Source organism: Agrobacterium sp. LY4, from assembly GCF_001526585.1.
Taxonomy (GTDB): Bacteria; Pseudomonadota; Alphaproteobacteria; order Rhizobiales; family Rhizobiaceae; genus Agrobacterium; species Agrobacterium leguminum.
In genome coordinates this window covers 1-222,385 of sequence record NZ_ASYA01000003.1, presented here as the reverse complement: position 1 = coordinate 222,385, position 222,385 = coordinate 1, and the positions used below count along the sequence as shown (strand labels likewise).

At 60.7% G+C, this 222,385-nt stretch carries 196 protein-coding genes and 5 pseudogenes; 114 read left to right on the top strand and 87 right to left on the bottom strand.

What is annotated here, in order from left to right; all coding sequences use genetic code 11:
• Both L904_RS06220 and L904_RS06215 read left to right on the top strand, forming a co-directional pair.
• Positions 1 to 300 (top strand): electron transfer flavoprotein subunit alpha/FixB family protein (locus L904_RS06220; RefSeq protein ID WP_197416737.1); only part of this gene is annotated, 300 nt, incomplete at its 5' end.
• 31 nt (positions 301 to 331) lie between these two features.
• Positions 332 to 520 carry a hypothetical protein gene (locus L904_RS06215; protein WP_020809081.1) on the top strand — a complete coding sequence of 63 codons (189 nt, stop codon included), beginning with the start codon at positions 332 to 334 and terminating at the stop codon, positions 518 to 520.
• 249 nt (positions 521 to 769) lie between these two features.
• On the opposite strand, the gene L904_RS06210 is transcribed toward L904_RS06215, so the two are convergent.
• Entirely contained in the window at positions 770 to 1,132 is a 363-nt protein-coding gene (locus L904_RS06210; RefSeq protein ID WP_020809082.1) for a hypothetical protein, read from the bottom strand.
• A 235-nt stretch (positions 1,133 to 1,367) separates the two neighbouring features.
• Here L904_RS06210 and L904_RS06200 point away from each other — a divergent pair, with 235 nt between their 5' ends.
• A complete protein-coding gene (locus L904_RS06200; protein WP_020809084.1) occupies positions 1,368 to 3,056 on the top strand; it encodes a dihydroxyacetone kinase family protein in 1,689 nt (562 codons plus the stop codon).
• 117 nt (positions 3,057 to 3,173) lie between these two features.
• Here the strand turns inward: L904_RS06200 and L904_RS06195 are convergent, their stop codons facing one another.
• On the bottom strand, positions 3,174 to 3,632 hold the full coding sequence (locus tag L904_RS06195; protein ID WP_003521846.1) for an Lrp/AsnC family transcriptional regulator: 459 nt from the start codon (positions 3,630 to 3,632) through the stop codon (positions 3,174 to 3,176).
• A 123-nt stretch (positions 3,633 to 3,755) separates the two neighbouring features.
• On the opposite strand from L904_RS06195, the gene L904_RS06190 reads away from it, so the two are divergent.
• The 3 genes from L904_RS06190 to L904_RS06180 all read left to right on the top strand — a co-directional run bounded on the left by L904_RS06190 (position 3,756) and on the right by L904_RS06180 (position 7,240).
• Positions 3,756 to 5,039: a cystathionine gamma-synthase family protein gene (locus L904_RS06190; RefSeq protein ID WP_020809085.1), complete on the top strand. Its 1,284-nt coding sequence runs from the start codon at positions 3,756 to 3,758 to the stop codon at positions 5,037 to 5,039.
• Between the two features lie 174 nt (positions 5,040 to 5,213).
• On the top strand, positions 5,214 to 6,611 hold the full coding sequence (locus L904_RS06185) for a cache domain-containing protein (protein WP_020809086.1): 1,398 nt from the start codon (positions 5,214 to 5,216) through the stop codon (positions 6,609 to 6,611).
• Positions 6,608 to 7,240 carry a response regulator transcription factor gene (locus L904_RS06180; protein WP_020809087.1) on the top strand — a complete coding sequence of 211 codons (633 nt, stop codon included), beginning with the start codon at positions 6,608 to 6,610 and terminating at the stop codon, positions 7,238 to 7,240. Before L904_RS06185 ends, L904_RS06180 begins: the two co-directional genes overlap by 4 nt.
• 63 nt (positions 7,241 to 7,303) lie before the next feature.
• Here the strand turns inward: L904_RS06180 and L904_RS06175 are convergent, their stop codons facing one another.
• From L904_RS06175 to L904_RS06095, 17 genes and pseudogenes are all read right to left on the bottom strand, one after another.
• Complete coding sequence (locus L904_RS06175; RefSeq protein ID WP_020809088.1) at positions 7,304 to 8,416, bottom strand: TRAP transporter substrate-binding protein; 1,113 nt, start codon at positions 8,414 to 8,416, stop codon at positions 7,304 to 7,306.
• A 67-nt stretch (positions 8,417 to 8,483) separates the two neighbouring features.
• Entirely contained in the window at positions 8,484 to 9,992 is a 1,509-nt protein-coding gene (locus L904_RS06170) for a TRAP transporter large permease subunit (RefSeq protein WP_049832270.1), read from the bottom strand.
• Between the two features lie 15 nt (positions 9,993 to 10,007).
• Positions 10,008 to 10,556 (bottom strand): TRAP transporter small permease subunit, encoded by a 549-nt coding sequence (locus L904_RS06165; RefSeq protein WP_020809090.1) that lies wholly within the window; start codon positions 10,554 to 10,556, stop codon positions 10,008 to 10,010.
• A 222-nt stretch (positions 10,557 to 10,778) separates the two neighbouring features.
• A complete protein-coding gene (locus tag L904_RS06160; protein WP_020809091.1) occupies positions 10,779 to 11,705 on the bottom strand; it encodes an MYG1 family protein in 927 nt (308 codons plus the stop codon).
• Positions 11,706 to 11,862: 157 nt separating this feature from the next.
• A complete protein-coding gene (locus tag L904_RS06155) occupies positions 11,863 to 13,038 on the bottom strand; it encodes an acyl-CoA dehydrogenase family protein (RefSeq protein WP_020809092.1) in 1,176 nt (391 codons plus the stop codon).
• A gap of 113 nt (positions 13,039 to 13,151) precedes the next feature.
• Positions 13,152 to 14,255, bottom strand: coding sequence for an LLM class flavin-dependent oxidoreductase (locus L904_RS06150; protein WP_020809093.1), 1,104 nt, complete (start codon positions 14,253 to 14,255; stop codon positions 13,152 to 13,154).
• Positions 14,256 to 14,363: 108 nt separating this feature from the next.
• The gene (locus tag L904_RS06145; RefSeq protein WP_020809094.1) at positions 14,364 to 15,497 is read right to left on the bottom strand and encodes an LLM class flavin-dependent oxidoreductase; all 1,134 of its coding nucleotides are present in this window, start codon (positions 15,495 to 15,497) and stop codon (positions 14,364 to 14,366) included.
• On the bottom strand, positions 15,494 to 17,212 hold the full coding sequence (locus L904_RS06140) for an ABC transporter ATP-binding protein (protein WP_035262720.1): 1,719 nt from the start codon (positions 17,210 to 17,212) through the stop codon (positions 15,494 to 15,496). The genes L904_RS06145 and L904_RS06140 overlap by 4 nt, the downstream gene beginning before the upstream one ends.
• Positions 17,191 to 18,036, bottom strand: coding sequence for an ABC transporter permease (locus L904_RS06135; RefSeq protein WP_035262723.1), 846 nt, complete (start codon positions 18,034 to 18,036; stop codon positions 17,191 to 17,193). The genes L904_RS06140 and L904_RS06135 overlap by 22 nt, the downstream gene beginning before the upstream one ends.
• Positions 18,033 to 19,043: an ABC transporter permease gene (locus L904_RS06130; RefSeq protein ID WP_020812389.1), complete on the bottom strand. Its 1,011-nt coding sequence runs from the start codon at positions 19,041 to 19,043 to the stop codon at positions 18,033 to 18,035. The genes L904_RS06135 and L904_RS06130 overlap by 4 nt, the downstream gene beginning before the upstream one ends.
• Positions 19,044 to 19,081: 38 nt before the next feature.
• Positions 19,082 to 20,737 (bottom strand): ABC transporter substrate-binding protein, encoded by a 1,656-nt coding sequence (locus L904_RS06125; protein WP_020812388.1) that lies wholly within the window; start codon positions 20,735 to 20,737, stop codon positions 19,082 to 19,084.
• A gap of 336 nt (positions 20,738 to 21,073) precedes the next feature.
• On the bottom strand, positions 21,074 to 23,479 hold the full coding sequence (locus tag L904_RS06120; protein WP_020812387.1) for a molybdopterin guanine dinucleotide-containing S/N-oxide reductase: 2,406 nt from the start codon (positions 23,477 to 23,479) through the stop codon (positions 21,074 to 21,076).
• A 38-nt stretch (positions 23,480 to 23,517) separates the two neighbouring features.
• Positions 23,518 to 24,894, bottom strand: a complete 1,377-nt coding sequence (locus L904_RS06115; protein ID WP_035262724.1) for an FAD-binding oxidoreductase — start codon at positions 24,892 to 24,894, stop codon at positions 23,518 to 23,520.
• 114 nt (positions 24,895 to 25,008) lie between these two features.
• On the bottom strand, positions 25,009 to 25,611 hold the full coding sequence (locus L904_RS06110; protein WP_020812386.1) for a 2-hydroxychromene-2-carboxylate isomerase: 603 nt from the start codon (positions 25,609 to 25,611) through the stop codon (positions 25,009 to 25,011).
• Between the two features lie 12 nt (positions 25,612 to 25,623).
• Positions 25,624 to 26,192: pseudogene (locus L904_RS06105) on the bottom strand (TetR/AcrR family transcriptional regulator).
• A gap of 49 nt (positions 26,193 to 26,241) precedes the next feature.
• A complete protein-coding gene (locus L904_RS06100) occupies positions 26,242 to 27,270 on the bottom strand; it encodes a ketopantoate reductase family protein (RefSeq protein ID WP_020812384.1) in 1,029 nt (342 codons plus the stop codon).
• 308 nt (positions 27,271 to 27,578) lie between these two features.
• Positions 27,579 to 28,421 (bottom strand): NADPH-dependent oxidoreductase, encoded by an 843-nt coding sequence (locus L904_RS06095; protein WP_020812383.1) that lies wholly within the window; start codon positions 28,419 to 28,421, stop codon positions 27,579 to 27,581.
• A gap of 397 nt (positions 28,422 to 28,818) precedes the next feature.
• Here L904_RS06095 and L904_RS06090 point away from each other — a divergent pair, with 397 nt between their 5' ends.
• Entirely contained in the window at positions 28,819 to 30,426 is a 1,608-nt protein-coding gene (locus L904_RS06090; protein ID WP_031234335.1) for an ABC transporter substrate-binding protein, read from the top strand.
• A gap of 41 nt (positions 30,427 to 30,467) precedes the next feature.
• On the top strand, positions 30,468 to 31,559 hold the full coding sequence (locus L904_RS06085; RefSeq protein ID WP_020812381.1) for a rhodanese-like domain-containing protein: 1,092 nt from the start codon (positions 30,468 to 30,470) through the stop codon (positions 31,557 to 31,559).
• A 59-nt stretch (positions 31,560 to 31,618) separates the two neighbouring features.
• Here the strand turns inward: L904_RS06085 and L904_RS06080 are convergent, their stop codons facing one another.
• Positions 31,619 to 32,869, bottom strand: coding sequence for an MFS transporter (locus L904_RS06080; protein WP_020812380.1), 1,251 nt, complete (start codon positions 32,867 to 32,869; stop codon positions 31,619 to 31,621).
• Positions 32,870 to 32,960: 91 nt separating this feature from the next.
• Between L904_RS06080 and L904_RS06075 the strand changes: the two genes are divergently transcribed.
• The 8 genes from L904_RS06075 (at position 32,961) to L904_RS06040 (ending at position 41,230) form a co-directional block, all read left to right on the top strand.
• Positions 32,961 to 33,818: a LysR family transcriptional regulator gene (locus L904_RS06075; RefSeq protein WP_031234334.1), complete on the top strand. Its 858-nt coding sequence runs from the start codon at positions 32,961 to 32,963 to the stop codon at positions 33,816 to 33,818.
• Between the two features lie 92 nt (positions 33,819 to 33,910).
• Positions 33,911 to 34,618 (top strand): GntR family transcriptional regulator, encoded by a 708-nt coding sequence (locus L904_RS06070; RefSeq protein WP_020812378.1) that lies wholly within the window; start codon positions 33,911 to 33,913, stop codon positions 34,616 to 34,618.
• Between the two features lie 310 nt (positions 34,619 to 34,928).
• Positions 34,929 to 36,251 carry an extracellular solute-binding protein gene (locus L904_RS06065; protein ID WP_020812376.1) on the top strand — a complete coding sequence of 441 codons (1,323 nt, stop codon included), beginning with the start codon at positions 34,929 to 34,931 and terminating at the stop codon, positions 36,249 to 36,251.
• 195 nt (positions 36,252 to 36,446) lie between these two features.
• Positions 36,447 to 37,340: a carbohydrate ABC transporter permease gene (locus tag L904_RS06060; protein WP_020812375.1), complete on the top strand. Its 894-nt coding sequence runs from the start codon at positions 36,447 to 36,449 to the stop codon at positions 37,338 to 37,340.
• Between the two features lie 17 nt (positions 37,341 to 37,357).
• The gene (locus tag L904_RS06055; RefSeq protein WP_020812374.1) at positions 37,358 to 38,191 is read left to right on the top strand and encodes a carbohydrate ABC transporter permease; all 834 of its coding nucleotides are present in this window, start codon (positions 37,358 to 37,360) and stop codon (positions 38,189 to 38,191) included.
• Positions 38,192 to 38,195: 4 nt separating this feature from the next.
• Positions 38,196 to 39,263 carry an ABC transporter ATP-binding protein gene (locus L904_RS06050; RefSeq protein ID WP_020812373.1) on the top strand — a complete coding sequence of 356 codons (1,068 nt, stop codon included), beginning with the start codon at positions 38,196 to 38,198 and terminating at the stop codon, positions 39,261 to 39,263.
• Positions 39,264 to 39,288: 25 nt separating this feature from the next.
• Complete coding sequence (locus tag L904_RS06045; RefSeq protein WP_020812372.1) at positions 39,289 to 40,242, top strand: phosphoglycerate dehydrogenase; 954 nt, start codon at positions 39,289 to 39,291, stop codon at positions 40,240 to 40,242.
• 64 nt (positions 40,243 to 40,306) lie between these two features.
• Positions 40,307 to 41,230, top strand: a complete 924-nt coding sequence (locus L904_RS06040; RefSeq protein ID WP_020812371.1) for a dihydrodipicolinate synthase family protein — start codon at positions 40,307 to 40,309, stop codon at positions 41,228 to 41,230.
• Positions 41,231 to 41,292: 62 nt separating this feature from the next.
• On the opposite strand, the gene L904_RS06035 is transcribed toward L904_RS06040, so the two are convergent.
• Entirely contained in the window at positions 41,293 to 42,426 is a 1,134-nt protein-coding gene (locus tag L904_RS06035) for an ROK family transcriptional regulator (RefSeq protein ID WP_020812370.1), read from the bottom strand.
• Positions 42,427 to 42,719: 293 nt separating this feature from the next.
• On the opposite strand from L904_RS06035, the gene L904_RS06030 reads away from it, so the two are divergent.
• From L904_RS06030 to L904_RS06015, 4 genes are all read left to right on the top strand, one after another.
• Positions 42,720 to 43,712, top strand: a complete 993-nt coding sequence (locus L904_RS06030; protein WP_020812369.1) for an ABC transporter substrate-binding protein — start codon at positions 42,720 to 42,722, stop codon at positions 43,710 to 43,712.
• A gap of 103 nt (positions 43,713 to 43,815) precedes the next feature.
• Positions 43,816 to 44,913 (top strand): ABC transporter ATP-binding protein, encoded by a 1,098-nt coding sequence (locus tag L904_RS06025; RefSeq protein WP_020812368.1) that lies wholly within the window; start codon positions 43,816 to 43,818, stop codon positions 44,911 to 44,913.
• Complete coding sequence (locus L904_RS06020) at positions 44,910 to 46,595, top strand: iron ABC transporter permease (protein ID WP_020812367.1); 1,686 nt, start codon at positions 44,910 to 44,912, stop codon at positions 46,593 to 46,595. Before L904_RS06025 ends, L904_RS06020 begins: the two co-directional genes overlap by 4 nt.
• Positions 46,596 to 46,677: 82 nt before the next feature.
• The gene (locus L904_RS06015; protein ID WP_031234330.1) at positions 46,678 to 47,640 is read left to right on the top strand and encodes a hypothetical protein; all 963 of its coding nucleotides are present in this window, start codon (positions 46,678 to 46,680) and stop codon (positions 47,638 to 47,640) included.
• Between the two features lie 53 nt (positions 47,641 to 47,693).
• Here L904_RS06015 and L904_RS06010 read toward each other — a convergent pair whose 3' ends face one another.
• The 11 genes from L904_RS06010 to L904_RS05960 form a co-directional block, all read right to left on the bottom strand.
• Entirely contained in the window at positions 47,694 to 50,438 is a 2,745-nt protein-coding gene (locus L904_RS06010; RefSeq protein WP_155246300.1) for a LuxR C-terminal-related transcriptional regulator, read from the bottom strand.
• A 90-nt stretch (positions 50,439 to 50,528) separates the two neighbouring features.
• Positions 50,529 to 51,617, bottom strand: a complete 1,089-nt coding sequence (locus tag L904_RS06005; protein WP_020812363.1) for a DUF917 domain-containing protein — start codon at positions 51,615 to 51,617, stop codon at positions 50,529 to 50,531.
• A gap of 1 nt (position 51,618) precedes the next feature.
• Positions 51,619 to 52,707: a DUF917 domain-containing protein gene (locus L904_RS06000; protein WP_080657622.1), complete on the bottom strand. Its 1,089-nt coding sequence runs from the start codon at positions 52,705 to 52,707 to the stop codon at positions 51,619 to 51,621.
• Between the two features lie 10 nt (positions 52,708 to 52,717).
• Positions 52,718 to 54,259 (bottom strand): hydantoinase/oxoprolinase family protein, encoded by a 1,542-nt coding sequence (locus L904_RS05995; RefSeq protein ID WP_020812361.1) that lies wholly within the window; start codon positions 54,257 to 54,259, stop codon positions 52,718 to 52,720.
• A gap of 96 nt (positions 54,260 to 54,355) precedes the next feature.
• Positions 54,356 to 55,414: an ABC transporter ATP-binding protein gene (locus tag L904_RS05990; protein WP_020812360.1), complete on the bottom strand. Its 1,059-nt coding sequence runs from the start codon at positions 55,412 to 55,414 to the stop codon at positions 54,356 to 54,358.
• 71 nt (positions 55,415 to 55,485) lie between these two features.
• Positions 55,486 to 56,589, bottom strand: coding sequence for an ABC transporter substrate-binding protein (locus L904_RS05985; RefSeq protein WP_031234329.1), 1,104 nt, complete (start codon positions 56,587 to 56,589; stop codon positions 55,486 to 55,488).
• A 64-nt stretch (positions 56,590 to 56,653) separates the two neighbouring features.
• Positions 56,654 to 57,457 (bottom strand): ABC transporter permease, encoded by an 804-nt coding sequence (locus L904_RS05980; protein WP_035261799.1) that lies wholly within the window; start codon positions 57,455 to 57,457, stop codon positions 56,654 to 56,656.
• Positions 57,457 to 58,395, bottom strand: a complete 939-nt coding sequence (locus L904_RS05975) for an ABC transporter permease (protein WP_020812359.1) — start codon at positions 58,393 to 58,395, stop codon at positions 57,457 to 57,459. Before L904_RS05975 ends, L904_RS05980 begins: the two co-directional genes overlap by 1 nt.
• A 66-nt stretch (positions 58,396 to 58,461) precedes the next feature.
• Positions 58,462 to 59,178: an aspartate/glutamate racemase family protein gene (locus L904_RS05970; protein WP_245303273.1), complete on the bottom strand. Its 717-nt coding sequence runs from the start codon at positions 59,176 to 59,178 to the stop codon at positions 58,462 to 58,464.
• 341 nt (positions 59,179 to 59,519) lie between these two features.
• Entirely contained in the window at positions 59,520 to 60,140 is a 621-nt protein-coding gene (locus tag L904_RS05965) for a nucleotidyltransferase domain-containing protein (RefSeq protein ID WP_020812357.1), read from the bottom strand.
• A gap of 51 nt (positions 60,141 to 60,191) precedes the next feature.
• Positions 60,192 to 61,538 carry a PLP-dependent aminotransferase family protein gene (locus tag L904_RS05960; protein ID WP_031234328.1) on the bottom strand — a complete coding sequence of 449 codons (1,347 nt, stop codon included), beginning with the start codon at positions 61,536 to 61,538 and terminating at the stop codon, positions 60,192 to 60,194.
• Positions 61,539 to 61,674: 136 nt separating this feature from the next.
• Between L904_RS05960 and L904_RS05955 the strand changes: the two genes are divergently transcribed.
• The 5 genes from L904_RS05955 to L904_RS05935 all read left to right on the top strand — a co-directional run bounded on the left by L904_RS05955 (position 61,675) and on the right by L904_RS05935 (position 64,906).
• Entirely contained in the window at positions 61,675 to 62,079 is a 405-nt protein-coding gene (locus L904_RS05955) for a VOC family protein (RefSeq protein ID WP_020812355.1), read from the top strand.
• Positions 62,080 to 62,115: 36 nt separating this feature from the next.
• The gene (locus L904_RS05950; RefSeq protein WP_020812354.1) at positions 62,116 to 62,745 is read left to right on the top strand and encodes a LysE family translocator; all 630 of its coding nucleotides are present in this window, start codon (positions 62,116 to 62,118) and stop codon (positions 62,743 to 62,745) included.
• A gap of 50 nt (positions 62,746 to 62,795) precedes the next feature.
• Positions 62,796 to 63,641, top strand: a complete 846-nt coding sequence (locus L904_RS05945) for a PhzF family phenazine biosynthesis protein (protein ID WP_020812353.1) — start codon at positions 62,796 to 62,798, stop codon at positions 63,639 to 63,641.
• Between the two features lie 28 nt (positions 63,642 to 63,669).
• Positions 63,670 to 64,266, top strand: coding sequence for an NUDIX domain-containing protein (locus L904_RS05940; protein ID WP_031234327.1), 597 nt, complete (start codon positions 63,670 to 63,672; stop codon positions 64,264 to 64,266).
• A gap of 88 nt (positions 64,267 to 64,354) precedes the next feature.
• Positions 64,355 to 64,906 carry a DinB family protein gene (locus tag L904_RS05935; RefSeq protein WP_020812351.1) on the top strand — a complete coding sequence of 184 codons (552 nt, stop codon included), beginning with the start codon at positions 64,355 to 64,357 and terminating at the stop codon, positions 64,904 to 64,906.
• Between the two features lie 19 nt (positions 64,907 to 64,925).
• Here L904_RS05935 and L904_RS05930 read toward each other — a convergent pair whose 3' ends face one another.
• Positions 64,926 to 65,813 carry a LysR family transcriptional regulator gene (locus tag L904_RS05930; RefSeq protein WP_031234326.1) on the bottom strand — a complete coding sequence of 296 codons (888 nt, stop codon included), beginning with the start codon at positions 65,811 to 65,813 and terminating at the stop codon, positions 64,926 to 64,928.
• A gap of 127 nt (positions 65,814 to 65,940) precedes the next feature.
• Here L904_RS05930 and L904_RS05925 point away from each other — a divergent pair, with 127 nt between their 5' ends.
• On the top strand, positions 65,941 to 66,294 hold the full coding sequence (locus tag L904_RS05925) for an antibiotic biosynthesis monooxygenase (protein ID WP_020812350.1): 354 nt from the start codon (positions 65,941 to 65,943) through the stop codon (positions 66,292 to 66,294).
• Between the two features lie 35 nt (positions 66,295 to 66,329).
• On the opposite strand, the gene L904_RS05920 is transcribed toward L904_RS05925, so the two are convergent.
• Positions 66,330 to 67,250 carry a LysR family transcriptional regulator gene (locus L904_RS05920; RefSeq protein ID WP_020812349.1) on the bottom strand — a complete coding sequence of 307 codons (921 nt, stop codon included), beginning with the start codon at positions 67,248 to 67,250 and terminating at the stop codon, positions 66,330 to 66,332.
• Between the two features lie 150 nt (positions 67,251 to 67,400).
• Between L904_RS05920 and L904_RS05915 the strand changes: the two genes are divergently transcribed.
• From L904_RS05915 to L904_RS05835, 17 genes are all read left to right on the top strand, one after another.
• Complete coding sequence (locus tag L904_RS05915; RefSeq protein ID WP_003521973.1) at positions 67,401 to 68,060, top strand: hydrolase; 660 nt, start codon at positions 67,401 to 67,403, stop codon at positions 68,058 to 68,060.
• A 239-nt stretch (positions 68,061 to 68,299) separates the two neighbouring features.
• Positions 68,300 to 69,208, top strand: coding sequence for a LysR family transcriptional regulator (locus L904_RS05910; protein ID WP_020812348.1), 909 nt, complete (start codon positions 68,300 to 68,302; stop codon positions 69,206 to 69,208).
• A 126-nt stretch (positions 69,209 to 69,334) separates the two neighbouring features.
• A complete protein-coding gene (locus L904_RS05905) occupies positions 69,335 to 70,138 on the top strand; it encodes a carbon-nitrogen hydrolase family protein (protein ID WP_020812347.1) in 804 nt (267 codons plus the stop codon).
• Positions 70,139 to 70,153: 15 nt separating this feature from the next.
• On the top strand, positions 70,154 to 70,819 hold the full coding sequence (locus L904_RS05900) for an RraA family protein (protein WP_003521976.1): 666 nt from the start codon (positions 70,154 to 70,156) through the stop codon (positions 70,817 to 70,819).
• A gap of 62 nt (positions 70,820 to 70,881) precedes the next feature.
• The gene (locus tag L904_RS05895) at positions 70,882 to 71,922 is read left to right on the top strand and encodes an ABC transporter substrate-binding protein (RefSeq protein ID WP_035261025.1); all 1,041 of its coding nucleotides are present in this window, start codon (positions 70,882 to 70,884) and stop codon (positions 71,920 to 71,922) included.
• Positions 71,923 to 72,197: 275 nt separating this feature from the next.
• Complete coding sequence (locus tag L904_RS05890; protein WP_020812345.1) at positions 72,198 to 73,271, top strand: ABC transporter ATP-binding protein; 1,074 nt, start codon at positions 72,198 to 72,200, stop codon at positions 73,269 to 73,271.
• Positions 73,268 to 74,146 carry an ABC transporter permease gene (locus L904_RS05885; RefSeq protein WP_003521979.1) on the top strand — a complete coding sequence of 293 codons (879 nt, stop codon included), beginning with the start codon at positions 73,268 to 73,270 and terminating at the stop codon, positions 74,144 to 74,146. Before L904_RS05890 ends, L904_RS05885 begins: the two co-directional genes overlap by 4 nt.
• A gap of 12 nt (positions 74,147 to 74,158) precedes the next feature.
• A complete protein-coding gene (locus L904_RS05880) occupies positions 74,159 to 74,953 on the top strand; it encodes an ABC transporter permease (RefSeq protein WP_020812344.1) in 795 nt (264 codons plus the stop codon).
• Between the two features lie 144 nt (positions 74,954 to 75,097).
• Positions 75,098 to 76,495, top strand: a complete 1,398-nt coding sequence (locus tag L904_RS05875) for an NAD(P)/FAD-dependent oxidoreductase (RefSeq protein WP_031234324.1) — start codon at positions 75,098 to 75,100, stop codon at positions 76,493 to 76,495.
• Positions 76,492 to 77,739, top strand: coding sequence for an NAD(P)/FAD-dependent oxidoreductase (locus tag L904_RS05870; RefSeq protein WP_020812343.1), 1,248 nt, complete (start codon positions 76,492 to 76,494; stop codon positions 77,737 to 77,739). Before L904_RS05875 ends, L904_RS05870 begins: the two co-directional genes overlap by 4 nt.
• Positions 77,739 to 79,184, top strand: coding sequence for an FGGY family carbohydrate kinase (locus L904_RS05865; RefSeq protein WP_020812342.1), 1,446 nt, complete (start codon positions 77,739 to 77,741; stop codon positions 79,182 to 79,184). The genes L904_RS05870 and L904_RS05865 overlap by 1 nt, the downstream gene beginning before the upstream one ends.
• Before the next feature lie 143 nt (positions 79,185 to 79,327).
• Positions 79,328 to 80,143 carry a DUF2189 domain-containing protein gene (locus L904_RS05860; protein ID WP_020812341.1) on the top strand — a complete coding sequence of 272 codons (816 nt, stop codon included), beginning with the start codon at positions 79,328 to 79,330 and terminating at the stop codon, positions 80,141 to 80,143.
• A 291-nt stretch (positions 80,144 to 80,434) separates the two neighbouring features.
• Complete coding sequence (locus tag L904_RS05855) at positions 80,435 to 81,250, top strand: cytochrome c oxidase subunit II (protein WP_020812339.1); 816 nt, start codon at positions 80,435 to 80,437, stop codon at positions 81,248 to 81,250.
• 53 nt (positions 81,251 to 81,303) lie between these two features.
• A complete protein-coding gene (locus L904_RS05850; RefSeq protein WP_020812338.1) occupies positions 81,304 to 83,082 on the top strand; it encodes a cytochrome c oxidase subunit I in 1,779 nt (592 codons plus the stop codon).
• A complete protein-coding gene (locus tag L904_RS05845) occupies positions 83,079 to 83,783 on the top strand; it encodes a cytochrome c oxidase subunit 3 (protein ID WP_003521988.1) in 705 nt (234 codons plus the stop codon). Before L904_RS05850 ends, L904_RS05845 begins: the two co-directional genes overlap by 4 nt.
• Before the next feature lie 12 nt (positions 83,784 to 83,795).
• Positions 83,796 to 84,521, top strand: coding sequence for a heme-copper oxidase subunit III family protein (locus tag L904_RS05840; protein WP_020812337.1), 726 nt, complete (start codon positions 83,796 to 83,798; stop codon positions 84,519 to 84,521).
• A 14-nt stretch (positions 84,522 to 84,535) separates the two neighbouring features.
• Complete coding sequence (locus L904_RS05835; protein ID WP_031234323.1) at positions 84,536 to 84,868, top strand: cytochrome C oxidase subunit IV family protein; 333 nt, start codon at positions 84,536 to 84,538, stop codon at positions 84,866 to 84,868.
• A gap of 16 nt (positions 84,869 to 84,884) precedes the next feature.
• Here the strand turns inward: L904_RS05835 and L904_RS05830 are convergent, their stop codons facing one another.
• A complete protein-coding gene (locus tag L904_RS05830; protein ID WP_020812335.1) occupies positions 84,885 to 85,931 on the bottom strand; it encodes a GlxA family transcriptional regulator in 1,047 nt (348 codons plus the stop codon).
• A gap of 146 nt (positions 85,932 to 86,077) precedes the next feature.
• On the opposite strand from L904_RS05830, the gene L904_RS05825 reads away from it, so the two are divergent.
• From L904_RS05825 to purU, 7 genes and pseudogenes are all read left to right on the top strand, one after another.
• The gene (locus L904_RS05825) at positions 86,078 to 87,331 is read left to right on the top strand and encodes a sarcosine oxidase subunit beta family protein (RefSeq protein ID WP_031234322.1); all 1,254 of its coding nucleotides are present in this window, start codon (positions 86,078 to 86,080) and stop codon (positions 87,329 to 87,331) included.
• Between the two features lie 10 nt (positions 87,332 to 87,341).
• Positions 87,342 to 87,662 carry a sarcosine oxidase subunit delta gene (locus tag L904_RS05820; protein WP_003504489.1) on the top strand — a complete coding sequence of 107 codons (321 nt, stop codon included), beginning with the start codon at positions 87,342 to 87,344 and terminating at the stop codon, positions 87,660 to 87,662.
• Positions 87,659 to 90,649, top strand: a complete 2,991-nt coding sequence (locus L904_RS05815) for a sarcosine oxidase subunit alpha (RefSeq protein ID WP_059762482.1) — start codon at positions 87,659 to 87,661, stop codon at positions 90,647 to 90,649. Before L904_RS05820 ends, L904_RS05815 begins: the two co-directional genes overlap by 4 nt.
• A gap of 13 nt (positions 90,650 to 90,662) precedes the next feature.
• Positions 90,663 to 91,217, top strand: a complete 555-nt coding sequence (gene soxG / locus L904_RS05810; RefSeq protein ID WP_020812333.1) for a sarcosine oxidase subunit gamma family protein — start codon at positions 90,663 to 90,665, stop codon at positions 91,215 to 91,217.
• 17 nt (positions 91,218 to 91,234) lie between these two features.
• Positions 91,235 to 92,502: pseudogene (glyA, locus tag L904_RS05805) on the top strand (serine hydroxymethyltransferase).
• The gene (locus L904_RS05800; protein WP_020812331.1) at positions 92,503 to 93,897 is read left to right on the top strand and encodes an L-serine ammonia-lyase; all 1,395 of its coding nucleotides are present in this window, start codon (positions 92,503 to 92,505) and stop codon (positions 93,895 to 93,897) included. It begins immediately after the preceding pseudogene.
• Between the two features lie 21 nt (positions 93,898 to 93,918).
• Positions 93,919 to 94,803 (top strand): formyltetrahydrofolate deformylase, encoded by an 885-nt coding sequence (purU, locus tag L904_RS05795; protein WP_020812330.1) that lies wholly within the window; start codon positions 93,919 to 93,921, stop codon positions 94,801 to 94,803.
• Positions 94,804 to 94,840: 37 nt separating this feature from the next.
• Here the strand turns inward: purU and L904_RS05790 are convergent, their stop codons facing one another.
• From L904_RS05790 to L904_RS05760, 7 genes are all read right to left on the bottom strand, one after another.
• The gene (locus tag L904_RS05790) at positions 94,841 to 95,590 is read right to left on the bottom strand and encodes a siderophore-interacting protein (RefSeq protein WP_020812329.1); all 750 of its coding nucleotides are present in this window, start codon (positions 95,588 to 95,590) and stop codon (positions 94,841 to 94,843) included.
• Entirely contained in the window at positions 95,587 to 97,557 is a 1,971-nt protein-coding gene (fhuB, locus tag L904_RS05785) for a Fe(3+)-hydroxamate ABC transporter permease FhuB (RefSeq protein ID WP_020812328.1), read from the bottom strand. Before fhuB ends, L904_RS05790 begins: the two co-directional genes overlap by 4 nt.
• Positions 97,554 to 98,444 carry an ABC transporter substrate-binding protein gene (locus L904_RS05780; protein WP_020812327.1) on the bottom strand — a complete coding sequence of 297 codons (891 nt, stop codon included), beginning with the start codon at positions 98,442 to 98,444 and terminating at the stop codon, positions 97,554 to 97,556. The genes fhuB and L904_RS05780 overlap by 4 nt, the downstream gene beginning before the upstream one ends.
• Positions 98,444 to 100,864, bottom strand: a complete 2,421-nt coding sequence (locus L904_RS05775) for a TonB-dependent receptor (RefSeq protein WP_020812326.1) — start codon at positions 100,862 to 100,864, stop codon at positions 98,444 to 98,446. The genes L904_RS05780 and L904_RS05775 overlap by 1 nt, the downstream gene beginning before the upstream one ends.
• A gap of 116 nt (positions 100,865 to 100,980) precedes the next feature.
• Complete coding sequence (locus L904_RS05770) at positions 100,981 to 101,937, bottom strand: FecR family protein (RefSeq protein WP_020812325.1); 957 nt, start codon at positions 101,935 to 101,937, stop codon at positions 100,981 to 100,983.
• Between the two features lie 151 nt (positions 101,938 to 102,088).
• Positions 102,089 to 102,592, bottom strand: coding sequence for an RNA polymerase sigma factor (locus L904_RS05765; protein ID WP_020812324.1), 504 nt, complete (start codon positions 102,590 to 102,592; stop codon positions 102,089 to 102,091).
• A 303-nt stretch (positions 102,593 to 102,895) separates the two neighbouring features.
• Positions 102,896 to 104,122, bottom strand: a complete 1,227-nt coding sequence (locus L904_RS05760) for an MFS transporter (protein ID WP_020812323.1) — start codon at positions 104,120 to 104,122, stop codon at positions 102,896 to 102,898.
• A 121-nt stretch (positions 104,123 to 104,243) separates the two neighbouring features.
• Here L904_RS05760 and L904_RS05755 point away from each other — a divergent pair, with 121 nt between their 5' ends.
• From L904_RS05755 to L904_RS05710, 10 genes are all read left to right on the top strand, one after another.
• Positions 104,244 to 104,837, top strand: a complete 594-nt coding sequence (locus L904_RS05755) for a TetR/AcrR family transcriptional regulator (protein ID WP_020812322.1) — start codon at positions 104,244 to 104,246, stop codon at positions 104,835 to 104,837.
• Positions 104,838 to 104,966: 129 nt separating this feature from the next.
• Positions 104,967 to 105,416 (top strand): DUF1801 domain-containing protein, encoded by a 450-nt coding sequence (locus tag L904_RS05750; protein ID WP_020812321.1) that lies wholly within the window; start codon positions 104,967 to 104,969, stop codon positions 105,414 to 105,416.
• Between the two features lie 260 nt (positions 105,417 to 105,676).
• A complete protein-coding gene (locus L904_RS05745; protein ID WP_020812320.1) occupies positions 105,677 to 106,729 on the top strand; it encodes an NAD(P)-dependent alcohol dehydrogenase in 1,053 nt (350 codons plus the stop codon).
• 386 nt (positions 106,730 to 107,115) lie between these two features.
• Complete coding sequence (locus L904_RS05740; protein WP_031234321.1) at positions 107,116 to 108,000, top strand: AraC family transcriptional regulator; 885 nt, start codon at positions 107,116 to 107,118, stop codon at positions 107,998 to 108,000.
• A gap of 97 nt (positions 108,001 to 108,097) precedes the next feature.
• Positions 108,098 to 109,009, top strand: coding sequence for an ABC transporter substrate-binding protein (locus L904_RS05735; protein ID WP_020812318.1), 912 nt, complete (start codon positions 108,098 to 108,100; stop codon positions 109,007 to 109,009).
• A 71-nt stretch (positions 109,010 to 109,080) separates the two neighbouring features.
• Positions 109,081 to 110,583, top strand: coding sequence for a sugar ABC transporter ATP-binding protein (locus L904_RS05730; RefSeq protein ID WP_020812317.1), 1,503 nt, complete (start codon positions 109,081 to 109,083; stop codon positions 110,581 to 110,583).
• Entirely contained in the window at positions 110,573 to 111,550 is a 978-nt protein-coding gene (locus L904_RS05725) for an ABC transporter permease (RefSeq protein WP_020812316.1), read from the top strand. Before L904_RS05730 ends, L904_RS05725 begins: the two co-directional genes overlap by 11 nt.
• A gap of 39 nt (positions 111,551 to 111,589) precedes the next feature.
• On the top strand, positions 111,590 to 112,321 hold the full coding sequence (locus L904_RS05720) for an SDR family oxidoreductase (RefSeq protein ID WP_020812315.1): 732 nt from the start codon (positions 111,590 to 111,592) through the stop codon (positions 112,319 to 112,321).
• An 89-nt stretch (positions 112,322 to 112,410) separates the two neighbouring features.
• Positions 112,411 to 114,018 (top strand): FGGY-family carbohydrate kinase, encoded by a 1,608-nt coding sequence (locus L904_RS05715; RefSeq protein WP_020812314.1) that lies wholly within the window; start codon positions 112,411 to 112,413, stop codon positions 114,016 to 114,018.
• A 57-nt stretch (positions 114,019 to 114,075) separates the two neighbouring features.
• A complete protein-coding gene (locus L904_RS05710) occupies positions 114,076 to 114,801 on the top strand; it encodes an SDR family oxidoreductase (protein WP_020812313.1) in 726 nt (241 codons plus the stop codon).
• 93 nt (positions 114,802 to 114,894) lie between these two features.
• Here L904_RS05710 and L904_RS05705 read toward each other — a convergent pair whose 3' ends face one another.
• Positions 114,895 to 115,191, bottom strand: a complete 297-nt coding sequence (locus tag L904_RS05705; protein ID WP_003522015.1) for a PRC-barrel domain-containing protein — start codon at positions 115,189 to 115,191, stop codon at positions 114,895 to 114,897.
• A 274-nt stretch (positions 115,192 to 115,465) separates the two neighbouring features.
• On the opposite strand from L904_RS05705, the gene L904_RS05700 reads away from it, so the two are divergent.
• Positions 115,466 to 116,602: a polysaccharide biosynthesis/export family protein gene (locus L904_RS05700; RefSeq protein WP_020812312.1), complete on the top strand. Its 1,137-nt coding sequence runs from the start codon at positions 115,466 to 115,468 to the stop codon at positions 116,600 to 116,602.
• 11 nt (positions 116,603 to 116,613) lie between these two features.
• On the opposite strand, the gene L904_RS05695 is transcribed toward L904_RS05700, so the two are convergent.
• From L904_RS05695 to tssA, 14 genes and pseudogenes are all read right to left on the bottom strand, one after another.
• On the bottom strand, positions 116,614 to 117,519 hold the full coding sequence (locus tag L904_RS05695) for a protein kinase (RefSeq protein ID WP_020812311.1): 906 nt from the start codon (positions 117,517 to 117,519) through the stop codon (positions 116,614 to 116,616).
• Positions 117,506 to 118,912, bottom strand: coding sequence for a type VI secretion system-associated protein TagF (gene tagF / locus L904_RS05690; RefSeq protein ID WP_020812310.1), 1,407 nt, complete (start codon positions 118,910 to 118,912; stop codon positions 117,506 to 117,508). Before tagF ends, L904_RS05695 begins: the two co-directional genes overlap by 14 nt.
• An 82-nt stretch (positions 118,913 to 118,994) precedes the next feature.
• The gene (gene tssM, locus L904_RS05685) at positions 118,995 to 122,474 is read right to left on the bottom strand and encodes a type VI secretion system membrane subunit TssM (protein WP_035263809.1); all 3,480 of its coding nucleotides are present in this window, start codon (positions 122,472 to 122,474) and stop codon (positions 118,995 to 118,997) included.
• Entirely contained in the window at positions 122,471 to 123,973 is a 1,503-nt protein-coding gene (gene tssL, locus L904_RS05680; protein ID WP_035263810.1) for a type VI secretion system protein TssL, long form, read from the bottom strand. Before tssL ends, tssM begins: the two co-directional genes overlap by 4 nt.
• Before the next feature lie 65 nt (positions 123,974 to 124,038).
• Positions 124,039 to 125,273, bottom strand: a pseudogene (gene tssK, locus L904_RS05675) (type VI secretion system baseplate subunit TssK); the annotation flags it as partial.
• A 25-nt stretch (positions 125,274 to 125,298) separates the two neighbouring features.
• Complete coding sequence (locus L904_RS05670; protein WP_020810665.1) at positions 125,299 to 126,504, bottom strand: type VI secretion system-associated FHA domain protein; 1,206 nt, start codon at positions 126,502 to 126,504, stop codon at positions 125,299 to 125,301.
• 4 nt (positions 126,505 to 126,508) lie between these two features.
• Positions 126,509 to 127,513 (bottom strand): type VI secretion system baseplate subunit TssG, encoded by a 1,005-nt coding sequence (tssG, locus tag L904_RS05665; RefSeq protein WP_020810664.1) that lies wholly within the window; start codon positions 127,511 to 127,513, stop codon positions 126,509 to 126,511.
• 9 nt (positions 127,514 to 127,522) lie between these two features.
• Positions 127,523 to 129,304 (bottom strand): type VI secretion system baseplate subunit TssF, encoded by a 1,782-nt coding sequence (gene tssF, locus L904_RS05660; protein ID WP_020810663.1) that lies wholly within the window; start codon positions 129,302 to 129,304, stop codon positions 127,523 to 127,525.
• A complete protein-coding gene (gene tssE / locus L904_RS05655) occupies positions 129,297 to 129,806 on the bottom strand; it encodes a type VI secretion system baseplate subunit TssE (protein WP_020810662.1) in 510 nt (169 codons plus the stop codon). The genes tssF and tssE overlap by 8 nt, the downstream gene beginning before the upstream one ends.
• Positions 129,799 to 130,623: a type VI secretion system accessory protein TagJ gene (locus L904_RS05650; RefSeq protein ID WP_020810661.1), complete on the bottom strand. Its 825-nt coding sequence runs from the start codon at positions 130,621 to 130,623 to the stop codon at positions 129,799 to 129,801. Before L904_RS05650 ends, tssE begins: the two co-directional genes overlap by 8 nt.
• A complete protein-coding gene (gene tssC, locus L904_RS05645; RefSeq protein ID WP_035263812.1) occupies positions 130,620 to 132,014 on the bottom strand; it encodes a type VI secretion system contractile sheath large subunit in 1,395 nt (464 codons plus the stop codon). The genes L904_RS05650 and tssC (L904_RS05645) overlap by 4 nt, the downstream gene beginning before the upstream one ends.
• Before the next feature lie 55 nt (positions 132,015 to 132,069).
• Positions 132,070 to 133,551 (bottom strand): type VI secretion system contractile sheath large subunit, encoded by a 1,482-nt coding sequence (gene tssC, locus L904_RS05640; protein WP_035263814.1) that lies wholly within the window; start codon positions 133,549 to 133,551, stop codon positions 132,070 to 132,072.
• A 99-nt stretch (positions 133,552 to 133,650) separates the two neighbouring features.
• Positions 133,651 to 134,160: a type VI secretion system contractile sheath small subunit gene (gene tssB / locus L904_RS05635; protein ID WP_035263819.1), complete on the bottom strand. Its 510-nt coding sequence runs from the start codon at positions 134,158 to 134,160 to the stop codon at positions 133,651 to 133,653.
• Positions 134,161 to 134,227: 67 nt separating this feature from the next.
• On the bottom strand, positions 134,228 to 135,283 hold the full coding sequence (gene tssA, locus L904_RS05630) for a type VI secretion system protein TssA (RefSeq protein ID WP_080707348.1): 1,056 nt from the start codon (positions 135,281 to 135,283) through the stop codon (positions 134,228 to 134,230).
• A 220-nt stretch (positions 135,284 to 135,503) separates the two neighbouring features.
• On the opposite strand from tssA, the gene tssH reads away from it, so the two are divergent.
• The 8 genes from tssH to L904_RS05590 all read left to right on the top strand — a co-directional run bounded on the left by tssH (position 135,504) and on the right by L904_RS05590 (position 145,772).
• Positions 135,504 to 138,158: a type VI secretion system ATPase TssH gene (tssH, locus tag L904_RS05625; protein ID WP_059762484.1), complete on the top strand. Its 2,655-nt coding sequence runs from the start codon at positions 135,504 to 135,506 to the stop codon at positions 138,156 to 138,158.
• Between the two features lie 57 nt (positions 138,159 to 138,215).
• A complete protein-coding gene (locus L904_RS05620; protein WP_003504561.1) occupies positions 138,216 to 138,692 on the top strand; it encodes an Hcp family type VI secretion system effector in 477 nt (158 codons plus the stop codon).
• A gap of 109 nt (positions 138,693 to 138,801) precedes the next feature.
• A complete protein-coding gene (locus tag L904_RS05615) occupies positions 138,802 to 139,191 on the top strand; it encodes a Rap1a/Tai family immunity protein (protein ID WP_035260955.1) in 390 nt (129 codons plus the stop codon).
• Positions 139,192 to 139,202: 11 nt separating this feature from the next.
• Positions 139,203 to 139,703 carry a type VI secretion system amidase effector protein Tae4 gene (locus tag L904_RS05610; RefSeq protein ID WP_035260951.1) on the top strand — a complete coding sequence of 167 codons (501 nt, stop codon included), beginning with the start codon at positions 139,203 to 139,205 and terminating at the stop codon, positions 139,701 to 139,703.
• 13 nt (positions 139,704 to 139,716) lie between these two features.
• A complete protein-coding gene (gene tssI, locus L904_RS05605; RefSeq protein WP_035260949.1) occupies positions 139,717 to 141,981 on the top strand; it encodes a type VI secretion system tip protein TssI/VgrG in 2,265 nt (754 codons plus the stop codon).
• 13 nt (positions 141,982 to 141,994) lie between these two features.
• On the top strand, positions 141,995 to 143,110 hold the full coding sequence (locus tag L904_RS05600; RefSeq protein ID WP_035260947.1) for a DUF2169 domain-containing protein: 1,116 nt from the start codon (positions 141,995 to 141,997) through the stop codon (positions 143,108 to 143,110).
• Complete coding sequence (locus L904_RS28055; protein WP_080707243.1) at positions 143,107 to 144,675, top strand: DUF4150 domain-containing protein; 1,569 nt, start codon at positions 143,107 to 143,109, stop codon at positions 144,673 to 144,675. The genes L904_RS05600 and L904_RS28055 overlap by 4 nt, the downstream gene beginning before the upstream one ends.
• Positions 144,672 to 145,772 carry a hypothetical protein gene (locus L904_RS05590; RefSeq protein ID WP_035260945.1) on the top strand — a complete coding sequence of 367 codons (1,101 nt, stop codon included), beginning with the start codon at positions 144,672 to 144,674 and terminating at the stop codon, positions 145,770 to 145,772. Before L904_RS28055 ends, L904_RS05590 begins: the two co-directional genes overlap by 4 nt.
• Before the next feature lie 297 nt (positions 145,773 to 146,069).
• Here L904_RS05590 and L904_RS05585 read toward each other — a convergent pair whose 3' ends face one another.
• On the bottom strand, positions 146,070 to 148,055 hold the full coding sequence (locus tag L904_RS05585; protein WP_020811118.1) for a bifunctional diguanylate cyclase/phosphodiesterase: 1,986 nt from the start codon (positions 148,053 to 148,055) through the stop codon (positions 146,070 to 146,072).
• A gap of 342 nt (positions 148,056 to 148,397) precedes the next feature.
• On the opposite strand from L904_RS05585, the gene L904_RS05580 reads away from it, so the two are divergent.
• From L904_RS05580 to L904_RS05565, 4 genes are all read left to right on the top strand, one after another.
• Positions 148,398 to 149,237: an inositol monophosphatase family protein gene (locus tag L904_RS05580; protein ID WP_020811117.1), complete on the top strand. Its 840-nt coding sequence runs from the start codon at positions 148,398 to 148,400 to the stop codon at positions 149,235 to 149,237.
• Positions 149,238 to 149,297: 60 nt separating this feature from the next.
• Positions 149,298 to 149,906 carry a dual specificity protein phosphatase gene (locus L904_RS05575; protein WP_031234050.1) on the top strand — a complete coding sequence of 203 codons (609 nt, stop codon included), beginning with the start codon at positions 149,298 to 149,300 and terminating at the stop codon, positions 149,904 to 149,906.
• Positions 149,900 to 151,585, top strand: a complete 1,686-nt coding sequence (locus tag L904_RS05570; RefSeq protein WP_020811115.1) for a metallophosphoesterase — start codon at positions 149,900 to 149,902, stop codon at positions 151,583 to 151,585. The genes L904_RS05575 and L904_RS05570 overlap by 7 nt, the downstream gene beginning before the upstream one ends.
• Before the next feature lie 82 nt (positions 151,586 to 151,667).
• A complete protein-coding gene (locus L904_RS05565) occupies positions 151,668 to 153,311 on the top strand; it encodes a Na/Pi cotransporter family protein (RefSeq protein ID WP_020811114.1) in 1,644 nt (547 codons plus the stop codon).
• Between the two features lie 47 nt (positions 153,312 to 153,358).
• Here L904_RS05565 and L904_RS05560 read toward each other — a convergent pair whose 3' ends face one another.
• A complete protein-coding gene (locus tag L904_RS05560) occupies positions 153,359 to 154,345 on the bottom strand; it encodes a LacI family DNA-binding transcriptional regulator (RefSeq protein WP_020811113.1) in 987 nt (328 codons plus the stop codon).
• Positions 154,346 to 154,858: 513 nt separating this feature from the next.
• On the opposite strand from L904_RS05560, the gene L904_RS05555 reads away from it, so the two are divergent.
• The 7 genes and pseudogenes from L904_RS05555 (at position 154,859) to L904_RS05525 (ending at position 162,988) form a co-directional block, all read left to right on the top strand.
• On the top strand, positions 154,859 to 156,712 hold the full coding sequence (locus L904_RS05555) for an iron ABC transporter permease (RefSeq protein WP_020811110.1): 1,854 nt from the start codon (positions 154,859 to 154,861) through the stop codon (positions 156,710 to 156,712).
• Positions 156,712 to 157,844, top strand: a pseudogene (locus tag L904_RS28515) (ABC transporter ATP-binding protein). Before L904_RS05555 ends, L904_RS28515 begins: the two are co-directional and overlap by 1 nt.
• 33 nt (positions 157,845 to 157,877) lie before the next feature.
• A pseudogene (locus tag L904_RS05545) lies at positions 157,878 to 159,002 on the top strand (ABC transporter substrate-binding protein).
• A gap of 15 nt (positions 159,003 to 159,017) precedes the next feature.
• A complete protein-coding gene (locus tag L904_RS05540; RefSeq protein ID WP_020811107.1) occupies positions 159,018 to 160,166 on the top strand; it encodes an ABC transporter substrate-binding protein in 1,149 nt (382 codons plus the stop codon).
• Positions 160,167 to 160,215: 49 nt separating this feature from the next.
• The gene (locus L904_RS05535; RefSeq protein WP_020811106.1) at positions 160,216 to 161,337 is read left to right on the top strand and encodes an ABC transporter substrate-binding protein; all 1,122 of its coding nucleotides are present in this window, start codon (positions 160,216 to 160,218) and stop codon (positions 161,335 to 161,337) included.
• Positions 161,338 to 161,398: 61 nt separating this feature from the next.
• The gene (locus tag L904_RS05530) at positions 161,399 to 162,313 is read left to right on the top strand and encodes an inositol monophosphatase family protein (protein WP_031234049.1); all 915 of its coding nucleotides are present in this window, start codon (positions 161,399 to 161,401) and stop codon (positions 162,311 to 162,313) included.
• 48 nt (positions 162,314 to 162,361) lie between these two features.
• Positions 162,362 to 162,988, top strand: coding sequence for a dual specificity protein phosphatase (locus L904_RS05525; RefSeq protein ID WP_020811105.1), 627 nt, complete (start codon positions 162,362 to 162,364; stop codon positions 162,986 to 162,988).
• A 19-nt stretch (positions 162,989 to 163,007) separates the two neighbouring features.
• Here L904_RS05525 and L904_RS05520 read toward each other — a convergent pair whose 3' ends face one another.
• The 7 genes from L904_RS05520 to L904_RS05490 all read right to left on the bottom strand — a co-directional run bounded on the left by L904_RS05520 (position 163,008) and on the right by L904_RS05490 (position 169,448).
• Positions 163,008 to 163,223 (bottom strand): hypothetical protein, encoded by a 216-nt coding sequence (locus tag L904_RS05520; RefSeq protein WP_245285023.1) that lies wholly within the window; start codon positions 163,221 to 163,223, stop codon positions 163,008 to 163,010.
• Positions 163,224 to 163,283: 60 nt separating this feature from the next.
• Complete coding sequence (locus L904_RS05515; protein WP_020811103.1) at positions 163,284 to 164,369, bottom strand: ABC transporter ATP-binding protein; 1,086 nt, start codon at positions 164,367 to 164,369, stop codon at positions 163,284 to 163,286.
• Entirely contained in the window at positions 164,366 to 165,193 is an 828-nt protein-coding gene (locus L904_RS05510; protein ID WP_020811102.1) for a carbohydrate ABC transporter permease, read from the bottom strand. Before L904_RS05510 ends, L904_RS05515 begins: the two co-directional genes overlap by 4 nt.
• Positions 165,190 to 166,092 (bottom strand): carbohydrate ABC transporter permease, encoded by a 903-nt coding sequence (locus L904_RS05505; protein WP_020811101.1) that lies wholly within the window; start codon positions 166,090 to 166,092, stop codon positions 165,190 to 165,192. Before L904_RS05505 ends, L904_RS05510 begins: the two co-directional genes overlap by 4 nt.
• Positions 166,093 to 166,203: 111 nt before the next feature.
• Positions 166,204 to 167,436: a sugar ABC transporter substrate-binding protein gene (locus L904_RS05500; RefSeq protein WP_020811100.1), complete on the bottom strand. Its 1,233-nt coding sequence runs from the start codon at positions 167,434 to 167,436 to the stop codon at positions 166,204 to 166,206.
• Between the two features lie 62 nt (positions 167,437 to 167,498).
• Positions 167,499 to 168,401 carry a sugar phosphate isomerase/epimerase gene (locus L904_RS05495; RefSeq protein ID WP_020811099.1) on the bottom strand — a complete coding sequence of 301 codons (903 nt, stop codon included), beginning with the start codon at positions 168,399 to 168,401 and terminating at the stop codon, positions 167,499 to 167,501.
• A 12-nt stretch (positions 168,402 to 168,413) separates the two neighbouring features.
• Positions 168,414 to 169,448, bottom strand: coding sequence for a Gfo/Idh/MocA family protein (locus L904_RS05490; RefSeq protein ID WP_020811098.1), 1,035 nt, complete (start codon positions 169,446 to 169,448; stop codon positions 168,414 to 168,416).
• A gap of 139 nt (positions 169,449 to 169,587) precedes the next feature.
• On the opposite strand from L904_RS05490, the gene L904_RS05485 reads away from it, so the two are divergent.
• Entirely contained in the window at positions 169,588 to 170,616 is a 1,029-nt protein-coding gene (locus L904_RS05485; protein WP_031234048.1) for a LacI family DNA-binding transcriptional regulator, read from the top strand.
• A gap of 15 nt (positions 170,617 to 170,631) precedes the next feature.
• On the opposite strand, the gene L904_RS05480 is transcribed toward L904_RS05485, so the two are convergent.
• Together L904_RS05480 and L904_RS05475 are read right to left on the bottom strand one after the other, a co-directional pair.
• On the bottom strand, positions 170,632 to 171,510 hold the full coding sequence (locus tag L904_RS05480) for a hypothetical protein (RefSeq protein WP_020811097.1): 879 nt from the start codon (positions 171,508 to 171,510) through the stop codon (positions 170,632 to 170,634).
• A gap of 164 nt (positions 171,511 to 171,674) precedes the next feature.
• Positions 171,675 to 172,448: an SDR family oxidoreductase gene (locus L904_RS05475; RefSeq protein ID WP_020811096.1), complete on the bottom strand. Its 774-nt coding sequence runs from the start codon at positions 172,446 to 172,448 to the stop codon at positions 171,675 to 171,677.
• Positions 172,449 to 172,584: 136 nt separating this feature from the next.
• On the opposite strand from L904_RS05475, the gene L904_RS05470 reads away from it, so the two are divergent.
• The 3 genes from L904_RS05470 (at position 172,585) to L904_RS05460 (ending at position 174,967) form a co-directional block, all read left to right on the top strand.
• Positions 172,585 to 173,484 carry a LysR family transcriptional regulator gene (locus tag L904_RS05470; protein WP_020811095.1) on the top strand — a complete coding sequence of 300 codons (900 nt, stop codon included), beginning with the start codon at positions 172,585 to 172,587 and terminating at the stop codon, positions 173,482 to 173,484.
• A gap of 119 nt (positions 173,485 to 173,603) precedes the next feature.
• A complete protein-coding gene (locus tag L904_RS05465; RefSeq protein ID WP_020811094.1) occupies positions 173,604 to 174,566 on the top strand; it encodes an ornithine cyclodeaminase family protein in 963 nt (320 codons plus the stop codon).
• Positions 174,563 to 174,967, top strand: coding sequence for a RidA family protein (locus L904_RS05460; RefSeq protein WP_020811093.1), 405 nt, complete (start codon positions 174,563 to 174,565; stop codon positions 174,965 to 174,967). The genes L904_RS05465 and L904_RS05460 overlap by 4 nt, the downstream gene beginning before the upstream one ends.
• Positions 174,968 to 175,055: 88 nt before the next feature.
• Here L904_RS05460 and L904_RS05455 read toward each other — a convergent pair whose 3' ends face one another.
• A complete protein-coding gene (locus tag L904_RS05455) occupies positions 175,056 to 175,694 on the bottom strand; it encodes an RraA family protein (RefSeq protein ID WP_020811092.1) in 639 nt (212 codons plus the stop codon).
• Between the two features lie 61 nt (positions 175,695 to 175,755).
• The gene (locus L904_RS05450; protein ID WP_233283611.1) at positions 175,756 to 177,072 is read right to left on the bottom strand and encodes an MFS transporter; all 1,317 of its coding nucleotides are present in this window, start codon (positions 177,070 to 177,072) and stop codon (positions 175,756 to 175,758) included.
• A 547-nt stretch (positions 177,073 to 177,619) separates the two neighbouring features.
• On the opposite strand from L904_RS05450, the gene L904_RS05445 reads away from it, so the two are divergent.
• Positions 177,620 to 178,870, top strand: coding sequence for a Zn-dependent hydrolase (locus L904_RS05445; protein ID WP_031234047.1), 1,251 nt, complete (start codon positions 177,620 to 177,622; stop codon positions 178,868 to 178,870).
• A gap of 142 nt (positions 178,871 to 179,012) precedes the next feature.
• On the opposite strand, the gene L904_RS05440 is transcribed toward L904_RS05445, so the two are convergent.
• Positions 179,013 to 179,972 (bottom strand): LysR family transcriptional regulator, encoded by a 960-nt coding sequence (locus L904_RS05440; RefSeq protein ID WP_020811089.1) that lies wholly within the window; start codon positions 179,970 to 179,972, stop codon positions 179,013 to 179,015.
• Positions 179,973 to 180,129: 157 nt separating this feature from the next.
• Positions 180,130 to 180,525: a cupin domain-containing protein gene (locus tag L904_RS05435; RefSeq protein WP_020811088.1), complete on the bottom strand. Its 396-nt coding sequence runs from the start codon at positions 180,523 to 180,525 to the stop codon at positions 180,130 to 180,132.
• 303 nt (positions 180,526 to 180,828) lie between these two features.
• Between L904_RS05435 and L904_RS05430 the strand changes: the two genes are divergently transcribed.
• From L904_RS05430 to L904_RS05380, 11 genes are all read left to right on the top strand, one after another.
• Positions 180,829 to 181,851, top strand: coding sequence for a substrate-binding domain-containing protein (locus tag L904_RS05430; protein ID WP_003522041.1), 1,023 nt, complete (start codon positions 180,829 to 180,831; stop codon positions 181,849 to 181,851).
• Positions 181,852 to 181,954: 103 nt separating this feature from the next.
• Positions 181,955 to 183,448, top strand: a complete 1,494-nt coding sequence (locus L904_RS05425; RefSeq protein WP_020811087.1) for a sugar ABC transporter ATP-binding protein — start codon at positions 181,955 to 181,957, stop codon at positions 183,446 to 183,448.
• A complete protein-coding gene (locus L904_RS05420) occupies positions 183,445 to 184,389 on the top strand; it encodes an ABC transporter permease (protein WP_020811086.1) in 945 nt (314 codons plus the stop codon). The genes L904_RS05425 and L904_RS05420 overlap by 4 nt, the downstream gene beginning before the upstream one ends.
• 1 nt (position 184,390) lies before the next feature.
• Complete coding sequence (locus L904_RS05415) at positions 184,391 to 185,359, top strand: ABC transporter permease (RefSeq protein WP_020811085.1); 969 nt, start codon at positions 184,391 to 184,393, stop codon at positions 185,357 to 185,359.
• A 3-nt stretch (positions 185,360 to 185,362) separates the two neighbouring features.
• Positions 185,363 to 186,385 (top strand): LacI family DNA-binding transcriptional regulator, encoded by a 1,023-nt coding sequence (locus tag L904_RS05410; RefSeq protein WP_020811084.1) that lies wholly within the window; start codon positions 185,363 to 185,365, stop codon positions 186,383 to 186,385.
• Between the two features lie 33 nt (positions 186,386 to 186,418).
• Complete coding sequence (locus L904_RS05405) at positions 186,419 to 187,468, top strand: sugar phosphate isomerase/epimerase (RefSeq protein WP_020811083.1); 1,050 nt, start codon at positions 186,419 to 186,421, stop codon at positions 187,466 to 187,468.
• A gap of 11 nt (positions 187,469 to 187,479) precedes the next feature.
• Positions 187,480 to 188,649 (top strand): Gfo/Idh/MocA family protein, encoded by a 1,170-nt coding sequence (locus L904_RS05400; RefSeq protein WP_020811082.1) that lies wholly within the window; start codon positions 187,480 to 187,482, stop codon positions 188,647 to 188,649.
• Between the two features lie 130 nt (positions 188,650 to 188,779).
• Entirely contained in the window at positions 188,780 to 189,646 is an 867-nt protein-coding gene (locus L904_RS05395) for a sugar phosphate isomerase/epimerase (RefSeq protein WP_059775494.1), read from the top strand.
• A gap of 136 nt (positions 189,647 to 189,782) precedes the next feature.
• Entirely contained in the window at positions 189,783 to 191,468 is a 1,686-nt protein-coding gene (locus tag L904_RS05390; protein WP_020811080.1) for a GMC oxidoreductase, read from the top strand.
• Positions 191,468 to 192,028 carry a gluconate 2-dehydrogenase subunit 3 family protein gene (locus tag L904_RS05385; protein ID WP_020811079.1) on the top strand — a complete coding sequence of 187 codons (561 nt, stop codon included), beginning with the start codon at positions 191,468 to 191,470 and terminating at the stop codon, positions 192,026 to 192,028. Before L904_RS05390 ends, L904_RS05385 begins: the two co-directional genes overlap by 1 nt.
• Positions 192,029 to 192,097: 69 nt before the next feature.
• Positions 192,098 to 192,493: a cytochrome c family protein gene (locus L904_RS05380; protein ID WP_020811078.1), complete on the top strand. Its 396-nt coding sequence runs from the start codon at positions 192,098 to 192,100 to the stop codon at positions 192,491 to 192,493.
• Between the two features lie 58 nt (positions 192,494 to 192,551).
• On the opposite strand, the gene L904_RS05375 is transcribed toward L904_RS05380, so the two are convergent.
• The 3 genes from L904_RS05375 to nirK form a co-directional block, all read right to left on the bottom strand.
• Positions 192,552 to 193,253 (bottom strand): Crp/Fnr family transcriptional regulator, encoded by a 702-nt coding sequence (locus tag L904_RS05375; protein WP_020811077.1) that lies wholly within the window; start codon positions 193,251 to 193,253, stop codon positions 192,552 to 192,554.
• A 150-nt stretch (positions 193,254 to 193,403) separates the two neighbouring features.
• On the bottom strand, positions 193,404 to 194,321 hold the full coding sequence (locus tag L904_RS05370) for an SUMF1/EgtB/PvdO family nonheme iron enzyme (protein ID WP_020811076.1): 918 nt from the start codon (positions 194,319 to 194,321) through the stop codon (positions 193,404 to 193,406).
• 109 nt (positions 194,322 to 194,430) lie between these two features.
• Positions 194,431 to 195,573: a copper-containing nitrite reductase gene (gene nirK, locus L904_RS05365; RefSeq protein ID WP_020811075.1), complete on the bottom strand. Its 1,143-nt coding sequence runs from the start codon at positions 195,571 to 195,573 to the stop codon at positions 194,431 to 194,433.
• Between the two features lie 236 nt (positions 195,574 to 195,809).
• Here nirK and L904_RS05360 point away from each other — a divergent pair, with 236 nt between their 5' ends.
• A complete protein-coding gene (locus L904_RS05360) occupies positions 195,810 to 197,042 on the top strand; it encodes an NnrS family protein (RefSeq protein WP_035263672.1) in 1,233 nt (410 codons plus the stop codon).
• An 84-nt stretch (positions 197,043 to 197,126) separates the two neighbouring features.
• Here L904_RS05360 and L904_RS05355 read toward each other — a convergent pair whose 3' ends face one another.
• The 8 genes from L904_RS05355 to L904_RS05320 form a co-directional block, all read right to left on the bottom strand.
• Positions 197,127 to 197,660, bottom strand: coding sequence for a DUF2249 domain-containing protein (locus tag L904_RS05355; RefSeq protein WP_020811073.1), 534 nt, complete (start codon positions 197,658 to 197,660; stop codon positions 197,127 to 197,129).
• Between the two features lie 78 nt (positions 197,661 to 197,738).
• On the bottom strand, positions 197,739 to 198,044 hold the full coding sequence (locus L904_RS05350) for a DUF2249 domain-containing protein (RefSeq protein WP_020811072.1): 306 nt from the start codon (positions 198,042 to 198,044) through the stop codon (positions 197,739 to 197,741).
• A 143-nt stretch (positions 198,045 to 198,187) separates the two neighbouring features.
• Positions 198,188 to 200,086 (bottom strand): nitric oxide reductase activation protein NorD, encoded by a 1,899-nt coding sequence (locus L904_RS05345; protein ID WP_020811071.1) that lies wholly within the window; start codon positions 200,084 to 200,086, stop codon positions 198,188 to 198,190.
• A 16-nt stretch (positions 200,087 to 200,102) separates the two neighbouring features.
• The gene (locus L904_RS05340; protein ID WP_031234045.1) at positions 200,103 to 200,915 is read right to left on the bottom strand and encodes a MoxR family ATPase; all 813 of its coding nucleotides are present in this window, start codon (positions 200,913 to 200,915) and stop codon (positions 200,103 to 200,105) included.
• Between the two features lie 64 nt (positions 200,916 to 200,979).
• Complete coding sequence (locus tag L904_RS05335) at positions 200,980 to 202,326, bottom strand: nitric-oxide reductase large subunit (RefSeq protein ID WP_020811069.1); 1,347 nt, start codon at positions 202,324 to 202,326, stop codon at positions 200,980 to 200,982.
• Between the two features lie 24 nt (positions 202,327 to 202,350).
• On the bottom strand, positions 202,351 to 202,803 hold the full coding sequence (locus L904_RS05330; protein ID WP_035263673.1) for a cytochrome c: 453 nt from the start codon (positions 202,801 to 202,803) through the stop codon (positions 202,351 to 202,353).
• Positions 202,804 to 202,969: 166 nt separating this feature from the next.
• Entirely contained in the window at positions 202,970 to 203,260 is a 291-nt protein-coding gene (locus L904_RS05325; RefSeq protein WP_020811067.1) for a hypothetical protein, read from the bottom strand.
• 4 nt (positions 203,261 to 203,264) lie between these two features.
• Positions 203,265 to 203,798, bottom strand: coding sequence for a cytochrome c oxidase subunit 3 (locus tag L904_RS05320; protein ID WP_020811066.1), 534 nt, complete (start codon positions 203,796 to 203,798; stop codon positions 203,265 to 203,267).
• Positions 203,799 to 203,935: 137 nt separating this feature from the next.
• On the opposite strand from L904_RS05320, the gene L904_RS26755 reads away from it, so the two are divergent.
• Together L904_RS26755 and L904_RS05315 are read left to right on the top strand one after the other, a co-directional pair.
• The gene (locus L904_RS26755) at positions 203,936 to 204,091 is read left to right on the top strand and encodes a hypothetical protein (RefSeq protein WP_003504656.1); all 156 of its coding nucleotides are present in this window, start codon (positions 203,936 to 203,938) and stop codon (positions 204,089 to 204,091) included.
• Positions 204,092 to 204,103: 12 nt separating this feature from the next.
• A complete protein-coding gene (locus tag L904_RS05315; RefSeq protein ID WP_020811065.1) occupies positions 204,104 to 204,781 on the top strand; it encodes an NnrU family protein in 678 nt (225 codons plus the stop codon).
• Positions 204,782 to 204,785: 4 nt separating this feature from the next.
• On the opposite strand, the gene L904_RS05310 is transcribed toward L904_RS05315, so the two are convergent.
• From L904_RS05310 to L904_RS05300, 3 genes are read right to left on the bottom strand one after another with little or no spacing between them, the layout of a single operon-like run.
• Complete coding sequence (locus L904_RS05310) at positions 204,786 to 205,376, bottom strand: UbiX family flavin prenyltransferase (RefSeq protein ID WP_020811064.1); 591 nt, start codon at positions 205,374 to 205,376, stop codon at positions 204,786 to 204,788.
• Positions 205,373 to 206,887: a UbiD family decarboxylase gene (locus tag L904_RS05305; RefSeq protein ID WP_020811063.1), complete on the bottom strand. Its 1,515-nt coding sequence runs from the start codon at positions 206,885 to 206,887 to the stop codon at positions 205,373 to 205,375. Before L904_RS05305 ends, L904_RS05310 begins: the two co-directional genes overlap by 4 nt.
• Positions 206,888 to 206,942: 55 nt before the next feature.
• The gene (locus L904_RS05300) at positions 206,943 to 207,293 is read right to left on the bottom strand and encodes a DUF488 domain-containing protein (RefSeq protein ID WP_020811062.1); all 351 of its coding nucleotides are present in this window, start codon (positions 207,291 to 207,293) and stop codon (positions 206,943 to 206,945) included.
• 149 nt (positions 207,294 to 207,442) lie between these two features.
• Between L904_RS05300 and L904_RS05295 the strand changes: the two genes are divergently transcribed.
• From L904_RS05295 to L904_RS05230, 14 genes are all read left to right on the top strand, one after another.
• Positions 207,443 to 207,958, top strand: a complete 516-nt coding sequence (locus L904_RS05295) for an SCP2 domain-containing protein (protein ID WP_031234044.1) — start codon at positions 207,443 to 207,445, stop codon at positions 207,956 to 207,958.
• Positions 207,949 to 208,926 carry a peptidase U32 family protein gene (locus tag L904_RS05290; protein WP_020811060.1) on the top strand — a complete coding sequence of 326 codons (978 nt, stop codon included), beginning with the start codon at positions 207,949 to 207,951 and terminating at the stop codon, positions 208,924 to 208,926. Before L904_RS05295 ends, L904_RS05290 begins: the two co-directional genes overlap by 10 nt.
• Before the next feature lie 5 nt (positions 208,927 to 208,931).
• On the top strand, positions 208,932 to 209,870 hold the full coding sequence (locus L904_RS05285) for a U32 family peptidase (RefSeq protein ID WP_035263221.1): 939 nt from the start codon (positions 208,932 to 208,934) through the stop codon (positions 209,868 to 209,870).
• The gene (locus L904_RS05280; protein WP_020811058.1) at positions 209,867 to 210,250 is read left to right on the top strand and encodes a hypothetical protein; all 384 of its coding nucleotides are present in this window, start codon (positions 209,867 to 209,869) and stop codon (positions 210,248 to 210,250) included. Before L904_RS05285 ends, L904_RS05280 begins: the two co-directional genes overlap by 4 nt.
• A gap of 146 nt (positions 210,251 to 210,396) precedes the next feature.
• Entirely contained in the window at positions 210,397 to 211,380 is a 984-nt protein-coding gene (locus tag L904_RS05275; protein WP_020811057.1) for an ABC transporter substrate-binding protein, read from the top strand.
• Between the two features lie 5 nt (positions 211,381 to 211,385).
• Positions 211,386 to 212,195, top strand: a complete 810-nt coding sequence (locus L904_RS05270) for an ABC transporter permease (RefSeq protein ID WP_020811056.1) — start codon at positions 211,386 to 211,388, stop codon at positions 212,193 to 212,195.
• Positions 212,192 to 212,944, top strand: coding sequence for an ATP-binding cassette domain-containing protein (locus L904_RS05265; RefSeq protein WP_020811055.1), 753 nt, complete (start codon positions 212,192 to 212,194; stop codon positions 212,942 to 212,944). The genes L904_RS05270 and L904_RS05265 overlap by 4 nt, the downstream gene beginning before the upstream one ends.
• The gene (locus tag L904_RS05260) at positions 212,941 to 214,128 is read left to right on the top strand and encodes an NnrS family protein (protein ID WP_020811054.1); all 1,188 of its coding nucleotides are present in this window, start codon (positions 212,941 to 212,943) and stop codon (positions 214,126 to 214,128) included. The genes L904_RS05265 and L904_RS05260 overlap by 4 nt, the downstream gene beginning before the upstream one ends.
• Before the next feature lie 201 nt (positions 214,129 to 214,329).
• Positions 214,330 to 214,515, top strand: coding sequence for a periplasmic nitrate reductase, NapE protein (gene napE, locus L904_RS05255; protein ID WP_031234042.1), 186 nt, complete (start codon positions 214,330 to 214,332; stop codon positions 214,513 to 214,515).
• Positions 214,516 to 214,522: 7 nt separating this feature from the next.
• Complete coding sequence (locus L904_RS05250; RefSeq protein WP_020811053.1) at positions 214,523 to 215,023, top strand: ferredoxin-type protein NapF; 501 nt, start codon at positions 214,523 to 214,525, stop codon at positions 215,021 to 215,023.
• A complete protein-coding gene (locus tag L904_RS05245) occupies positions 215,016 to 215,303 on the top strand; it encodes a chaperone NapD (RefSeq protein WP_003520944.1) in 288 nt (95 codons plus the stop codon). Before L904_RS05250 ends, L904_RS05245 begins: the two co-directional genes overlap by 8 nt.
• Positions 215,278 to 217,782, top strand: coding sequence for a periplasmic nitrate reductase subunit alpha (napA, locus tag L904_RS05240; protein ID WP_020811052.1), 2,505 nt, complete (start codon positions 215,278 to 215,280; stop codon positions 217,780 to 217,782). The genes L904_RS05245 and napA overlap by 26 nt, the downstream gene beginning before the upstream one ends.
• On the top strand, positions 217,752 to 218,243 hold the full coding sequence (locus L904_RS05235) for a nitrate reductase cytochrome c-type subunit (RefSeq protein ID WP_065655264.1): 492 nt from the start codon (positions 217,752 to 217,754) through the stop codon (positions 218,241 to 218,243). Before napA ends, L904_RS05235 begins: the two co-directional genes overlap by 31 nt.
• Before the next feature lie 2 nt (positions 218,244 to 218,245).
• Entirely contained in the window at positions 218,246 to 218,941 is a 696-nt protein-coding gene (locus L904_RS05230; protein ID WP_031234041.1) for a cytochrome c3 family protein, read from the top strand.
• Between the two features lie 35 nt (positions 218,942 to 218,976).
• Here the strand turns inward: L904_RS05230 and L904_RS05225 are convergent, their stop codons facing one another.
• Positions 218,977 to 219,837, bottom strand: a complete 861-nt coding sequence (locus L904_RS05225; RefSeq protein WP_020811049.1) for a LysR substrate-binding domain-containing protein — start codon at positions 219,835 to 219,837, stop codon at positions 218,977 to 218,979.
• Between the two features lie 255 nt (positions 219,838 to 220,092).
• Here L904_RS05225 and L904_RS05220 point away from each other — a divergent pair.
• The coding region (locus L904_RS05220) for a metallophosphoesterase (protein WP_198157981.1) at positions 220,093 to 222,385 on the top strand (2,293 nt) is incomplete at its 3' end.

Genomic DNA, 222,385 nt, shown 5'->3' with positions numbered 1-222,385 from the left:
CAAGTCATCCTTCCCGTCGCCGACAAGCTGGGTGCCGCCGTTGGCGCCAGCCGTGCGGCTGTCGATGCCGGTTATGCGCCGAACGACTGGCAGGTGGGCCAGACCGGCAAGGTGGTTGCGCCGCAGCTTTACATCGCCGCCGGCATCTCGGGCGCCATCCAGCATCTGGCCGGCATGAAGGATTCGAAGGTCATCGTCGCCATCAACAAGGATGAAGAAGCGCCGATCTTCCAGGTGGCCGACTACGGCCTCGTCGCAGACCTCTTCGAGGCGCTGCCGGAACTCGAGAAGGCGCTGTAATTTCATCATGCCAGCCTGGAGGATTGCCGGAATGAAAATGCCATTTCAGATCAGCATCGATCATGCCGAGCAAATTCGAAGAAATGAAATCGCACCCGCCGTTGATCAAGCGAAGAAGCCGTCCCAAAACCGTAACTTGCCTGACAGGAAATGTGAGGGAATGCCGCAGGGTTTGCTCGCCCGCATCCGTCGATTTCTCAAGCATGTATTTTTGGACTGACCGCGCGAAATGACAACTCAGTGCATTGCGTCCGAACGCGAAGCGATTGAATTCGACGTTGTGATCGTTGGTGCGGGTCCTGCGGAGGCACCTGCCACTCTGACAACGGGAGCGGGTAATGCAGGGTTTCCGATCCGCCGGCGGCTTGCAACGACTTAATGTCGCTGTTTTCAGCTATCCGAAATCTCTTCGTCCCGTTGCAACACAAACGCTCCGTACTGTCACCGGCAGGAACCGCCTCTCCTGATTTCAGGCTTCGACAGCTTCGCTGACATCATCCAGAAGAAAGTGCACGATCACATAGCGTGTCGTGTATTTCTGACCGCTATCGGAGACGCTTTCGATGCTGCCGCCGTCGGAGGGATGCCATTTTTGGTAGTGGGGGTTGTTGGCGATCAGCGTAATCGCCTTGTCAGAGAACCTGCCGTTCAGCCGGTAGCGGGCCTCTGCGAGATGCCAGATATTTTCAAAATCCTGCTGGCTGATCCGGGCTTTCAAGGCCTTTCTGGATATTGTTTTTCCGGGCGAGCCATCGTCATGTGCCGCCGATGGAATATGTAGGTCAACCTCTTCTGCACCGTCCAGCAGAAACGCAAATTCGTCTGGCCACATCCGTCTCACGTATCGCTCCTCCCAAAGCTTACCGCCCTACAGCGCCATCATGATAGCGCCTCCGTCGCGAGAGGCAATGGCGGATATGCACCTGTGTTTCCCTCGCACGCCTTCAATCGATGTCGCGAGTGCGAATGCCCGGAACTTGAAATTGGTCGGAAGATCGTGCTTGTTCACGGTCAGCAGGGCACGTGCGCGTCCCCGCCGGCCAACGAACTGCATCGAGGAGTAAGGCATGAAGAAGCTCATCAACGATCCAGCCACCGTTGTGCGGGACATGCTCGAAGGCGTGGTGGCCCTCAGCCCCGCGACGGTCCTGCTTGCGGATGAGAATGTCGTTATCCGGTCTGGCCTTCTGGCTCCGGAAAAGCGCAGGGTGGCGGTGCTGTCGGGCGGTGGCAGTGGCCATGAACCAGCCCATGCGGGTTATGTGGGCGCGGGCATGCTCACCGTTGCGGTGGCAGGCGATGTCTTCACCTCGCCGAGCACCGATGCGGTTCTTGCCGGCATCAGGGTTGCGGCCGGACCCGCCGGCGCTCTGGTTATCGTCAAGAACTACACCGGCGATCGGCTGAATTTCGGATTGGCGGCCGAACTGGCACGGGCTGAAGGAATTCCGGTCGAGATCGTGGTCGTCGCCGATGACGTTGCGTTGAAGGACACAGTTCCCGACGATCGCCGCCGGGGTATTGCAGGCACAGTGCTTGTGCATAAGCTCGCCGGCGCGGCCGCGGAGCAGGGGCTTCCGCTTCAAGAGGTGGCCCGCATCGCGCGGGAAGCCACTGGGAAATTGTCCTCCATGGGAATATCGCTGGGGTCCTGCACGCTCCCTGCCGTCGGCAGGCCGGGCTTCGTCCTTGGCGACGCTGAAATCGAAGTCGGACTCGGCATCCATGGCGAGCAGGGCGTCCGGCGGATGTCCATCGCATCGGCGGACGAGCTTGTGAAGCTGGTCCTCGAGACGATTGAAGCCGATGGCAAGCTGAAGAGCGGAGACCGGGTTGCGCTTCTGGTCAACGGACTGGGATCGACGCCGCCAATGGAACTTGCGGTCGTGGCGCGATCCGCCGTCGCACGCCTGGAAGCAAAGGGCGTCGTGGTCGAACGGGCATGGGCGGGTACCTTCCTCTCTGCCCTCGACATGCCCGGCTTTTCCCTGTCGGTCATGCATGTGGACGACGCAATGCTCAACCTCATGGATGCGCCAACCGATGCCGGCGCATGGCCGCGCGGCGGTGCGGTGAACCGCAACCGCGTCTTGCCTTCGGCAGACGTTAAGAAGAGCGAGACTGTGGAAACCAGAATAACAGCCGCCGGTGAGCGACTGCGTTCCGCCGCGGAGCGGGTCGCCCGAGCCCTGATCGTCGCAGAGCCTAAACTGACGCAGCTCGACAGTGTTACGGGCGACGGTGACCTTGGAACAAGCATGGTGCGAGGTGCCGAAGCAATATTGGCGCTGCCCGGGGAGAGCTTCGCAGATGTGTCCGGTGGATTGATGGCGATGGCGAATGCAATGCGGAAGGCAATCGGCGGAAGCTCAGGCCCCTTTTACGCCACGGGCCTGATGCGCGCTTCGCGCCATCTTGCCGGGATCGAAAAGCCGACGGCCCAACAGATGGCGGAGGCGTTCGTGGCTGCCGTTCTTGCCGTCTCGGAACTCGGTGGTGCGAAACCGGGGGACCGTACGATGATAGATGCGCTTCATCCGGCGGCAGAGACGTTTCGGGACAAGCTCGCAGCCGGAGCTTCGGCCGACGTGGCCTGGCGATCCGCCTCGGCGGCAGGCGTTGCAGGCGCCGAGGTGACGGCGTCGATGAGGCCGCGGCTCGGGCGCGCGAGCTATCTTGGCGAGCGGGCTATAGGACATCCCGATGCGGGAGCGGTCGCCGTCAGCATCTGGCTTGAAGCAATCGGGAACGATTAGCGCCGATGGGCGGCGGGCCGGAACAGGCATGCGCCGCCCGGGCACCTCTAGAACCCTGCAATGCCGAGCGTTGCGGGAGCCGGATGAGAAAGCGGATTGCCGCCGTGGCCGCGACGCTCAGATGCGCCGCGCCTTGATCGTGTTCATGACGAAGCTGGTCTCGATGGTTTCCACGCATTTCAGCTTTGCAATCTTGTCCTTGATGAAACGCTCGTAATCCTCCAGCCCACCGCACATGACCTTGAGCATGTAGTCTCTCGGACCCGTGACCAGATGACATTCGAGAACCTCGTCCCAGTCAAGCACGGCCGCCTCGAACATCCGGATTTCGTCATCGTGCTGGCGGCTGAGGCGGACGGACGCAAGGGCGGTCATGGTCCATCCCTCGATTGCCGGATTGATGATCGCGGAGTACCCTTTGATGGCGCCCATCTCCTCCAGGCGTCGAAGCCGCCGCAGGCACGCCGATGCCGACAGTCCGACCCGCTCGGCAAGTTCGTTGTTCGTGATCCGCGCATCGGCAGACAATTCCTTGAGTATCCGCCTGTCGATCGGGTCTGCAATTTTTTGCGACATAAATGACCGTTCTCCGCAATATATTGCTTCATGAGACAACTCGACGCTTCAGAATGCAAGGTATTTTGGTTTCACTGCGTGTAACCTGCAGGTAGTTCAACGCCAGCTGAGGGATCATCGGAAATGACCGCGCCGCATCCGTCCAAAACCCATATCGGCAACCACGCTCTCCATCCTGAAACCCAGATGCTCAATTATGGTTATGATCCGGAATTGTCGGAGGGCGCCGTAAAGCCTCCCGTGTTCCTGACATCGACCTTCGTTTTCAAATCGGCGGAAGACGGGCGCGACTTCTTCGACTACGTCTCCGGCCGTAAAGAACCGCCCGAGGGCAGGGGCGCGGGCCTCGTCTATTCGCGCTTTAACCATCCGAACAGCGAGATCGTCGAGGATCGTCTTGCGGTTTATGAGCGCACGGAGAGTTGTGCGCTGTTCTCCTCGGGCATGTCCGCCATTTCGACGACGCTTTTCGCCTTCGTGCGGCCCGGTGACACCGTGCTCCATTCCCAGCCCCTGTATGGCGGCACGGAGACGCTGCTGGCCAAGACCTTCCATAATTTCGGCGTCTCGGCAGTGGGGTTCGCCGATGGTGTCAGCGAGACCTCGGTGATGGCTGCGGCAGAAGAGGCGATGGCGAAAGGCAGGGTCTCCGTCATCCTCATCGAGACCCCCGCCAATCCGACAAACAGCATTGTCGATATTTCGATGATGAGCCGGGTCTCCGACGTGATCGGTAAAAGACAGGGGCACAGGCCGATCATCGCCTGCGATAATACGCTTCTCGGCCCGGTGTTCCAGCGGCCCATCGAATACGGTGCGGACATCTCGCTCTATTCGCTGACGAAATATGTTGGCGGGCATTCCGACCTCATTGCCGGGGCAGCGCTCGGCCGGAAGGATGTCATGAAACAGGTGAAGGCATTGCGTGGAGCAATCGGCACGCAGCTCGATCCGCACTCGTGCTGGATGCTCGGACGTTCCCTTGAGACGCTGCAAATCCGGATGGAGCGGGCGGACAGCAACGCCAGGGTCGTGGCGGAATTCCTGAATGCGCATCCCAAGGTCGAGAAAATCCATTACCTGCCGTTCAGCGATCCGGCATCCGCGGTTGGCAGGGTGTTTGCCGCCCAATGCTCCGGCGCGGGATCGACCTTCTCTTTCGACATCGTCGGCGGGCAGGCCGCCTCTTTCAAATTCCTCAATGCGCTCAACATATTCAAACTCGCGGTAAGCCTCGGCGGCACGGAGTCTCTTGCCTCTCACCCCGCAACGATGACGCATTCGGGAGTTCCTGCCGATGTCCGCCAGCGCATCGGTGTGCTGGATTCCACGATCCGGCTGTCAATCGGCATCGAACATCCCGATGATCTTGTCGCCGACCTGACCCTTGCCCTGGATCAGGCCTGACGAAAACGGGAACGCCGCTTACCCCACGCGCCACAGAAATGGATTGAAAGCCGCCCTCAGCTTACAAACCTGGATAGGTCACGCAAGGTCGCGTCGCGCGGCTCGCTTTCCAACGTCGCCGATTTGCGGCATTAAGTGTTGTGAAGTGTGCAAGATGAATGTGTTGGGGGGCGCATGAAACTCAGGAGCCAGATTCTCGCATTGGCCATCGGGCCTCTCGTTCTTGCGATTATCGTCATCACAGCGCTGATTACGTGGCAGTCCATGACGCTGGCGCGCACGAGCATCGATGCGTTCGAACGCAACATGCTCGCTGCAAAGGAGGCTGAACTCCTCAACCTCACCAATCTTGCCCTTTCGGCGATCCGCTCGGTTTATGACAGGGCAGGACCTGATGACGAGGCCGCGAAGGAAGAGGTCAAGCGCATCCTGACCGGCCTTGACTATGGTACTGACGGCTATTTCTTCGTCTATGACTATGACGGGCTGAACGTGGTCCATCCGCGGCAGAATTTCCGACCGGGGAACAACTGGCTTGATCTCCACGATCCCGATGGCAACCGGGTGATCTACGATCTGATCGTCGAGGCGAAAAAGGGGGGAGGGCTGGTCCAGTACAAGTGGGAAAAGCCTTCCACCAAAAAAATGGCCGACAAGCTTTCCTTTGCGGCCGGCCTCGACAAATGGCGCTGGATGATCGGTACCGGCGTTTACCTCGACGACGTTTTTGCGACGACGGCGGCGGCGAAGGAGGAGTTGCGGCATTCGATCACCTGGAACTTCCTGATCGTCGCCCTGTTTGCGGTTCCCGCCGTATTGCTGGTGTTTGCCACCTGCATGCTGCTCAATCTGCGCCAGCAGCGGCTGGCGGATGGCCGGCTCAAGGAATTGATGCAAAGGATCATCGATACCCAGGAGGAGGAGCGTCTGCGCATTGCCCGGGAGCTGCATGACGGCATTTCCCAGAATCTCGTCGGCGTGCGTTTTGCGATCGATCTCGCGCGGCGCAAGGTCACGCCGGATAATGTCGGCGCTGTCGAGGCAATCGGCAAAGGCGCCATTGCGCTGAACGAAGCGATCAAGGAAGTCCGCCGCATCTCCCACGATCTTCGCCCGCGTGTTCTCGACGATCTGGGGCTGACGGCGGCTCTGGAATCCCTGATCTCGAGTTTTTCCGAACGCACGGGAATTGCGGCGACGCTTGAATCCGTGGCCTTCAAGCATATGCTTGTCCCGGAGGCACGGGTTGCGCTTTACCGTGTCGCACAGGAGGCGCTGACCAATATCGAGCGCCATGCCGGCGCGACGCAGGTCGCCATCCGGTTCTCCAGTCGCGATGAACGGGTCCAGATGGATGTCAGCGACAATGGCCGCGGCTTTCCGGCCGTTCGGACAGAAAACGGGATGCCTGCAAGCAAGGGGCTCGGTTTGAGAAACATGCAGGAACGCATGACGCATTTCGGGGGCAGGCTGGATGTCGAAAGCTCCGCCAGGGGAACCGTTCTGCGGGCGGTGTTGCCCATCACCGCCATGAAGGATCGCAATAGCGGCTTACAGGAGGCCGCCGAGTGACCGTTCATCCGATCCGTGTGTTGTTGATCGACAACCATCCTCTGGTTCTGGATGGGTTGAGGGCCGTTCTCGAGACTTACGAGCATCTCGAAGTCGTTGGAACCGCGGTGTCCGCCATGGCCGGTATCGACGCGGCTGTCGCCACGCGGCCCGATGTGGTGCTGATGGATATCAACATGCCGCAGATCAATGGCATCGATGCCCTGGAGCTGTTCAAGGAAAAGCAGCTTTCCGCCCGGGTGCTGATGCTGTCGATGCATGACAGCCGGGAATATATATCGACCTCGGTCATGTATGGCGCGGCCGGTTACATTCTGAAGGATGTGGCGACCGAAGAAATAGTCGCCGCAATCGAAACCGTGGCTGCCGGCGGCACCTATTTTTCCTCTGGCGTTCGCGATGTGCTGATGGAGGGGTCTTCCGGCAGGCTGAAGGCGCTGACGACACGCGAGCAGGAGGTTCTGCTGCTGATCGCGCGCGGAAAGAGCAATCGCGATGCTGCCCTGGCGCTCGACATCGCCGAGCGCACGATGGAAACCCACCGCAAGAATATCAAGAGGAAACTGGATATAGCGACGACCGCCGGTCTCATCCGCTATGCGATCGATAACGGGCTTATCAAAGAATAGCCGCTAAGGGCTTGAGGCCCCGGAATGTCGCCATCCAGGGGCCTCGGTAAAGTCTATGTCGGCTTATTTGCCGGCCGTCTGCATGGCATAGCCGTAGCTGTCATAGGTATATTCGGCGACGCGGAACCATTCGAAGCTCTCGTCGCGGAATTTCTTCCAGCCCGGATAGATCTTGGCCCATGCGGGATGCTTCTGGGTGTACTCGTCATAAAGCTCGAAGGTCGCCTTGTAGGCGGCGTCGAGCACATCGCGGGGCAGCGGGCGAAGCTGCGTGCCCTTGGAAACCAGCGAGCGGATCGCATCCTTGTTCTTGACGTCGTACAGCGCCTGCATGTTGATGTTGGCGGCCTTGCAGGCGGTGTCGAGCGCTGCCTTGTATTCATCAGGCAGTGCTGCATATTGGTCCTTGTTGACGAAGAAGTGGATCGTCAGCCCACCTTCCCAGAACGCGGGATAATAGTAATAAGGCGCGATCTGGTAGAAGCCGAGCTTTTCGTCGTCATAGGGACCGACCCACTCCGCGGCATCAATGGTGCCCCGCTCCAGCGCCGGATAGATGTCGCCACCCGGAAGCTGCTGCGGCACCGCGCCAAGCTTGGCGAGCACCTGTCCGGCGACGCCGGCAATACGCATCTTGAGGCCCTTGATATCCTCGATGCTCTTGATCTCCTTGCGATACCATCCGCCCATCTGGGCGCCCGTCGCTCCACCGGGAATGCCGATGACGCCGTAGTCGGAAAGGAATTCGTTGTAAGCCTCGTTGCCGCCGCCGTGGTAGAGCCATGCGTTCTGCTGGCGGGCGTTCAGGCCGAAGGGGATGGTCGAACCGATGGCGAATGTCGGATCTTTCCCGGTGAAATAGTAGCCGCAGGTATGGGAAATCTCGACGGTATTGGCTTTTACGGCGTCGATGGCCTGCGCGCCGGGAACGATTTCACCCGCCTGGAAGACCTGAATTTCGAACTTGCCGCCCGTAATGGCCTTCAATGCATTGGCCATGACGACGGCGCCGCCATAGATCGTGTCCAGATTGTTCGGGAAGCCGGACGTGAGACGCCAGCGAACGGTTGGCAAAGACTGGGCTATGGCGGGTGTCGCAAGTGCCGAAGCAGCCGCAGCCGCCCCTGCAAGTACGCCGCCCGACAAGAGTTGTCTGCGACCTGGGTTGACCTTCATAGATTACCTCCTCCTATTGAACGTCAGCGATTTTGTTGCGGCGGGCGCTTTTGCGCCCGGCCGAGTGTCAGGGGGTGGCCGGCTTTCCGAAGCTCGGTGCGCTGTTGCCAGGCGCCAGGAAAGGATTGGCGAAGGGATCGGCGTCCGTGCCTGCGCCGGGCATCGGTACATTGATATGGACGGCGGAAGGATCGACCTGCTTGGCGCCTGACTTGTAGTGCATCACGATGCCGGGGAAGGCGATGATGATGACGACCATCGTCAGCTGAATGAACAGATAGGGGATGGCGCCCAGATATATCTGGGACGAGGTGACCGGCTGGATGGTCTGTCCCGTGATCCGGTCCTTATAGGCGCGCGTCGGTGCGACGGACCGCAGGAAGAACAGCGAGAAACCGAAGGGCGGGTGCATGAACGACGTCTGCATGTTGACCGCCAGCATCACGCCAAACCAGATCAGGTCGATGCCAAGCGCATCGGCGACCGGCGCCAGCAGCGGGATGATGATGAAGGCCAGCTCGAAATAATCGAGGAAGAAGGCCAGGAAAAAGACCAGCAGGTTGGCGACGATCAGGAAGCCGATCTCGCCGCCCGGGATCGATGTCATCAGATGCTCGACCCAGACGTGGCCGTTCACGCCATAGAAGGTCAGGGAAAATACGCGCGCGCCGAGCAGGATGAGCAGCACGAAGGACGACAGCTTTGCCGTGGCGTGGAGCGATTGCTGGATCAGGCCGAAATTGAGCTTGCGGTTGGCAAGCGCAAGGGCAAGCGCCCCGACGGCACCCATGGCCCCGCCTTCCGTGGGAGTGGCGATCCCGAGGAAGATCGTGCCGAGCACGAGGAATATCAATACGAGCGGCGGCACCAGCGAGGTGATGACCTTGAGCAGCAGCTTGGTGCCGCGCAGGGTCCGCGCCTCCAGCGGCAGGGCCGGAACTTTCGTGGGGCTGATGATCGAGGTCACGATGATATAAAGCGCATAGGCCGCCACGAGCATGAGACCCGGAACGAGCGCGCCCTTGTACATGTCGCCCACCGAACGGCCGAGCTGGTCGGCCAGCACGATCAGCACGAGGCTGGGCGGGATGATCTGCGCCAGCGTGCCGGAAGCCGCGATCGTGCCGGCGGCGACCTTTCGGTCATAACCATAGCGCAACATGATGGGAAGCGAGATGAGGCCCATCGAGATAACCGAGGCGGCGACGACGCCGGTGGTTGCGGCCAGAATTGCCCCGACGAAGATCACGGCAAACGCAATGCCGCCGCGGACCGGTCCAAACAGCTGGCCGATCGTGTCCAGCAAATCCTCCGCCATGCCGCTCTTTTCAAGAATGAGCCCCATGAAGGTGAAGAACGGTATAGCCAGCAGCGTTTCGTTCGACATCTGGCCGAATATGCGATCGGGAATGGCCTGGAACAGCGTCGCCGGCAGCAGGCCGAGTTCTATCCCGATGAAGCCGAAGAAGAAGCCGACGAAGGCTAGCGCGAAGGCCACGGGATAGCCGAGCAAAAGCACGATGATGAGCGCCGCAAACATGATGGGCGCGAGATTTTCCGCAATGAATGCCATTATTGTTTTTTCCTTCGATCAGAGCATTGCCGCCGCGGCGTCAGCCTCTGCAACGGGATCGGGGATATCGCCGCGCAGGATCGCGACGCGCTTGATGAGTTCCGAAACGCCCTGAATGGCGAGGAGGCTGAAGCCAATCGGTATCAGCGCCCAGACGGGCCATTGAATGAGACCGCCCGTGTTGTTTGAGACTTCACCGGAAGCGAGCTTCTGCAGAAACACCGGCCAGGAGAGATAGACCGTGATGAGGCAGAAGGGCATGAGAAAGAAGATGGTCCCGAGTATGTCGACCCACAGCTGCCCTTTGCGCGGAAGATTTCCGTAGACCAGATCGACCTTCACGTGCTCGTTGTTAAGAAGCGTGTAGGCGGCGGCGACCAGAAACACGGCAGAAAACAAATACCACTGCGATTCGAGCCAGGCGTTGGAACTCATCGAAAACGCCTTGCGCATGACGGCATTGATGGCGCTGATGAAAATAGCCGCGAGAAGCAGCCAGGAAATGCCTTTGCCAATGGCTGCATTGGCGGCATCGATGGCGCGCGAAACGGCCAACAGAAACTTCATGATATCCTCCCCGAAAGCGGCCGCGTACTCCTCAATACGTGTGTGACCGCCATAATTCGGGCAGGATAACCACGGTGGCCTGACGCTCAAGGGCGCGCGCCGGCGAATTTCCTCAGACGTACCGAGAACTGGGTATGGGCGAGATCAAAACCCGCATCCGGGCTTAATTTCGCCTCCCGCTGCCGGCCCAAATGCGTGGTTGCATGGTCGGCTACCATGTCACTATTTGGCTGCGGTCGCCTCTTTTACCGCCAGCTCCGCCATGGCGAGTGCCGCCTCGCGGGTTCTGGCCGCCGCGACAAATCGGCCGTTGTGGCAAAAGCTCGCGCCTTCGACGCCGCAAACCGCTTCTAGATCTTTGTCCGTCAGGCCGGCCCAGGCCGCCGGCAGATCCGCCCGCAGCTCAAAGCCTTCATCCGCGCGGCGGATGCCCGTCAGGCACCAGTCGTTGTTGCGTGGATGAACGACGAAGAGCAGATGGTCGGCGCCCGCCTTCTTGATGGCGGGCCGAAACGGCATTCCCATCGGCAGTTCCAGAATATGTCCGTCGCCGGCATCCACGATAGCCCGGCTCACGAGCGCTTCAGCCCGCAATTTCGCGGCGCTGTTGGCAATCTTTGCCTCCACGAAGCTGCGGGCGATGGCCAGCGCCGCGTGGAAACTGCGATTGTCCGCTTCGGGATCTGTCTCGTCGAAAACAGGTTTCAGAGTTTCCAGCAGGACGGGCAGGGTCAGCCCGGCGAGTGCCCCCGCGGTCGAGGGGCTGAGCGCGCCATTGTCGACCAGATCGACCGGCAGCACGAAGCTCGCATCGAAAGAGGCGTGAACGGTTTCGATATGGTCTTCAGGAACGCCGAAGGCGGCAAGATAATCGCGGCCGAAATGCTTCCAGATCAGTCCGAACGAACTATAGGGCTGACCGTCCTCCCGCAACGGTGCGCCGCGCTGGTGGTGATCGAAGGCTCCCTTCGCCGCGTCATAAACACCGCCGACGTCATAGACGATGCGGTCTGCGTCGGGTGCGATCCATTCGGGCGCCCTGCTGCGGATCAGGCGTGCCTGCGGGAAAAGCCGGGTCAGCACGACGCTCGACAGCAGTTCGTCGGCATGGAAGCCACCGGAATGGGTGACGAGGAAGTCCGGGATCATGTCAGGATGCGCCTTGTTGCTTGCGGAAGCTCCGCCTGGGAGTGGCACCTGATACCCTTTGCCGGACGGCATCTCAACCCGCCATTCGCTATGGAGGCTAAAAGCAACGATATGCTGTACGTCGTGATCCGAAGGAAAGGCGGTTTGTCACCGCGTTTCAAGCCGTCTTCAGGATCGACAGGTTGGGTGCCGACCGGTCATTCTCGCTCGTTTTCCAGCGGTCAAAGGCGGCGCGTCCGAGAATGGCGACGGAGGTGTCCTCCTGGGGAGCATGGACGAGAACCGACTGGATATCGCGGAAATGCCGCTCGAGGCCGAGATCGGCGTTGAGGCCGGGATTGCCGATGCCGCGAACGGCTATCTGGACGGCGTCGCGGATTTGCCGGCCGGCGAGAAGCCGGGCCCTTATCAGGTGTTCCGCATCGCCGATATGGTTTGCGAGCGCGCCAAAGATGATCTGCCGGGCGCCGGAGACCAAAAGGTCGATCTCGCCCGAAAGCGTGACAAAACGTTCTGTCCGCGCAATGGCATGGCCCAGATTGGCGGGCACGCGTTCATGCGCGAAGCGAATGAACGCTTCCTGAGCGGCCTCAGCCGCGCCCAGATAGATTGCGGTCAGCGCAAGCGTCATCGCCGCGTGGCCGCGATTATCCTGCTGGGCAACGGAAGGATCAACGAGTTCCAGCACATTTTCTGCCGGGATTTCAACCTCGGTATATTCGACGTCGTGCGAACCGGTCGCCCGCATTCCGAGGCTCTTCCAGTTCTCTATGATCCTGATGCCGGGCAGGCCATTGGGCACGACGAAGGTGCCGACGCGAGCCTGAGCCTCGTCGGTGTGCGCCCAGACGAGGAAGTGCGTGAGGCCGTGCGCGCCCGTCACGAAGCGCTTGCGGCCCGTGATCGACCAGCCATTCGCCGTCCGGTGCGCACGCGTGGCCGGCAATCCGCCACGGGCCGGCGAGCCCAGCTCGGGCTCCACACGGGCGGCGTTCAGCAGCAGTGGCTGGTGTTTGGCCCTGGAAAGAAGGTCCCTGTAAAGCCCGTCGGGCCAATGGTCCTTTGCTGCCTGTCCCAGATGCGTGAAGATCGTCATCGCGCTGATGAGCGCCACAGAGGGATCGCCGCGTCCCAACGCCGCCAGAATATGGGCTGCGGTACTCAAGGTTCCTCCCGGGCCGCCGTAACGCGTGGCCACGGTGCTCTCGAGAAGTCCAGCCTGATGAACGGCGCGAATACCGGTCCAGGGAAACTGACCGGTCTGATCCGCATCCGGTGCGGCTTCGGAAACGGCGCGCACGGCGGCGTCAAGTGCGGTGGGATCGTAGGACATGCGGTAACGGCTTTCTGAAGGTCGGCGGGCGGGATCATCCGTTGCGGGCGTGGATGATCCCTGTCCTGTAAGAAGAGGTGGATGGGTCCGACGGCGTGGCCGGACCGCCGTGATCAGGCGGCTGCCTTCTTCTTTGCCTCTTCGCGCTCACGAATGCCCTCGCGGACGAGGGGCAGGATGTATCGCCCGTAGTCGACGGCATCGTTATAATTGTCGTATCCACGGATCGAAATCAGATCGGCGCCGAGATCGATATAGTCGAGAATGGAGTCGGCGATGGTGCGCGGCGATCCGACCAGAGCGGTTGTTGCGCCGCTTGCATTGGTCGCGGTGACCGTCGGATACCACAGTGCGCGGTCATGGACATCGCCACGTTTGGCGATGTCGAGCAGGCGCTGGGAGCCGATATTGGCGGGTGGTGTTGCGTTGACCGGCGCGCGAGAAAGACCCTTCTGGCGGTTCTCGTTCAGACGGTCGAGAACCCTGTGCGCCTTATCCCAGGCCAGCTCATCCGTTTCAGCCACGATTGGCCGGAAGGTAACCCAGATGCGCGGGCGATCGGTTCGTCCGGCTTTTGCGGCCTCGGCATAGATGCGGTCGATCTGCTGCTTGGTTTCAGCCAGCGGTTCGCCCCAGAGGCCGAAAATGTCGCACAGCGAGCCGCCGATACGATAGGCGGCATCCGACGAGCCGCCGAGCGAAATCGGGATCAGGCCGTTGGTGGGGCGCACGGCGCTGCGAAACTGCTTGAACTGGTAATATTTGCCGTCGAAATCGAAGGGTTCGGTCGAGCTCCAGGCAAGGCGGAGAACGCGGATGTATTCTTCCTGGCGTTCGTAACGCTCTTCCTTGTTGAGGAAATCTCCCTCACGCGCCTGCTCCTCGTCGCTGCCGCCCGCGATGAAGTGGACGACGACGCGCCCGCCGCTCAACTGGTCGAGCGTGGCGAGGGATTTGGCGGCAACCGTCGGATAAACGGTGTTGGGCCGGAGCGCGACGATGATCTTGATGTTCTTCGTATGCGCAAGCACCGTCGCGCCCAGTGTGAAGGGATCGAATGAGGAAGAGGAATAGGGGATGAGCGTGTAGTTGAACCCGTAATCGTCCAGCGCACGCGCATAACGTTCCAGGAAGAGCGGATCGACCGGAGCATCCGGGATGGGGTTCAGATCATTGGACGCGTTGGGAAAGCTGACGCTGATGAATTCCGCAGCCATGGGAGCTCCTTGGTGTTTCTGGGTGTCGGGTAAAAGCTAAAGCCGGCATGGCATATGAGGAAGACAGGTCTTTCTATTTCTATGGAAAATGTAGAAAATATTGCCTGACTATGCTGGCGGTCTAGAACCCTGGATTGCCGCCTGTTCCGGTCCTTGGTGATCGGAAGCGGGTTTCCACCCAAGAGAGGGGGCAACCGTTGTCGCAAGATCGGTGAGCAATCTTATGTTTTCGGACAGTCCGAAAGCGGGAGGCAGAAACAGGACGAGTTCATCTGCGGCTGCCAGCCCCGGGTCGCTCAACACCGCCTCTATGACCGCATCCGGTGTGCCTTGAAAGACAGGAGAAATCAGCGCGCCAACCGGCTGGCCGGCAGGAGCCAGCGCACCCTTTGGCCGTGAGGCGGCAATTCCCGCCGTGCGGCGCTCAAGATCGTAGGCCGCGTACTTCTCTCGCAGTTCCGGAGTGGTGCCGACCAGAACGGAAGCTGCAACGGCGACCGGCGGCGGCGTCGTTTTCCAGATGCGCAGCCAATGGGTGCGATAGGCGTCGATGATCCGCGCCTGATACTGACCGAAAGTCTCGCCTTCGGCCTGATCGTGAAGGACGGTTCCTGAAATCAGGCCGATCCCGAGTTCGGCGGCCTGTATCGCTGAATCGAGGCTGGCGGAGCCCTGGCGGATACGGCTGCGAAGGGTGGGGCTATGTGGCGTTACCCGCAACTCGGCTCCCGCAGGCGCGCCCGTGTCCCGCTCCGTAACGATGTGCAGAACATCGCCGGCAATGGCGGCGAGGAAGCGCGACTGGCGCCGCTTTGCCTCTGTCCGGGCATCGGTGTCGACGGTTCCGAAAACGGCGTCGAAGGCGCCGTTGGCTCCAGTCGAAATGGCAAGTTCGAGCCGTCCGTCGATCAAAAGGTCGGTCGTTCCCGCTGCTTCGGCCAAAAGGATCGGGTCCTGATAACGCATCGGGATGACGGCGGAGCCAAGTGTGATGTGCCGCGTATGCTGGCCGACTGCCGCAAAGAAAGGTAACGGGGAAGAAAGATAATGGTCGAAGTGACGCTGATAGGCCCAGCCTGACTGATAACCCAGCCTTTCCGCCTGCCTGAACAATTCTATGCCCTGCCGCAACCCCTGTGCCGGACCGTCATCGTCGTTGAACGACACCCGCGTATTGAAGCCAAGCCGCTGTTTCGGTCGAAACAACCCGGGAAGGTCACGGGAAGCTGCTGCAATATTCATGCGAGTTGCTCCTTGCGCAGAGCGTGCCGGACCGCGGGAACGCGAACCGTCCCGGCAATGCCCGACGGGATGGAGTTCAGCAGGGACGCGGTATATTCGTGTCTCGGATTGCCGAAAATCTCGGTGACGGCTCCATGCTCGACGATGCGTCCCCGCTGCATCACCGAAACGCTGTGCGCAAGTTGCCGGACCAGGGCGAGGTCGTGCGAAACGAAAACATAGGTCAGGCCGAGCTTGGCCTGCAGCGACAGCAGAACCTCGACAATATCCGCCTGCACGCTGACATCGAGAGCGGATGTGGGTTCGTCCAGCACGATCACATCCGGTTTGAGGACCAGCGAACGGGCGATTGCCACACGTTGCCGCTGCCCGCCGGAGAGGGCCGACGGTTTGCGCTCCAGGAGGTGCTCGCTCAAACCGACATTAGCGAGAGCTTCCCGTACCCGCTCGGAGCGCTCTTTCGGCGTCCCGATCTCGAACCGGTCGAGTGGTTCACGCACAAGCTGCCCCACCTTCCATGTCGGGTCGAGTGACGTAAACGGGTTCTGGTAAACCAGCTGAAGATGCCGCCAGACGGACCGGAGCGAAGCCCGGCTTTTGCTCGTGACGGTCTCGTCGGCAACCGTGATCGTGCCGCTTTCAGGCTCTTCGAGCCCCAGCAGCAGGCGGATCGTCGTGGTCTTGCCGGAGCCGGATTCGCCGACGAGGGCATGGGTTGTGCCCGCCGGAACCGTAAACGAAATATCGTCCACCGCCGTCAGGGTTTTGCCATCGACGGTGAAGCGCTTGGTGACGCCGCTGACGGCGATCTTTGGCGATTTGTCGCTCTCGAGAAGGCTGAACCCCGGATCGCGGAACCTGGCGTAACGCTCCGGGTTGAGCGCGGGCACGTCGCCATGGAGCTTTTTGGCGTAGGGTGAGGAGGGGGAGGAAAAAACGGCCGACGTCCTGCCTGCTTCCTGCACGACGCCGTTCTTCAGCACGACGAGATTGTCTGCCCTCTCCGCCGCTATTGCGAGGTCGTGGGTAATGAGAAGCAGGCTGATATTCAGCTCATCCCGAAGGCGGGAGAGAAGATCAAGGATGCGCTTCTGGATCGTTACGTCCAGCGCCGAAGTTGGCTCGTCCGCCACCAGCAGTGCAGGACGGGGCAATATTGCGAGCGCGATCAGCACGCGTTGCAACATCCCGCCGGACAGTTGATGTGGATAGGAATCGTAGACCCGTTGCGGATTGTCGAGACCCACCTTGGCGAATGTTTCGAGAATAAGTGTCTTGCGGATCGAAGGGTTGACCTCTTCCGTCAGCGCTGCGGCCTCCAGCGCCTGCGAGCCGATTGTTCTCACGGGATTGAGAGAGTTGCCCGGATCCTGCGGCACGAAACCGATTTCACGGCCGCGAAACGGCCTGAAACGGCGTTCCGGCAATGCGAGAATGTTCTGCCTGTCGAAAACGACCTGACCCGTGGCGTTCGCACCGTTGGGAAGAAGCCGCAGCACGGCTTTCGCGATTGTCGATTTTCCAGAACCGGATTCCCCGATGAGGGCAAGGCTTTCGCCACGCCCGATTTCGAAACCGACATTATGGACGACCTCCTGCCGCCCGTAGGAAACGGCGAGATTTTCGACCGCGAGGAGGGGCGTCGCGTGTTGTGGAGACGCTGCCACGAACTCGGGAAGGATTGGCGCTGTTTTCAGTGCGATTTGCGAAGCCATCGGCTGATCCTGTTGACAGAGAGGACGGTCACGATCGTAACGAACGCGGGCGCATAAACGAGCCAGGGCCATTTGAGGTAGTCCTTGCCGATTGAAATCAGCAGGCCCCAGTCGGAAGAAGGCGGAGGGTCGCCGTAGCCGAGGAAGGCGAGGCTGGCGATCACCAGAATGGACTCGCCGAATTGCAGCACGGCAAGCGGCAGCATCGAGCGGGATGCATTTGGAAGGACGTGTCTCAGAACGATGTAGCGGCGCGAGCCCCCCAGCAGAAAGGACGCCTCCACGAAGGTCGCCTGACGGGTTTTGATGACCTCGGAGCGAGCCACGCGGGCGAAGAAGGCGATGGCTGATATGCCTGTCGCAATCGCCGCATTGATCGTTTCGAAGCCGATGGCCGTGACGATGATGACCGCGAGCAGGAACTTCGGGATAGACAGCAGCACGTCGACAAAACGCGCAAAGACGATATCCACCCAGCCGCCGAAAAATCCGGCGAGCAAACCGATCACCCCGCCGATGAAGACGCCGATGACGACAGCGACCAGGGCGCTCGATACGGATGATGCTGTGCCATAAACGACCCGTGTATAGAGATCGCGCCCCAGATGATCGGTGCCGAACCAGTGCGCAAAACTTGGCGCAAGAAGCTTGTCGGCCGGAACGCCGTTGATCGGGCTCTGGCTGGTGAACAGTTGCGGCGCAATCGACCAGGCGACGACGATTGCGATGACGAGGAGGGAAAGGGCGACGGTTGCAGTGATGTTGAGAGCTCTCAGCTTCTCGAACGGATTGCTGCCGGAGACCGGGCTGGAGATAAGGCTCATGGCTTGGCCCCCGTTTCAAGGCCAAGCGGCGTGTCGTCGATGGTTGCCAGGCGACGTTTTCGGCCAACGATAATTTTCACCCGCGGATCGAGCAGCGGATAGAGAAGATCGGCGATAAGGTTGACGACGACGAACACCACGGCTCCCATCGAGACGATGGCCTGCAGGACCGGCAGGTCCTGCGTGCTGACGGAGCGCTGTACGAGACTGCCGATGCCGGTACGGCCGAACACGGTTTCCGTGATCAGCGAGTTGCCCAGAAGCTCGCCCACGGTCAGGGCGATAACGGTTACCACCGGTAGCGAGGCGGGCTTGAGCAGATGTGTCGTGAAAAGCCTTCTCGGCCCGATGCCGCGGCTGCGGGCAACCGCCGCGTAATCCTGCTCCGCTTCATGATCGAGATTGGCGATCAGGACTTCCGCGATCTGCGCGGAAAACGGTATGCCAATGGTGATCGCTGCAAACAGCGTCGCCCAGAAGCTGTCGGGCTCGATGACCCGGAACAGCCTGAGCTGAAAACCGAAGAGATGGATCAGAAACAGTCCGATGACGAAATTGGGTGTCGACAGGAACAGCGAGGGGAAGGCTCGCAGCAATCCTTGCCCATATCGTTTCGGTACGACCTGCGTGCCATAGGCAACGGCGAAGGCGAGGATCAAGGCGACCGTCAGCCCGGCGGAGGCCAAAACCAGCGTCGATGGCAGCACCTCGGCAATCAGGGTCGTGACGGGTCGATTGGAGCGCATGGAAATGCCGAGGTTGCCCGTCAGGAATGCCGACAGGGAGTGCCAGAGCTGCACGATGATCGGCCTGTCCAGCCCCTGTGCAGCAATGATTTCGGCGATCTCCTGCTCGGTGAAACCGTTCTGCGGGTTGCGCAGAACGCTGGTGATCGGGTCGCCGGGCAAAACGCTGACGACCACGAAGGTGAAGACATAGGCCAGAAGGATGACGACGATCGCCTGGCCGAGCCGCTTTGCGGCGTAGGTTAGGTAGGCATTGCTCATGCCGTCACCTCCTTGACGTTACTCGGTGGGTGCTGGCCTCATTCGGCAATGAACGCTGTGTAATAGCTGGCGTAGGCGACACCGTTATAGACTTCGCCCTTCAGCTTCGGTGACTGCACGTAAATGCGCTGAACGATTTGCGTGCGCGGTATGAAGTAGCCCTGTTCGAGCAGATATTTCTGCAGGCTGTCCAGAAGCGGCTTTCGGTCTTCGACGGAACCTGCACCGGCGATTTTGTCGCGCAGATCGTTGAGCGTCGCATCGCGCTCATCGAGCGCAAACCAGTTCTCGCCATTGTTGGCGTTGGTCAGGATGCTGGCGACGGTGCCGGCGTCGATGAAGCTGCGCGTGACTTCATATGCGGGAACTGCGGCGCCGCCGAATTTGACCTTCTCGCCATAGGTTACGACATCATAGGCCCTGATGTTGACCTTCCATCCGAGCCTGCCAAGCTGCTGGGCAATCAGCTCATCGACGGATTTCGAGGTTGCCAGATAAGGATTGGAATGGATCGTCAATTCCAGCGGCTTGCCGTCTTTCACCCGAACGCCGTCCGCGCCCTTGACCCATCCGGCTTCGTCCAGAAGCTTCTCCGACTTGTCCGGGTTATAGGCGAGGAGATCGCTGTGATCTGTCGCGCCGGGGACGTTGCTCTGGATGAACGACGTCGCAAGCTTCCAGTCCTGCGTATAGACAGTGTCGATGATTTCCTGACGGTTGATGCCTGCCTGGAGCGCTTGGCGCACCTTCACGTCATCATAGGGTTGAAGCTTGGTGTTGACCGCCCAGCCGTTGACGAAGCCGAGGTAACGCGGGGTCGCGACGGTGAAACCTTCCTCCTTGAGCGATTTCAGCTCCTGGGGCGAGGCATTGTAGGCGACGTCTGCCTGACCGGACTGAACGGAAGCGACGCGAAGGGACGGCTCCGAAACCAGCTTGTAGGTGATGGTATCGAGATAGGCGGGTCCGGTATGGCCGACTGCGGCCGGACCCCAATTATAGTCCTTGCGCTTGACCAGAGTGACATGATCGCCCTCTTTCCACGACTCCACCACGTAAGGTCCGCTGCCGGCGGTCTTGCTGAGGTCGGCCTGCTGGCCGGCAGGCTGCGCGATGCTCTTGGGAGAGATCAGGATGGAGCCGTGATAACCAAGGGTTGGAATGAAACCGAGCGTTGGCTTCTTGAAGAATACCTTGACTGTCGTGGCATCGACCGCCTCGGCGTGATCGTAGGTCTTGGGGAAGAGGCCGATCGGGTTGATCCCCTCGTTCTTGCGGCCGGCATACCAGATGTCGAGATTGGCGACGACAGCCTTCGCGTCCAGCGGTTCGCCATCCGAGAAAGTCACCCCGCTCTTCAAGTGAAGGGTGAATTCCGTTGCGGTGTCGTTCTGCTCCCAGCGTTCGGCGATCCATGGGCTGACTTTACCTTCCGCATCGACGTAAAGCAGCTTGTCCGTCACATGCCCCCAGATGTGGCCCTGGAAACTGGAGATGGCGCTGTTGTTTGGGATCCAGGTGTCGCCCAGTGAATCGATCAGAAATGTGATGTCACCGCCATCGCGCGGCGTATCCGCCGCCAATGCGCTCAGAGGTGCCGCTGTCGATAAAAACAGCGAGGCGGAGACTGCCAGAGAGGCCGTGAAAAGCAGCCGGCGACGCGACAGGGAGAATGAGAAAGAACGTCTTGTCATGATATGATCCTGAAAAATTCAAAGTTTTTTCGTTGCAATTTCGGCATCTCCTGCGGACGCACATGCGGCTACCTTCATTGGCAGCAGGCATGTCAAACCCTTGCCGCGTCGGCCTTTCAGCCAAGCGGGAGAATGCTTGAATTCATTGGGCGGTCGGGTTGGGCGTCGCGAGGGTTAGCGAGCGGCTCGTGGGAGTTCGCTTGGCTGAGGAGCGCGCCCGCTTCTACATATTCCAGTCATGACGCGGTCCCTCGTTGCGTGTTTATCTTGCCCATAAACTAGCAGCCGGGCGTGAGGGAGAAAGACTGGTTATTCTTTTTCTATCGATTTAGTGAATTATTTTATCGCCATTTTGCCGACTGTTTGGATTGGCGTTTCAGACGCCCTTGAATTGCCGTCTCGCTCCGGCGGTCGATGGTGGCCTGGCGATGAAGACGCTTTGTTACGCGGCGCAAATGTCATGGCTTCGAAAACCCTGACGGGTGGCAAGTCGCCGGTGAAAAGCTCAATCTCCACCTTGGCGATCTGGCCGGTCGAACCCTGCGACAGTTTCGAAGTGCCGATGTCTCGGGTCAGGATATTGGGATTGCCATGGATGCAGATGGAATTGTCCACCACGGCATCCTGTGGCTCGAACCATGCGCCGGTGGCAAGCTGCATCACGCCGGGCATGACATCTTCACTGATGACGGCGCCAGCGAGACAGCTGCCGCGCGCATTAAAAAGCCTGACGACGTCGCCGTCAGATATTCCACGGGCCGAAGCGTCGGCCGGATGGATACGGACGGGCTCCCGATCCCTGATCTTGGTGGCACGGCTGAAATCGCCATAGTCCAGCTGGCTGTGCAGACGTTGATACGGCTGATTGCAGACGAGATGCAGGGGATGGAGGCGGGCATCATCGGGCGTCTCCATTCTTGGTGGATACCAGCGCGGATGACCTTTGCAGTCATCATATTCGAAGCTCTCGACAGTCTCTGAAAAGATTTCGATCTTTCCTGACGGCGTCGCCAGCGGCTTCGTTCCGGGGTCCTGAAGGAAAGCGCGCGCCGGGCCACCGTCGTCTGGCTTGACTGGAAGCAGCAGCTCCCCTCGCTTCCAGAAGGTTTCAAAGTCCGGTGCGTCGTGGCCGCCGGCCGCAAGCGCCTGGCGGGTCGTTTCGTACAGGAAGGCGAGCCATTCTCCGCTGCTGCGATTTTCGGTAAAGGCATCGAACCTGCCAAGTTCCCGCGCAATCCCGGCGAATATCTCATAATCGTCGCGTGCCTCGCCGACGGGGTCGATCAGCCGCTTCATGGCGATCATCAGGGGATCGCGATCGGCAGCGCCGATGTCGTCACGCTCAAGCGTGGTCGTGGCGGGCAGCACGATATCGGCATGTCGAGCGGTGGAGGTCCAGGCGGATTCGTGGACGATGATCGTTTCGGGACGTCTGAAAGCCGCCCGCAGCCGGTTGATATCCTGATGATGGTGAAATGGATTGCCGCCCGCCCAATAGACAAGCCGGATATCGGGATAACGAAGCACGTGCCCGTTGTAATGGAACTCGGCACCGGGATTGAGCAGCATATCGGCGATGCGTGCACAGGGAATATAGTCCGGCACGGGGTTTTTGAATTGCTGGAGCGTTGGCAAGGGAACGGCGAGCAGGTTCTTGCCGATATTGCCCAACGCGCCGAGGGAATAGGAAAATCCGCCGCCGTCCAATCCGATCTGGCCGAGCATGGCGGCAAGGACGATGCCCATCCACACCGGCTGTTCGCCATAATCGGCCCGCTGAAGCGAGTGACTGACCGTGATCAGGGTTCTCGAACCGGCCATCCTGCGCGCCAGCTTGCGGATCGTTTCCGGGGCGATGTTGCAGATCGCGGCCGCCCATTCGGGGCTTTTGTGCTGGCCGTCCTCCCTGCCAAGAAGATAGTTTTCGAACCGGTCATATCCAACCGTATAACGCTCCAGAAACCTCCGGTCGTGCAGTCCTTCCGTGACGAGGACGTGCGCAAGCCCGAGCATCATCGCCACGTCCGTACCGGGAGTAATAGGAAGCCACTCGGCACCCGCATCAGCGGGAAAATCGTCCGCCAGGGGGCTGACGAATGTGAAATGCGCACCGCGAGCGCTCGCGCCGGCCAGTTTCTGCCGAACGGTGTGCGTGCTGATCCCTCCGCCGTGGACATCGGCATTCTTGATCGCCATCCCACCGAAGGCAAGCACCAGCTCGCTGCTGCGTTCGATCGCATCCCAGGTCACGCTCTTGCGGTCGAAGCTGTCATACGGTCCAAGCACATGGGGAATTATGACCATGGCGGCGCCGGAACTATAGGTGTTGACGGACCGGACATATCCGCCAAGGACATTCAAGAAGCGGTGAATCTGGCTCTGTGCATGATGAAACCGGCCGGCGCTCGACCAGCCATAAGAGCCGCCGAATACCGCGCTCGGACCATGACGGTCATAGACCCGTCTCAGCTCATCGGCGACCAGCTTCGTCGCTTCGGTCCAGCTGACCTCGACGTAATCGTCAGCGCCGCGTCGCTGCGCGTGGCCGGTCTCGCGTTCAAGCCAGCCACGCCGGACGGCAGGCCGTCTGATGCGAACGGGGCTGTCGGCAATCGCCGGAAGATTGCCCAGCAGCGGTGATGGATGCGGGTCGCCGGGATGGGGCTCGATCTCCAGTCGCCCATTTGCAAGCCGTCCGGAGAATGCCCCCCAGTGGGAACTGTGAGTTTTGAAGGAATTCATCGCATGGCCTCACGATCATCGACTGCAAAGTGGCAATTCTAGTTCGGCAGGATTTTCCCGGGATTCATAATGCCGGCAGGATCGACCGCATGTTTGATGAGCGCCATCAGATCGACCGCCTCGCCATGTTCCTCGCGCAGATAAGCGATCTTCCCAGTGCCGACGCCGTGTTCTCCGGTCGAGGTGCCGCCGACAGACAGCGCATATCGCACCATCTTCTTGTTGATCGCCGCCACTTCGCCGAGCTCTTCCGCATTGCCGGGATCGACCGCGAAGACGACATGATAATTGCCGTCGCCGACATGGCCGAGGATAGCCGCCGGTACGCTGCAATCCTTTAGAAGTTCGCGGGTCTTCAATATGCAGTTGCTGAGCTGCGAGACCGGAACACAGACATCCGATGACCAGCCTTTGGCGTTTGGCCTCTGCGATACGACGGCATAAAACGCATTATGCCTCGCTTTCCAGAGACGATTGCGCTCTTCAGGCGCATTGGCCCACTCGAAATCCTTGCCGCCATGTTCTTCCACGATGGCGGATACCATGTCGACCTGCTCCTGAACGCCGGCGGGCGAGCCATGAAACTCGAAAGCCAACGTATCCTCGATCTTCAGGTCCAACCCGGAATAGGCGTTGACCGCCCTGATCAGGCCACGGTCCATAAGCTCCATGCGGGCGACCGGGATGCCAAGCTGCACGACCTGAATGGCAGCCGCCACAGCCTGTTCGACGCTCTCGAAAGAGCAGAGCGCGGCCGAGATGGTTTCCGGAATTCCGTAGAGACGCAGCGTTACTTCGGTGATGATCCCCAGCGTTCCTTCCGAGCCCACGAACAGCCGCGTCAGGTCATATCCGGCGGAAGATTTTCTGGCGCGGCCGCCGGTTCTGATAATCTGACCGGTCGGCAGCACCACGGTCAGCCCGAGCACGTTTTCCCGCATCGTTCCGTAGCGGACGGCATTGGTGCCCGAAGCGCGGGTTGCGGCCATGCCGCCAATCGAGGCGTTCGCGCCGGGATCGATGGGAAAGAACAATCCCATGTCGCGCAGATATGTGTTCAACTGCTCCCGCGTGACACCGGCCTCAACCGTGCAATCCAGATCGTCAATGCTGATACGGGCTATCTTCGACATGCGCGAAAGGTCGATCGAGACCCCGCCATTGAGAGCCGTCAAATGCCCCTCAAGCGAAGTGCCGGCGCCGAAAGCGATGACGGGCACCCCCTCCGCCGCACATAGCCGCACGATCTCGGATACCTCAGACGTGGTTTCGGCGAAAGCGACCGCATCGGGAAACACGGCTGCATGATGCGCTTCGCCGCGCCCATGCTGCTCGCGCAGTGTCAGTGACGTTGAAAGACGCTCCCCGAGGAGGTTCCGCAGCGATTGGATAAGAGGAGGTGAGAGGTCAGGCATGAGAAGATTCCATGGGAACCTGGCAGCAGAATGCTGCGACAGACTTCAAACATTGAAAGCGAAGCGCCCCGCCCGGTAAAACGCCGGGATTGTCTCCGCCTTCTTGCGGCGATATCAGGCGGCGAGCTTTTCGCCCCTGAGATGACGCTCGAGAAACGGAAGGCTGTCCTGTCCCCAGTAGAGTTCATCCTGATAGCGATAGGTCGGCACCCCGAACACACCGGCTGTCCTCGCCGCTTCGAAGCTGGCCTTTTGCAATGCTGCAACCGCATCGCTTTGGCCGTGCTCATCGAGGGCTGCAGCATCAAAGCCTGCGGCTGTCGCAATTGCCCGGCGGACGTCCGCCTTGCCGATGTCTTCACCGCGAACCCAGAAGGCTTCCTGAAGCGCAACTGCCAGCTTCAGCCAGTCCTCGCCGGTTTCGACGGCCGCGGCAACCATCAGGCCTGCCGGTGCGGGATCCGAGAGCGCGGCGCGATTGTCGAAATTCAGCACTTTTCCGCGCAATGCCGCCCAGCGCTTCAGATCCCTGATCCAGTAGGCGCGTCTGGCCTCCGGCCGGTTTCGCGAATAAATGCCGCCATTTTCCTCGATCAGCGGAATGACATGAGGGCGGATCGTGGCGCCCTGTTCTTTCGCCAGCGCAGCAAACGGTTCAAGACCGATGAAGGCCCAAGGAGAGCCGATGCTGAAAAAATAATCGATCGTCTTTGTCATTGTCTGCTGCTTTCAGTTGGGTTGATCGTTGGAGGCGGCCGTGTCGAAGACGGAGAGCGCACAGTCACGCGCAATCAGCACTGCTTTGGGATCGCGCCCGACGGCGACGGTCGCTAAGGCCCCTTCGTAGAGAAGCGAAAGATGGGCGGCGGCAATCTCCACGGTGCTGCCGGCTCTTGCCAGAACAGCGGCAAACACGTCCCTGACCTTCGCCTTATGGCGCGCGCGACGACCACGACGCGCTCGGATTCGCCATGTTCCGCAACCGCAAGAGCGAAGGCGCAGCCGCGAAAATCCGGGCTGTCGGCCTTTTCGTGGAGCTGCTCGAAGATCAACCGGATCTGCTCTTTCGGAGCCATGTCCGCATCCAGCACTTTCTGAAGCGAATAAATCACGCGCTCATGACGCGCTTCCAGATAGGCCGCAACGAGGTGATCCTTCGACGGGAAATGCCGGTAGAGCGTCGCCTTCGCAACATTCGCTTCTTCGATGATCCGATCTATGCCGACAGCCCGGATGCCCTCGCGATAGAAGAGCGTGCCGGCGGCGGCGAGGATATGGTCTGATATGGCTTCTCGCATTATCGTTTCACACTGTCGTTTCAAAAGTCGCACTGCTACAGGCCGCCGGTCATGAAGAAGCGACGGGATTGGCATGCGCCGTCCGGTCCGGGGCGGCGATGAGAGACGTGATTGCATCGAGTGGCAGCGGCTTTGAAAACCCGCCCTGATGCGCCAGTTTTCCGGCAAGCGTTTGAACGGCTTCGTTATAGGGCGTCGGAACATTGTGAAGCCGGCCCAGCAGAACGATTTCGCCGTTGAGGAAATCCACTTCGCTCGAGGCTCCGCGCCTGAAACTCTGCCAGGTCGATTGCTGGCCCGGATGAATTCCGCTGTTCGGCGCAACCCGCCAGTTCGAAATGTCGACGGTTCGCTCGGAGGGCGAGGCAAGGGTGTAGCCTGCCGCTTCCAGCACATGGCGGGCCTCATCCACCAGAGCGGCGCTGATCCTGTCGTTCAGATCGGCCGAACCGTCGAAAAGTTCGAGGACGTTGCGAACGTTGTGAAGGAGCTTCGCTGCTTTCCAGCGGCGGATATCGTCGCTTGCCTCGGCAAGATATCCTGCCCTGTTCAGGTCCGCCGTGACCTGCGCGGTCACGGCATCCTGTCCAAGCGGAAAGCGCCCGACTGTCACGATGCCCAATTGCGGCTCGCCGCCCACCACCACCTTGCCGGTTTCGGTGAACCGCGCCGGTGTCAGAATGCTTGCACCATAGACCCGGGCAAATGTTCTCAGGGCATTCGCTTCTGTCGCCAGTCCGTTTTGAAAAGTGACGATAGGCAGATTTGCCGCTGCCGGTGTCGTCGCGTTCGAGACGCTTTGCCAGGACCAGAAGGCGAGCGCGCTTACGGCATCCTGAGCTTTCACCGTGAGCAGGAGGATATCGTCCGGCGTCAATTCCGGAAGATCCGTCAGGTCGAAAACCTTCAGATCGATCTGCCGCGTCTCCGCCGGGCGCTGGAAGGTGAGGCCGTGCTGCCTGATATGGCTTATTTGGGCGCCCCGCCCGAAAAGCGCATAATCAATGCCGGAAAGTGCGAACTGCGCTGCAAGGCTCGCGCCCACCGCGCCGGCGCCAATGATAACGTAACGTGGCATCTGTCGTTTCTCGTCCTGTCTTTTACACTCCGGATTTTCCGGAGGATTTCGGTTATTGATTGGTTCGGCGGTCTGTGCGGGCGGCGATTGAGGACGGTGGCGGGATGCGGTTCAGAAGCAGTCTGGAACGGATCGTAAGGCCTTCGAGAGGCATAAAGGAAGACCGGTCATTCTATATCTACTAATTTTATAGAAAATCAGTTCCCGAAATCGGCGATTTCGGGAGAGATTGCGCTGCCCCTGGCCGGCGCGTCGCATTGCCGAGCCGGAGGCGCCTCTGCGTTCAATACCGTCAGCCGCAACGGAGTTTATTTGATGCCGAAACCGAGGCGACGCAATGTCTGGCTCAGTTCCGCGCGACCCTTCAGCGCGGCGGCGTTCTCCACACGCTGGGCGATGGGCGCCGTCCAGCCGTTTTGCGGCAGGCCCTGTTTTTCCTGAAACACCTTCAGGACCTCATCGTAAGAATTGAGATCGTCGCGCGCCGGTTCCGAATAGGTTTCATGAAACAGAATGGATGATTGCGACAGGCGCGGTTTGACATCGGTTTTCACCGCCGGGTCGGGATAGCCGACCGTCAGGCCAAAGACGGCAACCGTCTCGGGGGGAAGGTTCAGTTCGCGGGACACGTCCTCCGGTCTGTTGCGGATACCGCCCACATAGCAGGAGCCAAGGCCGAGTGAATCAATCGCGGCAACAGCATTCTGCGCTGCCAGCGCCGCATCGATGGCGCCGATCAGGAAGCTTTCCAGATAATCCAGCCCTTCGCCCTTGTTTCCCTGGTTTGAAGCGACCGTGCGCAGCCGCTTCAGGTCGATAAGCCAGATGAGGAAAACAGGTGCATCCTTTATATGGGCATTGCCGCCCGTGAAGCCCGCTAGACGTGCCTTTCGCTCCTTGTCCTGAACCGCCACCACGCTCCACGCCTGAAGATTGGACGATGTCGGTGCAGATTGCGCGGCAGCGACCAGAAGTTCCAGGCTGCCCTGCGGTAGAGCTTTCGGCAGATAGGCGCGGGCGGTGCGGTGGTTCAGCAAGGCGTCAATGGTGTCATTCCAGAAAGGCGGAGAAAAATCGGCCTGCGCTCCATAGCGGGCTTCAACACGCTGCTGCGGTATTTCCAGTTTGGTAATCGGACTGGTCAAGGTCATCGCTAAGAAACTCCGTAATGCTGGTGATGGACCGCAGGGCCCATGGCGGGGATTGGAAAGCCTGTGAGGTGTATCATTTGATATGCTTCACCGACCCATCTGCCGAGCAATGTCCTACTCAATCCCGATTTTTCAGTGAAACAACATTTCCACGGGAATTCAAAACGAAACGCCAGTGCGATTTCCTCTCATTCGCCATCGGCCGCAGGGAAGCAACGAGGATTTGGGCAAAATGGATAATTCGGCACAAATTTTGGCGCGTGTTTGAATGCGTGCTGAAATAAAATTCTGCAAGAAATGTTTTCTTTGGCGGCAAAGAAGAATTTTCTTCTTATGGAAACCCTGATTTGCCCTGATGCTTTCGTCATCGAAACGACGTTTTCAAACGGGGATTTTCATGACGATAGGACGCCGCCAGTTCAACAGGATGCTTCTTCTGGCAACGGCAGGAACGGCCCTGCCGGGTTCGTTATTCGCAGCGAATGGCGACGCGGGCCGGCCCGTCTCCGGCGGCACGCTCAGGCTGCTCTATCGTGTCGATCCCGGCAACGCGCTTTTCGCCATCAACACCTCATCGGGGACCGGACAGGCAATCGGCCCGAAGATCGTTGAAGGTCTTCTGACATTCGATTTCGACCTCAAGCCGCAGCCGCTGCTGGCGACGGAATGGTCCGTTTCGGATGACCATCTTCGTTACACGTTCAAACTTCGCCCAAATGTGAAATGGCACGATGGTCGGGATTTCTCCTCGGAAGACGTCGCGTTTTCGATTTTCCGTCTGAAGGAAGCCCATCCGCGCGGCCGCATCACCTATCAGAACGTCGAGGCGGTGGAGACGCCGGATCCCCTGACCGCCATTATCGTGCTGTCCAAACCGGCGCCATTTCTGATTGCCGCGCAATCGAGTTCGGAATCGCCGATCGTGCCCAAGCATATTTTCGAAAAGCTGAAGCCAGCCGATGGCCAGACATTGCAGACCGCGGTTGGCACCGGTCCTTTCAGGCTGACGGAGTGGACGCCGGGCAGCCATCTGATTTTCGAACGAAATCCCGACTATTGGGATGCCGGCAAACCTTATCTCGATCGCATCATTCTGCGCATCATCACCGACCCGGCCGCGCGGGCGGTGGCGCTGGAAACGGGAGAAGTGGATATTGGCGACAACCCGGTGCCGCTGGCGGATCTCGAGCGATTGAAGCAGAATCCCGATCTCGTTCTGGATACGAACACCTATGCTTATGCGGGCCCGCAGCAGCAGCTGTTTTTCAATTACGATAACGAAGTCTTCCGCAAGAAAGATGTTCGTCTGGCTATTGCGAAGGCGATCAATCTCGATGAAATCGTCAATGTGGCGCTCTTCGGTTATGCGCAGATTTCGCCGAGCCCCGTCAGCACCGCCCTACCGAACTGGTATGATGCCTCCGTCAAGGCCCATGCCTATGATCCCCGGGAAGCGGAAAAATTGCTCGATGCGGCGGGATATCCCCGCAAGGGCGACGGCAAGCGTTTTCCGGTGCGGTTGACCTATAATTCCTATCTGACGCCTGGCTTTGCCGATGTCCTTCGCAGCCAGCTTGAAAAGATCGGCATCGCTGTCGAAATCCGCAAATACGACCTGCCGACCTATCTGAAGACGGTCTACACGGACCGCGCCTTTGATCTGGTGGTGGAATCCCTTTCCAACACCTTCGATCCGTCGCTCGGCATCCAGCGGGCCTACTGGAGCAAGAATTTCAAGATCGGGCTGCCCTTTTCCAACGCGGCCAACTACGCCAATCCGGAGGCGGATGCGCTTCTGGAGGCGGCGGCCATCGAGCCGGATCCGAAAAAGCGCTGGGTCACCTGGAGCAGGTTCCAGCATCTCATCCATGACGACGTCGCCTCGGTCGATCTTGTGGCGGCGGGAAGCCAGATCGTGGCGCACAGGCGCGTCCGGAACTACGTCACCGGCGCGCAGGGGCTGAACTGGAGTTTCGGCGATCTATGGCTCGATCCGACCGCTTGAAACCCGATGTGAAAAACCAGAATTTGTCAGGAGGATATGCAATGTCCGTACACGCCGTAACCAAAGACCGTCTCATCGAGTGGCTGACAGATGGCAGGGAACTTGCCGTTCTCGACATTCGCCCCGCAGAAGAGGTGGGGTATGCTTCTCCATTGTTTGCGACCAACCTTCCGGCTGAAAGGCTGGATGCGGAGATCGACCGCTTCATTCCGCGTCCCGTCGTGCGGACCGTTCTGGTGGACGATGGCAAGGGAAGCGCGGAGCAGGCGGCGGAACGGCTGGCCGCCAGAGGCTGGAGCGATATTCATTTTCTGCGGGGTGGAATTCCGGCATGGATCGACGGCGGCGTCGACGCCCTGCCGACATTCGATATTCCCGGCGTTCCTTTTGTCCAGAAGGTCCGGGGTGAAAAGAACACGCCCGTGGTTTTCGCCCGTGAACTGAAGGCGTGGCAGGAAGCCGGCGAAGATGTTGTCGTCATCGACACCCGCACCATAGCGGAATATGAAAAGGCGCATGTGCCGGGCGCCATCGGCGTACCCGGGGCCGAGCTTCTGCTGCGGTTTTCCGACCTCGTGCCATCACCCAAAACACGGGTTGTCGTCTCCTGCGCGGGCCTTCCCCGTGCTATCCTCGGCGCGCAGACCTTGATCGACGCCGGTGTTGAAAACGATGTCAGCTATTTGCACGATGGCACGCGCGGCTGGACGGATGACGGGTTCGAGCTGGAAACGGGGCGCTCGCAGACATATCCGTCCACCAGCGACGACGCGAAAAATATTGCGAAGGCGCGTCTGGAGGCATTTTCCCGCGATGACGGGCTGCAGTTCATCGATCGCGCCACGGCCGAGACATGGCTGCGGGACACGGCGCGAACGACCTATTTTCTCGACGTGAGAACACCGGAAGAATTCGCGGCCTCCCACCTTAAAGGTTCAATTTCTTCGGAAGGCGGCCAGCTTCTCGGTGTCGCCTATCGCACCATTGCCGTGCGCGGCGCACGGGTCATTCTGGTGGATGACCTGCTGGGCGCCCGCGCGAGGGTCGTTGCCCATTGGCTGAAACGCCGGGGCTTTGAAATCGCTCTTCACCTGCACGACTTCGAGCAGGGTGCCGAGGCGGCAGCCGCATAGGTTTTCCTGAAGGCTACCGTCACTTTCATGTCTTCGATTACCGCCGCGCCTATCCCGTTTCATGAAGAGCCGATCTGAGCTTTCGGCAGGCGCGGCGATGAGATTGCGAGGGGCAGTGCTGTTGCGGCCACCGGCACGATCAGTGCGGACCATGCTGCCCCGTAGCCAAGATGATCGACCAGAAGGCCGAATATATAGGGGCCGATTGCCATGACACCCAGGCAGATCGTGGAAGCGAAGGCAATCGTAGACGCTATCGAACCTTTCGGTGCGCTTTCGGCGATCTGAAGAAGATAAAGCGGAAACCACCCGATCCCGAATATTCCCAGCACGACAAGCACGACGAGGATAATCGGCGTCGGGGCGCCGATGGGCAGAGCCGCGAGGATTGCGGCCGCGCCTGCGGCTATGACAGATACCAGGCCGAAGGATTGCGTGCGAAGGCCGGGCCGGAAGCGGTCGCTGAGCCATGGCAGTAAAATCCGGCCAGGAATGCCCGCAAGCTGCGTTGCGGCAAACATCGACGATGCGGCAAAGAGGCCAAGTCGCAATCCATCCGCCATGAAGCCGATGACGTGTGCGGTGAGGGTGAATTGAAACGCGGACATGGCGATACCAAGCCGTAATACGGGCCAGAAGCTCGGATTCTGCCCAACCTCGCGGGCGAGTTTTGCCAGGGGAAGCGGGCGCTCGGTTTTTGCGGCCACATCGCCTCCCTCGCGATAGAGACCCCAGAAGAGTGCGGCGCCCATGACGGAAACACCGGCGCAGAGCCATGCTGCCGCATGCCATCCGTAACGAACCGCCATGAACGGGAGGAGGGCGGCCGCGATCATCGTTCCGAAAGGAACCGCAGCCTGCCGAAACCCTGTCGCTATGCCGCGTTTGGCAGGCGGGAACCAGCGCATGATCGCCCGCGTGCCGCCCGGTTGGACAGCGGCATAGGTGCCGCCCAGAAACGCGATGCACAAAAGCAGCGCGGGCAGGCTGTTTGCGAATGCTGCCGCGCAGGCCATCGCAAGCGCCATGCCGAGCATGGCAATGCCGACAATGCGGCGCTCGCCGTGAATATCGATGGCGCGGCCGAGCGTGAACATCGTCACGATCTGCACACCGTTCATGACCGTCACGGCCAGTGATGCGGATGCGAGGGAGATACCGAATGCTTCCCGCCAGAAGGGCACGAGGATGTAAATCCCCTGCGATACGAACGAGCCGGCGGTTTGCGTTGCGACGGCGACGGCAAGGACTGCCCAGATCCGGCGGTCGGCGGCGGGCGTGGGCGAGGTCGAGGAAATCTGTGAAGACACGAAAAGCTCCTATCGAGAGTTTTCGTGCAATAACGCTCGCGAGAAACCGATAGAATTAGGGGCTTGCGCATTTCAGCGATAACAGCTTGTTATGCAAAACATGCGCTCATTGGATCCCGAGGCCGTCGAGGCTTTTCTTCTCGTTGCCGAATTGCAGTCGTTCACACGGGTTGCAGGCGTGATGAACACGTCACAGGCCGCGATATCGCTGCGCCTGCGCCGGCTTGAGGACATGCTGGGGCATCGTCTCGTTGAACGGACGCCGCGCCGCGTGCGTTTGACGGCCGCCGGTGAACGCTTTCTGGAGCCCGCGCGGGCTTATGTCGCGGCTGGCCGTCGGGCGTTCGATGTCTTTGGGCAGGAGCCGACCCGTCTCGCGATCGGTTTCACGCATCATTTGATCGGGGCCGACCTGCCTCGGATACTCCGGGTGATCAGCGAGCGCGAGACGAGCGTTACGCTTCATCTGCGCACCGCCGGCACCAGGACCCTGCTTGAACTCTACGATGCCGGCGCGCTCGATGCGATCGTCGTGTTGCGGCATGACGATATCCGCCGCGATGGCGAGTTGCTGTTTCAGGAAAGCTTCGGCTGGTATTGCAGCGCGGATTTCGATCTGCCTTCGAACCTGCCGGTGCCGCTGGTGCTTCAACCGGAGCCCTGCAATTTGCGAGCCATGGCCCTTCGGGCGCTGGAGGCGGCAGACATCGCCTGGCGCGAGGTGTTCGTCGGAACCGGGGCAACGGCGGTGGGAGCGGCTGCGGAAGCCGGGATCGGCGTCGCACTGCTGGCGCGAAGTGTAGCGCCTGCCGGTCTGCGGGAGGTGAGGGACGGCCTGCTCCCAGAGCTTTCGAAACTGGACGTGGTGATGATTTCCGCGGTTACCGGCGATCACGCGAACGCCGTGCTGCGACGGATCACCCGGGCATTTCAGTCCCCTCGAGCCTGAATGGCCTATTTTCGAATTTCATCTTCGGCCGTGATTGAATCTCATTGGCAACCTTACTAACATGTTAGATACATGCATTGGAGGTTCGCTCATTGGTAGAGAAAAAGAAAAAGGATGGCCGTAGCCTGAGAAATGCGGAGGGGCACGTCAATCAGAGAGACCGCGCCTATTCCAGTTTCACGGAGCACCTTCTTTCCCGCCAGCTTCGCCCCGGACAATTCGTTTCGCAACGGCAATTGGTCGAGCTTACCCAGTTGCCGCTTGCGGCGATCCGTGAGCTGATCCCGCGCCTTGAGGCCGAAGGGCTGCTGGTGACGGTTCCGCAGCGTGGCATGCAGATCGCCCAGGTCGATCTCAATCTGGTGCAGGATGCATTTCAGGTCAGGCTGTTTCTGGAAAAGGAGGCGGTCCAGATATTTGCGAGGCTGGTTAGCGATGAGACGCTGGAGGCCATCCGGCAGGAACATCTGGATATCATCGATGCCTGCAATGCCGAACCGGACGCCAATCACGTCTCCAGAGCCCTTGTGGACAGGGCGCAGGAACTGGATTCCCGATTTCATCACGGCATGATCGATTCCCTGCAGAATTCGATCCTCACCAATATCTACCGTGTGAACGCTATAAAAATCCGGCTGATCCGCCAGGCGCATACGCAGCTCAATCCTCCGCTCGTCCTGCCCACGATGTACGATCACCTGAACCTTCTCGATGCGATTGCCTCACGCGATCCGGCCGCTGCCGCCGCCGCGATGGAGCAGCATATTCACAATGCCAAAAACCGTGCGATCGCGCGGTAGCCGCCCTTCTGGCGGGCCTTTCGGGCTGTTTCCCTATGCTTGGGGCAGCCACGCCAGAGCGTGACGTCCAATGAAACCGCTGGCGAATGCATAAAGGCGCCGCAGGTGGAATGTCACTATCAATCAAGGTAACATGTTAGCTATTGCGGCAGTGAAATTTTCCTGCTAGCTTCCGTCTGTCTTGAGGGAGGAGATGCGGTCGCGCAGCAAATCCGCGCCGACCGGGAGGGAGAGGTATGCGCCCGCATTCTCATCCGGGGGCGATACGTCATTGAGGAAAATAACCGAGATTTGGGAGGATATGATTGACATGAAATTTTTCAGAAACAGTCTGGCGGCGGCGTCAAAAGTGGCAGCCCTTGCATCATGTGTCGTTTTTACCGGTTCGATTGCGGGAGCCGCCGATTTCAACTGGCGCTCACAGGAAGGCCAGACAATAAATGTTCTGTTCACGAACCATCCCTGGCCGAATGCCATCAAGGATATGACCAGTGAATTCACGGAAAAGACCGGCATCAAGGTCCGCGTCGAGATTCTCAACGAAGACCCGATCCGCGCACGTCTGTCGACACTCATGCAGGCCAGGTCATCGGATGTCGATGCCTTCATTTCACTGAAAATCCGTGAGGGCGCGGTCTATAACAAGGCTGGCTGGTATGCCGATCTCAACCCGTTGCTGAAGGATGCGAGCCTGACGTCGCCGGATTTCAATTTCGAGGATTTCGGCGAGGGGCTGCGCAAGAACGAGATTTTTGATGGCAAGCTGACCGGCGTGCCGATCAATGTCGAAGGTCCGCTGTTCTACTGGCGCAAGGATATTTTCGCCAAGTGCAACGTTCCTGAACCGCAATATCTCGAAGACATTCCCGCCGCCGCAAAAACAATTTCGGAATGCGACAAGTCGGTCAACGCATGGACGGCGCGCGGCGTGCGCAATGCGATACCCTATCCGATGGCGTCTTTCGTCTTCAATCTTGGCGGCGACTTCAAGTCCGCGGACAAGACCAAGCCGGGCCTGTGCCAGGAAAAGACTATAGCCGGCCTGCAGATGTATGGCGATCTTCTGAAAACCTATGGCGCTGTCGGTGCTTCCAACCATTCCTTCCCGCAGGTCGTCGAGCTTCTCGGTCAGGGCAAGGTCGCCATGACGCATGAGTCCTCCAACGAATTCTCCAATATCGTCAAATTCCCCGGCCGCGCTGAAGATCTTGCCATCAAGGTGCTGCCGCCCGGCAAGGAAACCGGCATTTCCAAGCCCGTCGCCTTCGGCTGGGGTCTGTCGATGTCGAATTTCTCCAAACGCAAGGAGGCCACCTGGCTGTTCATGCAATGGGCAACGTCGCCGGAGATCGAGGCCCGTCTCATTCAGGCCGGTGTCGCACCGCCGCGCAGCTCGGTCTTTGACGGTGCGGATATGAAAAAATTCACCGACGAATTGCCGATCCGCAAGAGCTGGGCCGACGCCATCAGGCAGATCAGCAAAACCGGCACCGGCGACTACGCATCGCCGACCGACAAGGTGCCGCAGACCCGCGAGATCATCGGCAAGGTGGTTCAGGATTATCTGCTCGGCAACAATACGATCAAGGATGGTGCCTGCGAGGCGGACAAGGCCCTGCTCGCCCTGCAATAATTCGCCGGCTCCAGGAATTCCTCCCGGGAAATCCGGTTCCGTGCTGCAAAGTCCGGAGCCGGATCCCCGGCGGGAAATATTGCTCTCCCCAATCGTTGCACAGGCCGCCGGTCAGTTTCACGGCGTGCGGTCTGGCGCGGCTTGGGGCAAGCAATTGCAGACACAAATATCATTTTCATGAGGGATCCCCGTGTGATGACCGCTCCGATGCCTTCCCGCATCTCCGGCCCTGGCCAGACCGTTCTTTCCTTTCGCTGGATGATGGCGCCCGCCGTGGCATTCGTCGGCTTGATGATCGTTTTCCCCATTCTTTATGCGATCTGGCTTTCGCTGCGCGAAAACTCGCTCGGCATGGACGACCGTTTCGTCGGTCTTGCGAATTATCTCGAGCTGCTTTCCGACGGGGAATTTCACAACGCTTTCATACTGACATGGGTGCTTTATGGACTCGCGCTCGCCATGCAGATGGTGATCGGCACCTGGCTTGGTTTCACTCTCAACCGGGTGCGTAGCGCGCGCAATCTCGTTCGCACGGTGGCTGTCATGCCCTTCATGATGCCGCCGGTGGTCGTGGGCATGATGGCGATCGTCATTCTCGATCCGGCCGTCGGCGTTGCGAACTGGCTGCTCGGGGAGGTGGGGATCGGTCCGAGCCTCTGGCTCGCCGATCCCAAGTGGGTCCTTCTGACGGTTGCCGCCGTCGACACATGGCAATGGTCGCCGCTGATCGGACTTCTGGTTCTGGGCGGCCTTCAATCCCTGCCGACGAAGGTGTTCGAGGCGGCGGAGATCGATGGCGTCATCGGCTGGAAGAGGCTCGTTCACATCACCCTGCCGTTGCTTGCACCGACGCTCCTGTCCGCCGCGATCCTGCGCTCGGTCGATCTACTGCGTTTCTTCGACGTGATCTACATCACCACGCGCGGCGGGCCGGGCAATGCGTCGACCACGCTCAATATCTACGCCTACCAGCAGGGCTTCGAGTTTTCCCGTTTCGGCTACGCCTCGGCCGGCATGATCACGCTCGCGGCCGTCGTCATGGTCACCGTCGTCGCCTTTTCCCGGCTGCGACAGGCCGTCACCTGGTAAATCGAGGAGGAATTTTCATGCACGAACACGAGGCATATCAGCCTTCCCTTGCCGAAAGACTGCGCGGCGGCCTCAGCACCGCCATTCTGGTCATCGCCGCGATCACCCCGATCCTCTGGATGATCCTGTCGTCCTTCAAGGATCGTTACGAGGTGACGAAGCTGCCGCCGAGCCTCTTTTTCACACCCACCTTGGACAATTACCGGCAGCTTTTCGAGCGCACGGAATTTCTGTCCAATACGCTGAATTCGCTCATCGTTTCGACGGGCGCGACATTGCTCGGCATACTGCTCGCATTTCCGGCGGCCTTTGCTGTCTCCTGGCACCGCACCACATGGCCCGCGACACTGGCGCTGTTTTCACGCATGGCGCCGGGCACGCTGTTCCTGCTGCCCTGGTTCATCATCTTTTCCGAACTCGGGCTTGTCGGTTCCTACACGGTGTTGATCCTGACCCATGCCGTCATCGCCATGCCGGTCGCCCTCTGGACGATGCTGCCCTATTTCGACGCCATGCCGCGTGAACTGGTGGAAGCCGCCCAGATGGACGGTTGCCGCCCGCTGTCTGTGCTCTGGCGCATCGTTCTTCCGGTGGTCATGCCCGGCGTGGTGGTGTCATCCATTCTCTGCTTCATCTTCACCTGGAACTATTTCCTGTTCGCTCTGGCGCTCTCCGGCTTCGACACCAAGACCGCCATCGTCGCGTCGTTCAATTTCATCGGCGAGGGCGTCACCAACTGGGGGGCGCTGATGGCCGCCGCAACCATGATCGCTCTTCCGCCGCTCATTCTTACCCTGCTCGTCCAGCGCCGCCTTGTCGCGGGCCTGTCCGCAGGGGCAGTCAAAGGATAATTCCATGGCCACTCTTTCCATTCAGAACGTCGTCAAGGCTTACGGCGCACACCGTGTCATCCATGGCCTCTCCTTTGATATTGTCGATGGCGAATTCATTGTCTTCGTCGGCCCTTCCGGCTGCGGAAAATCGACGCTGCTGCGCATGATTGCCGGCCTGGAGAATTTTCAGGAGGGTTCGATCTCCATTGACGGAACGGTCGTCAACAGGCTTCGTCCCTGGGAGCGGGATGTGGCGATGGTGTTTCAGGAATATGCGCTTTATCCGCATATGACCGTGGAAAAGAACATCGGCTTTGCCCTGCGGATGAACGGTGTGCCGGAGGCGCAGGTGAAGCAGCGCGTCGACGACGTGTCGCGCACCCTGCAGCTTACCCATCTGCTGAAGCGACGCCCGCGCGAGCTTTCCGGTGGCCAGCGCCAGCGTGTGGCGATGGGGCGCGCCATGGTGCGCGGACCGAAGGTTTTTCTCTTCGATGAGCCGCTCTCCAATCTCGACGCGCAGTTGCGTGTCGATCTGCGTGCGGAAATCAAGCAGCTTCACCAGCGGCTCGGCAGCACCATGATCTATGTCACCCACGATCAGGTGGAAGCCATGACCATGGCCGATCGTATCGTCGTGCTGAAAGACGGTCATATCCAGCAGATCGGTGCGCCGCAGGAGCTTTACCGCAACCCGAGAACCCGTTTCGTCGCCGGTTTTATCGGGGCGCCGGCCATGAATTTCCTGCCCGTGCAGCTTTCGAAGGGTGTTGCAACCCTGCCGGATGGTACGCGCATCCCCGTTTCGGTCGAACGCCGGGACTATGAAGGTGCAGCGGAACTCGGCGTGCGGCCAGAACATCTTTCGCTGGATTCGGCCCATCGGGCTTCGTTGTCCGCCACGATTTCCGGTCCCGTTCAACTGATCGAACCATTGGGGGCCGACACGCTCGCCTTGCTGGATATTGCCGGCAACCGGCTGAATTGCCGCCTGCCGGGCGATATGGCGCCTGCGCCGGGCGAAATCCTGACCGTCAGTTTCGATCCTGATCGCTGCGTTCTGTTCGATCAGGCCGGTGCACGTATTTAATTCCGATTTTCCGAGAGACACTGCAATGAGCAAGACCGTACTGGTAACGGCAACGAATTATTCCCGCTATTGCGCGGACGCCAAGGCGATGCTGGAGGCGGAAGGTATCGACGTCGTTGAAAACGGCTTCGGGCGGCCGATGACATTTGACGAATTATCGGCAAGACTTGGCGATGTCGATGCCGTTATCGCCGGTGTCGATACCTGGAACGACCGTGTTTTCGACCTTGCCCCGCGACTGAAGGCGATCGCGCGTTTTGGTGTCGGTGTCGATAATATCGATATCGATGCGGCCCACCGGCATGGCATCGCGGTGACGAATGCGCCGGGCGGCAATGCCAATGCGGTGGCCGAACTGACGCTTGGGCTGATCCTTTCGGCAATGCGCCGGATACCCTATCTGCACGATGCCTTGCGCGGTGGCGCATGGGACCGTTTCGTCGGGCAGGAACTGATCGGCCGCCGCGTCGGTCTCCTCGGTTTCGGTAACATCGCCCGCAAGATCGCGCGCAAACTCTCCGGTTTCGATGTGGAGGTGATCGCTTACGACAAGTTTCCCGACCAGGCTGCCGCAACGAAGCTTGGTGTGCGGATGTGCGAGATGGATGAGGTGCTTTCGTCTTCAGACATTCTCGTGATGATGATGCCAAGCCTGCCGGAGACACGCCGTCTCATGGATGCAGGCCGTTTTGCCCGGATGAAACCCGGCTCGATTTTCATAAACACGGCACGCGGCGCCCTTGTGGATGAGAAGGCGCTTTACGACGCCATCGTCAGCGGCCATCTTCAGGCAGCGGCGATCGATGTTTATGAGATGGAGCCTGCCTTGCCCGATAATCCGCTCTTCACCCTGCCGCAGATCGTCACCACGCCGCATACGGCCGCGGAAACCTATGAAACCTACACGTCTATCGGCCGGATTACCGCCGAGGCCGTGATCGATGTGCTCGCGAACCGCCAGCCACGCAACCAGCTCTGATCCACGCCGGCAAGGCTTCCGCATCGGAATGCCGGAACCACATATGTTTGACAGGACGAAAACAATGACCAAGCGTATCGAAGGTATCATTCCCGTGATGATCACCCCCTTCAGGGGCGGCAAGATAGATTTCGAGGGCGTCGCGAATCTCGTGGAATGGTACATCGCCAATGGATCGGACGCGCTGTTTGCCGTTTGCCAGTCTTCTGAGATGATGTTCCTCACCCTTGAGGAGCGCGTGGAACTGGCTGCTTTTGTTAAGAAGGCCGCAGCCGGCCGCATTCCCGTTATTGCCTCGGGCCATATCAGCGAGGCGCTTGAAGATCAGCAGAAAGAGCTCAATGCCATCGCGCAGACGGGTGTTGACGGCATGGTGCTTGTCACCAACCGGCTGGATGCCCGGCAGCAGGGCGGCTCGAAGTTTCTCGACGATCTCGGCTGGCTCCTCGAGCGTCTGCCTTCCGACCTGCCGCTTGGTCTCTACGAATGCCCGGCTCCCTATCGCCGTCTCATGACCGATGCCGAAATTTCCTTCTGCGCCAATAGCGGTCGCTTCGTTATCCTCAAGGATGTCTCCTGTGATCTTGAAACGGTCAAGCGGCGTGTAGCGCTCACCGCGAATACGCCGCTCGCCATCGTCAACGCCAATGCGGCGATTGCATTCGACGCCATGAAAGCGGGATCGCGCGGTTTCACCGGGGTCTTCACCAATTTCCATCCCGATCTCTACAAATGGCTGCTGACGGAAGCCGGCCGGCAACCGGAACTGGCTGACGAGCTGTCGGTCTATCTGGCGCTCGCCGCCATGGCGGAGCCAATGGGCTATCCCAAACTGGCTAAGCTCTATCACCAGCGCCTCGGCACCATAAGCGACATCGAAAGCCGCGCGGTGACGTTCGATATTCAGGAGCGTTTCTGGGCGATAGAGGCTCTTCTGGACAAGATCATGCAGGGCACGGAGGAATTCCGGCGGCGCATATCCAGGTAGCGGCGTCCCCCGTCATCAACAGGCAGACAAATGGGGAAAACAGTTCTGCCGGCCATGTCATGTCATGCCCAGCCTTTCAGCGCCCGCCCGGAATAATAGCTGGGCGTGGTGGCGCGGTAGATCGGTATGCTGGCGGCGCCCAGATGAGGCAGGTCGCTCATGATCGATTTGCGAATTTCCGGCGGCTCGACGAAAAAATCCTCGCCGAGTATTTCCAGAGAACCGATACGCCGCACGATATGTTCGAGAATCCAGTCCGGCAGCGATCCACCGAAAATGATGGCTGCCGGATCCATCGTGCGGGCGACCGTCAATGAAAGCAGACGAAGCTGGTCCGTTGCCCGCTCCAGCCAGGACACCACGGCGGGATGGTCGGCATAACTTTCGTCAATGTCCTTCAGGCGTCGAATGCCAATGCCTTGAGCAGCCAGAGTGTCGCATAGGTCCTGTCCCGAGGGGCGGGGATGGGATTTCGGAAACAGCCCGCCGAACTCGCCGGCATTGCCATTTGTGCCGCGATAGAGATGGCGCTGCACCACCAGGGCTCCACCGATGCCATATGTCAGCCAGATCATCGCGAAATTGCGAATGTTGCGGCCTGCACCGTAATAGAGCTCGGAAAGAATGACGGTATTGCCGTCATTTTCGTGAAAGACCGGGAAATCGAAATAGGGCTGGAAGTCCTGGTCGACGTCGATGTCGCGCCAGCTTTCGAACTGCTTGATGCGGAAGACATGGCCGCGATCCCGCTTGAAATGGCCGGGAAAGCTGATGCCGCAGCCCAGCACATCTTTCTTTCTTATCTTCGCTTTTTCAAGCACTTGCCGGGCCGCCGCCTCGGCCATCTCCATAATATGCTCGAAACTGTGCCCTTCCAGTTCCGATCTGATTTCCTGTCTTATCGTGCCGTTGAGATCGGCCACGCAGACACGCAGATCGTCTGGATTGAAGTAGACCCCCAGCGTGAAAAGCCCGTTCGGGTTGATTTCGATGGCGGTGGAAGGTTTCCCCCGTTTGCCGTCATTGCGGGCCTCCTCCGCTTCGACGATGAGGCCGGATTCCAGGAGATTGGCCGTCAGGCGGGTAAGGGTCGGTGCGGAAACATCCATCTCCCGCGCCAGCTCGATACGCGACATGCCTCCCTTGCCGCGCAAAATCTCGAGCAGACGCCGCTCATTGTAGCCGAGATCGATCAAACAAGTCTCCCCGCGAGAAGTTACGCCGGATGATTAGCGCAAATCGTGCGATTGTACACCTCGTTTTGCCGGAAAACCTGCCGCCGAAAGCGGATGACTGAGAGTGAGAATCATAAAAAATTGTGGTTTTTCAATTGGATATTTTATTTTCGCACTCAAAATAAATTCCGGCTTGACTAATTAATTTACGTAAAGAAAATAAATAATAGGCAGCGGGTGGCGACAGGCAAAATCAAAAAGAAATCATGTCGCAGGGCCGGTCTGTCAGGGAACAAAAAAAACGGAGCCCCCTTATGCGTAAATCATGCACTATTTTCGCGCGCCTTTTTGCCGGCGCCACTTTCCTCGCCAGCGCGGCTTTCGCTCATGCCGAAGGTGCCGTCGTGGTCTATTCCGCCGCCCCGCAGCAGCTCATGGACGAGTTGCTGCCTATGTTCGAAAAGAAAACCGGCACCAAGGTCGAGCTTGTCAAAGCCGGGTCCGGCGAGCTGATGAACCGCATCAAGGCGGAGAGCGGCAAGGCGGCGGGCGATGTGATCTGGAGCGTCGACGGGACGGTCATCGATTTCTCCGCCGACCTTTTCGAGCCATACAAGCCGGTTGAGGCTGCGTCGATCAACCCTGCCTTTTCACCGAGCGCGAACTGGGTGCCTTTCACGGCTGTCGTTACGGCCTTTATCGTCAATAAGGAGGCCCTGAAAGGCGCTCCCGTTCCGACGTCCTGGGCCGATCTCGCAAAGCCGGAATATAAGGGCCTGATTTCGTCGGCCCGCGCCGATCAGTCCGGCTCGGCCTATATTCAGATGGCGACGGTATTGCAGGATTTCGACAGCGAGGAAAAAGGCTGGGAAATTTATACCGGCATCCTCGGCAACTCGGTTCTTTCCACTTCTTCAGGCGCGGTGCCGCGTTTCGTCAACGATGGCGAACAGGCCGTTGGCATTACGCTGGAAGATGCCGCGCTGCGCTACAAGCTCGGCAGCGCGCCGGTCGAAATCGTTTATCCGAAAGAGGGTACGGCAATCGCGCCTGACGGCATGGCGCTCGTGAAGGGAGCGCCGAATGCCGGCAATGGCAAGGCCTTCATCGATTTCATCGTCTCCAAGGAAGCGCAGGAAATCGTGGTGAAGGCGGGTCGTCGCTCGGTTCGAACCGATGTTCCCGCTAATTCGGCACTCGTTCCGCTGTCCGATGTTCCAGACGCGAAATACGATTTCAAATGGGCTGCGGACAACCGCGCGCGCCTGATGGAAAAGTGGAACGAGACATTGCTCGACGTTCAGTAAGATAATTGCCGGGGACGGCGCAGAAGCGGCCGTCCCCCCTTTATCCCGTTCACAATTCGCTTTCGTTTTGTCCAGCGTGGTCACGGGCCGTGCAGGATCTGTCATGGAGCAGCACATGGCCGCCGTGGAAATCACCAGCATCAAGAAGAGTTACCGGGATGTCGTTGCCCTTTCCGACATCAATATCTCCATCCCCTCGGGATCGTTTTTTACGCTTCTCGGTCCGAGCGGATGCGGCAAGACGACCCTCCTGCGCACGATAGCCGGGTTTCATCAGCAGGATAGCGGCAGTATCAGCATCGAAAGACAGGCGATCGAACATGTGCCTGCGCACAAGCGCGATGTCGGCATGGTTTTTCAGGATTATGCGGTCTTTCCGCATATTTCCGTATTCGACAACATCGCCTTCGGTTTGAAGCAGCGCAAGGCGTCTTCCGCGGAGATTCGCGAACGCGTCGGCAAGATTCTCGACATCGTGCAGCTCGCTCCCTACGCCAAGCGCATGCCGCATGAATTATCCGGCGGTCAGCAGCAGCGTGTCGGCCTGGCGCGTGCGCTCGTCATCAATCCGAAAGTGCTGTTGATGGACGAGCCACTATCCAACCTCGATGCGAAACTGCGCGTGGATCTGCGGCGCGAGCTGCGCGAAATCCAGCAGGCCATGAACATTACCACGGTTTATGTGACCCATGATCAGGAGGAGGCGCTTGCCATGTCCGATCTGGTCTGCGTGATGTATGGCGGCGTCATCCAGCAGGCCGCAGCGCCCTGGGAAGTCTATAACAACCCCGCCAACCGTTTCGTCGCCTCCTTCGTGGGGGCAAACAACTTCCTGACGCTGGATCGTTCGGGTGGGCAGATATCCATTTCCGGGCACAGTGTGGGGCTGCCGCAGGTCGACGCCATTGCGCCGCAACGAACGGTCGTTGCCGCCATCCGTCCCGAAGCGATTACCGTCGGCTCGCCCGCGACCGAAGATAAACGCCGCATCGAACTGCCTGTCACCATAAGGCAGGTCAGCTTCACCGGCCGCGAGATGAATGTTGCCGCGGTGCTGTCGTCGGGAGAGGAAATCGAGGCGATCACCAAGCCGTCGCCCGATATCATCGCCCTTCAGCCCGGCCAGAAAACGGTTTTCTCCTGGGCTGCGGGCGATACCAAGCTCTTCGGTGAGGGCGTTACCGGGGAGCGCCTGTCATGACGGATATGACCGCGACCGCAACCACGGGCGGCTTCCGCCTGAGACTGCCGGGCTTCTGGACCAGCGTGACGGCATTTGCCGTTGTCATACTGGCGATCTTTTTGATCCTGCCCATTTTCAGCGTGTTCTTCATCAGCTTCTTCGACGCCAAGACGGGTGACTTCGGTTTCGGCAACTATGTTCAGGTGCTGACGCGGCGTTTTTATACCGTGGCATTGTGGAACACGCTTGTCATCGGCGTGCTCGGCATGTTGGGGGCCTGCCTGCTCGGTATTCCGCTTGCCTTCTGCACCTCGCGTTACCGCATCAAGGGCCGCACCTTCATTGCCACCTTCGCGGTGCTGGTTCTGTGCGCGCCGCCCTTCATCGGCGCCTATGCCTGGATCATGCTGTTCGGCGCCAACGGTGCGGTCACCAATCTCCTGTCTTTCGCCGGCATTTCACTGCCGACCATCTACGGGATACCGGGCATCGTGATGGTCTTCAGCCTGAAGTTCTTTCCCTATATCTTCCTGATGACGGAAAATGCGCTGAACACCATCAACAAATCCTATGAGGATGCGGCGGAAAATCTCGGCTGCACGGCGTTCGAACGCTTCCGCAAGATCACCTTGCCGCTGGTGTTTCCGGCAGTCAGCACCGGCGCGATCATCTGCTTCGTATTGTCCATTGCAGACTTCGGAACTCCGGCAATCCTCGGCAAGGGCATCAGGACGCTCTCGACCATTGCCTATGCGCAATATACCTCCGAAATGGCCGGCACGCCGACCATGGCAGTCACGATTTCCATGGTGATGATCGCCATTTCCATGGCCGCACTTCTGTTGCAGCGGCACATTCTCGCCAAGCGCCGTTATGCCAGCTCATTGACCAACCGGCCGGTAAAGCGCTCCATGCGCCCGCTGAAATCGTTTATCGTGCACGGTTTCTGCTATCTGGTTGTCTTTGTCGCCATGCTGCCGTCCCTTACGGTCATCTACACATCGTTCCTCGCAACGAACGGTCCCGTCTTCACAGGCGGTTTCGGGTTGGACAGCTATGCCCGCATTCTTCGCGATTCACCGCAGGCGATTGCCAACAGCTTCACCTTTGCGATTGCCGCCGTGGTGTTGATCGCCATCGTTTCCGGCCTGCTCTCTTTCATCGTGGTCAGGCGGGATAATGCAGTATCGGGCTCGCTCGATCTTCTGCTGATGGTGCCCTATCTGATACCCGGCGTCGTCATGGCGATCGGCTACGTCACGACGTTCCGTTATCCGCCTTTTGACATTACCGGCACGGCACTCATCATCATCCTGCTGGTGTTTATCCGCCGCCTGCCTTACGGCGTCCGCTCCACGACCTCGATCCTGCGGCAGATCAAGCCTTCCATCGAGGAGGCTGCGGTCAATCTAGGCGCTTCGCCGGCAAAGACGTTCATATCGGTGACGGTGCCGCTGATGTTGCCGGGTCTCATCATCGGTTCCTTGATGAGCTTCATCACCGCCATCAACGAATTGTCCTCGACGCTGATCCTTTACACGGCGCGGACGATTACGATGCCTGTGCTGATCTATATTCAGGTGATTGACGGCGAGTTCGGCACGGCCGCGGCTCTTTCCACCTTACTTCTCGTCAGCACCGGACTTTGCGTCTTCGTCGTCTTCCGGCTTTCGGAAGACAAGGAAGCCTCTTTCGTCTGAAACCATCCAAATATCATTCAAAACTGCAGCAGCGGCGACCCATGTGTCGCCGCCAGCCTCCCTCTGCAAGGACACCAGAAAGATGAATATCGCGAGCTTTTCGCAATCGAAATACAAGAACGCCGCAAAGCCGGGGGACGATGTGGCGCTTCTCATTCCCGGACGGGTTCTGGCCGTTTTCGACGGCGCGACCGACCCGACCGGAGCAAGTTACGGCGGGCTGAGTTCCGGCCGCATTGCGGCCCTTGCCGCCGCCAATGCCGTGGCTGAGATGAGCCTTGACGGCAGGCTGGAAACGCTCGCTGCGCCCGCGCTTTTTCAGAATATCAGCGATATCCTGAAAAAGGAGGCGCAGCGCATCAATGCCGGCCATCCGCCATCGACCACTCTGGCGATCGTCGCGGATATGGGCGACAGTTTCCGCCTGCTGCTTGCCGGCGATTCCGGCGTCAGGATCAACGGCGCCCGTCTGTTTCAGCACACAAAGCTGATCGATACGGTAAGCACTTCGGCGCGCATATTCGTGTTCAAACAGCTTCTCGCCGCCATCGGCGATGGCGATGCGGCCGAGGCGCGCACGCGCGCGACGATCTTCTCAGGCCTGCGTTCGGCTGTCGCAAACGGTATCATGACGGCGGGGGATGCGGAAAATGTCGTTATTGCCGCGGCCGGGATGAGCGGCCTTGAGAACGACATCGAAACGGTCGAGGAATTCCTGCTGGGTGGAATCCGCGTCCAGCCGCAATTCGCAAACCGGCACGGGCATGTACTGGGTTACGCCTCGGTGAATGGCGGAACCGTCATGCAGGAGGGGACGGTTGACGTCCGCATCGCCAAAGACGGGCTCTCGAGCGTTGAAATATTCTCTGACGGCTATTTGTCCTTGCCGGCGGGGACGGATGTTGCGGCCTGGGAAGCGGAATTCGCGCGTGTCGAGGCCGCGGATTTTCACAAGCTGCGTGAGTATCCATCCGTCAAAGGTTCGACAACGGCGGAGTTCAGCGATGACAGGACCGTCATTTGCCTCAACCTGGTTCAAGGGTAGTCCAGTTTAAGAACCTCATTTGAGCCGGCCGACATCGCATATCGATGTCGGCGTCATTCGCGGTCGGTCAGCTTGAGATGTTTGCTGACGGAGACGGCCATGCCGCGCCGGCTGACGCCAAGCTTCGCGTAGATGTTCTTCAGGTGGAATTTCACGGTCGCTTCCGAAAGGCCGAGATCGCGGGCCATTTCCTTGTTGCTGCGGCCTTCGGAGAGAAGTTTCAAAACGGTGGTTTCCCGCCCGCTCAGCAGTCCGGCGGCATGTGTTGCGCCGTCGTCATTGCCGCCCAGCGGCATCACCATACGTGGCTGGCGGCCAAGGCCGTGTCCGACGATGCGGCTCATGAATTCCACCGCGTTCGGGCTGAATACCTTCAGGCCGAAACGGCGCACGATGGCGCGCAATGTGGTGGCAAGATCGTGCCCTTCATCGGTAAAGAGTTGCGTCGCCTCGTGAGCGCGGGCAAGGGCGATGGCCGATTGCAGATAGGCGAAGGCCTGTTGTTGTCGGCCCGCTTTCCACGATGCCTGTACCGCCATGATTTCGGCTAGCATGCGGTGATAGGCGCGGCCGGACGCCTTGGCGGAAAGGATCAGGGCTTCGAGCCTTAGCAATGCCTGCGGCCCCTGCCCCTGCGCAAGCGCGAACCGGGCGCTGGCGATGTCGAAATCATAGGCCTCGCGCCAGGTCCAGTTGCCGGGACCGCCCGCCTGTTTCAGGGTTTCCACCCGTTCCATCGCCTGCGTTGCCGACTCGATCATGCCGGCCCTGACGAGCAGATCGACACGCATGATCGCAGCCGCGGTCTTCAGGCGGGGCAGGTTGCGCTCCACCGCCACTTCCTCCGCCTTGTCGATTGCGGCAGCGGCGGCGTCGAAGCCGCTGACCTGAAGACGGCTGCGGGCCAGCAGCCAGAACAGGCGCATGAAAAGGTCGACCCAGCTTTCGCCGCGTATCAGCGGCTCTACGCATTCCGTCAGGGTCTGCTCGACATGAAGCACCTCACCCTGTTGATAAAGCACATCGGCTGTTGCGAGGCGGACGATGGCAAGCAGGTTCCTGTCCGTCCAGTGCACCCGTTCCACCAGTTCCTCGGCCTCCCGGCAAAATTGCAGGGCGGCGGAAAATTCACCGGTCAGCGTGCTGACGAGGCCGAGGTGGATGAGCATGAAGACCTGGGCATAGGGCGTTTTTTCCTCGCGGTAATATCCGAGCGCCTTCAGCGCCGCCCGCCGCGCTTCCTCAAGCTCGCCGGTCCGGGTGTAAATGATGCAGAGGTGGTTGAAGAGCCAGGCGAGTTCCCACGTGGCATGCGGCGGCAGGGCGGCGGCGGACCGTTCCAGCCGTTGCGCCTCGGCAGGGCTCATGCGGCGGTCTTCATAAACATCGATCAGGCTGTCGATATGGTCGAGGACGCTACGGTCGACGGCGGCAAGTGCGGCAGCGGACCATTCGCCGTTTTCTTTCAGAATATCGAGCCGTTCGCGCCCGGCCGCCGCATTGCCGCGCTTGGAGAGCACCACGGCATAACAGACCATCAGGCCGGGCGATGCATGCAGGATTTCCGGCGGAAAATTATCGATGAGGTGCTCCAGCACCTGATGCCCGGCCCGCAGGAAAATATCGACGCCACCGGCCTTGCCGATGATTTCTTCCGCCATATGGAAATCGCCGCTCTGGGCGGCGTGGGAAACGGCGCGTTCCAGATGGGCGCGGGTTGCAAACCAGAGGGCGGCCTGGCGATGCAGCGCCTTCTTTTCCGTTTCCGAAACGAAGGCGGTGTCCCGTTCGAGGCAGGTGCGAAGCACGGGGTGCAGGGAGAGCCAGCCATTCGGCCCGTTTTCGATAATGGGATGCATGGCCTCCAGCATGGCCAGATCCTCTTCCGTCAAGCCGGGCAAACCGAGGTCGGATGCGAGATCAAGACGAAATTCCGAGAAAGGCGACAATCGGCGCAGGGTGGACAGAAGCGCCGGAGAAAGCCGGTTGATGACGGTTTCGCGCGTGTAGTCCATCAAATCGGCATGGGTCCCGGCGAGCAACAGGCGCCGCTCTTCTTCCGTCGGGCCTCCGGTCACGATACCGGCGGCGAGTTGCGCCAGCGCGGGCCAGCCGCGGGTGATTTCCATCAGGGGATCGACAAGCGCCGCCATCGCACCGCGGGCCAGAAGCCGCCGCAGGTCGGATCGCTCGAATTCGAGCTCTCGCGCGGTCACCTCCGTCAATACCCCACGTGCCTTCAGCCGGGCAAGCGGCAATTGCGCGGGAGAGCAGGACGAGCAGGCGATACGGAGCGTATCGGGCGCGGAAAGAATGAGCTGCTCCAGAAGCCGGTATCGGCTGCCGGTGTCTATTTCGTCGACATTGTCGATGAAAAGAATGGTCAGACCCTCACGCCGCGCCACCGCTTCCATGGCGTCCGTCATCGCATCCTGCGTGTCCGCCATTGCGGCAAGGCCAAGCGATTGACGCAATTCACCGACGAAACGCTCAGGGGATGCAATGCCGGACGCGTTGAGCCAGGAGCAATGGGAAACCGCCGTATCGCGCATGCCCGGCAAAGTGAGGGTGCCGTCCACCAGACGCTCATAGGCCGCTTTCATCAGGGCGGTCTTGCCGAAACCGGGCGGGGCGCGAAGAACGACGATCTGTCTGGAAAGCCCTGCGGCCAGCTTGGAGAGCAGATAGGGTCTTTCGATGCCTGAAAAAAGCATGCGCGGCGGGCTGAAGCGCAACCCGGCGCCGGTAAAGGTTCTTACGGCATGCAACGGCTTTTCACGCAAGACACGGCTCGGCATCGGTCCTCTTTCGTCACTGAACGACCGGCCCCAGCCGGAATGATGTCCGGAAAGGGCAGGGCATTATCAGCGCCTGATGCCGGGCGTTCGTCAAGAGCCGAGTGGCCGGTAGGCTTGCGGCAGGCCGAAGGCGGCTGGGCCGAAGACCGCAAGCGCTTCCGGCGTGCGCATGATGGGCGGCACACGCACGGCAAGCACGTTCACGCGCTGTCCATAACGCAGCCTCTCGGTGGTGATGGCTTCGGCCGTATCGATGTCGAGCACGGTGATGAGATCGGGGACGATTGCCAGCACGCGTCCGCCTTCCTCCTCGGCGACGAGATTTTCGTTCTGGATGCGGATTTTGACCTTCGGTTTCGAGGTGTCGAAGGGTTCCACGGTGGCAATCCCCACCGACCAGCCGTTTTCCTCCTTGCGGGCGACATCGCAGACCTTGCCGGCGGTGATGATTTCGGCATGGCCGTAATGCGTGCCCGCAAAAAAATCGACAAGCGCCCGGACCGGGTCCAGATGCCCTGCGGCCGCCTCGCGCAGGGTCCGGCCAATGCCGATGGCAAGCGACATGGTGGCGGGCACCGAAACACGTTTAGCCGTTTCGCCATCCATGCCGTAGTTGACGATATAGGCCTGCCCGCCCATGCGGATGGTTACGCCACGGGCCAGCCACTCGGCCTTGGCGGCGTCTTCGGTCTCGATCAGCACGCGGTTGCCGCGTTCGTCGGCCACCGCCACCGGGCTTGCCGGTACGCCGTAGACGTTGAAGGTTTCCATTTCGAGCTGCGGGAAGGCGCGGCCCATGCCGTCCGCATCGATGACGGGCACGCGCTTTTTGGCCGCCAGCACGATCGGTATCATGGAATTGATGCCGCCCGCCTCGAAGGGAATGATGGCGCCGACATCGATGCCGGTGTGGTCCTCATAGGTATCAAGGGCAAGGTCGCCTTCTTCGCCGGAGGGAATCTTTTCGATGAGGATGGTGGGCGCTCCCATCGCGCCGCAGGCGACGACGGCTGCGCCATCGGGCACCGCGTCGAGCGCGATCAGATCGACCGGTCCGTATTTTTCGATGGCGGCCTTGGCCAGAAGCTTGCCGATATAGGGATCGCCGCCGCCGCCGGTGCCGAGAACAGCCGCGCCGACGGCCAGATCGTCTATGTCCTGCTCCGTGATGATTGCCATGTCAGTCGATCTCCTCGATGGAGGTAAAGGGTTCCTTCAGGCCGAAGCAGGCCGGGCCGAACACGTTGAGCGCTTCCGGGGTGCGCATGATCTCGGGCACGGAGACGGCGACCACTGTGACGCGCTGGCCGTAACGCAGGTTTTCGCTGGTGATTGGCTCGGCTGTTTCCGTGTTCATGATCGAGATCAGGTCCGGCACGATGGCTCTTACCCTGCCATCCTGCCTGGCGATCAGGTTCTCGTTCTGGATCTCGATTTCCATCTGCGAGGTGAATGGCGCGATGGCTTCGATGCGGGCGCGGCCAATGGTGAAACCGGCTTTGGTTTCGCGCATCACATCGACGATCTTTCCCTTGAAGATGACGCGGCCGTAACGGTAAAGCGTGGATGGCAGGAAACCGAGAAGCGCCTCGATGGGATTGATGTGGTCCTCCTGCGCCTTGCGCAACACCTTGCCGATGTGGATCGCCAGCGTCAGCGTATTGGGAATTGCCGTGCGCTTCACCTCCGCCCCGCTCATGGCATATTCCGCAATATAGGCGCAGCCGCCCATGCGAATGGCGACAGCGCGGGAGAGCCATTCCATCTGCCTGTTGTCGACGGCTTCGATCAGCGCGCAATCGCCCCATTCGTTGCTGACCGCCATGGGGGAGCCGGATATGCCGTAAACGCCGAATGTCTCCATTTCCAGAAACGGAAAGGCGCGCCCCATGCCGTCGGCATCGACGATGGGCAGACCGAGCCGGGCGCCGACGACCAGCGGAATGGTGGAGTTGATGCCGCCTATCTCGATGGGCATGGTGTAGCCGGCTTTTTTGCCGAGCCTTTTCTCAAGGCGACGGAGCGAGAAGATGGCCTCTTCGCCAGACGGGATTTTCTCCACCAGCACGGTCGGCGCACCCATCATGGCTGTCGGGATGACGAGGCTGTCATCAGGCAACTCGCTGGGGTCGATCAGCTCGACCTCGCAGCCTTCGTCGAGGCATTGCTGTACCATCATGCGGCCGACATAGGGATCGCCGCCGCCGCCGGTTCCGAGAAAAGCCGCGCCGACGGCAAGATCGGCAAGATGTTCGCGTGTGAGTTTCATCGCCATGTCCTCAACCGATCACCAGGTCGCCAACCGCCTTGACGCGGATGCGGGTGGCGCTGCCGGGCAGATAGGCGAGCGGCACTTCCTCGATATCCATGATCTTGACGGAGGCGGCTGCCGCTCCTGCCTTCACCGCGCGTTCCGAAGCCTCGGCCTTTGCGCTTGCCAGAACGGCGTCACGCGAGGTGCCTTCCAGCGAGAAGATGCGGTCCACCTCACCGCCCACCTGTGCGATGGCCGCGCCGATGGCATTGGCGACGGAGGCGTTTTCCGGTCTCAGAACCTTCGATGCCGAAGGCAGGTCGCGCGAGACCAGAATGGAGCCGCCGCCCACCAGAATGACGGGAAGCGGATCGGCGCTGGTTTTCATGCGATCCACGGCCTCATCGACCATGCGATGCATGGTGTCGAGTGCGGTTTCGATGGTTTTTGCGGGAATATGCGCAACGCGGGAGCGGTCGCCAATATCCTCCAGCCCGGCCGCCACCACGATATCCGTGGTTGTCAGCGTATCGCCGCCGAAAACCAGCGCCTTGCTGGTGATCTCGTAACCGACGGAATCGGGGCCGATGCGCTTACCCTCGTCACGCACCAGCGAGCCGCCGCCAAGCCCGATGGCCAGCACGTCCGGCATGCGGAAATTGGTGCGCACACCGCCAATATCGACGGCAACCGCCGATTCTCGCGGAAAACCGTGCACGAGCATGCCGACATCCGATGTCGTGCCGCCAATATCCACCACCATGGCTTCCTTGACACCGGCCAGCATCGCAGCGCCGCGCATGGAATTGGTGGGGCCGGAGGCGAAGGTGAGGACGGGATAACGCTCCACATAGTCGGGAGACATCAATGTTCCGTCGTTCTGGCTGATGAAAAAGGGCGCCCTGATGTCGAGCTCCTTCAGCGCACTGCGGAAGGAGGAGACGACCTTGCGGGAAAGCTCGGCCAGCGAGGCATTCATGATCGAGGCGTTTTCACGCTCAAGGAAACCCACCCTGCCGATTTCGTGGCTGAGCGAGATGGCGATATCCGGAACCGCATCGCGCAGGATTTCGGCGGCGCGAAGCTCCATTTCCGGCGTGACCGGCGAAAAAACCGAGGTGATGGCCGCCGTCTTCAGGCCGCGTTCGCGCACGGTGGCGGCAACCTCCATCAATCCCTTTTCGTCGAGAGGCGCGATGGTGCGTCCGTCGAATTCATGTCCGCCGCGCAGCATGAAGGTGTGGCGGCCAAGCGTGTCGGCAAGGTCCTTCGGCCAGTCGGTCAGCGGCGGCAGGCCCTTGGTGGCAGGCAGGCCGAGGCGGATGGCGGCGACTTCCAGCAGGCGCTTGCGCTCCACCACGGCATTGGTGAAATGGGTCGTGCCGATCATCACCGCCTGAATTTGCGAGACGGATACGCCCGTCATGCCCAGAAGCTTGTTCAGCACCGCCACGATGCCCGAGCCGACATCGGCCGTTGTCGGGCTTTTGCAGGCGCCGATGACCGCTGCCCCATCCATAAGGGCGGCGTCGGTATTCGTGCCACCCACATCAATGCCAATACGCATGTCTTTCTCCTGTCGATTGACAAGGGAAGGGCGCCTGCGCGGCTGCTCACCGCACATTGCATCCTTTCCCGATTTTCTGGTTCCGGTGGCCGGGTCTCAGGCCACCAAGACTTCGGATCGTTCCGGGTCCCATGTCACGCCGATCGCCTGTCCGGGCGACAGCCTGGCGAGATGGGACTGGTTCTGCCGTTCGGCGACGATATCCTGCCCGCCGACCGAAAGATGGTAGCGGACAAGGGCGCCCTGATAGGTTTCAGAGACGACGGTTGCCGGAACGCCGGTGCCGGCCTCGCCGATGATGATGTTTTCCGGCCTGACGACGAGCTTGACGGCTTTGCCATCGGCAAAGTCTTCGGCGGGAACACGTGTCAACGCCACGGTGTCGCCGAAGCTGACCACCAGACTTTCGCCTTGGCGGCCCCTCACTGTGGCGTCGATGACATTCGACTGGCCGATGAAGGTCGTGACGAAAAGCGTCTTCGGCCTCTCGTAGATTTCCTGCGGCGTGCCCACCTGCTCGACCTTGGCTTTCTGCATCACGCCGATGCGGTCGGACATGGTGAGCGCCTCATCCTGATCGTGGGTCACGTAAACGGTGGTGATGCCGAGCTTCTTTTGCAGATCCTTGATCCAGTATTTCATTTCCTCCCGCAGCGATTTGTCGAGCGCCGAAAGCGGTTCGTCGAGAAGCAGGATGCGCGGTTCGGTAACCAGCACGCGGGCAAGGGCCACACGCTGCTGCTCGCCGCCGGAGAGCTGGCGCTGATAACGGTTTTCATATCCCATCAGCCCGACCTGGCGTAACGCGAAGGCGACGGAGCTGTCGATTTCCTCTCTGGATTTCTTTCGCAGCTTCAGGCCGAAGGCGATGTTTTCCGCCACGCTCATATGCGGAAAAATCGCATAATTCTGGAAGACGATGCCGATGTCGCGCTTTTCGGGCGGCAGATGGGTGACATCGTCCGATCCAATCAGAATCTGCCCCGATGATGGGCGGATGAAGCCGGCGATCATGCGCAATGTCGTCGACTTGCCGCAGCCGGAAGGTCCCAGCAGCGAGAAGAATTCGCCCTGCTCTATGTGCAGATCGATGCCCGCGACCGCGACATTGTCGCCATAGGATTTGACGAGGCTTTTTAGTTGAATATCCGACATCGGCTTCCGTTGTCCTTTCCCTCTGGGGCGTGGCCGGCGGGACCGGCCACGACGTTCTGCGGGTGCGAGGGTCAGCCCGCGAAGATTTCGTTCACGGTCTCGACGATATCGTCTTCGTTTTCGAGATAGGCCTTCCAGTCCGGCAGCCAGAAATCCTTGGTGGCGTCGGCGCTGTTGACGATGCCGGCCTTGACGAGATTATCCGGCAGGACGGCGTTGGAAACGGTGGGGCGCAGGTAGAATTCCTTGCCCATATTGGTCATGAAGGACGGCTCCAGCGCACGGTTGAGAAGGGCATAGGCAAGCTTCTTCTGGGTCGGCTCGGAATAGCGGCTGACCGTGTAGGTCTGGGTGAGGATCGGCTGAAGTTCCTTCCAGTACATCACGGCGAAGGGAGCGCCCTTGTCGCGGGCCTGCATCGGTTCGGCATCGCTCTGCACCGCGATGACCACCTCGCCGCGATCCATCAGCGTCTGCATGTTGCCGGTGAAATCCGAAATCTTGGCGGGCATCAATTCCTTCATCGCCTTGTAACCGGCATCGAGATCGTACTGATCCTTGCCGAACAGCGAGCAGGCGACGAGGAAGAAGTCCATCTGCAGCGTGTTGGAGGTGATGTAGGTGCCGCGCTTGCCGGCGAATTCCGGCTTCCACATATCCTTGAAGCTGGTCGGCGGCGGCGTGACGAGGTCGGTGCGGTAGGCATGCACATACTGGTTGAAGGCCCAGGTGACGCCGACGCCGTTCGAGGTGGCGAAGGGCCAGAGATTTTTGCCGTTCGGCAGGTTGGGAAGGATCTCGTCGATCGTGTGGAAGAAATCGCCCGCCGCCGCCGTCTTGAACATTTCCGGCAGGTTCCAGTTGGTGATGTCGAGCGGCGGTTTCTTCGGCCCGTTGGCGACGAATTTGGGAAACCACGGCCAGGTGGAATCATATTCGATCTTGCAGTTGAAATCTTTCGCGAAGTCGGTCAGCAGATATTTGTGCACCAGCTCGCCCCAGGGGCCGCCCCATTCGCCTACCCTCAACACCGCCCCGCCGGCATCGAAGACGGAACCGTCATAGGTCACATCCTGCGAGAAGGCGTGGTTGATGTTGAAGAGCGGCAAGGTTGCCGCTGCAGCACCCATCTTGAGGAGCCTGCGGCGGCCGGGATCGAATGTCATTCCTGTCATGTCCATGTTCCCCTTGTTTTTGAATCTATGGATACGGGTATTTCATTGAATGTCCGGCGGTGCTCTAGCCGCCGAAAACGCGCTTCAGATTGATGAGCCTGGACGTTGCCACCATCGAGACGACGACGAGAAGGATGGCGAATATGCCTGCCGCAGCCGCGGTGGGTTCGAAGGCGTAACGCAGCGCCACATACATCGCCATCGGCAGCGTCTGCAGGTTTGGCGTCGAGAGAAACAGCGTCACCTCGAACTGGCCGAAGGAAATGATGAAGGCGAAGATGGTGCCCGCCGAAATGGCCGGCGAAATGATCTTCAGCGTCACGAGGCGGAAAGCGGTGAAGGGAGACGCTCCAAGCGAGCGCGCCGCCTCTTCCAGGCTGCGGTCGAAGCCGACGAGTGCTGCGGTGACCGTGGCGATGACGAAGGGGCAGGTGACGATGACATGGCCGACGATCAGGCCCGCCATGCTCCGTGCGAGCCCGATGCCGGTGGTGACGTAAAACACATAGAGCGCAAGGCCCAGCACCACCCCCGGCAGGACGATGGGCATCATGAAGAAGGCGCGCAAAGGTGCGACAAGCCGGCTGGAAGAGCGAGTCAGGAAAAGGGCCGCCATGGTGCCGAGCACCGTCGCAATCGCTGTCGAGATGCCGGCGACGAGGAAGGAAACGCCATAGGCCGAGAGAAAGGTCGGTGAGGTCAGGAAGGCATAGACCCAGCGCAGGGAAAAACCCTGCGGCGGAAAGGTCAGGTAATCGCCGGCATTCAGCCCGGACAGGATGACGATGATGACCGGCACCAGCAGGACGGTCAGTGTCAGGACCGACAGAAGCCTGAAAACAAGCGGAATGGATGATTCCTCGCGCATCAGCTGCGCCCTCCCGTGGTGCGCATGGCAGCGCGGTGATAGACGGCGATCGCCATCAGGCTGGTGACGAAGAGGACCACGGCGATTGCCGCGCCGAATTGCCAGCGCCCGGTTTCCGCCACCTGCTGGTAGATGTGGATCGGCATGACCATGACCTTCCAGCCGCCCATCAGCGCCGGCACGACATAGGATGAAATGGCGAGTGCGAAGACCAGCAGCGTGCCTGCCAGAATTCCCGGCATGGAAAGCGGCAGCACGATGGAGAAGAAGGCCTTTGTGCGGGAGGCGCCAAGCGATCTGGCTGCTTCTTCCAGCGCCGGATGGATGGATTTGATGATGCCGATCAGGGAGAGGATCATGAAAGGCAGCGTGATCTGCACCAGCCCGACCACGACGCCGAAAATATTGTACATCAGCGGCAGCGGCTGCGAAACGATGCCCATGCGGATGAGCGCGCCGTTGATGAGACCGTTATCGCCCAGAAGTACCATCAGCCCATAGAGCCGGATGACCATGTCGAGCTGCATGGACGATAATACGAGGATCATCAGCAGGGTGTTACGGCCGGGATTGACCGTTTTGGCGATGACATAGGCAAGCGGATATCCGAGCACCAGGCAGACGAGCGCCACCACGGCGGCAATGCCGACGGAACGCAAGATGGCCTCGTAATAGATGGCGCGGGTGAAGATGCGCACGAAATTGTCGAAGGTGATCGCGCTCGACAATGTGATGACGCCGGCCACCGATTTGTTGAAGGCGAGGGCGAAAAGCGAGGCGGTGGGCACGACGAAAAAGGCGATGAAAAAAATCAGGGCGGGCAGCAGGAGCAGCCAGAAGCCGAAACCGTCATCGAAGCGTTTTCGCGCCGGCGAAACCTGAGCGAGGGGCAGGCCGTCCATCTGCTTGTCCGTTGTCGTCATTGCGGATACCGCCATGTTGCGTGATCTCCCGTCATTCGGCCGCTTGCGGCAACATGGCCCTGTGCAGTGCGTCGTAGCCGATCAGTTCCTTTTCCGGTGGCGCCGGATAGGTCGTCTTGCTCTGGGAAAGGCCGGCGCGAACAAGGCCGGCGGCAACGGAAACGGCTGTCGGGATGGGATCGACGACGGGAACGTCGATGCCCTCGGCAACAGCCCTTCACGCAGGCCGGCGGCGCATCCCATCAGGCCGGTGCAGCCGAAGATCAGGGCTTCCGCGCCGTCCTCCTCGACAGCCTTCCTGCCTTCCTCGACCAGGCGGCGGGCGGTGGCGGCAAGGTCCACCTCGATATCCAGTACGGGAATATCGACACTGCGCACCGAGGCCAGCTTGCTGGAAAGGCCACTAAGGGCGGCGGTGTTTTCAAAAGACGGGATCAGGCGGCGCATGACGGTGATGACGGAGAATTTGTGTCCCAGCATGGAAGCAACATGCATGCCGGTTTGGCATGGCCCGAGAACGACCATGCCGGAAATCTCCCGGGCCGGGCGCAGGCCGGGATCGCCCATGCAGTCGATGATGACGGCATCGACGCCTTCACGTTCGGCGCGGGCTATTTCAAGCAGGGTGCCGGGAACGGACATCGCCGCCTCGAACTCGCTTTCAATCGAGCCCGGCCCGGTGGCTATTTCGGCGTGGGAAAGGCTGATGCCGGGATATTCCAGCGCCTTGAGATCCGCCAGCTTGCGAAAGCCGCGCGTTACGATTGGGGATACGACACGAACATGGACGTCACGCATTCTCGATATCTCCTTCAGCACCGCAACGACTTGCATATGCGGGCAAAACCAGGCCTGAAGTTGCGTATCCGACGCTTGCCGAGCCTCCGGTGACTGCGCCGCTTGTTCCGATGCCTTACGGTGCATCGGCTTGCCGCCGGACGAAAGAGCATAGGCGAATAGGGGCTTCACTCTTTTGGGTGGGTAGTATGGCTGGTTTGAAAGCGCAGTACCTATCCGTTTAGATAGGTACTGCTGCATAAAACAGATGCGCCTCCGATATTTGACTAAACATTGGGCGATCAAAGTCGTAAAATGAGGCGTTTCTGGCGCTTTGCGAACGGTTTAACCGTAAGCGGGCTTTACGGGAGGCGCAGCGCCCGTACCCAGTCGTGACCCGGGTGCAGGCGCTCAAGGCAGTCTCGCAGCCAAAGGCTTTCCGAAAGAGCTAATTTGGGCTGGGCTCTTGCGAAATCGTCCTCGTCCTTGGGGCGCCTGTGCTTTGCCTTGAACAGAAGCGCGGCGGAGGCATTGAGATAAGGGATGCCGTCTGCGGTCAGCGACACCATTTCGATCCGCGGCCGCGTTATTTCCGGATTTCTCTTGTAAACCCAGGTGTCATTCGTCCCCGGCTCGATCATCATATCGGCGCGCCAGCACCCGGCAGGGCGATCGAAGCACCATATTTGAAAAATCTCGGGAGCCGGGTGCTGGTCCGCTGGCAGCGGTTCGATAACGCCATCGTTGACGGTATAGAACTCCATGTCACCCAGTTTCCGGCGAAAGATACCCAGATATTCGCGCAGGACCGTGAATTCGAGATCGTCATGTTCGCGTGTCTTGCTCCCGTGCCACAGATCGAGAGCCCAGCCGCCGACAACGCACCATGGCTGCGATACGCCGTCCAGTCGCTGGGACAGTTCGGCAGGGCTCCAAGGGTTCCACGCATTCTGGTCCGGCACAAGCGGGTGATCACTCATCATATACGGTCGCTTCCATGCAATTTTCGTATTGCCGTTTATTTGCCGATGGCCTCAAGGCCAACGCTTCAGCAGCCCCGCCAGAAGCGTCAGCGCCTCCGTGAGATCGTCGAATGACGGGCCGCCGAGACAGAGTCGGATACCGCTCGCCGGATCGTCGGGATTCACCAGCATGGATTCCGGAGGGGTCAACTTGATACGCATCGCCGCAGCGGCGAATGCGAAACGATTGGCGGCGTCGCGTTCCATCGGCAGCCAGACGTTGTATGCATCGGGATGCGAGCCAAGCTGGTTCGTGCCGAGCAGTGAAACCGCCAGGCTGGAGCGCCGTCGGGCCTCATGGCGTAAATCCCGCTGGATTGACGAGATGATGCCGGAGGTCAGCCAATCTTCAACCACCGCGCAGGAGAGTGCGGATGGGGCCATCGGCATGTCCTGCAGAAGGTCTTCGGCGGTGTCGTGCAGCCCTGCCGGTAATGCAAGCACGCCGATCTGCAGGCCGGGACCAAGGGACTTGGAGAGCCCGTTCACATGAAACGAGATTTCAGGAGCCAATGAGGCGAGCGGCGGCAAGGCCTCGGCCGATGCCGCATAAACGCCGTCCTCGATGATCCATACGCCTGCCCGGCGGCAAATATCCGCAATGATCTGCCGCCGCGCCGCGCCCATGGTGACGGTTGTCGGATTATGCAGCGTCGGTGTCAGATAGACTGCTGTGCCGTCACGCGACGCCGTGCCGGCGATCGCTGCGGCAAGCGCTTCCGGCACCATGCCTTCGGCATCGACTTCAACACCCTGCATCCGGTATCCTTTACGCCGGGCCAGTGCGATCGCGCCGGGATAGGTGATCCGTTCGGTCAGGAGCAGGCCCTTCGGGCCGCAGGCGAGATCGAAGGCCAGGGCCAGCGCCTGGCGGGCGCCGCTCGTCAGCACCAGATGTGACGGATCGACAGTCAGACCCAGCGTTTCTAGCCAGTGGGCCAGAATGCGGCGGTGTTCCAGATGTCCGGCGGGCGGGGCGTAAAGATTGATGTGATCCGCATCGATCCTGCGGGCGATCCCCGTTAGCGTCTTGGCCAGAATGCGGGCGTTGAGCGTGGCCGGCGGCGCATTGGAGGAGAGGTCGAACTGCCGATCCTTATGCGCCTCCTGGAGCGCGACGAATGTTCCCCGCCCCTTGACGCTGCGTGTCAGTCCGCGCCGTTCGAGCACTGAATAGGCTTTTGTCACCGTGCCAAGCCCCACTCCCAGTTTCCATGCAAGATCGCGATGGGCGGGCAGGCGGTCGCCGCCCGTCAGCCGACCCTCGATGATGTCATCGGCAAGAGCAAGCACCAGCCGTTCTGCGGCATTCGCCTCAATATCTGCAAGACGGGGAGTCCAGGGGGATTGCAGGAGCACAGTCTTACCTTCAATAAAAGTGTCACGTTACACTATTTCAATAAACAGCAAGTGTAACATAGGCTATGACGACGCTGATTGAAATCCACACTTTACGGCGAGCAATCGGCCATCGTGCCGGCGCTTGGAGGGTCGAATGTTCAGCCATGTAACCGTCGGAACGCGTGATCTTGAGCGGGCGGAACGCTTCTACGATGCGGTGCTTGTCCCGCTCGGCCTGACGCGGCGGGTTGTTACCCCGGATGGCGGGCCTGCGGCGCTTTGCTGGGTGGCAGCACACTCCCCGTTGCCCCGCTTTTATGTCTATCGTCCTTTCAACGGCGAGCCGGCCACGGTTGGCAACGGCGGCATGGTCGCCTTTCTGGCGCCGTCGAAAGAGGCGGTGGAGATGGCCTATGCCGGCGGCCTTTCGCATGGCGGCACGGATGAAGGAGCTCCGGGGCCACGCCTGCATTACGGAGACGGCTATTTCGGCGCCTATCTGCGTGACCCTGACGGAAACAAGGTCCACATCGTTCATCGCGGAGACCTCCAGCAATAGTGCTGGGAAAGTGTCCTTGCTTCTGGAGAAATCGGAATGATCGCCAGCCAGATCGCCCTCGTCTACGGCACCTATCTCGTCGCCACCGCCAGCCCTGGGCCGAGCAACATGGCGATCATGGGCACGGCGATGCGTGATGGCCGTCTACCCGCCCTCGCTTTGGCGGCCGGTGTCATCACCGGCTCGCTCTTCTGGGCGATCCTTGCGGCGACGGGCATGTCCGCCGTGCTGGCCGCCTATGCCCAGGCGCTTTTCATCATCAAGATATTTGGCGGCGTCTACCTGCTGTATCTGGCCTTTCGAGCGGGCAGATCGGCCCTGAAGCCGGTCTCCGATCTTGTGGGGACGAACACCGGGCGTGCGACGCCGCCCTATCGGGCGCTCTACCGGCAGGGTCTCCTCATGCATATTGGAAATCCGAAGGCGATCATGGCGTGGATAGCGATCATGTCGCTGGGTTTTCGCGAGGACGCGCCGGCGGGCATGTTGCCGGCGATCATTGGCGGCTTCGCCCTTCTCGGTGTCATCGTATTCGGCAGCTATGCGCTTCTCTTTTCCACCGCTTCGATGATTGCGCTTTACACCAGATTGCGGCGCTGGATCGAATCCGTGCTTTCTGCGGTATTTGCCGTTGCGGGGTTGAAATTGCTTCTCTCGCAGAGCTGACAGCCCCGCCATCCGCGTTGCCGATCAATCCCAACTGAAAGAGCCATGTCATGAGTTTTGTTATCCATATGATCGACGTGTTCGGCTCCGGGCCGCTTTCCGGCAATCCGCTGGCGGTCGTCATTGGCGCCGATGCTTTGTCGACGGATGAAATGCAGGGATTGACGCGGTGGTTCAACCTCTCCGAAACCACCTTCCTGCTGCAACCCACCCATCCGCAGGCTGATTACCGGGTCAGGATATTCTCGCTGGACAGGGAGTTGCCCTTTGCCGGGCATCCCACACTCGGCAGCTGCCATGCCTGGCTCTCCGCCAACGGCATGCCGGAAAATCAAACCGCCATTGTTCAGGAATGCGGTGCGGGACTGGTCACGATCCTGCGCTCGCATGGGCGACTTTGTTTTGCCGCGCCGCCGCTTATCCGTTCCGGCGCACCGACGCCGGCGGAACTGGAAGAGGCGCGGCAGCTGTTGAGGATCGAGGCTTGCGATATCATCGATGCCGCCTGGATCGATAATGGTCCCGGCTGGCTGGGAATCAGGTTGGCATCGGCCGAAAAGGTGCTGGGCCTCGACCCGGCCCGCAATTGGCCCGGCCGTATCGATATCGGTGTGGTTGGCCCCCATGCGCAAGGCGGCGAGACCGCCTTTGAGGTTCGCGCCTTTTTCAGCGATCATCTGGGCGTCATCGTCGAAGACCCCGTTACCGGAAGCCTCAACGCCTCGCTGGCGCAATGGCTGTTCGCGACGGGCGTGGTTGGTAAAGAGTATGTCGCGGCGCAGGGAACGCGCCTTGGCCGCCACGGCCGCATCTACCTGACACGCGACGATGCCGGCCAGATATGGGTTGGCGGCGAAACGCGCACGCATGTCGAAGGCCGGTTGCAAGGCCTTTGAAAAGACAGATGAAAACGAGGCGAATTTGATGAGTAGCAGTGTTTACCGCCCCATTTCCGAACGCGTATTGGCGGATGATTGGGGACGGCTGACCAAGTATGAGTATGAACTTCAGCTGAGGGATGGAAGCTGGCAACGGCAGACCCGGGAGGCATATGATCGCGGCAACGGCGCGACATGCCTGTTATATAATCCGGCAAGCGACAATGTCCTGCTGACCCGCCAGTTCCGGTTGCCGGTGCTTTTGAATGGCGGTCTGGAATCGCTGATCGAGACACCAGCGGGGCTGTTGGAAGGCGCTGACCCGGCGACGCGAATGCGTGCGGAACTGATCGAGGAAACCGGTTATGAGGTTTCCGAACTTACGCATCTGTTCGATATCTATATGAGCCCCGGATCGGTCACGGAATATCTCGCCTTTTTCTACGGTGAATATGCCGAGAAACATAAGGTCGGGGCAGGTGGCGGTTCAGCGGACGAGGGCGAAGACATCGACGTGCTGGAAATCGCCTTGCCCGAGGCGATGCGGATGATCGGCCGTGGCGATATTCGCGATGCCAAGACGATCATTCTGATCCAGCATCTCGCCATCCGGCTCTTGCAGGAAAAGATCACGGCACGCTGATCCTCATCCAATGCCTCCGGTCCGGGGCGTCAGCGCCGGATCAACCCGATCATTGTTTTGAAGTTCAAAAATACGAAGGAGTTTCAGCATGGGTATTGCGCCGCTCAGCCCCGTTCACGCATCCACCGCCTCGGCAACGGACACCCTGAAAATGCTGGTACGCTACAAGGCCTGGGCGAACGGGTTGACCTTCAGAAGCGTGATGGAGCTGCCGGAAGGTGAAGCCCTTCGGCAGAGGCCGACGCGGTTCGGAAACATGGTGCACACGCTGAACCATGTTTATGTGGTGGACGATATTTTCAGGCATCATCTACAAGGAAAGAAACACGGTTACACCGCCCGCAACACCGACCATACGCCCGCAATTGGCGAATTGTGGGAAGCCGTTCAGGAAATGGACCGCTGGTATGTCGATATGGTCGACACCTGGGCGGACGTAGATCTCGCGACAGCCGTTCATTTCGAATTTGTCGGAGGAGGCGAAGGCGTCATGACCCGCGAGCAGATCGTGCTACATATCGTCAATCATGGCACCTATCACCGCGGCTTTGTCGGCGACCTGATGTATCAGGTGCCTTATACGCCGCCGTCAAACGATCTTCCCGTCTTTATCAAGGATCATTATCGCGGCGCTTGCTGAGCGTTGGCCGTCGGTGCGATCACCGGGCGAAAAGATTGGCGGCCATATAGTCTACAAATGCTCGGACTTTTGGAGAGAGATATCGATTGGTCGGCCAGAGGACGCGGAAAGTCCCTGTGTCGGCCATATAATCATCCAGCAGCGATACCAGTTTTCCCTGAGCGATTTCGGATGTCACCGCGAATGAGGGCAGGCATGTTATCCCGAACGATCGTTCCGCAAGGTAGATCAGGGGCTCCAGCGTGCTCGCAACGGTGGCGACAGGCAGATCGATCCTGATTTCGCGTCCTTCGCGAACCAGCGGCCACGGCTCAAGCTTTCCGGAATTGGCGAAGCGATGGTGGAGACAGCGGTGCCGGACAAGATCTTCCGGAGCCTCCGGGCGTCCATGCGCCTTGAGGTAGTCAGGCGCCGCCACGACGCTGTGCCTGAAGGTGCCGAGCTTGCGGCTCATCAGCCGTGTGTCCCTGATCTCGCCCGTTCGGATGACGGCGTCGAATCCCTCTTCGATGACATCAACCAGACGATCGGTAAAATCGAGGTCGAGGCTGATTTCTGGATATGCCTCCATAAAGGCGGATATCGTCGGCATCAGAAGCATGCCCGCAAGCGGAAGGCTCACACGAAGTTGCCCGCGCGGAACGGCCTGCGATCTCGACAGTTGCGCCTGCACGGTCTCATATTCGGACTGGATGCGCCGGCATGTATCGAGGAAGAAACTTCCTTCCTCCGTCAGGGCCATGCTGCGCGTCGAGCGATTGAACAGTCTTACGCCCAGTTCCTCCTCCAGACGCGCAATGGCTTTTCCGACGGCTGATCCTGAGATGCCGAGACGATGCCCGGCGGCTACGAAGCTTCCCGCTTCCGCCACCTGAATGAATATGCCGAGTGTTCCGAGCTTGTCCATGACGCCGCAATTAAGGAATTTTTGTCCGGTATGTTAAGAATAGCAGCTCGTTTATCCGCTATTTTGCTTCCGATATCCAGATGTCGCCGCGGCCGAAATGGCCCCGAGCTTCAAATGGAGATAACTCATGGAAACGAAACCCATCGCAGCTTTTGCGGGCTCACCCGCTCCCACGACCTTCGTTGTCAACGTCATTCATGCCCATCCGGGAAAGCAGGACGAAGCCTTCGCCATTATTCAGGATGTCGTTCACTATGTTGCCGAACGAAAAGAAGGGTTCCTCTGGAGCAGCCTTGCAAAAAGCACCGACGGAGAGACGGTCGTCAATGTCGAGGCCATTCAGGGAACCGGCAATGTCGACGAGTTTTTTTCCGATCCGCAATTCGTCGAAAAATTCCGGAAACTGGACGCCGTCTCCAGAAGCGAGTTTCACACATACACCGTCGGCGATCTAGTTCTCCCGAAGCTCATTGCTGAGTGACGGATAGAGCGCGTTTGGTTCTGAAAACGTGCCGGTCAGGTGGCGGCCGGGGGGCTTCCCCCGGCATTGGAACGGAAGGCCGTCGCCGGGCCATGGTCAAAGCACTCGATCAGCATTTCGGTCAGCACCCGGATTTTTCTTGCCGGATGCTGGCCGGGCGGTCTGACGACAAATATTCCCGCCGGCGGCGGCGGATAGCGTTTCATGACGCGGACCAGCTCGCCCGAGTCCAGATAATCCTTGATCAGATCGTCAGGCAACACGGCGATCCCCAGACCGGCAACCGCGGCGACGGCGAGGGCGGCGCCGTTGTCGGCCTTAAAACGTCCCTGTGGGCGAATGCTTGTCACCCTGTCTCCATCCATCACCTGCCAGGTCTCCGTTCCCTGCATGAGCGCCTGATGAGTTAGGAGTTCTTCCGGTGTCTCCGGAGAGCCATTGGCCCTGATATAGTCCGGGCTGGCGACGAAACTTCCGTAGAGGGGGCCGACGCGTCTGGCGACAAGGTTGGAATCCTGAAGGTGGCCGACCCGGATCGCGCAATCATATCCTTCTGCGATCAGATCCACGAAACGATCCGTGTAACAGGTCTGGATCTGGAGTTGGGGATAGCGGCACGCCATTTGCGCAATCACCCGTGCGAAATGCGTCGGGCCGAAAGAAAGCGGCGCAGCAATCCGCAGACGCCCGCGGAGCTCGCCAGCCGGAAGAATCGTTTCCCTCGCCACATCGATTTCGGCTGAAATCCTCGCCGCATAGTCCCGGAAGGTTTCTCCCGCCTCCGTCAGGGAAGCGCCGCGTGTGGATCGGGCCAGAAGCTGGACGCCAAGCTCGGCTTCAAGCCGCATGAGCCGCCGGCTGACCATCGACTTGGAGATGCCGAGCCGCAGCGCGGCCGAACTGACGCCTCCCGCATCTGCAACTTCGACGAATGTCCGAAGATCTTCGATTTCCACTCAGCGTTCCTCATTTTGCGACACAGCTCAGCGCTGACAAGGACTACCGCATCATAAACAGGAATGACAAGTTTCGTCCCGCGGCAACGCCCGAAGGGGCGCATGTCTTTGCGCAAGCGCTTCAATAAACCGCCAACATAGGATGAACCCATGACCTTTCGTAACGGCCTCGATTCACTTCTCCGCCCTGAAGATTCCGTCCTCGTTCTGATCGATCATCAGCCCTATCAGCTCGCGAACCTGAACAGCCACGATCCGCAGGCTGTGGTCAACCTCACGACCGCATTGGCGAAGCTGGCAAAAGCCTTCAATGTTCCGACGGTTCTCACCAGCGTGATCGCGGCGCGGGGCGGACTTCTCTTCAAGCAGATTACCGACGTTTTTCCCGGCCAGGAAGTCATCGATCGCACCTGGGTGAACACCTGGCAGGATGAGAATGTGGTGAACGTCGTCAAGGCGACCGGCCGTAAGCAACTGATCATCGCCGGCCTGTGGACCGAGGTTTGCGTCGCAATGCCCGTCATCCAGGCCGCCGGCGAAGGCTGGGACGTGACCGTGATTACCGATGCGTCGGGCGGGATTTCGAAGGAATCTCATGAAGTTGCCATCCAGCGCATGATCGCGGCCGGTGCGAACCCGATGACCGTGATGGCGCTCGCCGGTGAATGGCAGCGCGATTGGGCGCGCACCGAGCATGTCGAGGAACTGACCGAAATCCTCATCCAGCACTTCGGCGGCAGCGGCATCGCCTATCTCTGGGAGCAGCAGCTTCTCAACACGCCGGTGCCTGCCACAAAGGGCGGTCACTAAGAACCGGGCAGGGATGGCGGGCGTCTGTTGGCTCCCGCCATCCCGTCGCCTCAAGGCTATTCTCTCGCCCTGCAAACGAGGCCGGCGCGATCCCCATGAGAAAGGGAGGCGCCGGCTTTGATCGCTTGCCTATGGGCGCGCGCATCGGACATACTGCCCCTTGAACCACAAAGGCCAAGGGCAAGACGAAGCCAGAGACTTGGAGCTGGATCGCGGAGCCATGCGAGAAGATTGAGCCCATGAATACGCGATTCCTCGAAACTTTTCTCTGGGCTGCCCGATTGAGCAGCTTTTCGGCAGCCGCGGAACGTTTGCACACAACGCAAGCATCGGTATCCAACCGGATCGCCGCTTTGGAGCGGGAGCTCGGTGTCGTGCTGTTCACGCGCGATGTGCGCTGCGTCAACCTGACGCCCGCCGGTCGTCTGGCGCTGCAACATGCCGAAAAGATCGTCAACCTCACCGGCGAGTTCCGGCAGATCGTCAGTAACCGCGAGGCGCTGAGGGGGACGGTGCGGATCGGTGCGGCCGATACGATCGTCTATGCTTGGCTGCCGCTGCTTATCCGCCGCGTGAACGAACAATATCCCGGTGTCAGTCTCGATCTGACCATCGATACCAGCCTGAAACTCTCGCAGCGCATTCAGAACGGCGAGGTGGATGTCGGTTTCATCATGGGGCCGATCATGGCTGCGGATATTTATAATTCACCGCTTTGCACCTTCGAATCCTGTTGGGTCGGCGCGGTTGAATTGCCGCTGCCGGAAACCGGTGTCACGCTTGAGGATATCGCGCATTTTCCGCTGCTTACCTTCTCGACCGGCTCACAACCGCATCAGGCGTTGCGGGCGCTTCTCGATTCCCATGGCCTGTCCGACAGCCGCATCTACAATTCCAATTCGCTGTCGATCATGACGCGCCTTGTGGCCACGGCCGTCGGGGTGGGCGCCTTGCCGCGCGTTTTGGTGGACGGCATAATCAAATCGGGCGAAGCGCGTATTCTCGACATCACGCCGCCGGTGCCGCCTCTTACCTTCCACACGGTTTATCAGGAGCGTGGCGACAACGCGCTTGCCCGTGCCATTGCCGACATGGCGACGGAAATCGTCAGTGAAACCACCACACAATGGATGACGGCCGCAGCTTAAATTTTATGCTGCAACGCAAAATGATTAATCTATAAGCTTACCTTATGGGTTTCGATAGAGTTTTTCCGTTTGTCAGGAAAACAGTTCCCGTTCTTAATTCTCCTCGCAACATGAGAGGAGAGCAACGTGAAAGTCTCACTTGTTCAAATGAATACCCAGAACGACAAGGCAGAAAACCTCAAGGTTGCTGCCGATTTAATTGAGAAGGCAGTCAAGTCGGATAGTCCTGATCTTGTTGTTCTTCCGGAATACTTCGCATTTCTTGGGGATAATCCTCAGGAAATGCATGAGAGCGGGGAAGAATTCCCCGGCGGCGAGATTTACTCGCTGCTTTCGGATCTGGCCAGAAAGCACGCGATCACGCTGCATGCCGGTTCCATCGTCGAGAAGGAAGGCAACCGCTTCTACAATTCGACGCTCGTTTTCGGCCCGGACGGCAAACAGATCGCCCGTTACCGTAAAATTCACCTGTTCGATGTCGATACGCCGAACGGCATCAGCTACCGTGAATCCGATTCCGTTGCCCGTGGCGAAGAGGTCGTGACCTACAAGGTTGGCGACAGGACGGTCGGTTGCGGCATCTGCTACGATATCCGCTTCCCGGAACTATTCCGCGCCCTGCGGGACAAGGGTGCAGATGTCATCGTTCTGCCGGCCGCTTTCACGCTGATGACAGGCAAGGACCATTGGGAAGTGCTGGCCCGCGCCCGCGCCGTCGAAACCCAGACCTATTTCCTCGCTGTCGGCCAGATCGGCACCCATGCGGGCGGCAAGAAGGCCTGCTGGGGTCATTCCATGGTCATCGATCCGTGGGGTCACATCGTCGCGCAATGCTCCGACACCGTCGGAACTGCCGGCGCCGCTCTCGACTTCGACTATTCGGCCAAGGTGCGCGCCAACGTGCCGGTGGCGAACCACCACGTTCTCTGATCGGAGAAAGACCCAATGTTTATCGTCAACCCCATGCCGGAACAGATCGGCGCCGACATCATCGAGCTTCTTGAAAAGGTCGAAGTCGCAACGATCGGCCATGTGCTTCATTCCGGTTTCGTCGATCCTGAAATCCGGGCCGTTCTTCCGGGAAAGCGCGTGGCGGGCACCGCCGTCACGCTGCGCATCCCGAATGCGGATTCGACCATGCTTCACTATCTGACGCAACTCGTGCGTCCGGGCGATATCGTTCTCATCGACCGTTGCGGCGATACACGCCACGCCTGCTGGGGCGGTGTCATCACCAACACCATGAAGATGGCCGGCGTCAAAGCCGGTGTCGTCGATGGCCCGGCGACCGACTTCTCGGAGTTCACCAAGGTCGACATGCCTATGTGGTGCCGCGGCCCGTCGCCGATCACCACCAAGATCCTTGGTCTGGAAGGCGCGATCAACGTTCCGATCAGCGTCGGCGGCCAGATGATCAATCCGGGCGATGCGATCCTGTGCGATGAAAGCGGCGTTGTCGCCCTTCATCCGAGCCAGGCCCGCGCCATGGCGGAACGCGCCATCGGCATGCAGGAAGCCGAGATCGTGCTTCTGGAACGCCTGCGCAACGGCGAGAAGCTGCCGGATATTTCCGGCGCCAATAAATTCGTCCAGGCCAAGCTGAGCGCCTGACACAATCTTTCGGGTGGCGGATCCGTTCGCCACTCCCAATAACAATAGAGGAGAACAGGACAATGAAGAAATCGATACTTCTGAGTGGGATTCTCATGCTTGGCGCGGCCGCCCTGCCGGCGCACGCCCAGCAGACCGTGACGTTCCTCGGCTATAGCGGCCTTTTCCAGGAGCGTTACACCAAGGCCGTCATCGAGCCTTTCATGGCTGCCAACCCGGATATCAAGGTAGACTATTTCCCGCAGCAGGGTTCTGCCGCCATGCTCGGCTCGCTGCGTGCGCAGAAAGCTGCTCCGCAATCCGATATCGCGCTGATGGACGTCTCCGTCGCCAAGACCGGCACGGACGAAGGCCTGTTCGACAAGGTCGATGAAAGCGTTACCAAGAACGTTGCCGACCTCTATCCGAACGCCCGCTTCGAAGGCGTCGCCGGTGTCGGCGTGACTTTCGACAACCTCGTTCTCATCTACAATACCGATGCAATCAAGACCGCACCGGATAGCTGGAATGCCCTCAAAGACAGCGCCTTAAAGGGCAAGATCGCCATGCTGAGCGCTCCTGACATCGTCGGTATCGGTACGACCATCATCATGGACCACATGAATGGCGGCACCGACTTCATCAAGAATATCGACGCCGGCATCAATGCCATGGCGGAAGTCGCGCCGAACGTCCAGACCTGGGAACCGAAGCCGGAAGTCTATCCGACTGTCGTCAACGGTCAGGTGTCGCTGGGCGTGGGCTGGAATGCCCGCAGCCAGGTGAATGCCGATGGTTCCAAGGGCAAGATGAAGGTCGTTCTTCCGAAGGAAGGCACGATCCTGCAGATCAATACGCTCAATCTCGTCAAGGGCGGCCCGTCGTCCGAGGCGGCCCGCAAGTTCATCGATTACGCGCTGAGCCCGGAAGCCCAGGCCGCCTTCACCGCCGCCATGTATTATGCGCCGACGAACGCCAAGGCCACGGTGGCTCCCGATGTCAGCGATCGCACGGTCGTCAAGGCGATGGACAAGGTTATCCCGGTCGACTGGATCGGCCTCTCGAAGGTTCGTGACCAGATCACGCAGGACTGGCGCCGCAAGGTCATCCCGCTCAGCCGCTAAGGCTTTCGCGTCTCTGTCGTGAAAAATGGCAAGACTTCCGCATCCCCTTCGGGCGGATGCGGAAACGGCATGGGCCCCGGCTCATTTCCTCCGTCGGTGTTGGGATCGATGGAGGGGTGGGGGCCCGAAGGCCTGCATAGGGAAAGCGCCGCGCAGAGTGCAGGTGAATTTCCGCCCCGATTGCATAGATCAAGGGACAGGGCATGTCCGCGACCCGCCGGGATGGGACATGTTCTGGAGAAAGGCAAAAAGCCAGAATGGGAACTTCAGACATCATGCAGCCAGGATTCCTCTCGATTCGTTCATTGACCAAGCGCTACGAAACCATGGTCGCCGTGGATAATCTCAATCTCGAGATTCCCAAGGGCGAACTGGTTGCCTTCCTCGGTCCATCCGGCTGCGGCAAGTCGACATCGCTGCGCATGATTGCCGGCCTTGCGCCCGTGACGTCAGGTTCGATCCTGATCGACGGCAAGGATGTGACGCAGCTTGCGCCCTATAAGCGCGATATCGGCCTCGTTTTTCAGAGCTACGCGCTTTTCCCGCATATGACGGTTCTCAAGAACGTCATGTTCGGTCTTGAAATGCGCAAGGTACCGGCTGCCGAAGCGGAACGGCGTGCACGCGAAGCGATTGCCATGGTGCGGCTGGAAGGGCGCGAGGACCGCCGCCCCGCCCAGCTTTCCGGCGGTCAGCAGCAGCGCGTCGCACTGGCGCGTGCACTCGTCATCCAGCCCTCCATCCTTTTGTTCGATGAACCTCTTTCCAATCTCGACGCCAAGCTGCGCGATGAGATGCGCTCTGAAATCCGCCGCATTCAGAAACAGCTCGGCATCACGTCCATCTTCGTTACGCATGATCAGGTCGAGGCGCTCAGCATGTGCGACAAGGTCGCCGTGCTCAATGGCGGGCGTCTGGAACAGCTTGGCACGCCGCATGATCTTTACGAGCGCCCGGCAACGGCTTTCGTCGCCTCCTTCGTCGGCCGCACAAACAGGCTGGTCGGCAATGCCGTCGGCGATCACATCACGGTCGGGGATGCGGTATTGCGTGCGCCCGGCTCGCACAGTGGCACCATCGACCTTATGGTACGGCCGCACCGCATGGCCATGACGGTTGCCGGTGACGCCGCACCCGATTTCGACGGAGCGCCGGTCAATCGCATCGCCGGTGAGGTTCGCGATGTCTATTATGCAGGCGATATCCTTCACTACGAGATCGCCGCGGGCGGACAGACATTGTCGGTGGAGCGCGCGACTTCCGGCGGGGAAACACCTGTGGCGGCGGGCAGCGCGGTCAGCCTCGTCTGGCGGGTGGAGGACACGCTGGTCTTCGGAGCAGGCCAATGACAGCGGCGGTCATGATCACGGCTCCCGGCAGCCGCACATCCTCCATGGTGTTTCTCGCAACGCTTCTTCTCGGGCCGATCATTGCGGTCAATGGGCTGGCCTTCGTGATGCCCGTCTTCAACCTGCTCCTGCTTTCTTTCCGTGAAAGCCTTGGCGGCGGCGGTCTCGGGGAGGCCCACACGCTCGACAACTGGTCGTCCACCCTGACCGACGGTTTTTATATCGAACTGATCGGCCAGAGCATCCTGACAAGCCTTCTGATCACGGTTCTCACACTCATCGCCTCCTATCCCATCGCGCTTTATCTTCACCGGGCGCAGGGTCGCTGGAAGACGCTGCTGCTGGTGCTCGTCATTTCGCCATTGCTCACCTCGGCCGTGGTGCGCACCTATGGCTGGATCGCGATCCTTGCCGATGACGGCCTCATCAACAACATCCTCTTAGCGCTCGGTGCCGAAAGCGGCGTGCGGCTGCTGTTCAACAAGGTCGGCGTCGTCATCGGGCTAACCGAAATCCTGATGCCCTATATGATTCTGGCGCTGCTGGCGGGTTTCGGCAGGCTCGATCCGCGTGTCGAAGAGGCGGCGGAAACGCTCGGCGCATCGCCGTGGAAGGTATTCTGGCGGATCATCGTGCCGCTCACCATGCCCGGCGTCGCCCTCGGTTGCCTGCTTTCCTTCGTTCTCGCCGTCAGTTCGTTCATCACCCCCAAGCTGCTCGGCGGCGGACGCGTCTTCCTTCTGGCGACGGAAATCTACGATCAGGCCATTGTGACGCTCAACTGGCCGCTTGCGGCGACGCTGTCGATGATCATTCTCGTGATTTTCGGCGCTGCCCTGGTGCTCTATTCCCGGCTTCTGCGGGCCATTCTTTAAAGGAGATCGAAGATGGAAGAACGTCCCGCTCCGCTGGCGCTGAAAATCGTCGCCTTCGTCATGTTCCTTTTCCTGCTGGCGCCCGTCGTTCTCGTCGTGCCGATCTCGTTTTCGGCCGATAGCTACATGACCTTTCCGCCCTCCGGCTGGAGCCTGCGCTGGTATGTCGATCTCATGCACAATTCCAAGATGATGGGAGCGCTCGGCACCAGCACCCTTCTCGCCATCATCGTCACCGTGCTCTCCATGCTGATAGCGCTGCCCGCCTCCTATGCCATCGTGCGCATGCGGGTGATCGGGGCGGATGCGCTTCTCGCCTTCTTCACCGCGCCGCTGCTGCTGCCGACCATCGTTCTCGGCCTCGCGATCCTGATCGTCTTTGCCGGTGCCGGCCTGCTCGGCACCTTCACCGGTCTGGTGATCGCGCATCTCATCATCGTGCTGCCCTATGCGCTGCGTGTTCTCACCACCTCGCTTGCCGGCCTGCCGTTGATCTTCGAGGAGGCCGCTTCCACGCTCGGGGCATCGCCGCTCACGATTTTCCGACGCGTGACCATGCCGATGATAGCACCGGGCGTCGTGGCGACGGCGGCACTTTCCTTTCTGGTGTCGTTCGATGAAGCGGTAATTTCGCTGTTCCTCACCGGCCCGCGCATCACCACGCTTCCCGTCGCCATGTATCAGCATGTGGAAACGCAGGCGGATCCGCTCGTTGCGGCCATTTCCGTTCTCTTGATCGTGCTCACCCTTGCCGTCGTCCTCATCGTCGACCGCACGGCGGGCCTGACCAAGACTTTCGTGAAATAAAGTCGCGGGGCCGCCCGCTGGTGCTGGCTGCCCCTACTGGTACAGGCGTGAATTTCACTCCCGTTTATGAACGCCGCTGCTGCATCGGCGCGATCCGTCGCGCCTGCTGATTTCGCTTTGAGAGACGAAGGCAAAGGGAAGCCCATGGCTGAAACCCCCTCCACGGAATTTGATGTCGCCGTCATTGGTGCCGGTGTGGTCGGTTGCGCGGTCGCCCGCCGTTTCGCGCTGGCCGGTGCGAAGGTGGTGGTCATCGAGAAAGGCCCCGATATCCTCTCCGGCGCCTCCAAGGCCAATAGCGCCATCCTCCATACCGGCTTCGATGCGCCGGAAGGCAGCATGGAACTGGAACTGGTGAAGGCAGGCCGGGCGGAATATCTCTCCATTCATGGGCAGATGGGCCTCAGCCTCGTCGAAACAGGCGCGCTGGTCTGCGCCTGGAACCCGGACGAGGCGGAAAAACTGCAGGCGATCGCCGATCAGGGGCGGCGCAACGGCATTGCCGGGCTTGAGTTCCTTACGGCCGTGCAGGCCCGTGAAACCATGCCGGGCCTGTCCGACCGCCTTGTCGCCGCGCTCGACGTTCCGGGCGAACATATCATCGATCCGTGGTCCGCGCCGCTCGGCTATCTCACGCAGGCGGTGGCGCTCGGCGCGCAGCTGGTGCGCAACGCGGAAGTCCTGTCCGGTGTATTCGACGGCGCGTGGCGGATCGAGACGACGGCAGGCGTTATCCTTGCCGCGAGTGTCGTCAATGCCGCCGGGCTGTTCGGCGATATCGTCGATGCGCGTCTGGGGCTTCCGCCCGACTTCGCCATCAAGCCCCGCAAGGGGCAGTTCGTGGTGCTGGACAAGGCCGCCCGTCGGCATGTGCCGCGTATCGTCCTGCCCGTTCCGACCGAAATCACCAAGGGCATCGTGGTGTGCCCGACCGCCTTCGGCAATGTTCTCGTCGGCCCGACAGCGGAAGAGCAGGAAGACCGGGAGCGCGCGACGGTCGAGACGGCGACGCTGGAAGCACTGCTGGAGCGCGGCGCGGAGATCGTTCCGGCGCTTGCTTCCGTTTCCGTGACCGCCGTTTATGCCGGTCTTCGGCCGGCGTCTGAAAAGAAGCATTACCGCATTTCCGCCCGGCCGGACCGGCGGGCGATCACGCTCGGCGGCATTCGCTCCACCGGCCTCAGCGCCGCACTCGGTCTGGCGCAACATGCGCTGAAGCTTCACGAAGGTTTCGGCATGCATTTTGTCTCACCGCCCTCGGCTCCCGACGTGACGATGCCCAACCTGACCGAAACCTGCGAGCGGGACTGGCAGCGTACAGATCATGGCGAAATCGTCTGTCACTGCGAACTCGTCACCCGCCGCGAGATCGAGGCGACCTTTTTAAGCCCGGTGCCGCCGGGCGATTTCGGCGGGCTGCGGCGGCGCACCCGCGCCGGCATGGGTCGCTGTCAGGGCTTTTATTGTAACGCCCGGCTGGCCGCGATGACGGGCGACCGTCTGGCGACCCCGCTTGCCGTTCGCAAGGGAGACGACCGATGAGCTCAGGGGAAGCTTTTCAGCAAAAGAGTGCGGATGTGATCGTGGTCGGCGGCGGCCCGGCGGGTGTGGCGGTGGCGCTGGAGCTGAAAGCGCGCGGTATCGCCCGCGTGATGATCCTCGACCGCGAGCCGGTCCTTGGCGGTGCGACCCGGCATTGCCTGCATTCGCCCTTCGGCATGCGTGAATTCGGACGCATCTATTTCGGTCCGGCCTATGCGCAACGCCTGCAGCGGCAGGCGCAGGATGCGGGTGTCGATATCCGCACCGGTCATTCCGTGGTGGAACTCGGGCAGGATGGCGCGCTGCTGGTGACGTCGGCGCGCGGCGTCGAGACGCTGAAGGCCCGGCGTATCGTGCTTGCCACCGGCGCGCGGGAAAGACCACGCTCCGCGCGACTTTTACCCGGCGATCGGCCGGTAGGTGTGATCACCACCGGCACGCTGCAATCCTATGTCGCCTTTCACGGCATCATGCCCTTTCGTCGGCCGCTTATCGTCGGTTCGGAACTGGTTTCCTTTTCCGCGCTTCTGACCTGCCTGACGCATCGCGCCCGGCCGGTGGCGATGATCGAGCCGGAGCCTCACCCGCTGGCGCGGTCGCCTTTTCAATGGTTTCCGCGACTGGCCGGGGTGCCCTTTCATTGTGGTGCGGCACTCACCGATATTCGCGGGCGCGGCCGGGTCGAGGAGGCCGATATCCGTCTTGCGGATGGTCGCATCCTGACGGTTCAATGTGACGGTATTCTGCTGACCGGGCGGTTCACACCGGAGGCAGCACTTCTCAATGCATCCCCCGTGGATGTTGCGGCAGGCAGCGCCGGGCCGCTGATCGATCAGGACGGACGGATGGCCAATCCAATCTTCTTCGCCGGCGGGAATGTCTTGCGAGCCGTGGAAACGGGCGGCTGGGCGTTTCGCGAAGGCCGTCGGGTTGGCGCGGCGGTGGCTGACGATCTCGCCCGGGAACCATGCGGCGCACCGGGGGTGCCCGTCACCTTCGCCGATCCGCTCAAGCTGGCGGTTCCCGCCATGTTGCGGCCGGGTGGGCTCGACAGACCCGCATTTCACGACTTTCAGCTTCGTTTCACCAGACGCGTTCAAGGCCGGCTTTCGCTGCATCTCGACGGAACGGAAGTGTGGAGCAAGACCGGCCGGTGGCGCCCTGAACGCCGTGTGCTGGTGCCCATTCCCGGCGTTGCGTTTGAAGCGGGGCAGATTGCCTTTCATTTTCGGGAGGCCAATTGATGCGCATCGCGGCAATCGATCAGGGAACGACATCGACCCGGTGCCTTGTGGTGAGCGATGGCGGCACGGCGGAGGTCGTGGCCAGCCGGCGTCACGCGCAATTTTATCCGGCCGCCGGCCATGTGGAACATGATCCGGAAGAACTGCTGGGCAACATCCGCGCGGTGCTGGCTGCCGCCGGGCCGGTGGATGCCATCGCCATCGCCAATCAGGGCGAGAGTTGCCTGGCGTGGGATGCCGTGAGCGGTGAGGCGCTGTCGCCGGTCATCGTCTGGCAGGATGCCCGCACCGCCGAAGCGCTGGCCGCCCTGCCGCCTTCGGCAACGGATCGTTCGAAAGAAATTTGCGGGCTGCCGCTCGATCCCTATTTTTCGGCCAGCAAACTGGCCTGGCTGGTCAGGCACAATCCGGCAGTGGCACAGGCACGCGCCGCAGGCCGTTTGCGGCTGGGCACCACTGACGCGTTTTTTCTGGACCGGCTGACGGGCTGTTTCCGCACCGACCTTGCAACGGCGTCGCGCACGGGTCTGCTCGATCTTTCCACCGGAGACTGGAGCCCGGAACTCTGCGCGCTTCACGGGGTGCCGCCGGATTGCCTGCCCAAAATCGGCCCTGTCGATGGCGGCTTCGGTTCGGTTGAGGGAACGCCCATCCGCGTTTCCATCGTCGATCAGCAGGCAGCGCTTTATGGGCACGGCTGCCGCAAGGCCGGCGATTGCAAGATAACCTTCGGAACCGGGGCCTTTCTGCTGGCCGTTGCCGGTAACGGGCGGCCGTTGACGGGAGAGCTTCTGCCGACCGTTGGCTGGCAAATGCAGGGTGCGCCTGCGGTTTTCGCCATCGAAGGCGGAATCTATGATGCCGGCGCGGCGCTCGAATGGGCGAAAAAGATCGGCCTTTATGCTGAAAATGCCGAACTCGACGGTTTCGAGGAACCCTCGGTCATTCGCCGAGGCCTTGTCTTCGTGCCCGCCCTTTCTGGCCTTGCCGCGCCCTATTGGGACAGGCAGGCCGTGCCGTTGTTCATCGGCATGGACCACGCGACCGAGCGGCGTGACATGGTGCGCGCCGTGCTGGAAGGCATTGCCCTGCTGACGGCGCGGTTGATCGAGGCGGCATCGGCCGTCGCCCCCATAGGCGACACGATCTCCATCGATGGCGGCTTGTCGAACAGCCGTTATTTCGCCCGCTTTCTGGCCGCCGCCAGCGGTCGAACCATTTGCGTGCCCGCCATGCGCGAGCTGACGGCGCTCGGTCTGGCGGAACTGTGCGGTGTCGATGTCGCGGCCCTGCGAGGCGATGCCGAGATATTCACGCCCGATGGATCGGTCGATGCCGAAGACCATGCCCGCTTCGCACGCGCCATAGACAGTGCGCGGAGCTGGCAACGATCCAAAACCTGCACAAGTGCGGTTCTGTCGACCGTGCCGGCGGCGGGCATATGATTTCTCCAATTTAAAGAACAGGCGACAAAGGCGACAGAATTTGATAAATTACAAAACAGCCGGTTGCGGTTTGACGCGTCGATAAGAAGTCACCGAGCGTTCCTGTACCGCCAGCCGGATCATGGCGCAGGAGGAGAAGTGCTATGACGGCATTCCATGTCATGGCCGGTGCGAGTGGTGAATTTGCCCGCCCGGAAGTCCGCAAGATTGGCATCCCGGATATTGTGGATGCGTTGAAGCTGGGACTTGAGGACTTTAAAGAAAAGCCGTCCCACTATGTTTTTCTCTGTCTTATGTATCCGATCGCCGGTGTTTTTCTGGTGATGTGGAGTTCCGGCGCCAATCTGCTGCCGGTTATTTATCCGCTGATGTCGGGTTTTGCACTGATTGGTCCGATCGCGGCCATCGGGCTTTATGAAATCAGTCGGCGACGCGAGCAGGGGTTGGATAGCTCCTGGCGGCATGCACTGGAGGTTCGTCACTCTCCGGCCCTGCCGTCGATCATCGCGGTCGCCGTCATGCTGTTCGTGCTTTTCGTCGTCTGGTTGATTGTTGCGCAGAGCATATACACTGCGACTTTCGATGCGACCGGCCCGGTTTCGCTCTCCACCTTTCTGTCGGACGTATTGACGACCTCACAAGGTCTCTCCCTCATCATCTGGGGCAATCTGGCCGGTTTCGTTTTCGCGGTCGTCGTGCTGGCGACAACGGTGGTGGCGTTCCCGCTGCTGCTCGACCGGGATGTCGGCGCAGTCGCGGCGGTGGATGCGAGCATCCGCGCCACGCTTGCCAACCCGGTTCCGGTGGCGCTTTGGGGATTGATCGTCGCGGCCTTGCTCGTCGTCGGCACGATCCCGGTATTTATCGGCCTCGCGGTCGTCATGCCCATCCTCGGCCACTCGACCTGGCACCTCTATCGGAAACTGATCGTGTCCGATTATCCAAGCCGTACGCCCTGAATTCGTAAAGGAAATCTATCCGTAGATCATCCTCCCTGCCGTTGCGGCCCCGCTGAGGGGAGCCGCGGCGGTTGGGATGGCCATGGAGAGTGCGGGGATGCCATGTGGTATCGTTTTCTTCCGATCTGTCTGCTTTTCGCGATTGCCTTCCCGATTGAGGCCGTAGCACAGGAAGGAGACGCTGCCGCAGGCGCCACCGTAATTGCCCGCCTGATCAATTTATGAGATAATTCTAATATACTTCGCGATGGGGTTGTAGAAGTATTCGTGGCCGGGTCACGGGAGGAGACGATGGCTGTCGTTGTGATTCTCGTTCTGCTGGTGGTGGGATCGATCGTATTCCACCTGCTAAGCCCGTGGTGGTGGACGCCGATAGCCTCGAACTGGAGCTATATCGACAATACGATCATCATCACTTTCTGGATCACCGGCTTCGTTTTCTCGGCCGTCGTGCTGTTCGTCGCCTATTGCGTGTTCCGCTTCAGGCACCGCGCCGGAAACCGGGCGGCATACCAGCCCGAAAACAAGCGCCTGGAATGGTGGCTGGCGGGCGGAACCGGGGTTGGGGTGGCTGCAATGCTTCTCCCGGGCCTCTTCGTATGGAACCAGTTCGTGACCGTCCCGGACGGTGCGAGCGAGGTGGAAGTCGTCGGTCAGCAATGGCAATGGAGTTTCCGCCTGCCGGGAGCGGACGGACGGCTCGGACGGGCGGATACGCGCGCTATCGGACCCGGCAATCCGCTGGGCCTGAACAGGAACGATCCCGCTGGAATGGACGATGTCATCGTTGAAGGCGGCGAGTTGCATCTGCCCGCCGGCAGGCCGGTGAAAATGCTGCTGCGCGCGGTCGATGTCGTGCATGATTTCTACGTGCCGGAGTTCCGGGCCAAGATGGACATGATCCCCGGCTCGGTGACCTATTACTGGTTCACGCCGACCCGGACGGGAACTTTCGAGGTTCTCTGCGCGGAACTGTGCGGTGTGGGCCATCCGCAGATGCGCGGCACCGTCGTCGTCGATACCGAGACCGATTATCAAGCCTGGCTGCAGCAGCAGCCGACTTTCTCGAAATTGCTGGCTTCGGCGGAAACGTCGGCGGCCAGATAAGCGCCGCGCATATCGGAAGGGAAGACCGCATCGGGGAACAGGGAGGTTGGAACATGGTCGAGATTGGATCCGGCGCCGGGCAGGTCATTCAGCCCGCTGAAGTCGAGGACGTCGAGCTTTATCACCCGAAAAGCTGGTGGACGAAATATGTCTTCAGCCAGGATGCCAAGATCATTGCCATTCAGTATTTCCTGACAGCCATCGCAATCGGCATGGTGGCGCTGGTGCTTTCCTGGCTGATGCGCCTGCAGCTCGGTTTTCCCGGATATTTCTCCTTCATCGATGCGGAGCATTATTATCAGTTCATCACCATGCATGGCATGATCATGGTGATTTACCTGCTCACCGCGCTGTTTCTCGGCGGTTTCGGCAACTACCTGATCCCGCTGATGCTTGGCGCGCGCGACATGGTGTTTCCCTATGCCAATATGCTGAGCTACTGGCTCTACCTTTCCGCCGTCCTTGTGCTGGTGGCCGGTTTCCTCGCACCCGGCGGGCCGACGGGCGCCGGCTGGACGCTCTATCCGCCGCAGGCGCTTCTTTCGGGAACGCCGGGAGGGCGCGACTGGGGCATCATCCTGATGCTGTCATCGCTGATCCTGTTCATCATCGGCTTTACTTTGGGCGGGCTGAATTACGTCGTCACCGTGCTGCAGGGACGCACGCGGGGCATGACGCTGATGCGCATGCCATTGACGATATGGGGCATATTCACGGCGACCGCCATGGCGCTGCTCGCTTTCCCGGCGCTCTTCGTCGCCGCCGTCATGATGTTGTTCGACCGGCTGCTCGGCACGAGCTTCTTCATGCCGGCCATCGTGGAGATGGGCGAACAATTGAAGCAGGAGGGCGGCAGTCCCATTTTGTTTCAGCACCTGTTCTGGTTCTTCGGCCATCCGGAAGTCTATATTGTCGCACTTCCCGCCTTCGGCATCGTCTCGGATCTGATCAGCACCCATGCGCGCAAGAATATCTTCGGCTACCGCATGATGGTCTGGGCGATTGTCATCATCGCGGCACTGAGCTTCGTCGTATGGGCGCATCATATGTATGTCAGCGGCATGAACCCGAATTTCGGGTTCTTTTTCGCAACCACGACGCTGATCATCGCCGTGCCGACGGCGATCAAGGTCTATAACTGGGTGCTGACGCTCTGGCGCGGCGATATCCATCTCACCCTGCCGATGCTGTTTGCGCTCGCCTTCATCGTCACATTCATCAATGGCGGATTGACCGGTCTCTTCCTCGGCAATGTCGTCGTCGATGTGCCGCTTTCGGATACGATGTTCGTGGTCGCCCATTTTCATATGGTGATGGGGGTCGCGCCGATCATGGTGATCTTCGGTGCGATTCACCACTGGTATCCTAAAGTCACAGGCCGGATGCTGAACGAGGCGATGGGGCACGTCCATTTCTGGATCACCTTTCTCGGTGCTTATGCCATCTTCTTCCCGATGCATTATCTCGGGCTGATGGGCGTGCCGCGCCGCTATTACGAGCTGGGCGAAACCGCTTTCATTCCAGATTCGGCGCACACGTTGAACATATTCATCACCGTGGCCGCGCTCATTGTCGGTGCGGCGCAATTGCTGTTCCTGTTCAATCTCGAGTGGAGCCTGCGCTGGGGCAAAAAGGCGGTCGGCAATCCGTGGCGGGCCACGACACTGGAATGGCAGACGCCGCAGACCCCGCCGGTTCATGGCAATTGGGGCAAGGAACTGCCGGTCGTTTATCGCTGGCCGTATGATTATAGCGTGCCCGGCGCGGCTGAGGATTTCCTGCCGCAAAACCAGCCGGCGGCGGCCGGGCCATCCGAAAGGGCCGTGTCATGAGCGCCATCCTCGTCTTCATGGCCGGAATCGCCGGCATCATCGGCTGGTGGATGGCGCGGCAGCGGCTAGCCTCGAAGCCCTGGCTGGAAGTCGGTCTGGCAGGCGATGCGCCGCAGATGCAGGGATCGTCGGCGACAATCGCGAAAGTCGGACTTGGGATATTTCTGGCGGTTGTCGGTGCCTTGTTCACCTTGCTCATCAGCGCCTATCTCGGCCGCATGGGCGGCGCCGACTGGTGGGGTATCCCGATCCCCGGACTGTTATGGGTGAACACCGCGGCGCTCGCCGCCAGCAGTCTGGCGCTGCAATGGGCGAAAACCGAAACCCGTCCAGATCATCGCGACAGGCTGAATGCGGCTCTTGTGACAGCCTTTGCGACGGCTGTTTTCTTTGTCGCCGGTCAATTCCTGGCATGGCGGCAACTCATCTCCGCAGGCTATATTCTGGCGGATAACCCATCGAACAGCTTCTTCTACATGATCACCGGCCTGCACGGCCTGCATATATTGGGCGGGCTTTTCGTGCTTGGACGCACCGCAATCCGTGCCCGGAGCGAGCCCTTGTCGGCGAGGATGCGCCTGAGTGTGGAGCTGTGCGCCATCTACTGGCATTTCATGCTGGTCGTCTGGCTGGTCCTTTTTGCGCTTTTCGCCGGCTGGGCGAATAGTTTCGTCGATCTCTGCCGTCAATTGGTCACCTGAGGAGTGTCGATCATGGCCGCATCCATGGAGGAAAGACCGGTAAGTGATCCGCATCTGCGGCCGGCGGGGCTGCGCGGCGTCGCCGCGGATCTGTCATCGGACCAGCGGGCGTTCAAGAACGTCTCCTGGGGCAAGGCGATGATGTGGATATTCATCCTAAGCGATATCTTCATTTTCGGCTGTTTCCTGCTGGCCTATATGGCGGCGCGCATGTCGGCCACCGCAGCCTGGCCCAATCCGAGCGAGGTTTTCGCGCTCACGATTGCCGGCAGGCACATTCCGCTGATCCTGATTGCCATCATGACCTTTGTTCTCATCAGCAGCAGCGGCACGATGGCCATGGCCGTCAACTTCGCCTATCGCCGCGACCGGCGCAGAACCGCCGCGCTGATGGTGGCGACGGCAGCGCTTGGCGCGACATTCGTGGGAATGCAGGCATTCGAATGGAGCAAGCTGATCGCGGAGGGCGTTCGCCCCTGGGAAAACCCGTGGGGTGCGGCCCAGTTCGGTTCGGCTTTCTTCATGATCACGGGCTTTCACGGCACCCATGTTTCCATCGGCGTCCTGTTTCTTCTCATCGTCGCGCGCAAGGTGTGGCGGGGAGATTTCGATGAGGAAAGGCGGGGGTTCTTCACCAGCCGCAAGGGGCAATACGAGATCGTCGAGATAACCGGGCTCTACTGGCACTTCGTGGATCTGGTGTGGGTCTTTATCTTCGCATTCTTCTATCTGTGGTGAGTGAGGATGGCATCATGGCACAGCAACAGTCACAACAGGGACAGCAGCATCCGATAAGACTTTACATGGTGGTCTGGGGGCTGCTTTTCGTCCTCAGCGCCTTCTCCTATATGGTCGATTATCTCGGCATTCAGAGTTATCCGAGATGGTCTCTCATCATCCTGTTCATGATCCTGAAGGCGGGGCTGATCATGGCGATTTTCATGCACATGGCCTGGGAACGGCTGGTCCTGATCTACGCCATCCTGCTTCCGCCGGTTCTCGTGCTCGTCTTCGCAGCCCTGATGGCCTCGGAATCCAACTATACGGCTCTTACCCGGGTGACCTTCATGGGGGTCGGTTCCTAGAACCGAGGCAAGATTTTCAGGATTGCGGAAGCAGCACGCCGACGGCGAATTCCTCGTCGGTTGCGACGTGGCCGGCCTGAGTCTTGCGATATTCGCTGGGGGTGAAACCGCGCTCGGCTCGCAGCGTGCGGGAAAGGTGCGGCGCATCGCAAAAACCGGTGGCGAGCGCGATCTGGGTGATGCTGTCACGCGTCGTGCGCAGGAGCGACAAAGCGCGATCCAGCCGAAGCTCTAGATAGACCTTGGAAGGCGTTGCGCCCAGGTCGTTCAGGAACCGCCGTTCGAGGCTGCGGCGGCCAAGGCCGAGATCATTCGCCAGTTCCAGCACGGTTCTCGGAACCTCGATATTCTGCTGCATCCGCAGGATTGCTTTTTTGACGAGGGGATCGTTGGCCTTGCGTGCGCTCTGCTGGCCGGGTTGAGGCTTTTCACCGCTCAGCGCGCTGTCGATCATCATGATGTTGAGGCTTTTGATGGCGGCGGACTGGCCGACATGGCGCTCGACGAGGAAGGCAGCCAGATGCGCGGCGCCGTGGCCGCCGGAACAGGTCAGCCGGTCGCGGTCGATGACGAAAATCTGGTCGGAAATCATCTGGACGGTATCGAAACGGTCGAGAAAATCCTGATGGTGGAACCAGCTCACGCAGCAGCGATAACCGTCGAGCAGGCCGGCCTCGTGCAGGATGAAAACGCCGGTGCACAACCCGACGATGGGAACGCCGGCCGCCGCCCGCTCTTTCAGGAAGCGCAGCGCCTCCTGCGGCAGGGCGCTGTGATCGCTGATCAAGCCGCCGACAACGACAATATAGTCGTAGTGCCCGGCGTCCATCAGCCGCGTATCCGGCTGTACCTTCACACCGCAGCTCGACTGCACGCTGCTCATGGTTGCCGAGAGCACCGACCATTCGCACAGGATAGGCCGTGAACGGTCCGCCTCATCGGCCGCAAGGCGCAGCACATCGACGAAATTCGCAAAGGCCGACAGCGTGAAGCGGTCGGCAAGCAGGAAAGCGACGCTGAGGCGTTTTCTGGCGCGGTGTGAGGTCATGACGCAAATATTCATGCAAACAGACGCGATTGTCCAGCCGGGGCGCGCCAAATGCTCTACCCTTTTTTTGTGCCGCATTGTCCGACGCCGAAGCGAGATCGCTTCGGCTGGAAATGCTCCAGCTTTTACGACACGAGATTTTCCAACCATTGGGTCCGCTCATGACGCGTTTTAATGCCTTCAATCTTTTGCGGAATGCCCTGACCGGCCACAAGAACTGGGACGAGCAATGGCCCGACAGTCAGCCGAAAGCCGAATATGACGTGGTCATCGTCGGCGCCGGCGGCCATGGTCTGGGCGCTGCCTATTATCTGGCCAGCCAGCACGGCATCACCAATGTCGCCGTCATCGACAAGGGCTGGCTCGGCGGCGGCAATACCGGCCGCAACACCACGATCATCCGCTCGAACTATCTCTATGACGAGAGCGCCCGTCTTTACGATCACGCCGTCGATCTGTGGGAAAATCTCAGTCAGGAATTGAACTACAACGTCATGTATTCAAGGCGCGGCGTGCTGATGCTGGCGCATAACGTCCATGATGTGCAGAGCTTCAAGCGCCACATCCATTCCAACCGTTTGAACGGTGTCGACAATCGCTGGCTCACCCCGGAAGAATGCAAGGAATATTGCCCGCCGCTCAGCATCGCGCCGAATGCCCGCTATCCCGTCATGGGCGGCGCGCTTCAGGAACGGGCCGGCACGGCCCGCCATGATGCCGTCGCCTGGGGTTATGCCCGCGGCGCCGCCGCCCGCGGCGTCGATATCATCCAGAACTGCCCGGTCACGGCCATTCGCCGCAATGCGGACGGTTCCGTCGCGGGCGTCGAGACGGCGAGGGGCTTTATCAAGGCTAAGAAGGTCGCGGTTTCCGCCGCCGGTCACACTTCGGTCGTCATGGACACGGCCGGCGTGCGCCTGCCGCTCGAAAGCTATCCGTTGCAGGCGCTGGTGTCGGAGCCGATCAAGCCGATCTTCCCCTGCGTGGTCATGTCGAACGCGGTCCACGCCTATATCAGCCAGTCCGACAAGGGCGAGCTGGTGATCGGTTCGGGTACGGACCAATATACCTCTTATTCGCAGCGCGGCGGCCTGCCGCTGATCGAGCATACCATCGCGGCCATCGTCGAGATCTTCCCGATCTTCAACCGCATGCGCATGCTGCGCAAATGGGGCGGCATCGTCGATGTGACGCCGGATCGCTCGGCCATTCTCGGCAAGACGCCGGTTGCCGGCCTTTACGTCAATTGCGGCTGGGGCACGGGCGGCTTCAAGGCCACACCGGGTGCTGCCCACACCTTTGCCTGGACCATTGCCAAGAACGAACCGCACCCGATCAACGCGCCCTTCACGCTGGAACGCTTCCGTTCCGGCCGCCTGATCGACGAAGCGGCCGCCGCCGCCGTGGCGCACTGAGGATAAAACCATGCTGCTGATCCGCTGCCCCTATTGCAACGAAACACTGCCGGAAGCCGAATTCACCTATGCCGGGCAGGCCCATATTACCCGCGCCGCCGATCCCTCGTCGCAGACCGATGAGCAATGGGAAGAATTCCTGTTCATCCGCGAAAACGTCAAGGGCCCGCATTTCGAGCGCTGGCGGCACCTGCATGGCTGCGGGCGCTTCTTCAACGCCGTGCGTGATACGGTGAGCGACCGTTTCCTCACGACCTATCGGGCGGGCGAGCCGCGTCCTGAACTTTCTTCCCTGACCCGTGCACCAGCCAGTTCCGAGGTGTCGAAATGAACTCCTATCGCGTTTCCGGCCGTGGCCGTGTGGATGCCGCCCGCTCCGTGAGCTTCACCTTCGACGGCAAGACCTATCGCGGCGTGAAGGGCGATACGGTCGCCTCCGCGCTTCTCGCCAATGGCGTGCATCTGATGGGCCGCTCGTTCAAATACCACCGCCCGCGCGGCCCGGTGGCGGCGGGTTCCGAGGAGCCGAATGCGCTGATCGGCACCCGCCGCGGCGCCGGACGTTTCGAGCCGAACACCCGCGCCACGGTGCAGGAAATCTGGAACGGACTGGAAACCACCTCGCAGAACAAATATCCGAGCCTGAAATTCGATATCGGCGCGGTCAACGACATGGCCTATATGCTGTTTTCGGCGGGCTTCTACTACAAGACCTTCATGTGGCCGAAAAGCTTCTGGAACAAGGTCTATGAGCCTTTCATCCGCGCGGCTGCGGGTCTCGGCGTTTCGCCGACGGAGGAGGACCCCGACACTTATGCCTCGCGCAACCTGCATTGCGATGTGCTGATCGTCGGCGCCGGTCCTGCCGGTCTTGCGGCGGCGCGTGCGGCGGCGGTCGATGGCCTTAAGGTCGTGCTGGTTGATGAAAATGCCGAAGCCGGTGGCACGCTGCTCTCCGAACCGCAGGCGAAGATCGACGGCAAGCCCGCATGGAACTGGCTGGCGGATGAGTTGAAGGCGCTGAAGGAGCACGGCGTCAGGGTCATGACCCGCACGACGGCGATTGCCTATTACCACCAGAACATGATCGGCCTTTGCGAAAAGCTGACCGACCATCTGGAAACCGTGCCGAAGGATACGCCGCGCGAGCGCCTGTGGCGGGTGCGGGCGCGCCAGGTGGTGCTGGCGCAGGGCGCGCTGGAAAAGCCACTGGTCTTCCACGGCAACGACCGTCCGGGCGTGATGCTGGCGGGCGCTGCCCAGACCTATCTCAACCGTTACGGCGTCAAGGTCGGCAACCGGCCGGTGGTGGTGACGAGCCATGACAGCGCCTGGTATGCGGCCTTCGATCTTCACGGTGCGGGCGCGCGTGTTCAGGCCATTGTCGATACCCGCGCCAAGGTGCGCGAGGAACTGGTGAACGAAGCGCGCGCGCTCGGCATTCCGGTCAGGCTGTCGCATACGGTCACGGCGACCTCGGGCCGGCTGCGGGTCAAGTCCGTCCGGATCAATGCGGTTAATGGCGCGTCGGTCGGTGCGGGACAGGAGATTGCCTGCGATGCCGTGCTGATGTCGGGCGGCTGGACGCCGTCGCTGCATCTCTTTTCCCATACGCAGGGCAAGATCGCCTGGGATGATGAACGGACTACGTTCCTTCCTGCCCTCACTAACGAGGATTGCGTGATTGCCGGGGCCGGGCGAGGGCTGTGGGGCATCGAGGCCGCGTTGAAGGACGGTGCGGAACGGGGTCGCGAAGTCGCCACAGCGCTTGGCAAGGCCGCCAATAGTTCCAGCCATGCGGTGGAACATGACCGTACCGGCAGCGGCGTCTCGCACACGGAACTGCCGAGCGGCCGCGATGCCGGCAAGGCCAAGGCTTTCGTGGATTACCAGAACGACGTGACCGCCAAGGATCTGCGGCTTGCCGTGCGTGAGGGCATGCGCTCCATCGAACATGTCAAGCGCTACACCACCAACGGCATGGCGACCGATCAGGGCAAGATGTCCAACATCAACGGTCTCAACATCGCGGCGGAAGCGCTGGGCAAGCGCCAGCCGCAGGTGGGGCTGACCACCTTCCGTCCGCCCTATACGCCAACGACCTTCGGAGCGTTTGCGGGTTATCACCGCGGCGCGCATTTCGAAGTGACGCGCAAGACGCAGATCGACGGTTGGGCTGAGGAGCACGGCGCGGTTTATGAGCCGGTCGGGCAATGGCGTCGCGCCTGGTATTTCCCGAAGCCGGGCGAAGACATGGATGCGGCGGTCAGCCGCGAATGCCGGGCGGTGCGCCAGAGCGTTGGTATTTTCGATGCCTCGACGCTCGGCAAGATCGAAGTGGTCGGTCCCGATGCGGTCGAGTTCATGAACCGCATGTATACCAATCCCTGGACGAAGCTTGCCGCCGGCCGTTGCCGTTATGGCCTGCTGCTCGGCGATGACGGCTTCATCCGCGACGATGGCGTTATCGGCCGCATGACCGAGGACCGTTTCCATGTCACCACCACCACCGGCGGCGCCGCCCGCGTGCTGAACATGATGGAGGATTACCTCCAGACCGAATGGCCCGATCTCAATGTCTGGCTGACCTCGACCACCGAACAATGGTCGACCATTGCGCTGAACGGCCCGAACGCGGCGAAGCTGCTCGCGCCGCTGGTGGAAGGCATCGAACTGACGGAAGAGGCTTTCCCGCATATGTCCTGCGTGGAGTGCACCGTGGCCGGCATGCCGGCGCGGCTGTTCCGCGTCAGCTTCACCGGCGAGATCGGCTTCGAGGTCAATGTGCCTGCGCCGCTCGGCCGCAAGCTCTGGGAAATCCTGTGGGAGGCTGGCCAGCAATATGGCATCACGCCTTACGGCACGGAAACCATGCATGTGCTGCGCGCCGAAAAGGGTTACATCATCGTCGGCCAGGACACCGATGGCACGGTTACGCCCTATGATGCGGCGATGGGCTGGGCCGTGGGCAAGAACAAGCCGGATTTCGTCGGCAAGCGCGGCCTTGCCCGCCCCGATCTCGTCGCCAAGGGCCGCCGCCACCTCGTCGGTCTTCTGACCGAAGACCGCTCGAAGCTGGAAGAGGGGGCGCAGATCGTCTTCGATCCGAAACAGCCGATCCCGATGAAAATGGTGGGTCACGTCACCTCCTCCTATCACTCGGATGCCGCAGGCCAGCCGATTGCGCTGGCGCTGGTTGAGGGCGGTCATGAGCGGATGGGCGAGACCGTCTACATTCCGATGCTGGACCGCACCATTGCCGCGAAAATCACCGGGATGGTCTTTGTCGATCCCGAAAATACCCGCCTGAAGATTTGACCTGGAGATGACAATGAACATGCGCGTTTCCTCCCCCGTTTCCGGCACGCTGGCCGAGAGCAAAGCAGCCCGGGTCAGCATTCTGGCCGCGCAGGCGCGGCTGTCGCTGCGGGCACGCGGCGATCTCGCCCCGCTCAACGCCGCCCTTGGCCTGACCCTGCCGGACCGGATCGGCCTCCGCGCCGCTTCAGGCGACATCGAGGTCCTGCGCCTTGGCCCCGACGAATGGACCGTGCTTGCACCTGTCAGCGCGGTCGAAGGGCTTATCGCCGCCTGCGCAGGCGTTTACGCCGGCCATCCGCATAGTCTCGTCGATATTTCCGGACGAGAAGTGACGCTCCTGATCGAAGGTCCGCAGGCTGCCGAATTGCTGACGCTGGGCTGCGCCCGCGACATCGACACGATTGCCGTCGGCGAGGGACGCCGGACGATTTTCGACGGCGTCAGCGTGGTGCTCTGGCGCGATGCGGAAAACCGTTTCCGCATGGATATCTGGAACAGTTTCGCATCGCATCTTGGCCATCTACTTGAAACCGGCTGCAAGGAACTTGCGGCGGACATCGCCTGATCTCGAAGGAGGAAACAATGCTTAACCGACTGTCGCATAATACCGTTTCGGACACGGTGATCGCCGACGCCATCGCTGAGGAACTCGATCGCCAGAAGACGCAGATCGAGCTTATCGCTTCGGAAAACATCGTTCTGCCGATGTTCTGGCGGCGCAAGGCTCGGTGCTGACCAACAAATATGCCGAGGGCTATCCCGGCAAGCGTTATTACGGCGGCTGCGAATTCGTCGATAAGGTCGAGGCGGTCGCCATCGACCGCCTGAAGCAGCTCTTCGGTGCGGAATTCGCCAATGTACAGCCGCATTCCGGCGCGCAGGCCAATCAGGCAGTGTTTCTGGCGCTGCTTCAGCCCGGCGACCGGATCATGGGGCTTTCGCTGGCCCATGGCGGCCACCTGACGCACGGTTCGCCGGTCACCATGTCCGGCAAATGGTTCGATGTTGTCTCCTATGAGGTCGATGCCGAAACCCATCTGATCGATATGGAGAAGGTTCGGGCACGGGCGCTGGAGACGAAACCGAAGCTGATCGTGGCGGGTGCATCGGCCTATCCGCGTCAGATTGATTTCGCCGGCTTCCGCAGAATAGCCGATGAAGTCGGCGCTTATCTGATGGTCGATATGGCCCATTATGCCGGGCTGATCGCCGGTGGCAAATATCCGAACCCCGTGCCGCACGCCCATGTGGTCACCTCCACCACCCACAAGACCCTGCGCGGCCCGCGCGGCGGCGTGATCCTCACCAATGATGCCGATCTCGCCAAAAAGCTCAATTCGGCGGTATTCCCCGGTAATCAGGGCGGTCCGCTGATGCACGTCATCGCCGCCAAGGCCGTGGCTTTCGGCGAGGCGCTGCGCCCGGACTTCGCGGATTATGCCGGTCAGGTCATCGCCAATGCGCAAGCCTTGGCCAAAGTGCTGACGAAGGGCGGTCTGGGGATCGCCTCGGGCGGAACTGACAGCCATATGGTGCTGGTCGATCTGCGCCCGAAAGGCGTGACCGGCAAGATCGCCGAAATCGCGCTGGAGCGGGCTGGGCTCACCTGCAACAAGAACGCCATTCCCAACGATCCGGAAAAGCCCTTCGTCACCTCGGGTATCCGGCTCGGCAGCTCCGCCGGCACCACGCGCGGCTTTGGCGTCGCCGAATTCGAACAGATCGGTGTGCTGATCCTGCGTGTCATCGATGCGCTGGCGGCGAATGCCGAGGGTGACGCCGCAATCGAGGCCGACGTGCGGGCGCAGGTCGCAACGCTTTGCGACGCTTTCCCGATCTACGGTTCGTAAATGTTCCTGTCGGTCTTCGATATATTCAAGATCGGCATCGGCCCATCGTCCTCTCATACGATGGGACCCATGGTCGCTGCCGCCCGGTTTCTTGACGATCTGCGCGGCGGTGACAAGTTCCCGGGGGCCGGAGACCTGTTCGGCCTGCGGGCGAGCCTGCATGGCTCACTCGCCTTCACCGGCAAGGGCCATGCGACGGATCGCGCGGTCATTCTCGGCTTGTGCGGGCTGAAGCCAGATACGCTCGATCCCGACCGGGTGGAGGAGATCGAGGCGCAGGTGCGCAGGACAGGCCTCGTCGAGCCCGAGGGGCTGCCGGCGCTGCGGTTCGATCCGGACAGGGATCTGGTCTTCGATTATGGCCCGCCGCTTCCCGGCCATGCCAACGGGCTGGTCCTCATTGCCTGCGACCGTCAGGGCAACACCTATCACCGGGAGGTCTATTATTCGATTGGCGGCGGCTTCGTCGTCACCGAAACGGAGCTGCAAAGGTCGGCCGGGGGATTGAGCGCCGGCAAGCAGCAGCCGGTGCCCTATCCTTTCAGCTCGGCGGCGGAAATGCTGCGCATGGGCCGCGCGTCCGGCAAGACCATCGCTCAGATGAAGCGGGCGAATGAAGAGGTTGTTTACGGGCCGGAACTGGATGCGAGGCTGGACCGCGTCTGGGAGGTGATGGAAAGCTGTATCGAGCGGGGCCTGACGCAGGAGGGCATTCTGCCCGGCGGGCTGAAAGTGAAGCGCCGGGCGAAGGCTATCCATGCGCAATTGCAATCCGAGCGCGGGCTGAACCTTACCCAGCCGCATCAGGCCAATGACTGGATGAGCGTTTACGCCATGGCGGTGAATGAGGAAAACGCCGCCGGCGGGCGCGTCGTCACCTCTCCCACCAATGGTGCTGCGGGCGTGGTGCCGGCGGTGGCGCGCTATTATCTCGACCATTGCGTCGGTGCGCACCGCGAAGGCATCCGCGACCTTCTGTTGGTGGCGGCGGCAATCGGCGGTCTCATCAAACACAATGCCTCGATTTCGGGGGCGGAAGTCGGTTGCCAGGGCGAGGTGGGTTCGGCGGCGGCCATGGCGGCGGCCGGGCTTTGCGCGGTTCTGGGCGGCAGCAACGCGCAGGTGGAAAACGCCGCCGAAATCGCACTGGAGCATCATCTCGGCATGACCTGCGATCCGGCGGCCGGGCTCGTTCAGGTTCCCTGCATCGAGCGCAATGCGCTGGGCGCCATCAAGGCCGTTTCTGCGGCCAGCCTTTCGCTGCGCGGCGACGGCACCCATTTCATGCCGCTCGACAATTGCATCACCGTGATGCGCGAGACCGGCCGCGACATGCATGTGAAATACAAGGAAACCTCGCAGGGCGGCATCGCCGTCAATCTGCCGGAGTGCTGATCCATCAAGGGGGAGCAGGATTTGACCACCTATATCATGAAAGTCGCGTGCCCGGCGCGCAGCGGCATCGTCGCCGCCGTCTCCGGCTATCTCGCCCGGTCCGGCTGCAACATCAACGACAGTTCGCAATTCACCGACCAGGAGACGGGCCGCTTCTTCATGCGGTTGAGCTTCGTTTCCGAACAGGGATCGGGACGCGATGCACTGCTTGACGGGTTCGGTCCCGTCGCGGCCGATTTCGATATGGATTATGACATTCATGACCTTTCGCGAAAGACGAAGGTCGTCATCATGGTCTCGCGCTTCGGTCATTGCCTGAACGATCTGCTCTATCGCTCCCGCATCGGTGCGCTGCCGGTCGAGATCGTCGCCGTGATTTCCAATCATCTGGATTACCAGAAGCAGGTGGTGAACGAGGATATTCCCTTCCATCACATCCGCGTCACGCCGGAAACGAAGCCCGAGGCGGAAGCCGCGATCCTGCAGGAGGTGCGGGATAACGGGGCGGAACTCGTGGTGCTGGCGCGTTACATGCAGGTTCTGTCGGACTCGTTGTGTCAGGAAATGTCAGGCCGCATCATCAACATCCACCATTCCTTCCTACCGTCTTTCAAGGGCGCCAATCCCTATAAGCAGGCCTATGAGCGCGGCGTGCGGCTGATCGGCGCGACCGCCCACTACGTCACCGCCGATCTCGATGAAGGGCCGATCATCGAGCAGGATACGATCCGCGTTACCCATGCCCAAAGCGCGATGGATTATGTCAGCCTTGGCCGGGATGTGGAAAGCCAGGTTCTTGCGCGGGCCATCCACGCTCATATTCATCACCGGGTCTTCCTGAACGGAAACAGGACGGTCGTTTTTCCCGCGTCTCCCGGAGAACATGTGTCCGAACGCATGGGCTGAATGCGGGTTCTTGCGGAACCGTCATTTGCGTCTTTCCTCAGTGGCTCGTCGTCATGTCGTCCCGCCAGTAACAGGCGTTGAGATAACGTTTCTTGGACAGGACCGACAACTTGTCCCGAAAGTCCTGCCATTGGGAGAACGCATTGGCGAGCCACAGGAAATAATCATTGGTGGAAGCGGCTGTCTCCATCGCCGCCCCGCCAACATGTTCGATGAATTTTGCGGGAGATACCGTCGAGCGCGGCAACCAGCATATTTGCATGCCGGGCGGCGCGACGATGTCATATCGGCAATTCTCGGCCCGAAGGAAAATCTGGCCGTTAACATCCCCGGGGAGGTTCTCGCAGATGCGGGCAATGGCGGGTAAGGCCGTTTCATCCCCGGCCAGCAGATAGTTTTTTGCCGGCTTCATTCCCAGTCCGCACGGGCCGGACATGCCGCAAAGCGCGCCGGGACGTGCATTCCGGGCAAAGGAACATCCCGGCCCCGCATCCTCATGCAGAACGAAATCGATATCGATAAAACCGCTATCGGGATCTATCGCCCGGATCGTGTAATAACGGACAGCGAAGGCATCTGTGTGTTCCGCAGCATTTTTCGTGGCGGGCAGATTGCAGTTGAAGCTCTTGTTCTGCTTTGAGAAATAAAGCCTGACATGGAGGTTTTTCAGCGTATTGAAACGGTGAAGACCGGTGCCGGTAAAGCGCAGGCGCTGCATGAATGGGGTGAGGCGCTGGCTGTCGACCACTGTCAGAATCCTGAAACTGTCATCCGCGAATATGGTCATGCGCGCCTTCCGATAAGTACAAGCAAAAACGGCCCGCCAACCACCGTCGCCAGGAGGCCGGCGGGTATCTGAAACGGGAAGATAAGGTTGCGCCCCAGCCAGTCGGCGATGAGCAGGATAAGCCCGCCGATCAGCGCCGCCGCCGGCAATTGTGTGCCGGCGCGCTGGAAACCCGCAAGCCGCGCCAGATGCGGCCCCATCAGGCCGGCGAAACTCAAGGGTCCGACGAGGATCGTCGCGCTTGCGGTGAGAATGGCGGAAAGCGAATAGAGACCGTTACGGCTCGCCACGACAGAGACGCCGGTATTTCGGGCGATATCTTCGCCAAGCGGCAGCACTTCCAGCCAGCGGCGAATGAAGGGAACGAGGGCAAGCCCGCCGGAAAGCAGGAGCGTCGCCATGATGGCTTCGCCCGGCGCGACGGCATAGGTGGAGCCGGAAAGCCAGGCGAGAAGCTGACCGAGCCTCGGGTCCTGCGATGTCATCAATACCGCCATGACGAAACCGGAGACGGAACTGAGCGCAATGCCGATCAGCAGCAGCCGATCGCCGGAAAAACCCGGCTTGCGCGACAGGGTCAGCATCAGCAGCAAAACCGTCAGCGAACCCGCCGCACCCGCGAGGATTTGCGCGCCACGGGTGGGGGCGGCAAGGGTGAGAAGAACCAGAATGACGCCGAGCATCGCCCCGGAGGAGACACCCAGCACCTCCGGCGACGCCATGGGATTGCCGGTGACGCGCTGCAGAATGGCGCCGGCAAGCGCCAGCATCGCCCCGCCGCTGAAGGCCGCGAGCGCCCTTGGCCAGCGCCAGCCGAGACCATGCAGATCGTAAAGTCCCGATAAAAACCAGCCCTCCGTGTTTTTTCCGACGGAGAGTGCGACACCTGCGGCGACGCAGAGAATGGCGATGAGACCGAGCAAAGCCGGAATGGGCGAGGCAAGGCGCGCTGCCGCCGGCTGCGCGCCCGGCTGCGGCGGGGCCGGCATCTTCAGCCGCCGGATCAGCGCGAACATCAGCGGCGCACCGAGAAGAGCGGTGACGGCTGCGGTCGGGAACAATCGATAGGTGACGGGAAAAAACAGGACGATCTGGTCGGTCAAGGTCAGCAGCAGCGCGCCAAGCGCTGCCGAATAACCGAGCTGTGCTGCCATTCGTCTTGCGCCGCAGGCGCGCGCCAACGCGGGGGCGGCGAGCCCGATAAAGCTGATGATGCCGACGGAGGCGGTGACCACCGCCGTCAAGGCCGCCGCTACCACCAGCGTCATGAGCCGATAAGTGGCAAGCGACAGGCCGAGACTTTTTGCATTGGCGTCCTCAAGCGTCATGATCGTCAGGGGGCGAAGAAGCAGCGCGACTGCAAGGACGAGCACGGCGAGACGAGGGGCCAGAAAGGAGACGGCGCTCCAGTCCTGCTGATCGAGATATCCTGCACCCCATAAAAAGATGCTGACGAGAAAATCGTGGTTGAACAGCACCAGAACGGCGCTCGCAGCGCCGCAATAAAGGCTGACGATCATGCCTGCCAGCGTGACGGTGACGGGCGACAGGCCTTTGCGCCAGGAGAGTGCGAGGATTGCCAGAAGTGACAGCGCCGCGCCCGCAAAGGCGATCCATTCCCGTGCGTCCGTCCATTGCGGGAACCACAGCGTGGCAATGGCAAGCAACAGATAGGAACCGGCTGAAATGCCGAGCGTCGCCGGCTCGGCAAGCGGATTGCGCAGAATGTTTTGCAGGATCGCCCCGACAAGGCCGAGCGTCGCGCCGGTCATCAGCGCCACCACGATCCTCGGCAGCAAGGTATTGTGAAGCAGCACCTGCGCCGTCATGTCGGGATCGGGGAAAAACAGGGCTGCAAGCGGCGTCCCATCGAGCATGCGCAGGAACAGATTGAAGCCGGCAAGGCCGGCGCAGACGATGGCGAGCGATGTGACGACGATCGCGGATATGTTCGCCGTCGTCTTCATGGCGATGCCTCACCGGCAAGGGCTTCGGAAACGAGGCGGGCGAAACGTCTTGCCGGCGGCAATCCGCCGTAAAACAGCACGTCCCTGATACGCGCCAACCGGTTTTCGCGAATGAAGGGCAGGCTTTTGATGACCGGCGCGCTGAGAAGCGTATCCAACTTCTCGCTGCTGGTATCGCCGATGCACAGAAGCCGCGCTTGCGGATGGCGGGAAAGCTGGTCGGCCGTCACTGTCGTATGACCATATTGCGAGGTGTAACCATCCCAGGCGTTCTCGATGCCGAATTGATCGAGAACATTCTGGAAAAGGCTGTTCCTGCCGAAAACCAGCAGTCGCCTGCCATCTATGATGGTCGCCAGCAGCAGAGGCCGTCCATCATAGGCGGAGAGCCGTGCGCGTGCCTGTTGTATTTCCGCGTCGAAACTTTCCTCAAATGCGTCAAACCGGCCGGGATCGCCGATCCGCGCGGCGAGCGCGATGAGAGCGTTTCTGCCACTGATTAAATGGTTTTCGCCCGCAGTGACGCCGGCATCGAAAAGGTGGGTGGGGGCGATGGCGGCAAGCCGGCCGGCAGCCATGGTGAAATCGTCGCTGTGCAGGATGAGGCTTGGCCGAAGATAGTCCACAAGTTCCAGATTGGGCTCGGACCGCAATCCAAGCTCGGCGACCGAGGGCGACAGCGCCGGTTCGACGACGAGGCTGCCATAACGTTCCAGTTCCGGCATGGCTGCGGGCTGCACGCCAAGCGCCAGCAGGTTCTGCCCGCTCACCCAGTCCATGGCGACGATGCCGCCGGAACGGGCGGCCGATGAGGGCCGGTTTGTAAGGAAAAAAGCACCTGTCCCGCAAAGCAGCGCTCTGCGGGATAGGGAACTGCGCAGCATCATCAGAATTTCGCCTGAACCGAGAAGGAGACGGTTCTCGGCGCTCCGAGATAATAGCTGTTCTGCCAGTAGTTCTCATCGGTGATGTTGCTGACATTCAGCCGGAATGTCAGCGGATTGCCGAAGTTTTCGGTGGTGTAACGCAGCCCAAGATCGGCGGTGACATAGGAGGAAAGGCGGTCGTTGTTTTCGGATGTCGCCCATTGTTTGCCGGTGTAATAGAGGCCGCCGGTCAGGAAGAGACCTTCGACGGTGGGAACCTCATATTCGGCATAGACCTTGGCGAGAACATTGGCGACGTTCATGGGTCGCTTGCCGTCATAGGTTCCGCCTTCGACCCTGGCGTCGAGGAATGTCAAGCCGCCGAGAATGGTAAGGTCATCCGTCACCTTGCCGGTCGCCGTGAACTCGATGCCGCGATGGCGCTGGCGGCCGTCCTGCGTGTAGATATTGGCATCCGTCGTCAGTTCGTAGGCCTTGGAGATGTCGAACAGCGCCGCCGTCAGCAGCATGTCGCCGACATCGCCCTTGATGCCGATTTCTTTCTGCTTGCTGACCATGGGGGCGAGAATCTGCCCGCTATTTGCGGCCGTATCTGGCGCAACGCCGCCCTGCTCAAGGCCTTCGATATAGCTGCCGTATAGAGTAATCGCCTCTATCGGCTTGAACAGCAGCGACGCCGAGGGCGAGAGCCTTGCTTCATCGTAATCCGGTGCGGAGCGGGCGCCGCTGCTGTCCAGCGACTGGCTCTGGATGATGCTGTAATTGGCGCCGACGAGGGCCGACCATTGTTCGTCGAATTCGATCTGGTCGCCGACGACGAAGTTATGATTGCGCACATAGCCGGACTTGTAGAGCGTGCCGGTGTTTGGCGGGAAAGTCGGCTCGGCAATATGCCGGGGAGAAGACAGGGGGAAAGACGGCTGCCAGCCAGTATTGGGGTTGTAAGTCGTACCCCAGTCCTTGCCCTGATACATGTAGTATCCGGCGGTCAGCTTGTGAGAGACCGCGCCGGTGTCGAAGGAGACGTCCGCGAAAATATTCGCGGCGTCGAAGACGTTTTTTGTCCTGCCGGAGCGAATTGCGATCTGGGAATATTCCTCCGCGGACTGGACAAGATTCATCGTATGATCCTGAACTGGCCGGTCGATATATTCCCGCATATATCCGCCGCGCAGGGTAATGGCGTCGTTCACATCGTAGGTGAGCTTGGCCGAGTATCGTTTTTTCTCGATTTCGTCGTGAATCCAGGGCTGGCTCCAGTTCCTGCTGGCGTCGGGCGCATCGCCATGCAGCACGCCGTCTGCGAAAGCCCAGTAGGAGTTGGCGGCGTCCAGCTTGTATTTGCTGTAGGAAGCATTGAGTTCCAGCTTCAGCCGGTCGGTAATGTTCCAGTCGAAAGCGCCGCTTGCCAGAAAGCGGTCGACATTCTGGTCATCGATGGCCGTGTCGCCCGCCGAACGGACGATATTGAGGCGATAACCCATGTCGCCTTCCGGATCGATGCGGCCGCCGAAATCGCCATGGACGAAGGCCTGCGCGCCGCCGTAATTGCCGACCGTCACGCTGTTCAAACGTTCCTGCGTCGGGCGCTTGTAGACATAGTTGATCATGCCGGCGGGCGAGGCCGCGCCATAGAGAAAGCCCGAAAGGCCGGAAAGAACCTCGGTGCGTTCCTTGTCTTCCAGCACCGTCGCGTGGCTGTAGGAGCGGCGGAAGCCGTCTTCGGCGGTGTCATAGGTGGTGAACCCACGAATATTGGCCATCGGCGCCCAGCCGGACATCTGCGGCGTCTGGCTGCGGATGGTCGGCAGGACGCGGTAGATATCCTCCGGGGATTGTGCCTGGATATTCTGGATCAGCTCCCTCGGCGCGACGGTGACGGAAAACGGTGTATCGCGAATGGCTGTCTGTCCGAGCAGGCCGAGAGAGGACAGGGTTTCCGTGCGGTAGCCATCCTGGGCCAGCCCGTCCTGCTGCAATACGGAGGCGCCGCGCGTGCCCTGAACCGTAATGGGTGCGAGGAGGGTGGAGTTTCCGGCTGCCGCGGCACTTGCGGCACTGACCGGCGCGGCGATGACGACGGAGGTGGCGTCGGTGAAGGAATAAACGAGGCCGGTGCCGCGCAGAAGCTCCACGATCGCCTGCTCGCGGGTTGTCGCGCGGCTGACGCCCTGCGAAAGTTTTCCGCGTGCAATCGAGGCATCGTAGGAAATCTGCGTTCCCGACAGTTTTCCGAAGGTTGCCAGCGATTTGTTCAGTGGGCCGGCCGGAACCGAATAAACCGCCTGCGCAAAGGCCGGCTGTGCCGCGATGCCGGCGGCGAGCGCCGTGGTCGTCGCCAGAAAGGCGAAAAACAGCGCGCCACGACCCTTACGACCCCTGTTTGTACCCTTATGAGCCGATGAGAACTCATTCCCCATGTGAAAGCCACTCCATTAAATCTGTCCCCGGAGACCGGCCGGCCTATGCTGGCGACGGGTTCTCTGAGGACAATACGAATGGCGTTCGAAAATTTTCCTCTTTTTCTCAAGTTTTCTTAGATGGAGGAAATAACGGTCAAAAACGGCGTGACGGCCCGCACCTTGCCGCCGAATGGCCGCACCACCGCATCGAGCGCGCGGATGGGGTCGGCAAGATCGAAGACGCCGCTGACGACGTTGTTTTTCAGGGCAGGGGTGGCGATGACCACCTTGCCTTTTTGCCAGCGGGCGATGCGATTGACCACCGCCGCGACCGTCTCCTTTTCGGCAATGAGCATGCCCGTGCGCCATGCCGCAATTTCTGAAGCCTCCCTGACGCCGCGATCCATACGGCGCGATGCCTGATCGTAGGTCAGCCAGTCGCCTGCAGCCAGTTTCTCGCCGCCGGGAGAGGGCAGATCGGGCGATGTGGCCAGAACCAGCCCATGATCGACGGAGACGGAGATGGAGAGATCATCGCCTGAAACGTCGAAAGCGGTTCCGAGCGCTGTGGCGGTCAATGGTCCGTAGGCGACGGAGAAGGGGCGCGAGGCATCGGGTATGACATCGAAATAGGCCATGCCGGCAAGGAGGTTCACCCGTCTTGTCCGCTCGCCGAAATCGACGGCGATTGCGCTGTCCGGTCCGAGCGTGACCATGCTGCCGTCCTCGAGGGGGATTTCTCTGATCTCGGCCGTCGATGTCAGATAATCGGCGCGGGCGCGTAACGTCACATAAGGTGCCAGCACCGAACCGCCTGCCGCCGCACCGAGACAGAGCGCGCCTCCGACAAGCAGAAGACGCCGGTTGGGATCGAAGCCCTTTTGCGAGGAACGGGCCTCCTCGGCCAGAATCTGGCCGGTCATGCCGTGGATTGCGGCGACCTTCGCCCAGGCGGCGGCATGGGCCGGTCCGCGCTCGATCCAGGCGCGTGCCGTTTCGATGGCGACGGGATTGCCGGGATCGTTCTGCAGGCGAATGGCAATATCCGCAGCTTCACGAAACAGGCGCCGTTCTTCCGACACTTCGTTCATAGGGAGCCTTTCAGGATTGCCGGAGACCGGACAATGTCACAGCCTTTGATATATACGAATGAGAGGCCGCATATTTCCGAATGAAAGAAGTTTAATGCGCAGGCCGGCGATTAAACGGCGATATCTGGGTCAAGATGACGGTGCCCGCCCTCTACAGACCGTTCAGCCGGTCTTCTATGTGTTCATAGGCGTCGCGGATCAAAACCCAGGTGCGGGTGGTGGACATGCCGAGCTTCTGCGCCACTTCGCTGATCGTCAGGCCGCCCATCCGGTGCAGCTGGAAGGCCTCGCGCACCCGACGCGGCAGTTCCGCAAGCGCCTGTTCCACCAGTTGCAGCCGCTGGCGGTCATAGACGATGGTTTCAGCCGATGGCGATGGGTCGATGATGGCATCGAAAGCATTTTGCGGCAGGTCGACACGGCGGAGACTGCGTTCGCGGCGATAATGATCGATGCTGAGATTACGCGCCACCGTATAGAGATAGGATTTGGGATTGTGGGAAGCGGCACTTGCCGGCGGCGGCGAGGCGAGCACCTTCAAAAACGCATCCTGCGCCAGATCGGATGCCGTTTCAGGATCGATGCCCCTGCTGCGCAGGGACCTGACAATGCCCTTCGCATATAGCCGGAACAATTCCTGCAGATCCCAACTCAAGAGCCTTGCCTTCCGGTAATCGACCCCGTGCCTGCCCGGTGAACGGGCGGTCGGTGTGTCGAACGATGCAGCCGTCGGTCGATTATCTACAATCGGTGCCGAATTCGAGAATATGCGAAGCGACGGCTTCGATAAGCAGGATCGCCCCGCAGGCATGATATCATCGGCCGTTGATGTTGCCGGTATCATGCTTGCGGGGCGACGGTAAAGTAAAACAGTCGCTGTACTATGGATTAGTCTGTGACCTTTCCTGCGTATATATCAATTGCCGCGATGAACGAGGCAGGATGCGAGTAAAGGTTGTTATTCGGCAGGCTGTGCCACGGCCTCCATATCCGACCGTCCGCGATCTCCGGAGAGGCTGCGCTGGCCGAGCGCGATGATGGCGACTGTCGAAAGGCTCGCGGCGACGGACACCCAGAAACCGTTATCCGGGCCGAAATTGTCGATCACCCAGCCGGAGACGAAGGCGCCGAGCGCCATGCCGATACCTATGCCGGTCATCACCCATGTTACGCCTTCCGTCAGCATCGATTCCGGCACGCGGCGTTCGATCAGGCCGAAGGAGGTGATGAAAATCGGCGAGATTGCAACGCCGCTGAGGAAAACGGCGAAAGCGAGAAGCGGAACCGAGGTGTTGGCGACAAGCAGCGGCAGGGCGGTGAGCGCGAGCACGCTGACGGCGATCAGCAATTGCCGTTGCAGCGGCATTTTGGGGTTGAGCGCGCCGAGGATGAGGCCGACCACGAAGGAGCCGATGGCATAGACGCCGATGACGAGGCTGGCGGCTTCCGGTTGACCAAGCGCCTTGGTGATTGCGACAGCACTTACCTCGGCCGTGGCGAAAGTGGAGCCGACGAAGATCAGCGCAAGCGTGATGATCTGAACCGGGCGCAGGAAGATGGCCGAACGCTGCGGGCGGCCACTTTCAACCGGCCGCACCTTGGGCTCGGTCGAGCGTTGCAGGAGGAAGGCAAAGGTGCCGAGCGCCAGGAAGGTGGTGCTGATCATCATGCCCGCTTCCGGAAAAAGCGAAACCGCAAGCCCAACGGAAAGCGAGGCGCCGGAGATGTAGACAAGTTCGTCGGCGGCGGATTCGAAGGCGAAGGCGGTGTTCAGCTCCGGCCGGTCGCGGAAGATTTCCGTCCAGCGGGCGCGCATCATGGCGGGAATGCTCGGCATGGCGGCGGCGAGGAAGGCGGAAAGGAACAGCGTCCAGGCGGGCCATCTCTGATTTGTCGCGATAATCAGCGCCGCAAAGGCGATGACCGAGACGATGGTGGCGGGGATGAGGACCTTGCTCTGCCCCTTTCGGTCCACCAGCCGGGAGATTTGCGGGGAGAGGGCGGCATTGGTCAATGCGAAGGTTGCCGAGACGGCGCCGGCCAGCCAATATTCACCGTGAGTCTGGGAAAGCATCGCGACGATGCCGATCGGGGCCATGGCAATGGGAAGCCGGGCGAAGAAACCGGCGGCGGAAAAGCCTTTTGCGCCTGGAGCCCGGAAAATTTCTCTGTATGGATTAGACATCGGGATGCACCTTGTTCTAAGGGTGTCCACCACATACATACGTGGCGTATGTGAATGAGATAATTGCATACGACACGTATGTCAACTAATATACGCGTCGTATGTGAAAAATGGAGAAGAAATGCGCAAACCTCGCAGTGAAATGATTGCCGAGACGCGGGCGAAGCTTCTGGCTGCCGGCCGCAAGGCCTTTGGCAGCATCGGTTATGCGGAAGCGTCGATGGACGACTTCACCGCCGAAGCCGGTCTCACCCGTGGCGCGCTCTATCACCATTTCGGCGACAAGAAAGGCCTGTTGCTGGCGGTTGTGGCCGAGATCGATGCGGAGATGACGAAGAGGCTCTGTGACATCTCCTCGAGGGCCGCGACCCGGTGGGAGGGTTTCGTCGAGGAGAATGTCGGTTATGTGCGCATGGCTCTCGAACCGGAAATCCAGCGGATCATGTTTCGCGACGGGCCGGCGGTGCTCGGCGATCCGTCGCGCTGGCCCAATGCCAATGGCTGTATCTCGGCTGTCGCCCGAAGCCTGGATGCGCTCCGGGAAGAAGGCACCATCGGCGACATCGATCCGGAGGCATGCGCCCGCTTCATCAATGCGGCGAGCAGCAGCGCCGCCCAATGGATAGCCAATTCCGACGACCCGGAAACGACCTCGAAACGGGCTGTCGGCAGTTTCCGGACCTTTCTGGAGGGATTGCGGGTCAGGAAAGACTGACCCGCATAGCTGCCTATCTGTTATTCCGGGTCGGCTAGGCGATCATCACGGAAAATGTGCAGAAATATCTGAAATAGATACGGATCATGTTATTGGTAGCACCTGTTTGACACCTCTGAGGTCAAGGTTATGGTCGACAAGCCGTCGGAAAAAGCGTCTGGAAGCGCGCCATCGGATCAATCGCCAAAGCTTCTTTCGGGCGGGAATCCCCAGATTGCAAAAGGATATGGCGACGCGCCGGTGCAGGCCTATATTACCGCCATGCCGGGCTGGAAAAGTGCGGTCGGTGGCCGTATCGACAGGCTGATCGAAGGTGTCGTGCCCGGCGTGCGCAAGGCTGTGAAGTGGAATTCGCCCTTCTACGGCATGGAGGACGATATCTGGTTCCTCAGCCTTCACTGCTTTACGAAATATATCAAGGTGACCTTCCTTAACGGCGCATCCTTGCAGCCTTTGCCGCCCGGCACTTCCAAACATCCGAAAGTCCGTTACCTCGATATCCACGAGGATGCGTTTGATGAAGCGCAGTTCGTGGAGTGGCTGAGGCAGGCGAGCGTGTTGCCCGGCGAAAAAATGTGAGCGACGGGGTTTACCGGTGCGACAGGCTTTTGGGCATGCGATGATCGCGAAATAGGCAGACGAATCATGCCGGTTTTCCTGCCTCTTAAGGATCGCGTCGCGCTGCGGATGATGAGAAATCGCGGGCTGTCCGATACAGTTTTTCCGGAGTGAAGAAAAACCGGCCGATCCGGCCGATTTCTGTTTACTTTTGCCGGGGTTGCACGCCATCACGCGCACTGAATTCGCTGCCAGGCGTATCGCAAACCACGGAGGATGAGATGAAGGCATTGGTGCTGGAAGAAAAAGGCAAGCTCTCGCTCAGGGATTTTGACATTCCGGGTGGAGCAGGATCCGGTGAACTCGGGCCCAGGGATGTGCGCATCCGCACCCACACGGTCGGTATCTGCGGCTCGGACGTCCATTATTACACCCATGGCAAGATCGGTCATTTCGTCGTCAACGCGCCGATGGTGCTCGGCCATGAAGCGTCTGGAACGGTGATCGAAACCGGCGACGAGGTGACGCATCTGAAGGTGGGCGACCGCGTCTGCATGGAGCCCGGCATTCCCGATCCCACATCGCGCGCCTCCAAGCTCGGCATCTACAATGTCGATCCGGCTGTCCGCTTCTGGGCGACGCCGCCGATCCATGGTTGCCTGACGCCTGAGGTCATTCATCCCGCCGCCTTCACTTACAAGCTGCCCGACAATGTGTCCTTTGCCGAAGGCGCCATGGTCGAACCCTTCGCCATCGGCATGCAGGCGGCGCTCAGGGCGCGTATCCAGCCGGGCGATATCGCTGTCGTCACCGGGGCAGGTCCGATCGGCATGATGGTGGCGCTGGCGGCGCTTGCCGGCGGTTGCGCCAAGGTCATCGTTGCCGATCTCGCCCAGCCGAAGCTCGATATCATCGGTTCCTATGATGGCATCGAAACCGTCAACATCCGCGAACGCAATCTCGCCGAGGCCGTCTCGGCGGCGACCGACGGCTGGGGCTGCGATATCGTCTTCGAATGCTCGGGCGCAGCACCCGCCGTGCTTGGCATGGCGAAGCTGGCGCGGCCGGGCGGCGCGATCGTGCTGGTCGGCATGCCTGTCGATCCGGTTCCTGTCGATATTGTCGGCCTGCAGGCCAAGGAACTGCGGGTCGAAACGGTTTTCCGCTACGCCAATGTTTACGACCGGGCAGTTGCGCTCATCGCCTCCGGCAAGGTCGACCTGAAGCCGTTGATTTCCGCGACCATTCCCTTCGAAGACAGCATCGCCGGCTTCGACCGTGCGGTGGAGGCGCGGGAAACGGACGTGAAACTTCAGATCGTGATGCCGCAATAAAAGATCGCGTGCCGACCGCCGATGCCTGCCACCGATGATTGAGTGGCAGAGATGCTGCGGAAAAGTATGAGTGCGGCCTGCCGTTGTCCGGCGGTCCGCACTCCAAAAATTTACCGGATATCGCCTCCGGGTGAGCATTGTTTGAGCGGATCACGCCGAATTGTGCAAAAAAATCGGCGCGGCCGCCGAGTTTCTGGCCAGCCCCATACGGCGACTATTCAATTCCCGACAAAAAAGAGTCAAAAAAGTATCGGTAATTTCTTCGGCGTGATGTGGAAGCACAGATAGCGCACGCCATATGCTCCTCATCAACGCCTGGGACGAGCCATAAAGAGGAATGGCTCTGCTCCGCAAATGCGGCGGACGTGTCGATGGGAGGAACTATGATGCAGCCCGATCTGGAACTGGTGCACATCCGCAAGGGCGAATCCTTCGCCGCCTGGCGGCATGGCTATCCGTTCCGCACCGTGCGCTGGCATTATCATCCCGAATACGAAATCCACCTCGTCGTCGCCACGTCAGGCACGTTTTATATCGGCGATTTCGTTGGCCGTTTCGGCCCCGGTCAGCTCATCATGACCGGTCCCAATCTCCCCCAGAACTGGATCAGCGAGATCGAGCCGGACGAGATCGTGCCGACACGCTCTCTCGTGATCCAGTTTCCGGAGGCTTTTATCGAGGATGCCTGCACCTCCATGTCCGAGATGGAGGTGGTGCGTGCGCTGCTGGACCGCAGCCGCCGCGGCATTCTGTTCGACGATGAGACAAGCGATCGCGTTCGTCCGCTGATCCTTCGGCTGATCGAGGCGCAGGGGCTGACGAGGCTCGCGCTTTTCTGGGAAATTCTCGATCTGCTGGTCAACGCGCCATCTTCCGAGGTGCTGGCAAGCCTGAGCTACGAGCTGGACCTGACCGGCATTGGCGACAGCGGCATCAACCGCGCGCTGTCGCATCTGCGCCAGCACCTGACCGAGCAGGTCGAGGAAATCGACCTCGCCGAGATGGTGGGCCAGAGCCAGAGCGCCTTTTCCCGCGCCTTCAAGCGTCACACGGGAACGACGCTGGTGCGGTATCGCAATCAGTTACGCATCGATCTTGCCTGTCAGATGCTGCTGGCGGATCAGGAGGTTAAGGTGGCGGAGGTCTGCTACGATGTGGGCTTCTCCAATCTTTCGAATTTCAACCGGCATTTCCTGAAATTGAAGGGAATGTCGCCGTCGAGGTTCCGCACAATATTCGCAGCCCAGAAGGCAGCGGTCATGGCGGATTAAACCAGCGACACATCGCCGATTTTTTAGAATTCGGGCAGAGGGCTGTCCGGAAACGGGGTCTTGTTGCCCCAATTTTCCAACCGGGAGGAAGAGTGAGATGAAAATGAAGTCCAAGTTTCTGATGGCGACAGCCGCAATTGCAATGATGGCCGCTCCGGCGCTGGCGCAGGAAAAGCTGAAGATCGGCATGACCTTCCAGGAGCTGAACAACCCCTATTTCGTGTCGATGCAGGAAGCGCTGAAGGAAGCCGCCGCAAGCATCGGCGCCGACGTTGTCGTGACTGATGCCGGCCACGATGTGGCAAAGCAGATTTCCGACGTCGAAGACATGCTGCAGCAGAAGATCGACATCCTGCTTCTGAACCCCACCGACAGCGCCGGCATCGAAGCCGCCGTTCACGCCGCCAAGGCTGCCGGTGTGACGGTGGTTGCCGTCGACGCTAACGCCAACGGCCCGGTAGACACCTTCGTCGGTTCGAAGAACCGCGATGCCGGCTACATGTCTTGTAAATATCTGGGCGAGGCCCTCGGCGGCAAGGGCGAGGTCGCTATCCTCGATGGCATCCCGGTCGTGCCGATCCTGCAGCGCGTCGAAGGCTGCAAGGCGGCGCTTGCCGAATTCGCCGACATCAAGCTGGTCGATACGCAGAACGGCCGTCAGGACCGCTCCGTTGCGCTTGGCGTCGTTGAAAACATGATCCAGTCGCATCCGAACCTCGCCGGCATCTTCTCGGTGAATGACGGCGGCGCGATGGGCGCCATGGCCGCGATCCAGGGTTCCGGCAAGGACATCAAGCTCACCTCGGTGGATGGTGCTCCGGAAGCGGTGAAGGCGATTGCCGACGGCACGCCCTTCATCGAAACGACCGCGCAGTTCCCGCGTGATCAGGTTCGCGTTGGCCTTGCCATGGCGCTGGCCCAGAAGTGGGGCGCTCGCGTCGTGCCGAAGGAAGTGCCGATCGACGTCATGGTCGTCGACAGCAAGAACGCCGGCGAGTTCAGCTGGTAAGAACTCCTCCCAGGTCCCGTCCCCGTCTTGTACGGGGGCGGGGTTAAATCCCGACCATCGAGGAGGGTGAAATGCTGGAACTGAATGGAATAAGAAAAAGCTTTGGCAAAATCGAAGTCCTGCGCGGCGTCGACCTTCAGGCGCGCGCCGGCGAGGTGCATGCGCTTCTGGGGGAAAACGGCGCTGGCAAGTCGACGCTGATGAAAATCCTGTGCGGCATTTTGCAGCCATCGGAGGGAACGATCCGCATTGACGGCAAGGATCGCCGCTTTGCCAATTATGACGAGGCGATTGCCGCTGGCGTCGGCATCGTGTTTCAGGAATTCAGCCTGATCCCCTATCTCAATGCCGTTGAAAACATGTTCCTTGCCCGCGAAATCCGCGGGCCGCTGCGCCTTTTAAACAAGGGCGCCATGCGCAAGCGCGCGGCCGAGATCATGAGCCGTCTGGCCGTGGATGTTCCGCTCGACGTGCCGGTGCACCGCCTCTCCGTCGCCCAGCAGCAATTCGTCGAAATCGCCAAGGCGCTGTCGCTGGATGCGCGTATCCTGGTGCTCGACGAGCCGACGGCGACGCTCACCCCCTCCGAGACGGAACACCTGTTCAAGGTCATGCGCGAGCTGCGGCGTCAGGGCGTGGCGATCATCTTCATTTCGCATCACCTCGAAGAAATATTCGAGATTTGCGACCGCATCACCGTTCTGCGCGATGGCGAGTTGATCGGCTCCTGCCTGACGTCGGAGGTCGACAATGACCGTCTGGTCGAGATGATGGTCGGCCGGCGCATCGAAGCCAGTTTCCCGCCGAAGCCGCAGCTCGATCCTTCCACCGCAAGCGTGATCGAAGTCGAAGAGCTGCAATTGAAGAAGGGCGGTCCCGTCTCGCGCTTTGCGTTGCGCAAGGGCGAAATCCTCGGCTTTGCCGGGCTTGTCGGCTCGGGCCGCACGGAAACGGTTCTCGCCATGCTGGGCGCGCATTCCGCCTCGCGCCGCAAGATCAGGGTCGACGGTGTGGACACGCGCTTTTCCGGCCCTGATGAAGCCTTGATGCGCGGCATCGGCCTGCTGCCGGAAAGCCGCAAGGAGGAGGGGCTGATTACCAGCTTCTCCATCCTGCAGAATATTTCGCTGAACAATTACCGCAAATACCGCAAGGCCCACTGGTTCCTCGATCTCAAAAAGGAACTGGAGCACACGACGAAGGCCATGGCGCAGGTGCAGGTCAAGGCGCAGGGGCCCTTTGCCCGCGTCGACACGCTGTCCGGTGGCAACCAGCAGAAGATCGTCATCGCCCGCTGGCTGAACCATGACATGCGCGTGCTGATCTTCGACGAGCCGACACGCGGCATCGACGTCGGCGCTAAGGCGGAAATCTATTCGCTGATGCGCGAATTCGCCGCCAGGGGCCATTCGATCATCATGATCTCCTCGGAGCTGCCGGAAGTGATCGGCATGTCCGACAGGGTCTGCGTCTTCCGTTCCGGCGGCATCGTCGCCACGGTCGAGGGGGAAGACATCAATTCAGAAACAATAATGACAAACGCCACCACCGGGAGAGTTGAACATGTCGCTTGATGCAAACACCGGCACTGCCGCGAAAACGGGCGGCTTCAGTCTCAGTGCCATGCTGCGTTCGCCGCTTGCCCTGCCTCTGGCGGGTCTCATTGTCGTATCGATCCTGATGGGGCTTGCGAGCGACAATTTCTTCAGCCTCAACAACATCATGAACGTGCTGCGGCAGGTTTCCGTCGTCGGCATCCTCGCCGTCGGCATGACCTTCGTCATTCTCACCGGCGGCATCGACCTGTCGGTCGGCGCGGTCATGGCGCTTGTCGGCACATTGTCCGCCGGCCTGATGGTGAATTCGGGCCTGCCTGCCTCGGTTGCCCTGCCGGCCGGTCTCTTCATCGGTCTCGGCATTGGCATCTTCAACGGTGCGCTCGTCGCCTGGGGCAAGATGCCGGCCATCATCGTCACGCTTGCCACCATGGGCATGGCGCGCGGTCTCGGCCTCATTTATTCCGGCGGTTATCCGGTCAGCGGCATTCCGAGCTGGATTTCCTGGTTCGGCGTCGGCCGTATCGGCGTCGTTCCGGTGCCGGTCGTCATCATGGTGGTGATCTATGCCATCGCCTGGGTGCTGTTGCAGCGCACGGCTTTCGGCCGCCATGTCTATGCGCTCGGTGGAAACGAACTGGCTGCCCGTCTTTCGGGTGTGAAGACGCAGCGCGTCAAGCTCGCCGTCTACGGCATTTCGGGTGTCACCGCAGCGCTTGCGGCCCTCATCCTTACCGGTCGTCTGATGAGCGGTCAGCCGAATGCCGGCGTCGGCTTCGAACTGGACGCCATCGCGGCGGTCGTTCTCGGCGGCACGGCGATTGCCGGGGGCAGGGGTCTCATTCTCGGCACGCTGATTGGTGCGGTACTGCTCGGCATCCTCAATAACGGCCTCAACCTAATGGGCATCAACCCCTATCTGCAGGATGTCATCAAGGGCGGCATCATTCTGCTGGCCATCTATATCGGGCGCGAATGGCGCTGAGCCGGCCCGGAAACATCTTCATAAACGCAGGAGAATTAAATGTCTGAATCGCTGCAAGGCAAGATCGCTGTCATCACCGGCGCCGCATCCGGCATCGGGCTTGCCACCACCGAAGCGCTGCTGGAACAGGGCGCAACCGTGGTCATGGTCGACTGGAACGAGAAAGCCTTGAATGAACTCGCTGGCAAGCTCGGCGAGCGCGCCATCCCGCAGGTGACAAACCTTCTGGATGCCGACAGTTGCAACGCCATGATCCCCGAAATCCTCGGGAAGGTCGATCATATCGACATTCTCTATTGCAACGCCGGCACCTATATCGGCGGCGATCTCACCGAAACGACGCCTGAAGCCATCGACAAGATGCTGAACCTCAACGTCAACGCCGTCATGAAGAACGTCCATGCCGTCGTGCCGCATATGTCGGAGCGCAAGACCGGCGATATCGTCGTCACCTGCTCGATTGCCGGCCATTTCCCGACCTATTGGGAGCCGGTTTATTCGGGCTCGAAATGGGCGATCACCAGTTTCGTGCAGGGCATGCGCCGCCAGATGATCCCGCACGGCGTGCGCGTCGCGCAGGTGTCTCCTGGCCCGGTCGTTTCCGCGCTTCTCGCCGACTGGCCGGAGGAAAATCTCCGCAAGGCCAAGGAGTCCGGCAGCCTCATCGATGCGAGCGAAGTGGCCGATGCCGTTGTCTACATGCTGACGCGCAAGCGCACGGTCACCATCCGCGACATGCTGGTCTTGCCGACCAACTTCGACCGCGTTTAAAAATCTCCAGAGTGGCGGAAAGATGGGAAACGGTCCCGCCGCTCAACCCTGTTCAAGCACCGGATGATCCGCTCCGAGGAGTATCGCAAATGGCTTCCTATCTGATTGGCGTCGATGTCGGGACCGGCTCGGCGCGCGCCGGTGTCTTCGATGTCGCGGGAAAGCTTCTCGCCACCGCCAAACGCCCGATCGGCATGCATCGCGAGGATGGCGGCATTGCCGAACAATCGAGTGGCGAAGTATGGCAGGCCGTTTGCGACAGCGTCCGGGAAAGCGTTTCCCGCGCCGGCATCGATCCCGCCGAGGTTGCCGGCATCGGTTTTGATGCCACCTGCTCGCTGGTGGTGCGCGGACCGGAAGATGAGACCCTGCCGGTTGGCGCCCCCGATCATCCCGAGCGCGACATCATCGTCTGGATGGATCACCGCGCCGTCGAACAGGCGGAGCGCATCAATGCCGGCGAACACGCCGTGCTGAAATATGTCGGCGGCCGTATTTCCCCGGAAATGCAGACGCCGAAACTGCTGTGGCTCAGCGAAAACAGGCCGGACATCTATGCCCGGGCCGAGCACTTCTTCGATCTCACGGACTTTCTGACATGGAAGGCTTCGGGCGCGCTTGATCGCTCCGCCTGCACTGTGACCTGCAAATGGACCTATCTGGCCCATGAGAACCGTTGGGATGCGGAGTATTTCACTCGTATCGGACTTGGCGATCTCGCCGAACAGGGTTTTCGCCGCATCGGTCAAAACGTCGTCCATCCCGGCACGGCGCTGGGTAACGGTTTGACGGAAGATGCTGCAAAAGCCATGGGTCTGGTTGCGGGCACCGCGGTTGCGGCAGGCCTGATCGATGCCCATGCCGGCGGTGTCGGCACGGTGGCTGCGGGCGGCGATGCGTCGCGATGCCTAGGTTATGTTTTCGGCACCTCGTCCTGCACCATGACGACCACCACCGAACCCGCCTTCGTGCCCGGCGTCTGGGGACCCTATTATTCGGCCATGGTTCCGGGCGCATGGCTCAATGAAGGCGGCCAGTCTGCCGCCGGCGCGGCCATCGATTACCTGGTGCAGCTGCACCCGGCATATGCCGAGGCGAAGGCGCTTGCCGGCAAGGAAGATAAAGCATTGCCGGTATGGCTCGCTGACCGGGCGCTCAATCTTGCCGCATCCGCTTCCGCTGCCGCAAAGATCGCCGAGGATTTTCACGTGGTGCCGGAATTTCTCGGTAACCGCGCGCCGTTTGCCGATCCCCATGCCCGCGCCGTCATCGCCGGTTACGGCATGGAGACGGGCGTGGATTCCCTTGTGGCGCTTTATGTGGCCGGCCTTCTCGGCCTCGGTTACGGGCTTCGCCAGATCATCGAAACACAGGCCCGCAACGGTGCGCCGGTGGAAACCATCAGCGTCAGCGGCGGGGCGGGTGCGCATCCGCTTGCAAGACAATTGCTGGCAGACGCCACCGGACTTCCCGTGGAACTGACTGAATGCGAGGAGCCGGTGCTTCTCGGCTCGGCCATGCTCGGTGCGGTTGCCGCAGGGACCTATCCGGACCTGATGGTCGCCATGCCCGCGATGTCGCGTGTCGGCAGCTGTGCTACGCCCGATCCAGATTTTCAGAAGATTCATCAGGCGCGGTACGACGCGTTTCTGGCGCTGCAAAATGCGGCGCGCGCCATTCGTGCCGCCAGCCATTGAACCACGTCACAAACTCATATCGTCCGGCCGTCATGGCCGCAAAATAAAGAGGATTCCATGCAGTTTTCCGGAAAATCCGTCATCATCACCGGCGCAGGAAAGGGCATCGGCCGCGCCTGCGCTCGCCTGATGGCCGCGCGCGGTGCGGAAGTGGTGGCGATCAGTCGCACCCAGTCCGATCTCGACAGCCTGAAAAGCGAAATCGGCGGCCGTTCGATCCGCGTCGATCTTGCCGATGTCGCCGCCACCCGCGCCGCCATGAAGGAAGCCGGCCCTTGCGATTTCCTCATCAACAGCGCCGGCATCAACGTGCTCGAAAGCGTGCTGGATATGAGCGATGCCGGTTATGAAGCCGTTCTCGGCATCAATCTGCGCGCGGCTTTGGTCGCATGTCAGGAATTTGCCCGCGCCCGCGTGGCGAAGGGCGGCGGCGGCGCCATCGTCAACATCACTTCCATCGCCGGTCACCGCGGTTTCCAGGATCACCTCTGCTACGCGGCCTCCAAGGCCGGGCTGGAAGGGGCGACCCGCGTTCTTGCCAAGGAGCTTGGCCCGCACGGCATCCGCGTCAACGCGGTTGCGCCCACCATCACCCTCACCGAACTGGCCGCGGAAGCATGGAACGATCCGGCGAAAAGCCAGCCGATGATGGTTCGCCATCCGCTCAACCGGTTCGCCGAAGCGGAAGAGGTGGCTCAGAGCATCGCGTTGCTCCTGTCGGATGACAGCCGCATGATTTCCGGAGCCGTATTGCCGGTCGATGGCGGTTTCCTCGCCGTTTGATGTCTTAGGGAAGTCTCAGGCGCAGGCGCCTGCCCGAAATAAAAGAACGCCCGGCAAACAGCCGGGCGCTCATCTTGATGAATGACAATGCTGTTAATGACGATGCTCGGGCATGTCCTTTAGCTGGTCCTTGGTCCATGAAGTGACCGCGTGGACATCGCCGTCCTCATCCCGCATGAAATCAAGATCGCTGAGCGGTACTGCGACCGGCTTTGCGCCGATACCAAGAAAGCCGCCGACATCGATGATGGCGGTGCTGCCGGCCCCGACGCCGTGGACATGATCGACCTTGCCGACCTTGTGATCGTCTGCACCATAAACGGTGGCGCCTTCAAGAACGGACGGCGTCAGTTCGGTTTCAACCAGGCGTACGTGATTGGTGTGATCCATTGTTCTTGCTCCTGTCTTGGTTTGCAGAAAACAAACTCCTCGACTGCAAAACCGTTCCATCGAATGTCGCTGGCCGGCGCCAGTCGATGAAGGCCGGTGATTTCTCATCGGTACATTGTTGGGGTTTGCGGCAGGCGGTTCCGAAAAGGTTGCGGAATGGTCACACCTTTTCTCCGGAAGACAAGTTTTCGCTAAATTGCAACCGCTAAAGTTGTTGCGATGACGTGTCTGGATGTTATCTCTGCGTCAGGTTGAATCATCAAGGGGATGAGGGATGAAAAAGTTGGGGGCGGTTTTGCTGGTGGCTCTTTTGAGCGCATGTGCAAAGCCATCTGACGGACCGACCGCAGGCAATATCCGATCTGCGACTTTCCCTCGAACCAACGAAAAAATCCCCGTCATCGAGCTGGCGAATGCACCGGCGGCCACGGTATCCGCCGGAAGCCTGCAGAATGCCTCCGGCCCCGGCCTCACAGCACTTCGCAACACAGGTTACAACGCCCAGAGATTGCGTCGCGGCGACGTGATCGACATCACCGTGCTCGATACGGGCGAAGACGGGCTTTTCTCCCCGACGCAAAGCAAGACGCTCAATCTCGGACGCTTTACGGTGGACCAGAGCGGATCGGTGAATATCCCCTTCGTCGGCAAACAGAGGGTGGTGGATTCGACGCCCGAGGGGCTGCAATCGCAGGTCGTTGCCGGGCTCAAGGGATCGGCCGTGAACCCGCAGGCCGTCGTCACCGTCGTCGACAAGCCGACAAGCGCCGTCATGCTCAGCGGTGCGGTGAAAAACCCCGGAAAAATAACGCTCACCGCCCGTCAGGAGCGGGTGCTCGATGCGCTCAATCAGGCCGGTGGCCCGACCGTCGCTCCGGGCGCTGCCACGGTTACCGTTGTTCGCGGCTCGCACAGGGCGAGCGCGCCGCTTGACCGCGTCATGCGGGAAGACCGCCAGAATATCCGCCTGTCGCCGGACGATCAGATCATGATCGATGGCGATGCGGCGAGCTACACCGCGCTCGGCGCTTTCAAGAGCGCCGGCGAATTCCAGTTCGAAGCCGGAAAACTGACCCTCGCGCAGGCTGTCGGCCGCGCCGGTGGATTGCTGGATGACCGTGCGGACGCGCGCAATGTCTATGTCTTCCGCAACGAGATCATTCAGGTGCCGTCGGCAACCGCATCGGGCGCGAAAGGCCCGGTTGCGACGGCCACGACCATGCGGCCGGTGATTTATCACGTCAATATGCGCGATGCTTCCAGCATTGCGCTCATGCAGCTCTTCCAGATGCAGAAGGGCGATGTGCTCTATGCCAGCAACGCACCGCTGGTGGATTCGGCCAAGCTCCTGACCGTGTTCCAGAAGAGCGTGCCGACGGCGGCAGCACCGCTTCCCGGCAGCGGCAACTGATCAATGAAGCGCTACAGAAGCTGTAGCGCTTCCATTGCCGATTGCGGCCGCGACGCGGGTTCGTCCTGGCAACAGGCGTCCGCAAAATCCGCCAGCCTTTGCGTTGTTCGCATCTCATCCGTAGCGATAAGCCGCCGGGCAAGCCGCCCCACGGAGAATATATCCTGATCCGGCTTTGCGGTTGCGTCGCGCATCCGTTCCGGTGCTGCAAATTCGTGCGAGGCGGCAAAGCTCATGCCCCGGTCCGCGTGTTTTTGGCCGATCTCCAGCGCAATGCCGAAATCGCCAAGTCTGCCCGTTTCGAAATCGCCGTCCTCCAGTAGAATATTGGCTGGCGTGACATCGCAGTGGACATATCCCCGTGCATGCATGGCGCTCAGCCCTTCCAGCAGGCGGCGAAGGATTGTGATCGCTTGCGGCGCGCTAACCGGCGGCTGCGATGCAAGCGAGGCCAATGACCGCGGGAACCATGGCTGCAACAGGCCCGGCCGGCCATCGGCCAGTCTCAGCAGCGCCGATGTTTCCACCAGACACGGATGGCGCAATGTCAGGCCGAGCTGCGCCTCTTCGCGTAATCTTTGCAGCAGTGCCGCGTCGTTTCTCAACGCCGGCGGCGTGGTTTTCAGGGCGTGAAGGGAGCCGAGATCGCGGTGCCGCACCTGCAGCAGCAGCGTGTTTTCGCTTTCATAGGCAATCCGTTCGAGGGCAAAACTGTCGGCGATCCAGCCGGGTTTTGTGTCAGAAAAATGCGAGATTTTCCGGTCCAGCGCATTTCTGACCTGATCGATCAGGTCTTTCTGTTCTTCGGCAGGCCTTTCCCGCGTGCCGTCATGGCGAATACTTTGCCACAGATCGGAAAAGCGCTCGGCAACCTGCGGATAGGCAGGCCCATCGCCCGGTTGTTTACCCTTGCTCAAGCCGGTTTCCAATCACGATGGCGCTGACATTCTCGCGTGCGTCCTCGATCAACGCTTCCTGGATCAGGGCGCTGGCGCAATCCTTGATCGGGGTGTTGCCGACAATCTCGGCAATGGCCCGTTCCTTCAGGATTTGTACCAGCGGATAGCTGCACAGGAGCAGCCTGTCCTGCGAACCCCAGTCTTCCCCGACGATATCCGGCCGGAATTGCTGGGAAAGGCCGACACATTGCGAGAGCTGCCTTTTCATGCCGACAACGACGTGATCGCGCGAAAGCTGATGCATGGTTCCGTTTTTCAGGAGATAGGCGCGCGCGTCGCCGGACCACAGGACGCTCAACCTGCGGCCGATAATGGAGGCAATGATGACGCTCGCCATCGGCCTGCCGTCGGCGCCCATGGTTTGCCGGGAAAGAAGCAGGCTGTTGACGGTGCCGAGCTTTCCCCTGATCTGCTGCGCCATCACCTCGGGGTTTTCGGCATCGGGCGTCTCGGCAAGAATATTTGTGGCCAGACGTGCGGCTTCCACGGCGCTGTGCGTGTCGCCCTGTCCATCTGCTATGGCGAAGAGGGCAGGGCTCTGGGAAACGAAGAGCGAATCCGCGTTCAGGGAGAGCCGTGTTCCCGGGTGCGTGGCATAGCTGTAGATGACCGATGACGGCTGTTCCGTTGGCGGCGCGGGCGCGGGCGTCATCGCGGGCGGAGTTTTGTGTTTCGCACTTTCCTGCGCCTGTACGGGTATCGAGCCGTCCGCATCGCCCTTGTCTGCCATGTCGCTGAAGAGGCGCAGGAAATCGGAAGCTTTCGGTTTGCCGTCGAATTTGAGGCCGCGGGCGCGGCGGCTGACGGGATCGATGCGCCACCAGAGGCTGGTCGGTGCGCGGCCGCGCACCATTTCCGGGGCGTCATCCTCTTCCCGTGGTTTCGGCAGGCGCAGTTTTTTAACGGAGGTGTTAAACTGGGACATGTCGAAATCGCCGGTCATGGATGTCTCGGCCAGCGCCTCGGCGGCCATGAACCAGGTGTCGTCGAGATAGAGCGTTCTCGGATGTTTCCGGAAGCTATTGAGCTGGGCGATGATGGTAAGCGGATATTTGCGCCCCACCCGGTCTGCGCTGGGCACCAGCACGCCGGCATAGGCGCAGTTTCCCCATATGCCGCTTTCGATGATGAAGCGTATGGGCGGCGATGACGTGAATATTTCGGGCCATTGGCCCGAGAACAGGTCTGCGCAGGCGTGCAGGCCGGATCGCATCCAGTCGTCAAATGTCCCGATCAGCTCCCGTTCAAGCCCGTCGGAGATGAAGTCGCCATGGCTGGGGACCTTGCCGAAGAAGCCGATGCGGTCGCTTTCCGCTGCGGTTTCCGCGGGCCTCGATGCCTGATTGGCCATCAGTCGTTATTGACCGTAGTGCTTTTCGTCGTTGCTTTCATCATAGATCCCCTCCTTGAAAAAACGGTGCGCCGCCCCGCCGCTAAAATTGCGCGGGGCAGGCAAAGCCGGCGATGGCGTCCAGCCTGAACGGGTTGAGAACCGAGCCGAACTGAATATCGAATTCGGCAGCCTGCCCGCCATTCGCAAATCGCACCCGCAGCAGATCACCCGATTGGTTTTCGATATTGGCGCCGTCGAACAACCGGAATGGCGACCAGTCGCCGTTTTCGGTTTTCGCCTGCTGCCAGCCGCCCGGCTGGAAAGCGATGCGCGACAGGCTCGCCGTGTTTTCACGCGAGGGCCAGGTGATCGATTTCGCCTGAATGGGGCCGTGATAATAAACCACCCGCTCGCCTTCGATTTCCAGCATCACCGCGCTGGAGGCATTGGTGAGCGAAACGGGTTTGACATTGATCGACACCGCCGGCGTCTCGCTGCCATTCGGGAAAAAGGCGCGCGAAATCTTGTCGGCATTTTCGAACTGGGCGACGGCGCTGCTTGGAATGCCGGCGGCGCCGAAAGTGCCTTTCCAGCTCCAGGGGTTGGTGGTCTTGTCGACAAAGGCTTCCATTCGCTGTTTGAAGAAGGACTGGAAAACCCCGGTCGGCCCGAAGAGACGGGTGAAATCCGCGATGGCGACATCGCGGGAAGATGACCTGTCGAAAGGATAACGCCCGGTCACGATGGAAAAGCACAGGGATGCCGCATCGGCCGCCCAGAGTTCGGCAATGCGGCTGCGGGCGGATTTGACCGCAAGCGAGCCGACATCTGCCGCCACGCCCGCCACCCACACATCGAGGGGCGCCGGCAATTCACGGGCCTGCTGCAACAGATCCTGATTGGCCTTGGTGAGTTGACTATCCACGTCGAACACCTTGGCGACTTCATCGGAGGTGGTTGCCGAGCGGGCAAGCTGCTCGTTCAGCATCTTGAAATGCGCGAGCAACAGTTCCGATGGCGAGCCTCCGGCCTTGCCGCTATTGGCCTGCTCGCCCGTTGTGGCCGCACCTTTCGCCGCCAGCATGTCGCGCAGTCTCGCATAGGGATCGGTCGCGTTTACCGTGGCGGCCAGAACGGCTGCCGTCGCGTCGCCTTCAGCGGCGGAGGCGAGGGCGGCGGGGTTTGCTCCGGGGCGCAGATCGGTCGCCTCCGCGATCGATCTGGCAGCCTCCACCACGATATTGCGTTCATTGGCAAGCGCGCGGGTTGTTTCCACCGCGTCGCCAAGGGTCTGGGACGGCTTGACCCGAAGGTCGGCTAGCGTATCGGCCCATTTTTTCTCGAAACGGTCGAAATAGATTTGCAGCGCGGCCTGCGCCACCTGTTCGACCGTTGCGCCACGGAGTGCATCATCGGAACCGCGCACCCATCCTTCGGAAAGTGCGATACGGGCCGCATGGGCGACCTGCGGAATAACGACGCTGCGATATCCCTCCGCCGTGAAAAGACCTTCGATGCCTTCCGCCATCGGCGCTTTGCTGCGCCGCTCGAAGGCGCGCTCGCCCAGCGGGCCGAAGGCCGTGGCTGGTGTCCATTCCATCAGTTCCCGCGCCTGCGGAAGACCGGCGAGAATATCATAGGCGCGCGTGCCGACAGCCTGGTTGCGGATGGTTTCACGGGCAGTGGCGATGAGCCGTGCGTCTAGCTCAATCGGGGCGAGCACGCCGTCTGCAAGCGCTTTCGCATGCTGGTCGAGCGCTTCTCTCGCCGCCGCCCTTCCATCGCCGGGATAGAGGGATGCGAACATCTGGTGCGTCTGCACGGTCAGAAAATCGGGGTCCAGCGCACCCATGCCGCCCAGCATTCCATAGAGCTTCAGCGAATTGAAGGTGCGCGTGACATCCTTTTCATCCTTGAGTTGTTTCTGCAGCTGCACGATCATTCGCGGCAGGAGCAGGGCGTTGAGTGCGCGCTGATAGGCGTCGCGCTGCCGTCCGGCGATCTTGTCTTCCTGATCGAGTCCGAAGCTGACATTCCACACTCTCTCGCGGGCAAAGCCGGAATTGACATCGCGCAGATTGTCGAGCGCCGGAAGGATGCGGAGAAAATCGGCGTCTGAAACATCGCGCACGGGAATGCCCTGAACGAGTTGTTCATAAGCGCCAAGTTTGCGATCCGCTTCGGCAAGGGCCTGCGTATTGGCGAAATAGGTGAAAATCCAGCCGGTGAAGACGATGGCGACTGCGGCGGCCGAAACACCATAGGCGATGCGCCGCACCAGCAATTGCCGGCCGGAAAGGCGCTTGTCGCGCATCACCAGCGCGGCTTCGGGGAAGATGACATCCTTGAACAGTCGCGACAGGAAGTAGCTTCGGCGAGTTCTGGCCGTTGCGGGAGACCTTTCCGTTTCCGGCTGTGTTCCCGAAGCGAGATAAACGCCACGCAAAAGCGGCGCTTCGATGAGCGGAGACCGTGCGCAGAGTTCGGTCAGGGCCTCATGGAGCCGGTCTTTCAACCGCGCAAGTTCGGCGGGGAAACGGAAGATGCGGCCGCGCGTCTCGGCATTCTGCTCCTGCTGCAGGCGCTCGATCAGCATCGCATCGACCCGTTGTTGCAGCAGTTCGAACTCTTCCGTCAGGCGTTGCGGCAGGTTCTCGGCGGTATAGCTCTCATCCAGCTTGAAGGTGGTGCCCCATACCTGCTGGCGGTCGGTCTTGTTGAAACCGTCGAAGAATTCCACGAAACCATGCAGCAGATCGGCCTTGGTCAGCACGATATAGACCGGAACGCGGGCATGCAGATATTCATCCAGTTCCGAAAGCCGCTGGCGGATGGAGCGCAGTTCCTGCCGTTGTTCCTCGGGATCGCGGGTGAGAAGATCGGGGATCGACAATGTCACCAGCGCGCCGTTGATCGGCTGCGACCGGCGATAGCGTCTCAGAAGGCCGAGGAACCCTTCCCAGCCGGCTTTGGATGAGCCATCGAGGTCATCCTGTGTGGTGTAACGGCCGGCGGTGTCGATCAATATCGCCTCATCAGCGAACCACCAGTTGCAGTTGCGCGTGCCGCCGATGCCCTTTACCGCGTTTTCGCCCAGCGCATCGCCAAGTGGAAATTGCAGGCCGGAATTGGTGAGCGCCGTCGTCTTGCCGGAGCCGGGTGCGCCGAAGATCACGTACCAGGGAAGGTCGTAAATATAACCGAAACGCTTTTTCGTGACCCGCCGCAGCAGCGCCAGCGCTTCCTTGAGACGCATCTGGATCTCGCCGACTTCGGCCTGGCGGTTGGCCAGGGCCTCGCGCTCGATACTATCGACGAGTTCCTTGTCCTGCTTGCGGCCGCGATAGATGGTTACGGCGATATAAATCAGCCATATGGCGAGAACGATGCCGATGGCGATGAGCCGGGCTTGCGTCGTTCCCAATGGCTTGAAATCGCCCAGCGCGACCAGATAGCCGTAAAACCAGATGACGATGCAGAGCGCGACCACCCACAATAGCGACAGGAAACGGCGGCCGATGAGAGCGGCATAGCTCTCGACATAGGATCGGATCGTATAAAAATAGCTCAATGGATTCATGGCTGTGCCTCTTGCGGCTGCTGTCCCGAACTGTTCTGGATGGTCGGCGAGAGAATGCCGGCGTCGCTCAGTTTTTCATCGGGATTGGTCAGGACCATGATTTCCGTTCTGCGGTTGATCTGGCGGCCTTCTTCCGTTTTGTTGTCGGCGATCGGGTCGCTGTCGGCACGGCCTTCCGTCAGGATCGCTTCCGGGCCGGTGAATTGTGAAAGAATGTCCCCGACCGCCTTGGCGCGGGCTTCGGAAAGGTGCCAGTTCGATGGAAATTCCACCGTCTTGATCGGCACGGTATCGGTATAGCCGATGACGACGGCGCGGAATTTTTCAGCCGCAAGCGCACCGCCGATACGCTGGATGAGATCGCGGAACTGCGGGCTGACATCGGCGCTGCCGGTGGAGAACAGGCCCGAATTGTTGATGCGAATGCGCAGCCGCCCGTTTACATCCGCCAGCGTGACAAGTTTCTTTTCGACTTCCGGCTGAAGGAAGGCCATCAGCTTTTCAAGCCGGGAGGGTTGCCTTGGCTCGACCGGCTTCGGCGGTTCCACGACCTTGGGCGTTTCGACCTGCGCCGGTGGCTGGGGCGGGCTTGCGATCAGCACGCTCGGCGTCTCGTTCGGCGGCAGATGGGCGAGCCTCTCGAAGGTCACATCGGATGCGTTGTTGAGCGACAGCGTGAAGAAGAGATAACCAAGCGCGAAGGCAAGCGCCATCAGGGATAGCAGGGTCCACAGCGCGGCCATCGTGCGCAATGGCGTATGGCGGGCTTCCACGCCTTTCCAGTGCGGAGAGAGCTCCCGTTCGAAGGTGCCGTATTGGCCGATCAGCGTCTTGTAGAGGCTGTCGCGGATGCGCGAAAGCTCCAGCGCACCCTTTGGCGAAACGCGGGTGCGCCCTTCGAAAGCCAGCGACAGGCACAGATAGATCAGCAGCAGCAGATCCTTGCTGGCGCCGGGCGACTGATGGAAATGGTCGAGAATGTCGAAAACCCGGTCGCCGCCGGTGACATCGTTGTGGAAGGTGGAGACAAGGCCGGAGCGCGCCCAGCCTGCCCGCACGCCCCAGGGTTTACTGAGAACCACATCATCCACCGTGGCGCAGACGACATAATGCGCCGCCCTTGCCCGCTCGGGGCTGATGCGGGCGGAAGCGAGGTCGCGCTCGTAGCGGGTGATCGCCTCAATGCAGGCGCGGCGAAGCTGATCGGGATCCGGCTCGGCATCGCTGAAGCGCAGGAGATGCGCGAGGTTGAGAAGGGGAGCGGCCGATTGCACGAGCGTCGGTACATCGCCGCCGCCGAAATGGAAACCGGAGAGCAGCTGATCGACCGGCATGGCGGCCGCGCTTGCCTTCGGTCGCCCGGCCGGGGCGTCGGTCTCGACAATGTCTTCGAGGATCGCCGCCATGTTGCGGGCGTTCTGGTTGCGTCGGCGGCTTTCCTCGGTGATTTCGACCACCGTTGGCAAATCCTGCCAGGAAGAGGGGTTTTCCTTGCTCATTCGCGTAACGCCCACATTTCCATCTCAAGCCCGGGGAACTCGCCCGCCAGATGCAGGGCAATCGCGCCGGAGGTCTCAAGCTGCTTCCAGAGGGGTGATTGCGTGTCGATCTCGAAATAGACGGTGCCGGACCGAAGGGCAATTGCCGCGGCAGGACCGGCAGGGAGCGCACGGGAATGCCGGGCAGCGCCACATTGACCAGTTCGGAAATCCGCTCCACCGGCCCCACCTTGATCTGTGCCGGCAGGCGGCGGCGAATGTCTTCGGCGGCCATATCCGCGCGCACGGCAAGCACGAAGCCGGCATCGCGCAGCAGCGTGCGGTCGTGGATGGTGCCGACGCGGACGCCGTGGCGGCGCTCCACCAGCTCGATCGCAACGGCCGCCTGTTCCAGAACCGCTGACAGCGATGTGCGCAGATCGTCGAAAACCGCCCCGAAGGTGGCTTTCAAGTCTTCGTGCCGATAGGGCGGGAAATCCGTCGCCCGCTTTTTGTCCGTGGTGAAGGTCGCAAGCTCGCCGGCAAGCTGGATGCAGTCTTCGTAAAAGCGGATGGGGTGAAAACGCGTGGCGTTGGCGCAGCGATGCGCCAGCAGCGGATCGGCCCGGTTGAGGATTTGCAGCAGGAAATAATCGCCCACTTCCGCCGTTCCCCTGATCGTCGGATCGCCGATGCGTTCGGCAATCGCCTGGGCGCGGTGGCGCACGATCCCCAGAAGCTCCGTCAACAATTCGTTGAGGCGGGGCGCCGCCGCGCAGCTGAGGCTCGGAGGAATGAAATCCGGCTCCAGAATGACCGCGCGGTCTGAGCGGACCTCGATGACCCTTGCAAGACCGATGAGATCGTAACCGGAAAGATCGTCGCCGGTTTTCAGGAATTTCAGGCTGAGACGGCCGACATCGATGGGGGCCACGAAATCCGTCTCGATATTGGTGTCGGAGACCTCATAGCTGGAGGCGGTGAAGCGCACATTGTTCGCATCGTTGCGGCCGCTGGCGGACATGTCGGCCTTGCCCGGCTGCCGGGCCGGCAGGGCGAGATAGATAACGGCGTTCTTGACGCTTTCGTCGAGATCGAGCGGCGGCGGCAGGTCGGAATCCTCCGGCGCCTCGAAAGGCGTTCCATCGGGAAGAACGCCGCGCAGGTTCGACAGGGCAAATTGCCCTATCGACAGCGCGCTGCGGTCCACGCCGATTTCGGCGATGCCCCACGGGTAAGGCGAGAGGTTGCGCGTGGTGTTGCGCACCAGCCGTTCGGTCCAGCGGTCGGATTGCTGAAAATGCTGAACGCGAAGAAACATGCCCTCGCTCCAGGCAACACGGTTCTCATGTCTCATCGTGGTTGTTTACCCCCTTTGCATCGGCCGTTATCGCGTCAGGTTCCTGCGTGGGCGCGGCCTCACCGCGCGCTGCCCGCTGCAGGAACTGCCTGACCGGCAATGGACGGCCGTTTTCCTCAAATTGCTTTTTGTAAGTGGACCAGTAGTCGGTCTTCATGATCAGTCCCTGCCAGTCGCGGCGCTCGATTTTGGCACGAAGATCGTTACCGGCATCGACGGAGGCTTCGAGAAGCCTCGGCTCGAGTTTTTGCGTGCAGCCGTGGATAAGGGTTTCAAGAGAGGCGGCGAGCCGCCGCTGCTGGCGGATGAGCGTTTCCATCCGCTCGCTCAGGGAGGCTGACGAACCGTGGCCGGTGCGCTCGCCTTCAATGTCGAGAATGGCCAGACAATCGGCGCTTTCCTGCTCCAGCGCGGTCAGAAGATCGCCGATCTCCTGCGCGGTCGAAGCGCCCGCAGCCGATGCGCCCTCTGGGGTCAGGTCTTCGCCTGCTTCCGGGAAAACGCTGTCGAAATCCTCGTTATCTGAGGCCGAAACCGGACGAGAGATCATGACCGGCGTGTTCAGTGCGTCGGTATGTTCGTGCTCGCTGCTTGCAACCGGCTCCTCGTCCCAGTTATCAGGCAGAACGGCGCCTATTCCGCGCGCCGAGGGCGGTTCGCTCCAGCCGATCTCGACATTTCGCGAAATGGATTTCGCCTTCCGCTTCGCGCCCTCGCGCCATGTTTCGGACCAGTCGTCGGCGGAGGCGGTATTGCCCATCACGCCGCCGGCCGAACGGCCGTTCGGGGCGATGTCGGCAAGGATCGCCGAAATGGTCAGCGGCTCGTCACTCATGCGCAGGGATGCGTCGGGATCGGAAAAATCCAGCTCGGCATCGCCGCTGATGGCGACCTGAAAAACCTGCCCGCCAATGTTGATTTGCGAACCGTCGCGGAGACGCGCGCTTTCGCCTTCCAGCAGCAGGCGGCCATCGACCAGCGTGCCGTTCGCGCTCTGGTCAAGGATCGTAAAACCTTCGCCATCGCGGCTCAGCGTGCAGTGCAGCTTGGAAACGCGCCGCTCATTGTCGTCGATCTGCCAGTCGCAATCGCGAGACCGGCCGATGACGCGGCGGCCGCGCTCGAAGCTCCACTGACTGGCTCTTGCGGCTCCGATATTTCGTGTGTCCTTGAGTGCAAGCTTCATGTTCATGCCCTCACGCGGAAATCGCCGAGCCTTCGCGCTCGGTCACCACAGCATCGGCGCTGTCTTTTTCCGCGGGCGCCACGCGAGCCCAGCTATTCCAGCCGAGGCGGGCGGGGGCATCGGACTGGCCGAGGCGGCAAAAGGGAATGTCCTCCTTTTTCAGGATCACCTGCACATCGAAATGCAATGCGCTTCCGACGAACAGGCGTGTCAGCGAAAATATCTCCGCAAGCCGCTTCGATCCGGGCGTCAGGGCCAGATAATCCGCATAGGCAACGGGACCGATCACGATCCGGAAGCCGCCGCTCATATCTTCGACAGCGCTTCCCGCCGTCGTGTTCTGTCCGAGCCTCAGCCCGGATGCCTGTCCGAGCTGGCTTTGTTCGTGAAGCGGCAAAGCCACCCATCGCCGGCGAAACTGTTCGACATGGACCGGAAGTCCCGTGAATTCGCAAAGCATCGAGGTCAGGGCCGAAACATTGCGGTTGCGAGCGGCCAGAAGACCGCTGAACCGCAGAAGCGCATCTTCGCTCACGCCTGCCTTCTCGACCAGACCGACTGTGCGGAACCCGGTGAGTGCAAGCAGGGTTTTGCGGAAACCGTTCTCCCGCTGCTCGGCCGACCAGCGCAATCCCCTTGCCAGGCGGTATTTTTCCGTTGCGAATACGAACAGTTCGCTGAACCTTGCCGCGAACAGATTGAAGAAGCTCGCCAGCGCACCGGAGCGATTGCGCTCTTCCCGTTGCAGCAATTCGCCATAGGCCGGCGGTAGCGAACCGAGCGGCCCGACAATGGGCGCGAAGGCGGATTTCAGTTCGGCCTGGCCGCGTTTGCGGTTGAAACCGCTGATCGCCAGCGGTGTCGGCTGTGTTCCGCCATGGGCGCCGACGACAATCCCGTCATCCGCCGAAACCAGCTGGGCGACGCGAAACGCGGTGGCGGGCTCAAAACGGCCGGGATCGTCGCTGAGAAGCGCCGCTTGCCGGTCTTTCATGGTTGGCGTCTGCTGTTCCATCCCGGTCTCCTAGAGCAGCGGCCGGTCGGCTGCGCGGGCAGGCCAGCGGGCAATCGGTTTGGAATGGCCGCGCATCGTCGCAGTCAGCCGCGTGAAGCTGTTGATCGAGGTGTAGAGCCCGAAGAAATGATTGAGGACATTGGCGAAAACAAATGCGGCAGGCCGCGCTATCAGCGCGGGGTCGAACTCCACGGTGATATCCGTTCCCGGCACCATGGCCGAGCCGATCCGGGCATGGGAATTCTGCGCCTCGACATTGCTGATCGCCTCCACGAGCTGCCGGGTCTCCGGGCTGTCCCTGAAGGAATAAAGCGACAGAATGTCCTTCAGCGGCGCGCCGCCGCTGTCGGTGAGGGAGAGATGGTTGAGGAGCAGATGCGAGATCAGCCGCCATTCACGCGCCGAGCGTTCGTTGACGCGGATCGCCGCCGTCGGCGGCATCAGCGCATGGATGGATTTCACCGCCTCGTTGCCGGTCGAAAGCTGCAGGAAGGGGTGGCCGCCGCCAAAGAGGAGCTGGCTTGGCAACTCGCGATTGATGCACAGCGTATCGATGCTCGCCACCATGTCGAGCGGTCCAAGCGGTCCGCGCTTCTGATCCACGAAGGCGATGTCCGTATCGGAAGAACCGTCGTCATCGAAACGGCGCTGTATCTGCCAGAACACGTTTGCACCGTTGTTGCGCTGGGTGCGGCCGAAGAACGGGGAGGTCTTTTCCGTCTGTCCGGAACGGCTGGTTAGCTGGACGTTTTCGACGGCATAGATTTCGCGGGTCCGCTGCCGCCGTGCATCCGGCAGCAGCCGGTATTCCGTGCGCGTGCCATCGAGGCTGAGCGGTTCGCAGCTTTGTTTGAACAGGTTGATGACTGGCGAGGCGTTCAGCACGAAATCCCGGACCGACACCATGCGCTCAAGCTGCGTGTCCGCTGCATCCAGATAGATGTAAAGTTCGCAATCGCCGCCGCTCCATTTGTGCAGCCCGTCGATATCGAGAAAGAGAAATTTCTGCGGCAGCGCGAAGAATTCGGTGAGAAGCCGGTATCCGTCAAAACTGTTGGCCGGATAGGGCAACATGGCCTGATCGCGCGTATAGCCGGATGGTGTGAGATTGCCGGCGGGCAGGAAAACGGCTTCCTTGTCCTCGGCGTGCCGCGCAAGCGCCATGCCCACGCAATGGTTGGTCAAAAGCTCGTAAAGCGCCGTGGCCTGCTGCCATGCGGCGGACAGAAAAATCTGAAGCTTCGTCAAGCCTATTTCCGGGAAGGTGCCGCCGCGCGGCGCCGTGCTGCGCAGCGAAAGCCGCAGGCAGCTGGCGGCACCGGCAAACGAGGCCGAAAAAGGCGCGTCGATCGGCTGGCCGGACAGCGTTGCGGCTGCGATTTGCAGTGGCGCGATTTCCACCGCCTGCGTGGTGCGAAAACGGCAGCTTTCACCACCCACCGGCTCGGCAAGGATTTCACTGTGCCGGGGAAGCGTCTGCACGGTTGCGAGCGCCGTGCTTGGGGTGAACTGAACCACGCTCATGGACGGGATCGGCGCAAGATAATGCGGGTAGAGCGTTTCCAAGAGACTGTCCGACAGTTCGGGAAACTCGTCGTCCAGCTTCTGGCGCACACGGGCGGCGGAATAGGCGAAGCTCTGGATCAACCGCTCGACATGCGGATCGTCGGCGACATCGCCCGTCATGCGCAGCCGGCCGGCGATCTTCGGAAACGCCGCTGCGAAACGCGAAGCGCGTTTTCGGAGCGCGAAAAGCTCGTCATTGTATTTTTCGAGAAAGCCGTCAGCCATTCGTCGCCTCCACCAGGAAACGCTGCGTTGACGGATCGATCCGGGATTCGAAGCTGATCGGCGGCATGCCTTCCTGAAGGCGGAAACTCGCCTGTATGCGCATGCGAAGCGCCCGGTCGCCATCCGTGCGGTTTTTCAGGATCGTCACATGCACATCGCCAAGGCGGGTTTCGAACAGGGAAATCCGCCGCTCGATGCTGCGTGCAAGCCGCGTTTTGGAGGCATCCGTCACCAGATTGGCCGAAAGAATGCCGTCCACGCCATAGCTCACCAGCGCATCGGTAAGCTCTTTCAGCGCTGCCGGCGGACCGGCGGGGTTACGGCGGGTGTTGAGCAATGCCTCGAGATCGCGGCGGATCACCTCGCGCATCTCGCGCGCCTGATCCTTCAGGCTGACGAGCATATCCGTTTCCGCATCCGGCGCGTCATCGAGCAGCCGGTCCAGAACGGAGCGTGACAGCGTTCTCTGCCGCGCGCGATATTGCTCGAGCGGATCAACCACGGGCGATCTGCCTTTCATCGTCGGAGGCGGCGGAGAGAGCGCCGATCTCGTGGAACGGCACCACATCGTCGCCAATCAGCAGGCAGCGCTGGCCTTGCCCGGTTGCCAGAGGCTGGTCTTCCTCGCTCCATCGGGTTTCCCGGCCGAGGAGGAGGCTGACATCGTCCTTCGCACCGTGATAGATGGCCGGAAGCAGCACGGATGCGACCGCGCCGTCGCGCAACGTCAGCTCAGCCCCGCGGAAAGCGAGGTCGCGCGGGCGGCTCATAGGGTCGATGGCGAGGCTTTCTATGCGGCCGTAATCGATCCAGAGGTAGCGGCCGCCATTGGTCAGCACCTCCAGCGCATGCGGAATCCGGTCGTCCAGATCGCGAATATCGCCGGCGCTCTTGCCGTTGCGGCCGATTGGTACATTGCCGCGCTTTTCATCGAGTTCAGCCAGCGCGGTTCTGGCGGCATCCGCATCGCCGCTGCGTGCGGCGATGTTCGCCCGGATGGCCAATTGATCGAGTTCGGACGGACCGCCGGGGAAATCCGGCACCGCGCCGTTTTCGAACCACGCATTGCGTGCGGCCATGGCGCGCAGCTGATGGCGAAAGAGAGAAAAGCCGACGCTTTCCTGCGGCGAGAATGTTGCGGCCAGATTGCATTGCGCATCGGCCTTCTCATAGTCGCCGGCAAGGACCAGCAGGTCGATGTAGAAATGGCGGCCATCCTTGTCGGTTGGCTTCGTTTTGACGTGTTCGCGGGCAAGCCCGATCGCGTCCTGCAGCCGGTCATCGTCGAGAAGGCGGGAAATATCGTCGCGCAGCGTCATGCGGGTATCCTTTGCGGCTCGGCCTGAGACCGGGATGCGGCGGCGGGCGCCATCATGGTTTCGGCAATGAGATGGAAGCTCGTGGAGACGTCATCGAGCTGGAAATGCGGCTGAAGGCGCACGGTGCAGGAGAATGTTCCGGGCTTACCGGGAACCTCGAAGACGTTGATCCCGGCGGAGCGCAGCGGGTAGCGCGTGCGCAGCGCCGCTTCCGCATCGTCATTGCCGAGCGTGTAGGAGGAAAGCCAGCCTTCCAGCTTGCGCTCTATCGTCGAGGCATCGCTCAGCTGGCCGATATCGTCGCGCATAATGACCTTGAGGTAATGCGAGAACCGGGAGGCGCACAGCACATATTGCAGCATGGCCGCGAGGCGGGCGTTCTGTCTTGCCGCTTCGCTGGAATAATGGCCGGGTGCATGCAGGGACTGGTTGGCGTTGAAGATCGCCATGCCGGAGAGATAGGTGGTGGAGACGGGCACGATGCCGAGATCGGAAAATTGCTGCTCCTGCCCGGTCGTCAGCTGCACCTCGACGGGCGGCTGTGCGGAAAGGCTGTTGCTTTCGATGCCGAGATCGAGCGGCGGCAATTGCCGGGAAGAGAGCATGCCGCCATCCACCGCGTCCTGCGTCACACCGCGCAGATCCGCAAACCAGCCGGAATCGACGAAATTGCGCACCACCACCGTTGCAAAGGCAAAGGCGGCGTTGCCCCACAGCAGGGTCTCGCCGCTTTCCGCCACATGCTCGCGGAATGGAAATCCGTCATCGCGCCCCCGCGCATAGGGCCTGTAGGGCGAGCGCAGCAAAACGCGCGGCGCAACAAGGCCGACGAAGCGGGAATCGTCGCGTGCGCGCAGCGCATTCCACCGCAGCCGCGATTTATCCTGCTTCAGCGAGGAAAAGTCGTGGACTCGGCTGAGTTCGGCGAAGTCTTGCAGGCCGACGGCGGAAGGTGCTGCCGCCGCGACGAAGGGGCAGAAGGCGGCCGCAGCCACCATGCCGATCTGCGACAGCGTCGTGATGGAATCGGCGCCTTGAAGATCATCGGGGGAAAAGGCGTAGTCGCCGATCAACAGGCCGACGGGTTCGCCGCCCGGCATGCCGAATTCGCGATTATAGACGACTTCGAAAAGATGGCTCTGGTCGAAGTCGGTGGCGCGTTCCGTGTTGCGTGCAAGATCGCGCCAGCTGGCATTCAGCAGCTTCACCTTGACGTCGGCGCCGCGGCCAGCCTCGCGAACGACCATGGCAAGCCCGCGCCACCTCGCTTCCATCGCCTGAAAATCAGGGTGATGGAGAATGGCGTTCACCTGGCCGGTCAGCGCATCGTCGATGAGGGCGATGAGCTGGTCGGCGAAAATGCGGGCGTCCGAAAAGGACTGATGCGCCATGAGCGGGCTCCGGGTGAAGAACGGGGCCGGGGTGGCGGACCACCCCGGTCCGGGTTCAGTTCTTGGACGGAATGCGGGCGACCATGCGCAGCGAGGTCGTCAGTTCTTCCATCTGCAACCAGGGCCGCATCCATGCGACCGCATTGTAGGCGCCGGGTTTGCCCGGCACTTCCTGCACGGTCACCTTGGCGTCGCGCAGCGGATATTTCGCCCGGCTTTCTTCGCCCGCTTCGTCATTGGCGTTGACGTAGTTGGCGATCCAGCGGTTGAGCCAGACTTCGCAGTCGGACGCTTCCATGAAGGAGCCGATCTTGTCGCGGCCCATCACTTTGAGGTAATGCGCGAAGCGCGACGTGGCCATGATGTAGGGCAGGCGGGCCGAAACGGCGGCGTTGGCCGTGGCTTCCGGCTTGTCGTAAAGCTTCGGCTTGTGCGCGGTCTGGGCACCGAAGAACACCGCATAATCCGTGTTCTTGTAGTGGCAGAGCGGCAGGAAGCCGAGCTTGCCGAGTTCGGCGTCGCGGCGGTCGGTAATGCCCACTTCCGTCGGGCATTTGAGATCGAGATCGCCGTCATCGCTGGAGAAGACGTGCATGGGCAGATTTTCCACCCGGCCGCCATTTTCCGCACCGCGGATCGCCGTGCACCAGCCGCTCTTTGCAAAAGCGTCGGTCAGCTTCGTTCCCATGACATAGGCGGCGTTCATCCAGCAATATTCGTCATGCTGCAGGTCGCCATTCACCGCACCCCTGGTTTCGTCATAGGCGAAATCGTCGATCGGGTTGGTTTTCGGGCCATAGGGCATGCGCGCCAGAACACGCGGCAAAGCGAGCGTGACGAAACGGGAATCGTCGCTTTCGCGGAAGCTGCGCCACTTGGCATATTCCACCGTATCGAAGATCTTCTCCAGATCGCGCGGACGGGCGAGATCGCGATAATCCTCGAAGCCGAACATGTGCGGGCTTGCCGCCGAGATGAACGGTGCGAAAGCCGCCGCCGCAATCGATGAGACGCCCTGCAGCAGTTGCACGTCGTCGAAGGAATTGTCGAATTCGTAATCGCCGATGATCGCGCCGAGCGGTTCGCCGCCGGGGGTGCCGAATTCGTCTTCGTAGATCGCCTTGAAGAGGCGCGACTGATCGAATTCCACGGCCTTTTCCAGATCGCGCGCCAGTTCCCGCTTGCCGGCATTCATGACGCGGATCTTCAGGTTGACGCTCGTCTCGGAATTCTTGACGAGATAGTTGAGCCCGCGCCAGGTGCCTTCGAGCTTGGCGAATTCCGGCGCCTGCATGATGGCGGCAAGCTGTTCGGAAATCGTCCGGTCCAGTTCGGCAATGGCGTGGTTGAGGGTGACGGTGAGGTTGCGGTCGTATTTGACCGTTCCCTTCAGCGCCTGGTCTGTCAGCGTGCGCAGAAGATTTTGCGCGCGGTCCGGTTCGGTCTGGCGGGTTGCGGCAACCACCTTGGACAGCAGTCCCTGATCTTCGGCGGTCGTTGCCTGTGCTTCGTTTTTCAGCAGGCTTTCAGCGCTCATGTTTCAGTCCTTCCACATGCGGCTTTGAAAAAATGCCGCTTGAACAGTTGAAGCCCCGCAATCGGGGCCGTTCGGGGAGGTTTTCCTCCGCACAGGCGATTATTTGCTCGCGCCGTTCTTTTCCTTGAGTTCGGAAACCAGCGTTGCGAGATCGGTCTTGTTCTGCAGAATATCTTCCAGCATCCGCTCCAGATCTTCCGAACGGTCGGCCTTGGAAAGCAGGTCGCGCAGTTCGTTGCGGGCGTCCAGAAGCGCCTTGAGGGCGGGAACCTGCTGCACGACGGCGCCGGGTTCGAAATCGTCCATGCTTTCGAACTTCAGGTTGACCTGCATGTCCGTGCCGTCTTTCTGCAGCGTGTTGGCAACGGCAATGTTGAGGCCAGGCGTCATGCGGCGCATCACCTCATCGAAATTGTCGCGGTCGATCTGAACGAATTTGCGCTCGCCGAACGGCTTCAGCGGCTGGGTGGGATTGCCCGAGAAATCGCCGAGAACGCCGACGACGAAGGGCAGTTCCTTGACCACCATCGCGCCTTCGGTTTCGACTTCGTATTTGATGTGGACGCGGGGCTTGCGAACCCGTTCCAGCTTTTCGTGTACACTTGCCATTTCAACCTCCTTGATGCCCCTTGGCATGGCTGACTGTTACGGGACGGCGTTTCCGTCCCTTGCCTCGTTATTTTCCGTTGTTGTCTCCGCCGGGCTTAATCCCGGCGGCCGTCAGAACTGCATTGCGGGCCTGTGCCTCGGGCAGAAGCTCCGCCAGCAGTTCGGAAAAATCCATGCGCCCCCTGCGAACCAGCGTTTCGATGGAAAGAGAGATCGGCGAATGCGGTTCGGTTCGGCGAAAGTAACGCGCAACCGAAAGAAGAGTTTCAAACGCTTCGTCGCGTGAAGATATGCCTTCCGGTGACGTCGCGGCTGTTCGTGCCGCCGGTTGCCCGTTGTCGTTGGTTCCAGGAACCGCGGCCGCCGCCTGCTCGACCGGTGCCGGCTCCTGCTCGCGCCCGCCCAGCGTGCGGATCGCCGCGGCAGCTTCGATGAGCGTGTTGCGGATGTTGGAGCTGGGTGGCGCGGACTGGCCGCAGCGTTCGGAAAGAACCGCCATGATGGCGTCGAAGCTGGAGAGACAGGCGTTGACCTCGGCCAGATGGGAAGACATGGCGGCAACGCCTGCTTCCGATGCCAGCCGATACAGTTCTTCGCGCCGTTTGCTCTCGTTCGGTCGCTGCGCCAGCTGGAAATCCCAGAGGCTGTGCTCTCCAAATTTCCCCCCGGGGATCAGCGGCGCAAGCCGAAGCGGCTGCACAAGCGTTCCCTCGGTGCCGATGCCGTTCAATCCCGCAAAAGGTGCAAATTTTTCCTCATCATTATCATCGCTGATGGAGCGCAATGAGTCCCAGTGGTTGTAAAAAAGATCGCCACAAAGCTCATAGATTTCTCGCAGTCCAGGAAAGCCGCGCAGCCGCAGGCTTGCTTCGGCAAGCCACGCCAATATTTCTATGTCCTTGCTTTCGGAATATATAATCTGCAATCCAAGATTGCTGACACTGTCCCAGCTACTGGAGATCTTTAAGTTATCCTGTGGGGATGCGGCGCGCTCTTCTGTGCGCGCCTGGTTTCTTTCGTCCTTAATTCTATAGTATATTTCACGCGTTCTTGAATCGATGCGGATGTTTTCTCCGCAATCTCCAAAAAATTCTATATCTCTTTTAACATGCGGCGCGTTCAAGAGCAGTCTATCCCCAGAAAATAGTAATGGATTTTTTGTAGTTACTTCCCTTACGTAAGGCTATTCCTCAGACAGACTTATTCAAAATGTGTCTAAATTGTGGCGTCTACTGCCTAATCTAACCCGATAAAAAATAAACTTCGGGGTGGACAACCCGGTTTCATCATCATAGTTATTCCACGTCACGTTGTGGAATGAACCCGGGCAGGAGGCTCATTGCATGTCGCATATCGATCTCAATCGCCTCGTTGAAGCGCTTGAGCCTGACCTGCGCGTCACCCTTGAAGCTGCGGCTTCCGTTGCGGTGCGTATGGGGCACAGGTACGTGGATATCCCGCATTGGCTGCTGGCGGTTGTAGATGCCGGCATCTATGCGAAAACATTCGAGGAATTAAAAATTCCACTTCAGGTATTGCAGGCGGAAATCGGCCGCAGCCTGGAAGAGGCCGTTATCGGCGATGGAGAGGCATTGTCGCTCTCCCAGAACGTCCTGACGGCGGGCCGCGAGGCATGGGTTCTCGCGTCGCTGGAGGCCGGGCGCGACCGCGTGACGCTTTGCGACCTGCTTCTGGCGATGGATGAGGAAACCTCGCTCCGCTCTTTCGTCCGCTCTGCATTTCCGTCGCTGAAGGCGATGGATCGCGCGGCTCTCGAACGCCTTCGCAGTTCGGTTGAAGACAGCAGCGGAAGAGAGGTTCCTTCCGCGGCGGCAGGTGCCGCGCCGGCCGCCGGCCAGAACGATTTTCTGCGCCTTTACACCCAGGACATGACCGCCGACGCCCGGAACGGCAAGGTCGATCCGGTGATCGGGCGCGATGATGAATTGCGCCAACTCGTTGATATTCTTACGCGCCGTCGTCAGAACAACCCTATTCTGGTGGGTGAGGCCGGTGTCGGCAAAACGGCGGTCGCCGAAGCGCTGGCGCTGGAAATCGCTTCCGGAAATGTGCCGGAAAAATTGCGCAACGTCCGCCTGCTGAACCTCGATATTTCGCTGCTGCAGGCCGGCGCCGGCGTGAAGGGTGAGTTCGAGCGCCGTCTTCATGGCGTGATCGATGCGGTAAAACGCTCGGCCGAGCCGGTCATCCTGTTCATCGACGAGGCGCATGGCCTTGTCGGCGCAGGCGGTGCGGCCGGACAGGGCGATGCGGCCAATATTCTCAAGCCCGCTCTCGCACGGGGAGAAGTGCGCACCGTCGCGGCGACGACCTGGAGCGAATACAAGAAATACTTCGAAAAGGATGCGGCGCTGACGCGTCGTTTCCAGCCCGTGCATGTGCGCGAGCCGGATGAGACGACTGCGATCCGCATGTTGCGCGGTGTCGCCGACAGCTTCGTCAGCCATCATAACGTTATCGTTCGTGACGAGGCGATTGTGGCGGCGGTGCAATTATCGGCGCGTTACATGCCGGCGCGGCAATTGCCGGACAAGGCCGTCAGCCTTCTCGATACGGCGGCGGCCGCCGTTTCGCTGGCGCGGCAGACCCTGCCGGAACGGCTGCGTGCCATGGAAAGCGAGCGGCGTCTTCTGACCGATGAGTTGAACTGGCTTCTGCGTGAACCGCAGGATGACGAGATGCAAAGCCGTATCCAGTCGATACGCGACGAAGTCGAGAAGCTTGAGAGCGGGATCGACGATCTGCGCGGCCGTTACGATGCGGAAATGGCTGAACTCAGCGAAGAGCAGCCCGTTGAAACCGGCGCGTCGAATGTGTCGCGCTTGCGGCCTGCGGCTGAGACCAAACCGGCAAATGCCGAAAGACTAGTGCCGACGGTGGTCGATCGTGAAGCGATTGCATCCGTCGTATCGCGCTGGACCGGAATTCCGCTCGGTAAGCTTCTGGCCGACCAAATCGAAAGCGCGCGCACATTGGATGCGCGCATGCGCCAGCGGGTCGTGGGGCAGGATGCTGCAATCGGCCGCATCGCCGATGCCATGCGCACCGCCCGTGCCGGATTGTCCGATCCACGCCGCCCGCCCGCAGTGTTCTTCCTCGTCGGCATGTCCGGAACGGGCAAGACCGAGACGGCGCTGTCGCTGGCCGATCTGCTCTATGGCGGCAATAGCCATCTGACGACGATCAACATGTCGGAGTTCAAGGAGGAGCACAAGGTTTCGCTGCTTCTCGGTTCGCCGCCCGGTTATGTCGGTTTCGGCGAAGGCGGCGTGTTGACGGAAGCGGTGCGCCGCCGGCCGTTCGGCGTTCTCCTTCTCGATGAGATCGACAAGGCCCATCCCGGCGTCCAGGATATTTTCTATCAGGTGTTCGACAAGGGCGTGCTCCGCGATGGCGAAGGCCGCGATGTCGATTTCAAGAACACCACGATCTTCATGACGGCCAATACCGGTTCGGAACTGCTGGCCGCGCTCTCTGCCGATCCGGATACGATGCCGGAAGGCGAGGCGCTGGAAGCGCTGCTGATGCCGGAGCTGACCAGACAGTTCAAGCCCGCATTCCTCGGGCGCACGATCATCCTGCCTTTCATGCCGCTCGGTGCGGAAGAGCTCGCAAGGATCGTGGATATGCAGATCGGCAAGATCAGGGAGCGTGTTCTCGCAACATATGGCGCCGACCTGACCCTTTCCGATGCCGCGCGCGACGCGTTGGTGGCGCGCGCCGGTGCAAGTGAAATTGGCGCACGCGCCATCGACATCATGATCGGCAAGGATCTCCTGCCGCCTCTTTCCAGCTTTTTCCTCGAGAAAGTCATCGCGGGAGAACGCGTGGGCAAGATCGTTGTCGATTTTGGTGAAAACAGGTTCGGCATTCGTGCCGAAGCGGCTGGGGAAACAGATGAATTCGCCGCGTCCGAAGAGGGTGGGGTGGATAAAGTTGCCGCGTCGGATGGGGCTACCCGACGCATGCGGCATTAAACGAAGGGTAACGCGGCCTCGAAGCAAGAGGTCATTTCAGCTACAGGAGCTTACAGCATGCCAATTTATCTGCAGATTGACGGTATCCAGGGCGACGCCACGCATGAGGAACACCGCAAGTGGATGGACATCGAAGCCATTCACTGGAACGTAGCGCGCAACATGAACACGTCTGCCGGTTCTGCTGCAAACCGCGAAGCATCCGAACCGACCATTTCGGAAGTCATTCTGACCAAGGTTAGCGATTCTTCTTCCACCAAGCTTTTCCAGGAAGCCTGCGCTGGCCGCACTGGCAAGCTGGCAACCATCCATCTGGTGACCACGGGCAATCCGGGTAACACCTATATCGAGTATCTGCTGACGAACACACTCATCGCCAGCTACTCGGTGGATTCCAGCGGTGACCGTCCGGTGGAAACCATCAAGCTCAACTTCACCAAGATGGAAGTGAAGTACACGCCGTTCGACGACAACAACTCGCCGCAGTCTCCGATGATCGCCTCTTACGATCTGGCGACGACGAAGGCCGCTTGATAGCGACGCGACCCGGTGCCGGTATTTGCCGGCACCGGAACGTTTTCATTGCAGTTTTGCAGCTCACGTCGTGATGTTTCTCATCCACGTTGGACGAGGCGGGTTTTTCATGCGCTCCCTATATGCGTTTTTTGTTTCCGTGCCGGTTGTTCTGGCTCTGTCCGGTCTTTCGCCGGCGGGTGCCGAGGAACGGACATGGATATTCTCCGGTGCTGAACTCAAGCAGGCCATCGAGGGCAAACTTGCCCCGGAAGTGTCTGATCCGGAAATGCGGCGGCTGGTTTCCGTCGCAAAATCGAGCGCCTATATCGCCGGTGTGGCCGATCTGACAAGCGTATCGGACTGGTGCGGTGCGGGTGCCGTGGCGCCCCATGAACTCACCGACCGGATCTACACCTATCTCGGCGATCTTCCTGCGGAAAAACTGGATGAACAGGCAGCCACTCTCGTGCGGGAGGCGCTCAAGGTCTCCTTTCCCTGTGAGCAGAAAAGTAACTAGTGGGACGAACCATGCGTGTTAACTTTGACACTCTCTATAAGAATTATCCGAGCAGCGACCCGTCGCATCCGAACTATCTCAGCCAGCGTGATCTGTTCACGGAAATCGGCTGGGACGATTTCATCGGCAATCCGAACTATCACAATACCTGCGCCATCCGCGTCAGCATCGCTTTCGTGAAGTCGGGCATCAACATCGTGCCCGCCTCGCACCGCATCCAGAAGGGCCCCCATGCCGGTAAGGGCATAGAGGTGAACATGCGCCGTCTTGCCAACCTTATGAAGCGGACGAGCTATCTTAGCGAACCCGAGCCTTTCACTCCCGCGACGGCGCGCAACGGCATCGGTGCGCGCAACGGTGTCGTGGCGTTCAACAATATCCCCGGTTACACCGGCGGCGGTCATATCGATCTTGTGCGCGGCGGCTCCGAAGCCACCCAGTGCGCATCGGCCTGCTACTACAATTCGGAAACGATCTGGTTCTGGCCCCTGCAGTCCAGCCGCGGGTCCTGATTAGGAGTATCCCATGAACGACCAGCCGTCTTTTTCCGATTTCGTTCAGGCGAGCCGCGTTTTGAAGGTGTCTTCGCCACTTGGCGAAGACCAGCTTCTGCCAGAGCGCCTGTCCGTCGAGGAGGGCGTATCGCAGCTCTTCGACATTCGTCTGACGGTGCGTGCGAAGAAGGAAGCGGTCAAGCCCGAAGAACTGATCGGACGGCTGGTCGATATCTCCATCGAAATAAGCCAGGGCGACGGCGATGGCGGCGGTGTTCGCCGCCCCTTCAACGGCCTGGTGACGGAACTGCATGAGGGCCCGCCGATCACACGCGGGATGCGCTCCTATGCACTGACCATCCGCCCGCAAATGTGGCTGCTGTCGCGCCGGTCGGATTGCCGTATCTGGATGGACAAGACGGCGGTGGAGGTCGTCGAGACGCTGTTTTCCGAACACGGCATTCCCGCTCCCGATACATCGGGCATCATTTCTCCGCCGCCTGCACAGCATTACAGCGTACAATGGAACGAGACCGATCTCGATTATCTCACCCGCCGTTTCGAAGAGGACGGCCTGTTCTACTGGTTCAGCCACGAGGATGGTTCCCACAAGCTGCATGTGGCCGATAGCGCCAGCGGCTGGCTTGGGCCGTCACCGGCTGCCCAGGGGGAGGGGACGGTGCGCCTGGCGCAGGGGTCGTCGGATCGCAACCACATCAACGACTGGGCGCGGCGTTTTTCCTATGTCTCGGGCCAGCGTGCGGGTGCCGACTGGAATTTCGAGACACCGGGCATGGTGCCGGGCACGATGACGCCGTCGCTGGTGCAGATGCCGGATGCGACGAAACGCGAGCTTTACGAATATCCGGCCCGCATCAAGACGGTGGAAGAGGCCGAGCGGGCGCAAAAACTGCGCACCCAGTCCATCGAAGCCGATCATGACCGGGTTTTCGGTTCGTCGACTTCGCGCATTCTGGAGGCAGGCCGCCGTTTCACGCCTTACGAGGTCGCCCATCCCGAACACGCCTATGAAGAGCATGTGATCATCAGGGCAAGCCACAATATCGTCGACCTTTCCTATGAGACCAATGGCAACGAGCCGGAATACCGCAATCACTTCGAGGCAATTCCCGCCCGTGTGCCGCTGACGCCGCACCGGTCAACAAAACGCCCGCGTATCGAAGGCACGCAGGTGGCGATCGTCGCCGGCCCTGAAGGCGAAGAAATCCATCCTGACCAATATGGCCGCATCAAGCTGTGGTTCCCGTGGGACCGCAAGGCGAAGAAGGATGGCACGGATACCTGCTGGGTGCGGGTCAGCCAGGCATGGGGCGGCGGCACATGGGGTGCGCAGGTCATTCCGCGCATCGGCATGGAGGTGATGGTCGCCTTTGTCGATGGCGACCCGGATAAGCCGCTGGTCATCGGCGTGGTCAACAATCCGGCCAATTCCGTGCCTTACGACCTGCCGGCCAACAAGACACGCATGGTGCTGCGTTCCAACAGCCACAAGGGCGACGGTTTCAACGAAATCACCTTCGAGGATGAGGCCGGCAAGGAAAACCAGTTCTTCCACGCCCAGAAGGACCAGACGACGCGGGTATTGAATGACCGAACCAAGCGCATCGACCGGCATGAGGTCGCCTCGGTCGGCGGCAACCGCGCGGTGGAAGTTTCCGGCAACCAGAAACACGAGATCGGCGGCTCGGTGAACACCGTCGTCGGCGGCACGGGGCCGATGGCGATGATGGCGATGGCGGGCGTGCAGGCGCTCTCCGGACAAACGGCCGGCCTTCTTTCGCAGGCCGCCCAGATCGCCGGCGGCGGTGGCCCGGGTGTCGCGGCCTTCGCCACCACGCTCGCCTCATCCGCACTCGGCTTCCTTGGCGCCGGCGGTCTTTCCTCGCGTGAGGGTGTCGTTTCCGGCTCAAGCCCGCGTGCGGATGCGGGTACGGCGCTTGCCGGCTCCGGCTCGGGGGTCGGTTCCGATGCTTCGGGATTGTTTCCGCTGCCGGGCATCATGAACACGATCGTCAGCACGTTCAAATCCGACAGCGTCGGTGTGGCGCGGGCTGAACAGATCGGGGTCAGCAAGGTTACGAATGTAGGCCAGACGTCGCTGGAGAGCGTCGGAAAGTTCAAGAAGATTGCAGTCGGTGAAGAGTTCGTCATCGAATGCGGTGATTCCAAGTTCATCATGAAGGCGAATGGCGAGGTCATCATTCTTGGCAAGACCTTCAACTTCGTGGCGACGGATCATTTTCAGCTTCGCGGCAAGCCGATCGATCTGAACTGAGGGAGGCCGGGTCTTGGAACTTCAGAACCGCCTGCCGTTTCCCGCCATGGCTTTCCGTCAGTTCGATGCCGAAGGAGAGCTCGATTGTATCGTCTCCGTGCGTGCAACATTCATGCATGCTCAGGGCGGTTCGCTGGATGTCGCAGCCGAGCAGGAAAGTTTCCAGTGGGAGGATGCCTATGAGGGCGATCCGCACCAGACCGTCCTCCTGCGCCAAAGCGATCTTACCCCGGACAAGCCCGGCACGGATATAACCTTTCTCGGGAATGCGTGGTCTGCGAGTGGCGAGCCGGAGAAATCCTGGCGTGCCTCCATCCGCGTTGGCGGAATTTTCAAGGAAATTGAGGTTTTCGGCAGACGCTTCTGGCAACCTGTCGTTAAGGAGAAATGGGCAGGTTTTTCCGCCAGGGAAGCCAAACGTGTCATAGCGGATTGGAAACTGAGCGATCCTGAACCGACTAGAAACGTGGCCATATGCTGGCGCAACGCTTATGGCGGCGCGATCCCCGGCACAGGTGACGCGGGGACGGAAACACCGATTGACGTGGAGCGCCGAAACCCGCTTGGGTGCGGCATCGTCAATCTTGAGATGCCTGCCGACGCCGGGCCTGTTCCAGCTCCGCAGATCGCTGCCGTTGGTGAGCATTCCGATTGGCGGAGCACGCCGGAACCGCAGGGATTTGGGCTCGTTTCGCCTTGGTGGCAGTTCCGTCAGCAGTATTCCGGAACTTATGACGACGGTTGGCGGGAGGAGAGGCACCCCCTCTTGCCGCGTGATTTTGATCCACGCTTCTGGCAGGCGGCCCATCCTGATCTCATCGCGACGCCTCACCTCAAGGGTGACGAGAACTACGAGCTCGTTAACCTGAGTTCTGAGCATCCGATCACGAAAGGCTCGTTGCCTGGCCTTACCCTCGGTGTCCATTGCTCTCGCGAAGATCGGGATGAATGGCATGTGCTGAAGCTCGATGGCGTGCAATTCGACTGGCGCAATGATGGACGGGTGCTTCTGACCTGGCGCATCAGGTTTCCTCTTCCCGATGCCGGTGAAACAAAACTTACCCTGACGCGCGTTCGTCTGAAGTCGCCCGAAACCGAAGCGGCTCTGACCGAGAGGGAGACAGCATGAGCATCCCCCGCGACAATTATATCGGAGAGCCCCAATATCCCGGCACATGGACCACGGGGACACCGCGTGAGGGACTGCGTGACATCGATGAGGCGCGTATCGTCTCTTTGGCACCTGATGTATGCCTGACACCGGTTGGCTCGTCGGTGGTGCCTATTCCCTATCCGGTCGTGGATTTTTGCGGCCATGATAAAAACTATACGCCGTCTGTTCGGTTCACCGGCAAAAAGGCGATGGTGATGCGTTCGTGTACGACACATGTGCACGGCGACGCGCCCGGTAGCCGCAAGGGGGTAAAATCCGGCACGGTGGAAAGCATCTGCGAACCCATCGGGCATGCTGATCAGGTGCGTGCCGAAGGCTCGCATGTCATTCGCCACCTCGATCGTTTTTATATGAACAGCAGGAATACCCAGGGTGAGGCGATCTTCGTCCGCAGCACGCAGACCTATGATCCTCCCAAGGACGATGATCCGGTGCGGGGATCGCTCCGATGGCAGGACGGGTCGGACGAAGGCCGGGTTATGAGCGATGCGTCGCCCGAGCCGTTTAAAGAGGGCGAGAAATACGCTTATGCGGGATCGGCTGCCGCAGCGACGACTGGGGCAGCTCAAAACTCTGCGCAAGCACTTCGCGGAGGAATGCCGGCGACAAGGCCGACTGTCCCCCAGACTGTTCCTCGTGGTCCGGGAAGGGTGATAACCCCGGGACCCGCCCGAGCGCCTCAGTGGTATCGTACCCCGCCTCACAGGGTTGTGAGCGATCTTGCAAAAGTTGGCCGTCTCGCGAGGGTGGGCATTTGGGCCCGCCGCCTAAATGTCATCGGGATATTATCAAGCGTCCTTATCCCCGATAATGGTGCAAATCTGTCTGACGTCGTCCCACGGGACGATCAGGAGCGGCGGATCAAAGAAATGTTCGACGAGGGTATCGACGCCGGACATGACAGCTGGGAGATGCGGGATTGGGCGATGGAGGAGCTCCGTCGACATCGGCAGCGAGTGCGTGAGGAACCAGAAAGTCGGCCGCAGGCATTACCCCAGAGCGAAACCGTACGTGTCTCCGATCGGGACGAATACCGCAAGAAGTGTCAGGTCGACCGTTACGGCAAGATGAAGAGCGTCTGCGGTCAGTACGGCATGCAGGCTCACCATATAGTTCCGGACTGGACGCTTCGTTATGGCGCGAGAGAGGAGGCCGATAAGCGCATTCCGAATATGCCCAGCCTTAATGATGGTATGGCTATATGTGTTATTGGCAATGCCCGGGTAGAGCAAACCGAGCACTGGGGTGGTCATCTGGCGGACAAGGCGATCGAAAATGCCGGTAGAAATTCAACGCCACCTTTCACTGCACCCTTACATAAAGTAGTTCAGGCGTCGGCCCAGGCTATGATAAGCGTGAGGCCCGATTGTGCAAAAGAGATTATGGCGGCCCTGACGACCCAATATGCTGGAAAAAATCCGTTCCAGCTTTTACGAGCTAAACAATATCCTCCCCTTCCTGAAGAAACCATATCGGCTTTGAAGTCTGGAGCTGTTGAAGGAGCGACCAGAAAACCATGAAAACCAAGCTGCCTATCGATTTTACGAGAGCATATGCGAGGTCGGGCAAAACGCTCGCCGTTGTCGCAACGAGAGACAATGCTGAACCTTTCGATCCTGATGGCCGATTTTACCGGTATGATCGTGACGACGTGCCGCCGCAGGACTGGACGTATTCCGACTTCGGTTTCCATATTCAAAGCATGACTGTGTATCATAGCGCTGAGCACGCTACGCCAGATGGTTATTTCGTTTTGCTGTCGTCGGAGGGTGACGTTTATCACACCTACTGGAAGGAGAATTTTCAAGAGAAAATTCAGGGAGCCGGTAGTTGGAGTGACGATTCGAAAGGCTATGGGCGTCTCACTCGCATCCGCGAGATCGGGCAACACCTATATGCCTGCGGAGAGGGGGGGCAAATCTATGTTCGCAAGGGGAACAATGATTGGCGTCTCCTGACCGATAAATTGTTGCTGAACCCAAATGCGCAGGAGGAAGCAAAGCCTGAAAAAGAGCCGGAATTTCTTTCTCCGGAATGGCAGGAATGGGTCACTCGGTCGGCCCTCAATCCAGCCTCCCGCGATATACTGTTCTTTGACATAAACGGGTTGTCGGAAGAAGCCATCTATCTTTGCGGGGAGGAGGGGCCCGGTACCAAACCGGTCCTTTGTTTCTGGGATGGTCATGAGTTGCACGAACTGAAAATTCCAATTCCGGTAGCCGCTTTGACCGGAATTTACATCGAGAATCCTGACAGTGTCTGGATATGTGGGAGAGAAGGTGTTCTCATACACGGAAGTCACACACGGGGATTTTCGCCTGTCGCATTACGGCAGCAGCATAATCTCTTTCACATGATCACTCCGTATCGGGAAAAACTCGTCATGGCGGCGAGCGTTCGTCCCGGCGGTCTTTATGAGTATGATCCCAAGACAGGAGGTTTTGGCAGATTTGATCCTCCTCTTCCGCGCTTGAGCAATCGTGATGATAACGAATCTATCGACAATGGTCCGTTTTTTGCGCAGGTGATCGAAAACGTGCTTTGGGTCGTCGCATCGAAAGATGTTTTCCGCTTCGATGGTGCGGCTTGGGAGCGGATAGAGCACCCAGATCTCTGAGTTGCGAGCTTTCGAAGGCTTCGAATGTTATTGATGCGTCGGGGTCTGCCTGAGGCCTTCTAAAATCGCAGCAACGTGGACCGGGAGGGAAATAGCATGAGCCTCCCCCCGACAAACTACAGCGGCGAACCACAATGCCGAGACACATGGGCTACCGGGACGCTGCAATAGGGCTGCATGTCCTTGATGAGGCACGTATCATCTCTTTGGCGCTTGATGTATCCCTGACTCAGGTTGGCTCATCGGTGATGTCTATTCCGACGCTGGGGAAGTTTTACTTGGAGAGGGCATCGGAGCTTACCACCAGGCCTTGTTTGGATTTTTGAGAGCTGTGGATTTGGTGCGATGTTTGGGACTCGCCTGGCCCGAAAGAAACGCACCGACATCCTCTTCCCGAAGCGGCGGCGCATAGATATAGCCCTGCACCAGCGTGGCGCCGAGGCCTTGGAGTGCGGTAAGCTCGGCTGGTGTTTCCACCCCTTCCACCACGCATTCCAGTCCCATGTCGCGGCTGAGGGTTAGAAGGGATTTCACGATTTTGTAGCTGGCCGGTTTTTCGTGCAGGTCCGTGACGAAGCTGCGGTCGATCTTGATCTTGGTCAGCGGCAATGCATGCAGTCGTGTCAGGCTGGAATAGCCGGTGCCGAAATCGTCCAGCGATATGCCGCAGCCGAGACGGCGCAGCATTTCGACCGATTGCCTGACCTGTTCGAAATCATGGGCAAAAGCCGTCTCGGTAATTTCAAGGTCCAGCCGTCGTGCATCGAAGCTGCTGTTTTCGATGATGCCGAGCAGGGAAAGCACGCCCTCATGGGAATTGAGGTCCTGGGCCGAAAGATTGAACGACAGGCGCAGGGAGGTTTCCCATTTGGCGGCGGAGGCGAGCGCCATCTTGAGAAGCGGCCGCGTCAGCGAGCCGACGATGCCGGCCCGTTCCGCGATGGGGAAGAACTGGCAAGGCGGCACATGTCCGAGAACCGGGCTGTGCCAGCGCGCCAGCGCTTCAAAACCTGCCGTCCTTCCGTCGCGTATATCGACGATCGGCTGGAATACGACCGAAAGCTCGTTTTCCATATCCCGCTGTTTGAGCAGGTGCTCGACGCGGGCTTCGATATTGATCTGCTTTTCGTGCTCCGCATCGAACAAAACGGCATCGCCACGCCGGGTTTTCTTAGCGTGGTAAAGGGCATAATCCGCCCTGTCGAAAAGCTGTTCAAGCGTGGAGGCGAGGTTCGGAAACACGGCAATTCCCATGGAAGCGGAAACATGCACAGTTCCTTCCGGCATATGGTAAGGCGCCCTCAACTGCTCGGAGATCGCATTGGCATTTGCGACGAGTTGCGCGTCATCCGGTATGATCGGGGCGACGATGGCGAATTCGTCACCGCCCAGTCGAAAGGCCCTGCTGGCTTTCAGATTGGCGGTAAGGCGTTTGCTGACATTGACAAGCAGCCTGTCTCCCACGGAGTGCCCGTAAAGATCGTTGACGGGCTTGAACCCGTCCAGATCGATCACACCCAGCGCCAGCCGGGTTCCGTTGGCCCTGGCTTTTTCGAGTTCGGCTTCAAGGTGGGCGAAAAAGGCGCGGCGGTTGGGCAGTTCCGTCAGGCTGTCGATATTGGCAAGCAGCAGGTTTTCGTTGCTGAGCGCTTCCGTGCGCTGTTGTGAAATGACCATGCGCTCGAAATTGCGGTAGTTGGTCAGCAGAATGGACATCATGCCGGTGCAGACCAGCAAAACGTTGATGGCGATGGCAACAAATGTCGGTTGCTGCGAGGCCAGAAAGAAGGCGATGAAGGCGCCATTGACGATGAGCGTCACCATGAAGGCGGCCGAACGCACATACATCAGACAGAAAATGCAGGAAATGACGGTAATCGCCATATAGAAGGCGACGTGGGATTGCGTATAGGCATCTCCATAGGGCACCAGCAGGAAAGACCAGAGCGTGAATGCCATGGCGATGCCGGCAGCGAGGCGATTCGTGCGCCGAAGGGCTGCATGCGCCACCCGCGGTTCGGGATCCATGCCGCGCGTCCTCCACCAGAAGGCGACCCTGAGCGTGCAGCCGAGTGTGAAGAGGGCGGGAACTCCAACGGTGAGCCAAAGCGGCGCCAATCGCATATGCGTCACGGCAAGCGCCCATGTGCTTGAAAGCAGGATGAAATACATCATCGGCATCTGTCGGGTGAAAGCGCGGTACTGTGCTTTCAGCAGATCAGGATTGTCGGACCGGACGGACATGAAGTCCTGCAGTTTTTGTGTGGCGGTCAGTATTTTCATTCATGGCTCTTCAAATACAGAGCGGCATTCGTAACATAATTCCCGTTACATCATTGGAAATACACACGGTTAACCGACAGACAACTACATCAACCGCAAGATGCAGGTGCTTCGCTTCGCAACATTCCAATGTTTTCAGTATTAAATGTTTCCTGCGGGGATATTCCTGATCGGGGAGGAAGCTCTTTGCTTCATGCCATGAGTTGCGACGAATCCATTCAATTGGCATGGTCGGCCCGCCCGCTTCCAATGTTCATCCGCTCCTTTTCAACGCCCCTTGAAAAGTTTGAACGCGCGTGCAATATGAACGCGTGTTCAAACTTTGAGAAATGGTTCTTGCGCATGGATTCGATCCACTATCCCGATACATTGGCGGCGCGTGCCGAATTGTGCCGCAGCGTTATTCTTTCCGCCGGAGAGCTGGTGCTGAAAGGTTTTCAGGGCGAGGCGACGCGCAGCTTTTCGATGAAGGGGCCGCAGGATTTTCTGACGGTGACGGATGCTGCCTCCGAAGCGCATATTCGCGGCGCGATCATGGCCGCTTTCCCGGAAGACAGTTTTTTCGGAGAAGAGGGCGGCGGCGAGATCGGTGAGCGCGTCTGGGTCGTGGATCCCATCGACGGCACCGCCAATTTTGCCCGTGGCATTCCGCATTTCTGCATCTCCATCGCCTATGTCGAAAACGGCCAGACCGAAATCGGGGCGATCTATAGTCCCGCCCTTGGCGAGCTTTATTTCGCCCGCCGCGGCGAGGGAGCGACGCGCAACGGGCAACCGATCAGGACTGCGGAAACGGAGCGCTTCGATGCCGCTTCGATCGAGATGGGGTGGTCCACCCGCATCGCGAATGCGACCTATCTCGATGTCGTCAGGAACCTGCTCGATATGGGCGCCAATGTCCGCCGCGCCGGCTCCGGCGCGCTGGCGCTTGCCTATGTGGCTGATGGCCGTTCCGATGGCTATCTCGAATTGCACATGAATTCATGGGATTGTCTTGCGGGGCTGCTACTCGTCAGCGAAGCTGGCGGCGATGTGTGCCCTTTTCTGGAGATTGGCAGTCTCAGGGATGGCGGGCCGGTGCTGGCCGCAGCAGCCGGTGTTGCCAAAGGCGTCAGCCAGGCATCGAATATAGCGCTCGCCGCGCGGCAGCTGTCGGATCGTCCGCGGGCGGTATCGGCGTGATTTATGGCGGAGGCCCTTTCGCTGAGGGGGCCTCGTGCTTCATGCATGTGGAGGAATGAAATGGATGGACCCGTTTATGCCCGGCCCGCAATCAGTCTGATTGCGGAAGGGCTCGGCCCGCACAATGCCGCGCTTTACATTGGCGGCAGCGATGGTGCGAGCGATCTCGGGCTCCTGCGCCGGCATGGCATCACCACTGTCGTCAATTGCGCCGTCAATCTGGATATCAATCTCGTGCAGGCGGTGGCGGAAGAGGGCGACAGGCGCGCCGTGGGTTATGGCAATATCCGTTATTACAAGCTGGGCCTTATCGATGGTGAGGGCAGCCCCGACACCATGATGCTGGGCGCCTATTACATTCTCGACGGCGCGCTTCGCCAGACCATGCCGAAGCGGGAAACCTATCCCTTTGCAGATGGCGGCAATGTGCTCGTCAATTGTCGCAGCGGCCGCAGCCGTTCCGTCTCACTGGTGGCGCTTTTCCTGCACAAGCAGCAGCCGGATCTCTATCCGACCCTCGACGATGCGCTGGCCGTGATCCGCACGAAACGGGAATTGCGGCCTGACGAATGGTTCGAGACGCCGAAACCGATGCTTTACGCCGCCGCCCGCCGTGCTTCCGACTGGATCGACATGGTCGAGGGCAGAAAGACCGCTCAATCATGCTGACACGCACGCTTCCCTCCGTTGCCGTCATCGCAGACGCGCATTTCCATGACACGGCAGCCGATTTCGGATTTCCCGGCATCGAAATCGACGGTCAGCGCATCACCATGCGCAGCTGGTCGGATACGCGTGAATCCACCCGAGTTTTCAACGAAAGCGCCGATGCATTGCATGCGGCGCTGGAAGAGGTGCGGCAGCGCGGCATTCGCCATGTGGTGCTGCTTGGCGACTATACCGATGATGGCCAACGGGTAACGACCGAAACGCTGAAGGGCATCCTGCAACGCCACAGCGACGCCCACGGCACGGCCTTCTACGCATTGCCCGGAAACCACGATATTTTCGGCCCGCGCGGCCGGCACCATACCAAGGAGTTCCTGACGGAGAACGGCAAATGCCTTTCCGTTTCAAGCGATGCCCGGCGGGCCGGTGAGCGCGTTGTCGTGAGCGACGGGATGTATTGCGAAGGTTATCCTGCGGGCCTTGGCCCGATGGCGGCTTTCGGTTATTTCCGCCAGCCGGATTATCTGCATTGGGAAACCCCTTTCGGTGTTTCCGATGCGCCGGAGGACCGGCTGTACGCGGTGCGCTCACCCGATGGGCGCAATGTCTACCGCCTGATGGATGCCTCCTATCTGGTCGAGCCGGAGCCGGGTCTGTGGCTACTGATGATCGACGCCAATATTTTCGAGCCGCTTGATGGTGAGTTCGAAGCGGGCGAGGAGGCGGCTTTTATCGACAGCACCTCCGGTGGCTGGAATGCGCTTTTGCGCTGCAAGCCCTTCCTCATCGACTGGATCGCTGATGTGCGCCGCAGGGCGGAGCTGCACGGCAAGACATTGCTCGGCTTTTCCCACTATCCGGCGCTCGATCCTTTCGATGGCGCAAGCGGTGCGGAAGGCGCCCTGTTCGGTGAAACCAATGTCGTGCGCCGCACGCCGCGCAAGGCGGTGGAGGATACGCTGTTACAGGCCGGGCTTGCCGTTCATTTCAGCGGGCACCTGCACGTGGAAGGCGTGACCCGTCGCGGGGAAGGCGAAAACTCGCTCACCAATATCGCCGTGCCGTCGCTCGTCGCCTTTCCGCCCGCCTTCAAGGTCGTCCACCCGTCGCGGCAGGCAATCCTTGTCGAGACGGTGGAGATGGCCGCTCTGCCGGTCAATGGCCGCATTTGCGATGGTTATGCACAGGAAACCGCACTGACGGGCGAGGCGACCGACCGGGCTTTCGCCGCCGGCAATTACGGTGAATTTCTGCTGGGCCACAAGCGGGCGCTGATCAGGCACCGTTATTTCCCCAGGGAATGGCCGGCCGAGGTCGTCACGGCAATCGCCGATAAAAGCGTTCGGGAGGTTCTCGGCCTGCTTGGAGGGGAAGGCCGATCTTCGTCCGATGCTGCTGTCCTTTCCTTGGACCTGCCGATGTTCGAGCTGATCGCCGACTGGTATTGCCTGCGCCAGGGCGCAGGTCTGGCACTGCCGCACATCGCGCCGCAACGGCTTTCCCTTTACCGAATGCTGGCGGAGCGCTTCGGCCGAGAGCCGGATCGTCACGATGGTTCGGTCGAAAGCTTTCTCGAAATCTTCTTCGGAGCCCTCGGCCTGTTTCTCGAGCGTGCCGAAGGCAGCCCGCGCGATCTGGAGCTTGGGCTTGTACCGCAGCATGAACGGGTTGCGGTTTGATCTGAGGTGTTTGCAACAAGCGCGGCCGCCATGGTGGGTCTGAACCCAGACCGGTGGCGAGGATGACAAGCGGGGTGATCCGATGGAATCTGTCGTGGTCAGCATCAATCTGTTCGGCGCAGTGGCGCTGCTGCTTTTCGGCCTTGGGCAAATCAAGGACGGAATGTCGCGCGCCTTCGGCGCCCGGCTCCGCATCGGCCTTGCGGCCGGCACGCGGGGCGGGTTTCGTTCTTTCATCGCCGGTCTCGTGGCGACAATCGCCCTGCAGAGTTCGACCGCCACGGCGTTGATGGTCGCCTCCTTCGTCGAAAAGGACCTCATCGCGCCGGCCATGGCGCAGATCGTGTTGCTCGGGGCCAATGTCGGCACGGCGATGACCGCCTGGATTGTGGCGCTTGGGCTTGGCTGGCTGTCGCCAATGCTCATCCTTGCCGGTGTTGTCCTGTCACGCGGAAAATCGGTGCAACGGCAGGGGGGCGGTGCGGCGCTCGCCGGTGTCGGCCTGATGCTGCTTTCGCTGCATCTTCTTTCGGCTGCGACAGATCCCATAAGGCAATCGCCGGCGCTCGGTCTCTTCATCGGCATGCTCGGCAATGCCTGGCCGGTGGCGCTGATCTTCTCCGCCGTATTGGCCGCGCTCGCCTCCTCCAGTCTTGCGATTGTCGTTCTTATCCTGTCGCTTGCCGCAAGCGGCGGGGTTGAAACGAGCCTCGTGATCGTTCTGGTGCTCGGCGCCAATCTCGGCGGCGCGGTGCCGCCGGTGCTGGCGACGCTGAAAGCGCCGGTTACAGCGCGCCGGGTGGCCGTCGGCAACCTCATCGTCAGGGCAATCGGCTGTCTCGCGGCGCTGCCTCTTGCCGGATATGGCGCTGTGCTGCTGGAGATGTCGCCTTTCTCGCACGCCAATCTTGCGGTCGATGCACATCTTTTCTTCAACCTGGCCGTCGCCGCCATCGCCTGGCCGCTCTCGCCGCTGTTGCTGCGGGTAACGACGGCGCTGCTTCCGGAAAAAGAGAAAAGCGAAAGCCATCGCAGCTATCTCGACAGCCACGATCTCGATCAGCCGGTTGCCGCCCTTGCTGGCGCGAGCCGCGAGGTCCTTCTCGTCGGCGATCTGATCGAGCGCATGCTGCGGCAGGCGGGCGAAGCCATGCGTGACAGCGACGTTGCGAAACTCAATGATATCAGCGCGCTGGAAGGCCGGGTCGACCGGATACAGCACGACATTAAGGTCTATGTCTCGAAGGTGGGGCAGGACGGCTTGAGCGGGAAAGACCAGAGGCGTGCGATGGATATCGTCGAATATGCCATCAATCTCGAACATATCGGCGATATCATCGAGAAAGGCATCCGCCCGGAAATCGCCAAGAAGATCGATCTCGGACTGCGGTTTTCCGATGATGGCAAGAGCGAACTTGAGCGTCTTTTTACCGTCACTCTCGACAATATCCGCATGGCGCAATCCGTCTTCGCAACCCGCAATGCCGCGCTTGCACGCCGGCTGGTGGAGGTGAAGGAAGATGTGCGGCGCCTCGAAAAGCAGTCGTCGGAGCGCCATCTCCAGCGCCTGCGCGACGGGCGGGCTGACAGCATTCAGACCAGCTCGGTGCATCTCGACATGTTGCGCGATCTGAAACGCATCAACGCCCATATTGCCGCCGTCGCCCATCCGATCCTCGATGAAAGCGGCCTTCTTATCGAAAGCCGCATCAAGCAGGTCGGTTAGGGATATGGTAAAGCCGCATGACGGCTTATGCCCGGAACGCATTTGCTCTAGCGCGCGGTGATACGCTCGACCATGGAAACGGGTACGACCTGAAGCCGGGTTTCCGGCTCATCGCTATCGAGCGCGGTTAAAACCTTCTCGGTCAATGCGTCGAAGGATTGGGCAACGGTGGTCAGCTGGTAGCTTTTCCAGCCCGCCTGCGGAATATCGTCGAAGCCGACAATCGAGAGATCTTCCGGCACCCGGCGGCCCATTTCCAGCCGCGCGGCGTCCATGAAACCGAGCGCCAGCAGATCGGTCACGCAGAAGGCGCCGTCTATCGTCTTGTCGGATAGCAACTCGCAGCCGGCCTGATAACCGCTGTCATAGCTCGTCGGCCCGCCGGACCATGGAACGACCTCGATGCCTTCGATGGTCATGCGCTGGGTAAAGGCGGCGGCGCGGCGCAACTGTGCCGGCGTCTGGCTGCCGCTGGAAATGACTGCGACCTTTTTGCATTTCGCTTCCACAAGCCGCATGGCGGCAAGATCGGCGCCGCGAGAATCGTCGCTCAGCACCATATTTGTATCGGTGCGATCAAGACGCTGATTGATGAGAATGAGGCGTACGCCATTGGCGATGCATTCATCGACGATCGAGGCCGGCGGTTCTCCGGAGAGAACGACGATTGCCTGCGCACGGAATTCGAAGAGAAGCTCGATCAGCGGCGCAATGTCCTTGCGGGCATCCGCCGCATTTAGCAGCAGGCATTGCAGGCCACGACGCAGAAGGCCGATGCTGAGGAGATCGAGCTGCTTTGAAATGAAGGGAGAGCTGAGGTTGGCGCCGACGACCCCGATGAGATTGGAGCGGTCATTGTTGAGGCCCTGCGCCAGCCGGTTGACACGGTAGCCGAGTTCCTGCGCGGCTTTCAGTACCTTGCGCCGGACGGCCTTCGATACGCTGCCGCCGGGTGTGAAGGTGCGCGAGACGGCGGAGCGCGAAACCCCGGCCTTTTTCGCCACTTCTTCGGCCGTCACGAACCCTCTCGCCATTCAACTCCCCCGTTGCGAAATCCTATGCCTGATATCACAGGCCATATGATGTCGGCTATTCCAATTGAAATTTTTCACCCGCGCTCGGCAAGGCTGAGAAAAGGCCGCCCGCATTCCAGGAAAATGTCTCATCCGTTCCATTGTCGCCATGCAGGGAAAAAACATTTCCCACGCAAGCTCGTTCAAAAATTACAGTTTTGTGACAAAAAACCATTTTAAAACAAATAAATAAGTTAGTGATCACGTGTGCATTTTTTCATTGACAAAATGTCTTTTAAGACGGATCATGCATTCCAAGGTCAAGGAAGATATGGAATTTTTATTCTACATCAGCCTTGCCGGCGATGTTTTCGGGAGGAGCTGGATCATCGTTATTTGTGGGCTGGACGCCCGCTTGTGAAGCATTGACGCATTGCTGAAGGTCAACGCACGCGCCGCCTGTTCCGCGGGTCGCGCGAAGGCGGGTGCTTGCCGGCGTGTGGCGGCAATTGCGTGGCCATATGGGGAGAGATAATGGCTCTTTTAAGCGAATCGACGAAGGCGGAAGCGCTGGGAAGTCCCCCGGCGACCGCGCCTTCGGCATGGCAGGCCTGGCGGTATCGTCTCAAGGTCGCGCTCAGGGAACCGACGACGCTGATCGGCGTCCTGACGGCGCTGCTTTTCACCTATTTGATCGTCGTTCCGATCATTTCGATCATTCTCGACGCCGTCCGCGTCCAGTTCGGCCACGAACGGCGTCTCGGCAAGGATGTCGGCGATCTCACGCTTTATTATCTCGACAGGGCGTTTTTTTCGCCTGTCGCATCGGATCTTTTCTGGCGTCCGCTCTTCAATACGCTGACCGTGGCATTCGGGGCGATTGCGCTTTCGCTCGTCATCGGCACCGTGCTTGCCTGGCTTATCAGCCGGACGGACATGTTCGGCCGTCGCTGGTTCGCCACCGCCTTGATCGTGCCTTATATGCTGCCGGCCTGGACCTTTGCGCTTGCCTGGACGACGCTGTTTAAAAATCGCACCGTTGGCGGTCAGCCCGGCTGGTTCGAGGCGATAGGGCTCACTCCGCCGGATTGGGTGGCTTATGGGCGTTTCCCGATCACCATTATCCTTGCCTTGCACTACACGCCTTTCGTCATCCTGCTGTTCGGCTCGGCGCTTCGCCGGTTCGACTCGCAGCTTGAAGATTCCGCCCGCATTCTCGGCGCTCATCGTTATCAGGTGGCGTTGCAGGTCATCCTGCCGCTGATGCGCCCGGCGCTGCTTTCTTCCATGGTGCTGATCTTCGCGAAGTGCCTCGGCGAGTTCGGCGTGCCCTATGTTCTCGGGCTGCCCGTGAAGTTCGAGGTCCTGTCCACCTCGCTGTTCCGCAGCATTGCTTCGCGCCAGACCGGCGTTGCCGGCGTCGTTGCGGCCTCGATCATGCTCATTGGCATCATCACGCTCATGATCGATGCCCGGCTCGTTCGCGAAGCCCGCCGTTTCGTGACCATCGGTTCGAAGGGTTCGATGAACCGGCAAAGCCGCCTCGGCAAGATGCGGCTTCCGGCAACCGGCTTTGCGGCCGCCATCTTCATCCTCAGTGTCGGCCTGCCGCTTCTGACCCTGGCGCTTTCGACCGTCATGAAAATGCCGGCCCGCTTCACGTTCGACAACTTCACGCTCGACTACTGGATCGGCAGCAATCTCAACACCGTGGCTTTGCAGACCGGCGTGCTCCTGAGCCCCGATCTGTGGGCAGCCGCGAAAAACACGATGATGATCGTCGGTCTTGCCTCGCTCACATCGGGTATTCTCGGCCTGCTTGTCGGTTATGTCGTCATCCGCACGCCGGTGCGGGCCCTGTCGGTCTATCTGCGACAGGTGACGTTCCTGCCTTATCTCGTGCCCGGGATCGCTTTTGCCGCCGCCTATCTGTCGCTCTTTGCCGTTCCGCGCGGGCCGATGCCGGCGCTTTATGGCACGGTGACGATCCTCATCCTCGCGTTGATTGCCGACCAGATGCCCTATGCCTCACGCGCCGGCATTTCGGCCATGACGCAGCTTGGAAAGGATCCGGAAGAGGCGGCCCAGATCGCCGGCGCGGGCTGGTTCCGCCGCATGATCTCCATCGTCATCCCAATCCAGAAGGGATCGCTGGTGACCGGGGTTCTACTGCCCTTCATTTCGGGCATCAAAGGCTTGAGCCTCTTCGTGATCCTCGCCGTGCCAAGCACGGATGTTCTGACCACCTATTCGCTGCGGCTGGTCGACTATCACTACACGCAGGCCGCCAACGCCGTGGTGCTGATCATCGCCGCCATCGCCTATTTCGGCACGCTGTTGGCCCAGAAGCTGACCCGCACAAATCTTGCAGAAGGACTTGGAAGCTGATGCCTACCATCAACCTGCGCGGTGCGCAGAAAAACTACGGTGTGAATTCCGCAAATGCGGTTTCCGATCTCGATCTCGAAATTCGCGACGGCGAGTTCATGTGTCTGCTCGGCCCTTCCGGCTGCGGCAAGACCACGACGCTGCGGATGATCGCCGCCTTGAAAACCTCTCCGGTGGGGAAATCCGCGTCGGCGACCGGGTGATCGATTCCGTTACCGAAGGCATCTTCGTGCCGCCGGAAAAACGTGAAATGGGTCTGGTCTTCCAGAGCTATGCTTTGTGGCCGCATCTGACCATCGAGCGCAACACGGATTTCGGTCTGCGCCTGCGCAAGCTGCCGAAAGCGGAGCGCGAAGCCCGGGTGGAGCGCGTCATGCAGGCGCTCGATATCGCCAAATATCGCGACCGCTATCCGTCGCAGCTTTCCGGCGGACAGCAGCAGCGTGTGGCGCTCGCCCGCATGCTTGCGGTCAATCCGGGCGTTCTGCTTCTCGATGAGCCGCTCTCAAATCTGGATGCCCGGCTGCGGTTGGAAATGCGCGCCGAGCTGAAGCGGCTGCATAAAGAGTTCAAGACCACCATCGTCTTCGTGACACATGACCAGTGGGAAGCCATGACGCTTGCCACCACCATCGCCGTCATGAACGAGGGCACACTGCAGCAGATGGGCACGCCGAACGATATCTATGACCGTCCGGCCAATCGTTTCGTCGCCGAATTCGTAGGAAGCCCGCCGATCAACATCCTGACCTTCGGCCAGCCCGGCGTGTCGGATATAGCCGACAGCGCGGAAGCCTATTTCGCAACGCGTTATCCGCAACTGCGCGGCATCGCCTCGATCGGCATGAGGCCAGAGGCGATGGGTTACGCGATGAAGCCCGAGGATGTACCGCAGGGCAGCTTCTCCGGCGAAATGACGGTGACCGGCGTGCTACCGACCGGCGGTAGCTGGATTCTCGAACTCAGAAGCGAGAACCATACGTTGTTCCTGACCACCCATTCCCTGCCGCGTATCGACAGCGGCGACCGCGTGTTTTTCCACGTGCCGCCCGAGGCCCTGCACGCCTTTGACGTGAGGGGGCAGCGCATCACCGAGGCGGACGCCGTTCTGCGCAACAGCACCTACAACTGAAAACGCCGCCGAGACGGCTGAAGGAGAAGCAGTATGAAGCGGACAATGACGGGCCTGGGCCGGCTGTTATGCGCAACGGCGATCGCCGCAACGCTTGGCGGCGCGGCGTAGGCCGGAGAACCTTTCGACCTCAATGCCCTGATCGAGGCGGCGAAGAAGGAAAAGCCGATCACCGTCTATGACAGCACGGGCAAGATCGTCGAAATGGCGAAGAACTTCGCGGCAAAATATGGCGTCGGCGCAGAGGGCGCGAAGGTGAAGGCTTCGGCCCAGCTGGAAATGATCATCCGCGAGGCGCGCGCCAACAATATTCAGGGCGATGTCTCGATCATCAGCGATGCGCCTGCGGCGATGGCGCAGCTTATTCCGCTCGGTTTCGTCGAAAGCTGGCTACCGCCGGATATGGCCGGCAATATTCCCCCGGAATATCAGGACCCGCTTACCGTCGTCACCAGTGCCAATGTCTGGGCCTATAACAGTGAGCTTTTCGACAAATGCCCCGTTTCCAATATCTGGGAACTGACCGACCCGAAGTGGAAGGGCAAGGTAGCGATGCAGGATCCGCTGGGCAAGGCCTCCTATGTCGACTGGTTCAACCAGATGGCCAGCCACGGCGACGGCGAGGTGAAGGCGGCCTATAAGGCGCTTTACGGCAAGGACCTCGAAACCGGGGAAAAGAGCGCGACTGCGGCCTGGGTGAAGGCGCTCGCCGCCAACGCTCCGCTGCTGACCGACGCCGATGCGGCCGCTGCCGAAGCCGTTGGCGCTCCCGGCCAGAAGGAGCCCTTCATGGGCCTCATCAGCTCGGCGAAGTTCCGCGACAATGCCGAGAAGGGCATGAAACTCGGCCTCTGCAAGGAGCTGAAACCCTGGGTCGGCTGGCTCTATCCGGGTGTCGGGCTGATCACCAAGGGCACGAACAGCCCGAACGCGGCGAAGCTCTTCATTCACTACATCATGACCGCCGAAGGCATCGCACCGCAGGCGATCGACGGCAAGATGTCGACCAACAAAGAGGTGAGCCTGCCTGCGGATGAGCCGTCGGGTATCGGCGCCGTTCTCGATGACATTCTGCCCTACAGCATGGCGACCAGCCTTGAAGACTGGGATGCGCGTGAAACCTGGCAGGACTTCTGGCGTGTGAACTACAAAAAATAACGGGGGGACCATCTGGTGACGATCACTACTCAGAACAAGAATGGCAATGAGCGCAGGCGGCGCAGGACCGCCTCCGCACTTTGCCTCGGCTTTTCGCTGGCGCTCAGCGGGGCCGCTCATGCGCAGGATGCCTTCAATCTCGATGCGCTCATCGACGCCGCGAAGAAGGAAAAGCCGATCACGGTTTATGCGGTGACCGGCAAGATCGTCGATACGGCACAGGCCTTCACCGCCAAATACGGCGTGCAGGCGAGCGGCAAGAAGGTGAACGAGGCAACGCAGGTCGAGTTGATGATCCGCGAACATCGGGCGGGCAATGTCGTCGGCGATGTGAGCGTTGCAACCGATGTCGCCTCCGCCATGGGCGAGCTTTTGCCGGAAGGCATCGCCACCAGTTGGACGCCGCCGGATCTCGAAGGCGATATTCCGCAAAAGCTGCGCGATCCGCTCGTGGTCGTCTCGGACCCGCATGTCTGGACCTACAATACCGAGAAATACGACACATGCCCGGTCACCAACATCTGGCAGCTGACGGAGCCGAAGTGGAAGGGCAAGCTCGCCATGCTCGATCTCTTCGACAAGCCGCTTTATGCCGACTGGTTCAACCAGATCGAAACCCATCACGATGCAGATGTCGCCAGGGCCTATGAGGACCTTTACGGCAAGAAGCTGGAAACGGGCGAAAAAAGCGCAACGGCGGCCTGGGTGAAAGCCTTTGCCGAAAATGCGCCGCTGCTGACGGATTCGAGTTCGGTGGCGGATGCGGCCGGTGCGTCGGGGCAGGCCGATCCCTTCTTCGTCATCATTTCGGTAGCGAAGTATCGTGACAACGAGGCCAAGGGGCTGAAGCTCGGTCTTTGCAGCGGCGTAAAGCCCTTTTCCGGTTTTCTCTATCCCGGTTTCGGGCTGATTGCCGGGCAAACCAAAAGCCCGAATGCGGCGAAGCTTTTCCTGCATTACCTGATGACGGAAGAAGGCATCGCGCCGCAGACCGCTGACGGCAAGCTCTCCGGCAATATGAAAATATCCCTGCCGGCGGATGAGCCCTCGAAGGTCGCCAATCATCTCGATGAGCTGATGGCTTTCGACGCCGCAACGGCGGCCGACGACCTCGACAAGCGCGAAGGCTGGCAGGATTTCTGGCGTGTGAACTACAAAAAATAAACGGAAGGCGGGTGCGAGCCCGCCTGTCTTTTCCTTGGGAGGGGAAACGATGCGAAGAACCAATTTGAGAACCGCCTCGGCCATGGCCGCAGCTGCAGCGATTATGGGCGTTTCCGCACTGACTGCCACGGCTGAAGAGACTTTCGATCTCGATGCTGTTCTTGCGGCTGCGAAGCAGGAGAAGCCGATCAACATCTATGACAGCACCGGCAAGATCGTTGAGATGGCCGATAAATTCAGCGCCAAATACGGGCTGAAGGCGACGGGAGTGAAGGTTTCCGCCAATAGCCAGCTGGAGATGATTATCCGCGAAAGCCAGTCGAACAATGTGCAGGGCGATGTGGTGCTGATCACCGATGCGCCTTCGGCGCTCGCCCAGCTTCTGCCGGCAGGTTTCGTCGAGAATTATCTGCCGGGCGACATGGCCTCTAAAATCCCGGCGCAGTTTCAAAACCCGCTGGCCATTTCCACCAATGCCAACGTCTGGGCCTATAATACCGAAGCCTATGGCAAATGCCCGGTGACGAATATCTGGGAACTGACCGAGCCGAAATGGAAAGGCAAGGTCGCCATGGTCGATCCGCTCAGCAAGAGCACCTATACGGACTGGTTCAACCAGCTTGAAGCCCACGGCAATGAAAAGGTGGCGGCAGCCTACAAGGCCCATTTCGGCAAGGAGATGGAGGAAAAGGGTGCGGCAGCCGCCTGGATCAAGGCGCTGGCCGCGAATGGTCCGCTCGCCACCGATGGCGACGACCCGGTGGCGGAGGCGGTGGGCGCGCCGGGTCAGAAGCAGCCCTTCTTCGGCCTGCTGAGTTCGGCCAAATTTCGCGACAATGCCGACAAGGGCTACAAGCTCGGCCTCTGCACCGATCTCGATCCCTGGGTCGGCTGGACCTATATCAAGCTCGGCCTGGTGGCCTCCAAGACCAGAAGCCCGAACACCGCCAAGCTCTTTATCCATTACGTCCTGACGGAAGAGGGCATCGCCCCGCAGATGAAGGACGGCAAGCTGCCGACCAATACCGACATCAAGATGCCGGATGACGAGCCTTCGGGGCTGATGAAGGTCGCCGACCGGCTGATGGGCTACGATTCCGCCACCGGTCTCGATGATTTCGACCGCCGCGAGGAATGGCAGGATTTCTGGCGCGTCAACTATACGAAATAACCCCGGCTGGCGCGGTCCTTGCCGCGCCGCCTCCTCCTTTTTGCGAACGAACGGACTGGACATGCCGATGCAGACTTCATTGAGCGAACGGAAATCTGGAGACGAGGATGCGTTTTCCCGCTCTGTGCGGTTGATGAAGATCGCGGAAACGGCGGCGCGTGCCGTGCGCGATCCGTTGCTGGCGGCGTTTCGGTCGGATATGGCGGTGGATTACAAGGTCGATCTCCACGATATCGTGACCATCCATGACAAGCGCGCCGAGGCTGCCATCCGCGCCGTCATTCTCGAACGGGAGCCCAATTCGGCGATCATGGGCGAGGAGGGCGGCCAGATCGGTAGCGGTGAGGTGCAATGGTATGTCGACCCCATCGACGGCACGGCAAATTTCGCCCGAGGTCTTGCTTTCTGGTGCGTGTCCATCGCTGCCGTCATCGATGGAGAAGCCGTCGCCGGCGCGGTTTACGATCCCGTGGCGGACCAGATGTTTTCCGCCGATCTCAAAACCTCCTATCTTGATGGCGAAAGGCTGCATTCCCGCAGCGTTGCAGATGAGACGCGGGCGACGCTCATCACCGGCTATCCCGTCTCGCGCGATTTCCGGCTGGATGGGCGGGAAGCGGCGCTCGCCAATTTCGGCACTCTCGCCGAGACCTTTTCGACATTGCGCCGACCCGGCAGCGCTGCGCTCAGCATTGCCCATGTCGCGGCCGGCTGGACGGATGCGGCCGCCGGTTTCGGCGTCAATGCCTGGGATGTGGCAGCCGCCATTCTCATTCTCAAAAACGCCGGCGGAACCTATGAGCCGCTGACCCTCGGAAAGGTGGCGGAAGGTTCCGCCGATTTCCTTTGCCCGGGCTATATCGCCACGGGTGAGGGGGCCAGCTATCCGACATTGCAGCGGGTGGCGCGATTCATATCCGAAAGCCGCATCGCCAATGCGGCGATGCAACTGAACCAGTCGGCCGCGAAGGCCTGAAGACGCAATAGATGACGGCGGCCGTATAGACGCCGATGGAGACATGACATGCCGCAATCGCAACCGACCCCATTCCGAGAGCAGGAAACAGGAGAGCTGCCGAAGCTCAGCCGCATCTATGAGCAGCATCCGCTTTACGGCGTCGATCTCTTCATTTCCGGCAAGGAGGGGGCGAGCGACCTCAATCTTCTACGCCAGAACGGCATTACCACCGTCGTCAATTGCGCCGTCAATCTGGATTTCAATTTCGTGGAGCAGTCACAGGTCGTTTCCGACCACGAAGGCAGCGTCTATGGGCCGGGCGAAATCCGCTACTACAAGATCGGCCTGATCGACGGGAGTGGAAATCCCGATACCCAGATGGTTGCGGCCCATTATATCCTGCGAGCGGCGCTGGAGCAGATATTGCCCGACAAGCCCTCCTATCCCCGGCGGGAGCGTGGCAACGTGCTCATCAATTGCCGGGGCGGACGTTCGCGTTCCGTCGCCGTCGTTGCGCTTTTCCTGCATCTCACGCTGCCAACGGAGTTTCCGACGCTGGATGACGCCATCGGCTTCGTTCGCCTGAAACGCGAATTGCCGGAGAACGAATGGTACAAGGCGCCGAAACCCGTGCTTGCGGATGCTGCCCGCCGGGCCGCCGGCTGGATTGCCATGATCGACGCCGCGCATTGAAAGGCGGAAGACTGTCTGGTCAGTTTTGCGGTTCCAGCGCGCTTGCAGCGGCCTCGGCACGCGCGGCGGCCTCCTTTGCCTCCCGCTCGGCGCGGGAGGCCGCTTCCGGGTTGCTCGAACCGTCATAGCCTCCAATGGCGCGTTCCCCGATGGCGATGTGGACATCCTTGAGCTGGATGATGACAAGACCGATGAGGATGGCCGCGCCGATAAGGAACGCTGTTTTCCCGTTCATGGTCATTCGACTCCACGCTTCGTGTTTGCCGGCGGAGGAAACAGCCGGCAAAACCGCCGCTCAGCGGGTCAGGAGGCCGACGCCTGTTTCCGCATCGAACAAATGCATATCGGACGGGTCGATGTCGAGGCCGATCGTTTCACCGGCCTTGACTGCGCTGCGTCCCTGCACCGCGATGACCAGTTCGGTGGAGGTTCCCGTGGTGAGGAAGGTCGCCGAACCGGTCGTTTCCACGGCGGAAACCGGCAGCGCCAATGTCGCTCCGGCTGCTGCGGCCGGCCGGATATGTTCCGGCCTGATACCGACGATCACATCTTTGCCCGGCGGCAGGGAGGCCGGATTCCCGATCGATTGCTGCGGTTCGCCTTCGCCGAAGCTGAGCTGAAGGGACGCGCCATCCGGGCTGACGGTCGCCGGAATGAAATTCATGGCCGGCGAGCCGATGAAGCCCGCAACGAAACGATTGACCGGGCGGTCGTATAGTTCCAGCGGTGTGCCCTGCTGTTCGATCACGCCGTCGCGCATGACGACGACATGATCGGCCATGGTCATCGCTTCGATCTGGTCATGCGTGACGTAGACCGAAGTGGCATGCAGGCGATCGTGCAGCGCGCGGATTTCCTTGCGCATGTGGACGCGCAGCGCCGCATCGAGATTGGAAAGCGGCTCATCGAACAGAAAGGCCTGCGGGTTGCGGATGATCGCCCGGCTCATGGCCACGCGCTGGCGCTGGCCGCCGGAGAGTTCGCGGGGATAACGCTTCATCAGCTTTGAAAGACCTGTTGTGGCGGCGACTTCTTCCGCCGCCTTGCGGGCCTCGGCCTTCGCCACGCCGCGCATACGCAGCGAATAGGTGAGATTTTCCTCCACGGTCATATGCGGGTAGAGCGCATAGGACTGGAACACCATGGCCACATCGCGCTTGCGCGGCGGCACGCCGTTCATGAGCGTGCCGGCAATGCGCATGTCGCCGGCCGATATGGTTTCCAGCCCGGCCAGCGAGCGCAGAAGCGTGGATTTGCCGCAGCCCGACGGGCCGACAAGCGCGACGAAGGTGCCCTTCTCGATGGAAAGGTTGATGTTCTTCAGCGCATGGAAGGCGCCGTAATATTTGTTGACGCCGGAAAGTTCGATCTGAAGGGTCATTTGAGCGCTCCTGAGGTCAGGCCGGAAACGATGCGGCGCTGCAAGAGAATGAAGAGGGCGAGAATAGGCGTCACATACATGGTCGCATAGGCCATGATGTTGTTCCATTCGCTGGTATTGGGGCCCATGAAGGAATTGAGGCCGACGCTCGCCGGCTGTAGTTCGGCCGCCTGGATCACCGATTTCGAATAGACGAATTCGCCGAAGGCCTGCATGAAGATGAGGATGGCGCTGACGAGAATGCCGTTTCTGGCAAGCGGCAACACGATGTTGAAGAAGGCGCCGACCCGGGAATTACCGTCCACCAGCGCCGCCTCTTCCAGCTCCTGCGGCACGGCCATGAAGGTGGCGCGCACAAGCACCACGAAGAAGGGCATGCTTTTCGCCGCAATGGCGAGGATGACCGACAGGCGCGGATAATCGAGAAGCCCGAATTGCGAGAAACCGACGAAGATCGGCGTGATCATCAGCGATGCCGGCAGAACCTGCAGCATGAGGATGAGGAACAGGCCGATATCCACCCAGACATTGCGATAGCGCGCCAGCACATAGGCGCAGCCGACGCCGAGAATGGTGATCAGCAGCACTGCGCTCGAAGCGATCAGCACTGAATTCCACAGGTATCTGCCCATGTTGCGGCTGTTCCAGACATAGGCATAGGTCTGCCATTGCGGGTCCGTGGGCCAGAAGGCGGGCGGATTGGCGAACATTTCCGAGCCGCTTTTGAGTGAGGTCAGATACATCCAGTAAAGCGGGAAAAGGTAGATGATGGCGAGCACGATGGCGATGGCCAGCATCAGGCGGTTGCGGGTCGTGATGCTCATCCGCGCACCTCATGCCGTGTGGAGCGCACATAAACGATGGAGGCCAGCATGACGAAAACGATCATGATGACGGAGATCGTAGCGCCCTTGCCGAAATCATATTGCCGGAACGACAGGTCCCAGGCCCAATATTGCGCCACGTTGGAGCTGTTGTTCGGTCCGCCATCGGTGATGGCGGCGAAAAGATCGAACTGCTGCAGCGTGAAGATCAGCCCGAGCGAAACGATTGCACCAATGGTGGAGCGCATCATCGGCAGGGTGATGGTGTAGAAGCGCTGCCAGGCGTTGGCGCCGTCCAGCTCCGCGGCCTCATAGAGATCGCCGGGAATGGAGGCGAGACCGACGGAAAGCAGGATCATGTTGAAGGAGGTGCCGAGCCAGATATTGGCGATGACGACGGCCCAGAGCGAAAAATTCGCATCCGAACGCCAGAAGATATTGCCCGATATCAGGCCGCTTTCCCGCAGGAAGAAATTCAACACGCCGAAATCGCCCGAGAGGATCCAGTTCCAGATTGCGCCCACGACGAGGCCGGGCATGACCCAGGACACGAGGAAAAGGCCGCGCAGCCAGGTGGCGCCGGGAAAATTGACCCAGAAGAACAGCGCCAGACCGAAGCCGATGGCGAATTGCCCGGCAATCGAGGCTACGACAAAGGTGACGGTGTTGAAAAGGATCGGCAATGTTTCCGGCTGCCGGAACAGGTCGATATAATTCTTGAAGCCGACGAAGGGGCGCACGAAGGTGCCCAGGCTGAACATGTCGACTTCCTGAAAGCTCATGACGATGTTGTAGATGAGCGGCAGCCCCGCCATGACGAACAGGAAGCCCAAAGGAAAGGCGACAAGGACGATATCGAAACCGCGACCGTCACTGAGGCTGGAAAACAATTTTTTCATGAAACATCCTCGCAAGCTCCAGTCGGGGCCGCCGCCGCTTGTCGCGACAGGCAGCCCCACCGGGAGGAACCCCTTGGGTGGAGGCCGGAGAAACCCGGCCGTTCGCCCGGATCAGCCTTCGACCAGCTTTATCTTTTCAGCAGCCTGGTCGAGCGCGGCTTTCGGCGTCATCTGCCCCGAAAGCGCACCCTGAATGGCATCCTGAATCGCCTTGGAAATCTTAGGCCATTCGGGCGAGGGGCCACGCGGCTGCGCATATTTCAGCTGTTCCACGAAGGTCTTCAGCGCCTCATCCTTCAGCGCATTGCCGGTGGGCGGAACCGGAATATCCGAGCGCGCCGGCAACTGGCCGAAGTTCTTGAACATATCCTTGTCCTTCGAGGCGAAGAACTCGATTGCCTTGAAGGCCTCTTCCGGATGTTTCGTCTTGGAGAAGATCGCCCAGTTATAGTCGCCCATGGCCGAAGACCGCGGGGCGTCGGGCGTGGGCACCGGCAGCAAAGCGACACCCCAGTCGAACTTGGCGTCCTTCAGCATGCGGTCGATTTCCCATGGACCGGAAATGACCATGGCGGCGTTGCCGGCGTTGAAGGTGGCGGTGGAGTCCCACTGGCTGCGCGTCAGCGTATCCGGCGATGCCAGCTTTTCATCCAGCATCAGCTTCCACGTTTCGAGCGCCTTTACCGCACCCTCGGTATTGATGTTCTTGTAGGTCGCGCCCGCCATCTGCGCCCAGGGCAGGAACTGGAAGGTGCCTTCTTCATTCGCCTTGGCGCTGAAGCTGATGCCATAGATGTTTTTCGAGGGATTGGTCAGCTTGCGGGCCGCTTCCACCAGCTGGTCCCAGGTCTGCGGCGGTTTTGCCGCATCGAGCCCTGCGGCCTTGAACAGGTCCTTGTTGTAATAAAGCGCAATCGTGTTCGTGGCCTTCGGCACGCCGAAATATTTGCCGTCCCACATTACTGATTTCAGCGGTCCCGGAAAATAATTCTCCGTTTTGATGACATCCGACTTGGCGATCATGTCGGTCACGTCAAGAAAGGCGCCGCGTGCGGCGAACATGGCGTGGTTGGGGTTGTCGATGGCGATGATGTCGGGCGCATTGCCGGTGGAATAGGCGCGCATGGATTCGCTCACCACATCATCGAACTGCAATTGCCGGTATTCGATCTTGATGCCGTTATTGAGCGCGTTGAACTCCTTGATGAGGTTCGGCGCGGGCTGGATATCTCGATCCAGCGACCAGAGGGTCAACGTCACATCTTCTGCCTGCGCCGCAATAGCGCCGGCGGACACGCCCGCCAGCAAAAATGCGCCGGCCATCATGCATTTCGCGATACCCATAATCTCCTCCTCTTGGTTATCGTCTCTGCAATTTTCGAAAACCTTCTCCCAAAAGGTTTCCGTTATGTCGGATCGACGACGAAATCGCCGCCGCGGCATTTCTTCAGATAGTTGAGACCATGCACCTGGCCCGTCATTTCCAGCGCGTCGCGATAGACGGGGTCATGCCAGCCTTCGATGTCGATGGAGCCGGACCAGCCGGCGAGGCGCAGTTCGGAAATAATGTCCGTCCAGTTGCTGTCGCCGAAGCCCGGCGTGCGCATGAAGACAAATTTTTCCTTGCCGAAAATGCCGTGCTCGCGAATGACATCCCAGCGGATGGTCGCGTCCTTGCCGTGCACATGAAAAATCTTGTCCGCCCATTTGCGGATCTGCGGCAGCGGGTCGATCAGATAGACCATCTGATGGCAGGGTTCCCATTCGATGCCGATATGCTCGTCCGGCGTTTCGTTGAAGATCAGTTCCCATGCGTCGGGATTGTGCGCGATGTTCCAGTCGCCGGTCTGCCAGTTGCCATCCATGGCGCAGTTTTCAAAGGCGATCTTCATGCCCTTGTCGGCGGCGCGTTTTGCAAGCTCGCTCCAGATTTGCCTGTATCGGGGAAGGCTTTCCGGCAGCGGCCTGCCGCGCAACCGGCCGGTAAACCCCGCAACGCAGGTCGCGCCGAAATGGTGGGCATTGTCGATGCAGTCTTTCCAGCCCTGCAATGTCTCAAGGTCGATGTCGGTTTCCTCCAGCGGATTGCCGAACATGCCGAGCGTGCTGATGGTGATGTCGCGCTCACCGATCGCCTCGCGGCAGCGCTTGCCGAGTTCGGCAAGGTCCTGACCGTTGGTCGTCTGCCAGAAGAACGGCTCGAAGCTTTCAAAGCCGAGATCGGCGATCTGGCCGATGCGTTCGGCCGCCTGTCCCTTGGTGGCGCTGACCATGGTGCCGATGCGGATGGATGTTGCCGGATTGCTCACGTCTTTCAGTCCTTATGCTGCAATGGAAACACGCTGGCCGAGGCGGGCGCTTTCAATCGCGCCGATCACCATGGCAAGGCTGTTGATGTTGTCGAAGGAGGCTGTTTCCGGCATCTCACCCGTGCGGATGGATTGAAGGAACGAGAGAATGACGCTGGCATGGCCGCGCGTGTCCTTCTCGGAAATGGCTTCGGAAACGTTTACGGTCCTAAAGCCACGCAGAAGCCCCTGTTCGTCGCCGGCCACCGAGGCGGAGAAATTGTCTTCCCCGTCCCAGAGGATCATGCCCTTGGAGCCGATAAGCCGCCAGCGTGCTTCCCAGCTGGTCCGCTCGCCTTCGGCGCACCAGGAGCCGCGATAGGTAAAGACGACATCATTCGAGAATTCGAAAATGGCGTTGGCGCTTGCGCCATGGGCATACCATGAGCCGGCCGGGTTCTTTTCCACGCAGAAGACGGAGAGGGGTTTTTCATTGGCGACGAAACGGGCCGCATCGAAGGTATGGATCGCCATGTCGAGAAGCAGGACGTTCTTCATCTCCTCGCGGAAGCCGCCGAAATGCGGCCCAAGGAAGAAATCGCAATGGATGGCCGTCAAATCGCCGATGACGCCGTCTTCCAGTGCGCGGCGCAGCCGCCGGATACCCGCCACAAATCGTCGGTTTTGCACCACGGCATGAATTTTTCCGGCTTTTTTCGCCAGTTCAACCAGCGTGCCGGCTTCTTCCATCGAGGCAGCAAGCGGCTTTTCGCTGAGCACATGGCACCCGGCCTCGAGACCGGCCTCAACCACGGCGAAGCGCGCCTGCGGGATGACGATATCAAAAAGGATGTCGGCTTTCGTTTTAGCGAGAACCTCGCGCAGATCCATGCCGATGACCGCGTCGGTGAGGGCGAATTCTTCGGCAAGCGCGCGGGCCGTGTTCTCGTTCAGGTCGACCAGCCCGGCGATCCTGATCGCGCCGGCGATTTCCGGCGTGGATTGAATGGCACGCAACCAGCCTTTGGCCATGGCTCCGCACCCGCATAAAACGGCATTGAATGTCATCTCATCTCCCCGGACTCTTTCGCAAACTCCTCTTTGCGCAGAGCGCCGTAAACGTTTACGAGACTATGCCGATGATGTTAGATATGTCAAGACCGTTAAGGGGCGCGTCGATTGCGCGCCGGGCCTGGGAGGGGAGTGCATGAAAGGAATTCGTCAGCTTGCCGATTATCTCGAGATATCGATAGGCACTGTTTCCCGTGCCCTGAACGGCAAGCCGGATGTGAACGAAGAGACGCGGCGGCGTGTTCTCGAAGCGGCGGAAAAGCTGGGTTATGTCGCCAACCAGTCCGGTCGTAGCCTCAGGCAGGGAACCACCAATGTCATCGGCCTGATGACCGGCAGCGACGCGCAGACCGTGGAGAACTCCGACAACTTCTTCCTCGGTGTGACGGACGGTCTGCAAAGCGTGTTTTCCGGACATAATCTCGATCTCATCGTTCTGCCCTGTCCGGGGGAAGAGGATCCGGATGAATATCTGAAGCGCATGGTGGCGCGCCGCATGGTGGATGCGATGATCATTTCCGCGACGCGACGGATCGACAAACGTGTGGATTTCCTGAAGCAGACCAGGCTGCCTTTCGTAGCGCTCGGACGCACCGCTTCCAGCGACACTCACGCCTGGATCGACCTCGATTTCGAGGGCGTCGCGAAAAATGCGGTCGACCGCCTTGCCGCTGCCGGTCATCGTTCGATTGCGGTGGCGGTGCCCGACAGCGATATCAATCTCGGTTACGTTTTTCTCGAAGGATACAGGCGCGCGCTGGAAGACAATGGCATCGCCTACGATTCCTCGCTGGTCATCCGTGCGAAATCGAGCGAGCAGGGCGGTTATCATGCCGCCAGCGAGTGGCTGCAGATGCGGCCCCGGCCAACGGCGATCGTGCTGATCTACGAATTGATGGCGGTCGGTCTTTATCGCCGGCTTGCGGAAGTGGGGCTGAAACCGGGGCGCGATCTCGCCGTCATCGGCTTCCGCGATGGCCCGCGCGGCCAGTTTCTGGAACCGCGGCTGACCAGTTTCCGCATGTCCCTGCATGATCTCGGCGTGACGGTGGCCCAGACGCTGCTATCGACCATGCCGGCCTACGCGCCCTTTTACCCCGATCAGGCCCGCCATTGCGTGTGGCCGATGCTTCTGGTGGCCGGCGAGAGCGATCCCGCCCCATAAGGCCGCAGGCGGGCGTTAAAGCTTGAGGCCATCAATGCTCACGACGCCGAAAGGATTGAATTTATATTCGTCTTCCTCATAGCGTTTGTCGTCTGAGAGGGAGGCGCCACGGCCCTTCAGGGTGGCTTCAACGCCTTCACGCGCCATTTGCTCGGCGATATCGTCTATCAACGCGGCTATCTTCAGCTGTTCGGCGTTGGTAGACGGTTGATCCCCGTCTTTTTTGGTGAAGCGCACCTGCACATCGGGCAAGCCGATCAGGTGAAACCCAACGCTCGTCATGCCTTCGGCATCGTCTCCTATGGGGCGGCGTGAGAAAGCCAGACGGCAGGTTCTGGCAAGCGCCATCCCGTCATCGGCGGCCGCTTCGCCACGCGACTGCTCGTAAAGCTGCTTCCAGCGCCTTGCGCCATGGGCGACGCCCGCACTTTCACCCTTCACGGCGACAGCGCCGTGATCGAGCATGTGCTGTACGAATCTGAGGGCCTTTGCGGATGTCTTCACGGCCGTTTCGGCATCCATGGACGGGCCGAGCACATAAAGAACCGAGCCGTGCGCAGCGACGGCTGCCTCATCCTCTGGCTCGTATGTATCGGGGTCGACGCGATCCCAACAGACATTGAACGAGCGTTCCATCCGGTCGTCCGGCTCATCCTGTGAATAGTCTTCATCCAGGCTGAAATCCGGCGCAAAATCATCGACTGCGGCGCTTGCGCTCTTCTGGAGCGCCGCCAGGCCATTTTCCGCGCCGAGAAAACAAAGGACATGTCGTGGCTTGTAACTGGAGCGGGATGCGGCAAAGGCTGGGGGCTGGCTCGATGCCGCGCTGAGAGACGGCCTTGCCAGCACGAGGCCGCCGAGAAATGCGAGTACTCCACGACGCTCTGAATTCATCCGACACCCCCGGCTTCCATCAACAGGATGACAGGGTTTTACACCGGTGCGTGTAATTCAGGCCAGATGATGTTCGATATTTTTTGGTACTGCGGTTCCGGGACCCGTCTCATGCCGGGCGGCATCCAGCCGCCGGCCTGAGCCGCTGTGTCATCCGGCAGCGACTATTTCGTGGTGTAACCGCCATTGACCAGAATGGTCTGGCCCGTCATCCACCAGCCGTCGGTGACAAGGAAGCGGATATAGGGAACGATGTCCTCGATATCGGTTAGACCGGTTTTCGAGAAGCCGGAAAGAGCGGCGGCGCTCTTGTGATAGGCCTGCGCCTCCGGCGTTTCCTGACCGTAGAAGAATGGCGTGTCCATCGGTCCGGGACCGATTGCCGTCACGGATATGCCGCGTTCGCCGAATTCCTTGGCAGCCGCACGGGTGAAGTGTTCCACCGGGGCCTTGGTGCCGGCATAGCTGGCGTAAAACGGGGTGAAGGCGCCCAGGAGCGATGTCACGAGGGTGCAGATTTTGCCGTTATCGCTGACGTGGCGTCCGGCCTGCTGGAGGAAAAAGAAGGCCGACTTGGCGTTAACGGCAGTCATCTCGTCATATTCGGCTTCCGACGTGTCGAGGATCGGCTTTTTCAGCACCTTGCCGACGGTGTTGATGGCGATATCCGGGCGGCCGATGGCGGCGACGGTATCGGCAAACAGCTTTTCGACCGCGCCTGCCGTGGTGAGATCGGCCTGAAGGGCGACGGCCTCAGCGCCGGCCGCCTTCACGGCGGCCACTGTTGCCTCGGCGTCGGCCCTGGTTGCGGCGCTGTTATAATGGATGGCGATGGCGCGGGCGCCCTGGCCGGCAAAATCGCGTGCAATCAATCCACCGAGATTTTTCGCGCCGCCGGCGATGATGACGGTTTTGCCCTTGAGGGAATGGTCTGTCATGGGTCGGCCTCCTTTTGCCGTGCTCGGCCAACTGGCGGCCGCTTTCGTTGCAGCAGGATATCGTCTAGCTTTGCGTGATAAAGGCGCTTACTCTGACATAACTTGTCAGAAAAGCCGCACAATAGGGTGTTTCCGGTTGGACCGTATCGACCTGTTCCGCATCTTCACACGCGTCGTTGACTGCGCGAGTTTCACGCGGGCCGCCGATACGCTCGGCATACCGCGCTCTTCGGTTTCGGCGGCGGTGCAGGAACTGGAAGGGCGTGTCGGTGCGCGGCTGCTGAACCGCACGACGCGCAAGGTCTCGCCAACCGAGGATGGTTCGGCCTTTTACGAGCGCTGCCAGCGGCTGATCGCCGATGTCGAAGATGCGGAAAATCTCTTCCGGCAGACGGCGGCGCAGCCTTCGGGCCGGTTGCGGATCGACGTGCCGGGCCGGATCGGGCGGCTGATCATCGCACCGGCACTCCCGGAATTTCTCGATCTTTATCCGCAGATCGACATAGGCCTCGGCGTTACCGACCGCGCCGTCGATCTGGTGGAAGACAATATCGATTGCGTGCTGCGCGTCGGACCGCTCAGCGATTCCGGCCTGATCGCGCGGCCGATAGGCAAGCTGCCGTTGATCAATGTCGCAAGCCCCTCCTATCTGGCGCGTCATGGAACGCCGAAAACGCCCCACGATCTTTCCCGCCACTGGGCGGTCAATTACGCGTCGCCCTCCAGCGGGCGGGTGGAAAACTGGGAATGGGTCGAAGGCGAGACGCTGCATTCGCTTTCCATGCGCGGCCGCGTCACCGTCAACAATGCCGAGGCCTATATCGCCTGCTGTCTTGCCGGTCTCGGCTTGATCCAGATACCGGCTTACGACGTCAGTCCGCATCTGGAGAGCGGCGAACTCATCGAGGTCATGCCGGCCCATCGGGCCGAGCCAATGCCGATGACGTTGCTTTATCCCCATCGACAGCATCTGTCGCGGCGGCTGCAGGTCTTTGCGGAGTGGCTGGAGGCGCTGCTGCGGCGACGGCTTCTGTAGCCCAGCATGCCTGCTGTGGCGATGCTCCAGCCTATTTTTATCATAGCGAGATTCGGCGTTATAAAGTGCAGCCGCTTGCGCCATTTTGACCTCCGCCAGAAATCTGAAGGGAGGCGCATATGCTCACGATCAATTCACAGGAAACAGCCGGGCTTTTGCCGTTTGACGGGCTTATCAAGGCCCTTGCCGCCGCCTTTGCGGAAGGCTGCGAGATGCCTGTGCGGCACCACCACACGATCAATGTGCCAAATGAAGCCGTCGCGACACTGCTATTGATGCCCGCCTGGCACGGCGCACGGCAGTCCACCCGTTATCTGGGGATCAAGATCGTCACCGTCTTTCCCGGAAACACCGGCAGAAACCTGCCGGGATTGACCTCGACCTATATGCTTTACGATGCGCAGACAGGCATTCAGCTGGCCACGCTGGACGGTAATGTCATCACCGGCCGCCGGACCGTTGCGGCGTCGGCGCTTGCCGCGGATTATCTTGCGCGCAAGGATGCCAGCCGGCTTTTGGTGCTGGGCGCCGGCCGTGTCGCGAGCCTCATTCCCGACGCCTACCGGGCTATCAGACCGCTCGAGCAGGTGGCCGTCTGGGATATCGATCGTGGCAATGCCGAGCGGCTGGCGCAAAGCATCGAGGCGTCGGGACTTGCGGCCACGGTGGTCGATGATCTGGAAGGGGCGGTTGCCGAGGCCGATATCGTCAGCGCCGCGACGCTCGCCACCACCCCGCTCATCCGGGGCGTGTGGCTGCGCCCCGGCACGCATGTCGATCTCATCGGCGGCTTCACGCCCGGCATGCGTGAGGCGGATGACGAAGCCATAGGCCGCGCCTCGGTCTTTATCGATACGGAGGAAGCACTGCACGAAGCGGGCGATCTCGTTCAGCCGATCGAAGCGGGCCTGTTTTCGGAGGAAAACGTCAGGTCGACGCTTGCCGGACTTTGCAGGGCAAACCGGTTTGCGCGCAGTAGCAATGATGAGATCACGTTCTATAAGGCTGTCGGGACCGCGCTAGCCGATCTTGCGGCGGCCACCATGGTTTATGAGGCCGCAACGCTGAACGGAAAAGGATGACAGACATGGCCAAACGCGAAATCCTTGAAGTGCCGGTGGTTTCAGAGGCGATCCGCCGGCTGGGAGCGCCGACCTCGGCGCTTGTCCGCTCCGGCAACATCGTCGCCACCTGCGGCATGCCGCCCGTCGATCTTGAGAAGGGCGACATCGTCAGGGGCGATATCGCCGCCCAGACACGGGCCTCGCTGGAAGCCCTGCGGGTGACACTGGCCGCAGCGGGCGCCACCTTCGAAGATGTGATCAAGACCACCATCTATGTCACCGATGCAGCATTGATGGGAACAGTGAACGACATATACCGCGAATATTTCACCGCCGGTTTTCCGGCGCGCACCTCGGCAACCATCAAACCCTGGTCCTTGCCCTTCGATATCGAAATCGAGTGCCTTGCTGTCCTTTGAGGGCAGGCGGGCATGAAAAAGGGCGGGTCGGCCGGATCGGCTGACGCGCCCACACGCATTTCTTGGGGCGCAAGATTGCGGGCCGGTTTTACGTGGACTGCTCCAGCGGTGAAAGTCCATAAACCGCCACGATATCTTCCCCCTTTTCGAGCCTTGCGACGATGCCGGGCTCCTTTTCCTGAATGGCGAGAGCCTGCCGTGCCGTTGCCAATGCTTCCTCGGGTGGCAGGATGCAGACGCCGTTTTCGTCGGCCAGCACGATATCGCCGCTCTGAACCTTGACCCCGCCGCAGACCACTGGCCCTGCGACATTTCCCCGGCCTCCGAGCTTGGTGGTGATGGGCGAGCGTCCCCGGCACCAGACAGGCAGGCCGGCGCTGCGGATCGAGCCGATATCGGTGACATAACCATCGAGAATGATGGCGGTAACACCGCGCGCGAGCGCTGCGGCGGTCATGACCGCACCCCAGCAGGCATGCCGGTCGTCGCTCAGTCGCTCGATGACGAGGATATCGCCGGGCATGGCGCGGGAAATGGCATGCGGAAGCGCCGTCCCGTCGTCTCCCGGCAGGCTGACGGTCAGCGCGCGACCGGCGATGCGAACGCCGTCGATCACGCATTGCATCGCCGGATCCATGAATCCATCAGATCTGAAATGGCCGATTGTCGCTGTCTCGACGCTCCGGAGCAGTTCGAGCGCCTCGTTGATTGTGTCGGGACTTTCCATGGGTGTCTCCAAAAGAAAGACGCCGGCGCGGGGGCCGGCGTCTGTGATATGGCAATATGGATCAGTTGGTCTTGGCCAGATCGCGTTTCACGGTCTCGGTCAGCGCCAGCAGGGCGACGGCCGAGAGCAGGGCGGAGCCGATCATGTACCAGGCGACGGATGCGCCGCTGCCGGTGGCGGAAAGCAGCCATGTGGTGATGACGGGAGTAAGCGCGCTGCCCAGAACCCCCGAGAGCATATAGGCGATGGACAGGCCGGAATAGCGGACCTTGGTGCCGAAAAGTTCGGCGAGGAAGGTGGCGATCGGGCCGTAATTGGCGGCAAAGGCCGTCATCATCAGCAGGTAGCCCGCAAGTGCGCCGGCAAAGGTGGCGGTATCCATCAGCCAGAACATCGGGAAAGCGACGAGCGCTTCGGCCAGAATGCCGCCGAGAATGACGGGCCGGCGGCCGACCTTGTCGGAAAGCAGGCCGAAGAGCGGCAAAAGGAAAATACACGCCATGCAGGAAATCAATACGATCACCAGCATCTCGTTGCGGGAGATGTTGAGCGCCTGCGTGCCATAGCTCAGGCCGAAGGCGACGATGAGGTTGAAGGACGATCCGGTGGACATGGTGGCGATGCCGCCGAGAAGAACCGTTTTCCAGGATTTGGAAAGCAGCTCGAAGAAGGGCACGCGCACGGTCGCCTCTTCCGTCTTCACCTTGGCGAAGGACGGCGTTTCGGCGGTGTTGAGCCGAACATAGGCGCCGACGGCGACCAGAAGAATGCTGACGAGGAACGGAATGCGCCAGCCCCAGGAAATCAGGTCCTCGGGCGCCATGGTGAAACCGATGGCAAGGAAAGCGAGGTTGGCGATCAATGTGCCGGCCGGAACGCCGATCTGCACCCAGGAGCCATAAAGGCCGCGCCGGTTCTGCGGCGCATGTTCCACCGCCATCAGCACCGCGCCGCCCCATTCGCCGCCGAGCGCGAGACCCTGCACGACGCGCAGCGCCAGAAGCAGGATGGGCGCCCAGACGCCGATCTGTTCGTAATTCGGCAGAAGGCCGATGGCGAAGGTTGCCACACCCATCATGACCAGCGAGACGAGCAGCATCGACTTGCGGCCGATCCTGTCGCCGAAATGGCCGAAAAGCGCTGCCCCGACGATGCGGGCGAGATAGGCCGAGGCGAAGGTGCCGAAGGCCAGAAGCGTGCCGACGAGCGCATCGAAACTCGGAAAGAAGACCTTGTTGAAGACCAGCGCCGAAGCGGTGGCGAAGACGAAAAGATCGTACCATTCGACAGTGGTGCCGATGACGCTTGCGACGGCGATCCGCCGAACGCCAACCGGCTGTTTCTCGACGGAGCCCACGAGTGCGGTTTCCCCTTGCATGAACATTCCCCTTTATGTTGCTGTGAAGGAAAACGGGGAAACGACGAAGCGGAGCGGCCCCACGCCGAAGGCATGAGATGACGATAGCCATTTCCAGCGGAGCAACCGTTTTCGGTTCTCTCCGTCAGTCCGACATGCTGCGATGTTCCCCTGTTTTGCGCAATGATGGGAAAGCGGGAGGCTCCCGACAAATAGATAATGCAGATTTCTTCCATAGGGCCGCGCTATAGACCAAATCCTGGGCATTTTCGGGCATCTCGGCGCCGTCTATGAATTTTGAAATAGATAATAAAATCAGGGAAATATCGCAGGCGCTGTTTTTCTTTGCCGCTCGGCTGCGCAGTCCCTGCCTGTCTTTTGACCGGCTGAAATTTCTTTTTCGGCCGCAAAGACCGCCGCTCTTATTCTAAGTATCGAATCTATCTATTTTTGAATTTTCCGGTTTGGTCTTATCCCCTTTGTCATTCCACGGAGTGAAAAGAGGTCGTCTGCGGGCTGCCGGCTACGCCGGGGCATTGCTGCCGCGCGACCATAACAGGGGACCGAAATGAAGAGATTGAGCAATATCCGGCCGGACATGTCACGCCTGTGGGCGACGCTGATGCGTTCCGCCGAAATCGGCGCGACCGAAAAGGGCGGCCTGAAGCGGCTGGCGCTTTCCGACGAGGATGCGGCGATGCGGCACCAGTTCATTCACTGGTGCGAGGAGGCGGGCCTGACGGTCAGGATCGACGCGGTGGGCAATATCTTCGCCGAACGGGCAGGAACCGATGCGGATGCCAAGCCCGTGCTGGTTGGCAGCCACCTCGACACGCAGGTTCATGGCGGCCGCTTCGACGGTATTCTTGGAGTGCTGGCCGGGCTGGAACTCGTGCGCACGCTGAATGATCATTCGATTGCCACACGCCGGCCGATCACCCTTGTGAACTGGACCAATGAGGAGGGCGCGCGTTTCGAGCCGCCGATGATCGGCTCGGCGGTTTTCACCGGCGCCAGGGCGGCGGAATTCGCCTATTCCCGCGGGGATCGCGATGGCTTTACGCTTGGCGGCGAGTTGGAGCGCATCGGCTTCAAGGGTAAAGACGCGATTTCGGCGGAGGCTTTCGACAGTCTGTTCGAGCTGCATATCGAACAGGGGCCGCGATTGGAGGCAGCGGCCAAGCAACTCGGCATCGTTACCGGCGCTTTCGGCGTGCGTGGTTTCGTGGTGGAAGTGCACGGCGAGACCGGCCATGTCGGCCCGACGCCGATGCCGGCGCGCAAGAATGCGCTGGTGGGTGCCGCTGAGGTGACGCTGGCGATCAATGAGATCGGCTGGGCCAATCACGAGACCGGCGGCAAGTCCACGACGATGCGCATCAGGGCCGAACCCAATCTCCTCGGTGCGCTGCCGAATTTCGTGGAAATGACCTGCGACATGCGCCACCCCGACGATGCCGTTGTCAGCACCATGTTCGAAGCCTTCAAGGCGAGACTTCCCGAGCTGGAAGAGCGGTCACGCTGCAGAATCGTCGTCAAGGAAGGCTGGGCTTATGGCGGCATGCATTTCGACGCTGGCTGCATCGAACTCATCCGCAATGCCACCGATGCTTTCGGTTATTCCTCGATGGACCTCCTTACCGAGGCCGGGCATGACGCCATGCATGTCGCCGAATATCTGCCAACGGCGATGATCTTCACGCCGTGCGAGGGCGGTCTTTCCCATAACGAGGCGGAAAACGTCACGATTGCCGACATCGAACCCGGTGTTAACGTGCTGGTTCAGGCCGTTCTGGAGCGCGCGAACCGCGCGGACTGATGCTCGAGCGCTTTCGCTTTTTTGCGAAGCTCGAAAAGGCTCAACACTCTGTTTTAGCGTATTCCCGGCCGGTAGCGCCGGGGTCCGCTTTTGCTGGATTTAGAGGGAACGGCGAAAAGTGCGACCGCTTTTCGCCGTTTTCCTATTCGCTCCCCGTTTCCACAAGGGCTGCCGCCGCCTGCGCATCGAAAAGCTCGTTTTCGAAAATAGTCAGGAATGCCCGCTCGGCGCCGCCGAGGTCCATATCGGGGTTGCGGAGAAAATAGGCGTCGGCCCCGAGCGAATCCTGAAGCAGCGGGATCTGCCAAAGCTCGTCTTCCTCAAAGCCGCGCGCCGCATCCAGCGGCAGAATGCCCACGCCGATGCCGGCAATGATCATTCGCCGGACTTCTTCCATATGCGGGCTGGAGCCGACGGTCCATTTGCCGAGCCCCACACCGTCGCGAAGGGCGATCATCGGTTCAAGCGCGCCGCCTTCCTGGCTGCAGGTGAAGGCTACGAAGGCTTCCTGCCGCAATTCCTCCATGGTGATGTCGCCACGACCGTAAAAGGGATGGGAAGCACCGCAATAAATCCCGAATGTTTCCCTGAGCAGGAATTTGCAGTCCATTCCAGCGAGCGGTTTCGGCAGCAGGCAAATGCCGAATGGGGCCTGTTTCTGGCCGATGGCGCGAACGATATCCTGCGTATTGGCGACATCGATGCGGATGGTCACGGATGGATGACGCCGCCGCAACTGGCGCAGCGCCTGATCGAGCTGTGGGAGCACGAGATTGGTGACGATGAGGACACGCACCTGACCCGTGAGGTCATCCGCCTCGGTCGAGAGTTTTTCGCCGATACGCTCGACCCGCAGGAAAATTTCGGCACATTCCTGACGAAGCATTTCGCCTTGAACCGTCAGCACGAAACGGCGGCTGTCGCGCTGGATCAACTGGCACCCCAGCGTTTCCTCCAGCTTTTGCAGCGCGGCGGTTACCGAGGGCTGGCGCACGAAAAGCCGGTTGGCCGCCCGCGTGATGCTGCCTTCCTCGACGATGACCAGAAAGGTCCGCAGCAGGTTCCAGTTCAGATGCTGGATGCGGGGGGCATAACGTGACAACGATGCGTTCCTCGAATGAATTGCGGTTGCATCTTATAGCTATTTTTGCCGGCGAAAAACGTCCACCGACTGCAAAGAGTGGCGCTTTTGACCGGGGACGCGATTTTATTCTCCGGCGGGCCTGCGGAAAGCGGCCCGCCACGTCGGCGCGGCCGCGTCAGCCGCGATATTGGTCATCCGTCACCTGTTCCATCCAGTCTACCACCTTGCCATCCTTGACCTCCTGAAGTGCAATATGGGTCATGGCGACATTCGGTGCTGCCCCGTGCCAGTGCCTTTCTCCCGGTGCGAACCAGACTGTATCGCCGGGGCGGATTTCCTCCACCGGGCCGCCTTCGCGCTGCGCCCGGCCAAAGCCGGAAACCACAATAAGGGTCTGGCCGAGGGGATGCGTGTGCCAGGCGGTGCGGGCGCCGGGTTCGAAGGTAACCTGAGCGCCCTGAACCCGTTCGGCATCAAAGGGGTTGAAGAGGGGATCGATGCGGACCTGCCCCGTGAACCATGCCTCGGGGCCTTTCGCCGATGCCCGTGTTCCTGCGCGCAATATTTCCATTGGTCGTTCTCCTGATGGCTGACTCGAGGCGATTTGAAGCGGGAATCCTCCCATTGTCCACAGTGAAATGAAAACCGGCATGATCTGCCGGCCAAGGACATTTTCCGAAGCTCCGTGCTGCGCTTGTCCCGGCGCATTTCCGGATTTTTAAGCCTTTTCCGCAGGTCGGAATTGCTTATCCCGCCGCTTTTCACGCCCTTCGATAAAAATCATTCTCAGGATTGACTCATTTATGAAAACGGTTACATTCGCCGATGTAAACGGTTTCATTAGTTAAAAACCGTGCTTGGAGGAGCAAATTTCATGTTTAGACATTTGATGGCTGCTGCCGCGATGGTGCTGGCGGCGGGCACGTCGGCGCATGCCCAGGAGCAGAGCTTCAAGATCGGTCTTTCCAATTCTTTCGTCGGCAGCGAATGGCGCACGCAGATGATCGAAGAGGCTCAGGCTGCCGCCAAAGCGTGGGGCGAAAAGGGCGTCAAGGTTGAGGTTGTCGTTCAGAGCGGCAATGTCGATGTGCAGGGGCAGATCGGCCATATCCGCAATTTCATGAACCAGGGCGTCGATGCGATCCTCATCAACCCCGGCAGCCCGACGGCCTTTGATCCGATCTTCGCGCAGGCCAAGGCGCGCAACATTCTCGTCATCGCAACCGACGCCGAAGTGTCCTCGAAGGATGCGCTTTATGTCGGCATCGACCAGAAGGCATGGGCGGCGCAATCCGCGCAATGGCTTGCGGATGCGCTGAAGGGTAAGGGAAGCGTCGTCGCCATCAACGGCATTGCCGGCAACCCGGCCAACGAAGCTCGCGTCGCCGGTTATCGCGAAGTGTTCAAGAAATACCCTGATATCAAGGTGCTGAACGAAGCCAATGCGAGCTGGGATCAGGCGCAGGGCCAGCAGGCCATGCAGAACCTGCTCGCGACCTATCCCGATATCAGCGGTGTCTGGGTGCAGGACGGCATGGCGGACGGCGCATGGCGCGCCATCGAAGCCGCCGGCAAGACCAAGGACATTGCCGCGACCGGTGAAATCCGCAAGGACTTCATGACCCGCTGGGAAAAGGAAAAGTTCAATTCCGGCGCTTCGGTCAATCCTCCGGGCGTCATGGCCAGTGCGCTCAACGTCGCTGTCCTGAAGCTGCAGGGCAAGGAATTCAAGGACGGCATTTTCGGTGGCACCTATGGCAACGCCATCTATATTCCGATCCCCTTCGTCAGCAATGACAACCTTGCCGACAATATCAAGGCTGCCGATGGCAAGCCTGGCTACTGGTCCGTCACGGCAACCGTGACGCCGGAGCAGGCTGGCGAGTTCTTCAAGTAAGAGCCGTTTCGGGTCGGCGACAAGCGCCGGCCCGAACCAGAATTTCGAGTGCGGACCGGGCGTTGGCCGGCCGCCTGTGACAAGCATCATTCGGGGACATGCGATGGCGAACGCTTTGGAAGCGGCCGGCATAACGAAGAATTTTGGCGCGGTGCGCGCGCTTTCCGACGGCAGGCTGACGGTTGGTCGCGGTGAAATTCACGCGCTTCTGGGCGCCAATGGCTGCGGCAAGAGCACGCTCTGCAAGATCGTTGCGGGCGCGGTCGCGCCGACCAGCGGTGCGATCAGGTTCAATGGCGAAGACGTGCGCTTCAAAAGCCCGCGGGACGCCGAAAATGCCGGTATTGCGCTGTTTTATCAGGAACTCAGCCTCGTTCCGCAGCTTTCTGTCGCCGATAATATCTTTCTCGGCCGCGAGCCGAAACGTGGCATCTTTGTCGACGGCAAGGCGCTGAAGGCCGAAGCGGCGAGACTGATCGCGCTGTTTGACGGCGTGGCTGGCGAAGGGCTGGAGCCGGATGCGATTGTCGGCAATCTGCCGCCCGATCAGCGTCAGCTCGTCGAAATCCTCAAGGTTTTCGCCCAGAATGCCAGCCTGATGATCATGGACGAGGCGACCGCGGCGCTCGATGGCCGCCAGTCGCAGCGCTTTTTCGAGATACTCCGGGCCAAGAAGGCCGACGGTGTCTCCACCATCATGATTTCCCATCGTCTCGACGAGGTTTTCGCCGTCTGCGACCGCATCACCGTGATGCGGAACGGCGTGACGATTTCCGAACTCGATACGGCAGCCACCACCCGTGAGGCCGTCGTGCATGACATGGTCGGCGATGTTCGGGCCGCTCCTGCCCGTCAGAAAGGGCGTTCGGCTGCTGCGCCGAGCCTGAAGCTGGCGGATGTGGCGGGTGAGGGCGTTCGCGGTGTCACTCTGGAAGCGTATCCGGGCGAAATCGTCGGTCTGGCCGGCCTGCAGGGTCAGGGCCAGTCGGCCTTGCTGAAGGGTCTTTTCGGTGCCAACCCATTTGCTACCGGCCAAATCCGGTTCGAGGGCCGTGAAATCACCATCGGCAAGCCGTCGCAGGCGGTTCATAGTGGTTTTGCCTATGTCTCTGGCGACCGTGGCCGTGACGCTTCCCTTCAGGGCCGGTCGATCTTCGAAAATCTCGTTGCGGCGCTGATGGTGCGCGAGAAGATGCGGCTGGTCCGTCCCGCGACGCTGAAGCCGCGCGTGCAGAAGGTCGCGGATGACATGAAGACGAAGTTTGCCGGCCTGGATATGCCGATAGGCACGCTTTCAGGCGGCAACCAGCAGAAAATCTTCATCTCCCGTTGGCTCGCCACGGCACCGAAACTGCTGCTGCTCGACGACCCGACCAAGGGCATCGATCTTGGCGCGAAAGCCGATCTCTTCGCCCTGATGCGGCAACAGGCCGATGCCGGTGCGACCATCCTTCTTTATTCCTCGGAGGATGCGGAAATCCTCGAATATGCCGACCGCATTCTTGTGTTCAACGGTGGACGCATTTCTGCGGAACTGACCGGAGCCGACATGACATCCGTAAACATGACCCGCGCCGCCTATGGAGATGCCGCATGAGCGCCTCCGGTTTTCTGCGCAGGCAGCCATGGGTCATCACCCTCGTCGTACTGGCGCTTCTCATCGCCGTGAACACGTTTCTGCAACCCTCCTTCGTTCAGCCCTCTGTGCTGCAATCGAACCTGACGACGTTTCTGCCGTTCATTCTGGTGGCCATCGGCCAGACCTATGTCATTCTGGCGGGCGATATCGATCTGTCGGTCGGCAGCATCGTGGCGCTTGCCAATGTCGTCACCGTCAGCGTCATCGCAGCACTCGGCGGTACGACAGGCGCCGTCTTCGCCGGCATGGCGGCGGGTGCGGCTGTCGGGCTGCTCTGCGGACTGGTCAATGGCCTCTTCATCTCCGGCCTGCGCTTCCAGCCGATCGTCACCACCTTCGCAACCGGCATCATCTTCGCCGGGCTGGCGATCTGGGTGCTGCCGCAGGCGGGTCTTCCGGTGCCGGAGGCCTATTGGCAGACCTATTCCGGCAGCTTCATCGGCTTTCCCTTCGTGCTGTGGGTGCTGATTGGGGGCATCGCCTTCACCCTCATCGTGTCGCGTATTCCGTTTCATACGCACCTGTTGGCCGTCGGCGGCAATCGCACCGGAGCCTTCCAGACGGGTCTGCGCCTCTCGGGCATCCGCATCGGCGCATATATGATCTCCGGCCTGTTCTCGGCGCTGGCGGCGCTGTGCCTGACGGGGGAGACGGCCTCGGGCGACCCGTTGCTCGGTGCAAGTCTGGCGCTGTCTTCCATCTCGGCCGTGGTTCTGGGCGGCACCGCACTTTCGGGCGGTTTCGGCAGCTCGACAGGGTCGATTGCCGGCGCGCTGGTGCTCGGCATGATCGGCAATGTGATTTTCTTTGCGGGCCTGCCCTTCGAGTACCAGACACTGGTGCAGGGTTTGATCGTGCTGACGGCGCTGGCCGGCGGCGTTCTGGTGACGAGGCGTTGATATGACCAATCCCGGCTTGCAACTCAAAACCCTCCTCACAGATCCCCTGACCATCGCGATTGGCGCATCGGTCTTCCTGCTGCTGGTCGGCGAATTGTTGTCGCCCGGCTTCGCGCAAGGGTCCCAGATCGTGCGGCTGCTGACGATTGCCGCCATTCTCGGCATCGTCGCGGCGGGCCAGAACCTCGTCATCCTCGGCGGTCGCGAAGGCATCGACCTTTCAGTCGGCGCGATGATTTCGCTTGGCGCCGTCCTTGCCGGCAATATGATGAACGGCCAGAATGTGGGCATTCCGCTTGCCATTCTCGTTGCAGGTGGCATTCCTTTCCTGATCGGCCTGATCAATGGCCTCGGCATTACCTTCGTGCGCATTCCGCCGCTGGTCATGACGCTTGGCATGACGGCAGTCATTCAGGGCGGGCTGGTCGTTTATTCGCAGGGTGTTCCGTCGGGCGCGGCCGCGCCCCTGCTGGCGGGTTTCATCAACCGGCCGCTCATCTTCGGCATTCCCGGCGTACTCTTCGTCTGGCTGGGCATCGCCGCGATCATGCTGTTCGTGCTGCGCCGCACCGCCTTTGGTTTCGCCATCTATGCTATCGGTTCCAACGAGCGGGCGGCGACGCTCACCGGATTGCCCGTCTCTTTGATCCGCACGCTGCTTTACGGGCTTTCCGGCCTGTTTGCCGGGCTGACCGGGGTGTGCGTGATCGGTTACACCGGCACGTCCTTTATCTCCGTTGGCGACCAATATGTGCTTCCGTCGATCATTGCTGTCGTCATCGGCGGCACCTCGCTTGCCGGCGGTGCGGGCGGATATGTCGGAACCATGGCCGGGGCAGTTGCGCTCACCATTCTGCAAAGCGTACTGATAACGCTCAACCTCGATGTATGGGCACGGCAGATCATATTCGGTGTCACGTTGCTAGCGCTGATGCTGCTTTATGGCCGCCAAAAGCAGTTGCGTGTGTGACAGATGAGCAAAGACCAAGGTTCGAATATCAGGGAAGTGGCAGCTCTCGCGGGCGTTTCCATCGCGACCGTATCGCGGGCGCTGCAACAACCCGACAAGGTTCGCCCGGAAACCCGCAAGAAGGTTTTCGACGCCGTGCGGCAGGCGAACTTCGTCCCCAATGCGCAGGCCGCAAGTTTCCGCCGCCAATCCAACAACACTGTCATCCTTCTCGTTCGCGATATCGGCAACCCGTTTTATCTCGAAATCTACAAGGGCGTTGAGGAAGCGGCGGGCGAAGCGGGCTTCAAGGTGCTGATGGGCGATGCCCGCAACGACGAAAACCGCGTGGCGACCCATATCGACATGGTGCGCCAGAAACATGCCGACGGCCTGATCCTGATGACCGGCCAGTTTCCCGCCGAGCTTCTCGATCAGGGCGACGCGCTGCCGCCGATTGTCATCGCGTCGGAAACGGTACCCGGCCTCGCGCTGCCGACCGTCAAGGTGGACAACCGCGCCGCCTCCAAAAACGCCATGCGCCACCTCATCGAGGCGGGACATCAAAGGATTGTGCATCTGGCCGGTCCGGTCCCGGAAAGTCTGGCGCAGGAGCGTTTCGATGGTTATCGCGCGGCACTTGCCGAAGCCGGCATCGCTTATGCCGACGAACTGGTGGTGACGGGCGATTACAGCATCGAGGCCGGACGTCAGGCAATTGGCAGCCTTCTCGAAGGCGGCATTGCCTTCACCGCAATCTTCGCCTCGAGCGACCAGATGGCGATTGGCGCGATCAGCGAGTTGCGCGCGCGTGGCGTTTCGGTTCCGGCCGATGTCTCCGTCATCGGCTTCGACGATATCATTTTCGCCAATGCCTTTGAGCCGCCGCTGACCACGGTGCGCCAGCCCCGCCAGGAAATGGGCCGCAGGGCCATGGCGCTGATGGTGGACCGGCTGAACGGCAAACGCACGGCCGAGACCATCGTGCTGGATACGGAACTGGTAGTGCGCGGCTCGGTCGCGCCCTGCCGCCCGCCGCATCGGTAGCGGCCAGACTGTGAATGCAAGGAGTGTAAGGACATGAAGACGATCAAAGGCCCGGCGATTTTCCTCGCGCAATTTGTCGGGGACAAGGCCCCCTTCGACACGCTCGACAATCTCGGCCAATGGGCGGCTTCCCTCGGTTACAAGGGCATCCAGGTGCCAACCGATCCCAGGCTCTTCGATCTTGAGAAGGCCGCTGCATCCAAGACCTATTGCGACGATATCAAGGGCCGGCTTGCCGAGATGGGTATCGAGATCACCGAGCTTTCGACCCATATTCAGGGCCAGCTTGTCGCCGTTCACCCGGCCTATGACGAAATGTTCGACGGTTTTGCACCCGCCGAACTGCGCGGCAAACCCAAGGCGCGGCAGGAATGGGCGGTCAACCAGCTGAAATATGCGGCAAAAGCGTCGCAGCATCTCGGCCTCAAGAGCCATGCCACCTTCTCTGGCGCACTCGCCTGGCCCTTCGTTTACCCATGGCCGCAGCGCCCGGCGGGCCTAGTCGAACTGACCTTTGCGGAGCTGGGCAAGCGCTGGACCCCCATTCTCGATGCCTTTGAAGAGAGCGGCGTTGATCTCTGCTACGAACTGCATCCGGGCGAAGATCTGCATGACGGCATCACCTTCGAGCGTTTCCTCGAAGCCACCGGCAATCACCCGCGCGCCAACATCCTCTACGATCCCTCCCACTTCGTCCTTCAGGCGATGGATTATCTCGATTTCATCGACATCTACCACGAGCGCATCCGCGCCTTTCACGTCAAGGATGCCGAGTTCAATCCGACTGGCCGTTCCGGCGTATATGGCGGTTATCAAAGCTGGGTCGACCGGCCGGGCCGTTTCCGCTCGCTCGGCGACGGGCATGTCGATTTCGGCGCGGTGTTTTCCAAGCTCACCCAATATGACTTCGACGGCTGGGCGGTGCTGGAGTGGGAATGCGCGCTGAAGCATCCGGAAGACGGCGCGCGCGAAGGCGCCGGCTTCATTGAAAACCACATCATCCGCGTGACCGAGCGGGCTTTCGACGATTTCGCCAAAAGCGGTGTCGATGATGCCGCCAATCGTCGCCTTCTCGGTCTCTGAAAGGAAACTTCATGTCCTCTACGACAGCAAAATTCGACAGCCGCCGTATCCGCCTCGGCATGGTCGGCGGCGGTCAGGGCGCCTTTATCGGGGCGGTGCATCGCATCGCGGCCCGGCTGGATGACCGTTACGAACTGGTGGCCGGCGCGCTTTCCTCCGATCCCGCACGTGCAGCCGCTTCGGCAACCCTGCTCGGCATTGCGCCTGAGCGTTCCTATGCCTCGTTCGAGGACATGGCGGCGGCCGAGGCTGGGCGTGAGGACGGTATCGAGGCGGTCGCCATCGTCACGCCGAACCACCTGCATTTCGCCCCCTCCAAGGCCTTTCTCGAAGCCGGCATCCACGTCATCTGCGACAAGCCGGTTACCGCGACGTTGGAGGAAGCAAAGGCACTGGCCGAGATCGTCAGGGCATCCGACAGCCTGTTCGTCCTGACGCACAATTACACCGGCTACGCGATGTTGCGGCAGATGCGGGAAATGGTGGCGAGTGGCGACGTCGGCAAGTTGCGCCACGTTCAGGCCGAATATGCGCAGGATTGGCTGACCGAAGCCGTTGAAAAGACCGGCGCAAAGGGTGCGGAATGGCGCACTGACCCCAGCCGTTCCGGCGCGGGCGGCGCAATCGGCGATATCGGCACGCACGCTTTCAACGCTGCCGCCTTTGTGACGGGCGAAATCCCCGCGAGCCTTTATGCCGATCTGACGTCGTTCGTTCCGGGCAGGCAGCTGGATGACAGCGCCAATATTCTGCTGCGTTATGCAAGCGGCGCAAAAGGCATGCTCTGGGCGAGCCAGATCGCGGTTGGCAACGAAAACGCCCTGTCGCTCAGGGTCTATGGCGACAAGGGCGGGCTTGAATGGCACCACCGGGTGCCGGACGAGCTGTGGTTCACGCCTTACGGCGAGCCGAAGCGTCTGATCACCCGCAATGGCGCGGGTGCAGGCGATGCCGCCAACCGCGTCAGCCGCGTGCCGTCAGGGCACCCGGAAGGATATCTCGAGGGTTTTGCGACGATCTACCGCGAAGCCGCAGATGCAATCATCGCAAAGAGGGAGGGAAAAACAGCCGCCGGGGATGTGATTTACCCCGGCATAGAGGACGGCCTTGCGGGTCTCGCATTCATCGATGCGGCCGTCCGGTCCAGTCGGACCTCGTCCTGGGTCGGGATCGACATTTAGCTCACCCAAATATCGGGGACGGACGACGCAGGGCACAGGAGGCGGTGCCCGGCATGACCCGGCCAGACGGCCGGGAAAGGCGAGGGCACGCGTGTCGTCATATTGATCAAACGGAAAGGGAGTTACGCGTTTGAAAACGTTCAAGTCAAAATTCGCTGGCATGGCATTCGTGGTTGGACTGGCGGCCGGTTTCGCAAATCCGGTTTTTGCCGATGACAGCAAGGTGCTGCCGATTGCCGCGCAGATGTACACGCTGCGCAATTCCGGAACGCTGGAAGAACAGCTTGCCATTCTCAACCGCGCTGGCGTCTCCGCCGTGGAAACCGTGGATATGCAGAAGGTCAGCGCCGGCGAACTGAACACGCTGCTGGAAAAGCACAAGATCAAGGTCATTTCCTCGCATGTGCCGATCGACAAGCTGCGCGGCAATCTCGATGAAGTTATCACCGAGCAGAAGGCCGTCGGCAATCCCGTCGTGACCGTGCCGTTCCTGAAGCCGGAAGACCGCCCGAAGGACGCCGCCGGCTGGACCGCCTTCGGCAAGGAGCTTGGCGGTTACGCGGACAAGCTTTCGGCGGCGGGCCTCTCCATGGCCTATCACAACCACGACTTCGAGATGGTCAAATTCGACGGCAAGACGGCGCTCGAACTGCTGCTCGACGCGGCAGGCCCGAAGCTGCAGGCCGAAGTCGATGTCGCCTGGGTGGCGCGCAGCGGCAATGATCCGGCAGAATTCCTCGGCACCTTGAAGGGCAAGGTTTTCGCCATCCACGCCAAGGACAATGCACCGGCCGGCACGGCGGAAAACGAGCGCGGTTTTGCCACACTCGGCACCGGCGTTCTCGACTGGAAGACAATTCTGCCGGCGGCCAAACATGCCGGCGCAAAATGGTTCATCCTTGAGCACGATCTTCCGCTCGATGCCGAAGCGGTGGTGACCAAGGGCAACGCGTTCCTCAGCGAACGCCTGCCGACCATCAGTAAACACTGCCAGTAAAACCAGAACCGCTCCCCGGCGGCCGGTTTCGGCGGGGAGCATGAGGTTCGACAGACGCATATCCATTTTCCGCCGCGTCGCGACGGGAAACGCTTTGTCCTGTCGTTTTTTCCAAGCTCACATCGGAGGAGTTATCATGGCAAACAATCATTATGATGCGATTGTTGTCGGCTCGGGCATCAGTGGAGGCTGGGCCGCAAAGGAACTCACGCAAAAGGGCCTGAAGGTCCTGATGCTGGAGCGTGGCCGTAACATCGAGCACGTCACCGACTATCAGAATGCCGACAAGGAAGCCTGGGATTACCCCCATCGCAACCGCGCCACGCAGGAGATGAAGGCGAAATACCCCGTTCTCAGCCGCGATTACCTGCTGGAAGAGGCAACGCTCGGCATGTGGGCCGATGAGCAGGAAACGCCCTATGTCGAGGAAAAGCGCTTCGACTGGTTCCGTGGTTACCATGTCGGCGGTCGCTCGCTGCTCTGGGGCCGCCAGACCTATCGCTGGTCGCAGACCGACTTCGAGGCCAATGCGAAAGACGGCATCGCCGTCGACTGGCCGATCCGTTATGAGGATGTTTCTCCCTGGTATGATTATGTCGAGCGTTTTGCCGGCATTTCCGGCAGCCGCGAGGGGCTGGATATTCTTCCCGATGGCGAATTCCTGCCGCCCATTCCGCTCAATTTCGTGGAGCAGGATGTGGCCAGCCGGCTGAAGAAGGCGTTCAAGGGCACGCGCCACCTCATCAATTCACGCTGCGCCAACATCACCCAGGAACTTCCCGATCAGGAGCGCACGCGCTGTCAGTTCCGCAACAAGTGTCGGCTGGGCTGTCCCTTCGGCGGCTATTTCAGCACGCAGGCCTCGACTCTGCCTGCGGCGGTCGCCACCGGCAATCTCACCCTTCGGCCTTTCTCCATCGTCAAGGAAATCCTCTACGACAAGGACAAGAAGAAGGCGCGGGGCGTCGAGATCATCGATGCCGAAACCAACCTGACCTACGAATATACCGCCGACATCATCTTCCTCAATGCCTCGACGTTGAACTCGACATGGGTGCTGATGAATTCGGCCACCGATGTCTGGGAAGGCGGTCTCGGCAGCAGCTCGGGCGAACTCGGCCATAATGTGATGGACCACCATTTCCGCATGGGTGCCACCGGTCAGGTGGAAGGTTTCGAGGACTTCTATTTCAAGGGCCGCCGGCCGGCGGGCTTCTACATTCCGCGTTTCCGCAATACCGGCGACGACAAGCGCAAATATCTGCGCGGTTTCGGTTATCAGGGCTCGGCCAGCCGCTCGCGCTGGGAACGGGAGATCGCTGAACTCAATATCGGCGCCGACTACAAGGAGGCGCTGACCGAGCCGGGCGGCTGGACCATTGGCATGACGGCCTTCGGCGAAATGCTTCCCTATCACGACAACCGCGTGAAGCTCAATCATGACAAGAAGGACAAATGGGGCCTGCCGGTCCTCTCCATGAATGTCGAGATGAAGCAGAACGAACTCGACATGCGCGAAGACATGGTCAATGACGCCGTCGAGATGTTCGAGGCGGTTGGCATCAAGAACGTCAAGCCCTCGCGGGGCAGTTATGCCCCCGGCATGGGTATTCACGAAATGGGAACGGCCCGCATGGGGCGCGACCCGAAAACCTCCGTCCTCAACGGCAACAACCAGGTCTGGGATGCACCCAATGTCTTCGTGACTGACGGCGCCTGCATGACCTCGGCCTCCTGCGTCAATCCGTCTTTGACCTACATGGCGCTGACGGCGCGTGCCGCCGATTTTGCCGTTTCCGAACGCAAGAAGGGGAACCTGTGATGAACAGACGCGAACTGCTGAAACTGATAGCCATTGCCACCGGCCTTCCGCTGATCGGCGCGGATGTCCTCACGGCTGCCGAAAACGCCACCAAGCCCGCCGGCGCTACCCACGTCTTCACCCCGGAGGAAATCCGCTTTCTGGACGAGGTGGCGGAAACCATCATTCCCCGCACCTCCACGCCGGGGGCGAAGGATGCCGAAGTGGGTGCCTTCATGGCCGTCTATGCGGCCGATTGTTACACCGACGAGCAGCGGACACTCTTCCTTTCGGCGATTTCCGACATCGAGAAGCGCAGTCAGGCCGAACACAAAAAGGCCTTTCTGGAGCTGACGGCGGAACAGCGGCAGACGCTGCTTGCCGCGCTGGACAAGCAGGCCAAGGCGGAACAGACGCCGGCAAAGCCGCACGCCTTCACGCTGGTCAAGCAGTTGACGCTGCTCGGCTTCTTCACCTCGAAGATCGGCGCCACGGAAGTTCTCGTTTACGACGAGATTCCCGGCGGTTTCGAAGACCGCGTTCCCTACAAGAAGGGCACGCCTGCCTGGGGCACGACCTGAAAAGAGAACTGTTGGCCCGTCCGCATTTGCAGACGGGCCACACTCAAGCGGCAAGACAAGGATGACACGATGCGCAGTACAATCATCATCGCGGCGGCTATGCTGACCGCAAGCACCGTTCCCGCTCTTTCGGAAGGCGACGTTGCCAAGGGGGAGGCGGTCTTCAAGCGCTGTTCCGCCTGCCACGCCATAGGCGAGGGCGCGAAAAACAGGGTCGGCCCACAGCTTAACGGCATCATCGGCCGTGCGGCAGGCGGCGTGCCTGACTATACTTATTCGGCTGCGATGAAAAAAGCCGGCGAGGACGGTCTCGTCTGGACACCGGAAGAATTGCGGGATTTCCTGAGCGCGCCCAAAAAGAAAATACCCGGCAACAAGATGGCGCTGGCCGGCATCAGCAAGCCGGAAGATCTGGACAATCTCATCGCCTATATCGAAAGCGCCGCTTCGAAGCCCGCTGAGTGAGAGCAGCACGGCTGCCCGGTGGAAGTAAAGCTCCTGGCGAAGGTCAGGCGCCTGCGCGCTACACCTGGCTCGCTTCGCCCTCCGCCAGCTGGGCAAGGCCTGGCAGATTGCAGATCAGAAGCTTCTGCCGCCCGCCCTGCACCAGCCCCTTGCTCTCCCAACTGCTGAGGATGCGGGAAACGGTGTGCAGTGTCGTGCCGGTCATTTCGGCTATATCCTGTCGCGAGATCGGAAAGTCGATGCGGATACCGTCCAGCTCCTTGCGGCCCGCCTGTTGGGAGAGGCGCAGCACGGCGTGGGCTACGCGGCGCTCCACTTCCTGCGTCGACATTTCGCGGATGCGCGTATGGGCTTCCTCGAGACGCTGGCCGATCGTCTGCATGGCGGAGACGGCGAGATGCGGGTTCTGTTCGACGAATTGCGGCCATAGATCGGTCTGCCAGGACAGTATGACGCTTTCGGCCGCCGTCGTGGCGGTGCCGGGATAATCCGACCGTTGCAGCGCCCGGGCAAAACCGAAGAGATCGCCGGGATGCACCACGCGCACGATGATCTGCTGGCCGTCATGGGTCACCTGCGTCACCTTCAGGCGGCCGTGAATGAGCAGGAAGAAATGCGTGGCCGGCTGGCCCTGCTCGAAAATGGCTTCGCCCGGCGGCACCAGCCGGGATGTGGCGTGGGTCAGCAGCCCGTCCAGCTCATCGTCGGCCATCTTGGCAAACAAGGCCAGCGACCGGATGACGCTTCGGTCAATCTTCACTTGCACCCTCTCCGGTGATTGGCCGCCGCCTTGGTTCCCGCAATGGGCACCCCGGGTGTCGGCCTCTTCTGTATCCTCACAATACAGCACTATCACGGACTGAAGAAGATCAAATGATATGAATCAACCAATTGTTTTTATTGACGATTATCAAGAAAACAGAGCAGCTGCGCCAAGCTTTTCGAGAAGCGGCGCATACCAGCGCGTATCCCTCACCAGCCGGAACCCCAGATTGTCCGGCGGCACGCCGACTGCGCAGCCGCCGCTTTTCGGGTTTTTGACGAAGGCGCTCATCGCCGCCCGGTGTTTTCCCGAAGCGACGGGAATGCCGCAGGAGGCGACGGTATCGACTACATCGCCATCCTTGCCGAGCGTCACACGGTGGCTGCAGCTGGAGGTCCATTCCCAGACATTGCCGCCGAAATCGGTAAGGCCATATTCGTTTTCACCGAAGCTGCCATAAGATTGCGGAACGGGATTGCCCGACGCCTTGCGGCTGGTCTGCCGCTCGTAATCCGCCAGCCAGCGCAAAGCGGGGTTTTCGCTATCCGCAGCCACGCCGAGCGTCTCATCCGGGAAAAGCGACCCGGCGGCAAAAGCAAGTTCGGCATCGCTCGGCAGGCGCCAGACAGCGCCTGTCCGTTCGCTCAGCCACGCCGCATAAGCGCGGGCGTCATCCTGGCTGATGCCGGTTGCCGGTATCGCGCCGTCGACGGGGGCGGCAAAGCCGGGTTCCGGCTGCTGACAGCTGCCTTCGGCCACACAGCGCGCATAATCCGCGCTCGATACCTGATATTTCATGATCGTCAGATTTTGCCGCATCGTCACGTCGATCATCGGGCCATCGACGGCATAACCATTGCGGAAATATTCGCCCTCCGCCCGGTAGGTGAAATGTCCGGCGGGCACTGTAACGACCTGTGGAGCCATCATGGCAACGCGGTCATCAATGCCGCTGCGGATGATCCCGGACTGAAAACCGATGGCCGTCGCCAGCAGCGTGGCAAGCGAGAGCGGCAAAAGAAGCGAGACGGCATTTGGGAAATGGCTGTGGCCGGGAATGCCCATGGGAACCTGCCTGCGTCAAGAAGACGCCAAACATCGGGCCTGCCTTCAGGCCGCAGAGAGTAGAAGGGAGCGCGCCGCACCTGCTGGCGGCGGCGCACTCCGGTTTGCGTCAGATGCTCGATGGGGCAAGCACCGCCTGCATCAGGCTGTTGTTCCACTCGCCCGTAACCTTGAAGTGGGCGGCTGCACCCAGCTCGAAGGCCTCAATGAGGTTGTGGTTGACATAAGCGTAGATGCCGGGCTGCTCGAAGGTATAGAAGGCCGCGCCCGCCGTGCCGCCGGGAATGAACCAGGTTTCCTGGTCGAGATCCGGCGGGTTGCGGAACTTGCCCGTCGCCCAGACATAATCGCCATGGCCGCCGATGAGGTGCGGACGGGTATCGCGGTTAGCCTGCGAATGGACGATCAGCACCTTCTCGCCAACGGCGGCCTGAAGGGCGTGTTCCCCGGTCAGGGCGCCGACTGCGCCGTTGAAGACGATGTGGCTCGGCGTCAGCTTGCGCATCACCTCCAGCGTGTCGGCCATGGCGTCGCCGGCGCTTTCATATTTCTTGAAATTGCCGTTCTCGTCGCGGGGAACGTAGAAGTCCTGCTCGCCGACATAATAGACCTTGTCATAAACAAGCTCCTTGCCGTGGCCGTCCGTCAGGCCCTCGCGCGGCAGCACCATGATCGCGCCGTTCATGCCCGAGGTGACGTGCCACGGCACCATGCCGGGAGGTGCGCAGTGATAGACGAAGACGCCGGCCTTGGTGGCCTTGAACCGCAGGATCGCCTTTTCACCGGGGTTGACGATGGTGAGCCCGCCGCCGCCGAGCGCGCCGGTGGCCGAGTGGAAGTCGATATTGTGCTGCAGCTCGTTGCTATCGGGGTTGATGAGGGTCAGTTCGACATAGTCGTCCTGGTGCACCACCATCAAGGGGCCGGGAACCGAGCCGTTGAAGGTCATGGCGTGGACCTCGGTGCCCTTGTCGTCGAGGATCATCTTCTGCTCTTTGATCGTCAGCGTGAACTCGACGATCTTCGGTCCGCCTTCGGCTTTCTGCGTGTGGGCGTGCACGAAGGGCGGCTTGACGAGATCAACCTTTACGCGAGGCAGCGCTGCAATCTCCGCGCTCGTCAATGGCTTGGCTGCGGCCTTCTTTTCCTCTGCCGCGCTCGCTGCCGATGGCATGATGACGGGAGCTATAGCCCCTGCAAATGCTGCGCCTGCGAGAATATTACGCCGTGTGATGTGGAAGGTTTCCGTCATCATTTTTCTCCTATCCCTCTTGGGGCAGAGCATGTTTCGCTCTGTCACAGCATTTGTAGCGGAGGGGCGGAAATACAATTTGAGATGGAGCAAACTTCGCTTTCGGCACCCTGCGACATTTTGGCAGGCGGCTGAAGGCCGGTGTGGAAGCGTCGCACCGCCTCTTTGCCTGTTCGCAAAGAAGCCGGACGGGCTTGCGTCTAGACATATGTCAAGACCAAACAAGGAGCATTATAATGAGTGGCAGCCAAACCGTTCTCACCGAAGGGCGCAGCCGGCCAAAGGGCGGCATTCCAAGAGGGCTGGCGCGCACCGGCCCGGTTATCTTTTCTTACGGCTTCCGGCCGTTTTTCCTCGGCGGCGCTTTCTGGGCCATCGTGGCGATGGTGTTGTGGATCGCAGCCCTTTCCGGCTTCATCGACCTTGGCGGGGATTATGGCGCGCCGAACTGGCATGCCCATGAGATGCTGTTCGGTTTCGCCTCGGCGGTGCTGGCCGGTTTTCTTTTGACGGCCGTGCCGAACTGGACGGGACGACTGCCGGTATCGGGCAAACCGCTGGTCTGGTTGTTTGCGCTCTGGTGTGCCGGGAGGCTTTTGCTGCTTTTGCCGGATAAGGTGGGCGTGGTCACCGCCGCAGCTGTTGACGGGCTTTTCCTGCCTGCGCTTCTGGCGATCTGCGCGCGCGAGGTCATTGCCGGGCGCAAATGGAAGGACCTGAAGGTGCTGGGCGGGCTGCTGGCGCTTTCCATCGCCAACATCGTGTTCCATGTGGCGGCGATCGAAGGCGATCATAGCCAGATCGCGACCCGCCTTGCCGTCTCGGCCTATACCGTGCTTGTCATCATCGTCGGCGGCCGCATCGTGCCGAGTTTTACCCGCAACTGGCTGAACCGTTTCGGCCGCACGGATTTCCCCGTGCCCTATAACGGCTTCGATACCGCCGCCATCCTCACCGGCATCGCGGCGCTGGCTGTCTGGACAATAGAACCCGAGAGCATGGTGGCAGTACCAACGGCGCTTCTGGCCGCGTTCATGCATGCGGTACGCCTGATCCGCTGGCGTGGCTGGACGACATGGCCGGAGCAGGTGCTGGTGGTGCTGCATGTGGCCTATGCCTTCATTCCCGTCGGTTTCATCACCATAGCGCTGGCGGCGCTTGACGTGATGGACACGCGCTCCGTCCTGCATGTCTTCACCGTCGGCGTCATTGCCTGCATGATGCTTGCGGTGATGACGAGAGCGAGCCTTGGCCACACCGGACGCAAGCTCGCGGCCAGCAGGGTCACCATCGCCGCTTATGTGGCGCTGATCGCTTGTGCGCTGCTGAGACCGGCAGCCGAGTTCTTCCCCGGTGCGATGATGCATCTTTATGCCTGCTCGGCGATCCTCTGGATCGTGGGCTTCGGTCTCTTCTGCTTCGAATATGGCCCGATCCTGATGCGCGAGCGCAAACCGCTCAAAGCATAGGCGGCTTTGTTGCGATGAGGCCAAAACGAAACGCCCCGGAAGCATTTCCGGGGCGTTTCGTTTTCGAGGGATTCGATATCTGGCTTAATGCGCGCCCGCACCGGCGCGGATGAAGATGCGAAACGCCGTGCGCGCCTCGTCGAAATTGCCGGCCCATTGATGGCCCCGGGCCAGAAGCTCGGGGTAAAGGAAAGTCGGCTCCTGCGGCATCAGCACGAAAATTACCGCGCCCAGCGGAAGGCGGTCGAGTGCGGCAAGCGTGCGGCTCGCCTGGCCTTCGGCCGTTTCGTCGCTGAGATCGAGATAGATGACCGGATCGGGCCATATCTGCGGCTCCTCGGCATTGCCCGCAAGCGCTGGCGAAACGGAAATCTGCTCGGCTTCAGTGGATTGCGGCGTGAACAGCACTTCCCAGTCGCCACCGCCGATTTCCCTCACCTGATGGTCGAAACCGCGTTCGGCCATCACCTTGAACAGCGGGACGGGCCGGAAGGTGGCGTATAAGCGCAGCGCCTCACCGGGAGCAAGCCCGGCCACGGCTTCCATGATGGCCGGAAAGGGCTCGCCGCCGCTCAGCAAAAGCGGCCGCACATCGAGTTCCCGGATCGTTTCCGTCATTGCATCACCTCATCTGTCGGCTGGCGGCGGCAGGCGCCGTCCGCCAGAGGTCTTTTCACCATGCCGCAGGCGCTGGGGTCAATGCTCAGAACCGCAGCAGCATTCGCAGCCGGACATATCCTCCTCGGAACCTTCGGCCTGTTCTTCAAGCCGGCCGATATCGAGACGCCAGACTTCCGGACCCTGTTCGAGATATTCCCAGCCGAACTGGCCGGGGAAATTGGTGGCGAGTTGGTAAAGCAGCGGACGGGGATCGTGATCGCTGGTGATCTGCAGCGATTGCCCCTGAGCCAATGCGCCGAGCGCACCGAAAATGCGCGGATGGCGTTCGCGATGCGGAATGATGCGCACATCGATATTGGTTGCGGTTTGGGCTTCGGACATAGGCTGGCTCCACGGCCGCGGATGGAATGATGTCCGGCGGTGCGGCCGGCCGGCGGACTGGAAAAACCTATCCGCCGGGCGGTCTGGAGACATTGTCGCCGCGCAAACAAACCTGAGATTTGTCAGGTCCGTCTACGAGACAATCAGCCGGCAAGGCTGCGATAGATTGCCGGCAGCGCCGATGGCAGCTTGGCGATCCTGCTGACGATGGCATAACCGTTCTGGCCGAACATGGCCGGAATATAGGATTGCGCCTTGCTGTCGACGGTCACCCCGAAGACACTGACGCCCGAACGCCTGGCTTCGGAAACCGCGCGGCGGCTGTCCTCGATGGCGAAGCGGCCTTCGTAGTGATCGACATCGTTCGGCTTGCCGTCCGTCAGCAGCAGAAGCAGCTTGCGGCGTTCCGGCCTCTCGTGCAGCTTGGCGCTGGCGTGGCGGATGGCGGGGCCGATGCGGGTGTAGAAGCCGGGTTTCAGCGCCGCGATGCGACGCTCGACAGCGTGGCCCATCGGCTCATCGAAATCCTTCACCGTTTCCATCCGCACCCAGGAACGGCGGCGGGAGGTGAAGGTCAGGATGGAGTGACTGTCGCCGCAGGCGGAAAGCCCGTGGGCAAGCACCAGCAGGGCTTCCTTCTCCACGTCGAGAACCCGGCGATTGTCGAACCAGGCATCGGTCGACAGCGATACGTCGACGAGGATCGTTACGGCAAGATCCTGCGCCTGCGGGCGGCTGGCCATATGAATACGGTCGCTGCCCTGTCCGCCGGCGGCGATATCGCTTCTGGCGCGAACCACCGCGTCAAGATCGAGATCGTTGCCGTCAAGCTGGGCTCGCAACATCTCGTGGCGCGGTCTCAGTACCTCGAACTGCCGCCTGACCCGGCGGATGAGGCTTTTGGTGTCCGGGTCGGGTTCCGGTGCCGTTTCGGCGTCCTTCGCCGGTCCGGCGATCACCCGGCAATGATCAGCAAGATAGGTACCGCTTCGATAATCCCATTCGGGATAGGTCAGTTCCGCCGTCAGCGGGATATGGTTCAGTGCTTCGGGCGGCAGGTCCAGATCGAAGCGGAAGCGGGCGGAAGGCCGTCCCTTTCTTTCACCCAGCGTCATGTCATCCAGCTCGTCGGCCGCACTGCCGTCGGCATCGTCGCTGTCGTCGCCCGGCCGGTCGACATTGACCATCTCCGCCATGGCGAGGATTTTTTCGAAACGGTTGAGGATGAAGGGGCTGCGTTCCGTCTGCCGGTTCTCCACCTTTTCGCGCACGGCGATATGGCGGGCGGCCTCCGCCCCCTGCGGCGCGGCGCTCGCGGCCGGCTGGTCCTCGCCCTGCCGGGCTTCGGATGCTTCGCGCAGCAGCGTGTCTGGCCACAGCGGCATCGGCAGCATCGGCAGGTAGCGCGGCGGCGCCTTGGCCGGGAAACCGGCGGGTGGCGCATGGCCCTCAATCCCTGCCGCATCGGCGAGCATGGAAAGCACCCGTTGTTCCACCTGCTGCTCCGCCTGCGGCAGCGGTCGTTTCTGCCGCACCGCGAGCATGGCGGCGCAAAGCCGGCGATAATGGGCCTTCATTCCGGGGAAGGCATGGATGACGGTTTTTGCCAGTTCTGCGGCGCGGTCGAGCCGGGCAAGATCGTTGCCCAACGGGTCGGCCGCCGCCACCGGTTCAAGCGGCATCATCGCCATGGCGGCGGCGAGCCAGAGATAGAGATCGCGGTTGAGGCGGCGGTCGGGAAACAGATCGAGCACCGGCGGCAGCATCAGCGTGGCGTGATCGCGGCCGGGCTGGGCGAGCTTTTCTTCACCAAGGCCCATGCGCTGGCGCAGCCTCAGCCGGTGGCTGGAAGTGCGGGCGCGGGCCGGGGCGATCTGCACCGCATGTTCACCGCCAAAACCCCGGAAACAGATGGCCAGTACGGCCTGCATATCCTCCAGTTTCACGGCATGATCCGGGAAGCGCAGCCATGTGCCGGTTTCGCCGATCAGCCTGTGCCAGGCGCGGCCGACGGTTTCTTCCAGTTCCAGAAAGTCCAGCATGGTTTATCCTCACCGCCTATCGGATGATCGCATCCGCCACTTCATGCAGCGCGGCCTTCACATCCGGCTCGTCGGTCAGCGGTTCGATCATCGCCGCGCGCACGGCCTGGCGGGCGGGAAGGCCGGTATCGATGAGGCTGGCGCAATAAACGAGCAGGCGGGTGGAAACGCCCTCTTCCAGATCGTGGCCTTTCAGGCCGCGCAGCCGGTGGGCGAGCTCGACGAGCGGCTCGACATCCCGCGCATCCAGCCCGCTTTCATGCGAAACGACGGCGATTTCCTGCTCCTTGGGCAAAAAGTCGAATTCAATGGCGACGAAGCGTTGGCGGGTGCTGGGTTTCAGGCTCTTTAAAAGGTTCTGGTAGCCGGGATTGTAGGATACGACGAGCATGAAGCCGGAGGGTGCTTCCAGCACCTCACCGGTGCGCTCCAGCGGCAGGATGCGACGGTCGTCGGTGAGCGGATGCAGCACGACGGCCACATCCTTGCGCGCTTCCACAATCTCATCGAGGTAACATATGCCGCCCTGCCGCACGGATCGCGTCAGCGGGCCGTCCATCCACACGGTTTCGCCGCCTTTCAGCAGGTAACGGCCGGTCAGATCAGCGGCAGCAAGATCGTCGTGGCACGAAACGGTGGAAAGCGGCAGGCCGAGTTTCGCCGCCATATGGCTGACGAAACGGGTCTTGCCGCAACCTGTCGGGCCTTTCAGCAGAAGCGGCAATTGCCGCACCCAGGCGCTTTCGAACAGCGTGCATTCATTGCCGAGCGGGGTGTAGAACGGCGTGTCCGGCAAAGGCTGCGGCGCGGGGCGGAAAATCGTATTCATGGTCATCTCCATGGTTGATGGTAAGGACCGGCTCTCCGGGGGAAAAGGAGGGCCGGTCCGTTTCTCATTCGGCGGGCTGCACGAGGCGGGCGACGTCACCCTGTTTCTGCTTGCCCGGCACCAGGACTGCCCAGATGAACATGATTGCCGAAATGAGAACTGCGAAACCGGAGCCGAGGCGGATCCAGTAGAAGATCGCCAGCTGGTCCTGCACATCCATGAAGCTTTCGCCCATGACGCGCTGAAGCTGGATCTGCACCACGCCGGCAAAGGTCAGCGCGAAGGTCATCACCGACATGGCCGTGCACATCACCCAGAAGCTCGTCATCGAAAGCCACTGGTTGTAGGGCGCGCGTTTCTTCATTTCCGGCACGGCATAGGCCATCATGGCAAGGTTCAGCATCACATAGGCGCCGAAGAAGGCGAGGTGGCCGTGGGCGGCGGTGAGCTGCGTGCCGTGGCTGTAATAGTTCACCGAAGACAGCGTGTGCAGGAAGCCCCAGACGCCGGCGCCGAAGAAGGCCATGACCGAGCAGCCGATCGACCAGAGCAGCGCTGCGCGGTTCTCATGCTTGCGGCCGGCTTTCCAGGTCATGACGAAGGTGAAGATGACCATGGTGAAGAAGGGGGCCACTTCCAGCGTCGAGAACAGCGAGCCGATCCACTGCCAGTAACCCGGCGCGCCGATCCAGTAATAGTGGTGGCCGGTGCCGAGGATGCCCGAGAAAAGCGCAAGGCCGACGATGACATAGAGCCATTTTTCCACCACTTCGCGGTCGATGCCGTTGAGCTTGATCATCAGGAAGGCGAGGATCGAGGCCATGATCAGTTCCCACACGCCTTCCACCCAAAGATGGATGACGTACCACCAGTACATCTTGTCGAGCGCGAGGTTCATGGGGTTATAGAAGGCGAAGAGGAAGAAGATCGCCAGACCCCAGAGACCGAAGAGCAGGATGTTGATGACGGTGGTCTTGCGGCCCTTCAACGCCGTCATGGTGATGTTGAACAGGAACATCAGGACAACGAGGACGATGCCGACCTTGATGGCGAAGGGCTGCTCGAGGAATTCGCGGCCTTCATGGATGCGGAACATATAACCGACCACGGCGACGGCGGCGGCCACCAGGAAGATCCAGAACTGCGCGATGGCGAGCTTGGGGCTGTAAAGCTCCGTTTCCGTTTCTTCCGGCAGAAGATAGAAGGTCGAGCCCATGAAGCCCATCAGCAGCCATACCACAAGGGCGTTGGTGTGGATCATGCGCACGATGTTGAAGGGCAGAAGCTCGGAAAGCGTATTGGGCAGCACGTAGATCGTCGCGGCGACGACGCCGAACAGGATCTGCGCCACGAACAGCCCGATTGCGCCGTAAAAATACAGCATGGCGACTTTTTGCGTCTGGTATTTCATCTCGTCATCTCCTTGCCGTCAACCTCAACCCGCATCGTTCGGCGGCCAGTTCTGCGTCTTGATCCGGCTCGTCCATTCGAGGAAATCGACGAGATCATCGAGTTCCTGTTCGGTGAGATTGAACTGCGGCATCTGGCGGCGGCCTGCGATGCCGGTGGGCTGGGCGGCCATCCACGCCTTGATGGAATCGCGCGCCGTCTCCTTGTCTTCCACGCCGCCATAGCGCTTCCAGACATTGCCGAGTTCGGGCGCGAAATAGGCGCCTTCGCCGAGCAGCGTGTGACAGTTGATGCAGGAGTTTTTCTCCCACACATGCTTGCCGCGCGCGACGCTTTCGGTCAGCGTGCTTTCATCCGTCGAGGTGGTGCGCATGTAATAATGGCTATGGGCGGTCAGCCCGACGAATATGGCGAAGAAGAAGATGGAGCCGCCGTAAAAGACGTTTCGCGCTCCTGTTTTGGTCAGGCGTTCTGCCATGCCAATGGTCCTTTCCATCCGGAAGACCGCTTATGCGGACTGGCTTGATCGAACCCTCATGCCGGGATTTGCCAACAGGCTTCGGGTCTCACCCCCTTCTAGTCGTTGGCCGCCGTCGTTCTTTGCCATTTGGCAAACAAGTGGAGAGGTGGTGCGGTCCGCTTTTTCAGAGCGACAAAATGCCCTGCAGGAACGCCCGCAAAAGCGCGGCGGCGGCAAAGATGGCCGGCCATGCCAGAAGTGCGCTGCGCAGCAGGCCACGCTCTTCGCGAAAGCCGAGAAAATCGTCGATGACGCGTCTGGATTTCATGAGCGCGAAAAGCAGCATCAGGCAGGCGGCGGCGACCGGCGGCAGAAGTGCTGCCTTCCACGATGTCACGACGGTCGTACCGGCGAGGACGAGAATGGCGAGTGCTGCAAAACTTCTCGCAAGCTGGCGGGAGGTGCGGTGGATCATGATGTCAAACCAGATAAATAACGGGAAAAATGACGATCCAGACCAGATCGATGACATGCCATAGCGTCGTCACCAGCGTGACGTTCTCGTTTTTCGGCAAGACTGCGACGATGAACAGCAGCACGGCCACGAAGACGACATGCAGCAGGTGGAAGCCGGTGAGCAGGAAATAAAGCTCGAAGAACGCGCCATAGGCGGGATCGGAGGCGAAGGCGATTTCGGTGGAGTATTCATAGAGTTTTACGCCGACGAAAACGAAGCCCAGCAGGCCGGCAAGCACAAGCGCCCGTCGCTTGCCCGGGAGCGCGGTGTGATGGCTGGTCGCAACGGCCGCCTGCCAACCGCTCGCCAGCAAAATCAAAGTGTTGAGGCCGGCAAGCTGCGGCTGCAGATGCTGACGGGCGGCGGCGAAGGCCTCGGGATTGAGGGCGAAGGCGATGATGAATGCGCCGGTCAAAGCACCGAAGGCGGCAAGTTCGCTCCAGACCAGAATCCACAGGAGCAGGTTTCCGCTTTCCTCTTCCGTATTTGTCGCCATGGTCTTGCCCGTAATTGTAAAACAGCAAGCCACGCTTAGGCGTCCTCAAACCCCGCTTCTTTGCGGTCGGTCAAAGAAGGGAGCGCGCAAAGTCCTATCGTCATGACAAAGCGCAACTCTGGAAAATGGAGCTTCCCATGAACGACGCACAGGTCGGGCTGATTGTCGCAACCCCTGTTATCATTGGCTTTGCGGTGCTGTTGTACCGTATGGGAGTGTTGCAGCGCATGGGCGCGGTTTCCGCTGTGCTTGCCTCCGTGGCCATTGCTTCGGTGCTGTTCCTGAACCAGTGAGAAGACAGTCGCATGCTTGAACTTGTCGCCGCTCTTTCGCTTTTCGTGGCGCTGCATTCCATTCCCGCCGTACCTGCCGTGCGCGGCCGGCTGATCGCGGCCATTGGCAGGCCCGCCTATTTCGGGACTTATTCCGTCGTCTCGCTTCTGACGCTGGGCTGGGTATTTTATGCCGCGCTGTCGGTCGATTATATTCCGCTCTGGGATGTCGCGCCCTGGCAGGCGCATGTCACGTTTCTGGCAGCGCCGATTGGCCTGTTTTTCGTGCTGGCTGGCCTCCTCAGCGTCAATCCGCTCTCCATTTCCGTACGGCAGGGGCAGGAGCCCGGGGCAATCGTGCGTATCACGCGGCACCCGGTACTCGTCGGCTTTCTGTTCTGGTCGTTGGGGCATGTCGTTCCGAATGGCGATCTGCGCTCCGTCATCCTGTTCGGCGGCTTTGCACTGTTCTCGATGGGCGGAATGGCCATGACCGAGAAACGCGCCCGGAAAAGGCTGGGGAGTGCGTGGAACGTGGCGGCTGCCGGAAGCGCTGTGGTTCCCTTTGCAGCAATCCTTTCCGGCAAAACCCGCATCGCCGTGGATGGGCCGATGCTGCTTGCGGCAGCGCTGACGGGGTTGACGGTGTGGTGGCTGCTGGCTGGCGGCCATGCCATGCTCTTCGGCGCGGACCCCATGGCCTATCTCTGATCGCTTAGGGCGCCTTCACCATATGCGGCTGCCATATCGGCGCCTGCGGCGCAGAAGCGATGCCGAGCTGATCGATGGCGCGGGCGGCAAGCTGGTCGACAATATCGTCGACGCTTTGCGGCCTGTTGTAAAAGGCCGGCACCGGCGGCATGACGATGGCGCCAGCCTCCGTCACCGTGCACATGTTGCGCAGATGGATGAGATGCAGCGGCGTCTCGCGCGTCATCAGCACAAGTTTCCGACGTTCCTTCAAATGCACATCGGCGGCGCGGGTAAGGAGATTGTCCGAAAACCCGGTTGCAATGGCCGCAAGTGTGCGCATGGAGCAGGGGGCGACGATCATGCCGGCCGTCGGGAAAGAGCCGCTGGCAATCGCCGCGCCGATATCGTCGATGGCATGATTGAAGCTGGTGAGCGAAAACATCCGCCCCATGGCTTGCGCCCCTTCCTCATGCAACAGGGTCCGCTTGGCCGATTGCGACAGGACCAGATGGATTTCGACGTTTTTCATGTCGGCGAGACGCTCGATGATACGCAGCGCAATGCCGGCACCCGAGGCGCCGGTGACGCCGACCACGACGCGGCATGGGTTCATGGCCATTCTCCAAGGCCGAGATCGCGCCACATCATATCGACTTTCGCGATCACGTCAGGCGTCATGGAGAGCACGCGGCCCCATTCGCGCTCCGTCTCCGGCGGCAGCTTGCGGGTGGCGTCCAGCCCCATCTTGCCGCCAAGGCCGGCTTTAGGAGAGGCGAAGTCGAGATAATCGATTGGCGTATCGTCGATGATCGTCGTATCGCGCGAAGCATCGAAACGGGTGGATAGCGCCCATATGACATCCGCCCAGCTGCGGACATTGATGTCGGGATCGACCAGAATGATGAGCTTCACATAGCTGAACTGCGGCAGCATCGACCAAAGGCCCATCATCACCCGCTTTGCCTGTCCCGGGTAACGCTTGTCGATGGATGCGACCATAACGCGGTAGGAGCAGGCCTCCGGCGGCATCCATAGATCGACGATTTCCGCAAACTGCTTTTTCACGAGCGGCAGAAAAATCTCAAGCATGGCTTCGCCCAGAACCGAAGGTTCGTCCGGCGGCCGGCCGGTATAGGTGGAAAGATAGATCGGATCGCGACGCATGGTGATTGCCGAGAGCGTCATGACCGGAAAGGATTCGACCGAATTATAATAGCCGGTGTGGTCGCCATAGGGGCCTTCGAGTGCCGTTTCCGTTGCAGATACGGTACCTTCCAGCACGATTTCGGCATTGGCCGGCACCGGCATCGGCACGGTCAAGGCTCTGGCAATGCGGCTTTTCGAGCCGCGCAGCAGGCCGGAGAAGCCAAGCTCGCTGATATGGTCGGGAAGCGGCATCACGGCGGCGAGAATGGTGGCAGGATCGGCCCCAATGGCGACGGTAACAGGCATATCCAGCCCGCGCGCCTGCCACAGCCGGTGGTGATGCGCGCCGCCGCGATGCGCCAGCCAGCGCATGATCACCCTGTCCGGTCCCAACACCTGCATGCGGTAGATGCCGACATTGATATCGTCGGGATCGTCAGGCGAACGGGTGATGACCAGCGGCCAGGTGATGAGCGGGGCCGGTTCGCCCGGCCAGCACCATTGCACCGGCAGGCAGGCAAGATCGACCGCATCACCCGTCAGTGCCTTTTCCTGCACCGGCGCGCGCGAGACGTTGCGTGGCCGCATGGAAAGTGCGGCTTTCAGCAAAGGCAACTTACCCCATGCCTCGACCATGGATTTCGGCGGCTGCGGCTCGCGCAGTTCGGCGAGCTTTTGTCCAAGTGCAGGCAGGCCGCCGGTCTCCAGCCCCAACCCCCATTCGATGCGCTGCCGCGTGCCGAACAGATTGGCAAGCAGCGGCATGTCCCGCACCTTGCCCTCATGGTCGACAGGTCGCTCGAAAAGCAGCGCCGGTCCGTCATCGGCGAGCACGCGGCGGTGGATTTCAGTGATTTCGTGCACCAGCGAAACCGGCTGGCGAATTCGCCGCAGCTGCCCACGTTCTTCCAGCAGCCGGATGAAACCGCGCAGATCGGCGGTGCGGATGGGTCTCGTTTCTGTTTCTTCGTCTCTCATGCTGCCTGTTTGCAGGCGTCAGTGCGACATGTCCTTGCGCTGCCGCAAATGCGGCTCAGTGCGAACGAAGATAGTCGGCGAGAACCAGGGCGTGGTTGTGTTCGGTATCGTGAGCGGCATAAAGCAGCGTGACCCGGCCCTTCGCCATCAGCTCCTTCATGTGCGCCACGGCATCGGGATTGGCCGAAAGCTCCTCATGATAATGCCGGGTGAATTCCTCAAAGCGAGACGGCATATGGGAGAAGTTCTTGCGCAATTCGTTGCTGGGCGCGATTTCCTTCATCCACAGGAAAAGCTTTGCGTTTTCCTTGCTCATGCCGCGCGGCCAGAGCCGGTCCACCAGAATGCGCGCGCCGTCATCGTCGCTGGCGGGTTCGTAAATCCGTTTGACCCTTAAATCGGACACGGGCGGCCTCCTTCGCTTGGCAAGTGAATGATTTATAGCGGCTTTTGTGAAGGTGCACCCGAAAATTTCCCTGTCTTTGCGTTCGCTCAAACCGCCATCCGCGTGCTGCGGTTAGGTTGCCGCCCGCAACTGAGCCGACAGGACCCTTCATGAGACCTTTTCCCGCCGCCATCGCCCGCCCCATGAATTTTCTGCCCATTGCCGTGGTGCAGCGAGCGACGGCGGCGATGCTGGCGCAGATCATGAAACGGCACCCGGATATGTTCGTCCGGCTCGGTGAACATCGTGGCAAGCGCTACGCCTTTCTGCCCGTCGATCTCCCCTTTGCCTTCATGGTCGAGCCGGCGGGTCCCGCCATCACCGTCAGCCGCAAGGCCCGCTTGCCGAAGGCGGATGCGGCGGTCGAGGGGCCGCTTTTCATGCTGCTTGCGCTGATGGAGGGGCGGCAGGATGCCGATGCGCTGTTCTTCTCGCGCGATCTCAGCGTCACCGGCGATATGGAGGCGATGCTGGCGCTGCGCAATGCGGTTGACGATAGCGGCATCGACCTGCCGCGTGATCTCGGTGCATTTGCCGGGCCTTTCGCGCCAGTGGTAACGAGTCTCGCGAACCGCCTGCGCGGCCATGTTCTATCCGAAACGCGGGGAGGTGAGGCATGGAACTGATCTGTCCTGCGGGAACGCCTGCCGCCTTCCGCGAGGCCGTGGATGCCGGGGCCGACGCCGTCTATTGCGGGTTTCGGGATGAAACCAATGCCCGCAATTTCCCCGGCCTTAATTTTTCCCGCGAGGAACTTGCCGAGGCCATCGTTTACGCGAAAAAGCGCGGTGTGCAGACCTTCGTGGCGCTCAATACCTTCATGCGCGCCGGGCATGAGGATATCTGGTATCGCGGTGCGGCCGATGCCGTGAAGGCGGGGGCGGACGCGCTTATCCTTGCCGATTTCGGCCTGATGGCGCATGTGGCGGAACATCATCCGCAGCAGCGCATCCACGTCTCCGTGCAGGCCTCCGCCTCCAATGCGGACGCGGTGAATTTCCTCGTCGATGCCTTCGGCGCGAAACGCGTGGTGCTGCCGCGCACCCTGACTATCCCCGACATCGCCCGGCTGGCGCGGCAAATCCGCTGTGAGATCGAAATCTTCGTGTTCGGCGGTCTTTGCGTCATGGCGGAGGGGCGCTGCTCGCTATCCTCTTACGCCACAGGCAAGTCACCCAACATGAACGGCGTCTGCTCGCCGGCAAGCCACGTCCGCTACCGGCAGGACGGGCAGGAGCTGGTGTCGGAACTTGGCGAATACACCATCAACCGTTTTCCCGCCGGCGAGGCGGCCGGTTACCCCACGCTGTGCAAGGGCCGTTTCGAGATCGCGGATGACAGGTCCTATGCCTTCGAAGATCCGGTGTCGCTTGACGTGATGGACCAGATCGATGCCTTGCGCGAGGCGGGCGTCAGCGCGCTGAAGATCGAGGGCCGCCAGCGCGGCAAGGCCTATGTGGCGGAAGTGGTTTCCACCCTGCACCGGGCGCTTGCCGCCGGTGCTGAGGAGCGCGGCAGGCTGCTTTCCCGCCTCCGGCTCCTGAGCGAAGGCCAGCGCACCACCGTCGGTGCTTATGAGAAACGCTGGAGATGACGGCGATGGCAAAACCCGCAAAAGCCACATTGGCGCTCGGCCCGGTCCTCTATCTCTGGCAGGGCGAGAAATGGCGCGATTTCTATTTCCGCATCGCCGATGAAGCGCCCGTCAGCCATGTCTATCTCGGTGAAACCGTCTGCTCCAAACGGTTTCATTTCACCGAGCCGCATCTCGCCGACGTGATCGAGCGGCTGGAGAGTGCGGGAAAACAGGTGATCCTCTCGACGCTTTCGCTGGTGACGCTGGAGCGGGAAAGCCGCCACCTGCGCGGCCTGATCGCCGATAGTCCCTATCCGGTCGAGGCGAACGATCTTTCCGCGCTCGGCATGCTGCATGGCACGCCGCATGTCGTCGGTCCAATGGTGAATGTCTATAATGCCGCGACGGCGCGGTTGCTGTCGTCTCGCGGCGCGAGCGCCATATGCCTGCCGCCGGAACTGCCGATGACCTCGGTGGAGCGCATCGTGGCGGAGACGCCTGATGTGGACTACGAAATCTTCGCCTTCGGCCGCCTGCCGCTCGCCATTTCGGCGCGCTGCGCCCATGCCCGCGCCAAGGGCAATATCAAGGATAATTGCCAGTTCGTCTGCGGCGACGATCCGGATGGATTGCCGGTACGCACGCTCGACCGGCAGTCGTTTCTGGCGCTGAACGGCGTGCAGACGGTGTCGCATACCTGCCAGTCGCTGCTTGGCGAATTGCAGGATCTGGCCGCCGCCGGCATTTCCCGCTTCCGGCTGTCGCCGCAGGACTGCGACATGGTTGCGGTGGCGCAAATCCATCACGATGTTCTGGTTGGCAGGCGGGAGGCGGAGGACGGTCTTGCACATCTCGGGCAAATCTATCCGGATGTGCCCTTTTCCAATGGTTTTCACCACGGGCAGGAAGGGGCGGCCTGGATCGCCCGTGCCCGCAACACGGCGCATGGGGTGAATGCATGACGACGAACGGGCAAAGCGAGCAAAAGCTGCCCGCAGCGGCACCGGGCGGAGCGGATATCGCGGCGGCAATCCATCTGGTGCGCGATATTGTCTTGCAGAGTGCGCTTGATTGCGGCTGCCGCGACAGGGTGCACGAGGCGCTGCGCGAACTCGAGGATTTCGAGCGCCAGCGCAATATCGTCAAGCTTCTGGCCGCCGCCCGCGAGGAGCGTCGCAAGATCGCGCTCCTGACCGAGATGCTCTGCGATTTCGCCGAAGACGACACGGTGGATGAAGGCGTGGTTGAAACCGCAAGCCTGATGTTTCTCGATATCGCCGCCGCCGCTCAGGAGGGCTCGCGGCTCCTGCGGGACGCGCTCTCACTCAGGAAGGGTGAATAATCCCTGTTTTCGGCCCTGTTTGATCCTGCGCAAAGAGCGGGCGCTTGCAAAATGTCATTTCCGGGTGGTGACGCGCCGGGACCGGAAAACGGTCTGAGCGGGCGTCACGCGCATCATGGCGCTTCCGGCGCGAAAGGATCAGGACCATGGCCCATCTCACCCGCCGTCAGGCTCTTTCAGCCTTTTCCGGGCTCGCGGTCGCGACACTTGCCGCACCGCATGTTGCGAAGGCGGAAACGCCACTCACCTTTTATGGTCCTCCTGCCGCGCCCTCCGCCGTGCTGGCCCATGCGGTAAAGGGCGGGTTCCTGAAGGATGTTGCACCCGGAGCGGTCTTCAAAGCCTGGAAAACGCCGGATGAAATGCGCGCCGCCGTCGCCTCCGGTTCCATGGGGGCGGTGGTGATGCCGAGCTACGGCGTCGCCAATCTCCACAATCGCGGTCTCGGCCTCGCGCTGTTGAACGTGCTGACCACGGGCCTGCTCTATATCGTTTCGAAAGACGGGACGTTGAACTCCCTGCAGAGCCTTTCCGGCAAGACCCTCGCTTTGCCGTTCAAGAACGACATGCCCGATTTCGTGCTGCGCCGCCTTGTTGCCGAAAACGGCCTGAAGCTCGGTGACATCAAGCTGGAATATGCCGCTTCGCCGCCAGAAGCCGTGCAATTGCTGCTGACGGGACGGGTGGATGCCGCCCTGCTGAGCGAGCCGGCCGCGACCGCCGTGGTCATCAAGGCGAAGTCGTTTTTCATGACCGTCCATCGCACCATCGATATCCAGCGGGAATGGGCGAAGGTGGCGGGCAAGGCTGAAATTCCACAGGCCGGCCTCGCCTTGACATCGCCAGTCCAGCAAAAACTCGGCAGGGCCGGTATAGAGGCTCTGCAGGACGCCATGGAGACAGCGCTCGCCAGCGCCGTAGCCGATCCGAAGACGGCGGCAGCTGCGGCCGCCGATGCCTTGGGTTTCCCGCCGGAAATCATCGCCGCCTCCTTTCCGACAAGTCATCTGTGCGCCCTGAAGGCGAGCGCTGCGCGCGCCGATCTCGAGGCGTTTTACGATGAGCTTGCCAGGGCCGACCCGGCAATCATCGGCGGCCGGCGGCCGGATGACGGGTTTTATCTGGTGTAGCAGGCATGAACCGCATTCTCGAAAGTCTTGGCTGGATGGGCCGCTATCTCTGGGCGGGCTGGGCCGGGCTTTCAGGTATTTTCTGTTTTCTCGCCGCCTGGCAGGCCGGGCATGAGATTTATGGCTCCTTCATCCTGCCTTCGCCCGGTGAGACCTTCACGGCAATGGGGCTTCTGGCAGCGCGGCCGGATTTCTTCGCCATCCTGTCGCAGAGCGCCGTCAGGGCCCTGGCCGGTTTCGCCATCGCCGCCGGCATCGGCACGGTGGCGGGCGTGCTGGCGGGCTATTCCTTCGCGGCCATGCGGTTGATGAAGCCTGTCGTTACCGTTCTGCTCGGCGTGCCGCCCATCGGCTGGATCGTGCTTGCGCTCATCTGGTTCGGCTCGTCGGGGGGCACGGCTGTCATGACCGTCATCATCGCCTCGGCTCCCGTGTCCTTTGCCGGTGCGCTGGAAGGTGTCGCCAAGCGGGACCGTCAGCTGGAGGTGATGGCGCAGGCCTTCGGCGCTCCATGGTTTTACCGGCTGCGCACCGTCACCATGCCGCATGTGCTCTCCTACCTCTTCCCGGCCTGGACGACGACGGCCGGAAGCGCGTGGAAAGTAACCGTCATGGCCGAGCTCCTTTCGAATTCCGGCGGCATTGGCGGCGAACTGGCCACTGCACGCGCGCTGTTCGACATCGCGCAGGTCAGCGCCTGGCTCACCATCACCGTCGCGCTGGCGCTGCTGACCGATTACGGCCTGCTGCATCTGCTGCGCGAGGCGCTGGAACGCTGGCGCGCCGCCGGGCTGCCATGGGGTGTCAAACGATGAGCGACCGTTCCATCCTGCGTTTCGAACATGTCGGCCACGCCTTTCTCGGTCGCAGCCTGTTCGAGAATTTCGATCTCGGCATAGCGTCGGGGGAAACCGTGGCGCTGCTTGGCCCCTCCGGCAGCGGCAAGACGACGATTTTGCAGATCGCGGCTAGTATCATCGATCCTGTTCGCGGTCGCGTGCACCGCCATTATCGCCGGCAGGGTCTGGTGTTTCAGGAGCCGAGGCTGCTGCCGTGGATGACGCTTATCGACAATATCGCCTACGGCCTTGCGGCGGCCGGCATGCCGAAACGGGAACGGCGCGAAAGGGCGGGCCGTTTTGCGCTGGAGGTCGGTCTGGAGGCGGCGGATTTCGGCAAATATCCGGTGGAACTCTCTGGCGGCATGCGCCAGCGCGCCGGCGTGGCGCGGGCGCTAGCCGTGGAACCGGACATGCTGTTTCTGGATGAGCCCTTCAGCGCCGTCGATGTCGGCCTGCGCCGTCATTTGCAGGAGCTTCTGGTGGGCGCCGTCCGCCGGCGCGGTTTTTCCACCCTTCTCGTCACCCATGATCTTCATGAGGCGTTGCTGGTGGCCGACCGGCTGATCGTGCTCTCCGGCGTCGATGGCCGTGTCGTTGCCGCGCATAAGCCCGCGGGTTCGCCGGGCCGGCGCATGGCGCGTGCGGTTTTCGACGAAGCGGAACGCCTGTCCGGGAGCCCGGCCTTCGCCGAACTGTTTTCGGCAAAGGAGCGGGTGCGATGAAGCAACCCCCCATCCTTTCCGAAGCCCTGCGGCTGTTTTTCCCTCTGGCCGCCCTGCACGGCGCAGGCTGGCCCTTCCTGTGGATCGTCATCGGTGGTTATGCCCTGCCTTTTGCCGATGCGGTGCCTGCATCGCAATGGCACGCCCATGAAATGATCTTCGGCACCTATGGCATGGCGCTTGTCGGTTTCCTTGGCTCGGCGGTGCCGGAATGGACGGATACGAAGCCGGCGCAGGGACGAACGCTGCTTCATCTCGCCGGTCTCTGGCTGCCGGGCCGCCTTATCGGCTTTCTCGGGGTGGAGGCAGGGAGCCTGTTTGCAGGTTTTTTCGATCTCGCCTTTCTGCTCGCGCTCTGCGTTCTCATCGGCAGGGCGATGCTGGCGCGGCGCACGGCGAAGCACCTGGCGTTCCTTATCTGGCTTCTTCTGTTTACGGCGGCTGAAGCGGGTGTGCGTTATGCCTGGTGGAGCGGCGATCTCGAACTTGCATCCCGCTTTCTGGAAGCGGCGCTGTGCATTTTCACCGTGCTGTTTTCCCTTTCCGCCGCGCGTATCAATGTGGTCGTCATCAATCTGGCGCTCGATCCCGGCGGCGAGACCACGCCTTACCGGCCGCATCCCGGTCGCCAGCATATGGCAGGCGCCATGGTGACGCTTTACATGGCGGCGAAACTTTTCTTTCCGCAAAGCGATGTCTGCGCCTGGCTTTCGCTCGCGGCCGGTGCCGCCTTTTTCGACCGGCTGGCCGAATGGTTCATCGGGCGTGCCGTCTTCAAGACAGAGGTGCTGTTGCTTGGCCTCGGCAGCGCCTTTGCGGGCGCAGGTTTTCTGGCGCTCGGCGCGACACGGCTCGGTTTTCTCGTCACGCCCGCCGCGGGGCTGCATCTGCTGTCGGTCGGGGCGTTGGGATGCGCCGTCATGGCCGTCTTCATCATTGCCGGGCTGCGGCATACGGGCCGCAATCTGACGCATCTGCCATGGCAGGCGCGTGCGGCCGCCCTTCTGATGGTGATGGCCGGTCTGGTCCGCATCCTGCCGGAATTCGATTTTGCCGCGACATTATCGCCCTATCACCATGGCCTCAGCGCCGCTTTGTGGGCGGCGAGCTTCGGGGTCTGGTTGCAGGGCTTTCTGCCTTTCATGCGCGCGCCTGGCATCGATGAGGCGGGGGCATGCGGATGAGCGAGAGCTTGCCCCGCTGCGCCGACATCACTGTTCCGGCGAATTTGTTTATTTTTTCAGCAAAAGCACAATGTGAAATCAGTGACTTAGAAGAGGGATATTGATGAATGTTAGTTTTGATAAATAATCAATAAAATCAAATGGTTGAACATATTTTCTTTTTGGTCGATTATCACTCCAACCGAATAGGGAAACGCGAATATGCCTAAAATAGTCGCGCCTCAACACGCAGATGAAAAGCCGAGCCGGACAAAGGAACTTGTGACCTTCGCCGTTCTGGCCTTTGGAATCTGGCCCATTCTGGCGGTCGGATTTGTCGGAGCCTATGGCTTTATCGTCTGGATGTTCCAGATCATTTACGGCCCGCCGGGGCCGCCCGGCCATTGAGGGCGAGATGATGATGGAAGTCTCTCTCAGCCGGCGCGATTTTTTGCGCGGCGGACAAAAAAATAGACCGCGCATCTGTCCCCCCGGGGTCGCGTTGAGCGACCTCGCCGCGTGCAGCGGTTGCGCAAAATGCGTCGAGGTCTGTCCCACCGGCATCATTGCCATGGCGGACGGTCTGCCTTCCGTGGATTTCTCCGCCGGGGGATGCACCTTCTGCGGCAAATGTGCGGAGGCCTGTCCCGAGCCTGTCTTTACCGCCCCCGCGGCACAGCGCTTCGATCATGTCGTGGCGATCGGTGAGGGGTGTCTCGCCTTCGGCAATATCGATTGTCAGGCCTGCCGCGATGCCTGTCCGACCGAGGCCATCCGGTTTCGGCCCCGCCGTGGCGGCCCCTTCGTTCCGGAACTGCTGGAAGATGCCTGCACCGGTTGCGGGGCCTGCGTGTCCGTCTGTCCCGCCAGTGTGATCGAGATCAAAGAGAGAGCCACGGAGATGCAATATGCCTGAAAATACAGGCCGGTATCATGTTTCAAGTGCCGTGGTGGCGGTGATGCCGCAGATGCGGGACGCTGTGCTGGCAACGCTTTCAACGCTCGACAATGTCGAGGTTCATGGCGAGGGCAACGGCAAGATCGTCATCGTCATAGACGGCACGAGCACCGGCATGCTGGGCGATACGCTCACTTATATTTCGACACTCGACGGTGTGATTGCCGCCAACATGGTTTTCGAACACGTCGACACAGAGGAGACAAGCGGCGATGAGCAGCGAACTGACGCGGCGTGATCTATTGAAGGCCCATGCCGCCGGCATTGCGGCGGCAACGGCGGGCATTGCGCTGCCGGCCGCCGCCCAGCCGGTGCCGGGCGGGGTTTCCGCATTGCAGATCAAGTGGTCCAAGGCGCCCTGTCGTTTCTGCGGCACGGGCTGCGGCGTCATGGTCGGCGTCAAGGAAGGCAAGGTCGTCGCCACCCATGGCGACATGCAGGCGGAGGTCAATCGCGGCCTCAACTGCATCAAGGGCTATTTCCTGTCCAAGATCATGTATGGCAAGGACCGCCTGCAAACCCCGCTTCTGCGCAAAAAAGGCGGCGTCTACGCCAAGGACGGCGAGTTCGAACCGGTGAGCTGGGATGAGGCCTTCGACGTGATGGCGCAGCAGTGCAAGCGGGTGCTGAAGGAGAAGGGGCCGACGGCCGTGGGCATGTTCGGCTCCGGCCAATGGACCATCTTCGAAGGCTACGCCGCAACCAAGCTGATGCGTGCCGGCTTCCGCTCCAACAATCTCGATCCCAATGCCCGCCACTGCATGGCGTCCGCCGCTTACGCCTTCATGCGCACATTCGGCATGGACGAGCCGATGGGCTGTTACGATGATTTCGAACACGCCGATGCCTTCGTGCTCTGGGGTTCGAACATGGCGGAGATGCATCCCATTCTGTGGACGCGCATTGCCGACCGGCGTCTGGGCTTCGACCATGTGAAGGTGGCGGTGCTTTCGACCTTCACCCATCGCAGCATGGACCTTGCCGATATTCCGATGGTCTTCAAGCCGGGCACGGATCTCGTCATCCTCAATTACATCGCCAACCACATCATCAAGACCGGGCGCGTCAACGAAGACTTCGTGAAGAACCACACGAAATTCGTGCGCGGTGTCACCGATATCGGTTATGGCCTGCGGCCCGACAATCCGGCGGAGGTAAATGCCGCCAATTCCGCCGATCCGACCAAGACTGAAGCGATCGATTTCGAGACCTTCAAGGAATTCGTCTCCGAATACACGCTGGAAAAGACCGCCGCCATGACCGGCGTGGAAGCCGGTTTCCTGGAGGAGCTGGCCGAGCTTTATGCGGACCCGAACCGCAAGGTCATGTCGCTGTGGACCATGGGGTTCAACCAGCATGTGCGCGGCGTCTGGGCCAACCAGATGGTCTACAATATCCATTTGCTGACCGGAAAGATTTCCGAACCGGGCAACAGCCCGTTCTCGCTCACCGGCCAGCCATCGGCCTGCGGCACAGCGCGCGAGGTGGGCACCTTCGCCCATCGCCTGCCGGCCGACATGACGGTGACCAACCCGGAACACCGCAAACATGCCGAGGAAATCTGGCGCATCCCGCACGGCATCATCCCGGAAAAGCCGGGTTACCACGCCGTGCAGCAGGACCGCATGCTGCACGACGGCAAGCTGAATTTCTACTGGGTGCAGGTCAATAATAACGTCCAAGCCGGTCCCAACACCAAGAACGAGACCTATCAGGGTTATCGCAACCCGGAAAATTTCATCGTCGTTTCGGATGCTTATCCGACCATCACGGCCATGAGCGCCGACCTCATCCTGCCCGCCGCCATGTGGGTGGAGAAGGAAGGGGCCTATGGCAATGCCGAGCGGCGCACCCATGTCTGGCACCAGCTTGTCGAGGCCGCGGGTGAAGCGCGTTCCGACCTCTGGCAGCTGGTGGAATTTTCCAAACGCTTCACCACGGATGAGGTGTGGCCGGCGGAGATACTGGATGCCAATCCCGCCTATCGCGGCAAGACGCTGTACGAGGTGCTCTTCAAGGACAGCGATGTCGGCAAGTTCCCGCTGAGCGAGATCAACGGCGAATACGAAAACCAGGAGGCAAAACACTTCGGCTTCTATCTGCAGAAGGGTCTCTTCGAGGAATATGCCGCTTTCGGGCGCGGCCACGGTCATGATCTGGCGCCTTACGATGCCTATCACGAGGTGCGCGGCATGCGCTGGCCGGTGGTGGATGGCAAGGAAACGCTGTGGCGTTACCGCGAAGGTTACGACCCCTATGTCAAACCGGGCGAGGGCGTGAAGTTTTACGGCAACAAGGACGGCAAGGCGGTCATCATCGCCGTGCCCTACGAGCCGCCTGCGGAATCCCCGGATGCGGAATTCGATACCTGGCTGGTGACGGGTCGCGTGCTGGAGCACTGGCATTCCGGCTCCATGACCATGCGCGTGCCGGAACTCTACAAGGCTTTCCCCGGCGCCCGCTGTTTCATGAATGCCGACGATGCGCGCAAGCGCGGGCTCAATCAGGGCGCAGAAATCCGCATCGTGTCGCGCCGTGGCGAAATACGCTCCCGCGTGGAAACACGCGGCCGCAACCGCATGCCGCCCGGTGTCATCTTCGTTCCCTGGTTCGATGCCAGCCAGCTCATCAACAAGGTGACGCTCGACGCAACCGATCCCATCTCCAAGCAGACGGATTTCAAGAAATGCGCAGTCAAGATAGAGCCGGTCGCATGATCAGGAAACACGGATGGATGATCGCCGCTTTCGTCGTTGCGACGGTGGCGACGGGGGCGGTTGCGCAGATGGTGCCGGAATTGTCCGGCCCGCGCGGTGACGCCATGCAGACCGAACCCGCCAAACCCCTGCCGAAATGGGTGATCGACGATTTCAGGCGCATGCGCGCCTATCCGGAGCAGCCGCCGGTCATCCCGCATTCGATCGACGGTTACCAGCTGTCGGTCAACGCCAACCGCTGTCTCTCCTGTCACAAGCGCGAATTCACGCAGGATTCCGGCGCGCCGATGATCAGCGTCACCCATTACATGACGCGCGAAGGCCAGATGCTGGCGGATGTTTCACCGCGCCGCTATTTCTGCACCGCCTGCCATGTGCCGCAGGCCGACACTCGGCCGCTCGTGCCCAACACCTTTCAGGACATGAGCGAGATGGGCGTCAAACCGGCGGGTAGCGAATGATGATCGCCCGTGTGAAAAAACTTCTCGTCTGGCTCTGGGCGGTTCTGACGACACCGGCCGGCACGCTCAGCTTAGCCTTCCTCACTCTTGGCGGTTTCGTCGGCGGGGTCATGTTCTGGGGCGCCTTCAACACCGCGCTCGAAATGACCAACAAGGAAGCCTTCTGCATTTCCTGCCACGAGATGAGGGCGAATGTTTATGAGGAACTGACCCGGACGGTGCATTTCTCCAACCGTTCCGGCGTGCGCGCCTCCTGTCCGGATTGCCATGTGCCGCATGAGTGGACGGACAAGATCGCCCGCAAGATGCAGGCCTCGAAGGAGGTCTGGGGCAAGATTTTCGGCACCATCGATACGCGCAAGAAGTTCCTCGACAAGCGGCTGGAGCTTGCCCAGCACGAATGGTCGCGCCTGAAGGCCAATGACAGCCTGGAATGCCGCAACTGCCATTCCTCCGCCGCCATGGACTTTACCAAACAGACGCAGCGCGCCGCCGATATCCATTCCAAATATCTGCTGACGGGCAAGGCCACCTGCATCGATTGCCATAAAGGCATCGCCCACGAATTGCCCAATATGGAAGGCATAGACCCCGGCTGGAAAATGCCGCCGGCGCTCAACGACCAGCCGGGGCCGACGGCCTCTGCCGTCGACGACCTGCGGCGCGCGATGACGGATGTGCACCGGAACGTGTTCTGACTATTGCGGCGACGGGGGCCTTCGTCGGGCCGCAATCAGGCCCGGCCGGCTTCTTCGATGAACCGGCGCACCAGCGGCAGATGCCGCCTTTCGGCAAGGCAGATCGCATATTCGTCGATGAGTTCACTGGCGTCGCGCAGCGACACGAAGGAAAGGCGCGCATCATGGCCGAATTCCAGATCGGCGACCACGCCGCATCCGACCCCGTTGGCGATGGCCTCGCGCACGCCCTCGCGGGAGGAAATCTCGATCACCGGCTGGATGGAAATGCCATGATCGGCAAGGTTCTTTTCGAAGATTTCGCGGGTGCGGGATCCCCGCTCGCGCATGACGAAGGATAAGCCTTCCAGTTCGGCCATGAAGACACCCTCACGTTCCGCTAGCGGGTGGGTGGTGGGCACGCACAGGCCAAGCCGCATGCTAAGAAATTTGACGCCATAAAGACGCGGATCGTCCGGTGCGCGGGCGGTGATGGCGACGTCGGCGCGATAGTCGATGATCTGCTCCACCACCCGCGCTGAATTATCGACCGAAAGAGAGAAGGTGAGCTGCGGCCGCTCGGCCTTCAGTCGCGAAAGGATCGGCAGTGGCAGGACAGGACCGTCCGCGGCGACCCGCAAATGTCCCCCGGCAAAACCCGTATCGCCGCGCAGGAAGGCCTTGGCCTCGTTCTCCGCCTGAAACAGGCGCGCAGTAATTTCGAACAGGCGCTCGCCCTGCGGGCTGAGGCTCACCCCGCGCGGTTTTCGTTCCAGAAGGTTGACGCCGCTGATGGCTTCCAGCTCCCGCACATGGGCCGAAAGGGTCGATTGGCTGATCGCCATGTCCCGCGCGGCCTGAGAAAAGCCGCCCGATTGCGCGACGATGTGGAAGGCCTTCAGCTGCGTGGTCGACATGGGATCCTGTTCTGCCGCCGGCCGACACGAAAGGCACCGGTGCGATTGGACTATCGGCGAAAATGCTGACAATTCCATGACGTTAGCGGGACAACTTCATTAACCCCGTGACAAAACCGATGGGCGACATCGGGAATCGCTATGGCGCGTTTACGATTTGTTAGGAATTCGTCATCGGGGCGTTAGTCCCGGCCTCTAATCGTGCCGCCCATGGCCCCTTCGGCCACCCCGTTTCACGTTAAAAAGGCCAAAGAGATGACGACCACCCAAAACTCGATCGCCAATCCCATCGAAACCTCTTCCGACTGGCTGCTGACCATTCCACGCCTGTCGCAAAATCAGAGCATTCTCGTTTCGCCGAACGGCACCGGCATGGCGACCTCCTACAGCCTCGTCTACGACGTTTATTTCCCGAAAAACGGTTCCACCGGCTGGATGCCCCTGCTGCAGACCGACCTTACCAACGTCAGCGACGGCGATATTTTCGGCAAGGCAAGCGGTGACAGCTATGGCCTCGGCATCAGCAGCGATTATCGCGGCACGGCCAAGCTGGACGCCTGGAACCGTATCGGTCTGACCATTGAAACGGACGCCAGCGGCGCGGTTTCAATGAAGAAGTACATTAACGGCGAATTTATCGCCGACCAGAAGATTGCCGCATCCAGCGCTGGCCGCTTCGCCATCGACATGGCCAAGGGCTTCCTGATCTTCTCCGATGAGGACGGCGAGACCTCGCCCGGCTATCTCAGCAATTTCCTGTTCCTCAAACAGGCTCTGACAAGCGAGGAAATGTCCTATCTTGGCGAGGCCAAGGCCTCCGGCATTTTGCCGGTCGAGATGAAGTCCGAGGCCGAAAAGGTTGGTGTCCTTGAAGTCGGCTTTGCCCAGGGTTCGGCGACACCGGTCATGGGTTCCGGCAAAGTCACTGGCAACGGTACGGCACTTGAATTCAAGACTCCGGCCCAGGCCGGCATTCTCGCCATCGGTGAAAAACCCGCCGTCGATCCGGTCGCCGTCGTCAAGATCTCCGCCATCAAGGACATGATGGTGACGCCGGATGCGGCCAATGCGACGATTGACCTGTCGAAGCATTTCTCCGGTGAAAAGCTCACCTTCACCGTCCAGAACAGCAAGAACGAGACGGTCAGCGCGGTGCTGAAGGACGGCAACAAGCTGGTGCTCGATTTTGCGGCTCTCGGCCATTCCGATATCCGCGTGACGGCCACCGACAGCGCCGGCAAGACCGCGATAGACGATTTCCGCGTGCGCGTCGCCGGCCCCAACGCCTATACCATCGCCGTGGTGCCGGATACGCAGGACTACACCTATCTGCCCAATGGCGACAAAACCCTGAACGGCATGTTCGACTGGCTGGTGAAGAATTCCCAAGCGCTCAACATCCGCTTCGTGACGCAGGTCGGTGACGTTACCCAGAACAACACCGCCAAAGAGTGGGCCATCGCCAAGGCGGCAATCGGCAAGCTGGATGGCAAGATTCCCTACGCCATGGTGCCGGGAAACCACGACCAGGGTTTCGGCGCGAAGAACTATACCTCGCTGATTACGGACAGTTTCTCCCCGGACTACCTACGCAAGAATTCGACGCTGGGTGGGGTTTACGATCAGGAACCGAATGAAAGCAAGAACGCCTGGTACACGTTTACGGGCGCCGACAATACGAAATGGATGGTGCTGACGCTGGAATTCGGCGCGCGCGACGATGTTCTGCGCTGGGCCGGTGAGGTTCTCGCGGCCAATGTGGAATATCGAGCGATCGTTACGACCCACCATTACACCAACATGGCCAATCGCGCCGACAACTTCTCGCACCGTCTTTTCGCCGAAGGCACCGGCAAGAATTACGGCATCGGCACCAGCCCCGCCAATGCCAATGACGGCGAGGATATGTGGCAGAAGCTGATCTCGAAACATCCGAATATCAGCTTCGTCTTCTCCGGTCACGTTTTCGGCGACGGCGCGGAAACGGTCGTGGCGCTGAACGATGCGGGCAAGCCTGTCTATCAGATGCTCGTCAACTATCAGGACGGCGTGGCGACGGAAGTCACGGGCAATGGCGATGCGTCGCGCGGCGGCAATGGCGGCAACGGCGCAATCCGGCTGGTGACCATCGATCCCGACAATAACACGGTGATGACCAGCACCTATCTCTCGGCGCTCGATGAATATCTCACCGGTTCGCGTGGGGACGCCGTACCTTCGCGCGACGGCAAGGGCGCCGAGGCGGCGACGGCGAATGTCGAAATCCAGACCGTGGCGTTCAGCCAGGAGACTATTGACGGCGTGGCGAGTGGCATCATCACGGCCCCCCGGTTCAATCCGCTGAACGGGCTCAAGCTGACACCCGGCTTCACGCCCAGCAATGGCGGCTCGACCTTCGATAATTATAGCATCGTCATGGATGTCCGGCTGCCGAAGGACGGCGGCGGGCTCGCCTCCATCTTCCAGAGCGATCTTTCCAACAAGACCGACGGCGATCTGTGGCTGAACTATCGCGGCCCGACGGCGCTGATCGGCACCGACAATCGCG

Bases quoted from the DNA above. Each gene is read 5' to 3' on its own strand.
- L904_RS06215 (WP_020809081.1), top strand. From the start codon at position 332: ATGAAAATGCCATTTCAGATCAGCATCGATCATGCCGAGCAAATTCGA.
- L904_RS06210 (WP_020809082.1), bottom strand. From the start codon at position 1,132: ATGTGGCCAGACGAATTTGCGTTTCTGCTGGACGGTGCAGAAGAGGTT.
- L904_RS06200 (WP_020809084.1), top strand. From the start codon at position 1,368: ATGAAGAAGCTCATCAACGATCCAGCCACCGTTGTGCGGGACATGCTC.
- L904_RS06195 (WP_003521846.1), bottom strand. From the start codon at position 3,632: ATGTCGCAAAAAATTGCAGACCCGATCGACAGGCGGATACTCAAGGAA.
- L904_RS06190 (WP_020809085.1), top strand. From the start codon at position 3,756: ATGACCGCGCCGCATCCGTCCAAAACCCATATCGGCAACCACGCTCTC.
- L904_RS06185 (WP_020809086.1), top strand. From the start codon at position 5,214: ATGAAACTCAGGAGCCAGATTCTCGCATTGGCCATCGGGCCTCTCGTT.
- L904_RS06175 (WP_020809088.1), bottom strand. From the start codon at position 8,416: ATGAAGGTCAACCCAGGTCGCAGACAACTCTTGTCGGGCGGCGTACTT.
- L904_RS06165 (WP_020809090.1), bottom strand. From the start codon at position 10,556: ATGAAGTTTCTGTTGGCCGTTTCGCGCGCCATCGATGCCGCCAATGCA.
- L904_RS06160 (WP_020809091.1), bottom strand. From the start codon at position 11,705: ATGATCCCGGACTTCCTCGTCACCCATTCCGGTGGCTTCCATGCCGAC.
- L904_RS06155 (WP_020809092.1), bottom strand. From the start codon at position 13,038: ATGTCCTACGATCCCACCGCACTTGACGCCGCCGTGCGCGCCGTTTCC.
- L904_RS06150 (WP_020809093.1), bottom strand. From the start codon at position 14,255: ATGGCTGCGGAATTCATCAGCGTCAGCTTTCCCAACGCGTCCAATGAT.
- L904_RS06145 (WP_020809094.1), bottom strand. From the start codon at position 15,497: ATGAATATTGCAGCAGCTTCCCGTGACCTTCCCGGGTTGTTTCGACCG.
- L904_RS06140 (WP_035262720.1), bottom strand. From the start codon at position 17,212: ATGGCTTCGCAAATCGCACTGAAAACAGCGCCAATCCTTCCCGAGTTC.
- L904_RS06135 (WP_035262723.1), bottom strand. From the start codon at position 18,036: ATGAGCCTTATCTCCAGCCCGGTCTCCGGCAGCAATCCGTTCGAGAAG.
- L904_RS06130 (WP_020812389.1), bottom strand. From the start codon at position 19,043: ATGAGCAATGCCTACCTAACCTACGCCGCAAAGCGGCTCGGCCAGGCG.
- L904_RS06125 (WP_020812388.1), bottom strand. From the start codon at position 20,737: ATGACAAGACGTTCTTTCTCATTCTCCCTGTCGCGTCGCCGGCTGCTT.
- L904_RS06120 (WP_020812387.1), bottom strand. From the start codon at position 23,479: ATGAATTCCTTCAAAACTCACAGTTCCCACTGGGGGGCATTCTCCGGA.
- L904_RS06115 (WP_035262724.1), bottom strand. From the start codon at position 24,894: ATGCCTGACCTCTCACCTCCTCTTATCCAATCGCTGCGGAACCTCCTC.
- L904_RS06110 (WP_020812386.1), bottom strand. From the start codon at position 25,611: ATGACAAAGACGATCGATTATTTTTTCAGCATCGGCTCTCCTTGGGCC.
- L904_RS06100 (WP_020812384.1), bottom strand. From the start codon at position 27,270: ATGCCACGTTACGTTATCATTGGCGCCGGCGCGGTGGGCGCGAGCCTT.
- L904_RS06095 (WP_020812383.1), bottom strand. From the start codon at position 28,421: ATGACCTTGACCAGTCCGATTACCAAACTGGAAATACCGCAGCAGCGT.
- L904_RS06090 (WP_031234335.1), top strand. From the start codon at position 28,819: ATGACGATAGGACGCCGCCAGTTCAACAGGATGCTTCTTCTGGCAACG.
- L904_RS06085 (WP_020812381.1), top strand. From the start codon at position 30,468: ATGTCCGTACACGCCGTAACCAAAGACCGTCTCATCGAGTGGCTGACA.
- L904_RS06075 (WP_031234334.1), top strand. From the start codon at position 32,961: ATGCAAAACATGCGCTCATTGGATCCCGAGGCCGTCGAGGCTTTTCTT.
- L904_RS06065 (WP_020812376.1), top strand. From the start codon at position 34,929: ATGAAATTTTTCAGAAACAGTCTGGCGGCGGCGTCAAAAGTGGCAGCC.
- L904_RS06060 (WP_020812375.1), top strand. From the start codon at position 36,447: ATGACCGCTCCGATGCCTTCCCGCATCTCCGGCCCTGGCCAGACCGTT.
- L904_RS06055 (WP_020812374.1), top strand. From the start codon at position 37,358: ATGCACGAACACGAGGCATATCAGCCTTCCCTTGCCGAAAGACTGCGC.
- L904_RS06050 (WP_020812373.1), top strand. From the start codon at position 38,196: ATGGCCACTCTTTCCATTCAGAACGTCGTCAAGGCTTACGGCGCACAC.
- L904_RS06045 (WP_020812372.1), top strand. From the start codon at position 39,289: ATGAGCAAGACCGTACTGGTAACGGCAACGAATTATTCCCGCTATTGC.
- L904_RS06040 (WP_020812371.1), top strand. From the start codon at position 40,307: ATGACCAAGCGTATCGAAGGTATCATTCCCGTGATGATCACCCCCTTC.
- L904_RS06030 (WP_020812369.1), top strand. From the start codon at position 42,720: ATGCGTAAATCATGCACTATTTTCGCGCGCCTTTTTGCCGGCGCCACT.
- L904_RS06025 (WP_020812368.1), top strand. From the start codon at position 43,816: ATGGAGCAGCACATGGCCGCCGTGGAAATCACCAGCATCAAGAAGAGT.
- L904_RS06020 (WP_020812367.1), top strand. From the start codon at position 44,910: ATGACGGATATGACCGCGACCGCAACCACGGGCGGCTTCCGCCTGAGA.
- L904_RS06015 (WP_031234330.1), top strand. From the start codon at position 46,678: ATGAATATCGCGAGCTTTTCGCAATCGAAATACAAGAACGCCGCAAAG.
- L904_RS06010 (WP_155246300.1), bottom strand. From the start codon at position 50,438: ATGCCGAGCCGTGTCTTGCGTGAAAAGCCGTTGCATGCCGTAAGAACC.
- L904_RS06005 (WP_020812363.1), bottom strand. From the start codon at position 51,617: ATGGCAATCATCACGGAGCAGGACATAGACGATCTGGCCGTCGGCGCG.
- L904_RS06000 (WP_080657622.1), bottom strand. From the start codon at position 52,707: ATGAAACTCACACGCGAACATCTTGCCGATCTTGCCGTCGGCGCGGCT.
- L904_RS05995 (WP_020812361.1), bottom strand. From the start codon at position 54,259: ATGCGTATTGGCATTGATGTGGGTGGCACGAATACCGACGCCGCCCTT.
- L904_RS05990 (WP_020812360.1), bottom strand. From the start codon at position 55,414: ATGTCGGATATTCAACTAAAAAGCCTCGTCAAATCCTATGGCGACAAT.
- L904_RS05985 (WP_031234329.1), bottom strand. From the start codon at position 56,589: ATGACAGGAATGACATTCGATCCCGGCCGCCGCAGGCTCCTCAAGATG.
- L904_RS05980 (WP_035261799.1), bottom strand. From the start codon at position 57,457: ATGCGCGAGGAATCATCCATTCCGCTTGTTTTCAGGCTTCTGTCGGTC.
- L904_RS05975 (WP_020812359.1), bottom strand. From the start codon at position 58,395: ATGGCGGTATCCGCAATGACGACAACGGACAAGCAGATGGACGGCCTG.
- L904_RS05970 (WP_245303273.1), bottom strand. From the start codon at position 59,178: ATGCGTGACGTCCATGTTCGTGTCGTATCCCCAATCGTAACGCGCGGC.
- L904_RS05965 (WP_020812357.1), bottom strand. From the start codon at position 60,140: ATGATGAGTGATCACCCGCTTGTGCCGGACCAGAATGCGTGGAACCCT.
- L904_RS05955 (WP_020812355.1), top strand. From the start codon at position 61,675: ATGTTCAGCCATGTAACCGTCGGAACGCGTGATCTTGAGCGGGCGGAA.
- L904_RS05950 (WP_020812354.1), top strand. From the start codon at position 62,116: ATGATCGCCAGCCAGATCGCCCTCGTCTACGGCACCTATCTCGTCGCC.
- L904_RS05945 (WP_020812353.1), top strand. From the start codon at position 62,796: ATGAGTTTTGTTATCCATATGATCGACGTGTTCGGCTCCGGGCCGCTT.
- L904_RS05940 (WP_031234327.1), top strand. From the start codon at position 63,670: ATGAGTAGCAGTGTTTACCGCCCCATTTCCGAACGCGTATTGGCGGAT.
- L904_RS05935 (WP_020812351.1), top strand. From the start codon at position 64,355: ATGGGTATTGCGCCGCTCAGCCCCGTTCACGCATCCACCGCCTCGGCA.
- L904_RS05930 (WP_031234326.1), bottom strand. From the start codon at position 65,813: ATGGACAAGCTCGGAACACTCGGCATATTCATTCAGGTGGCGGAAGCG.
- L904_RS05925 (WP_020812350.1), top strand. From the start codon at position 65,941: ATGGAAACGAAACCCATCGCAGCTTTTGCGGGCTCACCCGCTCCCACG.
- L904_RS05915 (WP_003521973.1), top strand. From the start codon at position 67,401: ATGACCTTTCGTAACGGCCTCGATTCACTTCTCCGCCCTGAAGATTCC.
- L904_RS05910 (WP_020812348.1), top strand. From the start codon at position 68,300: ATGAATACGCGATTCCTCGAAACTTTTCTCTGGGCTGCCCGATTGAGC.
- L904_RS05900 (WP_003521976.1), top strand. From the start codon at position 70,154: ATGTTTATCGTCAACCCCATGCCGGAACAGATCGGCGCCGACATCATC.
- L904_RS05895 (WP_035261025.1), top strand. From the start codon at position 70,882: ATGAAGAAATCGATACTTCTGAGTGGGATTCTCATGCTTGGCGCGGCC.
- L904_RS05890 (WP_020812345.1), top strand. From the start codon at position 72,198: ATGCAGCCAGGATTCCTCTCGATTCGTTCATTGACCAAGCGCTACGAA.
- L904_RS05885 (WP_003521979.1), top strand. From the start codon at position 73,268: ATGACAGCGGCGGTCATGATCACGGCTCCCGGCAGCCGCACATCCTCC.
- L904_RS05880 (WP_020812344.1), top strand. From the start codon at position 74,159: ATGGAAGAACGTCCCGCTCCGCTGGCGCTGAAAATCGTCGCCTTCGTC.
- L904_RS05875 (WP_031234324.1), top strand. From the start codon at position 75,098: ATGGCTGAAACCCCCTCCACGGAATTTGATGTCGCCGTCATTGGTGCC.
- L904_RS05870 (WP_020812343.1), top strand. From the start codon at position 76,492: ATGAGCTCAGGGGAAGCTTTTCAGCAAAAGAGTGCGGATGTGATCGTG.
- L904_RS05865 (WP_020812342.1), top strand. From the start codon at position 77,739: ATGCGCATCGCGGCAATCGATCAGGGAACGACATCGACCCGGTGCCTT.
- L904_RS05860 (WP_020812341.1), top strand. From the start codon at position 79,328: ATGACGGCATTCCATGTCATGGCCGGTGCGAGTGGTGAATTTGCCCGC.
- L904_RS05855 (WP_020812339.1), top strand. From the start codon at position 80,435: ATGGCTGTCGTTGTGATTCTCGTTCTGCTGGTGGTGGGATCGATCGTA.
- L904_RS05850 (WP_020812338.1), top strand. From the start codon at position 81,304: ATGGTCGAGATTGGATCCGGCGCCGGGCAGGTCATTCAGCCCGCTGAA.
- L904_RS05845 (WP_003521988.1), top strand. From the start codon at position 83,079: ATGAGCGCCATCCTCGTCTTCATGGCCGGAATCGCCGGCATCATCGGC.
- L904_RS05840 (WP_020812337.1), top strand. From the start codon at position 83,796: ATGGCCGCATCCATGGAGGAAAGACCGGTAAGTGATCCGCATCTGCGG.
- L904_RS05835 (WP_031234323.1), top strand. From the start codon at position 84,536: ATGGCACAGCAACAGTCACAACAGGGACAGCAGCATCCGATAAGACTT.
- L904_RS05830 (WP_020812335.1), bottom strand. From the start codon at position 85,931: ATGAATATTTGCGTCATGACCTCACACCGCGCCAGAAAACGCCTCAGC.
- L904_RS05825 (WP_031234322.1), top strand. From the start codon at position 86,078: ATGACGCGTTTTAATGCCTTCAATCTTTTGCGGAATGCCCTGACCGGC.
- L904_RS05820 (WP_003504489.1), top strand. From the start codon at position 87,342: ATGCTGCTGATCCGCTGCCCCTATTGCAACGAAACACTGCCGGAAGCC.
- L904_RS05815 (WP_059762482.1), top strand. From the start codon at position 87,659: ATGAACTCCTATCGCGTTTCCGGCCGTGGCCGTGTGGATGCCGCCCGC.
- soxG (WP_020812333.1), top strand. From the start codon at position 90,663: ATGAACATGCGCGTTTCCTCCCCCGTTTCCGGCACGCTGGCCGAGAGC.
- L904_RS05800 (WP_020812331.1), top strand. From the start codon at position 92,503: ATGTTCCTGTCGGTCTTCGATATATTCAAGATCGGCATCGGCCCATCG.
- L904_RS05790 (WP_020812329.1), bottom strand. From the start codon at position 95,590: ATGACCATATTCGCGGATGACAGTTTCAGGATTCTGACAGTGGTCGAC.
- fhuB (WP_020812328.1), bottom strand. From the start codon at position 97,557: ATGAAGACGACGGCGAACATATCCGCGATCGTCGTCACATCGCTCGCC.
- L904_RS05780 (WP_020812327.1), bottom strand. From the start codon at position 98,444: ATGATGCTGCGCAGTTCCCTATCCCGCAGAGCGCTGCTTTGCGGGACA.
- L904_RS05775 (WP_020812326.1), bottom strand. From the start codon at position 100,864: ATGGGGAATGAGTTCTCATCGGCTCATAAGGGTACAAACAGGGGTCGT.
- L904_RS05770 (WP_020812325.1), bottom strand. From the start codon at position 101,937: ATGAACGAAGTGTCGGAAGAACGGCGCCTGTTTCGTGAAGCTGCGGAT.
- L904_RS05760 (WP_020812323.1), bottom strand. From the start codon at position 104,122: ATGTCTAATCCATACAGAGAAATTTTCCGGGCTCCAGGCGCAAAAGGC.
- L904_RS05755 (WP_020812322.1), top strand. From the start codon at position 104,244: ATGCGCAAACCTCGCAGTGAAATGATTGCCGAGACGCGGGCGAAGCTT.
- L904_RS05750 (WP_020812321.1), top strand. From the start codon at position 104,967: ATGGTCGACAAGCCGTCGGAAAAAGCGTCTGGAAGCGCGCCATCGGAT.
- L904_RS05745 (WP_020812320.1), top strand. From the start codon at position 105,677: ATGAAGGCATTGGTGCTGGAAGAAAAAGGCAAGCTCTCGCTCAGGGAT.
- L904_RS05740 (WP_031234321.1), top strand. From the start codon at position 107,116: ATGCAGCCCGATCTGGAACTGGTGCACATCCGCAAGGGCGAATCCTTC.
- L904_RS05735 (WP_020812318.1), top strand. From the start codon at position 108,098: ATGAAAATGAAGTCCAAGTTTCTGATGGCGACAGCCGCAATTGCAATG.
- L904_RS05730 (WP_020812317.1), top strand. From the start codon at position 109,081: ATGCTGGAACTGAATGGAATAAGAAAAAGCTTTGGCAAAATCGAAGTC.
- L904_RS05725 (WP_020812316.1), top strand. From the start codon at position 110,573: ATGTCGCTTGATGCAAACACCGGCACTGCCGCGAAAACGGGCGGCTTC.
- L904_RS05720 (WP_020812315.1), top strand. From the start codon at position 111,590: ATGTCTGAATCGCTGCAAGGCAAGATCGCTGTCATCACCGGCGCCGCA.
- L904_RS05715 (WP_020812314.1), top strand. From the start codon at position 112,411: ATGGCTTCCTATCTGATTGGCGTCGATGTCGGGACCGGCTCGGCGCGC.
- L904_RS05710 (WP_020812313.1), top strand. From the start codon at position 114,076: ATGCAGTTTTCCGGAAAATCCGTCATCATCACCGGCGCAGGAAAGGGC.
- L904_RS05705 (WP_003522015.1), bottom strand. From the start codon at position 115,191: ATGGATCACACCAATCACGTACGCCTGGTTGAAACCGAACTGACGCCG.
- L904_RS05700 (WP_020812312.1), top strand. From the start codon at position 115,466: ATGAAAAAGTTGGGGGCGGTTTTGCTGGTGGCTCTTTTGAGCGCATGT.
- tagF (WP_020812310.1), bottom strand. From the start codon at position 118,912: ATGGCCAATCAGGCATCGAGGCCCGCGGAAACCGCAGCGGAAAGCGAC.
- tssM (WP_035263809.1), bottom strand. From the start codon at position 122,474: ATGAATCCATTGAGCTATTTTTATACGATCCGATCCTATGTCGAGAGC.
- tssL (WP_035263810.1), bottom strand. From the start codon at position 123,973: ATGAGCAAGGAAAACCCCTCTTCCTGGCAGGATTTGCCAACGGTGGTC.
- L904_RS05670 (WP_020810665.1), bottom strand. From the start codon at position 126,504: ATGAACATGAAGCTTGCACTCAAGGACACACGAAATATCGGAGCCGCA.
- tssG (WP_020810664.1), bottom strand. From the start codon at position 127,513: ATGGAACAGCAGACGCCAACCATGAAAGACCGGCAAGCGGCGCTTCTC.
- tssF (WP_020810663.1), bottom strand. From the start codon at position 129,304: ATGGCTGACGGCTTTCTCGAAAAATACAATGACGAGCTTTTCGCGCTC.
- L904_RS05650 (WP_020810661.1), bottom strand. From the start codon at position 130,623: ATGACGCTGCGCGACGATATTTCCCGCCTTCTCGACGATGACCGGCTG.
- tssC (WP_035263812.1), bottom strand. From the start codon at position 132,014: ATGGCGCATCAGTCCTTTTCGGACGCCCGCATTTTCGCCGACCAGCTC.
- tssC (WP_035263814.1), bottom strand. From the start codon at position 133,551: ATGAGCGCTGAAAGCCTGCTGAAAAACGAAGCACAGGCAACGACCGCC.
- tssB (WP_035263819.1), bottom strand. From the start codon at position 134,160: ATGGCAAGTGTACACGAAAAGCTGGAACGGGTTCGCAAGCCCCGCGTC.
- tssH (WP_059762484.1), top strand. From the start codon at position 135,504: ATGTCGCATATCGATCTCAATCGCCTCGTTGAAGCGCTTGAGCCTGAC.
- L904_RS05620 (WP_003504561.1), top strand. From the start codon at position 138,216: ATGCCAATTTATCTGCAGATTGACGGTATCCAGGGCGACGCCACGCAT.
- L904_RS05615 (WP_035260955.1), top strand. From the start codon at position 138,802: ATGCGCTCCCTATATGCGTTTTTTGTTTCCGTGCCGGTTGTTCTGGCT.
- L904_RS05610 (WP_035260951.1), top strand. From the start codon at position 139,203: ATGCGTGTTAACTTTGACACTCTCTATAAGAATTATCCGAGCAGCGAC.
- tssI (WP_035260949.1), top strand. From the start codon at position 139,717: ATGAACGACCAGCCGTCTTTTTCCGATTTCGTTCAGGCGAGCCGCGTT.
- L904_RS28055 (WP_080707243.1), top strand. From the start codon at position 143,107: ATGAGCATCCCCCGCGACAATTATATCGGAGAGCCCCAATATCCCGGC.
- L904_RS05590 (WP_035260945.1), top strand. From the start codon at position 144,672: ATGAAAACCAAGCTGCCTATCGATTTTACGAGAGCATATGCGAGGTCG.
- L904_RS05585 (WP_020811118.1), bottom strand. From the start codon at position 148,055: ATGAAAATACTGACCGCCACACAAAAACTGCAGGACTTCATGTCCGTC.
- L904_RS05580 (WP_020811117.1), top strand. From the start codon at position 148,398: ATGGATTCGATCCACTATCCCGATACATTGGCGGCGCGTGCCGAATTG.
- L904_RS05575 (WP_031234050.1), top strand. From the start codon at position 149,298: ATGGATGGACCCGTTTATGCCCGGCCCGCAATCAGTCTGATTGCGGAA.
- L904_RS05570 (WP_020811115.1), top strand. From the start codon at position 149,900: ATGCTGACACGCACGCTTCCCTCCGTTGCCGTCATCGCAGACGCGCAT.
- L904_RS05565 (WP_020811114.1), top strand. From the start codon at position 151,668: ATGGAATCTGTCGTGGTCAGCATCAATCTGTTCGGCGCAGTGGCGCTG.
- L904_RS05560 (WP_020811113.1), bottom strand. From the start codon at position 154,345: ATGGCGAGAGGGTTCGTGACGGCCGAAGAAGTGGCGAAAAAGGCCGGG.
- L904_RS05555 (WP_020811110.1), top strand. From the start codon at position 154,859: ATGGCTCTTTTAAGCGAATCGACGAAGGCGGAAGCGCTGGGAAGTCCC.
- L904_RS05535 (WP_020811106.1), top strand. From the start codon at position 160,216: ATGCGAAGAACCAATTTGAGAACCGCCTCGGCCATGGCCGCAGCTGCA.
- L904_RS05530 (WP_031234049.1), top strand. From the start codon at position 161,399: ATGCCGATGCAGACTTCATTGAGCGAACGGAAATCTGGAGACGAGGAT.
- L904_RS05525 (WP_020811105.1), top strand. From the start codon at position 162,362: ATGCCGCAATCGCAACCGACCCCATTCCGAGAGCAGGAAACAGGAGAG.
- L904_RS05520 (WP_245285023.1), bottom strand. From the start codon at position 163,223: ATGAACGGGAAAACAGCGTTCCTTATCGGCGCGGCCATCCTCATCGGT.
- L904_RS05515 (WP_020811103.1), bottom strand. From the start codon at position 164,369: ATGACCCTTCAGATCGAACTTTCCGGCGTCAACAAATATTACGGCGCC.
- L904_RS05510 (WP_020811102.1), bottom strand. From the start codon at position 165,193: ATGAGCATCACGACCCGCAACCGCCTGATGCTGGCCATCGCCATCGTG.
- L904_RS05505 (WP_020811101.1), bottom strand. From the start codon at position 166,092: ATGAAAAAATTGTTTTCCAGCCTCAGTGACGGTCGCGGTTTCGATATC.
- L904_RS05500 (WP_020811100.1), bottom strand. From the start codon at position 167,436: ATGGGTATCGCGAAATGCATGATGGCCGGCGCATTTTTGCTGGCGGGC.
- L904_RS05490 (WP_020811098.1), bottom strand. From the start codon at position 169,448: ATGACATTCAATGCCGTTTTATGCGGGTGCGGAGCCATGGCCAAAGGC.
- L904_RS05485 (WP_031234048.1), top strand. From the start codon at position 169,588: ATGAAAGGAATTCGTCAGCTTGCCGATTATCTCGAGATATCGATAGGC.
- L904_RS05480 (WP_020811097.1), bottom strand. From the start codon at position 171,510: ATGAATTCAGAGCGTCGTGGAGTACTCGCATTTCTCGGCGGCCTCGTG.
- L904_RS05475 (WP_020811096.1), bottom strand. From the start codon at position 172,448: ATGACAGACCATTCCCTCAAGGGCAAAACCGTCATCATCGCCGGCGGC.
- L904_RS05465 (WP_020811094.1), top strand. From the start codon at position 173,604: ATGCTCACGATCAATTCACAGGAAACAGCCGGGCTTTTGCCGTTTGAC.
- L904_RS05460 (WP_020811093.1), top strand. From the start codon at position 174,563: ATGACAGACATGGCCAAACGCGAAATCCTTGAAGTGCCGGTGGTTTCA.
- L904_RS05455 (WP_020811092.1), bottom strand. From the start codon at position 175,694: ATGGAAAGTCCCGACACAATCAACGAGGCGCTCGAACTGCTCCGGAGC.
- L904_RS05450 (WP_233283611.1), bottom strand. From the start codon at position 177,072: ATGCAAGGGGAAACCGCACTCGTGGGCTCCGTCGAGAAACAGCCGGTT.
- L904_RS05445 (WP_031234047.1), top strand. From the start codon at position 177,620: ATGAAGAGATTGAGCAATATCCGGCCGGACATGTCACGCCTGTGGGCG.
- L904_RS05435 (WP_020811088.1), bottom strand. From the start codon at position 180,525: ATGGAAATATTGCGCGCAGGAACACGGGCATCGGCGAAAGGCCCCGAG.
- L904_RS05430 (WP_003522041.1), top strand. From the start codon at position 180,829: ATGTTTAGACATTTGATGGCTGCTGCCGCGATGGTGCTGGCGGCGGGC.
- L904_RS05425 (WP_020811087.1), top strand. From the start codon at position 181,955: ATGGCGAACGCTTTGGAAGCGGCCGGCATAACGAAGAATTTTGGCGCG.
- L904_RS05420 (WP_020811086.1), top strand. From the start codon at position 183,445: ATGAGCGCCTCCGGTTTTCTGCGCAGGCAGCCATGGGTCATCACCCTC.
- L904_RS05415 (WP_020811085.1), top strand. From the start codon at position 184,391: ATGACCAATCCCGGCTTGCAACTCAAAACCCTCCTCACAGATCCCCTG.
- L904_RS05410 (WP_020811084.1), top strand. From the start codon at position 185,363: ATGAGCAAAGACCAAGGTTCGAATATCAGGGAAGTGGCAGCTCTCGCG.
- L904_RS05405 (WP_020811083.1), top strand. From the start codon at position 186,419: ATGAAGACGATCAAAGGCCCGGCGATTTTCCTCGCGCAATTTGTCGGG.
- L904_RS05400 (WP_020811082.1), top strand. From the start codon at position 187,480: ATGTCCTCTACGACAGCAAAATTCGACAGCCGCCGTATCCGCCTCGGC.
- L904_RS05390 (WP_020811080.1), top strand. From the start codon at position 189,783: ATGGCAAACAATCATTATGATGCGATTGTTGTCGGCTCGGGCATCAGT.
- L904_RS05385 (WP_020811079.1), top strand. From the start codon at position 191,468: ATGAACAGACGCGAACTGCTGAAACTGATAGCCATTGCCACCGGCCTT.
- L904_RS05380 (WP_020811078.1), top strand. From the start codon at position 192,098: ATGCGCAGTACAATCATCATCGCGGCGGCTATGCTGACCGCAAGCACC.
- L904_RS05370 (WP_020811076.1), bottom strand. From the start codon at position 194,321: ATGGGCATTCCCGGCCACAGCCATTTCCCAAATGCCGTCTCGCTTCTT.
- nirK (WP_020811075.1), bottom strand. From the start codon at position 195,573: ATGACGGAAACCTTCCACATCACACGGCGTAATATTCTCGCAGGCGCA.
- L904_RS05360 (WP_035263672.1), top strand. From the start codon at position 195,810: ATGAGTGGCAGCCAAACCGTTCTCACCGAAGGGCGCAGCCGGCCAAAG.
- L904_RS05355 (WP_020811073.1), bottom strand. From the start codon at position 197,660: ATGACGGAAACGATCCGGGAACTCGATGTGCGGCCGCTTTTGCTGAGC.
- L904_RS05350 (WP_020811072.1), bottom strand. From the start codon at position 198,044: ATGTCCGAAGCCCAAACCGCAACCAATATCGATGTGCGCATCATTCCG.
- L904_RS05345 (WP_020811071.1), bottom strand. From the start codon at position 200,086: ATGCTGGACTTTCTGGAACTGGAAGAAACCGTCGGCCGCGCCTGGCAC.
- L904_RS05340 (WP_031234045.1), bottom strand. From the start codon at position 200,915: ATGAATACGATTTTCCGCCCCGCGCCGCAGCCTTTGCCGGACACGCCG.
- L904_RS05335 (WP_020811069.1), bottom strand. From the start codon at position 202,326: ATGAAATACCAGACGCAAAAAGTCGCCATGCTGTATTTTTACGGCGCA.
- L904_RS05330 (WP_035263673.1), bottom strand. From the start codon at position 202,803: ATGGCAGAACGCCTGACCAAAACAGGAGCGCGAAACGTCTTTTACGGC.
- L904_RS05325 (WP_020811067.1), bottom strand. From the start codon at position 203,260: ATGATCCACCGCACCTCCCGCCAGCTTGCGAGAAGTTTTGCAGCACTC.
- L904_RS05320 (WP_020811066.1), bottom strand. From the start codon at position 203,798: ATGGCGACAAATACGGAAGAGGAAAGCGGAAACCTGCTCCTGTGGATT.
- L904_RS26755 (WP_003504656.1), top strand. From the start codon at position 203,936: ATGAACGACGCACAGGTCGGGCTGATTGTCGCAACCCCTGTTATCATT.
- L904_RS05315 (WP_020811065.1), top strand. From the start codon at position 204,104: ATGCTTGAACTTGTCGCCGCTCTTTCGCTTTTCGTGGCGCTGCATTCC.
- L904_RS05310 (WP_020811064.1), bottom strand. From the start codon at position 205,376: ATGAACCCATGCCGCGTCGTGGTCGGCGTCACCGGCGCCTCGGGTGCC.
- L904_RS05305 (WP_020811063.1), bottom strand. From the start codon at position 206,887: ATGAGAGACGAAGAAACAGAAACGAGACCCATCCGCACCGCCGATCTG.
- L904_RS05295 (WP_031234044.1), top strand. From the start codon at position 207,443: ATGAGACCTTTTCCCGCCGCCATCGCCCGCCCCATGAATTTTCTGCCC.
- L904_RS05290 (WP_020811060.1), top strand. From the start codon at position 207,949: ATGGAACTGATCTGTCCTGCGGGAACGCCTGCCGCCTTCCGCGAGGCC.
- L904_RS05285 (WP_035263221.1), top strand. From the start codon at position 208,932: ATGGCAAAACCCGCAAAAGCCACATTGGCGCTCGGCCCGGTCCTCTAT.
- L904_RS05280 (WP_020811058.1), top strand. From the start codon at position 209,867: ATGACGACGAACGGGCAAAGCGAGCAAAAGCTGCCCGCAGCGGCACCG.
- L904_RS05275 (WP_020811057.1), top strand. From the start codon at position 210,397: ATGGCCCATCTCACCCGCCGTCAGGCTCTTTCAGCCTTTTCCGGGCTC.
- L904_RS05270 (WP_020811056.1), top strand. From the start codon at position 211,386: ATGAACCGCATTCTCGAAAGTCTTGGCTGGATGGGCCGCTATCTCTGG.
- L904_RS05265 (WP_020811055.1), top strand. From the start codon at position 212,192: ATGAGCGACCGTTCCATCCTGCGTTTCGAACATGTCGGCCACGCCTTT.
- L904_RS05260 (WP_020811054.1), top strand. From the start codon at position 212,941: ATGAAGCAACCCCCCATCCTTTCCGAAGCCCTGCGGCTGTTTTTCCCT.
- napE (WP_031234042.1), top strand. From the start codon at position 214,330: ATGCCTAAAATAGTCGCGCCTCAACACGCAGATGAAAAGCCGAGCCGG.
- L904_RS05250 (WP_020811053.1), top strand. From the start codon at position 214,523: ATGATGATGGAAGTCTCTCTCAGCCGGCGCGATTTTTTGCGCGGCGGA.
- L904_RS05245 (WP_003520944.1), top strand. From the start codon at position 215,016: ATGCCTGAAAATACAGGCCGGTATCATGTTTCAAGTGCCGTGGTGGCG.
- napA (WP_020811052.1), top strand. From the start codon at position 215,278: ATGAGCAGCGAACTGACGCGGCGTGATCTATTGAAGGCCCATGCCGCC.
- L904_RS05235 (WP_065655264.1), top strand. From the start codon at position 217,752: ATGCGCAGTCAAGATAGAGCCGGTCGCATGATCAGGAAACACGGATGG.
- L904_RS05225 (WP_020811049.1), bottom strand. From the start codon at position 219,837: ATGTCGACCACGCAGCTGAAGGCCTTCCACATCGTCGCGCAATCGGGC.